Source organism: Azospirillum sp. B510 (assembly GCF_000010725.1).
GTDB classification, from domain to species: Bacteria; Pseudomonadota; Alphaproteobacteria; order Azospirillales; family Azospirillaceae; genus Azospirillum; species Azospirillum lipoferum_B.
In genome coordinates this window covers 57,672-288,357 of sequence record NC_013855.1, presented here as the reverse complement: position 1 = coordinate 288,357, position 230,686 = coordinate 57,672, and the positions used below count along the sequence as shown (strand labels likewise).

The 230,686-nt window shown below is 67.4% G+C and carries 187 protein-coding genes, 1 tRNA gene and 16 pseudogenes (2 of these 204 only partly in view); 100 read left to right on the top strand and 104 right to left on the bottom strand.

Features of this window, described 5'->3' with window-relative positions:
- From AZL_RS37525 to AZL_RS16570, 15 genes are all read right to left on the bottom strand, one after another.
- Positions 1-5,473, bottom strand: partial view of a calcium-binding protein gene (locus tag AZL_RS37525; protein WP_012975664.1) — the 5' end (the start) only. The gene continues 14,183 nt to the left of window position 1, outside the view; only the first 5,473 of its 19,656 coding nucleotides appear in the window; the start codon lies at positions 5,471-5,473; its stop codon lies off the left edge, out of view.
- Between the two features lie 90 nt (positions 5,474-5,563).
- Positions 5,564-7,051 carry an HlyD family type I secretion periplasmic adaptor subunit gene (locus AZL_RS16635; protein ID WP_042444098.1) on the bottom strand — a complete coding sequence of 496 codons (1,488 nt, stop codon included), beginning with the start codon at positions 7,049-7,051 and terminating at the stop codon, positions 5,564-5,566.
- A complete protein-coding gene (locus AZL_RS16630; protein WP_012975662.1) occupies positions 7,038-9,203 on the bottom strand; it encodes a type I secretion system permease/ATPase in 2,166 nt (721 codons plus the stop codon). Before AZL_RS16630 ends, AZL_RS16635 begins: the two co-directional genes overlap by 14 nt.
- Positions 9,204-9,708: 505 nt before the next feature.
- Positions 9,709-12,687 carry a methyl-accepting chemotaxis protein gene (locus tag AZL_RS16625; RefSeq protein WP_012975661.1) on the bottom strand — a complete coding sequence of 993 codons (2,979 nt, stop codon included), beginning with the start codon at positions 12,685-12,687 and terminating at the stop codon, positions 9,709-9,711.
- 274 nt (positions 12,688-12,961) lie between these two features.
- Positions 12,962-13,456 carry an Lrp/AsnC ligand binding domain-containing protein gene (locus AZL_RS16620; protein ID WP_012975660.1) on the bottom strand — a complete coding sequence of 165 codons (495 nt, stop codon included), beginning with the start codon at positions 13,454-13,456 and terminating at the stop codon, positions 12,962-12,964.
- Positions 13,457-13,623: 167 nt separating this feature from the next.
- Complete coding sequence (locus AZL_RS16615; protein WP_042444096.1) at positions 13,624-15,243, bottom strand: sensor histidine kinase; 1,620 nt, start codon at positions 15,241-15,243, stop codon at positions 13,624-13,626.
- Complete coding sequence (locus AZL_RS16610) at positions 15,224-16,036, bottom strand: response regulator transcription factor (RefSeq protein ID WP_012975658.1); 813 nt, start codon at positions 16,034-16,036, stop codon at positions 15,224-15,226. The genes AZL_RS16615 and AZL_RS16610 overlap by 20 nt, the downstream gene beginning before the upstream one ends.
- 28 nt (positions 16,037-16,064) lie before the next feature.
- Positions 16,065-16,796, bottom strand: coding sequence for a hypothetical protein (locus AZL_RS16605; RefSeq protein ID WP_148219449.1), 732 nt, complete (start codon positions 16,794-16,796; stop codon positions 16,065-16,067).
- Between the two features lie 716 nt (positions 16,797-17,512).
- Positions 17,513-18,412 (bottom strand): hydroxymethylglutaryl-CoA lyase, encoded by a 900-nt coding sequence (locus tag AZL_RS16600; RefSeq protein ID WP_012975656.1) that lies wholly within the window; start codon positions 18,410-18,412, stop codon positions 17,513-17,515.
- A 3-nt stretch (positions 18,413-18,415) separates the two neighbouring features.
- A complete protein-coding gene (locus AZL_RS16595; protein ID WP_012975655.1) occupies positions 18,416-20,419 on the bottom strand; it encodes an acetyl/propionyl/methylcrotonyl-CoA carboxylase subunit alpha in 2,004 nt (667 codons plus the stop codon).
- Between the two features lie 19 nt (positions 20,420-20,438).
- Positions 20,439-21,221 carry an enoyl-CoA hydratase/isomerase family protein gene (locus AZL_RS16590; protein ID WP_042444094.1) on the bottom strand — a complete coding sequence of 261 codons (783 nt, stop codon included), beginning with the start codon at positions 21,219-21,221 and terminating at the stop codon, positions 20,439-20,441.
- A gap of 11 nt (positions 21,222-21,232) precedes the next feature.
- Positions 21,233-22,840, bottom strand: a complete 1,608-nt coding sequence (locus AZL_RS16585; protein WP_012975653.1) for a carboxyl transferase domain-containing protein — start codon at positions 22,838-22,840, stop codon at positions 21,233-21,235.
- A 45-nt stretch (positions 22,841-22,885) separates the two neighbouring features.
- Entirely contained in the window at positions 22,886-24,019 is a 1,134-nt protein-coding gene (locus AZL_RS16580) for an acyl-CoA dehydrogenase (protein WP_012975652.1), read from the bottom strand.
- A 53-nt stretch (positions 24,020-24,072) separates the two neighbouring features.
- Positions 24,073-25,254 carry an acetyl-CoA C-acyltransferase gene (locus AZL_RS16575; protein ID WP_012975651.1) on the bottom strand — a complete coding sequence of 394 codons (1,182 nt, stop codon included), beginning with the start codon at positions 25,252-25,254 and terminating at the stop codon, positions 24,073-24,075.
- Between the two features lie 48 nt (positions 25,255-25,302).
- Complete coding sequence (locus tag AZL_RS16570) at positions 25,303-26,475, bottom strand: isovaleryl-CoA dehydrogenase (protein WP_012975650.1); 1,173 nt, start codon at positions 26,473-26,475, stop codon at positions 25,303-25,305.
- 323 nt (positions 26,476-26,798) lie between these two features.
- Here AZL_RS16570 and AZL_RS16565 point away from each other — a divergent pair, with 323 nt between their 5' ends.
- Positions 26,799-27,791, top strand: a complete 993-nt coding sequence (locus AZL_RS16565) for a bile acid:sodium symporter family protein (protein ID WP_371304240.1) — start codon at positions 26,799-26,801, stop codon at positions 27,789-27,791.
- Between the two features lie 20 nt (positions 27,792-27,811).
- On the opposite strand, the gene AZL_RS16560 is transcribed toward AZL_RS16565, so the two are convergent.
- Positions 27,812-29,266, bottom strand: coding sequence for a hypothetical protein (locus AZL_RS16560; protein WP_012975648.1), 1,455 nt, complete (start codon positions 29,264-29,266; stop codon positions 27,812-27,814).
- Positions 29,263-30,369, bottom strand: a complete 1,107-nt coding sequence (locus AZL_RS16555; protein WP_012975647.1) for a hypothetical protein — start codon at positions 30,367-30,369, stop codon at positions 29,263-29,265. The genes AZL_RS16560 and AZL_RS16555 overlap by 4 nt, the downstream gene beginning before the upstream one ends.
- A gap of 393 nt (positions 30,370-30,762) precedes the next feature.
- On the opposite strand from AZL_RS16555, the gene AZL_RS16550 reads away from it, so the two are divergent.
- Positions 30,763-31,167, top strand: a complete 405-nt coding sequence (locus AZL_RS16550) for a 6,7-dimethyl-8-ribityllumazine synthase (RefSeq protein WP_012975646.1) — start codon at positions 30,763-30,765, stop codon at positions 31,165-31,167.
- 3 nt (positions 31,168-31,170) lie between these two features.
- On the opposite strand, the gene AZL_RS34415 is transcribed toward AZL_RS16550, so the two are convergent.
- Complete coding sequence (locus tag AZL_RS34415; RefSeq protein ID WP_247894430.1) at positions 31,171-31,584, bottom strand: benzoate/H(+) symporter BenE family transporter; 414 nt, start codon at positions 31,582-31,584, stop codon at positions 31,171-31,173.
- Between AZL_RS34415 and AZL_RS16540 the strand changes: the two genes are divergently transcribed.
- Positions 31,499-31,885, top strand: a complete 387-nt coding sequence (locus tag AZL_RS16540; RefSeq protein WP_012975645.1) for an FCD domain-containing protein — start codon at positions 31,499-31,501, stop codon at positions 31,883-31,885. The two genes, AZL_RS34415 and AZL_RS16540, sit on opposite strands and share 86 nt — an antisense overlap.
- A gap of 34 nt (positions 31,886-31,919) precedes the next feature.
- On the opposite strand, the gene AZL_RS33490 is transcribed toward AZL_RS16540, so the two are convergent.
- Positions 31,920-33,890, bottom strand: a complete 1,971-nt coding sequence (locus tag AZL_RS33490; RefSeq protein ID WP_247894390.1) for a PAS domain-containing hybrid sensor histidine kinase/response regulator — start codon at positions 33,888-33,890, stop codon at positions 31,920-31,922.
- A gap of 119 nt (positions 33,891-34,009) precedes the next feature.
- Complete coding sequence (locus AZL_RS16530; protein WP_012975643.1) at positions 34,010-34,900, bottom strand: LysR family transcriptional regulator; 891 nt, start codon at positions 34,898-34,900, stop codon at positions 34,010-34,012.
- Positions 34,901-34,975: 75 nt separating this feature from the next.
- On the opposite strand from AZL_RS16530, the gene AZL_RS16525 reads away from it, so the two are divergent.
- Both AZL_RS16525 and AZL_RS16520 read left to right on the top strand, forming a co-directional pair.
- Positions 34,976-36,220 carry an MFS transporter gene (locus AZL_RS16525; RefSeq protein ID WP_012975642.1) on the top strand — a complete coding sequence of 415 codons (1,245 nt, stop codon included), beginning with the start codon at positions 34,976-34,978 and terminating at the stop codon, positions 36,218-36,220.
- 5 nt (positions 36,221-36,225) lie between these two features.
- The gene (locus AZL_RS16520; protein WP_012975641.1) at positions 36,226-36,759 is read left to right on the top strand and encodes a GNAT family N-acetyltransferase; all 534 of its coding nucleotides are present in this window, start codon (positions 36,226-36,228) and stop codon (positions 36,757-36,759) included.
- A gap of 12 nt (positions 36,760-36,771) precedes the next feature.
- Here the strand turns inward: AZL_RS16520 and AZL_RS36345 are convergent, their stop codons facing one another.
- The gene (locus tag AZL_RS36345) at positions 36,772-37,536 is read right to left on the bottom strand and encodes an AraC family transcriptional regulator (protein ID WP_247894389.1); all 765 of its coding nucleotides are present in this window, start codon (positions 37,534-37,536) and stop codon (positions 36,772-36,774) included.
- Positions 37,537-37,742: 206 nt separating this feature from the next.
- On the opposite strand from AZL_RS36345, the gene AZL_RS16510 reads away from it, so the two are divergent.
- The gene (locus AZL_RS16510; protein WP_012975639.1) at positions 37,743-38,195 is read left to right on the top strand and encodes a DMT family transporter; all 453 of its coding nucleotides are present in this window, start codon (positions 37,743-37,745) and stop codon (positions 38,193-38,195) included.
- A gap of 8 nt (positions 38,196-38,203) precedes the next feature.
- Here AZL_RS16510 and AZL_RS35610 read toward each other — a convergent pair whose 3' ends face one another.
- On the bottom strand, positions 38,204-38,452 hold the full coding sequence (locus AZL_RS35610; protein WP_042444088.1) for a hypothetical protein: 249 nt from the start codon (positions 38,450-38,452) through the stop codon (positions 38,204-38,206).
- 376 nt (positions 38,453-38,828) lie between these two features.
- On the opposite strand from AZL_RS35610, the gene AZL_RS16500 reads away from it, so the two are divergent.
- From AZL_RS16500 to AZL_RS16460, 9 genes are all read left to right on the top strand, one after another.
- Positions 38,829-39,488 (top strand): hypothetical protein, encoded by a 660-nt coding sequence (locus tag AZL_RS16500; RefSeq protein ID WP_012975637.1) that lies wholly within the window; start codon positions 38,829-38,831, stop codon positions 39,486-39,488.
- Between the two features lie 178 nt (positions 39,489-39,666).
- Positions 39,667-41,349: a hypothetical protein gene (locus tag AZL_RS16495; protein ID WP_012975636.1), complete on the top strand. Its 1,683-nt coding sequence runs from the start codon at positions 39,667-39,669 to the stop codon at positions 41,347-41,349.
- Positions 41,337-42,866 (top strand): GspE/PulE family protein, encoded by a 1,530-nt coding sequence (locus AZL_RS16490; protein WP_012975635.1) that lies wholly within the window; start codon positions 41,337-41,339, stop codon positions 42,864-42,866. The genes AZL_RS16495 and AZL_RS16490 overlap by 13 nt, the downstream gene beginning before the upstream one ends.
- Before the next feature lie 27 nt (positions 42,867-42,893).
- Positions 42,894-43,361: a hypothetical protein gene (locus tag AZL_RS16485; RefSeq protein ID WP_012975634.1), complete on the top strand. Its 468-nt coding sequence runs from the start codon at positions 42,894-42,896 to the stop codon at positions 43,359-43,361.
- A 172-nt stretch (positions 43,362-43,533) separates the two neighbouring features.
- Positions 43,534-44,226, top strand: a complete 693-nt coding sequence (locus AZL_RS16480; protein WP_012975633.1) for a hypothetical protein — start codon at positions 43,534-43,536, stop codon at positions 44,224-44,226.
- Positions 44,227-44,337: 111 nt separating this feature from the next.
- Positions 44,338-44,928, top strand: a complete 591-nt coding sequence (locus tag AZL_RS16475; RefSeq protein WP_042444084.1) for a hypothetical protein — start codon at positions 44,338-44,340, stop codon at positions 44,926-44,928.
- Complete coding sequence (locus AZL_RS16470) at positions 44,916-46,454, top strand: type II secretion system protein GspD (protein WP_012975631.1); 1,539 nt, start codon at positions 44,916-44,918, stop codon at positions 46,452-46,454. The genes AZL_RS16475 and AZL_RS16470 overlap by 13 nt, the downstream gene beginning before the upstream one ends.
- 13 nt (positions 46,455-46,467) lie before the next feature.
- Entirely contained in the window at positions 46,468-47,649 is a 1,182-nt protein-coding gene (locus tag AZL_RS16465; protein ID WP_012975630.1) for a type II secretion system F family protein, read from the top strand.
- A 20-nt stretch (positions 47,650-47,669) separates the two neighbouring features.
- The gene (locus tag AZL_RS16460; RefSeq protein ID WP_012975629.1) at positions 47,670-48,041 is read left to right on the top strand and encodes a hypothetical protein; all 372 of its coding nucleotides are present in this window, start codon (positions 47,670-47,672) and stop codon (positions 48,039-48,041) included.
- Here AZL_RS16460 and AZL_RS16455 read toward each other — a convergent pair.
- Entirely contained in the window at positions 48,038-48,571 is a 534-nt protein-coding gene (locus tag AZL_RS16455) for a lytic transglycosylase domain-containing protein (protein WP_012975628.1), read from the bottom strand. The genes AZL_RS16460 and AZL_RS16455 overlap by 4 nt on opposite strands.
- Positions 48,572-49,163: 592 nt before the next feature.
- Here AZL_RS16455 and AZL_RS16450 point away from each other — a divergent pair.
- Both AZL_RS16450 and AZL_RS16440 read left to right on the top strand, forming a co-directional pair.
- Positions 49,164-50,041 (top strand): annotated as a pseudogene (locus tag AZL_RS16450) (IS630 family transposase); the annotation flags it as partial.
- A 199-nt stretch (positions 50,042-50,240) separates the two neighbouring features.
- Positions 50,241-51,062, top strand: a complete 822-nt coding sequence (locus AZL_RS16440; RefSeq protein ID WP_012975625.1) for an IS5-like element ISAzs28 family transposase — start codon at positions 50,241-50,243, stop codon at positions 51,060-51,062.
- Between the two features lie 52 nt (positions 51,063-51,114).
- Here the strand turns inward: AZL_RS16440 and AZL_RS16435 are convergent, their stop codons facing one another.
- From AZL_RS16435 to AZL_RS34390, 19 genes are all read right to left on the bottom strand, one after another.
- The gene (locus AZL_RS16435; protein WP_012975624.1) at positions 51,115-51,411 is read right to left on the bottom strand and encodes a DUF1330 domain-containing protein; all 297 of its coding nucleotides are present in this window, start codon (positions 51,409-51,411) and stop codon (positions 51,115-51,117) included.
- A 48-nt stretch (positions 51,412-51,459) separates the two neighbouring features.
- Positions 51,460-53,013 carry a class I adenylate-forming enzyme family protein gene (locus AZL_RS16430; RefSeq protein WP_012975623.1) on the bottom strand — a complete coding sequence of 518 codons (1,554 nt, stop codon included), beginning with the start codon at positions 53,011-53,013 and terminating at the stop codon, positions 51,460-51,462.
- Between the two features lie 113 nt (positions 53,014-53,126).
- Positions 53,127-54,209 (bottom strand): hypothetical protein, encoded by a 1,083-nt coding sequence (locus tag AZL_RS16425; protein WP_042444081.1) that lies wholly within the window; start codon positions 54,207-54,209, stop codon positions 53,127-53,129.
- Between the two features lie 58 nt (positions 54,210-54,267).
- Positions 54,268-54,495: a phosphopantetheine-binding protein gene (locus AZL_RS16420; protein ID WP_042444079.1), complete on the bottom strand. Its 228-nt coding sequence runs from the start codon at positions 54,493-54,495 to the stop codon at positions 54,268-54,270.
- Positions 54,492-55,424, bottom strand: a complete 933-nt coding sequence (locus tag AZL_RS16415) for a ketoacyl-ACP synthase III (RefSeq protein ID WP_012975621.1) — start codon at positions 55,422-55,424, stop codon at positions 54,492-54,494. The genes AZL_RS16420 and AZL_RS16415 overlap by 4 nt, the downstream gene beginning before the upstream one ends.
- The gene (locus tag AZL_RS16410) at positions 55,421-62,626 is read right to left on the bottom strand and encodes a type I polyketide synthase (protein ID WP_012975620.1); all 7,206 of its coding nucleotides are present in this window, start codon (positions 62,624-62,626) and stop codon (positions 55,421-55,423) included. The genes AZL_RS16415 and AZL_RS16410 overlap by 4 nt, the downstream gene beginning before the upstream one ends.
- On the bottom strand, positions 62,623-70,791 hold the full coding sequence (locus tag AZL_RS16405) for a type I polyketide synthase (RefSeq protein ID WP_012975619.1): 8,169 nt from the start codon (positions 70,789-70,791) through the stop codon (positions 62,623-62,625). Before AZL_RS16405 ends, AZL_RS16410 begins: the two co-directional genes overlap by 4 nt.
- Entirely contained in the window at positions 70,788-72,218 is a 1,431-nt protein-coding gene (locus tag AZL_RS16400; protein WP_012975618.1) for a class I adenylate-forming enzyme family protein, read from the bottom strand. Before AZL_RS16400 ends, AZL_RS16405 begins: the two co-directional genes overlap by 4 nt.
- Complete coding sequence (locus tag AZL_RS16395; protein ID WP_052293700.1) at positions 72,215-72,745, bottom strand: hypothetical protein; 531 nt, start codon at positions 72,743-72,745, stop codon at positions 72,215-72,217. Before AZL_RS16395 ends, AZL_RS16400 begins: the two co-directional genes overlap by 4 nt.
- Positions 72,742-73,884, bottom strand: coding sequence for a beta-ketoacyl-[acyl-carrier-protein] synthase family protein (locus tag AZL_RS16390; protein WP_012975616.1), 1,143 nt, complete (start codon positions 73,882-73,884; stop codon positions 72,742-72,744). The genes AZL_RS16395 and AZL_RS16390 overlap by 4 nt, the downstream gene beginning before the upstream one ends.
- A gap of 34 nt (positions 73,885-73,918) precedes the next feature.
- Positions 73,919-74,413 carry a 3-hydroxyacyl-ACP dehydratase FabZ family protein gene (locus AZL_RS16385; protein WP_012975615.1) on the bottom strand — a complete coding sequence of 165 codons (495 nt, stop codon included), beginning with the start codon at positions 74,411-74,413 and terminating at the stop codon, positions 73,919-73,921.
- The gene (locus AZL_RS16380) at positions 74,410-74,682 is read right to left on the bottom strand and encodes an acyl carrier protein (RefSeq protein ID WP_012975614.1); all 273 of its coding nucleotides are present in this window, start codon (positions 74,680-74,682) and stop codon (positions 74,410-74,412) included. The genes AZL_RS16385 and AZL_RS16380 overlap by 4 nt, the downstream gene beginning before the upstream one ends.
- A 45-nt stretch (positions 74,683-74,727) precedes the next feature.
- On the bottom strand, positions 74,728-75,396 hold the full coding sequence (locus AZL_RS34400) for a nitroreductase (protein ID WP_012975613.1): 669 nt from the start codon (positions 75,394-75,396) through the stop codon (positions 74,728-74,730).
- Positions 75,393-76,157 carry a thioesterase II family protein gene (locus AZL_RS16370; RefSeq protein WP_012975612.1) on the bottom strand — a complete coding sequence of 255 codons (765 nt, stop codon included), beginning with the start codon at positions 76,155-76,157 and terminating at the stop codon, positions 75,393-75,395. The genes AZL_RS34400 and AZL_RS16370 overlap by 4 nt, the downstream gene beginning before the upstream one ends.
- A 7-nt stretch (positions 76,158-76,164) precedes the next feature.
- Positions 76,165-76,587: a VOC family protein gene (locus AZL_RS16365; protein WP_012975611.1), complete on the bottom strand. Its 423-nt coding sequence runs from the start codon at positions 76,585-76,587 to the stop codon at positions 76,165-76,167.
- 7 nt (positions 76,588-76,594) lie between these two features.
- The gene (locus tag AZL_RS16360; RefSeq protein ID WP_012975610.1) at positions 76,595-77,524 is read right to left on the bottom strand and encodes a chlorinating enzyme; all 930 of its coding nucleotides are present in this window, start codon (positions 77,522-77,524) and stop codon (positions 76,595-76,597) included.
- Between the two features lie 31 nt (positions 77,525-77,555).
- The gene (locus tag AZL_RS16355) at positions 77,556-79,337 is read right to left on the bottom strand and encodes a non-ribosomal peptide synthetase (protein WP_012975609.1); all 1,782 of its coding nucleotides are present in this window, start codon (positions 79,335-79,337) and stop codon (positions 77,556-77,558) included.
- 15 nt (positions 79,338-79,352) lie between these two features.
- Positions 79,353-80,162 (bottom strand): coronamic acid synthetase, encoded by an 810-nt coding sequence (locus tag AZL_RS34395; RefSeq protein ID WP_148219445.1) that lies wholly within the window; start codon positions 80,160-80,162, stop codon positions 79,353-79,355.
- 50 nt (positions 80,163-80,212) lie between these two features.
- Entirely contained in the window at positions 80,213-80,425 is a 213-nt protein-coding gene (locus AZL_RS34390) for an acyl carrier protein (RefSeq protein ID WP_086935416.1), read from the bottom strand.
- A 775-nt stretch (positions 80,426-81,200) separates the two neighbouring features.
- Here AZL_RS34390 and AZL_RS16350 point away from each other — a divergent pair.
- Positions 81,201-82,133, top strand: a complete 933-nt coding sequence (locus AZL_RS16350) for a hypothetical protein (RefSeq protein ID WP_042444075.1) — start codon at positions 81,201-81,203, stop codon at positions 82,131-82,133.
- Between the two features lie 123 nt (positions 82,134-82,256).
- On the top strand, positions 82,257-82,646 hold the full coding sequence (locus tag AZL_RS16345) for a DUF4280 domain-containing protein (protein WP_012975606.1): 390 nt from the start codon (positions 82,257-82,259) through the stop codon (positions 82,644-82,646).
- An 18-nt stretch (positions 82,647-82,664) separates the two neighbouring features.
- Here AZL_RS16345 and AZL_RS33485 read toward each other — a convergent pair whose 3' ends face one another.
- The 12 genes and pseudogenes from AZL_RS33485 to AZL_RS16290 form a co-directional block, all read right to left on the bottom strand.
- The gene (locus AZL_RS33485; protein ID WP_148219444.1) at positions 82,665-83,357 is read right to left on the bottom strand and encodes a toxin-antitoxin system YwqK family antitoxin; all 693 of its coding nucleotides are present in this window, start codon (positions 83,355-83,357) and stop codon (positions 82,665-82,667) included.
- Between the two features lie 10 nt (positions 83,358-83,367).
- Positions 83,368-85,461 (bottom strand): type VI secretion system Vgr family protein, encoded by a 2,094-nt coding sequence (locus AZL_RS16335; protein ID WP_012975604.1) that lies wholly within the window; start codon positions 85,459-85,461, stop codon positions 83,368-83,370.
- 325 nt (positions 85,462-85,786) lie between these two features.
- Positions 85,787-85,909 (bottom strand): annotated as a pseudogene (locus tag AZL_RS37010) (hypothetical protein); the annotation flags it as partial.
- A gap of 215 nt (positions 85,910-86,124) precedes the next feature.
- A complete protein-coding gene (gene tssG, locus AZL_RS16330; protein WP_012975602.1) occupies positions 86,125-87,162 on the bottom strand; it encodes a type VI secretion system baseplate subunit TssG in 1,038 nt (345 codons plus the stop codon).
- Positions 87,126-88,922: a type VI secretion system baseplate subunit TssF gene (gene tssF / locus AZL_RS16325; protein WP_012975601.1), complete on the bottom strand. Its 1,797-nt coding sequence runs from the start codon at positions 88,920-88,922 to the stop codon at positions 87,126-87,128. The genes tssG and tssF overlap by 37 nt, the downstream gene beginning before the upstream one ends.
- A 1-nt stretch (position 88,923) precedes the next feature.
- A complete protein-coding gene (tssE, locus tag AZL_RS16320; protein WP_042444073.1) occupies positions 88,924-89,409 on the bottom strand; it encodes a type VI secretion system baseplate subunit TssE in 486 nt (161 codons plus the stop codon).
- 144 nt (positions 89,410-89,553) lie between these two features.
- Positions 89,554-90,063: a type VI secretion system tube protein Hcp gene (locus AZL_RS16315; protein ID WP_012975599.1), complete on the bottom strand. Its 510-nt coding sequence runs from the start codon at positions 90,061-90,063 to the stop codon at positions 89,554-89,556.
- Positions 90,064-90,110: 47 nt separating this feature from the next.
- On the bottom strand, positions 90,111-91,568 hold the full coding sequence (tssC, locus tag AZL_RS16310; RefSeq protein WP_042444071.1) for a type VI secretion system contractile sheath large subunit: 1,458 nt from the start codon (positions 91,566-91,568) through the stop codon (positions 90,111-90,113).
- 58 nt (positions 91,569-91,626) lie between these two features.
- A complete protein-coding gene (gene tssB / locus AZL_RS16305) occupies positions 91,627-92,169 on the bottom strand; it encodes a type VI secretion system contractile sheath small subunit (protein WP_012975597.1) in 543 nt (180 codons plus the stop codon).
- Positions 92,170-92,373: 204 nt separating this feature from the next.
- Complete coding sequence (locus AZL_RS16300; RefSeq protein WP_204367252.1) at positions 92,374-92,958, bottom strand: hypothetical protein; 585 nt, start codon at positions 92,956-92,958, stop codon at positions 92,374-92,376.
- A 97-nt stretch (positions 92,959-93,055) separates the two neighbouring features.
- Positions 93,056-93,367, bottom strand: coding sequence for a hypothetical protein (locus tag AZL_RS16295; RefSeq protein ID WP_083916183.1), 312 nt, complete (start codon positions 93,365-93,367; stop codon positions 93,056-93,058).
- On the bottom strand, positions 93,364-93,588 hold the full coding sequence (locus tag AZL_RS16290) for a hypothetical protein (protein ID WP_042444065.1): 225 nt from the start codon (positions 93,586-93,588) through the stop codon (positions 93,364-93,366). The genes AZL_RS16295 and AZL_RS16290 overlap by 4 nt, the downstream gene beginning before the upstream one ends.
- Before the next feature lie 275 nt (positions 93,589-93,863).
- On the opposite strand from AZL_RS16290, the gene AZL_RS16285 reads away from it, so the two are divergent.
- From AZL_RS16285 to AZL_RS16225, 13 genes are all read left to right on the top strand, one after another.
- Positions 93,864-94,640: a hypothetical protein gene (locus AZL_RS16285; protein WP_042444063.1), complete on the top strand. Its 777-nt coding sequence runs from the start codon at positions 93,864-93,866 to the stop codon at positions 94,638-94,640.
- Between the two features lie 3 nt (positions 94,641-94,643).
- The gene (locus AZL_RS36695) at positions 94,644-96,563 is read left to right on the top strand and encodes a hypothetical protein (protein WP_012975594.1); all 1,920 of its coding nucleotides are present in this window, start codon (positions 94,644-94,646) and stop codon (positions 96,561-96,563) included.
- A gap of 11 nt (positions 96,564-96,574) precedes the next feature.
- Positions 96,575-98,587, top strand: coding sequence for a PP2C family protein-serine/threonine phosphatase (locus AZL_RS16275; protein WP_158305986.1), 2,013 nt, complete (start codon positions 96,575-96,577; stop codon positions 98,585-98,587).
- Positions 98,584-99,183, top strand: coding sequence for a lytic transglycosylase domain-containing protein (locus AZL_RS16270; RefSeq protein ID WP_012975592.1), 600 nt, complete (start codon positions 98,584-98,586; stop codon positions 99,181-99,183). The genes AZL_RS16275 and AZL_RS16270 overlap by 4 nt, the downstream gene beginning before the upstream one ends.
- Entirely contained in the window at positions 99,180-99,722 is a 543-nt protein-coding gene (locus AZL_RS16265; protein ID WP_042444059.1) for an SPOR domain-containing protein, read from the top strand. Before AZL_RS16270 ends, AZL_RS16265 begins: the two co-directional genes overlap by 4 nt.
- Before the next feature lie 286 nt (positions 99,723-100,008).
- Positions 100,009-100,782, top strand: coding sequence for an SPOR domain-containing protein (locus AZL_RS16260; protein ID WP_042444056.1), 774 nt, complete (start codon positions 100,009-100,011; stop codon positions 100,780-100,782).
- Positions 100,782-101,219: a hypothetical protein gene (locus AZL_RS16255; protein WP_012975589.1), complete on the top strand. Its 438-nt coding sequence runs from the start codon at positions 100,782-100,784 to the stop codon at positions 101,217-101,219. Before AZL_RS16260 ends, AZL_RS16255 begins: the two co-directional genes overlap by 1 nt.
- 27 nt (positions 101,220-101,246) lie before the next feature.
- The gene (gene tssK, locus AZL_RS16250; RefSeq protein ID WP_012975588.1) at positions 101,247-102,590 is read left to right on the top strand and encodes a type VI secretion system baseplate subunit TssK; all 1,344 of its coding nucleotides are present in this window, start codon (positions 101,247-101,249) and stop codon (positions 102,588-102,590) included.
- Between the two features lie 16 nt (positions 102,591-102,606).
- Positions 102,607-103,515 carry a DotU family type IV/VI secretion system protein gene (locus AZL_RS16245; RefSeq protein ID WP_063828241.1) on the top strand — a complete coding sequence of 303 codons (909 nt, stop codon included), beginning with the start codon at positions 102,607-102,609 and terminating at the stop codon, positions 103,513-103,515.
- A 22-nt stretch (positions 103,516-103,537) separates the two neighbouring features.
- On the top strand, positions 103,538-107,752 hold the full coding sequence (locus AZL_RS16240; RefSeq protein WP_012975586.1) for a type VI secretion protein IcmF/TssM N-terminal domain-containing protein: 4,215 nt from the start codon (positions 103,538-103,540) through the stop codon (positions 107,750-107,752).
- Positions 107,753-107,782: 30 nt separating this feature from the next.
- Entirely contained in the window at positions 107,783-108,913 is a 1,131-nt protein-coding gene (gene tssA / locus AZL_RS16235; protein ID WP_012975585.1) for a type VI secretion system protein TssA, read from the top strand.
- A 7-nt stretch (positions 108,914-108,920) separates the two neighbouring features.
- Positions 108,921-109,514, top strand: coding sequence for a type VI secretion system tube protein Hcp (locus AZL_RS16230; protein ID WP_012975584.1), 594 nt, complete (start codon positions 108,921-108,923; stop codon positions 109,512-109,514).
- Positions 109,511-110,095 carry a TIGR00645 family protein gene (locus AZL_RS16225; RefSeq protein WP_012975583.1) on the top strand — a complete coding sequence of 195 codons (585 nt, stop codon included), beginning with the start codon at positions 109,511-109,513 and terminating at the stop codon, positions 110,093-110,095. The genes AZL_RS16230 and AZL_RS16225 overlap by 4 nt, the downstream gene beginning before the upstream one ends.
- Positions 110,096-110,316: 221 nt before the next feature.
- Here AZL_RS16225 and AZL_RS16220 read toward each other — a convergent pair whose 3' ends face one another.
- Both AZL_RS16220 and AZL_RS16215 read right to left on the bottom strand, forming a co-directional pair.
- The gene (locus AZL_RS16220) at positions 110,317-111,384 is read right to left on the bottom strand and encodes a helix-turn-helix domain-containing protein (protein WP_012975582.1); all 1,068 of its coding nucleotides are present in this window, start codon (positions 111,382-111,384) and stop codon (positions 110,317-110,319) included.
- A gap of 132 nt (positions 111,385-111,516) precedes the next feature.
- Positions 111,517-112,530 (bottom strand): response regulator, encoded by a 1,014-nt coding sequence (locus AZL_RS16215; protein ID WP_012975581.1) that lies wholly within the window; start codon positions 112,528-112,530, stop codon positions 111,517-111,519.
- 536 nt (positions 112,531-113,066) lie between these two features.
- Between AZL_RS16215 and AZL_RS16210 the strand changes: the two genes are divergently transcribed.
- From AZL_RS16210 to AZL_RS16155, 12 genes and pseudogenes are all read left to right on the top strand, one after another.
- Complete coding sequence (locus AZL_RS16210; protein ID WP_012975580.1) at positions 113,067-113,843, top strand: hypothetical protein; 777 nt, start codon at positions 113,067-113,069, stop codon at positions 113,841-113,843.
- Entirely contained in the window at positions 113,843-115,846 is a 2,004-nt protein-coding gene (locus tag AZL_RS16205) for an MFS transporter (RefSeq protein ID WP_012975579.1), read from the top strand. Before AZL_RS16210 ends, AZL_RS16205 begins: the two co-directional genes overlap by 1 nt.
- Complete coding sequence (locus tag AZL_RS16200) at positions 115,843-116,910, top strand: ABC transporter substrate binding protein (protein ID WP_012975578.1); 1,068 nt, start codon at positions 115,843-115,845, stop codon at positions 116,908-116,910. Before AZL_RS16205 ends, AZL_RS16200 begins: the two co-directional genes overlap by 4 nt.
- Before the next feature lies 1 nt (position 116,911).
- Positions 116,912-117,688, top strand: a complete 777-nt coding sequence (locus tag AZL_RS33480; protein ID WP_052293698.1) for a hypothetical protein — start codon at positions 116,912-116,914, stop codon at positions 117,686-117,688.
- Positions 117,685-118,926 (top strand): ATP-grasp domain-containing protein, encoded by a 1,242-nt coding sequence (locus AZL_RS16190; protein WP_012975576.1) that lies wholly within the window; start codon positions 117,685-117,687, stop codon positions 118,924-118,926. The genes AZL_RS33480 and AZL_RS16190 overlap by 4 nt, the downstream gene beginning before the upstream one ends.
- Positions 118,927-119,025: 99 nt before the next feature.
- Positions 119,026-119,211: pseudogene (locus AZL_RS34385) on the top strand (IS5/IS1182 family transposase); the annotation flags it as partial.
- Positions 119,212-119,437: 226 nt separating this feature from the next.
- Positions 119,438-119,578: a hypothetical protein gene (locus tag AZL_RS36335; protein WP_158305985.1), complete on the top strand. Its 141-nt coding sequence runs from the start codon at positions 119,438-119,440 to the stop codon at positions 119,576-119,578.
- A 270-nt stretch (positions 119,579-119,848) separates the two neighbouring features.
- A complete protein-coding gene (locus AZL_RS35595) occupies positions 119,849-120,709 on the top strand; it encodes a hypothetical protein (RefSeq protein ID WP_148219441.1) in 861 nt (286 codons plus the stop codon).
- Positions 120,710-121,023: 314 nt separating this feature from the next.
- Positions 121,024-121,451, top strand: a pseudogene (locus AZL_RS16170) (transposase); the annotation flags it as partial.
- Between the two features lie 21 nt (positions 121,452-121,472).
- A pseudogene (locus tag AZL_RS16165) lies at positions 121,473-121,831 on the top strand (ISKra4 family transposase); the annotation flags it as partial.
- Positions 121,832-122,047: 216 nt separating this feature from the next.
- Complete coding sequence (locus tag AZL_RS16160; RefSeq protein WP_247894388.1) at positions 122,048-122,914, top strand: hypothetical protein; 867 nt, start codon at positions 122,048-122,050, stop codon at positions 122,912-122,914.
- A gap of 69 nt (positions 122,915-122,983) precedes the next feature.
- Positions 122,984-123,448: pseudogene (locus AZL_RS16155) on the top strand (IS5 family transposase); the annotation flags it as partial.
- Here the strand turns inward: AZL_RS16155 and AZL_RS37005 are convergent.
- Together AZL_RS37005 and AZL_RS34375 are read right to left on the bottom strand one after the other, a co-directional pair.
- Positions 123,380-123,589, bottom strand: a pseudogene (locus AZL_RS37005) (ATP-binding protein); the annotation flags it as partial. The pseudogenes AZL_RS16155 and AZL_RS37005 overlap by 69 nt on opposite strands.
- A gap of 92 nt (positions 123,590-123,681) precedes the next feature.
- Positions 123,682-124,294, bottom strand: a pseudogene (locus AZL_RS34375) (DDE-type integrase/transposase/recombinase); the annotation flags it as partial.
- 72 nt (positions 124,295-124,366) lie between these two features.
- On the opposite strand from AZL_RS34375, the pseudogene AZL_RS16150 reads away from it, so the two are divergent.
- A pseudogene (locus tag AZL_RS16150) lies at positions 124,367-124,702 on the top strand (helix-turn-helix domain-containing protein); the annotation flags it as partial.
- Positions 124,703-124,741: 39 nt separating this feature from the next.
- Here AZL_RS16150 and AZL_RS16145 read toward each other — a convergent pair.
- Both AZL_RS16145 and AZL_RS34370 read right to left on the bottom strand, forming a co-directional pair.
- Positions 124,742-125,815: pseudogene (locus tag AZL_RS16145) on the bottom strand (IS3 family transposase); the annotation flags it as partial.
- Between the two features lie 17 nt (positions 125,816-125,832).
- Positions 125,833-126,520, bottom strand: a pseudogene (locus tag AZL_RS34370) (IS5 family transposase).
- Positions 126,521-126,661: 141 nt separating this feature from the next.
- Between AZL_RS34370 and AZL_RS16135 the strand changes: the two are divergent.
- Positions 126,662-127,350, top strand: a pseudogene (locus AZL_RS16135) (IS630-like element ISAzs14 family transposase); the annotation flags it as partial.
- Between the two features lie 161 nt (positions 127,351-127,511).
- Here the strand turns inward: AZL_RS16135 and AZL_RS16130 are convergent.
- The 9 genes from AZL_RS16130 to AZL_RS16090 all read right to left on the bottom strand — a co-directional run bounded on the left by AZL_RS16130 (position 127,512) and on the right by AZL_RS16090 (position 138,211).
- Entirely contained in the window at positions 127,512-128,603 is a 1,092-nt protein-coding gene (locus AZL_RS16130) for a CMD domain-containing protein (protein ID WP_012975567.1), read from the bottom strand.
- Positions 128,600-130,057 (bottom strand): NAD(P)-binding domain-containing protein, encoded by a 1,458-nt coding sequence (locus AZL_RS16125; protein WP_012975566.1) that lies wholly within the window; start codon positions 130,055-130,057, stop codon positions 128,600-128,602. The genes AZL_RS16130 and AZL_RS16125 overlap by 4 nt, the downstream gene beginning before the upstream one ends.
- A gap of 30 nt (positions 130,058-130,087) precedes the next feature.
- Positions 130,088-130,816 (bottom strand): ABC transporter ATP-binding protein, encoded by a 729-nt coding sequence (locus tag AZL_RS16120; RefSeq protein WP_012975565.1) that lies wholly within the window; start codon positions 130,814-130,816, stop codon positions 130,088-130,090.
- 14 nt (positions 130,817-130,830) lie between these two features.
- Positions 130,831-131,748, bottom strand: coding sequence for an ABC transporter ATP-binding protein (locus AZL_RS16115; protein WP_012975564.1), 918 nt, complete (start codon positions 131,746-131,748; stop codon positions 130,831-130,833).
- A 7-nt stretch (positions 131,749-131,755) separates the two neighbouring features.
- A complete protein-coding gene (locus tag AZL_RS16110) occupies positions 131,756-133,579 on the bottom strand; it encodes an ABC transporter permease (protein ID WP_042444468.1) in 1,824 nt (607 codons plus the stop codon).
- 35 nt (positions 133,580-133,614) lie between these two features.
- On the bottom strand, positions 133,615-134,796 hold the full coding sequence (locus tag AZL_RS16105) for an ABC transporter substrate-binding protein (RefSeq protein ID WP_012975562.1): 1,182 nt from the start codon (positions 134,794-134,796) through the stop codon (positions 133,615-133,617).
- Between the two features lie 63 nt (positions 134,797-134,859).
- The gene (locus AZL_RS16100) at positions 134,860-136,047 is read right to left on the bottom strand and encodes an ABC transporter substrate-binding protein (RefSeq protein WP_042444050.1); all 1,188 of its coding nucleotides are present in this window, start codon (positions 136,045-136,047) and stop codon (positions 134,860-134,862) included.
- A gap of 175 nt (positions 136,048-136,222) precedes the next feature.
- Complete coding sequence (gene groL / locus AZL_RS16095) at positions 136,223-137,854, bottom strand: chaperonin GroEL (RefSeq protein ID WP_012975560.1); 1,632 nt, start codon at positions 137,852-137,854, stop codon at positions 136,223-136,225.
- 63 nt (positions 137,855-137,917) lie between these two features.
- Positions 137,918-138,211, bottom strand: a complete 294-nt coding sequence (locus AZL_RS16090) for a co-chaperone GroES (protein ID WP_012975559.1) — start codon at positions 138,209-138,211, stop codon at positions 137,918-137,920.
- A gap of 267 nt (positions 138,212-138,478) precedes the next feature.
- Between AZL_RS16090 and AZL_RS16085 the strand changes: the two genes are divergently transcribed.
- The 4 genes from AZL_RS16085 to AZL_RS16070 are packed head-to-tail and all read left to right on the top strand — an operon-like array spanning position 138,479 to position 142,915.
- The gene (locus tag AZL_RS16085) at positions 138,479-140,128 is read left to right on the top strand and encodes an FAD-dependent oxidoreductase (protein ID WP_012975558.1); all 1,650 of its coding nucleotides are present in this window, start codon (positions 138,479-138,481) and stop codon (positions 140,126-140,128) included.
- On the top strand, positions 140,125-140,472 hold the full coding sequence (locus AZL_RS16080) for a 4Fe-4S dicluster domain-containing protein (protein WP_012975557.1): 348 nt from the start codon (positions 140,125-140,127) through the stop codon (positions 140,470-140,472). The genes AZL_RS16085 and AZL_RS16080 overlap by 4 nt, the downstream gene beginning before the upstream one ends.
- Positions 140,473-140,501: 29 nt before the next feature.
- Positions 140,502-141,542, top strand: coding sequence for an ABC transporter substrate-binding protein (locus tag AZL_RS16075; protein WP_012975556.1), 1,041 nt, complete (start codon positions 140,502-140,504; stop codon positions 141,540-141,542).
- Positions 141,543-141,595: 53 nt separating this feature from the next.
- Positions 141,596-142,915, top strand: coding sequence for an LLM class flavin-dependent oxidoreductase (locus AZL_RS16070; RefSeq protein ID WP_012975555.1), 1,320 nt, complete (start codon positions 141,596-141,598; stop codon positions 142,913-142,915).
- A gap of 76 nt (positions 142,916-142,991) precedes the next feature.
- On the opposite strand, the gene AZL_RS36330 is transcribed toward AZL_RS16070, so the two are convergent.
- Positions 142,992-143,141 (bottom strand): hypothetical protein, encoded by a 150-nt coding sequence (locus AZL_RS36330; protein WP_158305984.1) that lies wholly within the window; start codon positions 143,139-143,141, stop codon positions 142,992-142,994.
- Between AZL_RS36330 and AZL_RS16065 the strand changes: the two genes are divergently transcribed.
- The 4 genes from AZL_RS16065 to AZL_RS16050 are packed head-to-tail and all read left to right on the top strand — an operon-like array spanning position 143,140 to position 148,136.
- Positions 143,140-144,015 carry an ABC transporter permease subunit gene (locus AZL_RS16065; protein WP_012975554.1) on the top strand — a complete coding sequence of 292 codons (876 nt, stop codon included), beginning with the start codon at positions 143,140-143,142 and terminating at the stop codon, positions 144,013-144,015. The two genes, AZL_RS36330 and AZL_RS16065, sit on opposite strands and share 2 nt — an antisense overlap.
- Positions 144,012-144,737, top strand: a complete 726-nt coding sequence (locus AZL_RS16060) for an ABC transporter ATP-binding protein (RefSeq protein ID WP_012975553.1) — start codon at positions 144,012-144,014, stop codon at positions 144,735-144,737. Before AZL_RS16065 ends, AZL_RS16060 begins: the two co-directional genes overlap by 4 nt.
- A 58-nt stretch (positions 144,738-144,795) precedes the next feature.
- A complete protein-coding gene (locus AZL_RS16055; protein WP_012975552.1) occupies positions 144,796-145,836 on the top strand; it encodes an NrtA/SsuA/CpmA family ABC transporter substrate-binding protein in 1,041 nt (346 codons plus the stop codon).
- Positions 145,836-148,136: a molybdopterin-dependent oxidoreductase gene (locus AZL_RS16050; protein ID WP_012975551.1), complete on the top strand. Its 2,301-nt coding sequence runs from the start codon at positions 145,836-145,838 to the stop codon at positions 148,134-148,136. The genes AZL_RS16055 and AZL_RS16050 overlap by 1 nt, the downstream gene beginning before the upstream one ends.
- A 9-nt stretch (positions 148,137-148,145) precedes the next feature.
- Here AZL_RS16050 and AZL_RS16045 read toward each other — a convergent pair whose 3' ends face one another.
- Positions 148,146-149,324 carry an aminotransferase gene (locus tag AZL_RS16045; RefSeq protein ID WP_012975550.1) on the bottom strand — a complete coding sequence of 393 codons (1,179 nt, stop codon included), beginning with the start codon at positions 149,322-149,324 and terminating at the stop codon, positions 148,146-148,148.
- A gap of 20 nt (positions 149,325-149,344) precedes the next feature.
- Between AZL_RS16045 and AZL_RS16040 the strand changes: the two genes are divergently transcribed.
- From AZL_RS16040 to AZL_RS16020, 5 genes are read left to right on the top strand one after another with little or no spacing between them, the layout of a single operon-like run.
- Entirely contained in the window at positions 149,345-150,013 is a 669-nt protein-coding gene (locus AZL_RS16040) for a PLP-dependent transferase (RefSeq protein ID WP_012975549.1), read from the top strand.
- Positions 150,010-150,558: an OsmC family protein gene (locus AZL_RS16035; RefSeq protein WP_012975548.1), complete on the top strand. Its 549-nt coding sequence runs from the start codon at positions 150,010-150,012 to the stop codon at positions 150,556-150,558. The genes AZL_RS16040 and AZL_RS16035 overlap by 4 nt, the downstream gene beginning before the upstream one ends.
- 45 nt (positions 150,559-150,603) lie before the next feature.
- A complete protein-coding gene (locus tag AZL_RS16030; protein ID WP_012975547.1) occupies positions 150,604-151,431 on the top strand; it encodes a MetQ/NlpA family lipoprotein in 828 nt (275 codons plus the stop codon).
- A gap of 51 nt (positions 151,432-151,482) precedes the next feature.
- Positions 151,483-152,601: a methionine ABC transporter ATP-binding protein gene (locus AZL_RS16025; RefSeq protein WP_012975546.1), complete on the top strand. Its 1,119-nt coding sequence runs from the start codon at positions 151,483-151,485 to the stop codon at positions 152,599-152,601.
- Positions 152,582-153,238 (top strand): methionine ABC transporter permease, encoded by a 657-nt coding sequence (locus tag AZL_RS16020; protein WP_012975545.1) that lies wholly within the window; start codon positions 152,582-152,584, stop codon positions 153,236-153,238. The genes AZL_RS16025 and AZL_RS16020 overlap by 20 nt, the downstream gene beginning before the upstream one ends.
- Positions 153,239-153,289: 51 nt before the next feature.
- On the opposite strand, the gene AZL_RS16015 is transcribed toward AZL_RS16020, so the two are convergent.
- Positions 153,290-154,009: a GntR family transcriptional regulator gene (locus tag AZL_RS16015; RefSeq protein WP_012975544.1), complete on the bottom strand. Its 720-nt coding sequence runs from the start codon at positions 154,007-154,009 to the stop codon at positions 153,290-153,292.
- Positions 154,010-154,213: 204 nt separating this feature from the next.
- On the opposite strand from AZL_RS16015, the gene AZL_RS16010 reads away from it, so the two are divergent.
- From AZL_RS16010 to AZL_RS16000, 3 genes are read left to right on the top strand one after another with little or no spacing between them, the layout of a single operon-like run.
- Positions 154,214-155,047, top strand: coding sequence for an ABC transporter ATP-binding protein (locus tag AZL_RS16010; protein ID WP_012975543.1), 834 nt, complete (start codon positions 154,214-154,216; stop codon positions 155,045-155,047).
- Between the two features lie 40 nt (positions 155,048-155,087).
- Complete coding sequence (locus AZL_RS16005) at positions 155,088-156,107, top strand: ABC transporter substrate-binding protein (RefSeq protein ID WP_012975542.1); 1,020 nt, start codon at positions 155,088-155,090, stop codon at positions 156,105-156,107.
- On the top strand, positions 156,107-156,850 hold the full coding sequence (locus AZL_RS16000; protein WP_012975541.1) for an ABC transporter permease: 744 nt from the start codon (positions 156,107-156,109) through the stop codon (positions 156,848-156,850). The genes AZL_RS16005 and AZL_RS16000 overlap by 1 nt, the downstream gene beginning before the upstream one ends.
- Here the strand turns inward: AZL_RS16000 and AZL_RS34365 are convergent.
- The 3 genes from AZL_RS34365 to AZL_RS15990 form a co-directional block, all read right to left on the bottom strand.
- Positions 156,789-157,181 carry a hypothetical protein gene (locus tag AZL_RS34365; RefSeq protein WP_148219438.1) on the bottom strand — a complete coding sequence of 131 codons (393 nt, stop codon included), beginning with the start codon at positions 157,179-157,181 and terminating at the stop codon, positions 156,789-156,791. The genes AZL_RS16000 and AZL_RS34365 overlap by 62 nt on opposite strands.
- A gap of 201 nt (positions 157,182-157,382) precedes the next feature.
- Positions 157,383-158,678: an O-acetylhomoserine aminocarboxypropyltransferase/cysteine synthase family protein gene (locus AZL_RS15995; protein WP_012975539.1), complete on the bottom strand. Its 1,296-nt coding sequence runs from the start codon at positions 158,676-158,678 to the stop codon at positions 157,383-157,385.
- A 57-nt stretch (positions 158,679-158,735) separates the two neighbouring features.
- On the bottom strand, positions 158,736-159,818 hold the full coding sequence (locus AZL_RS15990; protein ID WP_012975538.1) for an isopenicillin N synthase family dioxygenase: 1,083 nt from the start codon (positions 159,816-159,818) through the stop codon (positions 158,736-158,738).
- A gap of 611 nt (positions 159,819-160,429) precedes the next feature.
- On the opposite strand from AZL_RS15990, the gene AZL_RS15985 reads away from it, so the two are divergent.
- The 4 genes from AZL_RS15985 to AZL_RS15970 are packed head-to-tail and all read left to right on the top strand — an operon-like array spanning position 160,430 to position 164,725.
- Positions 160,430-161,500 carry an amino acid ABC transporter substrate-binding protein gene (locus tag AZL_RS15985; protein WP_012975537.1) on the top strand — a complete coding sequence of 357 codons (1,071 nt, stop codon included), beginning with the start codon at positions 160,430-160,432 and terminating at the stop codon, positions 161,498-161,500.
- Positions 161,501-161,508: 8 nt separating this feature from the next.
- A complete protein-coding gene (locus tag AZL_RS15980; RefSeq protein ID WP_247894386.1) occupies positions 161,509-162,678 on the top strand; it encodes an amino acid ABC transporter permease in 1,170 nt (389 codons plus the stop codon).
- The gene (locus AZL_RS15975) at positions 162,675-163,748 is read left to right on the top strand and encodes an amino acid ABC transporter permease (RefSeq protein ID WP_012975535.1); all 1,074 of its coding nucleotides are present in this window, start codon (positions 162,675-162,677) and stop codon (positions 163,746-163,748) included. The genes AZL_RS15980 and AZL_RS15975 overlap by 4 nt, the downstream gene beginning before the upstream one ends.
- Before the next feature lie 41 nt (positions 163,749-163,789).
- Entirely contained in the window at positions 163,790-164,725 is a 936-nt protein-coding gene (locus AZL_RS15970) for a fatty acid desaturase (protein WP_012975534.1), read from the top strand.
- 32 nt (positions 164,726-164,757) lie between these two features.
- Here AZL_RS15970 and AZL_RS15965 read toward each other — a convergent pair whose 3' ends face one another.
- The 7 genes from AZL_RS15965 to AZL_RS15935 form a co-directional block, all read right to left on the bottom strand.
- Positions 164,758-165,762, bottom strand: a complete 1,005-nt coding sequence (locus tag AZL_RS15965; protein ID WP_012975533.1) for an ornithine cyclodeaminase family protein — start codon at positions 165,760-165,762, stop codon at positions 164,758-164,760.
- Positions 165,763-165,776: 14 nt separating this feature from the next.
- Positions 165,777-166,730, bottom strand: a complete 954-nt coding sequence (locus AZL_RS15960; protein WP_012975532.1) for an ABC transporter ATP-binding protein — start codon at positions 166,728-166,730, stop codon at positions 165,777-165,779.
- Positions 166,731-166,740: 10 nt separating this feature from the next.
- A complete protein-coding gene (locus AZL_RS15955) occupies positions 166,741-167,727 on the bottom strand; it encodes an ABC transporter ATP-binding protein (RefSeq protein WP_012975531.1) in 987 nt (328 codons plus the stop codon).
- The gene (locus AZL_RS15950; protein ID WP_012975530.1) at positions 167,724-168,560 is read right to left on the bottom strand and encodes an ABC transporter permease; all 837 of its coding nucleotides are present in this window, start codon (positions 168,558-168,560) and stop codon (positions 167,724-167,726) included. Before AZL_RS15950 ends, AZL_RS15955 begins: the two co-directional genes overlap by 4 nt.
- Positions 168,560-169,519 carry an ABC transporter permease gene (locus AZL_RS15945; RefSeq protein ID WP_012975529.1) on the bottom strand — a complete coding sequence of 320 codons (960 nt, stop codon included), beginning with the start codon at positions 169,517-169,519 and terminating at the stop codon, positions 168,560-168,562. Before AZL_RS15945 ends, AZL_RS15950 begins: the two co-directional genes overlap by 1 nt.
- Positions 169,520-169,533: 14 nt before the next feature.
- Positions 169,534-171,099, bottom strand: a complete 1,566-nt coding sequence (locus AZL_RS15940; protein ID WP_012975528.1) for an ABC transporter substrate-binding protein — start codon at positions 171,097-171,099, stop codon at positions 169,534-169,536.
- 63 nt (positions 171,100-171,162) lie between these two features.
- Entirely contained in the window at positions 171,163-172,005 is an 843-nt protein-coding gene (locus AZL_RS15935; RefSeq protein WP_012975527.1) for a phosphate/phosphite/phosphonate ABC transporter substrate-binding protein, read from the bottom strand.
- Between the two features lie 102 nt (positions 172,006-172,107).
- Between AZL_RS15935 and hutH the strand changes: the two genes are divergently transcribed.
- Positions 172,108-173,649 carry an HAL/PAL/TAL family ammonia-lyase gene (hutH, locus tag AZL_RS15930; RefSeq protein WP_012975526.1) on the top strand — a complete coding sequence of 514 codons (1,542 nt, stop codon included), beginning with the start codon at positions 172,108-172,110 and terminating at the stop codon, positions 173,647-173,649.
- Positions 173,650-173,697: 48 nt separating this feature from the next.
- Here the strand turns inward: hutH and AZL_RS15925 are convergent, their stop codons facing one another.
- Positions 173,698-174,294 carry a helix-turn-helix domain-containing protein gene (locus tag AZL_RS15925; RefSeq protein WP_247894385.1) on the bottom strand — a complete coding sequence of 199 codons (597 nt, stop codon included), beginning with the start codon at positions 174,292-174,294 and terminating at the stop codon, positions 173,698-173,700.
- A 130-nt stretch (positions 174,295-174,424) separates the two neighbouring features.
- Positions 174,425-176,194 (bottom strand): sensor domain-containing protein, encoded by a 1,770-nt coding sequence (locus AZL_RS15920; protein ID WP_148219437.1) that lies wholly within the window; start codon positions 176,192-176,194, stop codon positions 174,425-174,427.
- Positions 176,195-176,805: 611 nt separating this feature from the next.
- Here AZL_RS15920 and AZL_RS15915 point away from each other — a divergent pair.
- The 19 genes from AZL_RS15915 to AZL_RS15830 all read left to right on the top strand — a co-directional run bounded on the left by AZL_RS15915 (position 176,806) and on the right by AZL_RS15830 (position 196,791).
- Positions 176,806-177,735 (top strand): family 2A encapsulin nanocompartment shell protein, encoded by a 930-nt coding sequence (locus tag AZL_RS15915; RefSeq protein WP_012975523.1) that lies wholly within the window; start codon positions 176,806-176,808, stop codon positions 177,733-177,735.
- Positions 177,707-179,623 carry a family 2A encapsulin nanocompartment cargo protein cysteine desulfurase gene (locus AZL_RS15910; RefSeq protein WP_247894384.1) on the top strand — a complete coding sequence of 639 codons (1,917 nt, stop codon included), beginning with the start codon at positions 177,707-177,709 and terminating at the stop codon, positions 179,621-179,623. The genes AZL_RS15915 and AZL_RS15910 overlap by 29 nt, the downstream gene beginning before the upstream one ends.
- Positions 179,624-179,634: 11 nt before the next feature.
- Positions 179,635-180,501, top strand: a complete 867-nt coding sequence (gene cysE, locus AZL_RS15905; RefSeq protein ID WP_086935415.1) for a serine O-acetyltransferase — start codon at positions 179,635-179,637, stop codon at positions 180,499-180,501.
- Positions 180,502-180,680: 179 nt separating this feature from the next.
- A complete protein-coding gene (locus AZL_RS15900; protein WP_042444043.1) occupies positions 180,681-181,511 on the top strand; it encodes a transporter substrate-binding domain-containing protein in 831 nt (276 codons plus the stop codon).
- A 31-nt stretch (positions 181,512-181,542) separates the two neighbouring features.
- Positions 181,543-182,331: an amino acid ABC transporter permease gene (locus AZL_RS15895; protein WP_012975519.1), complete on the top strand. Its 789-nt coding sequence runs from the start codon at positions 181,543-181,545 to the stop codon at positions 182,329-182,331.
- 2 nt (positions 182,332-182,333) lie between these two features.
- A complete protein-coding gene (locus AZL_RS15890) occupies positions 182,334-183,125 on the top strand; it encodes an amino acid ABC transporter permease (RefSeq protein WP_012975518.1) in 792 nt (263 codons plus the stop codon).
- 12 nt (positions 183,126-183,137) lie between these two features.
- Positions 183,138-183,953 carry an amino acid ABC transporter ATP-binding protein gene (locus AZL_RS15885; RefSeq protein ID WP_012975517.1) on the top strand — a complete coding sequence of 272 codons (816 nt, stop codon included), beginning with the start codon at positions 183,138-183,140 and terminating at the stop codon, positions 183,951-183,953.
- Between the two features lie 7 nt (positions 183,954-183,960).
- Positions 183,961-185,325, top strand: a complete 1,365-nt coding sequence (locus AZL_RS15880) for an MmgE/PrpD family protein (RefSeq protein WP_012975516.1) — start codon at positions 183,961-183,963, stop codon at positions 185,323-185,325.
- A 104-nt stretch (positions 185,326-185,429) separates the two neighbouring features.
- The gene (locus AZL_RS15875) at positions 185,430-186,749 is read left to right on the top strand and encodes an LLM class flavin-dependent oxidoreductase (protein WP_012975515.1); all 1,320 of its coding nucleotides are present in this window, start codon (positions 185,430-185,432) and stop codon (positions 186,747-186,749) included.
- A 489-nt stretch (positions 186,750-187,238) separates the two neighbouring features.
- Positions 187,239-188,573 (top strand): phenylacetate--CoA ligase family protein, encoded by a 1,335-nt coding sequence (locus tag AZL_RS15870; RefSeq protein ID WP_012975514.1) that lies wholly within the window; start codon positions 187,239-187,241, stop codon positions 188,571-188,573.
- Between the two features lie 27 nt (positions 188,574-188,600).
- Positions 188,601-188,735: a hypothetical protein gene (locus AZL_RS37420; RefSeq protein WP_256373232.1), complete on the top strand. Its 135-nt coding sequence runs from the start codon at positions 188,601-188,603 to the stop codon at positions 188,733-188,735.
- Positions 188,736-188,743: 8 nt separating this feature from the next.
- Positions 188,744-189,778, top strand: coding sequence for an ABC transporter substrate-binding protein (locus tag AZL_RS15865; protein WP_042444042.1), 1,035 nt, complete (start codon positions 188,744-188,746; stop codon positions 189,776-189,778).
- A 9-nt stretch (positions 189,779-189,787) separates the two neighbouring features.
- Positions 189,788-190,690 (top strand): TauD/TfdA dioxygenase family protein, encoded by a 903-nt coding sequence (locus AZL_RS15860; RefSeq protein ID WP_012975512.1) that lies wholly within the window; start codon positions 189,788-189,790, stop codon positions 190,688-190,690.
- The gene (locus AZL_RS15855; RefSeq protein ID WP_012975511.1) at positions 190,687-191,496 is read left to right on the top strand and encodes an HAD hydrolase family protein; all 810 of its coding nucleotides are present in this window, start codon (positions 190,687-190,689) and stop codon (positions 191,494-191,496) included. Before AZL_RS15860 ends, AZL_RS15855 begins: the two co-directional genes overlap by 4 nt.
- A 172-nt stretch (positions 191,497-191,668) precedes the next feature.
- Entirely contained in the window at positions 191,669-192,700 is a 1,032-nt protein-coding gene (locus AZL_RS15850; protein WP_012975510.1) for an ABC transporter substrate-binding protein, read from the top strand.
- Between the two features lie 4 nt (positions 192,701-192,704).
- Complete coding sequence (locus AZL_RS15845; RefSeq protein ID WP_042444447.1) at positions 192,705-193,541, top strand: ABC transporter ATP-binding protein; 837 nt, start codon at positions 192,705-192,707, stop codon at positions 193,539-193,541.
- Complete coding sequence (locus tag AZL_RS15840; protein ID WP_012975508.1) at positions 193,538-194,449, top strand: ABC transporter permease; 912 nt, start codon at positions 193,538-193,540, stop codon at positions 194,447-194,449. Before AZL_RS15845 ends, AZL_RS15840 begins: the two co-directional genes overlap by 4 nt.
- Positions 194,450-195,730: a threonine synthase gene (locus AZL_RS15835; RefSeq protein ID WP_371304237.1), complete on the top strand. Its 1,281-nt coding sequence runs from the start codon at positions 194,450-194,452 to the stop codon at positions 195,728-195,730.
- Positions 195,727-196,791 carry a malate/lactate/ureidoglycolate dehydrogenase gene (locus AZL_RS15830; protein WP_012975506.1) on the top strand — a complete coding sequence of 355 codons (1,065 nt, stop codon included), beginning with the start codon at positions 195,727-195,729 and terminating at the stop codon, positions 196,789-196,791. The genes AZL_RS15835 and AZL_RS15830 overlap by 4 nt, the downstream gene beginning before the upstream one ends.
- Before the next feature lie 197 nt (positions 196,792-196,988).
- Here the strand turns inward: AZL_RS15830 and AZL_RS15825 are convergent, their stop codons facing one another.
- Positions 196,989-197,795, bottom strand: a complete 807-nt coding sequence (locus tag AZL_RS15825) for a C-terminal binding protein (RefSeq protein WP_247894382.1) — start codon at positions 197,793-197,795, stop codon at positions 196,989-196,991.
- Positions 197,796-198,603: 808 nt separating this feature from the next.
- On the opposite strand from AZL_RS15825, the gene AZL_RS15820 reads away from it, so the two are divergent.
- From AZL_RS15820 to AZL_RS15805, 4 genes and pseudogenes are all read left to right on the top strand, one after another.
- Complete coding sequence (locus AZL_RS15820) at positions 198,604-199,620, top strand: aldo/keto reductase (RefSeq protein WP_012975504.1); 1,017 nt, start codon at positions 198,604-198,606, stop codon at positions 199,618-199,620.
- Positions 199,550-201,027, top strand: a pseudogene (locus AZL_RS15815) (LLM class flavin-dependent oxidoreductase). Before AZL_RS15820 ends, AZL_RS15815 begins: the two are co-directional and overlap by 71 nt.
- A gap of 26 nt (positions 201,028-201,053) precedes the next feature.
- Positions 201,054-202,223: an LLM class flavin-dependent oxidoreductase gene (locus tag AZL_RS15810; RefSeq protein ID WP_012975501.1), complete on the top strand. Its 1,170-nt coding sequence runs from the start codon at positions 201,054-201,056 to the stop codon at positions 202,221-202,223.
- A 15-nt stretch (positions 202,224-202,238) separates the two neighbouring features.
- A pseudogene (locus AZL_RS15805) lies at positions 202,239-203,567 on the top strand (LLM class flavin-dependent oxidoreductase).
- Here AZL_RS15805 and AZL_RS15800 read toward each other — a convergent pair.
- Genes AZL_RS15800 through AZL_RS15770 form a run of 7 tightly spaced genes read right to left on the bottom strand, consistent with a single transcriptional unit; the run spans position 203,564 to position 210,981 of the window.
- A complete protein-coding gene (locus AZL_RS15800; protein WP_012975498.1) occupies positions 203,564-204,964 on the bottom strand; it encodes an LLM class flavin-dependent oxidoreductase in 1,401 nt (466 codons plus the stop codon). The pseudogene AZL_RS15805 and the gene AZL_RS15800 sit on opposite strands and share 4 nt — an antisense overlap.
- 8 nt (positions 204,965-204,972) lie before the next feature.
- On the bottom strand, positions 204,973-205,941 hold the full coding sequence (locus tag AZL_RS15795; RefSeq protein WP_012975497.1) for an ABC transporter ATP-binding protein: 969 nt from the start codon (positions 205,939-205,941) through the stop codon (positions 204,973-204,975).
- Positions 205,922-206,983, bottom strand: a complete 1,062-nt coding sequence (locus AZL_RS15790) for an ABC transporter ATP-binding protein (RefSeq protein WP_012975496.1) — start codon at positions 206,981-206,983, stop codon at positions 205,922-205,924. The genes AZL_RS15795 and AZL_RS15790 overlap by 20 nt, the downstream gene beginning before the upstream one ends.
- 2 nt (positions 206,984-206,985) lie before the next feature.
- Entirely contained in the window at positions 206,986-207,993 is a 1,008-nt protein-coding gene (locus AZL_RS15785) for an ABC transporter permease (protein ID WP_086935414.1), read from the bottom strand.
- Positions 207,990-208,976, bottom strand: coding sequence for an ABC transporter permease (locus AZL_RS15780; RefSeq protein WP_012975494.1), 987 nt, complete (start codon positions 208,974-208,976; stop codon positions 207,990-207,992). The genes AZL_RS15785 and AZL_RS15780 overlap by 4 nt, the downstream gene beginning before the upstream one ends.
- 10 nt (positions 208,977-208,986) lie before the next feature.
- Positions 208,987-210,180: an acyl-CoA dehydrogenase family protein gene (locus tag AZL_RS15775; protein ID WP_012975493.1), complete on the bottom strand. Its 1,194-nt coding sequence runs from the start codon at positions 210,178-210,180 to the stop codon at positions 208,987-208,989.
- A 30-nt stretch (positions 210,181-210,210) separates the two neighbouring features.
- On the bottom strand, positions 210,211-210,981 hold the full coding sequence (locus AZL_RS15770; RefSeq protein WP_086935413.1) for an ABC transporter substrate-binding protein: 771 nt from the start codon (positions 210,979-210,981) through the stop codon (positions 210,211-210,213).
- Between the two features lie 83 nt (positions 210,982-211,064).
- Here AZL_RS15770 and AZL_RS15765 point away from each other — a divergent pair, with 83 nt between their 5' ends.
- On the top strand, positions 211,065-212,738 hold the full coding sequence (locus AZL_RS15765; RefSeq protein WP_086935412.1) for an ISL3 family transposase: 1,674 nt from the start codon (positions 211,065-211,067) through the stop codon (positions 212,736-212,738).
- A gap of 8 nt (positions 212,739-212,746) precedes the next feature.
- On the opposite strand, the gene AZL_RS15760 is transcribed toward AZL_RS15765, so the two are convergent.
- From AZL_RS15760 to AZL_RS15745, 4 genes are all read right to left on the bottom strand, one after another.
- Positions 212,747-213,082: a hypothetical protein gene (locus tag AZL_RS15760; protein WP_042444039.1), complete on the bottom strand. Its 336-nt coding sequence runs from the start codon at positions 213,080-213,082 to the stop codon at positions 212,747-212,749.
- Between the two features lie 62 nt (positions 213,083-213,144).
- Positions 213,145-213,732: a rhodanese-like domain-containing protein gene (locus AZL_RS15755; RefSeq protein ID WP_012975489.1), complete on the bottom strand. Its 588-nt coding sequence runs from the start codon at positions 213,730-213,732 to the stop codon at positions 213,145-213,147.
- 46 nt (positions 213,733-213,778) lie between these two features.
- Positions 213,779-215,062, bottom strand: coding sequence for a CAP domain-containing protein (locus tag AZL_RS15750; protein ID WP_012975488.1), 1,284 nt, complete (start codon positions 215,060-215,062; stop codon positions 213,779-213,781).
- A gap of 26 nt (positions 215,063-215,088) precedes the next feature.
- Positions 215,089-215,790 carry a thioredoxin family protein gene (locus tag AZL_RS15745; protein WP_012975487.1) on the bottom strand — a complete coding sequence of 234 codons (702 nt, stop codon included), beginning with the start codon at positions 215,788-215,790 and terminating at the stop codon, positions 215,089-215,091.
- A gap of 133 nt (positions 215,791-215,923) precedes the next feature.
- On the opposite strand from AZL_RS15745, the gene AZL_RS15740 reads away from it, so the two are divergent.
- Positions 215,924-216,280, top strand: coding sequence for a helix-turn-helix domain-containing protein (locus AZL_RS15740; protein WP_012975486.1), 357 nt, complete (start codon positions 215,924-215,926; stop codon positions 216,278-216,280).
- 39 nt (positions 216,281-216,319) lie between these two features.
- Here the strand turns inward: AZL_RS15740 and AZL_RS15735 are convergent, their stop codons facing one another.
- Positions 216,320-216,787 (bottom strand): hypothetical protein, encoded by a 468-nt coding sequence (locus tag AZL_RS15735; RefSeq protein WP_247894381.1) that lies wholly within the window; start codon positions 216,785-216,787, stop codon positions 216,320-216,322.
- Entirely contained in the window at positions 216,769-217,017 is a 249-nt protein-coding gene (locus tag AZL_RS37000) for a hypothetical protein (protein WP_247894380.1), read from the bottom strand. The genes AZL_RS15735 and AZL_RS37000 overlap by 19 nt, the downstream gene beginning before the upstream one ends.
- A gap of 479 nt (positions 217,018-217,496) precedes the next feature.
- On the opposite strand from AZL_RS37000, the gene AZL_RS36995 reads away from it, so the two are divergent.
- From AZL_RS36995 to AZL_RS34345, 8 genes are all read left to right on the top strand, one after another.
- Positions 217,497-217,775: a hypothetical protein gene (locus AZL_RS36995; protein WP_148219433.1), complete on the top strand. Its 279-nt coding sequence runs from the start codon at positions 217,497-217,499 to the stop codon at positions 217,773-217,775.
- 50 nt (positions 217,776-217,825) lie between these two features.
- Entirely contained in the window at positions 217,826-218,098 is a 273-nt protein-coding gene (locus AZL_RS15725) for a hypothetical protein (RefSeq protein WP_247894379.1), read from the top strand.
- Positions 218,099-218,168: 70 nt separating this feature from the next.
- Positions 218,169-218,645 (top strand): hypothetical protein, encoded by a 477-nt coding sequence (locus AZL_RS15720; protein ID WP_042444034.1) that lies wholly within the window; start codon positions 218,169-218,171, stop codon positions 218,643-218,645.
- A gap of 696 nt (positions 218,646-219,341) precedes the next feature.
- On the top strand, positions 219,342-219,641 hold the full coding sequence (locus AZL_RS34360; protein ID WP_086935410.1) for a hypothetical protein: 300 nt from the start codon (positions 219,342-219,344) through the stop codon (positions 219,639-219,641).
- Between the two features lie 606 nt (positions 219,642-220,247).
- Complete coding sequence (locus AZL_RS15710) at positions 220,248-221,588, top strand: IS1380-like element ISAzs3 family transposase (RefSeq protein WP_012973088.1); 1,341 nt, start codon at positions 220,248-220,250, stop codon at positions 221,586-221,588.
- Positions 221,589-221,769: 181 nt separating this feature from the next.
- The gene (locus AZL_RS15705) at positions 221,770-222,264 is read left to right on the top strand and encodes a hypothetical protein (RefSeq protein ID WP_012975482.1); all 495 of its coding nucleotides are present in this window, start codon (positions 221,770-221,772) and stop codon (positions 222,262-222,264) included.
- A gap of 15 nt (positions 222,265-222,279) precedes the next feature.
- The gene (locus AZL_RS34350; RefSeq protein ID WP_204367265.1) at positions 222,280-222,636 is read left to right on the top strand and encodes a hypothetical protein; all 357 of its coding nucleotides are present in this window, start codon (positions 222,280-222,282) and stop codon (positions 222,634-222,636) included.
- A 56-nt stretch (positions 222,637-222,692) separates the two neighbouring features.
- Positions 222,693-222,923 carry a hypothetical protein gene (locus AZL_RS34345; protein ID WP_128083366.1) on the top strand — a complete coding sequence of 77 codons (231 nt, stop codon included), beginning with the start codon at positions 222,693-222,695 and terminating at the stop codon, positions 222,921-222,923.
- 119 nt (positions 222,924-223,042) lie between these two features.
- On the opposite strand, the gene AZL_RS15695 is transcribed toward AZL_RS34345, so the two are convergent.
- The 6 genes and pseudogenes from AZL_RS15695 to malQ form a co-directional block, all read right to left on the bottom strand.
- Positions 223,043-225,181 (bottom strand): site-specific integrase, encoded by a 2,139-nt coding sequence (locus tag AZL_RS15695; protein ID WP_012975480.1) that lies wholly within the window; start codon positions 225,179-225,181, stop codon positions 223,043-223,045.
- 130 nt (positions 225,182-225,311) lie between these two features.
- Positions 225,312-225,385: transfer RNA gene (locus AZL_RS15690), tRNA-Gln, on the bottom strand.
- 125 nt (positions 225,386-225,510) lie between these two features.
- Positions 225,511-226,199: pseudogene (locus tag AZL_RS34340) on the bottom strand (IS5 family transposase).
- 162 nt (positions 226,200-226,361) lie between these two features.
- The gene (locus AZL_RS15675) at positions 226,362-227,654 is read right to left on the bottom strand and encodes an IS701-like element ISAzs6 family transposase (RefSeq protein ID WP_012975478.1); all 1,293 of its coding nucleotides are present in this window, start codon (positions 227,652-227,654) and stop codon (positions 226,362-226,364) included.
- Positions 227,655-227,748: 94 nt separating this feature from the next.
- Positions 227,749-228,437 (bottom strand): annotated as a pseudogene (locus tag AZL_RS34335) (IS5 family transposase).
- A gap of 202 nt (positions 228,438-228,639) precedes the next feature.
- Positions 228,640-230,686, bottom strand: partial view of a 4-alpha-glucanotransferase gene (malQ, locus tag AZL_RS15660; RefSeq protein ID WP_012975477.1) — the 3' portion only. 164 nt of this gene lie beyond the right edge of the window; the window shows 2,047 of its 2,211 coding nt (coding positions 165-2,211); the start codon falls outside the window, past its right edge; the stop codon is at positions 228,640-228,642.

Genomic DNA, 230,686 nt, shown 5'->3' with positions numbered 1-230,686 from the left:
TCAGGGTCTGGCGGCCGGGATGGCCGAGGTCGATCGCCTCGATGCCCCGGACCCCGCCGGACCCGGCGCCGGTGACGACCAGCCGTTCGCCCTCGAAGCGCAGGGTATCGAAGCCGCTGCCGCCGTCGAGGCTGGCGAACCCATCGTCCAGCACCCGCAGCGTATCGTCGCCCGCCCCGCCGGCGAGACTGTCGGCGCCGCCGCGCCCGTCCAGATAGTTGGCGGCGCCGTCGCCGGTCAGGCTGTCGGCGAGGCCGGTGCCGATCAGGTTCTCCACCCCGTCGAGCCGGTCGCCCTCGGCATCGCCGCCCCGGCCGATGCCGGTCGCCAGATTGACCGACACAGCCCCGGCGGAGGCCGAATAATCGGCGGTGTCGAGGCCGGCCCCGCCGCTGAGGCTGTCGGCCCCGGCGCCGCCGATCAGCGTGTCATTGCCGCCGCCGCCGCGCAGGCGGTTGGCCCCGCCGTCGCCGGTCAGCCGGTCGGCAGCCCCCGAACCGGTCAGATTTTCGATGCCGGACAGCACATCGCCGGTGGCGTCGCCGCCATCGGCGGTTCCATCGGCGAGGCTGACCGTCACCCCGGCCGCCGAACCGGTATAGTCGGCGGTGTCCGAGCCGTCGCCGCCGATCAGCGTGTCGGCTCCCGCGCCACCGCGCAGGCTGTTGTCCTGCCCGTCGCCGACCAGACGGTCGGCGCGGCTGGAGCCGATCAGGTTCTCGACCCCGATCAGCACGTCGCCGGCGGCCGTGCCGCCAAGCCCGGTGCCGGCCGCCAGATCGACCGTCACGGCGGAAGCGGAGGCCGAATAATCGGCGGTGTCGCTGCCGGCCCCGCCGATCAACGTGTCCGCCCCCGCCCCGCCGACCAGCGTGTCGTTGCCGCCGGCACCATCCAGGATGTTGGCGCCGGCATCGCCAATCAGCCGGTCGCCGAAGGCGGAGCCGGTCAGATTCTCGATGCCGCTCAGCCGGTCGCCCTGGGCGTCGCCGCCCGACCCCGTGCCGCTCGCCAGGTTGACGGTCACGGCGGCGGTGGAGGCCAGATACTCCGCCGTGTCGATGCCGTCGCCGCCGACCAGCGTGTCGGCGCCACCGAGCCCGACCAGCGTGTCGTTGCCGCCGCGCCCGTCAAGCCGGTTGGCGTAGGCGTCGCCGGTCAGCCGGTCGTCATGGTCGGACCCGCCCAGATTCTCGACACCGGACAGCACATCGCCCTCGGCGTCGCCGCCGGCACCGCGGCCGGTGGACAGATCGACATCGATGCCGGCGCTCGACCCCGCGTAATCGGCGCTGTCGATGCCATCACCGCCGATGAGGCTGTCCGCCCCGGTCCCGCCGGACAGCCAATCATCCCCGGCGCCGCCCTCCAGACGGTTGGCCCCGCCATCGCCGGTCAGCCCGTCGTCGTGGGCCGAGCCGGTGACGTTCTCGATGCCCGTCAGCAGGTCGCCCTCGGCATCGCCGCCAACCCCGGTGCCGGCCGCCAGATCGACTATGACGCCACCAGCGGAGGCGGCATAGTCGGCGCTGTCGGCTCCATCACCGCCGATCAGCGTATCGGCCCCCTGGCCGCCGGCCAGCGTGTCGTCGCCCGCCCCGCCTTCCAGGACATTGCTCCCGCTGTCGCCGGTCAGCCGGTCGGCGAAGGCCGAGCCGGTGAGATTCTCGACACCGGACAGCACGTCGCCCTCGGCGTCGCCGCCGGTTCCGGCCCCCGCGGCCAGATCGACCGTCACGCCGGCACCCGATGCCGAATAATCGGCGAGGTCGATGCCAGCGCCGCCGATCAGCGTGTCGGCGCCGCCGAGCCCGGCCAGCCTGTCGTCACCCGCCCCGCCATCGAGGCGGTTGGCGGTCTGCGCACCGGTCAGCCGGTCGGCGAAGGCCGAACCGGTCACATCCTCGACCCCCGACAGCGCATCGCCCTCGGCATCGCCGCCGGCACCGCTGCCCGCGGTCAGATCGACGCCGACGCCGTCAGCGGAGGCCGAGTAATCGGCAAGGTCGGTGCCATCGCCGCCGATCAGCGTGTCGGCGCCGCCGAGCCCGATCAGCGTGTCGTTGCCGCCCCGGCCATCCAGCAGATTGGCGCCGGCATCGCCGACCAGCCGGTCATCGCCGTCCGAGCCGGTCAGGTTCTCGATCCCCGACAGCACATCGCCCTCGGCGTCGCCGCCCGCCGCCGTTCCCGCCGACAGGTCGACCGACACGCCGCCGGCGGATGCCGAATAGTCGGCGGTGTCGATGCCGTCGCCGCCGATCAGCGTATCCGCCCCCTGGCCGCCGGCCAGCGTGTCGTCGCCCGCCCCACCATCGAGACGGTTCGCCCCGGCATCGCCGGTCAGCCGGTCGCCATGGGCCGAGCCGGTCAGGTTCTCGACACCGGACAGCACATCGCCCTCGGCGTCGCCGCCGGCTCCGCCACCGCTCGCCAGATCGACAGCCACGCCCGCGCCGGACGTTGAGTAGTCGGCCGTGTCGATCCCCTCGCCGCCGATCAGGGTGTCGGCCCCGCCAGCCCCGGCAAGCACATCGTCGCCGGCACCGCCATCGAGGTGGTTCGCCCCGGCGTCGCCGGTCAGCCGGTCGCCGTGCGCCGAGCCGATCAGGTTCTCGACGCCCGACAGCACATCGCCCTCGGCATCGCCGCCGGTCCCGGTCCCGACCGCCAGATCGACGGTGACGCCGGCCCCGGACCCGGCATAGGTGGCGGTGTCGATGCCGTCGCCGCCATCCAGCCGGTCGGCGCCGCTGCCGCCATCCAGCACATCGTCGCCGGCACCGCCCGACAGGCTGTCGTCCCCCACCCCACCCGACAGGCGGTTGTCGCCGCCGTCGCCGGCCAGCGCGTCGTTGCCGCCCCCCGCCAGGATGGTCTCGATGCCCGACAGCCGGTCGGCCATCCAGCCGCCGTGGCGCAGCTCGCCGGTCCGCAGATCGATGGAGATCGCCTCGGTCTCCGCCGAATAATCGGCGATGTCGATGCCGTCGCCGCCGATCAGGACATTGTTGCCGCCGCCGCCCTTCAGCACATCGTCGCCGGCCCCGCCGATCAGCGTGTCGGCCCCCATGCCGCCGATCAGCGTGTCGTCGCCGTCGCCACCGTCCAGATAATCGCCGTTATAATCGTTGCCCACCGACAGCCGGTCGTTGCCGGCACCGCCGATCAGCGTGTCGCTGCCGAGACCGCCGTCCAGCGTGTCGTTGCCGGCACCGCCGTCGAAGCGGTCGTCGCTCCAGACATCGTCGCCGTCGCTGACCAGATCGTCGCCGTCGCCGGCCATGACGACATCGCGGCCACCGCCGCCGAGGATGGTGTCGTTGCCGCTGCCACCATCGATGCTGTCGTCGTTCTCGCCGCCGTCGATGCGGTCGTCGCCGGAACCGCCGCGGATGCTGTCCGCGCCGATGCCGCCATTGATCACGTCATCGCCGCTGCCGCCGTCCAGCGTGTCGCCGACATCGCCGCCCAGCAGCGTGTCGTCGCCGCTGCCGCCATAGAGCCGGTTGGCGTCGGTGCCGCCATCCAGCAGATCGTCGCCCATCCCGCCATAAAGCAGGTCGGCGCCGCTGCCGCCATGGAGGCTGTCGTTGCCGGTGCCGCCATCCAGCGTGTCGTCCTCGCTGCCGCCCTCCAGCACATCGTCGCCGGAGCCGCCATAGAGCCGGTCGCTCTGCGCCCCGCCGCGCAGCGTATCGGCCCCCGACCCGCCGCGCAGGGTATCCTCGCCCCAATCGCCGGTCAGCCGGTCGTTGCCGGCCCCGCCCAGCAGCGTGCCGCCGCCGCCGCCGCTGTCGAGGCTGTCGTCACCACCGCCGCCCTCCAGCGTCTCGGCACGCCAATCGCCGGAGACGGACCGGCCGTCGCCGCCCGGCGCCTCGCCCGCCTCGGACGCCCGCTCCTCGGCCGGGGACAGCCCCTCGGCATCGGCGGCGCCATCGTCGCGGGCGGCGGTGACGCCGATGTGGAAGACCTTGTCGGTGCTCATCCCGACGGCGTCGGTGACACGGACGGTCACGGCATGGACGGGAGCGCGCAGGTAATCGAGATCGGCCCCGGTGGCGACGGACAGCACGCCGCTGGCGGCATCGATGACGAAGCGGCCGCCGGCATCGTCGGTCAGGCTGTAGGCCAGCGCGTCGCCATCCGGATCCCGGGCCTGGGCGGTGCCGACCACCGTCCCCGCCGCCGCATGCTCGGCGACGGCGGCACCGTCGAGCGTCGCCTCGCCCGGCGCGTCGTTGACCGCGGCCAGCGCCACCGTGACGGTCTGGGAGGAGATACCGCCACGCCCGTCCGCCACATCGATGCGGAAACTGTCACCGCCGGCATAATCGGCGTCGGGCATGTAGGTGAAGCGGCCATCGTCGCCCAGGACGAGACGGCCATGGGCCGGGCCGGCGCCGATGCCGTAGGAGAGCGCATCGCCGTCGGGATCGCTGGCCCCCACCGTCCCGGCAAGCGGCGTATCCTCGGTCCCGGTCAGCGACTGGTCGCCGACCACCGGCGCCCGGTTGGGGGCGGCGGCGACCAGTCCGGCAAGGTCGCCGACCGCCACCGTCCGGCCGTCCACCGTCACCTCCAGCGCGTTCCAGTTGGTGGCGGCAAGCCGGATCGCCTGCCCGCTGAAGCTCTGGCCGTCATCGCCATAGCGCTGGATGAAGTCGGCCAGCGCGACAAGGTCGGCGGCGACGGCCGCCGTCACCTGCCCGGCGGTCAGCGCCACCCGCAGCCGGTCATAGCCGGCGCCGCCGTCGAGCGTGTCGGCCCCGGCCTGATCGGACAGCACATGGTCGAGCTGATCGTCACCGCCGCCGGCCTGGACCAGATCGGCCCCGGCGCCGTCGGCGAGCCGGTCGGCCCCCATGCCGCCGATCAGCGTGTCGTCGCCGTCGCCGCCGTCCAGCACGTCGCCGTTATAGTCGTTGCCCACCGTCAGCCGGTCGTTGCCGGCACCGCCGATCAGCGTGTCGCTGCCGAGACCGCCGTCCAGCGTGTCGTTGCCGGCACCGCCGTCGAAGCGGTCGTCGCTCCAGACATTGTCGCCATCCCGCACCAGATCGTCGCCGTCGCCGGCCATGACGACATCGCGGCCACCGCCGCCGAGGATGGTGTCGTTGCCGGCGCCGCCATCGATGCTGTCGTCATTCTCGCCGCCGTCGATGCTGTCGGCGCCATCGCCGCCGGAAATCACGTCGTTGCCCGTCCCGCCGCTGATCACGTCGTCGCCGGCCCCGCCATCCAGACTGTCGTTGACGCTGCCGCCGATCAGCGTGTCGTTGCCGGCGCCGCCGAACAGGCTGTTGGCCCCGGTCCCGCCATCGAGCCGGTCATCGCCGTCACCGCCCTCCAGCACATCATCGCCGTCGTTGCCGAGCAGAGTGTCGTTGCCGGCCCCGCCGCGCAGCGTGTCGGCGCGCCAGTCGCCGGTCAGCAGGTCGTCGCCGTCGGTGGTCACGGTGCTGGTCATCGGCTTATCCTCTCGCAAGATCGGCCCGGTTGGGTCCCGGCCCTGTGGCAATGGGTTGGGAAGGGGGTTCGGAGGGGGGAGTCTCGCGACTCAGCGCTCGCGCATCGCCTCCTGGACGTGGGCGAGCACGGGGGAAAGCAGGTAGTCGAGGATGCGACGGCGGCCGGTCTTCACCTCCGCCGTCACCGCCATGCCGGGCGCGAGCGCGATGTCCTCGCCGTTCTCGCCCCGGATGACCATGCGGTCGAGCGCGATGCGCGCCGAGAATTTCGGCCCGTCGCGCTCGGCGGCCGGCGGCGGGGCGGCGTCGGGCGCGCCGATGCGTGCGGCGGCCCCGTCGGGCGGCAGGATGGCGTCGTGCGACACCGAGGCGACGCTGCCCGGCAGCAGCCCGTAGCGGGTGAAGGGGAAGGCGTCGATCTTGATCTCGACCGGCATGCCGGGATGGAGAAAGCCGATGTCCTTGTTGTCGACCTGGACATCGGCCACCAGGGTGCGGTTGGCCGGCACGATCACCATCAGCGGCTCCGCCGCCGTCACCACCCCGCCCACCGTGTGAACGGCCAGTTGCTGGATCACGCCGCCGACCGGTGCCGTCAGCAACTGGCGCTCGCGCCGCCGCGCCGCCTTGGTCAGCTCCTGGCGCAGGGCGGCGGCCCGCTTCTCGGCATCGGCGAGGTCGGCCATCGCCTTGCCGTCGAACTCCGCCGTCACCCGCCGCCGCTCGTCGGCCAACCCCTTCAGCGCGGCGGCGGCCTCCGCCTCGCGGTTGGCAGCGGCGACCTCGCCGAATTCGACCTCGGCCAGTTCCTTCTCCAGTTCCAGCAGGTCGAAGCGGGGACTGTAGCCGCGCTGGGACAGGTTCCGTTTCGCCTGCACCTGTTCGCGGATCAGCGGCAGGGTGGCATGCAGCCGGGCCTTCTCGGCGGCCAGCGCCGCCATCTCCGCCCGGCGCTGGCGTTCCTGGCTGCCGATGGCGTCGAGCGCCGCGTCGCGCGCCGCCAGCTGGTTGGCGAGGATCGAGCGCTGGAGCGTCACCAGGGCGGCGTCGGCGCCGGGCGCCGGATCGAAGCCGCGCCGCCCGTCCAGCGCCGCCCGCAGCCGCGCCGCCTCGGTCTCCGCCACCGCCAGCTCCCATTCGGCGCGGCCGGCGTCGGCGGCGCTGTCGGTCGGGTCCAGTTCCAGCAGGACGGCGCCCTGCTCCACCCGCTGGCCGTCGGCGACGCGGATGGCGCGGACGATGCCGGTCTCCAGCGTCTGAACCAGCTTGTTGCGGTCGCTGGAGATGATGCGCCCGCGGGTGACGGCGGTGATGTCGATATGGCCGATCCAGGCCCAGGCGACGGCGATCACCGCGAAGGCGGCGATCAGCAGCGACACCGCCCGCGCCAGCGGCGACGGCGGTGTCTCCACCGCCTCCAGCGCCGCCGGCAGGAACTCCAGCTCATGGCCGCGGCGCGGCCGGGGCTGGCGGGGCGGCGGCGGGGAAGGCGGCGAAGCCGACGCTCCCGGCGGCGGAGATGGCACCGGCGCCGCGGCTTGCCCGCCTGTCGGTTCGGCGATCTCAGGCGACACCATGCCCCGCCTCCCCCGGCGCGCCGCCGGCCTGCATCCGCCACAGCGCGGCATAGCGCCCGCCCAGCCGGATCAGCTCGTCATGGGTTCCCTGCTCGGCGATCCGCCCCTCCTCCACCGTGACGATGCGGTCGCAGCCGCGCACGGTGGACAGCCGGTGGGCGACGATCAGAACCGTGCGGTTGTCGCAGATGCGGCGCATGTTGGCCTGGATCGCCGCCTCGCTCTCGACGTCGAGCGCGCTGGTCGCCTCGTCGAAGATCAGGATGCGGGGATCGGTGGCGAGCGCGCGGGCGATGGCGACACGCTGGCGCTGGCCGCCCGACAGGCTGGCGCCGCGTTCGCCGATCACGGTGTCGTACCCCTCCGGCAGCCCAAGGATGAAACGGTCCGCCCCGGCCAGCCGCGCCGCCTCGACGATCCGCTCCATCGCCATGCCGGGATCGGCCAGCGCGATGTTGTCGCGGATGGAGCGGTTGAACAGGACATTCTCCTGTAGGACCACGCCGATCTGGCGGCGCAGCCACGCCACGTCGACCAGCGACAGATCGACGTCATCGATCAGCACCCGACCGGTTTCCGGCACATAGAGCCGCTGCACCAGCTTGGTCAGCGTGCTCTTGCCCGACCCCGACGAGCCGACGATGCCGACCGTCTCCCCCGGCTCCACCGTCAGTTCGATGCCCTGAAGGGTGGGCGAGGCGTCGGGGCGGTAGCGGAAACCGACGCGGTCGAAGCGGATGCGGCCGCGGATGGCCGGCAGCGGCAACCGGCCGGGCTTGGCCGCCGGTTCCGGCGTGGTGTTGAGGATGTCGGCCAGCCGCTCGACCGAGACCCGCGCCTGCTGGAAATCGTTCCACAGCTGGGCCAGCCGCAGCACCGGCGACGACACCCGGCCCGCCAGCATGTTGACCGCCACCAGCGCGCCGATGGTCAGGGCGCCGTCGATCACCTCCTGCGCGCCGACATAGAGCAGGGCGGCCATGGTCAGCTTGCTCACCAGCTGCACCCCCTGGCCGGCCATCACCCCGAGCGTCGAGGCGCGGAAGGCGGCGCCGACATAGGCGGCCAGCCGTTCCTCCCAATGACGGCGCATCTCCGGCTCCACCGCCATCGCCTTCAGCGTCTCGATGCCGGAGATGCTTTCGACCAGGAAGGCCTGGTTTTCCGCCCCCAGGGCGAATTTCGCCTCGAGCCGCCGGCGCAGGACCGGGGTGACGGCGAGGCTGATCACCGCGTAGACCGGCAGCGAGGCGAGCACGATCGCGGTCAGCGCCGGGCTGTACCACCACATCACCGCCAGGAACACGACGGTGAAGACCAGATCGATGACCAGGGTCAGGGCCGATCCGGTCAGGAAGTCGCGGATGCGGTCCAGCTCGCGCACGCGGGCGACATTGTCACCGACGCGGCGCGCCTGGAAATAGGGCAGCGGCAGCGCCAGCAGATGGTCGAACAGCCGCGCCCCCAGCGTCACGTCGACCCGGCTGGTGGTGTGCGAGAACAGATAGCTGCGCAACCCGCCCAGCACCGTCTCGAACAGCGACACCACGACGAGGCCGACGACCAGGACATCCAGCGTGGTCAGGCTGCGGTGGGCCAGCACCTTGTCGACCACGACCTGGAAGAACAGCGGGCTGATCAGCCCGAACACTTGCAGCATGAAGGAGGCGAGCAGGACCTCCGAGAACACCCGCCGGTATTTCAGCAGGGCCGGCACGAACCAGCCGATGCCGAACCGCACCTGCGCCAGATCCAGCCCGGCACGCCGGGCCATCAGCACCAGCTCGCCCGACCAGGCCGGCTCCACCACCGCGCGCGGCAGGGTCAGTGGACGCGGCTCCAACGGATCCTGGATCAGCACCCGGTCGCCGTCGATCCTGGCGATGATGAAGTAGCGCCCGTCACGCCGCTTGGCGATGGCCGGCAGCGGCGTGGCCGCCAGCCGGTCCCAGCGGGTGGTGACCGACCGCGCCTTCAGGCCGAAGCGCTTGGCGGCGCGCAGGATGTCCAGCGTTCCCATCGCCCGGCCGCGGACCGCCTGATCATGGCGCAACTGCTCCGGATCGGCCGGATGGCCGAGAAGGCGCAACATGACGGTGAGGCAGGATAAACCGGTGTCCGAAGTCGCACTGTCTTCTACCAGACGCGGCATTCATCATTTCCTGGATTGGACACCGACACGCTTGCTGGGTCTGAGGTTGGAACGCTTCCCAAAAAGCAACCTGGGGAGGAAAATCATGACTGGAGGTTAACGATTGGGCTCAGCCAAGCGACACAAACCTTCCACGGAAGATTAATTTTATTTCATGATCCTTTTTAGCGCATTCCACCGATTGTAATCAACTGAAAACCACCATTCTCATTAATAGCACAGCTATAATAATAATTACTTAGATCGATAAGTATTATTAAGGGAGTTTTTACCGCAATAACACCCGCGGAATGCATCGCCCTGTGGAAGGGCGAAGACATGATCGCTTCACACCAACCGCAAAAACCTTGACCGCGACACGCCGGGACCAATCGCAGCCCGTGGCACGCCTCCCCCCATGGCCTTCAAACACCAAGCCCCGCAGACGGCATCGCCTGCGGGGCTTGGTGTCTCGGGCGAAGGCCCAACGGGGACCGTCAGTGACTGTCTGAGCCGTCGTGAAGCATCAGGGCAGGTAGGCCAGCCGCAGGTTGCCCCAATGGCGACCCCGCACCAGGATCGGCGCATCGACCTCCTTCAACCGCACCGTCTGGCCGCCGCCCATGTCACGGCGGTAGGCCTGCAACAGGAAGGACCGGGTGTTGCGCGCCGCGGCAAGACCGGAGCGGTCGGCGAAGACCCGGCGATTGCGGCAATGGGCGGCGTTCCAGACCGCCTCACCCGGCCGTTGCGGTTCGGAATAGCGGGCATTGTGGGTCGGCAGATAGCCGACGGCGTTGACGGCGGCACAGAACTGGAAGCGCGGGTTGGAGGCCAGCACCGGCTCCTGGATCGCCGGGAACAGGCGGTCGGTCAGCTCGGTGAAGGGAGCGAGGCACTGTTCCGGCTCGCTGCCGGGGATGGTGGCGAGATCGGTCGAGAACAGCGCGTCCTCGCCGATGCTGCCATCGGAAAGCGCCCCGTCCAGCGCCTTCGCCAAGGCTCCAGCCGCGTCCTGCACCGTCTGGATGATGGCGGATTCCGCCGCGATCATCGCGTTGTAGAGATGCTCCAACCGGTCGGCCTGGACCGTCGACAGATCGTCGAAAGCCAGATGCAGGCCAAGGTCGCTGGTGCCGGCGACAATGGCCGGCAGGTCGCCGACCTCGCGCAGGGACACGGTCAACGGGGTCTGCTCGGGCAGCTCCGGCAGGCCCATCGGCTCCACCAGCAGCCCATCCAGCGACAGGTCGAGCAAGGTGACGGTGCGACGGTCGCCAGCCATGGTCAGGCCGATCGGCTCCTCGCAGGGGATGCGGTCGGAAACGCGGCGGTCGCCCGCCACCGACTGGCGCAAAGCGATGACGAGCCGGCGCTTCAGATCGGCGACGGCGCCCTGGGTGTCGGTCATGCGGCGCCGGACATCGGTGGCGATGCCGGTGATCTCGTCGGTCTGATCGCGGATGTGCAGGACGCTGCCCGACACCTGGGAGGCGCCACCGGCGGAGTTGCTGGCGCTGCGCCCGATCTGCGCGTTGGCGGCCGACTGTTGCTCCACCGCGGCGACGGCGGCGGCGGCGGCCTCGTCGATCTCCTCGATCACCGAGATGACGGTCTGGATCGCCGTCACGCTGCCGCCGACCGCCTGTTTCAACTGGTCGATCTGGCGGGCGATGTCCTCGGTCGCGCGCGCGGTTTGATTGGCGAGCGCCTTGACCTCGCTGGCGACGACGGCGAAGCCTTTGCCGGCTTCGCCGGCGCGGGCCGCCTCGATGGTGGCGTTGAGCGCCAGCAGGTTGGTCTGGCCGGCGATCTCGTTGATGAGGTGGGCGACCTTGGCGATCTCCTCCGTCGCGATCTCCATATGGCCGATGGCGGAGGCGGACCCGCGCGCGCTGTCCACGGCGCGCCGCGCCACCTGGCTGGAGCGCGCCGCCTGCCGGGCGATCTCCTGACCGGAGGAATTCAGTTGGTCCGTCGCGGCGGCGACCGACTGGGCGTTGGCGCTGGCCTGCTCGGAGGCGGCCGACACCACCACCGTGTTTTCGCGCACCACGCCCAACGCTTGCATCAGATGCTGGATCCCGTCGCCAGCCCGCCGGCTTGCCAGTTCCACCCCCATCCAGGTGGCGTCGAGGTCGCTTTCGATGGATTTGCAGGTTTCCAGCAGAGCCTGGCGGGTCAGCGCCTTCTGGCGCAGCTCCGTCTCGTGTTTCTCATGCATCCCGTAGGCCAGCTTCGCCTTCATGGCGTTCAGTTCCGACGCGACGCGCCGGAACTCGGGCACCCCGATGGCCGGCATCGGCTCGGTCAGGGCGCCCCCGGCGATGCGCTCGAACGTCTTCTCCAGAACCGCCAGCGGCCGGCGCACGGTGCGCAGGATCGCCCAGCCGAACAGGGCGGCCAGCAGGGCGCTCAGCAGCATCGCGGTGGCGACCTCGATCATCCGGCCCGCATACTCCTTCTCCGCCTTGTCGAATTCCTCGCGCGCGACGCGGACCTGGAGGTCGAGCAGGGCATCGGACACACGGCGCAGTTCGGCGAAGGCCGGGCGGACCGCGCCGCGCAGATGGGCGTCAAGCCCGGCCGCGTCCCTTTGCTTCGCCAACGCCAGCGCCGGTCCCATCCCCGCCTGGAGGTAGGTCCCGACCACCGGCTTGAATTTGTCGGCGAGAATGGTCTCCTCGGGCGTCAGGTAGGTCGCCAGATACTCCGTCAGCAGGCGCTGCATCTCCGTGGCGTTGCCATTGACCTCCGCCTCTACGGCGGCGAGATCGGCGGCGAGATCGGCGCCGCCGCTTCCCATCCGGAGATCGGCGGCGAGATCGGTCAGGCGTTGGCGGCTGTCGCGGGCGAGATTCTGGATCTCGCCGATCTGATAGGCGGGAACCGTGCGATCCTCATAGACGGTGCGCAAGGACTGATTGGAATGGGCCATGCCGTCGAGACCGAGCCAGCCGGCCACCAGCATCGCCAGCATCAGCAGCCCGAACACGGCGGCCAGGCGCCCCGACAGGCTGGCGCAAACAAAGGCGGCCGCACGGCCGGCACGGCTGCGGCGCACCAGCGCGCCCTGCGTCAACAGCTTCGCGGCGCGGCCGGCGCGCATGTCGGCATAGAGCGTGTCCGCCGCCGCGATCTCGTCGCGCGACGGCTTGGACCGGATGGAGATGTAGCCGGCGATGGCTCCATCCTCGACCACCGGGGTGACGTTGGCGCGCACCCAATAGAAATCGCCGCTCTTGGTCCGGTTCTTCACCAACCCTTCCCAGGGGCGACCGGCCTTGACCGTGCCCCACAGGTCGGCGAAGGCCTCCTTCGGCATGTCGGGGTGGCGGACGATGTTGTGCGGAGCACCGATCAATTCATGCTCGTCGAACCCGCTGATCTCAATGAAGGCCCGGTTCACGAAGGTGATGCGCCCGCCGGTGTCGGTGCGCGACACCAGGGGAACCCCCTCGGTCAGGTGGACTTCTCGGTCGGTGATCGGTGTGTTGACACGCATGACGCGGTTCCGTTCCAGCCAAAGGGTCGAAAAATCCGGTCGGGCATGCGGACGGAATGAAAACCGCCGGACGACCGCTGCGATCGCCCCCAGGACCGCGCCCTTCTAAGCAAGTGGCGTGCCGCATCGTTTTGTCGGTAAGCGAACAAAAGCTGGGCCTATCTGCAACAAGTGCGCGAAACCGGTCGGTGATGTTCTTTGCAAAATGCGTCTGGAAACGCGGACCGGCCCCAAACTGTTATGCGATTTGGGAAAAGATATAGTCCCTGATCATTCAGCCGCGCGACGAAACGCCGGACAGGCCATCCAGCGGAATCGCGGTGACGCTCTTGACCTCCTCCATGACGGCATAGGTGTGGGTTTCCCGGACGCCGCGGGCGGTGGACAGCAATTCGCCCAGGAACAGACGATATTCGTTCATGTCCCGCACACGGGCCTTGACCAGGTAATCGAACCCGCCGGCGACCATGTGGCATTCCATGATCTGCGGCATGCGCATGACGGTGGCCTTGAAGTCGTCGAAATTGTCGGGCGTGGTGCGATCCAGCACCACCTCGACGAAGACCAGCATCCCCGCTTCCAGCCGGTGGGGGTCGAGCAGCGCGACATAACGCTGGATGATGCCGTCGGCCTGCAGGCGCTTCACCCGCTCCAGGCAGGCGGCCGGGCTGAGGTTGATGCGGCGCGCCAGCTCGACATTGCTGAGACGCCCATCCTCCTGCAGCTCGCGCAGAATCTTGATGTCGGTGGGATCGAGACTGCGGTCCATCGGCGGCTCGGAATGCTGTTCGGTCGACGGCCGCGATCCTAGCGGAAAAAACGGAACAGCACCAAGATCGACCATGGGCGGAGCGGCGATGACCGGCCCGATCCGAAGCCCGTTCGCCTGAAGCCCCATGAAATCACCGGGCAAAACCACAGGCCGGTCCGCCGCCCTCACCCCGCCAGCGGCAGGACCACCGTCATGCGCAGGCCGCCACCCGGACGGTTTTCCGCGCGGACGCGGCCGCCGAAGGCATCGATGTTGCGCCGCACGATCCACAGGCCGATGCCGAAATGGGCCGCCCCGGCCTGATGGGCCGCCGCCTCGTCGTCCGGCATGCCGCGGCCGGGTTCGCGGTGCGAGAAATAACGCTCGAAGATGCGCTCCAGATTGGCGTGATCGACGCCCGGCCCCTCATCCTCCACCACCAGTTCGGTCCAGGACCCATTGCGGGTCAGGCGGACACTGACCGTGCCATCCGGCGGCGAGAAGCTGACGGCGTTCTCCACCAGATTCTCGACGATGGTCTCCAGCGTCTCCTCGCTGGCGCGCACGACCAGCCCGGCATCGATGCGCGAGCGCATGTGAAGGCGGCGCTCCGCCAGCAGCCCGGTATAGCCGCCGGCCATCCGCTCCACCAGCGCCGACAGGTCGACGCGGCGGCGTGACGGGGCCAGCAGGTCGGCCGCCGCCTCGTCCATGCGGCGGGCGAAGGAGACCAGGCCGTCCAGCTTGTCCAGCGATTTCTCGATCATGGCCAGGGCGCGCTGGCTGCGGGCGTTCTCCGCCGGCAGGGCGCGGCGCAGCGGCTCCACCGACTGGCGGATCACGGCGATCGGCGTCTTGAAGGCATGGGCGTTGTCTTCCGCCGCCCGGCGCAGCGACTGGGCGCTGTCACGCAGCGTCGACACCAGCCGGTCGAAATCCTCCGCCACGCCCGACAGCTCCGGCACCGTGTTGCGCGCGGCGAAGGAGGCGTCGCGGTCTTCCCGGTCGGCGCAATCCTCGCCACCGACGATGCGGCGAGCCAGATCGCCGAACCGGTTCAGGTTGCGCCAGACACCGGCCAGCACCGCCAGCACCAGGGCGGCCATCGCCAGATAGATCGCCGCCGCGGCCTGGACCGCCGGCGTGCTCCAATAGGGGCGGCCGATGGAGGAGGAGATATAGGCCTCGGTCGCGTGGCTTGTCACCAGCGCCCAGCAGCCGAAACTGGTCTTGATCGGGGTGATGGAGGACAGCACCTCCTCCCCGCCCTCGACATGGGGAACGCGCATCGCCAGCGTGGCGTTGCCGGCGCAACTCGACCCCAGGCGGTCGAGCACCCCCTGTTCCAGCAGCAGGCGCCGTTCGGCGTCGATGTCGGCGGTCGACAGGCTGGGTGCGGCGGCGACATAGAAGAAGGGTTCCGGTCCGGCCTTGGCGCCGGACGGCGTGGTCGCCGCATTGGAGGCGGCCACCCGCGGCCGCACCAGCAGCTTCAACCGCGTGCGGTCGTCGCCATAGCGGGCAAGGGCGCTACTGAGGTTGGGAAGGGCCGTGCGGTCGACGCCCAGCAATTCGGGCTCCAGCGCGCGGGCGATCAGTTCGCCCTGGCGCTGGGCGCTTTTCAGCAGAAGCTGCTGCGACGCCTCGTCGGCGCGCTGGAACTGGTCATAGAGCAGGACCGGCACCGCGATGAAGACAAGCGTCAGCAGCAGCAGGCGGCTCGCCATCGAGCGCCAGAGCCAGAGCAGGCGGGCGGACGCCCGTCGGGGCGCCCGCATGGCCAGGTCAATCGGCAGCAGCGCCATCGATCAGGATATCCTCACCCATGCCGTCGTCGTCACGGCCCTGGTTGGCCGCATTCTCCCCCTTGCCCCAGCGATAGCCGAATCCCGGATAATTCTCGATGCAGGCGAAGCCGGCATCAACCGAGCGGAACTTCTGGCGGATGCGCTTGATGAAGGCGCGGACGTTGGCGCGGTAGCCCGACGGGCCATAGCCGGCGACGAAGCCCTTGCCATGAACGAGGTCGTAAATCTCGCGATAGGAGACGTCCTCCTCCGGGCGCGTCGACATCAGCTTGACGATGTTGAACTCGGTCAGCGTCAGGTCGATGCGCTTGCCCTTCCAGAAGGCGCGGCTGTTGTCCAGGCGCAGTTCCAACTCGCCCAGGCGGTGGGTGGCGCCGCTGCCGCCGGCCTCGGCCTCCTCCGCCGTCCCCTTGATGCCGTCCAGGATCAGGCGCATGCGCTTCAGCAGGATCGACAGGCTGCGCGACTTCTCGACAAAGTCCAGCGCGCCACCGGCAAGCGCCGCCTCCTCATAGATCTGGTCGGACAGCACCGTCAGGAAGATGACCGGCGTGGCGATCCCGCGGGCGCGCATCTGGCGCAGAACGTCGATGCCGTCCAGCTTGGGCATGCGCCAGTCCAGGAGGACGATGTCGACCGATCCACCTTCGGCGAAGAAATCGAGCGCCGGTTCACCGCGGTCGAAGGTGATGACCTCGAACCCTTCGTCACCGAGGTTGAGGCTGAGCGACTCACGGAACAGGTCGTCGTCGTCCACCAGAGCGATGCGGGCAATGGTCGGTTCGGTCATTGCGGACATTCCCTTGTTCGTCTCAGCCTTACTGAAGCCCGGGGCGGACATGGCGCCCTGTGTCAGCTTGAGCGAGGAGTTGGGCGAAGCATCGGTGGTCGGCATCAGGGACATTTTGGCTGCTCTTCATGTCGTAGGAGAGGGCGCGGAAGTCCTGGGACGAGGTCATATCCATGAAGAAGAAGACCTTGAGGGTGCAATCACCCTTGGCATACCGCCAGATCTTGGCGGGATGCGCCTCCTCCCGTGCAACGGGGGACCCCAGGAGTTTGAGAGTCTGGACTTCGTCCAGCCCGACAAGGCTGTCGGGGTCGGCGTTGGGGGTTGCGGGTTGGGTGGAGGCTCCCCCCAAGGACAGGCCTCCCATGGACGGCCCTGTGGACGGCGCAACCGAGGCGTTCGCCGCCGGAAAGGCGCTGTCGGGTCCGATGGCCGCCAGCTGGGTGGAGGCCGGGGAAGAGGTGGCCGCCGGATCGCCGGTGGTGACCGGCGGACCAGGCTGTGGCATCGGCAGGGCCGGAGCCAGCGACACGGCGTCGGGACTCTTGCGGACCGGCTTTGGCTTCGGCACCGGCGGGGTCGTCTTTCGGGAGTTCGGGTTTGCCGCCGTCACGTCCGGCCCTCCCCAGCCGGGTCCAACGCTGTTGGCCGGACAACCGGCCAGCAGCAGGACCGCGACCAGCAGGCTCGCATGTCGGCCCAGGCCGGCGGCGTAGGCGCCGAACTGCGCCACATCGCGGAGGACTGCCGGCACGGTCATGGGGGCGGGCCTTTCAAATCCAAGGGAAACGGGCATAACGGCATCAACACGTGGCGACCCAATTCCATCTAGGCTCGAAGTCAACTTCGCGTTCCGGTTGGAGTTGGCCGCATCTGATGCTCCTAAACTCAATCCAGTCTGGTTAATGTTGCGTTAAAGCCACAACCCTTACCCCCATTTTGCGAAATCTCATAAATATTTTTGGCAGTTTCGTTTGATTATCGAGCGACTGCGCCGATAATCCCAAGGTTGTTTGCTCAAAAGTGGTATGAAATTCAGCCAAATCCATTGCGAGCCGACCGCTGGCGGGGTGATGGGCGCAGCGCGACAGAACGGGATGGAAATAAGGCGGAAAGATGGCCTGGTTGGGACAAGAGGATGGCGGGTGCCCGAACCATGGCGATCGCCGAAAAAACAATCGGCGGCCCCAAAAAACAATCGGCGGCGGAGCCACCCGGGTATGGCTCCGCCGCCGTTCAGCCGGACGGGCAACAGGTCATGTGACGGCACACTCTGCAAGCGGCCGTGGGTCGTTGCCGCTGGAACTCCAGCCGTGATTCCGGCCGGCTCGAAAGGCCGGTCGGCGTTGTGGGAACGCTGCGTTGTCGGCACCATTCGTCACGAGGGAAATAATGCGCCGATTGGCCTGAAACGTCAAGTTCGCGGGGCGCATAATCCGTTGATCGTTGTATTTGGCCAAGAGGTGGAAGCGTCCCTCACGCACAACCACGAGCGCGGCCCACCTTCGATGCGGTGGGGCGGTCGATGGCGTCGCTGATGAACGCGCCGGCCGCGATCAGCCTGTCCAGATCCACCCCTGTCTCGATACCCAGGCCGTCCAGCATGTAAAGCACATCCTCGCTCGCCACGTTGCCACTGGCGCCCTTGGCATAGGGGCAGCCGCCGAGCCCGGCGACCGAGCTGTCGATCACCGCCACCCCCATGTGCAGGGCGGCCAGGATGTTGGCCAGCGCCTGCCCGTAGGTGTCGTGGAAATGGACCGCGACCTTCTCCACCGGCACCCGCTCCGCCACCGCGGCGATCATCGCTTGCGCCTTGGTCGGCGTGCCGGTGCCGATGGTGTCGCCGAGCGAGATCTCGTAGCAGCCCATGGCGAACAGTCGCTCCGCCACCTCGGCCACCGCTTGCGGCGCGATCTCCCCCTCATAGGGGCAGCCGAGCACGCAGCTCACATATCCACGCACCGGCACGCCCGCCGCCTTGGCCCGCTCCATCACGGGAGCGAAACGGTCCAGGCTCTCGGCGATCGAGCAGTTGATGTTCTTTTGGCTGAAGCTTTCCGAAGCGGCACCGAACACCGCCACCTCGTCGGCCCTGGCCGCAAAGGCATCCTCCAGCCCCTTCAGGTTGGGGGTGAGGGCGGCATAACGGACGCCCGGCTTGCGGGCGATGCCGGCCAGCACCTCCGCGCTGTCGCCCATCCGCGGCACCCATTTGGGCGAGACAAAGCTGGCCGCCTCGATCACGCTCAACCCGGTGTCGGACAGGCGGTCGACCAGTTCCACCTTCACCGCCGTCGGCACCATCGATGTCTCGTTCTGGAGACCGTCGCGCGGGCCGACCTCCACCATGCGGACGAATTTCGGCAGCAGCATCGGTCAGCCCTCCGCGATGTCGAGAACCAGCAGATCGACACCTTCCGACACCTGATCACCCGCCGCGAAATTCACCGCGCTGACCGTGCCGGCGGCCGGGGCCTTGATGGTGTGCTCCATCTTCATGGCTTCCAGCAACATCAGCGGCGCGCCGGCCTCCACATTCTGGCCCGGCTCGACCAGAACGCGGACCACGGTGCCCGGCATCGGGGCGGTCAGGCGGCCGGAGCCGCCCTCCTGCTCCGCCGCGCGGGCACTGGGGTCGTCCAGCGTCAGCCGGGAGACCGCGCCGTCGATCAGCACGGTGATGTCGAGCCCCTGCCGCACCACCGTCGCGCGGGTGCGCATGCCGTCCAGCGTGGCGGTCAGCAGCCCGTCGGCGAGGCTGACCCCGGTGACCGGCATCGGCTTGCCGCCATCCACCACGACCTCGTAGCCATCCGCCCGGAAATGGAGCGTCACCTCGCGCGCGGCATCGCCGTCCATCAGGCGCAAATCGTAATGGTTCTCCTCGTTCAGCCGCCAGCCATTGGCGAGCAGCCAGGGCGAATACCGATCCGACCGGGCGCGCAGGGCGGCCTGGGCCTCCTCCCGGCGCGTCAGCAGCACCGACAGGGATGCCGCGGCCAGCGCCTTGTCGGCCACCGGGGCCGGCGGCGGCAGCAGGTCGGCGCGGTGACGCTCGATGAAACCGGTATCGATCTCCACCGCCTTGAAGGCGGGATGGCCGGCGATGGCGCCGAGGAAGCCGACATTGGTGGTGACACCGACCACCTCATAGTCGGCCAGCGCCACCCGCAGACGGCGCAGCGCGCTGTCGCGGTCCTCGTCCCAGACGATCAGCTTGGCGATCATCGGGTCGTAATGCATCGTCACCGAATCGCCCTGGCGCACGCCGGTATCGACGCGGACATGATCGTTCTCCACCGGCGGACTGAGGCGGACCAGCTTGCCGATGGCGGGCAGGAAATCGCGCTGCGGATCTTCCGCGTACAGCCGCGCCTCGAAGGCATGACCCTTGCGCGTCAGCTGGTCCTGACGCAGCGGCAGCTCCGCCCCGGCGGCCACCCGCAATTGCCATTCGACCAGATCGAGGCCGGTGATCTTCTCCGTCACCGGATGCTCGACCTGTAGGCGGGTGTTCATCTCGATGAAGTAGAAGCCGCCATCCTCATAGAGGAACTCGACGGTGCCGGCGCCGACATAGTTCACCGCCTTGGCGGCGGCCACCGCCGCCTCGCCCATGCGGCGGCGGAGGTCGTCGGGCAGGTTCGGGGCCGGCGCCTCCTCGATCACCTTCTGGTGGCGGCGCTGGACCGAGCAGTCGCGCTCGAACAGATAGACGCCGTTGCCGTGGCCGTCGCAGAAGACCTGGATTTCGACATGGCGCGGCCGGCCGAGATATTTCTCCAGCAGCAGGCTGTCGTCGCCGAAGGCGGCCTTGGCCTCGCGCTGGGCGCCGGCCACCGCGTCGGCCAGTTCGGACGCGGCGCGCACCACGCGCATGCCCTTGCCGCCGCCGCCGGCCGACGCCTTGACCAGCACCGGATAGCCGATGCGCCCGGCCGCCGCCGACAGGGTGGCGAAGTCCTGGTCGGTGCCGTGATAGCCCGGCACCAGCGGCACGTCGGCGTTCGCCATCAGCCGCTTGGATTCGGCCTTGGAGCCCATGACGCGGATCGCCTCGATCGGCGGGCCGATGAAAATGACATCAGCCTCCGCGCAGGCCGCCGCGAAGCCGGCATTCTCCGACAGGAAGCCGTAGCCGGGATGGATGGCCTGGGCACCGGTGCGCTTCGCCACGTCGAGGATGACGTCGCCGCGCAGATAGCTTTCGCCGACCGGGGCCGGGCCGATGCGGACGGCCTCGTCGGCCATCTGGACATGCATGGCGTGCGCGTCGGCGTCGGAATGGACGGCGACGGTCCTGATGCCCAGGCGGCGGGCGGTGCGGATGACCCGGCAGGCGATTTCGCCGCGGTTGGCGATCAGGATCTTGTCGAACATGGCCATTTGGGGCATCGGTTCAGCTCCGCCAGGACGGGGTGCGTTTGTCGAGGAAGGCGCCGACACCCTCCTTGCCTTCGGCGCTGGCGCGCTGGCGGGCGATGCGCTCCGCCGTGTCGCGCATCACCTCTTCGGTCAGCGGCCGGCGGGCGACGGCGCGGATCAGCTCCTTGGCGGCGGTGACCGCCGTGGGGGCGCTGTCCATCAGGGTCCTCACCGTCCTCGCCACCGCCTCCTCCAGCCCGCCGGCATTGGTCAGCTCATGCAGCAGGCCGATGCGGTGGGCCTCCGCCGCGCCGAAGCGCTCGCCGGTCAGGAAATAGCGGCGGCAGGCGCGCTCGCCGATGGCGGCGATGACATAGGGGCTGATGGCGGCGGGGATGATGCCCAGCCGCACCTCCGACAGGGCGAAGGTCGCGGTCTCGACGCCGATGGCGATGTCGCAGGCCGACACCAGCCCGACGCCGCCGCCGAAGGCCGGACCCTGCACCACGGCGACCGTCGGCTTCGGGCATTCGTCCAGCGTGCGCAGCATGGTGGCGAGGCCCAGGGCGTCGGCCAGATTCTCCGCGTGGGAATAGCCGGCCATCCTCTTCATCCAGGACAGATCCGCCCCGGCCGAAAAGCTCTTGCCCACCCCACGCAACAGAACGACGCGCACCGCCGGATCCTCGCCCAGCCGGCGGAAGGCGGATGTCAGGTCGGCGATGACCTGTTCGTTGAAGGCGTTGTGCACGTCGCCGCGGTTCATGGTGACGGTGGCGACGCCGGTGTCGGCGATGTCGATCAAGATGTCGCTCATGCTCGCCCCCCTCACATCCGGAAGACGCCGAAGGGCGTCTTCGGCACCGGCGCGTTCAGCGAGGCCGACAGGCCGAGGCCCAGCACCATGCGGGTGTCGGCCGGGTCGATGATTCCGTCGTCCCACAGCCGGGCGCTGGCGTAATAGGCGTGGCTCTCGCGCTCGAACTGGGCGCGGATGGGGGCCTTCAACGCCTCCTCCTCCTCGGCCGACCAGGGCTTGCCCTGGGCCTCCATGGCGTCGCGCTTGACCTGGGCCAGCACGCCGGCCGCCTGCTCGCCGCCCATGACCGAGATGCGGGCGTTCGGCCACATCCACAGGAAGCGCGGGCTGTAGGCACGTCCGCACATGCCGTAATTGCCGGCGCCATAGCTGCCGCCGATGATGACGGTGAATTTCGGCACCTTGGCGCAGGCGACCGCGGTGACCAGCTTGGCGCCGTCCTTGGCGATGCCGCCGGCCTCGTATTTCCGGCCGACCATGAAGCCGGTGACGTTCTGGAGGAACACCAGCGGGATGCGGCGCTGGCAGCACAGCTCGACGAAATGGGCGCCCTTCAGGGCCGATTCGCTGAACAGGATGCCGTTGTTGGCGATGATGCCGACGGGATAGCCGAAGATGTGGGCGAAGCCGGTCACCAGCGTCGTGCCGTAGAGCGGCTTGAACTCGTCGAAGCGCGAGCCGTCGACCACCCGCGCGATCACCTCGCGCACGTCGAAGGGCTTGCGGGCGTCGCTGGGGATGACGCCATACAGCTCGCGCGGATCGAAGGCCGGCTCCTCCGGCTCGCGCAGGTCGAGGTCGATGTGCTTGGCGCGGTTCAGGTTCGACACCACCCGGCGCGCCAGCGCCAGCGCATGGGCGTCGTTCATCGCGTAATGGTCGGTGACGCCCGAGGTGCGGGAATGAACGTCGGCACCGCCGAGATCCTCGGCCGACACCACCTCGCCGGTCGCCGCCTTCACCAGCGGCGGGCCGCCGAGGAAGATGGTGCCCTGGTTGCGGACGATGATCGCCTCGTCCGACATCGCCGGGACATAGGCGCCGCCGGCGGTGCAGCTTCCCATCACCACGGCGATCTGGGGAATGCCCTCGGCCGACATGGTGGCCTGGTTGTAGAAGATGCGGCCGAAATGATCGCGGTCGGGAAAGACCTCATCCTGGTTCGGCAGGTTGGCGCCGCCGCTGTCGACCAGATAGATGCAGGGCAGATTGTTCGCTTGCGCGATCTCCTGCGCCCGCAGATGCTTCTTGACCGTCAGCGGGTAATAGGTGCCGCCCTTCACCGTCGCGTCGTTGGCGACGATCATGCACTCCTGCCCGGCGACGCTTCCGATACCGGCGATGATGCCGGCCGACGGGATGTCCTCTGCATAGACGCCGTCGGCGGCCAGTTGCGACAGCTCCAGGAAGGGCGAGCCGACATCGAGCAGTTGGCGGATGCGCTCGCGCGGCAGCAGCTTGCCACGGGCGAGATGCTTGTCGCGCGCCTTCGCCCCGCCGCCCTGCTGGATGGCGGCGACCTTCCGGCGCAGATCGTCGACCAGGGCCCGCATGGCGTCGGCGTTGGCCTGGAACTCGGCGGAGCGCGCGTTGAGGGCGCTCTTCAGGACGGTCATGCCGTCTTCCTCCCGGTTTGGCGATTTTGGTTTTGGCGGTCTTGATTACCGGACAAGAGCGCGGCTGATGACGAGCCGCTGGATGTCGCTGGTGCCCTCGTAGATCTGGCAGACCCGGACGTCGCGATAGATGCGCTCGACCGGGAAGTCGTTGAGATAGCCGTAGCCGCCATGGATCTGGATGGCGTCGGAACAGACCTTCTCCGCCATCTCGGACGCGAACAGCTTGGCCATCGCCGCCTCCTTCATGCAGGGCACCCCGGCATCGCGCAGGCTCGCGGCATGGAGCACCAGTTGGCGGGCGGCTTCCACCTTTGTGGCCATGTCGGCGAGACGGAAGGCGACGGCCTGATGCTGGATGATCGGCACGCCCATGCTCTGGCGCTCCTGGGCGTAGCGGACGGCGTGGTCCAGCGCGGCGCGCGCCATGCCGACCGCCTGCGAGGCGATGCCGATGCGTCCGCCTTCCAGATTCGCCAGCGCCACCTTGTAGCCCGCCCCTTCGGCCCCGAGCATCAGGTCGCCGGGAACCCGGCAGTCCTCGAAGAGGATCTGGCAGGTGTCGGAACAGTGCTGGCCCAGCTTCTCCTCGGTCCGCGCCACCTGGTAGCCCGGCGTGTCGGTCGGCACGATGAAGGCGCTGAGCCCCTTCTTGCCGGCGGCCGGGTCGGTCACCGCGAAGACGATGGCGACGTCCGCCTGCGAGCCCGAGGTGATGAACTGCTTGGTGCCGTCCAGAACCCAGTGGTCGCCATCCCGGCGGGCGCGGGTCCTGATCGCCGAGGCGTCGGATCCGGCCTGCGGTTCGGTCAGGCAGAAGGCGCCCAGCATTTCGCCGCGCGCCATCGGCTTCAGGAAACGGTCCTTCTGGGCGTCCGTCCCGAACTTCAGGATCGGCATGCAGCCGACCGAGTTGTGGACGCTCATGATGGTGGAGACCGCACCGTCACCGGCGGCGATCTCCTCGATGGCGAGCGCGTAGGCGACATGGTCGGTGGCCGCACCGCCGAATTCCTCCGGCACCAGCATGCCCATCAGGCCGAGCTCGCCCATCTCGGCAAGCTCGGCCTTGGGGAAGGCGCCGCTGCGGTCGCGCCAGGCGGCAGAAGGGGCGAGCCGGTCCTGCGCGAAGGCGCGGGCCATGTCGCGGACCATGGTCTGTTCTTCGGTCAGGTGCATGCTGCTCCTCCCTGGTCGTTATTGCCCTCTCCCGGGGCGGGAGAGGGAGTGTCTCACACCCGCTCCACCGCGAGCGCCGTCGCCTCGCCGCCACCGATGCAGAGCGACGCGACACCCCGCTTCAGGTCGTACTTCTCCAGCCCCGCCAGCAGCGTGACGATGATGCGCGCGCCCGAGGCGCCGATGGGATGGCCGAGCGCGCAGGCGCCGCCATGGACATTCACCTTGTCGTGCGGCAGATCCAGATCGCGCATCGCCGCCATGGTCACCACGGCGAACGCCTCGTTGATCTCGAACAGATCGACGTCGCCGGCCGACCAGCCCACCTTGTCGAACAGCGTCCTCATCGCGCCAACCGGCGCTGTGGTGAACAAAGCCGGCTGCTGGGCGTGATTGGCGTGGCCCTTGATCTCGGCGATCACGCGCAAGCCGCGGCGGTCCGCCTCGCTCCGGGTGGTGACGATCAGCGCCGCACCGCCGTCCGAAATCGACGAGGCGTTGGCCGCCGTCACCGTGCCATCCTTGGCGAAGGCCGGCTTCAGCGTCGGAATCTTCTTGGGATCGCCCTTGCCCGGCTGCTCGTCGGTGTCGACCAGCACGTCCCCTTTACGCCCCTTGACCAACACCGGCGCGATCTCCGCCTTGAAGGAGCCGTCCTCCACCGCCTTGCGGGCGCGGTTCAGGCTTTCGATGGCGAAATCGTCCTGCGCCTCGCGGGTGAAGCCGTAGCTGGTCGCGCATTCCTCGGCGAAGCTGCCCATCAGACGGCCCTTGTCATAGGCATCCTCCAGCCCATCGAAGAACATGTGGTCCAGCACCTTGCCGTGACCCATGCGGTAGCCGGCGCGGGCACGGTCCAGCAGATAGGGGGCGTTCGACATGCTCTCCATGCCGCCGGCCACCACCACCCTGGCCGAGCCGGCCTTGATCGCGTCATGGGCGAACATCACCGCCCGCATGCCCGAGCCGCAGACCTTGGAGATGGTGGTGCAGCCCACCCCCTTCGGCAGCCCGGCGCCCAGCGCGGCCTGGCGTGCCGGCGCCTGGCCGAGACCGGCCGACAGCACGTTGCCCATGAAGACCTCGTCCACCGCGTCTCCGGCCAAGCCGGCGCGCTCCAGCGCCGCCTGGATCGCGACGGCGCCCAGTTGCGGGCCGGTCAGGCCCATGAGGTCACCCTGGAAGCCGCCCATCGGCGTGCGGACGGCGGCGGCGATGACGATGCTGTCGGTCATGGTGATCGGTTCCCTTTCCCTCGATGCCCTATTCTTCGCCCGAACGCCTCAGGCCGTCTCTTTGAACAGCTCGCGCCCGATCAGCATGCGGCGGATCTCGCTGGTGCCCGCGCCGATCTCGTACAGCTTGGCGTCGCGCAGCAGGCGGCCGGTGGGGTATTCGTTGATGTAGCCGTTGCCCCCCAGCGTTTGAATGGCCTCCAGCGCCATCCAGGTCGCCTTTTCCGCCGAATAGAGGATGGCGGCGGCGGCGTCCTTGCGGGTGGTCTCGCCACGGTCGCAGGCCTTGGCGACGGTGTACACATAGGCCTTGGCCGCGTTCATGACGGTGTACATGTCGGCGATCTTGCCCTGCATCAGCTGGAACTCGCCGATGGGCTGGCCGAACTGCTTGCGGTCATGGACATAGGGGATCACCACGTCCATGCAGGCCTGCATGATGCCGAGCGGACCGCCGGCCAGCACCGCGCGCTCGTAATCAAGCCCCGACATCAGCACATTCACGCCGCGGCCGACGCCGCCCAGGATGTTCTCCTCCGGCACCTCGCAATCCTCGAACACCAGCTCGCCGGTGTTGGAGCCGCGCATGCCCAGCTTGTCGAGCTTCTGCGCCACCGAGAAGCCCTTGAAGCCCTTCTCCACCAGGAAGGCGGTGATGCCGCGCGGGCCGGCGGCGAGATCGGTCTTGGCGTAGATCACCAGCGTGTCGGCGTCGGGGCCGTTGGTGATCCACATCTTGGTGCCGTTCAGGACGTAACGGTCACCCCTCTTCTCCGCCCGCAGCTTCATCGACACCACGTCGGACCCGGCGTTCGGCTCCGACATCGCCAGCGCACCGATATGCTCGCCGGAGATCAGCTTGGGCAGATAGCGGCGCTTCTGCTCCTCATTGCCATTCTTGCGGATCTGGTTGACGCAGAGGTTGGAGTGCGCGCCGTAGCTCAAGCCCACCGAGGCCGAGGCGCGCGACACCTCCTCCATCGCCACGACATGCTCCAGATAGCCCATGCCGGCGCCGCCATACTCCTCCTCGACCGTGACGCCGAGAATGCCGAGGTCGCCCATCCGGCGCCACAGCTCGTTGGGGAACTCGTTGGAGCGGTCGATCTCGGCGGCGCGGGGGGCGATCTCGGCATCGGCGAAGGCGCGGACCGAATCGCGCAGCATGTCGGCGGCCTCGCCAAGGTCGAAATTCAGGCCCGGATACTGGTTGGACGCCATGGCGTATCGCTCCCCTGGGAAATCATCAGCTCTTTGACCATACGTTACCGTATGGCTGAGTGCGTGGCAAGGGGCAAGGCGTCGGCGGCTGGAAATCCATGTCCATTCAGGGGATTGGCTTCCCGACCATTTCGGTGGATTCCATTCCGCATCGTGGAAGGATCGCGAAAAAGGCAGAGATCTCAACGCAGCCATGCAGCCGGACCGACGGGTGCGGCACTGTCGCGCTTTGACGATGCTGCACTGCGGTGCTAGATACTGGATACGGTATACACAATAATATTACGCTCCCCTGGGAGCGCCGAAGGAGCCTCCGAGAGATGATCCGCGTACCGCGCCCGAACATGGACGGGTTCACCATGGCCCTGGTGGCGACCGTCGGGTTGGCAAGCCTGCTGCCGGTCCAGGGACAATCCGCCGAAGCCGTGCGCTGGCTGGGAGAGGGCGCCATCGCGCTGCTGTTCTTCCTCCACGGCGCCCGCCTGCCGCGGGAGGAGGTGGTGGCCGGCCTGGCGCATTGGCGTCTGCATCTGCTGATCTTCTGCCTGACCTTCGTCGCCTTCCCGCTGATCGGCTGGGCGGTGGTCGAGACGCTGCCGCCCAGCCTGTTGCCGCCGGCCGTGGCGATCGGCGTGCAGTTCCTCTGCCTGCTGCCCTCCACCGTGCAATCCTCCATCGCCTTCACCTCGATGGCGCGCGGCAATGTCGCGGCGGCGGTGTGCTGCTCCACCCTGTCCAACATCTCCGGCATCCTGATGACGCCGTTGCTGGTGGCGCTGTTCCTGAAGGTGCAGGGCTCGGCGCTGTCGCTGGACACGTTGCAGACCATCGCGGCGCAGCTGCTGCTGCCCTTCGTCGCCGGGCAGCTGCTGCGGCGCTGGATCGGCGCCTGGGCGGCACGGCACAAGACGATGCTGAAATTCACCGACCGCGGGTCGATCCTGCTGGTGGTCTATCTCGCCTTCAGCGAGGCGGTGGTGAACGGCCTGTGGCACCAGATCCCGCCGGCCGCGCTCGGCATGGTGGTGCTGATCGACGCCGGCATCCTGGCGGTCTTCCTGATCGGCACGATGCTGCTGAGCCGGCGCCTGGGCTTCTCCCGCGCCGACGAGGCGGTGATCGTCTTCTGCGGGTCGAAGAAGTCGCTGGTCAGCGGCGTGCCGATGGCCGGCGTGTTGTTCGCCCCCGCCACCGCCGGGCTGGTGCTGCTGCCGGTGATGGTGTTCCACCAGATCCAGCTGATGGTCGGGGCCGTCCTCGCCCGCCGCTATGCCGACGAGGGGGAGGCGCGGGACGTCCTGCCGGCGACCTCGTAACCTTCCCCGGCCACCACCCCTTATTCCCCGTCCTCGGCGAATTCGCCGGTGGCGGCCATGATGGCGATGCGGAGCTGGTCGGCCTTGGCGGGGCCGGCGACCAGCTCCAGCAGGCGCAGGGCGTAGAACAGATTGACCTCCGCAGTCTCGGCGCCGTCCGGATCGCCGGCCGTCCGGGGATATCGGGCCAGCAATGCATGGGCGCGCGCGAACAGCTCCCGCTCCATCGAGGCCAGCATGTCCTTCAACGCTCCTTGCAGGCCGAGCGCGTCGGCCAGCCCCTCGCAGCGCCGCAGCGCACGGGCATGGTCCTCCGCCACGGTCTGGCTGTTCTCGTCGACGGGCACCGGGCGCCCGCCATCGGGCGGTTCGGCGACGGCGGTCAGGATGCCTCGCGGCGCGGTGTCGAGCACGGAGCCCGACAGCATGCTCCGCACCGCCAGCTTCACCGCATCCAACCGCGCGCGATAGACCGGATCGGCCAGAACATCCGTGGCCATGGCGGCGGTGTCGACGCCGGCGACCAGCCGTTCGGCGATGCCGACCGCCTCATCCGGCCGGAAGGCGATGCCGGCATCGTTGGTTCCGGTCGCAAGGCCGTGGCGGCGACCGTCCAGCCGGGCGCTCCGCTCCTCCAGATTGGCGACCACCAGCCCGCCGAGTTGGGCGAAGATCGCCGGCCGCTCCCGCCGGGCCTTGCCCAGGTCGATGCCGCCGACCACCGCCAGCAGGTCCGTCGGGTTGGCCAGCCGCGAGGCGGCGACCAGCAGCAGGTGATGGACCAGACCGGGGGATTGCCGTGCCACCGCCTGGGCCGCCTGCTCGATGGCGGCGACATGCCGGTCCTCCAGTACCGGCAGCGGCTTGGGAGCCAGCGCATCCTTCAGCGCTTCAATCGTCAGGCCGATTTCCAGGAGGCCGGCGACATCCAGAGCCTGCCGCCGCAGCCCTTCATCGCCATGCAACGGTTGCCGGGCCGGCTGGCCGGAGCCACCCTGCTCCGCAGCACCCCCGACGGCCGCCTGAATGGCTTGCTCGGCCATCGGCCACAACCGGCGCCCGATGTTGCGCAGCGCGTTGAGGTTCCCGGCCGCGGTTTCCTGAACCTGGCGGTCGAGCTGATCGATCAGGGCGCCGTCACCGCACTCCGTCACCAGACGCCAGACCGGATCGATCACCCGCCGTTCGATGCGTCCCGGCGGCACCTCGACCCCGTCGGCGCCGTCCAGCAGATCCTCGAACGGCATGCACAGCACGCGCTTCAAGGTCGGGCGGCGGTTGGGCCGCACCTGGACCAGCCGCGGGCGGATGGCGGCGAAGGTCTGGCGTACGTCGGGATGGTCGCGCACCCGCTCCAGCAGACGGACCACCTCGATGAATTTCTCCTCGGGAATGTCGAACAGCCGGCTTTCCAGCCCCGGCAGACGATCGGCGTCACCCCCGGCCCGGCCCGTGCCGTTCGGCCTCGCCGTCATGGCGCCCGCGCCTTGACCGCCTCGATCCGGCGGATGGCGTCGATGTCCATCTGGCCGGTGCGCCAGTCCTCCAGCAGGCGGACGGACCGGCGATGCGCCTGCTCGACCCGCTTGGATTCCCCGATCAGATCGCGGCTGGCCTCCCGCCTGGGCAACAGCGGCAGGATGCGGAACAGGTCGTTGACGGTGGCCGCCTGCCGCCGGCGATCCTCCGCCTGCGCCACCTCCCACGCTCCGGTGATGTGGCTCCAGCCATCCAGCAGCCAAGCCATGCGGGCGGCCTGACCGCGCACGCGGATGAAGGCGTCGTCCCAGTCGCGCATCAGCGGGCCGATCGCCTCGATCCGGCGATGGAAATCGCCAAGAACCGCCTCGCCGAGGGTAATGGTGTGCTGCGCCACCTCGGCGCAGAACGCCGCCACCGGGGCGGCATCGTCCGGCGCCTCGCCCGCCCAGGCGGTCATTCCGTCCCGGAAGCTCCTCAGGTCGTTCAACCCGCGCGTCAGCCGGCCGGGCCTCGGCGACCGCTCCAACCCGACGGGAGCGGTGACCGCGGCGATGTCGGCCAGCCGGGCGAAGAGCAGCGTGGCATCCATCCTCAGACTTTCCGCCGCGCGCGTCATCAACTGCCGGGTCAGCCGCCGTCCCTCTTCGGTATCGATACCCGTCCTCAGCATCTCCGGCGATTCCAGCCCGACCGCCTTCAGGATCGACAGGATCAGCAGGTAATGGGTGAGGGTGCCCTGCTCCTCATCCTCGCCCAGGGCGCGGCGGGCGGCCTGCGCCGCCTGCGGCCCGGCCAGCCCGCGCCGCGCCGCCTTCAGCGTCGCCCGGCGGATGTCATGCGGGGAACAATCCTCCTCCCGCAGGATCAGGTCGTGCAGGTAGCGGTCGTGCATGGTCATCGACACCATCTCGGGTACCGCCTTCCAGGCGACGACATAGATGCCCGTGCCCTGCGACAGGCTGGGAATCAGCACTTCCAGCTTCGACCGCTCGCCACGGCGCACGCGGGTCTGGGACAGCAGCGGCGTGGTGAAGGCCACCGCGGCTCCCCGCTCCTCGAAGGTGGACGGCACATATTCGATCGCACCCTTCAACATGATCGCCGTTCCGGAGTCGCCTGGTTCATTTCCCGTGGTTGCATCGATCCGATCAGCCGCAACCAACAACTCGGAATATTACATGACTGTAAGAGGCGCGATGGCGACCAATTTGTCTTCAATTGTAGCGCGGTGCGACGGGCTGTCGCATGCCGTGACAGATCTCACGGGCATCTTGTGGTGGTTCGCAGCGGGTTATCCTTGCCCCATCCGCCCGACAGCTTGGACTTCGCCATAAAGTAGCAGGATTCCCGCGTGCAATTTCTTAAGGATCACTCGAAATCTTCTTGCTGACGATGCCGCCCGCCGCCGCATGCGACGCCCCTTGCGCTTTATGCGGCGACACGACAGTTTGGACGGACGTCACACCGCCAGATACGGGAGAAGCAGAGGGTGAGCAACATCGGCATCGTGCTCGGACGGTTCCACCGCAAGGAGGTGGAAGAAATGCTGGACGAGGCGCGCAGCGTCGCCGCCCGCCGCGGCCTCGGCATCGTGGCCGAGGTCTGGGTTCCCGGCTCGATGGAAAAGCCTTTGGCGATCAAGCGCCTGCTGATGCGCGACGACGTCGCCGGCGCCGTGGCGCTGGGCATCATCGAACGGGGCGAGACCGAGCACGGCAACGTCATGGGCCATGCGGTGATCGGCAGCCTGATCGATTTGCAGCTTCAGTTCATGAAGCCGGTCGGCGTCGGCATCCTGGGACCGGGGATCAACCCGTCGCAGATTCCGCCGCGCATCCGCCCCTACGCCGCCGCCGCGGTCGAGGCCTGCGCCGACCTGATCGAGCAGGGATAACGCTCAAGTCCCGGCGGGGCGCCACCGATGCAGAAGATGCATCGCCCCGCCGAACAGCAGGCCCCAGAATGCGGCCCCGATGCCGAGGAAGGATAATCCCGACGCGGTCACCAGCAGTGTGACCAGGGCGGGCACACGCTCCTCCTCCACCTGCACAGCGGCCAGCAGCGAACCGCCGAAGGCACCGATCAGCGCCAGACCGGCCACCGCCTCGATCAGGATCGGCGGTGACCGGGTGACCAGCGTCGCGGTGATCACCGCCAGCGCGGTCAACAGCATATAGCCGACGCCGGCGGCGGCGACCTGCCAGCGACGCTCCGGCCGCGGGTCGGTGTCGGGACCGGCGGCGCTCCGCCTGTCCCTGCCGGGGCTGACGGCCGAGGCTCTGGTCCTGGCGGCCGATCTGCTGGCGGAGATGGATGGCGAGGGCGACCCCGGCCGGATGGGGGAACTGAACCGCCGCTTCCACATGACGCTCTACGCCCGTGCCGGCCGGCCGCGTCTGCTGGCGCTGGTGGAACAGCATCTGGCCGCCGCCGACCGCTATCTGCGCTTCCAGTTCGTGGCGCTCGGCTACCGGTCACGCTCGCAGGACGACCATTATGCCCTGCTCGCCGCCTGCCGGGCCGGCGATGCCGACGCGGCCTGCGCCATCGTCGTCGACCATGTGTCGGCGACGCAGAAGCAATTGACCGCCTTCCTGGGAAAGCCGGTCTGAATAACCGAGGGAACGGTCACACGCCGGTCCGCGATCACGGCGTCCCCAGCAGTTCGCCCAGCGCATGGCCGAGTTGGCGCGGCGTCACCGGCTTGTGGATGATGCCCAGCCCATGGGCGGCGGCGTCGCGTTCGCAATCGGGACCGGTCTCGCCGGTCAGGATCAGGCCCGGAATGGGAGGATGGCCGGGGTCGGCATAGAGCGCGCGGATGCGGGCGACCGCCTCCGTCCCATACCGCCCTTCGCGCAGACGGTAGTCGGCGACGATCAGATCGGGACGCCGGCCGGCGCGGCTCAACCCCTCCACCGCCTTCTGGGCGGAGCCGGCGACCAGCACCTCATACCCCCAGTCGCGGAAGATCGTTTCCAACCCCAGCAGCACGATGGCGTCGTCATCCACCACCACGGCGAAGCGCCCGCGACCGGTGGTCGCCGCCTCCACCGCGGTCACCGGCGTCTCGATGGTTCGGGCGAGCGGCAGGGCGATGATGAAACTGGTTCCCCGCCCAGGCTTCGATCGCACCTCGACCGGATGGTTCAGCAGTTGGGACAGCCGCCGCACGATGGCGAGCCCCAGGCCCAGGCCGCGGTTGCGGTCGCGCTCCGGGTTGCCGACCTGATGGAATTCGTCCCAGATGCGCTCCAGATGGTCGGGCGGAATGCCGATGCCGGTGTCTCGCACCTCGATCAGCAGGCGTCCGCCGGCCTGACGGCATTCGATGTCGATCCGCCCCTGTTCGGTATAGCGCAGGGCGTTCTCCACCAGATTGCGCACCATGCGGATCAGCAGGGTGCGGTCGGTGCGGGCGGCGGCGGCGCAGGGGTCGACATGAAGCTCCAGTCCCTTGGCCGCCGCCACCGGACGGTAGGACGCGGCGATATGCTCGAACAACGGCGCGATGGACACGGTCTCGATGGTCGGCTCGACCACGCCGGAATCGAGCCGCGACATGTCCAGCAGGCTGTCCAGCAACTCCTTCAGGGCGTCCAGCCCGCGTCCCAGATGCATCAGCGCGGTGGCGCCCTGGCTGCCCTGCACATGCGGTTTCAGCACGTCGACGAACAGCAGCAGCGCCTGCAACGGCTGGCGCAGGTCGTGGCTGGCCGCCGCCAGGAACTTGCCCTTGGCGAGATTGGCCGCCTCCGCCGTCTCCTTCGCCGTCAACAGCGCCTGTTGCGCCTGCCGACGGGCGGTGATGTCGCGGAAATAGACCGAAAGACCGTCGGCGCTGGGATAGAGGCTGGCCTCCACCCAGTTGCCCAGGGTGGGGGATATGACCTCGATGGTCATTTCCCGGCCCTCGCGGACCGCCCGCTTCTGCGCCTCGAAGGCCTCGCTGCCGAGCACCTTGGGGAAGGCCTCCCAGGTGCGGAGGCCCAGCAGGGTATCGCGCGACCGGCCCCAGATCTGTTCGGCCTTGCGGTTGATATAGGTGAAGCGCCAATCGTTATCGACGGCATAGAAGGCGTCACTGATGCTTTCCAGGATCTTCACCGCCCGCTCGTGCGAGGCGCGCGCCTCCTCCTCCGCCCGCTTGCGCGTGGTGATGTCGCGGAAGAAGCAGCCCACCCCCTCCGCCGTCGGAAGAAAGCGGATTTCCAGCCACAGGGTGGTTCCTTCGCCATCCAGCCGCTTCTCGACGCCCGTCGGCTGCCGCTCCGTCATCGTCCGGCGACAGAGCGCCTCCAGGTCGGACCCGGCGACCTGGGGCCACACCTCCCACAGGCGGCGGCCGCGGATCGCCGCCAGCGGCTGCTGGTCGATCTGTTCGGCGCGGCGGTTCTGGTAGATCACCCGATACTCGCCGTCGAGCGCCACCAGCGCCTCGTCGATGCTGTCCAGAATATCGGTCGCCTGCCGCCACGCCCGCAACCCTCCGTCCAACTCGGCATCCGGCGGGGCTTCCGCATCGACGTCCGACTTGATTTCCGATTGGACACAGCCGCCCCCACCTCCCTTCCGATCGTCGGCAGGCTCGTTCGGCAGGGACGTCCGCTTGGTCATAGGCATCCCGGAAAGCAAAATCACCGATAGATGAGAGTGCGCAACACCCAAAGCCACTGTAAACCGTCCAAAGGCGGTATCCCAAATGACCATGAATACATTGAATATTTTCGATGGAATTACCGCATATCGTTGAGCGCCCCGACCATGGCCCGCACAGCCGAATCCTGCACTTTGTCACGCCGCAAGGCCAACCCGAGATTGCGGCTCAATGGCGGCGTCAGAGCCTGGACCGAGAAGCGAGCACGATCCTGCGGGCTCTGCACGGTGACCGACGGCAGGATCGACCGGCCAAGTCCGGCGGCGACGAGGTTCTTGATCGCCTCGACATTTCCCAACTCCATCGCTGGACGTGGCTGGAGGCCGCCGGCCATGAACCAGCCATCGATCACCGCGCGCATGGTGCCGCCACGCTCATAGAGGATCAGCGTCCCGTCCGTCAGCGCCGCCGGGGTCACGCTGTCCCGCACCCCATCCTCCGGCGAGGACAGCGGCCCGACACAAACCAACTCCTCGCCGCAGACCGGTTCGATCGACAGGCCGGGGCGGCCGGCGGGCAAGGTGACCAGCGCCAGATCCAGCGACCCGGCCTCCACCGCGTCCAGGATGTCGGGCGTGTTGCCGGTGACGACGATGACCTCCAGCCCCGGATGGGCGCTGCGCAGCGCCGTCAGGACCGGCGGCAGGCGATAGATGCAGGCGGTGGCGCCGGTGCCGATGCGCACGCGCCCGACCTGTCCGGCGCGGTGGCGGCCCATGGTGGCCGATGCGGCATCCAGCTCGTCGCGCAGGCGGCGGATGAAGGGCAGCAGGTCGCGGCCGGCGGCGGTCGGCAGGGCACGCTTGCCCACCCGCTCCACCAGCCGGACGCCGAAACGCTCCTCCAGATTGCGGATCTGCATGCTGACCGCCGGCTGGGTCAGGCCGAGACGACCGGCGGCCTCGGTGAAGCCGCCATGTTCGACGACGGTGGCGAAGGTGATCAGCTGGTCGAGGTTCAGGCCGCGCATACCCGTAGTTTTCCTTATGGTTTTGATCAAATCAATAAATTTGCCTTTCGCCCCGTCCTCCGCGACGGTGTGGCCATGTCGACCACCGCCATCCCCGTTCCCGCCTCCCGCCCGATCTGGCTCCTGCTTCTGTGCGCCAGCCGCTTCGCCACCTCGCTGTCCTTCATGGTCTATGCCGGCGCGCTCGGGCCGGCGATGCAGGCCTGGGGCATGTCGGCGGGAGAGGCCGGGTCGATCCAGACCGCCTTCAACGTCGGCTATGCCTTGTCGCTGGTGGGATCCTCCTGGTTCGCCGACAGTTTGGGGGCCAAGCACGTCTTCCAATGGGCGAGCTGGGCGACGGCGCTGACCGGCCTCGCCTTCGCCCTCTTCGCCCGCTCGGCGGAAAGCGGGCTGCTGCTGTTCGCGCTGATGGGGCTGACCCAGGGCGGCACCTACGCCCCCTCGATCATGCTGGTGGCGCAGGGCGTGCCGGCGGCCCGGCGAGGGACGGCGGTGGGCTGGCTGCTGGCGGCGGGATCGCTCGGCTATTTCGCTTCCATCGCGCTCGCCGCCGGGCTGTCCGAGCGGTTCGGCTACGAGGCGGCCTTCATCGCCTGCGGGTTGGGGCCGTTGCTCGCCGCCCTGCTCGCCACGCCGGGCCTGCGGCGCCGGCCCAACCTGGTGGCGGGCGGGCCGTCGCGCCGGCTGCGCGGCGCCTTCCACTTCCTGGCCGACCGCCGCTCCGTTCTGCTGACCGCCGGCTACACCACCCATTGCTGGGAATTGCTCGGCATGTGGGCATGGCTGCCGGCCTTCCTGACCACCAGCCTTTCCGGCACCGGAGAGGCTGGTTCCGGCGGTGCCGGCCTGCGTGGTCTGTGGATCGCCGGGGCCATCCATCTGTCGGGCTTCCTGTCGTCGCTGTTGATGGGGCGCGCCTCGGACCGGCTCGGCCGGCGGGCGGTTCTGGTGGCGATGGGGCTGCTGGGCGCCGCCTGCTCCGTCTCGATCGGCTGGCTGGACGGGATGCCGCTGCCCATGGTGCTGGCGGTGGCGGCGCTTTACGGCTTCGCCGCGCTGGGCGACTCGCCGGTGCTGTCCACGGCGATGACCGAATCGGTCGAGCCGGGCAGCCTGGGGGCGGCGCTCGCCGTACGCTCCATCCTGGGCTTCGGCGCCGGTGGCGCGGCACCGCTGGCGGTCGGGCTGGTGCTCGATCATGCCGGCGGTGCCGCAGGCTCCGGATGGGGCTGGGGGTTCGCGCTTCTCGGCGTCGGCGGCGGGTTGGCGGCCGTCTGCGCCCTTCTTCTTCCCGCCGACCGTCCTCACCGGAGCTGAGTCCCATGCCCGTCATCACGGTGCGCGCGTCCACCGACGCCGATATTCCCGCCCTCACCGCCCTCTATGCCCAGCATGTGTCGCACGGCACCGCGTCGTTCGAGGAGGTGCCGCCGGACGCGGCGGAGATGGCCCGCCGCCGCCGCGACCTGCTGGCCCGCGGCCTGCCCTATCTGGTGGCGGAGTGCGAGGGGCGGCTGGCCGGCTACGCCTATGCCGGGCCGTACCGCACGCGCAGCGCCTACCGCTTCACGCTGGAGAATTCCGTTTATGTCGCCGACGGCATGGGACGGCGCGGCATCGGCCGGGCGCTGATGGCGCCGCTGATCGAGAGGTGCGAGGCGGCGGGATACCGCCGGATGATCGCGATGATCGGCGACAGCGCCAACCAGGGCTCCATCGGCCTGCACACCGCCTGCGGCTTCCGACTCGTCGGCGTCCTGCCGGCGGTGGGCTTCAAGTTCGGCCGCTGGCTGGACGGCGTGATGATGGAGCGCCCGCTGGGCGACGGGAGCGACAGCCTGCCGGCCGGGCGATAGACCCGGATGCCCTCATGGCAGTCCCTCATGCAGGAGGCCGCGGCGGTATTGCCCTGGCGTGACGCCGAAGGCCCGCCGGAAACAGCGGCCGAGATGGCTTTGGTCGGAAAAGCCCGCCTCCGCCGCCGCATCGGCGAGCGGCTGCCCGGCCCGCAGCAGGCGGCGCGCCTCGTTCAGCCTTCCGGACAGCCGGAACAGTTGCGGCGGCATGCCGTGCAGCCGGCGGAACCGGCGTGAGAAGGCCTCGCGGCTCATGCCGGCAAGCCGGGCCGCCTCCCCCACCCTGTCCCAACCGAAATCACCCCCGGAAGACGGCGGCATGGCCGGGCCGCACCGATGGTCCTCGACGGCCGCCGCGAGTTCCCGCCAGCCGATCCCTCCCTGCCGCCACAGCCGCCCCATCCGGGAAAACAGGTCCGACGCCGCACAGGTGCCCGGCGGGGTGTAGATGTTCAGGCAGACGACGTCCGCCGGTTCAGAGAAGGATCGATGAGGCGTGCCGGCCGGGATCCTCACCCCCACCCCAGGCCCGATGTCGAACAGCCTGTCATCCATCACGAAGCGGCGCCGTCCGGACAGGACGAAAGTCAGCTGGTCCTCGTCATGGAAATGCGGCGGCAACGCCACATCCTGTCCTTGGACGATACCCAGTTCGACGATGCCGAGCTCAACGATCCCCTTGCCGGACGGACGCCAATACCGCCAGGCGCCGGCGAATCCCATCCTCTCGGCCAAGCTCTCGGCCAGGCTCCCGGGAACCCGAAGCGACGACGCCATGACACACCCCCGTCCGCGATATCCGGTACAGCATCTCCGACGGCGCCCCGATCCGCCAGTGCCTGATGCGCCAGTATTGTCCATGGGTGCCTCCCAACGATCACATCCGTTCCAGACCGGGATCGTCCCGGCCTGCTATTCATCGGCTTGAAACCGCCGCGGGAATGTCCGCCTCGCGGCCCCGCAAGCCATCCGGGGAGTCCGGCATGACCGCCATCCTGTCCACCGCCTCCTATCTTCTGGTCATCGGCGCCGGGGCGAGCGTCGCCCTGCAACAGGTCCTGAACGCCAACCTGCGGGTGGAGCTGGGCTCGCCCTGGTGGGCCGGCTTCGTCAGCTATCTCGTCGGCATGCTGGCGATGCTGGTGGTAGCGCTGGCCGCCCCCGGTCCCCGGCTGGCCGAGGGCGTGGGCGGTGTCTCGTCCTGGCTGTCCTGGACCGGCGGACTGTTCGGCGCCCTGTTCATCGGAACCGCCATCCTGATGGTTCCCCGGCTGGGCGCGGCGACCGTCCTTGCCCTGATCGTCGTCGGCCAGATGCTCGGCTCGCTCGCCTTCGACCATTTCGGCCTGTTCGGGCTGTCGCAACACCCTGTCAGCCCGACCCGCCTGGCGGGTGCCGCCGCTCTGATCCTCGGCGTGATCCTGATCCGGTTCTGAGCCCCCGGTCAGTCCGCCCCTAACAGCTCGTCCGGGCGCGGGCCGGGAGCCTTCGGCACCGCCCGTGGCAGTTCGACGCTGGGCAACCGCCAGTCCACCGGCGGTGCCGAACCCGGCGTCGGCCGGTACTGGTCCAGCACGGCAAGCAGCGTCAGCAGCGCCAGGACCAGCGCCACCACCAACAGCCGGCGGTCCACGCCGGCCATCGGGCCGTCACCGGCGTTGGAACCGGCGTCTTCACGATCAAGCAGGGCCATGCTCCATCCCCCGTCCGTCGGTCTCGTCTTCCGGGAGCAAGCTTGGTCGATGAGGCGGATCGTCGCAATGTGGCTTTGCCACAGTCTGCCTTCGGCTGGGACGGAGTCAGGCAGGCGGACGGAGGGATGGCATACCCGCAGAGCCGCCTCCGCTCCCTCCACATCGCCCCAACGCCAATTCCTTGCGCCAAAGTCGTCTTGCAGGGCTTCCCAGCTCAACGGATGGGCCGAATTAACGCCTCATAAACACTTCTGCCACGAACCTGGGCAGGAAGAGAATCGGACGGATTGAAGTCTGCTGAGCCAGGATGGGCTGGTGGGCGGATTTTCTATCGCGCAACCATCGGCTGTGATTCGGCCCCGCCAGGAGAAATAAATGTTCAATATTTTGACCGTCATTATTTCGGTCGCTCTTACGGCGGTGATGGGAGCCGCCGGTGTGTTCTATGTGGGGTCCGCCTTCACCACCGCCGGTCCCAAGGCCGCGGCGGTCGGCATCATCCAGGCTCTGTCTCAGGTCGACGCGGCCTGGACGCTGTATGGCAGCAACGGCAACACCACGACCCTCGGCGCGGCGGGCGCGACCTTCCCCACCATGTCGGGCGCGGCGACGCAGACCGACCTGATCAACACCGGCTATCTCGCCGCCGTGCCGACCGCCCCGACGATCGCCAGCACCTGGAACGGTGTGGCCGGCGCCTACACGCTGGATCTGACCAACACCGCGACGGCGACCGGCGTCACCCAGTTCACCAGCTTCGCCAACGGCGGCATCTTCCTGGTTCTCGGCACCACCGCCCTGTCCCAGTGCACGGAAATCGCCCGCGCCGGCGGCCAGATCAGCTCCACCGGCACGCTGGCCGCCCCCGGCACCGGCCTGACCCTGACGGTCGCGACCCCGGCCGCCTTCAACACCGCCTTCACCGGCTACAAGTTCGGCTGCGTCCAGGTCACCACGGCCACGGCCCTGACGTTCAACAACGTGACCGGCATCGCCGGTGACAACAACAAGTACGTCGCCTACTACAAGTTCTAAGCGACGTCGGAACCGTATAATTTCTGATCGTGGCGCCCCGGCCCCCAATGGCCGGGGCGTTTTCGTGTCGATTTCCGGGCCCCGCGGCGACCGGAATGGTCCGCGGCCTCGCCGCGCGATAGAGTGGATGCGATCTTGGGCCTGGTCCGCGGGCCGCTTCCGGTGAGGGTGCCACGCGATGACATCGCTGATCCTGATGACCATCATGGCCATCTCGCTGGTGGCGACGACCGGCTACACCGCCTACACCATGGTCGAGGCCTCCAACCGGGTCAGTCAGGCGCAGCGGAGCATGGCCGACATGCACCGTCTGGCGGCGCTGGTCGAGGCCAACCTGCGCGTGCTCGACAATGACGGGGTGGCGAGCCCGCCGGCGCCCGAGGATCCGCCGACGCGCCCCGCGGCCGGGGCGTCGGCGGCCACCCAGGCAGCGGCCACCCAGGCGGCGAAACCCCAGGCGGCGACCGGCAAGGCTGCCGCCAAGGCCCAGGCGCAACCGGCCGGGACCCTGCCGCGCTGGCTGATGCCCGGCACCCGGACGCCCTGGGGAGCGGTCTATGGCTATTGCGTGTTCGCTCCGGCGGCGGATCGGGCGGCGGCGCAAATCCGGACGGCACCCTGGCCGGCGGGAACGACCAGCGGCGCGCGCGGCTATGTGGCGGCGGCTCCCGCGCCTTCGGCGGAGCTGGCGCGGGCCGGGGTGATCGCGGCGATCGTGGCGCCGCCCATCGGGTCGACGACCCTGCCGGACTGCGCCGCCCTGACCTTCAGCGACGGCCGGATCGAGGTTCCGGAGGGCAGCGCCGTCGCCGTTACCCGCGGGGCATCCGCCGATCTCGCCGCCCTGGCCGCCTCGGCGACCGTCACGCGCCATGTCGCCCCGGCCACCCAGGGCGACGGGACCGGGACCAGTGCCGCCGACGCCATGTCGCTGTCGGCCGCGCTGGGGCACTGGCAGGCGACCCGGCCGGCGACGATGATCCTGCGCCTCGCCCCCGGCCGCCATGTGCTTCCGGCGGCACAGGTGCAGGCGCTGGCCGCCGATCCGGAGGGAGGCGGCCGGGCGCTGCGTCTGGTGTTGAAGGGGGAAGGCGCCGGAGTCGTGCTGGCGACCGACCCGCCGGACGTGGCGCTGCGGCTGCCGACCGATGTCCGGATCGAGAATATCGCTTTCGAGATGCCGGTGGAGGCCTTGCCCGGCACCCGGCTGAGCTTTGTCGGCAACAACGCCATCTCCACCAACCGGGCGGCCGGGCTCCGCGTGGCCCATGCGCGGCTGGACGTCGCCGGCGGGCGGCTGGCGGTGTCGGCCCCTGGTGGCGACGGCGTGCTGGTGGATGGCGGCACCGCCCTGTTCCGCGATGCCGCCGTCGAGGTCACGGTCGGCGCCGGCCGCAGCGCGCTGGTCTCCTCGCTGGGGGCCGGCGTCACCTTCACGGCGGAGACGCGGCGCCCCCTGCTCCAGGTCCATGGCCGGGGCCTGCCGATGGCGGCGTTGCGTAGCGGCGGCGGGCAGGCCATCCTCGACCGGACGGATGTGACCCTGGACAATGGCACGCCCTTCGGCATCGTCATCGAGAACGGACAGCTGGAGATGAAGTCCTCCGTCATCGGCGGCCCGACGGCCCGGCCGGGCAGCGCCGGGATTCTCGACCTCGGCGGGTCGCATGCGGTGGCGGATCCGAACAGCCACATCTGGTCGGCGCCGGGCGGCCGCTGCGCCCAGGGCGCGCTGTTCGCCCAGCAGCCGGCGCAGGGCGACGGGGTGAGAACCGTTTCCGGGGGCGCCTCCGGAGCCGCGGCAGCGGGGGCCACCCTCCCGTCGGTCGCCAACCGGGCGAGCTGGACATGCCGGTCCTGAAGCCATCCGCGGCCTTCCGCGAGGAGCTGGGCGGCTATCTGCTGCGCAAGGGGCTGGTGACCCGCGGCATCCTCGACGCCGCCCTGGCCGAACAGCGGGTGACCGGCGAACCGCTGGGCGCCATCCTGGTGCGGAACGGCTTCCTCGCTCGCGCCGACCTGGACGAGGCGAAGATCAGCCACGAGACCGCGCTGGAAACGCCGGAGGCGATGGGCGGCACGCCGATCCCGCTGCCGTTGCTGGAGCGCCATGCGATCATCGTCACCGGGCTCAGCGACGAGGCGGTGCATGTGGCGACGCTGCATGACGAGGCGGTGGCCGGACGGGTGGCGGCCCGCTACTACCCCGGCCGGACGGTGCGGTTCAGCAGCTTCGTCCCCGACCAGTTCGACGAGTTCCTGGACCGCGTCCGCCGCGTCCAGTCCGGGCTGGAGGACAGCGACCCGGTGGAGCAGCTGGTGTCCCGCGCGGTGGAGGCCGGGGCGTCGGACATCCATATCCTGCCGCGCCGCAAGACTTGCAGCATCTTCCTGCGGGTGGACGGCATCCGCCGGCTGATGGACGAGACGGCGGCGGCCGGCGCCGCCACCATCATCGCCCGGATCAAGGACCGCTCCGGCATGGATCTGGCCGAACGGCGCCTGCCGCAGGAGGGGCGTTTCGAGATCGAGCATCGCGGCCGCCCGATCGACCTGCGCGTGACCACCGTTCCCTCGGTGGATGGCGAGATCATCGTCATGCGCATCCTCGATGCCGAACGGGTGCAGCCCAACCTGGACAAGCTCGGCCTCAGCCATGCCGGCGACTGGCGCCGCGCGGTGAACCGGCGCCATGGGCTCTGCCTGGTCTGCGGCCCGACCGGCTCGGGCAAATCGACCACCCTGACCGCGACCGTGCGCGAGATGGACCGGCTGGGCCGCGCCATCTACAGCATCGAGGATCCGGTGGAATACCGCATGGCCTATACCGGGCAGGTCAACGTCAACCCGGCGGTGAAGCTCGACTTCGCGCGGGTCGTCCGCACCTTCATGCGGGCAGACCCCGACGTGATCGTGCTGGGCGAGGTGCGCGACGAGGAAACCGCCCAGATCGCCATGCGGGCCGCCGACACCGGCCATATGGTGCTGACCACCCTGCACACCGGATCGGTGAACGGGGCGATCGACCGGATGCGCCATCTCGGCGTTCCCGCCCACGACATCAAGTCGCTGCTGCGCGGCGTCCTGGTGCAGTCGCTGGTCCGCACCATCTGCCGGTCCTGCCACGGCGCCGGCTGTGCGGCCTGCGGCAATGCCGGCTATGCCGGGCGGACGGCGATCAGCGAATGCGCGGTCTTCGACGATCCCGCCGCGGTGGTCGCCGCGGCGAAGGGGGCGCGGAGCTGGCCGTCGCTCTATGAGGATGCCGTCGCCAAGTTTCACGCCGGCATCACCACGGCGGCGGAGCTGCGCCGCGTCTTCGGCAGCGAGGCCAAGGGCGTGGAGCAGCGCATGCCCGCACCCAACCCCAGGAAATGAGGCCGAAACCATGACTGTCCCCCAGCCATGAACATCATCCAGGCGCTCGTGGCCCTGACCCTGATGGGCATGGCGGTGGCGGGCGGCATCCAATATGTCAATCCATCGGCGATGTCGAAAAGCCGCATCGCCTCCCAGGCGGATGCCGGCTTTTCCAGCTTGGAGGGCGCCTATCGCAGCCGGCAGGCCAGCGGCGCCGCCGCCCCGGCCGCCGACGGGTGGCAGGCGGCGCTGTTTCCCGCCTTCGGCGCCATGCCGGCGGCGGTGGCGGGGCTGTCCTGGTCCTACGGCGCGCAGGGCGGGGAACGGTGGTTCTGCCTGTCCGGGCCGCTCTCCGGCGGGGCGGCGGCCGATCCGGTGACGGGGGCGCTGACCTCCCTGGGCAACCGGCGGCCGGAGGGGCTTTACGAGGTGACGCGCAGCTGCGGCGGGGCCGGGGGAGAACCGGCGGGAACCGTCGCCGCCACGCTGTGGATGCAGCGGGCCGCGCGGTAGGAGCGGTCGGTCCGGAATTCCGCCCCGCCATTGACCGGGGCACCGGCGGGGCATAGACATGCTGTGGCGTTCCATCCGTGCGTGGTAGCTTCGCCGGGGTGTCGTCACCTCTTTCGAGTCGGCTGGGAAGGCAGGGGCGTTCTTGGGCAGCGGCGGTCTCGCGACCAATGTCATGTATGGGTTCCTTGAAGGCGTGGAGCGCCGCGACGCCCTCGCCTATGCGCGGTCGTTCGCGCGGCGGACGCTGGGAAGTTCCGAACGCTGCTGGTACGCGGTCGAACCGCTTTGGACCGGTTTCCTCTATGAAATTCACGAGGGCGGCCCCGGCCGCTCCTTCCTGCCCGATCTGGTGACGGAGCTCGACGCCAATCCCGGCGGCATCGCGCTGGTGCCGTCGGGCCGGCGGGTGTTCGAGCTGACGGTGCGCAACGGGCGCCCGGTCGGCGGGCTGTTGCCGGAGGCCAAGAGCCGGCAGGTCCAGCTTCAGATGGCGACGATCCGGCCGACGGTGCCGGTCGACGGCAACGCCTATGGCGTGATGATCCCGCCCTGGGTGACCGCCGATCAGGTGAGGCTGCGCACCATCCGGGCGACCCGGCGGATGCGGCGGGTCTCGGCCCCGGTTTCCGTGCCGCTGGCGCTGTCCTCGGTCGGGTTCGCCGCCGGGCTCGGCCTGCTGACCAGCGGCGGCGGGCTCTATTACTGGTCGCCCCACCGCATCCCGCAGCCCCAGGCGCTGACGCTGGACCAGATGCCTCATCGCCAGTGGGAGGCGGCATTGGCCGCCATCGGCCCCGACAATTACGTCAGCAAGCTGGAATACCGCGACGGCAAATGGACCATCGAGATAGCGGGCGCCCGCTGATGCCAAGGACGATCTCCGATTTACCCATTCTCAAGCATAAGGCGGCGAGTATCGCCGGGGATGGAATTGGCCGACGGACCGGATGGCGATGATCGTAACCAGCGGGCGGGAATGATGGCGGACCGGTTTGGCGCAAGGACGGATCGGCTGGCGGGGGCGGCCTGCGGCACCGCCCTGCTGGCGGCATGCCTGACGGCGTCCCTGCCGGCCGTCCTGTTGTCCCCCGCCGCCGCTCTGGCGGAGGAGAGCCCGTTCCTGCCGCCGAAGGACCGCCAGGACAATCTGGAGCGGCGCCTGCAACAGCGCATCGACACCGCCGTCTCCGGATTGGAGGAGCGGGTGGCCAAGGCGATGGTCGACGCGCTCGACGGACGGGCGCGCGACGGCGCCCTGCCACGGGCCGTCGAGGATGCGCTGGCCCGCCGCATGGCCGGTCCCGGAGCGGGGGGAGCCCTTCCCGGAGCCTTGCCGGGGGCCATGCCGCCGGGAGGGCGCCGGCCGGGGACCGCACTGGCCGGCGGCGCGCCGCCGCTGCCGCCGCTGCCCACCCTGTCGCCGGCGGAGCTGGTGCCGTCGGGCGCCACCTTCGTCGGCTGTCTCGATGGGCAGGCCTTCTTCCAGGACCGCGCCGGCACACCCTTCCTGATCGACCCGCGCGCCTTCCCGGCGACCGCCGGGGGACCCGCCACATGCGCGAGATGACCCGCTCCCGAAAGCCCGGCTGTCTCCTGTCGACAGCACTGGGGACGCTGGGGGTTCTGGCGGCCGGTTCTCTCGCCGGATGCTCCCTGCCCGAGGTCGGCGACCTGCCCAAGCGCGAAACCGTGGTCGCCGCCGCCGAGCAGCGCCTGGCCGAGGACAATTCCCCGGCGGTGACCGAGGTGCCGGTGGGGAGCGGGATGCTGGTCGCCCAATCCCTGCGCCAACCGCTGCCGGCCAGCCTCGCGGCGCGGCGGATTTCCGTCAGCTTCCCGTCCGGCGAGAACACGCTGGACCGGCTGACCAGCATGATGACCTATTCCGGCGTGCCGGTCGCCACCCGGTTCGAGGGCACCGACGGCGCGGCCATGCTGCGCCAGACCCTGCCGGTCCGCGCCTTCACCGGCAGCTTCGTCGATCTGGCCGGGGTGCTGGAAACCGGCATGGGGGTGGTCGCCTGGTGGCAGAACGGCACGCTGTTCCTCAGCAACCGCGACCGCTTCGCCTTCACCGTGCCGCAGAACCAGGCGGTCATCGATTCGGTGATGACCGACCTGAAGACGCTGGGCGCCACCGACATCACCCAGTCGCTGCGTGGCGGACAGGTGGTCTTCTCCGCCTCGCCCACCGTCTACCGCGAGGTGATCCAGCCCTACATCGACCGGCTGCACCGCAACATGGCGATGGTGCGCATCCAGCTGGCGGTGGTCAGCCTGGGCCTGACCGACCAGTCGGCCAGCGGCTTCGACTGGAACGCGCTCGCCTTGCAGTTCAACCGGCTGCAATCGGGAACCACCACGACCACCACCGGGACGACGACGGTCAACGGCACCGTCGGCGGCACGCTGTCGGCGGCCCAGCCGCCGCTGTCCGTCAACATCTCCAACCCCGGCACCCTGCTGGGGGTCAGCGGCGTGTTCAACGTGGCCGGCGCCATCTCCTTCCTGTCGAAGTTCGGCAACACCGACACCCGCCAGAATGTCGAGGTCCACACCCTGTCCGGGGCGGAGGTAACGCTGCGCAGCGGCCAGACCATCCCCTATGTCACCGGGGTGGGCGTCACCGCCGTCGGCGGGCTCGGCACCACGACCGCCGCGACCGGCAATGCGGCGCTGAATTCGCCGGGCGTCGTCGGCTCGGCGCAGACCGGCACCGTGCAGACCGGCCTGACCATCAAGCTGACCCCGCATTTCGACGCCGACAACCAGATCGTCACCATCGACCTGAACCTGCTGCTGAACAACCTGATCGAGTTCCGCGACCTGAACGCCGGCAATCAGGTCGGCATCCTGACCCAGCCGGTGACGCAGGAGCAGGCGCTCAACGACATCGTGCGGGTGGTCGCCGGCAACACGGTGGTGCTGGGCGGCCTTCAGACCGACAGCCGCGGCTTCAGCGGCAACCAGCCGACGGCGACCCGCGGTGTGATCGACAAGGGGATCGGCAAACAGGCGCAGGACATCAGCAAGGACGCGCTTTTCCTGATCCTGCGGCCGACCGTGACGGTCTTCCGCCCGGCGGCGCACTGACGGGACGGCGGCGATGGCGTGGTTCGAGGTCAGGCTGGTCGCCGGCGGACGCGCCCGCTCCATCGAGGTCGAGGCCGAGGACGAACGCCGCGCCCGCGACGCCATCAGCGGCCGGGGCCGCGTGCTGTCGGTGCGCCGCCGCCGCAAGGTCGGCGGCTGGGGCCGTCCGCTCGACCGCAACGAACGGCACATCCTGTTCATCCGGCTCGCCGCCATGCTGGACTCGCGGGTCGGTCTGGCGGAGGCGCTGCGCCGCATCGCCACCGCCTTCCGCGGACGAATCCGCCGCACGGCCGAACGCATGGCCGACGCGGTGGAGCTGGGCGACGATCTCGCCGACGCCATGCTGCGCCAGCCGCGCAGCTTCTCCCCGGTGCTGGTGGCGCTGGTGCGGGCCGGCGGCTTCGGCGAGGGCACGCCGGCGGCGCTGCGCACCGCCGCCGACTTCGAACGGCAGATCGCCGGGGCGCGCCAGGGCTTCCGGTCGGGGCTGGCGCTGGCGGTGCTCTATGTCATGACCTCGGGCGTGGTGATGGTCGGCACCTCCTTCGTCCTGACACCGCTCCTGCTCGACACCGAGGTGTTCCGGCGGGCGGGCGAGGAGGTGAATGTCGGCTGGGTCTATCTGCTGTCGGACCTGACGACCGGGCTGGTCGCCATGGTGCTCGCCGGCCTGACGCTGCTGGGCGGGCTGGCGACCGTCGGCCGGCGGCTGGCGCCGCGGCGGGTGGACCAGCTGGTCATGCGGATCCCGCTCTACCGCGACATCGCGCTGGGCATCCAGCACCATGTCATCTTCCGGGAGCTGTCGCTGCTGGTCGCCGGCGGCGTTCCCGTCGACCGGGCGCTGCGGCTGGCCCTGGACGGCGCTCCCGCTGGCGCCCTGGCCGCCGACCTGGAGGAGGCGACGCGGGCGGTCGCCGCCGGCCTGCCCTGGACCGACGCCATGCGGGCGCTGCCCGGCACCGACCGCGCCTCCCTCGCCGCCGCGGAGAACCGCGTCGAGCTGGCGCAGAGCCTGTCGGCGCTGGCCGAGCAGTACCGCGACCTCTACCTTCATGCCGTCTCGGTGGCGGAGCCGGTGCTGCGGGGGCTGTCGGTGGTGGTAGTCGGGGTGGCGGGCATCGTCATGTTCGGGCTGACCATCATCCCGATCCTGCAGCTCGCCGAACATATCGCGCGACAGCCCCTGTGATCCCATGACATCCTGACGCCATGTTCGCCCCTGGATCAGCCCGGACCACCTGCATCGCCCTGTCGATCTGCGGCGTCCTGTTCGCCGGCATCGGCGCCGCCCTGCATATCCGCAGCTATCTGCTGGGCGCCGCGGTGGCGGAGGGCGGCAGCCGGTCCGACGCCGCCTGCCTGGGAGCCGCCCGCCGGATGGGCGGGGAGTTGACGGTGACACCGGACGGCTTGCGCCTTGTTGTGCCGGAGGCGGTCGACCAACGGACCTCGCTGACCGATGCGTCCGGTCTGATGGCCTTCTGCCCGGACATGACGCTGTCCTATTTCTGCATGGGCCTGTCCTGCGCGCCCGGCGGCAAGGTCAGCATGCAGGTGGAGTTGGTGCGCAGGTCGCTTTAGCGCTGCTGGATCGACAGAGCCTTCGCCGCCTCGATGACGCGGCGCAGATAGCGGGCGTGGAACTCCGGGGTCCGGCTGTGATAATTGCCGACGGCGGTCCAGAAATTCTCCCATCCCACCTTGTCGATCTCCTGCCGCAGGATCCAGGCGGTGACCCGGATGTTGTAGCAGGGGTCGACGGTCAGGGCCTGCTGGATGACCTCGGGCGGCACGCGACCGGCGGCGATCACCGGAAACCAGATGCTGTTGATCTGTCCCGGCCCGCAATCCTTGGTGCCGTTCCGGTTGACGGAGCAGGCGCCGGGCACGCCCTGTTCCACCGCCAGGATCAGCCGCAGCGCGTCGGCCGGCACCTGCCATTCGACCGCCGCCATGTCCAGGCATTGCGATGGAACGGCGGCGATGCCCTTCGGCGCCGGTTCGGCCTGGGCCGGCATGGCCGCGGCGGTTTGCAGAGCGGTGGCCAGCGCCAAGATGGCGCGATGCCGGCGCGACGCCCGGCGCCACAGTCCAATCAGATCGATCCGCACCCGTCGCCTCCCGGCCGCTACGCAGCGTTGGAAGGAGGCGGCAGGGCAGGCTAAGATTGGGTTAATGTGGCATCATCGGCAATGCATCACGCCGATGCCGGCGAGCGCTCGAGCCCGGCCGCAAGGCACGGCGGAATTGTCCGACTCGTCACCGTGGTTCCTGCGCTTCTCCGACAAGCCCGTCGATGGAGCCGGCAACCAGCTTTCCGGCATCGGCCGGCGCGCGAACAGCGACGGGTGAACCGTTCCGAGTTTCCCGAAGGCCCCATCCTCTGAGCTGGACTTTGCCCAATTTGCGATTTTGCCTCAGGCATGTATCCAGAAGTGAGGCTCATTTGCGACGTGTTGGAGAGCACGGTCGAGCGGCATGGTTGCGATGCCGAATGGTCCTGATGCACCCCATCCTTCGCCGTTCTACCAGAGGACCTGGACCTTGTCGGCGTCGCCGGTGGGCCTGAACCTGGCGACAGGGGCACCGGTGCGCTGACTGATGCCAGAGCCGGAAATTTTTGACTCGTGGCAGCCGTGGGTTGCGGTTTGGCATCGGTGGTGAGTCCCTGTCGATGGATTCACCATTGAGCGAAGTACAGCCATGGCCGCCCTGAGGATCCGCAGCGATCTGGCCTCCGGGGATCTGCGCCGCTTGGCCCGCGGCGAGAGCGATGGTCGAGTTTGCCGGCGCCTTTTGGCGATTGCCATGGCGCTGGATGGCATCATCCGGGAGGAAGCGGCGCGGCAGGGCGGTATGGACCGGCAGACGCTGCGTGACTGGATCTTGCGCTACAACGCCGAAGGTGTGAAGGGCTTGCGGGATCGGGCGCGCAGCGGCAGGCCGCCGCTGCCGGCCGGCGCCCTGGAAGCGGAACTGGCCGACTTGATCGCGGCCGGTCCCGACGTCGAGCGGGACGGCGTCATCGAATACCGGGTCCGGCACATCCGTGACCTGGCCCTCCGGCATTTCGGGGCGGACTACAGCCGCACCGGCATGCAGGATCGCTTGCACCGGATGAAGCTGTCCTTTCTCACCCCGCGCCCGATCCATCCCAAGACCGACGCACCGGCCCAGGAGGCGTTTAAAAAAACTTCGCCGACCGCCTCGCCGCCATCCAACAGGACCACCCCGAGGCGAGCACCGTGGAGGTCTGGTTTCAGGACGAGGCTCGCATCGGCCAGAAAGGCACCCTGACCCGGCGGTGGGCGCCGCGCGGCAGCCGACCGCGCGCCGTGCGCGATCATCGCTTCAAGTCGGCTTATCTCTTCGGCGCGGTTTGCCCTGCGCGCGACACTGGGGCCGCCATCGTCATGACGCGTGCCAACACCGAGGCGATGACCCTCATGTTGGAGGAGATCAGCCGCACCGTCGCTCCCGGCGCCCATGCCGCCGTGGTGATCGACGGGGCGGGCTGGCATACCAGCGGCGACCTCGCCGTGCCGGGAAACCTTACCCTCGTACCGCTCCCGCCTTACAGCCTGATCCGAAATTAGATCGGATCGCGTAAAATCGGAATCGATTTGAAGCGTGAATCCGATCGTCAGACATAAAGCTATAGCGTTGTGCGTTTCATATTAAACGCACAACGCTATAAGTTGAGTGGTATCAGTCGGTTATCTTGACAGCGTGGCCTTTCGGTGATTCAGGGTTTTCGCCAAAAACAACCGTGCATCCCCGATGTGGACTGATACCACCCGCGCTCTTCATGCCCGTAGCGGTCTGGCTTTGCCAAGCGATTTGACTGATGCTGAATGGTCTTTGTTGGAACCGCTGCTCCCGCCCGCGTCCTCCGTAGGGCGTCCGCGTAAATGGCCGCTGCGCCGGATCGTCAAAGCGACCCTTTACCTGCTTCGCGGCGGCCTGCCGTGGCGGATGCTGCCGCCCTGCTTTCCGCCGGTCTCGACGGTGCGGCGCTGGTTCTACCTGTGGCGCGACAACGGCCTCTGGCTCACGCTCAATCATGTTCTGCTGATGGCAATGCGTGAGGCACAGGGGCGCGAAGCCAGCCCGAGTGCCGGCGTGATCGACAGCCAGAGCGTCAAAACCACGGAAGCCGGTGGTCCACGCGGCTATGATGCCGGCAAAAAGATCAAGGGGCGTAAGCGCCATATCCTCACCGACACCCAGGGCAATCTCGTCCATGCCGTGATCCACGCCGCCGATATCCAGGATCGTGACGGCGCGCCGCTGGTGCTCGCCGAAATCGTCAAACCCTTCCCATGGCTGCGGCACGTCTTCGCCGATGGCGGCTATGCCAGAGACAAGCTCAAAGAGGCGCTGCGCCGGATCGGAAAATGGACCATCGACATCATCAAGCGATCCGACACAGCCAAAGGCTTCGAGGTCTTGCCCCGGCGCTGGGTCGTGGAGCGTACCCTGGCATGGCTTAACCGTAACCGACGGCTCGCAAAGGACTTCGAACACACCATCGCTTCCGCTACCGCATGGTGCTTCATCGTATCCGTTCAACTCTTCGTTCACCATATCGCAAGGCGTTGATACAGTTCTGATTATTTTCGAATCAGACTCTAATGCCGTCGAAGAAACCACTTCACGGTTCAAATCCCGCAACGAGAAACAGCTGGATGTCGCTTGCCGCCCCCTCGCGCAATGATCGTGCTTGACGGTAAGCGTCCGAATCGTAGAAACGCCGCCCGTCCTCCGTCGAGGGGAACTCGACGATGACCACGCGGCGGGCCTCGACCTCGCCTTCCAGCGCCACTTTCTCACCGCCACGGGTCAGGAACCGGCCGTTGAACCGCTTGACGATCTCTGTCGACATCGCCTTGTAGACTTCGTATTGTTCACAGTTGGATACAAGCATCTGTCCAATCAGATAGGCAGTCATGGCAGAACTCCACAATTTCTGGAATTGAAGATCTCTGATGTTATCGCTTTACCGATTCGAACGGGCGGCGATATAGTCGTCCGACAGCCGCTTTCGTCCGAGTTTTCCATTTCCCATAACCGGAATTTGCTCGACATTCACGACAGCTCGCGGATGTTTGTATTGAGCAATGGTTCCGGTCAGAAATACGGAGAGCTCCTCGCAGGTCACCTGCTTTCCGTCGACGGGCTGGATCATCGCCACGATCGTCGCGCCAAGCTTCGGCTCGGGAACGCTGAAAACCACCACGTCGGCCACGTCGGGATGACGGCCGATATGCTGCTCAAGCTCGAGCGGAGATGTCGCATAACCTCCGATTTTGATCAGATCCTGGGTACGTCCGAGGAACAGCAGGCAACCGTCCGGGCGCTGGCGTACGACATCCTCGGTGGCAAGCCAGCGATCCGGATCGAACCGCTCGATCTCGCCGTCCTTCCAGAGGCCGACGGCGAGGCTCGGGCCGCGCAGCAACAACGGGCCCGGTTCGCCGTCCGGAGCATCGATCCGCACCTGCACCCCCGGCATCGGCCAGCCGATCGATGGGACTTCCGCAGCCATCAGGTCGGGCTGAAACAGCACCGGCCCGATCTCCGTCTGGCCATAACAGCTCTGCATCCGAGATCCGAACTTCGCCAGGAATTGTCGACTGAGTTCGAGCGAGCAGGCATCGCCACCCGCGACGCAATTCGTCGCGCTGAGATCCGGCGCGGGTTCAGCGGTCTCCTGGGCAGCATCCAGAAGCGCCTGAAAGGTCGACGGCGGACCGCTGATCCAGCTGATGCGACGGGCGCGCAGCAGTGAAAGCATGCTCTGGGGGTCATTGTGTCTCGCCACGACGACCGCACAACCATGGGCCATGGCCGCCAGCGTCAGCACGATATTCCACGGTACGATCAGGTCGAACATCGTACAGAGCGTGTAGCCCGATCCGGGTGGGGTGGTTTGGGTCGGCGTGAACATGCCGAACAACTGGTCGGCGGCGGCGGTCAGCGCTGCGTGCGAATAGACCACACCCTTGGCTCGGCCGGTCGTGCCCGACGTGTGAAAGATCGACGCGATATCGTCGGCCTGTGGCTGGGCTTCGATATCGGCCTGCCGCGCCAGCAAATCCGCCCACGGACGGACATGATCCGATCGGGCGTCCCCGGCCTGGAGATCGATGATCCAGGCATGGCCGATCGTCGCCTGGCCTTCGATCAGTTCGGCCATTTTTGCGTACTGTTCCCGATCCCCGATGTAAAAGCGCGCCCTGGCATCGGCCAGGATCCGGCCCGCCTCACCATCTGAGAGTCGTTGATTGATGGTGAACAGAATGATGCCGACTTGGAGACAGGCCAGATAGATCGGCACGAGCTCCACACGATTGCCCAGGCTGACGACAATCCGGTCGCCTTTACGCGCGCCGAACGCGGCGAGTCCCCTGGCGATCCGGGTCGCGAGATCCCCGACCGCCCGATAGCTCATCTCACTGTCCGTCAGAAGCAGCGCGGGCGTGTCCGGTTGATGTTCGACAACCCTTTTGAAACGGCTGAGGATCGATCGGTCCTGATCCCAATTGGTCATCGGTATCGTCCTTTGATCGTGGATGGCTTCGTGTCGGCTTGATTGGGAACTCGTCGGCATTCAGTGGCTAACGCGCCGCGATCGTGTACGGCGTCGATCCGCAAGAGCCGCCGTCATGCGTCGTTTACCGCGAAGACCGGGAAATAATCTTCGATCTCGCCCCGCGCATATGCGTCGGCAAGGTCTCCGATCTCCTCCCATGCCCATACGGGGCTGGTGATCGTCGGATACCAGGCGATCGACCTGGCCAGGGCGACTGCATCCTCGGCTTCGCGAGCGTGAGCGTAGTGGGTGAAGACGTGAACATGTCGGTTGATGCATTCCGAAGCGCGCACCAGCGGGAAGGTCATGCCGTCACGCCATCCACAGGTTGCGATCACGCCTTGCCGCGCCAGCGCGCGGACCGTAACGCGGAAATCCGCGCCGATGTTGTCGATGAATATCGCGGCGCCCCGTCCCTCGGTCCGATCCATGATCTGTCCCAGGGTGTCGGCTGCTCCCGGATCGGCCGCGCCTCCCCGCATGATGACGCCGATCCCGCGGGCAAGGGCATGGCGCCGGTATTTGTCCTTGGACGTTATAAGCGTGGCGCGGCAACCCTCCGCCGCCGCGAGTTCCAGTTCGGCCAACGCCACGCCGCCACCCCAGGCGAAGACGTCGCACCCCGCGGGATAGGCATGCCCCATCTGGATCCGCCAGGCGCGGGCCGCGAGCAGCCAGTTCGAATAGGCGCTGACATAGCGCAGGGAGAATGCCGCCCAACTCGCCAGCGATATGTCGCCGCCCGACGGAAGGAGGGCCAGTTGGCGACGCTTGAATTTCGCCTGACGCGCCAGGACGCCCATGGTCCCCGGACAGTCATAGCCCATGATCGTGATGGGATAGCCGGCCGGGTCGAGTTCGCCTGCGCAATAGACCCGGCACAGGTCTCCCTCGCGCAGATCCCCGACCGCCGTGCCCGACTTCAGCACCCGCACGACCCCCGAATTGCCGAGCACGATCACGTCCTCGCCACGGCGGGCGCACAGGTCCATCGGGCTCCCTGTCAACGCGTGTCCCATATTGCCTTCCCAGGACCCGAACAGGGGTTCGGCCAGCACCTCGTCGGGCGCGAGGGGAGTGAAGCTGTATGCCTGTCGCGCGAACTTCGGCTTTCGGCCGGCGTCGGGGCTGCTGAGAACCCAGGCGTCGACCATTATGCTCTTTTCCATAGCGTGAGCTCCTCACGATGAGCCGGCTGGAGGGCGGCTCGCCTCAGCTCTCGTCGATGAAGGCGGCGATGTCGTCGATGCTTCGCAAGCTGGATACGCGATCGGTCGGAATGCGCCTGCCGAAGGCCTCCTCGACGGCGAACAGCAACGTCGACAGGTCGAGACTGTCGAGGCCTTGCCCCTCCAGCGGTTCCGAGAACGACAGTCTGTCGGTCTTCACGATCGGGAAATTCTTTGAAATCAATGTGACGACGTGATCTTGGCTGGTCATGCTCGGGTTACCTCCGATTCGAGTTCGATCATGGCCGTCGCCCAGGAGAAGCCGGCCCCGAACGCACACATCGCGACGCGCTCATGCAGTCGTTGGTTGATCCGGGAGCTCAGGAGCAACGGGATGGATGACGAGGCGGAATTGCCGTTGTTCGCCGCTTCGAACGGAGCGACGGTCTCCGCCAATCCGAGTTTGGTGCGCACGAATTCGACGACATGCAGGGATGCCTGATGGATCGCCACGAATGGAATGTCGGCTGGCGTCAGGCCGTGGCGGCCCAACATGGTCCGCATCGCATCGGGGACTTCATGGGCCACATGGGACATGACCTCGCGTCCGTTCATCGCGAGGTGAGGGTCGGACCAGAGGCATCCGTTGCTGCCCGGCACCGTCCCGAAGCTGACGTCGCGCAAGGCATAGCCTGGACCCTGCCGCAGCAAGGTCGCGGTCGCGGCGTCGCCAAAAATCATCGAGGTGCCGCGGTCGTTCGGATCGATGACCCTCTCATAGGGATCGGCGGTGACGATGATGCCGCAGGACATCGAATACGCCTTCATCATGGCGCTCGCCGCTGCCAGCGCATGCGGGTATCCGGAGCAAGCCAGCGATATGTCGAAGGTTGCGCAATGCCCCGACAGCCCGAGCTTCTCATGGATGATCGCCGCCGTGTGCGGGATCACACGATCGGGATTCTGAGTCACGACCACGAGCAGTTGGATGGCCGACCGGTCGAGGGCGGTCCTGCCTTCGAGATCCTCGAAGGCCTTTACCCCCATGTCGCTGGCCGACATGCCGTCCGGCTTCCTCGCACGTCTCAGGAAACCGAGCTTCGTCTCAAGGAATTCCATGTCCATGCCGAACATGGCGAGTTTCTGCGCATTCTCCACCCTCTCCTCGGGCACCCATGTCCCGATGGCCGCGATATTCATTGCGTCGTTCCTTCCACCTTGGGGGCATGGCTGACACCCGCCCCGGCGAGCAGGGTCCGGATGGCGCGCCCGCTGTCGGCGACATGTTCGGTCAGGAGTGTGAAATGCCTCCCCGGCGTCCAGCACCAGGCGCGCAGGCCGGGCCACCGCCCTGCCCAATCATCCTGCTCGACGGATGTGGCCGGCTGGTCGGCACGCACGAGATAGGTTGGCGCGGAGAGGGTTGCGGGGCGCCAGTCGCCGGTGAAGAGCGTGAGGTACCACGCCATGGCGCTCAGCCCGTCATCCTCGTTCGACCAGAACGTGCCGGGCGCGGCGGCCCAGTCGCCGAGCACCGCGGACAGGGACTCGTCGGTCATCACGCCGGGGGGGAACGTATCGATCAGCACAACGCCCAGCGGCGTCATCCCGCAAGCTTCAAGCGCTTGGGCCGCGACATGGGCGGCCAGGCCGCCGGTCGAAAAGCCGACCAGCGTGAAGCGCCGGGCGCCGGCGCACGCGCGGATCGATTCGGCGAGCGCCGCACCGACGGCGGCTCCCGTCCCGGGCAATGCCTGCCCAGGTCGATAGCCGGGCAGGGAGATCGCCACGACGTCATGGTCCGCTCCCAGGACACCGCTCAGCTTCTGATAGGTCAGGTCACCGGCCGCCGGGATGAAGGAGTTGACGCAAACCAACAGCGGCCTGTCCTTCCCCGTGCTGCGAAGCCACACGGCGGCTTCCGCATGCTCCTTCGCCGCATCTTCGGCGAACCGCGGGCGGAGCGCGGCGACCGCCTCCATCACCTTCAGGCCGGCAACGGCCTGACCGCTCAGGATCGCATCGCGCAGGAGCCGGCCCAGGCCGCCGTTCGGGCCTTCGCCGCCCGGTGCCGCCGCGCCCGTCGGGCCGACCAACTCCGCGACCGGACCCTTGTCATCGAAGCGGGCAAGGAGATGATCGGCCAGCGCGCCGGGCGTACCGTAATCGAAGACCGCCGTCGGTGGCAGGGGAACACCGGTCGCCCGTGACAGGCGGTTGCTCATCTCCACCGCGGTCAGCGAGTCGAAGCCGATCGACCGGAAAGGCGTGGTGGGAGAGAGTGGCCCCGCGTCGCTGTGCAGGACGGATTGGGCGTGTTCATTGATCAGCCCGAGCAGATGCGCTCGCCGGGCATCCCCGCTCAGACGCGCCAGTTCCCGAGTCGGTTTGGACGGGCGCGGTGTCCCCATGGTCTTGAACGTCAGCTTGTCCAGCAACGGGCCGGTGGCGCCGCTCGACGCTCCGCGATTGACATGCATCGGAAGGAGAAAGGGCTCCGCGCTCGCGGCGCCGAATCCGATTGCCGTATCGAGATATGACAATCCTTGCGCCGCCGTCAGCGGCACGAACCCGGCCTCCATGATATGCCTGATATGGTCGCTGCCGATCGCCTCGCCCATCGCCGAGCGTTCGCCCCAAATCCCCCAGGACAGCGCGACGGCAGGCAAACCGGCGTGCCTGCGATGAAAGGCCAGCGTATCCAGGAAGGTGTTGGCGGCGGCATAGCCGCCCTGGGCGCGCAGGCCGATGACACCCGCCGCCGACGAATAGAGCACGAACGCCGCCAGATCCTGGTCCCGCGTCAACCTGTGCAAGCTCCATGCGGCATCGGCCTTGCCTCTCATCATTCGCTCGATGTGCGCCGGCTCCATCGCCGTCAGATCGACCGGTTCGGCCGTGCCCGCGGCATGGATGATCGCGGTGAGCGGACGTACCGTCACGGCCTGTGCCAGCAGCTCGCTCAACGCCTCCGCGTCCGACAGGTCGCAAGCGGCGAAGCGCGCCTCGACTCCCAGCGCCGCGAGTTCCTCCGCCAGGGTCGAGGCTTCCGGTGCCGCCGCGCCGCGCCGACTGACCAGCAGAAGGTGCCTTGCCCCATGCGCCACCGCCAGATGCCGTGCCGCCAGCCGCCCCAATCCGCCGGTTCCGCCCGTGATCAGCACCGTCCCGGCGGGATCGATCGCGTGCGGGATGGTAAGGACGAGACGGCCGATGTGCCGCCCGTCCCTCATCATGCGCAACGCTTCCCGCGCATGGCGGACGTCCATCGCCGTTACCGGAAGCGGCGAGAGGGCCGAGGCCTCGAACAGAGGCCCGATCGCTGAGAAGCTGCCCGCGATCGCATCCGGTTCCGTCGACAAGGTGAATGGAACGCGGCCGTTCTCGACATCGTCCGGCAAGGAGCCCCGCCGGGCGAGGTCGATCATCCGCCCCCCCGGTGCGAGCAGCCCGAGCGAAGCGGTGCCGATCTCGTCCGCCCCCCCGTGGAGAATCACATCCATGCCCCGTCCACCGCAGGCGGTCCGCAGCTCGCGTTCAAAAGCGGTATCGCGCGACGACGCGCAATGCTCCGCGTCGATCCCCATTCGCCGCAGAATGGCGAACTTGGACGGGTGCGCGGTTGCGAAGACCTCGGCTCCGAGATGCCGGGCGATGGCGATGGCCGCCATACCCGTGCCGCCCGTCCCGGCATGGACCAGCACCCGCTCGCCGCGGCGCAGACCGGCGGTCTCGACAAGCGCCTGCCACGCGGTGAGAAAAGCGCTTGGCACGGTCGCCGCCTGGGCGAATGTCCAACCGGTCGGGATGCGCATCAGGTTGCGTTCGTCGGTGGTGGCGTGGCGGCCGATCGTGCCGGCCCAACCCATGCCCAGCACCCGGTCGCCGGCCTGCCAGCGTGTCACCCCCCGTCCGACGGCGACCACCACGCCGGCCATTTCACAGCCCAGCGGCGCGGCTTCGGCATAGGTGCCGAGCGTGATCAGAAGGTCCCGGAAGTTCACGCCCGACGCGCGCACCGCGACCCGCACCTCGCGTTCGGCGAGCGCGGGTTGATCGGAGGTCGTCAGGATCAGATCGTTAAGGCTGCCTGCTCCCCGGTCGCGCAGTTTCAGGGCCCAATCGCCGTCGCCCGATGGCAGAGCCAAAGCCGCCGGGTCGGTGCCCATCCGCAACCGGGGCACGCGCAGCTCGCCGCCCCGCAACACCAGCGACGGCTCGCCTCCCAACAGAAGCGCGACCGCCGCCGGCAGATGCGTCCGCCAGTTGGGGTCATCGTCGCGATCCAGCAGAAGGAACCTGCCGGGATGCTCCTGCTGCGCGGTCCGCACCAATCCCCAGATGCCCGACTGGTCGAGTGCCGCAGCTCCATCCGAAGGCGCGGCCGACACCACACCGCTGGTGACCAGGACCAGCGGGCAGGATGCCGCGTTCGGGCTGGCAATCCAGGACTGGAGATCGCGCAGCACGGCGGCGGCGACCTCGCAGGCCCTGCGGTCGGGGGCATCTTCCATCGTCCGAGGGATTGCCGGAGGGACAGCTCGCGGACAAATCCGAACCGCCGCGTCGAATGCGTGAGCCGCCGCCGCCGCTTCGGCCAGATCGGGAAAACGCGGGTATGCATGCTCATTCCCGCCCGGGGACGGATCATCCCCGATCACGCAGAACGATATCGGGGCGCCGCGCCTCTCCTGCGGCGGTTCCCAAGCCATCCGAAGGGGCAGGGCGGCCGCATCACCGTCCCCGCCGGCCGCGCGCAGGACGACCGATCGAACCGTCGCGACCGGCCGACCCTGTCCGTCGCTGATGCGCAACGCTTCCGCCCCGGCCGCGGAGGACGGCGCCAGATGCGCCCGAACCATCGTCGCCGGGCCGCGGTAAAGGGTCAGTCCGCCGATGGAGAACAGCATGCGCGCACGCGGCGGTCCGCCGGTCAGCGAGTCGATCAGCGCGGCCTGCATACCGCCGTCAAGCAACAGCGGATGCACCGCGAATCCGCCCGCCTCTTGCGCCATCGCGGTCGGTATCGCCGTTTCGAGATAAACGCCGTCCGGCGTACGCCATGCCGCCTCCGCGCGAAAGAACACCGGCCCGAGACCGACACCGATCTCGTTCAGCCGCTCATACATGTCCTGGGTGTCGATCGGGATGCCGTGCACGGGCGGCCAAGTCGCCAAGTCCGGCCAGACCGCCGGTGCCTCGGCGTCGGCGGGCGCGATCACACCCGAAGCATATCGCCGCCAAACACCGCCGCTCCCCGGCGTTTCGGCGGCCGGCACACGGAAATGGCATTCGACGACGCGCCGCCCGCTTTCGTCGGCGGCGCGGACATGGAGCTGGATATCGACCGCCTCATCGTCATGGAACGCCAGGGGAGCCTGCAACGCCAGGCTCTCGACCTGCCGGCAGCCGAATTCCCGACCCGCCGACAGCAAGAGGTCCGCGGTCAGGGCGCCGGGCGCGGTCGCAACCCCGGCGACGACGTGTTCGCGCAGCCAGGGCAGCGTGGCCGTCGAGACCCGTCCCGACAGGCACCACTCGTCCTCGCCCGCGATCTCGACGCGATGCGTCAGGATCGGGTGACGGACGGCATCGATGGCGGCGGCCGATCCGGTGTCGGCTGGCGGCGTCGCCAGCCAGAAGGTTCGGTGCTCGAAAGGATATCCGGGCAGAGTCGCCCATTCATCCGATTGCCGCATCTGGTCCCAGGCGACGGCGGTCCCCCGGACGTACAGGTGCGCCAGCGCCGTGACCACGCCGCGCACGCCATCGGCGTTGCGGCGCAAGGTGGGTGCCCAGATGGTGTCCGGCTGGGGCCGGGCGGCATCGCCGATCGTCATGCGGCCAAGCGCCGTCAGGACCGCGTCGGGCCCCAGCTCCACCCATGTCGTCGTGCCGGCCCCGGCCAGCCGCGTGACGGCGTCGGCGAAACGCACCGGCGCACGCGCTTGGGACGCCCAATATGTCGGCGATGCGGCGTCCTCGTCCGACAGAACATCTCCCGTGACGGTCGAAACGATCTCAATCTCCGGCGGGTTGAACCGCAGCTGTTCCAGCAGCTCGCGCAACGGATCGACCATCGGATCGATACGCATCGAATGAAACGCGCGGTTGACGTGAAGGCGGTTTGTCCGCCGCCCCAGCTCCGCCCATCGCGCCGCGATCGCGCCGACCGCCGCCTCCTCTCCCGAAATCACGACCGCGCCCGGGGCGTTGATCGCTGCGATGGCGACGCGATCGGCATCGCCGGCCAGCGAGGCCGACACCTCCGCCTCGCTGGCGGCGATCGCGACCATCGCGCCGCCTTCGGGCAACTCCTGCATCAACCGGCCGCGGGCCGCCACGAACCGCACCGCATCCGCCAGCGACAGGACCCCCGCGACATGGGCAGCCGCGATCTCGCCGATGGAATGGCCAGCGACCGCGTCAGGCACCGGCCCGAACCGGGCGAAGAGGCGATAGAGCGCGACCTCGACCGCGAAGGTCGCGGCCTGGGTGAAGTCGGTGCCGATCAGCAATGCCGCCGTGTCGCTGCCGGGTACGGCCCACATCACATCGAGCAGCGGCCGGGGCAGCTCCCCATCGAATGCGCGGCAGACGGCGTCCAGGGCTTCCGCGAAGACCGGTGACGCGCTCGCCAGATCGCGGGCCATTCCCACCCATTGCGCCCCCTGCCCCGTGAACAGAAAGGCGGTGCGGCCACCGTCCGCCGTCCCCTGGGTCACACCCGCCGTCCTGGCGTCGTTCGTCGCCAGACCATCAAGTGCCGCCAGCAACTCGGCGGGGTCGCGGCCTTGCAGCACGGCCCGTCGGGCCAGTCCCGAATCCGACCGCGCCAGCGCCGCGCCGACCGCTCCGGGCGACGGCCCGTCTGGAGCGCGCAGGACGGCCGCGATCTGGGCGGCACGATGCCGCAGAGCAGCCTCCGACGCCGCGGAAAGGACATACACGAAGCCCGACGAGACGAGGTCGGGATCGATCCGCTCTGTTGGGTGGGCCTCCTGCGGGGCCTCCTCCAGCACGACATGCGCATTCGTTCCGGAAATCCCGAATGACGACACGCCCGCCCGCCGCGGGCCGTCGGGCGCGGGCCAGTCGCGGGCCTCGCTGAGGAGGCGCACCGCGTCACGCGGCCAGGCGACGCGCGAGGTCGGCCGTGCCGCGTGCAGCGTGGCTGGCATGCGGCGATGACGCAGCGACATCACCGTCTTGATCACGCCAGCGACCCCCGCGGCGATCTGGGCGTGACCGATGTTCGATTTGAGCGAGCCGAGCCACAGCGGCCGTTCGGGCGCGCGATCCCGCGCATAGGTTTCGATCAGCGCCTGCGCCTCGATCGGATCTCCCAGTGTCGTTCCGGTGCCGTGCGCTTCGATCAGGTCCACGTCCGACGGCTCAAGCCCCGCGTTCGCCAGCGCCCGCCGGATGACCCTGGCCTGCGCCGGACCGCTGGGCGCGGTCAAACCATTGCTGGCCCCATCCTGATTGATCGCGCTGCCGCGCAAGACGGCCAGAACCGGATGTCCGGATCTGGTCGCATCCGAGAGGCGTTCGAGCAGCACCAGCCCGCAGCCCTCGGCAAAGCCGGTGCCATCGGCTTCCTCCGCGAAGGCTCTGCACCGGCCGTCCGAGGCCAGTCCGCCCTGGCGGATGAATTCGACGAAGACATCCGGCGTCGCCATCACCATCACGCCGCCCGCGAGCGCCATCGAACATTCACCGGCCCGCAACGCCTGCATCGCCAAGTGGATCGCGACGAGCGAGGAAGAGCAGGCCGTATCGATGGTGATCGCCGGGCCATTGAACCCGAAGCTGTAGGCCAGGCGGCCGGATGCGACGCTGCACAGGCCGCCTTGCAGCCGGTAGCCGTCGATCTCGGGAACCCGGCGATCGACGGGCGGGACATAGCCCTGCATCGTCGCCCCGACGAAAACCCCGACCGGCTCTCCGTGCAATGTCCTGGGCGGGATGCCCGCGCGTTCGATCGTCTCCCAGGCGACCTCCAGCAACAGCCGTTGCTGCGGATCCATGGCCAGGGCTTCGCGCGGCGAGATGCCGAAGAACGCCGCGTCGAACTCTCCGGCATCGTGCAGAAAGCCGCCTTTCCAAGATCCCCGTGTTTCCTTCAACCCGGCATCTTCGGCCAGTAGCCGGTCGAGATCCCATCCCCGATTGCCCGGAAAGGGACCAATCGCATCGACCTCCTGGCAGACCAGCCGCCACAACTCCTCCGGTGTCGTCACGCCGCCCGGCAGACGACAGCCCATGCCCACGATGGCGATCGGCTCGTTCGCGGCCTGAAGCAGCGCCTCGTTGCGTCGGCGCAACTGGACATTCGCCAGCAGGCTGCGGCGCAATGCTTCGCTTATCTTCTCAAGTGAGTCCATGGTCGGATCGGTCATTCGATCTCCTCCTGCATCCGGGCCAGATCGAGCAGTTCATCGACGCTGGCCGCACGGATCTTCGTCTCGGACGGAGTTTCGGCCGGCGGCGGCGTGCCGTCCTCCATGCCGGCCAGCCGCAGCAGCGGTTCGAGCAGGCCGGCCGCGCGCAGACGGCCCGTCGTCAAGCTTCCCAGAATCTCACGCAGACGGGCGTCCTCATCGATGCCCGAGGGCCGTTCGGCGGCCTTGCCGGTGTCTCCGGCCGGGAACAGCGCGGTCCTCAGATGCTCCGCCAGCAGCAAGGGGGTCGGCAGATCGTAGACCAGTGTCGCCGGAAGCCTCAGCCCGGTCGACCAGCTCAGGCGATTGCGCAGTTCGAGGGCCATGAGAGAATCCAGCCCGGCATCGCGGAACGGCGTGTCGCCCAGGCTCGAAGCCGGATCCGTCAGCCCGAGGATCGACGCCGCATGCTCGCGGACCAGATCGCGCAACTGGTCCAGCTGCCTCTTCCGCGATTTCCCGGCCAGCCGCGCCCGCAGCGCCCCGGCTCCTGCGGCCAAAGCCGCGTCCCCGGTTCCGGTCGCGCCGGCCAGCGCCGCGAACAGCGGGTGGATCGAGCCCAGCCGGGCATTGGCCCGCAATCTTTCCAAATCGACCGGTGAAGCAAGGACGGCGGCATGCGGCAAGGCCAGCATTGCATCCAGCAGGGCCGTCCCATGGTCTGCGGAAATCGGCGCCAGTCCAGACCGGGCGATCCGCGCGTCGTCGGCCGTCCCTTCCGAGCGGAGCATGCCGGACTTCGGTTGCCACCAGCCCCAGCCGGCGGCGAGGCCGGCGAGACCGGCCCGCCGCCGCGTTCTGGCGAGCGCGTCGAGGAAGGCGTTGGCCGCGGCGTAATTGCCCTGACCCGGATTCCCGAGCGTCCCCGCCGTCGATGAGTACATCACGAAGGCGGCAAGATCCGCTCCGCGCGTCATCTCGTGCAGAAGCCATGCCGCATCGGCTTTGGGACGGAAGACATCCTCGAAATTCTGCGGTGTCAAGCGGCCGATGGTTGCGTCCGCCAAGGCGCCGGCGGCGTGGAAGACCGCGGTGAGCGGGTGGGTGGGCGGCACCTGTTCGAGCAGGCGCCCCAGCGACGCGGGATCGGCCACATCGCAGGCTTCGATCCTCACATTGGCGCCCATCGCCTCCAGATCGCGCCGCAGCAGATCGGCACCATCCGCCGCCGGGCCGGTGCGGCTCGCCAACACCAGCGAGCGGACATTGTGCCGTTCGACCAGATGCCGCGCCAGCAGGGCGCCCAGCGTGCCTGTCGCACCGGTGATCAGCACCGAACCGGCCGGATCGAGACCCCGCGGGATCGTCAGCACGATCTTGCCGGTGTGCCGGCCGAACTGCATCAGGCGGAAGGCGGCCTTCGCCTCGCGCACGTCATAGGCGACGACCGGCAGGGGACCGATCGCGCCCGCCTCGAACATCGACCACAAGGCGTCGAGCACCTCGGCTGTCCGATCCGGCTCGAAAACCCCGCGGCCATCGAGGTGGCGATACGAGAGATGGGGGTGGCTGCGGGCGAGATCGTCCGCCGACCGGATGTCCGACTTGCCGAGCTCGACGATCCGCCCCCCCTCTGCCGTCAGGTCAAGCGTGGCGTCGGTGAAATCGCCGGCGAGTGAATTGAGCACCACGTCCATGCCCGCTCCACCCGTCGCCGCGCGGAAGGCCGCTGCGAAATCCAGGTTGCGGGAACTCGCGATATGATCGTCCCGCAGACCGAGCGACTTGAGGACCGACCATTTCGAGGGGTGGGCGGTTGCGAAGATCTCGAGCCCGAGGTGGCGTGCGATCTGGATCGCGGCCTGACCGACACCGCCGGCGCCGGCATGGATCAGGATCCTTTCGCCGGCCCGCGCCTGCGCCACCTCGGTGATCGCGCGATACGCGGTGACGAACGCGGCCGGGATCGCCGCGGCCTCGGCGAAGGTCCAGCGGTCGTCGATCCGGATCGCCAAACGCTGGTCGGCGACGAGAACGGGACCATAGGCGCCCTCCGCCATGACCATCACGCGGTCGCCCACGGCCATCCGGGTCACTCCGGGGCCGATCTCCACCACCAGACCGGCCGCCTCGGCGCCAAAAGCCTGTTGCAGCGGAATCAGGCCGAGTGCGTAGACGGTGTCGTAGAAATTCAAGCCGGCGGCCCGAACATCGATGCGGATCTCCCCGGCGGCGAGTGGGCGTGCCGCCTCGGGCGCCTCGCGGATCATGAGGCCGTCAAGGCCCAGCGATGGGTCGACATCGAGCCGCCAGTGCGAGGTTCGCGGCAATGCCAGCTGGGTGGCGATCCGGCGCAACGACGGACGGGACAGGGTGCCGCCACGCAGCGCCGCTTGGCCGCAGCCCGACTTCCAGAGTCTTGCGACCGGCTCCCCGCTGGCGAGCGGTGCGTCGACGTCGAGCAGGATCAGACGCTCGGGATTTTCAGTCTGCGCGCTGTGCAGCAATTGCCATGTCGCCGCGGCGACCATGTCGACCGCCTCGTCGCGCTCCACCGCCACGGCCCGCCGGGTCACGGCCAGCAGGCGGGTTTGCGACAGGCGGTCGTCCGCCAGCCAGCCTTGCAGAGCCGCCACCACCGCCACGCACGCCAGCCGGGCCTGCGTCGCCGGTGTCCGCCCGTCCTCAGGCCGTTCGGTCGCGTCGACCTCCCAAACGACCAGATCCGGGCAAGCGGCACCGTCGGCGACCGCCATGCCCAGTGCCTGAAAGTCGGCATGGTGTGGAAACACGCTCAGCGCCGATCCGATTCCGGCGGTCCCGACCACCGCAGTCGCTGGAAGGGACGGCGCGCCATCGGGCTGGAGCGGTGTCCAGACCATCTCCAGTAGATCATCCTGTCCGGGAGTCGGCGCCGCAAGCCGTCGCAAGCCGTCGGCGTTCACCTCGCGTAGGATCAGCCCGCCGATTTCGACCACCGCGACGCCATCGGCGTCGAATGCGACGACCTCGATCGCACCGGCGTCGGTCTCGCGGAGGCGCGCCCTCAGTTGGTTGCCGCAGCGTCCCCGGCACCGCGCGCCGGAGATCGAGAACGGCAAGCGAAGCGACTCCGGTTCCGCCGATGACCGCACCGCGATCGGATGCAGCGCGGTGTCCAGCAACGCCGGGTGGACGAGATGATCCGCCGCCGACAGCCCCTCCGGCAGATTGGCCTCGACGAACGTCTCGGTGCCGCGCCGCCAGGCGCGCTCGAGTCCGCGGAAGGCCGGCCCATATCCATAGCCGGCCGCGTCGAGGCGGGTGCGCAGAGCCGCTATGTCCAACGCCTCCGCGCCTTGCGGTGGCCAGACGTCCAAGGTCGCGGCGGTCGTGGGATCACCGGGTGCGGCCAGATGGCCGCTGGCATGAAGCGTCCAGGCGGTCTGCTCCTTGTCCTGTCCGCCGGACGGACGGGCATGGAGCAGAAACGGGCGACCGCCGTCGGCTTCCGTCCGCCCGATCCTCAATCGCAATTCCTGCGTTGCCTCCGGAGCCAGCCGCATCGGCGCGGGTATGGTCAATTCCGCGATCGGCCCGCCCCCCGCGAGTATCGCGCCTTGGAACACGATGTCGAGGTAGGCCATGGCCGGCAGGATCACCACGCCCGCCGCGGCGTGATCGGCCAGCCATGGGTTGGCCGCCAGGCCGATCGTCCCGGTTGCCAGCATGCCCTGGTCGTCGGGCAGGTCGATGACCGCCGAAAGGAACCGGTGATTTGCGACACGCTGCCCGGCCGCCGCCACGTCGGCGCCATTCTCCGCATCGATCCAGAACCGCCGCCGTTCGAATGGATAGGTCGGCAGATCGACGACCCCGGCATCGGGATACAGAGCCGCCCAGTCGGGCCGATGTCCCGCGACATAGAGCCGTGCCGCCGCTTCGGCCAGGCAGTCATGGCTGGGGCGCCCACGCTGAAGGGTGGAGATCGCCGCCGCGCCGTCTCCCGCGCATTGCTCGATCAATGGCGACAGCACGGGGTGGGGGCTGCATTCGAGGAAGGACGGGTGGGAGAGCGTCGGATCCTGTGAGGCGAGGGCGGCGACCGCGTCCGAGAATCTGACCGGGCGGCAGAGATTGTCGCACCAATAGTCCGCGTCGAGCAGGGCGCCATCCGTCGGCTTGCCCGGAGAGTGCCCGTCGACGGTGCTGTAAAAGGAGATCTCGCCCGCGCTCGGCGTAATCGGACCGATCAGCCCGCGCAGCTCCGACCGCAGGTCCTCCAAGGCCGGACAATGAGGGGCGACATTGCCGGGGATGCGCTTGGCCGTGACGCCGGTGTCGGCGCAGTGGCGGACGAGGGCGTCGATCGCTTCCGCGGTCCCGGAAACCCCGAAAGCGCGGGGACCGTTGAACGTCGCCAACACCAGCTCGTTGCCGAATGGCGCGATCAGCGCCCGGGCATCCGGCTCCGAAACGAACAGGTTCGCCATGGCGCCGCGTGCCTTGTCCGCGGAGTGAAGGACACGCGAGCGGACGGCCACGATCCTCGCCGCCTGGGACAGATCGAGGATCCCGGCGACATGGGCGGCGGCTATCTCGCCTTGCGAATGTCCGATGACGGCGGAGGGCAGGATGCCAAGCGACCGCCAAAGCCGGGCGAGCGCGACCATGACCGCGAACAGGGCCGGCTGAACGACATCGACCCGCTCCATCGATGGCGCGTCCGGCGCTCCGTCGAGGACGTCGATGACCGACCAGCCGGTGAATGGGCGCAACGCCGCATCGATGTGATCCAGCGCCGCGCGAAACGCCGGCATCGTCGCCAGCGCCATTCCCATGCGCGGCCATTGCGACCCCTGACCGGAAAAGACGAACACCAATTTGCCCCGGCGCTCCGCCACGGCTTGGGCCGATCGGGCGATCCGCGGACGTAGTTGGCCGTCGACGAGGTTTTCCAGCGCTTCCACCAGCGCGTCACGCGATCCACCCCAGATCGCCGCGCGATGCGGATGCCCCGCCCGCGACATGCCCAGGGTGCGCGCCACGGCGGCTGCGTCGAGGCTCGGCCGGCTGCGGACATGATCCAGCAGCCGTGCCGCCGCCGCCAGCAGGGCGGTCGGCGTCCGGCCGGCGACCGGCCAGATGAACGGAGCGAAGGAAGGGGCTGCGGGCTGTGGCGTGGCCGGCGAGACGGGCGTGCTCGCTTCGAGAATGAGATGGGCATTCGTTCCCGAGACGCCGAAGGACGACACGGCGGCGCGGCGCGGCCCATCAGCGCGTTCCGGCCAGGCCCGCATGGCGGTGAGCGGTTCGAGCCCGCCCCTGGACCAGGCGATCCTGTCGGATGGCGCATCGATGTTCAGGCTGAGCGGCATCCGGCCGTGGCGCATGGCCATGACCATCTTGATGACGCCGGCCACGCCGGCCGCCGCCTGGGTATGGGCGATGTTGGACTTGATCGAACCGAGATAGGCCGGCTCGCCTTCGTTGCGATCCGCGCCATAGGTGGCCAGCAGGGCATGAGCCTCGATGGGGTCTCCCAGTGTCGTGCCGGTTCCATGCGCCTCGATCACGTCGACGTCACGTCCGCGCAGCCCCGCCTTCGCGAGGGCCCGCCGGATCACCTGCACCTGGGCGCTTCCGTTCGGCGCCGTAAGGCCGTTCGACGCCCCGTCCTGATTGACGGCGCTGCTTCGGATCACCGCCAGGATGGGCAGCTTCCGCGCCTCGGCGACCGAAAGCCGCGCCAGCATCAGCATCCCCACGCCTTCGCTCAGGCCGATGCCATCCGCCGCCGCCGCGAAGGCCTTGCAGCGGCCGTCCGGCGACAGCACCCGCTGGCGCGAAAAGTCGATCAGCACGCCGGGTGTCGACATGATCGTCGCCCCGCCGGCCAATGCGAGATCACAGTCACCGTCACGCAGGGCGCCGCATGCGGTGTGGATGGCGACGAGCGACGACGAACAGGCCGTGTCGATCGCCAGGGCGGGTCCTTCCAGGCCGAGCGTGTAGGAAATCCGCCCGGAGGCGACGCAAGGCGTCTTGCCAAGGAACGAATATCCCGCAGCGCTTCGCGGCGCGCGCTGCAACAGCGGGCCATACTCCATCCCGATCACGCCGACGAAGACGCCGACATTGCGGCCCTTCAGGTTGTCAGGATCGAGGCCGGCGCGTTCGATCGCCTCCCAGGATGTCTCCAGCAGCAGGCGCTGCTGCGGCTCCATGGCCGCGGCCTCGCGCGGGGAAATCCCGAAGAACGCGGCATCGAAGCCCGCCGGATCCCGGAGGAAGCCGCCTTTCTTCGATGATATCCTGCCGAGCGCGTCGGGGTCGGGGTCATAGAGCTCCGCCAGATTCCAGCCGCGGTTGGCCGGCAGGTCGCCCACCGCGCTCCGTCCGGATCCTACGAGCTCCCATAACCCCTCGGGATCGACGATCCCGCCGGGATACCGGCAGGCCATGCCGACGATCGCGATCGGCTCATAGGAGACTGCTCGCGGCGGCACGGTGACCGGGGATGCGTCCGCCCGTGTGGAGGACAAGCCGAGTTCGGCCCGCAGGAGCGCGATCAGCGCATCGGGGGACGCATGGTCGTAGAGGATGGTGGCGGGCAGATCGAGTCCCGTCGCGACGGCGAGCGCCCCGACGAATTCGACGACAGCCAGCGAGTTGAAACCGGCGTCGACGAAAGCGCGCGCGTCGGCCGGGAATGGCGCTCGCAGAACGCGCTCCGCCTCGCGAACGATCAGGCTTCGCAGCGCCTCCTTTTGCGCCTCCTCCGGTTGGCGCGCGAGCCACGGGACATCGAGCGGTTCGACATCCGGGTCCGACGCGTCGCCGACGGCCTTATGACCGATCCGTGCCGTCGCGCCGTCCCCCGAGCCTTGCCGGATGCGCCCGCGTTCCGGTGTTCCCAGCAGATCGTCGAACACCTCCGCCCAGCCGATCGCCACCCCACCGACAAACGCGCGCGCCAAGGCGTTCAGAAACGCGTGAGCGTCGTCACGGCGGTTGTCGAGCGAAGCGACGGCCATTCCGGGCGAACCGGTGGCGCGCAGCGTCTCCTCGATCAGGGTGGTGAGCACCGGATGCGCGCTCGCCTCGATGAAAACCCAGGCATCCTCCCCGGCAAGACGGGCAATCGTCTGTTCGAACCGGACCGGCCTGCGCAAGGCCTGGTACCAATAGGCGGCATCGAGAGCCGCGGCTTCGACGGGCGCGGCTTCGATGGTTGACCAGAACTCGGCGCGCCTCCGGCCGGACACCCGTTCCGGGGCGTCCCGCATCACCTGTTCCCGCAACGCCTCCACCTGATGCGAATGACCGGCCACCTCGATGCCCGGCACTCTCTGCGCCCACAGGCCGGATCGCGCGAGCGAGAGGAGCAGCGCGTCCAGCGCGTCGGCGTCCCCGCTGACGGTGATGTTGCGCGGGCTATTGTACGCGGCGATTCCGATGCGGTCGGCCCATGGGGCGATCAGGGCGCGGACCTGTTCGGCATCCGCCGACACGGACGCCATGGCGCCCCTGCCCTCGATCCGGGTCAGGGCATCGGCCCACATCGCCAGAAGCTTCACCGCGTCCCGATCGTCGAGATGGCCCGCCAGCCGCATCGCGCCGACCTCGCCGACGGAATGGCCGAGCGTGGCGGCGGGCGTCACGCCGAAGGCCTCCCAGAGATCGGCCAGCGCGGCCGCCAAGGCGAACTGCACCCCCTGGATTCGGGCAAGCCCCGTCACATCCTGTCCCGTTGCAAGGATATGGGCGGGGTTCATCCCCAACCGGTCCTCCAAAAGGCGCCCGCGCGCGACCAGCGCGTCGCGGAACCTGGTGGAGACCCGGAACAGTCCGGAGGCCATTCCGCTCCATGCCGACGCCTGACCGGGAAAAACGAAGACGGCCCGACCTGTTCCGACCGCTTGCCCGAGCAGGACGTCCCGACCGGGCCGACCCTGGGCGATCCGCGACAATCCGCGATCGAAATCCGAGTGATTGTCAGCCAGCACGATCCCGCGATGCGTGGCGTGCGCGCCAAGCAGGCGATCGAGGCAGAAGATTCGCAGCCCGTCCGGTCCGACTTTGGCGATCTCGCCGCGCAGGGCCTGTGCCGCGGCCTGCCGCTCCTCCGGGGTCGCGCCGGAAACGACCAACGGAATGCCGAGGTTGCGCCGCTCCTCGACGCTGAGGTCCCGCACGCTCATTGCTTCCCCTCCGGCACGGCTTCGGTTTTGCGCCAGCCGGGATCGATCCCATGATGAAGGACCAGGCTGGTCGGCTGCTCCCCGCGCAGCAGCACCCGGGCAAGCTGACGGCGGATATCTCCGGCAGTCAGCGAGCCGTCTCGGCAATAGACGTCGAGCGTGAAGCTGTCGTCGCCGTCCGCGCCCTTCTGGACCCACGCTTCGGCTCGGATGACGCCCGCGATCTGCTCGGTCTGACGGCAGACGGAGGGGATGTCGACCTTCTCGCCGCGAATGAGCGCCACGGTCGACCGGCGTCGTCTGAAGTAGAGATAACCGTCCTGGTCGATCGTGAAGATGTCGCGGGTCGCGATCAGCCGCCGGCCATCGGCGAGCGGGACCGGGGCGGCGCCCTGCCGGCCGACGGTGCCGATCATCGCCGTCTCGGTCTGGACGATCAGTTCCCCTTCGTCGTCCAACGGATCTGCCCGATCCAGGGCGACGGTGACGCCGGGCAGCGGCAAGCCCACCGACGCATGTCGTGTCGCCGGTTCGTTGTGAGCCGCCAGCGTCGCCACCCGCGGACCGCATTCGGTGAGGCCGTAAGTCAGGTAGAGTTCCAGGGCGGGATTGTGTCGAAGGATGTCGCCGACCGACGCCGGGTTCAATGCCGCGCCTCCGACCGTCAGGCAGCGCAGGGATGGTGGGAGTTTCACGGCTCCGTCCCGGCGCCAGGACTCGACCATGACCGGCGTGACCGACGACAGGCTGATCGCGTGGTCGGCCAAAATGGATCGGTAATTCGACGGCGTGAATGGCGGTCCGTCGATCACCGCCCGCCCACCAATCGCACAGGTTGCGAGAAGCTGCGCCACGAATGCGTAGGAGTAATAGGTCGGCAGGTTGATCAGTATCGTATCGCCGGGCCGCTGACCGATCGCCGCCGCATGGCGCCGGGCGTTCGTCAGCAACGCATCGGCATTGAAGAGGCATCCGCTGAAAATGCCGCTCGTGCCGGAGGTTAGAAGAATGATCTGGCCGGCTTCGTACATCCGTCCGCCCGACCGGGCGATCCGCGCGATCCGGATCCCGTCGCCGATGCGATGGACTTCCGTCACCTCCGAGGCCAGGCCTGTCGACAGGGACGCCGCCGCGATGACATCGGCCCCGATCACATTGGCGATCCGCGTGACGCGCGAGGCGGGCGCGGCGGACGGCAACAGCACCGGAACGGCGCCTATGGTCAAAAGGCCGAACACGATCTCCGCGAAGGCGATGCCGTTCGGCAGAACGACCAGAACCGGCACCCCGGGGCCGATGCCGCAATCGGACAGCTGCGACGCGACCTCGTCCAACCGCGCAGCCTTGCGTTCGGGATGGTCGACAGCGTGCAGACTGTCCAGGAACGGCTGGACGCGCAACTGGCCGAAGCCGGTATGTTCCATCATGTTCCCGCGCTCCCGTCGGTGGTGCCGAAGATCGTGCTGGTCACCCGATGTTCGTCGGAATCCCATTCATGCAGGCTCAGGATCACGGCTGCGGCGGTTCGCTCCCGCAGCCAGTTGCGCAGGACGATCATCGCCGGATGCCGACCCTGCGACGGCGTCATGGACAGCACGAGGCTGGGGCCGCGCAGCTGGAGCAGCTGCATCGCGAATCCGCATATCTGGCCGGGATTTGCGCCGGAGAAGCGCAAAGGCGACATGCGGCCGTTGGGGATGGCTCCCGCCAGGCCCCGCATGGTGTGGAGGGTACAGACGTCGCTCACGACGATATGTCCCAAATCGCGATCGAGGCATGGACCAGCCGCCGTCACCGCATCCGTCACCGCCTCCAGCACAAGCCAGGACAGCGGGTCGGCGTACAGCGACGGAATCCGCCGCGACGGCTTCACGACCTGTAGCGACGAGGCTCGCGCGGTGCCTTCGCCGAGGATCGTCATGCCATCCGGCACCGGAGCGGCGGGGGTCATCATGCGGCACGCGATCCGGCGACCTGGAAAACCAGGCAGGTGTTGAAGCCACCGAAGCCCAGCGTCACGCTGAGCGCCGCACCGTCCGGACAGGCCGAGCGTGATCGCGCCACGGGCAGGCCGAGGGCGGGCAACGGCGAGGCGAGCCCGTGGATCGGCGGCACTTCCCCCCGATCCAACGCCAGCAAGGTCGCGACCGCCTCGATCGCGCCGGTCGCTCCCAGTGTGTGGCCGAATGCGCCCTTGGTCGCGAAAACGAGAGGCCGGACAGGGACCCGCGCGAAGAATTCCGTGTAGGCGCATGCCTCGACATCATCGTTCACCGGGGTTCCGGAGCCGTGCGCATTGATGAGGCCCACCGCGTCCGCCGTCAGCCCAGCGCTGTCCAGCGCCCGCTCCACGGCCAGGATCACATTGCGTCCGCTCGGGTCGGGCGCCGTGGCGCTCATGGCGTCGCTCGACGATCCCGCGCCGGCCAGGACGCCTCGCGGCCGTGCGCCCCTCGCCCTTGCCGACCGGACGGTCTCCAGAACGACCATCGCCGCGCCCTCACCCAATACGGTTCCGCTCCGCCGTTGATCGAATGCGAAGAGCCCGTCGCCCGACATCGTTCCAATCGTCGAATGGCCCAATCGCTTGCCCGGCGTCAGGACGTCCGCGCCGCCGCACAGGCAGATCTCGGCGGCGCCGCTGCGAAGCAGAGCCAGGCCGACCAGCAGCGCGTCGGACCCCGCCGAGCATGCCGTTGCGGTCGTCAGGGGAGGGTGGGCGAGCGTCAGCCCGGCCGCGGCGGCGGCCGACCAATCCGACAGCGATGTCGCGTCGGGATCATCCAGATTAGCCCCGTAGCTCGTGCCGAACACGGCTCTCAGACGGTTGTCCGACGCATCAAGTCCCGCATCATCAAGTGCGCGGCGTGCCGTGTCCGCCGTCAAGGCGACCTGGCGCATCGCCGGCGAACCGCCCTGGTCCGGCTCGGTGATCCGTGCCGCGAGCATGCTGCGAAGCGGTAGATCCGAAAGATGCTCGACGATGCCGCTGGCACCATCCGTCAGCGCGGCCCACACCGCCGCGACATCGTCACCCAAACAGGTGCTCCATGCCATCCCGGTCACCCAGGCGGCCGTGTCGGCGCCAGTCATTTGCGTAATCTCCACGCTGTGCAGGGGCGTCGCGTTACCAGAGCTGCTCGCCCAGATCGGCGACCTTCTGACGCACCAGGGAGCCTTTGAGCGAGCCGACCGGCTTGCCGTCCACCGTTGCGCGGCACGAAAAGCGCAGGAAGTCGTCACGCAGGGAATCGACCCTGCTGTCAAAGACGACGACGTCGCCCGGCACGACGATCTTTGTGAAACGCGCCTTGACCGACCCGACCAGCGTGATCTCGTCATCCGCCAGACGCGCGGTGGACAGCTGAAAGAGAATAATGGCCGATTGGGCGATCGCTTGAATAAGGTGGCTTGCGGGGAAGACCGCCCGCTCCGGGAAATGCCCGGAAATCGCCTCGGTCTGACCTGATACCGCCATCAGCGTCGTCAGGAATTCACCCGGTTCGTAATCAAGCACCCGGTCCAGATAGACCATCGGATGGGTGTGCCTCAACCAGGTCTTGAGTTCGGTGAAGCCCATGGTCCGGTCGCCGGGGTTGCGGGTCTCGCTTGCCCCGGTCATTTCGCCGCCCTTCCGTCCGCCGGGACATCACGCAACCGCGCGATGAGCGCCATCAGGGTGCGGAGCGATGTGAAATTTTCCGGTACGAAATCCTGATTGGATATCTTTATGTCGAACTCGAATTCGCACTGTGCGCGCAACTCGCTGAACCCCAGGGAATCGAGCGCCAGTTTGTCGCGCAGACCGTCGTCAAGTCCGATTTCGGAACGTGGAAGGTCCACGAAGAGTTCGTCGATAAGAATTGTCTTTAGTGTGTTTTCCACGTCCATGCATGCCTCCTCGGCGAGAAGAAAGATCTTATCGATCAATCATGGTTATGTTGCCATGGTTATGTTGCCATCGAGCCCGTTTCTTGCCGTTTTTAAAGTATTGATCGGATTTGATGGATCCTCGTAGCCGAATGCTATTGCGCATAGCGGCGTAAGCTCGGCTGGGATGTTCAATACGTCTCGAAGGATGTGCGGGTATGATCTTATCGAAGCTTGCGTGCAGCTCTGTATTCCCCGAGACGTAAGGGCCAGGAGAAAGGTCTGAACCCAGATGCCGATATCAAGCGCGGCACCCACGCCGAAGGATTTGTCCATGCAGACAATCGCGGCATGCGGCGCATCGAAGAATGCGAAGTTCCGGGCATGGGCCCGACGTCGAGCCACGCGATCGGCGCGCTTGATTCCCATTTTATCGTACATTCCGATCGCGCAGGCGACCTGCAGATCATGATATTCGCCGGTGAACACCTCCATCGGATGTTCGATCGTCTCGTTCTCCTGGGCGTCGAACGCTCTTCCGAGCGCCATCGCAAGCCGATCCCGCGCCTCACCCGAAGCGAGATGGACACGCCATGGCTGTGCATTGCAGTTGCTCGGAGCGGTCTGCGCGAGGTCAAGGCATTCGCGCACAAGCTGGTCCGGGACCGGACGGTTGAGGAAGGCGCGCACCGAACGCCGTGTGCGCAAAAGTGTGTCGAGATCGTGATCGCTCATGCCGCCGCCTTCAGGATGTTGTGAAACAGCGCGTGATACGGGTCGGGCGCCGAGCGGAAGAAGAAATGTCCACCTGGCAGGACGTTGTTGGAAAAGGCCGATGACGAGTAGCCTTTCCATTCGTCCAAGGCCGCGACTTCGATGAGCGGGTCGTCGCGACCATTGATGATGTCGATCGGCACCGGGAGGGCCTTCATCGACGCGTAGGTCAGCTGGGCATTGAGATCAAGATCGGCCCGGACACGCTCGATCGCCATCGTCGCGAATGGCGACGTGTAGTCCGGCGGCAGGTCGATCACGCTCTGTTCGCGAATGTAGTCCCAGAGTTCGCCATCGGACAAGTTGATGAGCAGCGACGAGTATTTGCGGTGCGGGGGCATCCGCCCGGACAGGATCAGGCGTTCGGGCAACGCATGGCCACGGCTTTCCAATACATGGGCGATGTCCAGCGCAAGACCCGCGCCGAAGCTGTGGCCGTAGAAAACGCAGGGTCGATCCAGACGCAGAAGATCGGCGATCGTGGCCTCGACGATCTCCCCCACGGTGGTCGGCGCCGGTTCCGCGCAGCGTTCCTCGCGGCCCGGCATCTTCAGCGCCCAGACATCGATGATGCCCGCGAGGTTTTCGGCAAGCTCATGGAAGGCATAGGCGGACCCTCCACCATAAGGGAAGCAGACGAGCATCCGGCCGGTCGCCGCCTCCCCGCCGCGTGTCAGCGGCCTGATCCACTTGCCGGGCGGGTGTTGGTCGAGCACTGTCATCGCCTGCTCACCCGGTGATCTCGAACAGGCCGATGGACGGATGATACATGTGCGACGCCTTCATCGTCCGATGGGCCGGCGTCGCCGGATATGGAATGTCCATGGGTTCGGTGATCGTCAACGCCCCCTGCGCGCGCAGGGCCTGCCCAGCCAGCGTCATGTCATCGACCCTGAACGCCACATGGTACAGGCATGCCTCCACATCGAGCAGCAGCCGGCTGACGACGCTGTTGTCCCGGAAGGGTTCGACCAGTTCCACGATCTCGCCGACCGGTGAACGCAGCTTGGTGATATGGACGCCGAACGCCTCGATCGGTTGCGCATCCACGATCTTCTCGAACCCGAGCGCCTCGTAGAATGCCGCGGCCCGCGCCGCGTCGCGCGTGGCGTACGCGACGTGATCGATCGACCGAAAGACCTGTTCTGTCATGCGATCCTCACAGGCTGACCAGTGGCGCCATGTCCATTCCGCTCAGACTGCGGCTCGTGACCCGGTTCGTTTCGTGGGTATAGGTTCCGGCGACCTGAACGACGCCGAACTTGTCGAGGCTGTACTCCCCACCGAACTCCTTGACGAAGTCGGTATCGGGATAGACGCGCACGCGCCCAGGCACGTAACGGGCGACCAGGCCCAGCCGCATCTTGTCCTGTGTGGTGTTGGGGAGCGATGCATGCATGAGCATCGAGCGGAAAATGACGAACTGCCCAGCCTTCATTGTGATTGGAACCGCCGCCTTTTCGTCGGGGCTCCAATTCTTGTCCTTCTGGAGGTCCGTGTAGTCGTAACCCAGGAAGCCGCGCAGGTGGCCGCCCTTGATCCGCCCCTTATACGCCGCCGGATCATAGTCCATACCGAGGGACTCGTCGTAATTCATCGTCCGGTGCGACCCTGGGATGAACTGCATGCAGCCGTTGGCCTCGGTCGCGTCGGTGATGCCGGTCCAGACGTTGATCGCGCCGCCGAACTCCTCGTTCTCGGGCCAGAGCAACTGCGGTTTTCCCGACCCGTGACCGAACGTATCCGCCTGATGCCAGTCGGTCCCCGCGTCACCTGGATATTTCGGGATGAATTCGGTTCGCCAGCATATGACGTCCGGCCCAAGAATGCTGCGCACCCGATGGACGATTTCCTTGCGGAACACATGCCGCGTCAGCGCGTCGATATCGAGATGACGATCGTAATTCGTGATCGCGACTTCCGGAGGGGCGTCATATGGCGCATGGGTGCGATCGAAAAGCTGCGGCCTGACCTTACCATACATCTCCGCCACTTCATCCGGCTGATAAAGCGTGAAGGGTCCTATGTACCCATCCTCGTCGAATTTCTTCTTTTCTTCATCTGTCAGAGAAAAATTTTCCTGCGACATGGTGTTTCTCCGGAAGTTTCGGTATGGATGTTCATGACATCCCTGATTTTGTCGGTTTCTGGGCGTCTCTGATCGCAAGTCGATAGAAATCAATCCATTGCCCAACGGTGTGCAAAAGCATCAACCGCTTCAGGTCGGAACGAATTTCAAATGCGGCGTCGAGCATTGCTTGAGCGACGACGACGCTCAAGGATGAACCGCCAAGCGCGTAGATGCTGTCATCGGGGCTCAGCCGGCCACGCCCAAGAATATCGCCAAAGGTCGTCATGACCCGAGCGGCAAGAGGATCAGGCGATTGCGATGTCAAGATCGACGGTGATCCGGCGGTCAGCCCGGCGAGAAGACTTCGTCTGTCGAGCTTTCCGTTCACTGTAAACGGCAACGTCGGCACGATCTCCACCTGTGAGGGGATCATGTAATGCGGCAAGCTGCGGCTTAAGAAGCTCTGGATCGTCGTGATGTCAGGGGCCGCATGGCCTTGGTCAACAACAATGAAGCAAATGAGCCGGGTTTCGATGTCGTTCATCGAACTGGCCAGCACTGCACATTGCGCAACGGCCGCCATGGTCGTCAGCAGCCGTTCGATCTCGTCGATCTCGACGCGATAGCCCTTGACCTTGACCTGCGCATCGGCGCGGCCCTGGTAATGGAGCAGGCCACGTTCATCCTGCAGCACGATGTCGCCGGTCCGGTAGAACCGGCTGCCGTTGTGCTGCACGAACGCTTCACGGCTCTTTTCGGGGTCAAGATAGCCTGGGGACAGATTCCGTCCTCCCAGCCACAATTCGCCAGCATGGCCGGAGGGAAGTTCCGTCAGATCATCTCCCATCACCCTTGCGATCACATGGCCAAGCGGGCGGCCGATCGGCAGTGGCGCGCCCGACGCGAGGTCGTCCGGCCGTACGACATGCAGGGTCGAGAACACGGTATTTTCCGTCGGCCCATAACCATTTATGAGCGTCAATGCGGGATGGAGTTCCAGGGCGCGCGCGGCATGCGCCGGCTTCATGGTTTCGCCTCCCACGAACAACGTGCCGACGGCGTGCAACATCTCGGGTCGATGGGCGACGACGAGATGGAAAAGCGACGTGGTGAGGAGCAGCGTGTCGCAACCCGATCGCGATACGACCTCCGTCAACGTATCGGCGTCGAACGGCGAGGCGTTGAGAACGACGCTACCGCCCGTCAAGAGTGGTACCCACAATTCGAACAGCGCCGCATCAAAGCCGATCGACGAGTGATGCACGAACCTGCCGCCACCTTCGGGAAGCCATGTGCCGACGGATGCGACGAGGTTGTTCACCCCTTCGTGCGTGATCCGTACGCCTTTGGGCGTGCCTGTCGTGCCTGAGGTGAACATGATCGCAAGATCCAAGCCCCCCCCGGCGGACTGGGTGACGCTGCGGCGCTCCGTGGCATTGACGGCCAGCAGGCTACCGTTATCATCGAGGATGAGGACCGCGATCGCCGGCAGCTGCGGAATCCGCGCCTCGCCAAGCGACAAGATGTGAGAACAGCCAAGCATGTCCACCATCGCGCTGATCCGGTCGTCCGGGTTGACGGGGTCGATGGGGACATAAGCGATCTCCATGGCGCTACAGGCCAAGACGACCGCCACATAATCCACACAGCGTGTCGCCAAGATTGGTAAAATTTCGCCTCGGGAAAAGCCATACCGAGAAAGTTCGGCGCGCATTGCACGGACGCGGACGTCCAGATCTGTATAGCTGAGACGTTGATCTTTGTAGATTATGGCATCCCGTCCCCCAAATCTATTCGCATTGGAGGAGAACAATCTTCCCAATAGAGACATGAATTTTACTCCGCCTCAGTTACGAAGTATTCTTTCAATCTCTGATCTCATTATTCCATCGCCTAGCCAGTCGTAATGATTTCCGATCGGGTCGATAAACTTTTGGGAATTTATAAAATTCTCTGACAGTCTCATCGCTGCCGATGGGTTGACGATCTGATCATTTCCGCCAATCAATATGTGTGTATAAGCCTCGATGTTTGCAGCAATTTCTTCAGTATTGCACATTGAAAGGAATTTTATCGAGTTCAGGTAACGATCAAAGCTTTCAAAACTTGAAAAAGCCTTGGTCACTGGCGTTGATTCCTTATCAATACCTACTTTCATACTGTATAGAGAGTGAACCAAATCGAAAAATGCGCGAAATCCATCTGTATTCAGATGGGAAATCATTTTCCCGACGTCGCGCTCATATTGTGTTCTATCCAGATTATTATCTTCTGGAAAATATGCGCCATTAATTAGTATCAGGCGATTGCAATTTTTATTCAAATGTCTTGCGATTATCATCGCAGGTATAGCGGAAGAGCAAAACCCTATGACAGCAGCGATGGTTTTGTCGACAAATGTCGCATCAGTTTGACTGGCGGTGGCAAATCCAGAGTTTATTATAGACGATGCTCTGTCACAGATATTGGCATAAGATATTGGGTAATCCATGATAAGGTCACAGTTTACTATAATTATGAAATATTCATTTCCTATCCATTCGTATATGGATTTGTAAAAATCCTCACCACACCCGAGTGGCGTCAGTATAACTATAAGTTCATTCTTATTTTCTCGAGAATATTTCTCTCTGCGACTCTCTTCTGCTCCCAACATTTCTAATTGTCTCCTAATAATGGAAAATATTTTAGGAGAGAGAGCGGTAGTTATTGCGAATTCAGAAGGGTATTTTTTGTTGGTTTTTCAAAAAAATCTTTAATTGTTATATTCCTCCCTAGTTTCTGATTAATTTCAGAGACAATTTGAATTGCCGTGAGAGAATTTGCCCCATATTCGAATATATTTTCATTGAGTCCAATATCTTTTTTAAGAATAGATTTTACAATTTCATCTATGAAGAGTTCATCTGGAGATGGCATGTCTAAATCCTCCTAAAATCTGAGGTTTTGAACAGTTACCATGAATCCGCTCTAAGCAGATTTCGTCATCCACATCACCTTTACCTATTTTTGTTATTGCACTTATAATGTCAAGAGATAATTTTATTGCCAACAAATATATCATAGAGCCGCAAATTCATCCATATGTAACTGGGATTCTCGTCAGCATCGGTTCGTGATAATAATTCCATATTCAATTAATTGTGGGACCCTGATGAAAATCCTTCTCTTCGGGAACGTGGAAAAATCCTGTCCGGTCGCATGGAGTGGACAAGTCCATCGACCCGCCCTTAGTCGGCACTGTCTTGCGGCCGGAGCCGCTGCAATGGGGTGTCCGCTCTCGTCACCGGTCAATACTGTAGCCGATTCCTATCGGATGAGATAATCGGTGAGTCGATCTGTTGGAAAACTGGGTTGTGTCCCGCGAGGTGGTGTAGGTGTCAACCAGCAGCTGTGAATCGGCTTGGAAGCGGGACCCCTATCAGAACCAATGTAGCCCTTTATAAATGAATGAATTTTTCCCACCAAGGTGGGGTCCCAATCGACGCCGATTGGGACCCCACCTCAGCAGAGTTTTTCTCAACCACTTCAGATGATTGTGGTGCGTCGGTTTGGGGGTCCGGTTGGCTGCTGGTTCACAGTCTGGGTCGTGCGAGTCCAGAAAACGGTTCAATTCGGACCGGATTCCGGTGCTGCCAAGCACGGCTTCAGTCTAGCATCGCGCACGCTCTCACCGCAACTTCGGAGTAACAGGATGGCCAAGGCGCTCGAAAAATACAAAAAGGAATTCGCCATCCTCGACAGCAAGGCTCGCGACCTTTTGGAATCGCGAGTCAATGCCCTGACCAACATCGAAAAACTCTCTGACCTGATCTTGGAGGCGGCCAAGGAGATCGGTCGCCGGGTTCAGGTCCTGAGGGACGGGGGCGCGCCAGGAACGACGCTGAAGGACTTCAAGTCAGACAAGGACGTTGCCAGTATCCTGAAATACATCGCTAGCATCCAAAAGAACGCCGAGGTTGCGGTCAAGACCTACAACGACGTCCCGGCACCGGTCATTGCCATCATCAAGTCGCTCGATACGATCGAGACGGAGCTTTCCCAGGAAATCACCAACAGGAAGAAGAAGAAGGATCGGGTGATTTTCGCAATCGATTCGAAGTCGCTTCCGGATCTGGAAAAGCTGCATGATCAGGTCTCCAAGTCGTTGCGCGATCTGGTCGACGAAGAACCCGAGCTCAAGGACGTCATCAGTTTTCAGAGGCGCATCTTGGCGCTGACCGACCGCCGGATCGACGAGGAAATCGCACTCACGAAGGCCAGCCGAAAGGTGCGCGATCAGGAGGAGACCGACGACCGGGCGAAGGACATCCGAATTCTTCAAAGAAAGCTGGCCGAGTGCAAGAAGCTCTACGAGGCCATAAAGACGGACTGTGCCGACGCCAAGGCGAGCGATGGCGGGGACACCGCAAGGGCAGTCGCGCGCGCCCTCGACAACCACAAGGCATTGAAGGCGATCGTCGATAGCTATAACCGCCAGATGGCGTCCTATAACGACCTTCAACTGGAAAGGATCAAGCTGAGCAAGGATGGACTGAAGTTCCTCGCCGCCGTGGAGCAGTTGCGCAAGGGGTTGGAGGCGGCAGACGCGCTGGTGAAGACGGTAAGCTCCAAGGTGCGGGTCTGACCGGCGGACAGCCGTGGTCTATCGGGACGACGGCATGGAATTGACGAAAATGCGGGTATAGGAAATCGATCCAAAACAGATAAATCGACTGTGCGTGCGGAACGAAAGCTTCCGGGAAGGGTAATGGGAATGCAGGCCGTAATGTCAGCGATGACGACGTGCAGCTTCGGTGCCGCGCCGTCGACCCTCGTGGTGCTTCCCACCAACCGCGCGATGAATTCCAAGATGCCGGCGGCGAACATCATGGACCACGTCCCCTTTCTCAATGTCATGCCGTTCGGCATGTGCATGAGCATGGCCAACCCCGCGGTGGCGGCGGCCACCGCGGCGGCCCTCGGCGTGCTGACCCCCATGCCCTGCACGCCGATGACGGCAGCACCCTGGGTGCCGGGCTGTCCGGCCGTCCGGATCGGCAAGGTGCCGGCGCTCAACGGCGATTCGAAGTGCATGTGCTCCTTCGGCGGCGTTATTCAGATCACGATGCCCGGTCAGTTCACCGAAATGATCCCATGAGAACCGGTCTTCCGGGCGCTACCGGTCCTGCGGCTTCGGGGGCGGTATGGCAGCGGTCTCTTTCCCGCCCTCGGCGAAGGTGCGCAGCGGTTCCACTAGCACGCCCTGGTGATAGACGCCGCGCTGCATCACCATGCCGGATGGAAAGAAGCGTAGGAACTCCCCTTCCAGCAGCCCGTCCTTGAAGAATGCCTTCTCGCTGACCGCTCCCCCCTCGAAGAAGCCCGTCGCGGGGCCGTGCAGACGGTCCGCCGCATAGGTCTCCCGGCGCAGAACCGCGCCATGGGGGCTGTAGAAGACCGCCTCGCCGTCGCGTTTGCCGGCACGGTACTGCACCATTGCCGACACCGCGCCGTTGGCGGCGAAATAGACGGACAACCCTTCCAGGTCGCCACAGCGGTAGCTCATGCGGCAGATCAACCGCGCCTGCGTGTAGAAAGTCGATGTGCCGTGCAGAACGCCGTCCACATAGTCGGCCACCTGCACGATGTTGCCGTCGTCGTCATAGTGGCGTGTCTCGCCATGCATGGCGCCGCCACGCATGCGGGTACGCATCGCCGGCCGCCCGGTCTCTCCATAACGGATGAAATCGCCGTCAAACACCCCGTCCATCAGCCGCCCGGACTGAATGACACGCCCGTAAGCGTCGCGCTCCTCGACCTTGATCTCCGTCGGTCCACCGGCCTCGGTGGCGTCGGTTGAAGCCCCCATGTCCGTCATCTCAGTTCACCATCACCACGCCGCCTTTAAGCGTCAGCATGCCGCCACCGCTCACTTCCGCCGACGCCGCCCCCTTGACCGTGCTGGACAGGCCTTCGGCTGTCAGAGCCAGCCCCGCTTTCAGGTCCAGCGTCGTGCCGCCCTTGAGCGTGGCGCCCATGCCGGCGTCGATCTTCATGTTCGTGCCGGACGTCACGGTCGTCGCGGCGCCGGCCTTCACGTCGAGGGACGTGCCGGCCTTGATCCCGATGCCGGTCGCCGCTTGGATGCCGATGTCCGCCGAGGTCGCCGTCAGCTTGATCGACTTGCCGTTGATCACGATGTCGCCGGTCACGTCGATGGTCAGGTTGCCCTTGACCGTCAGCGCGTAGTTCTTGTCGACACTGTGCTCGAAGTCGGCGTCGTTGACGTGCGTCTCCTTGCCCTTGACCGACAGGTCGCGGGTGCCCCTCGAAACCGCATGGGTCTCGTTGCCTTCGGACACGGTGATCGAATGGTTGTTCCTGACCGTCAGTGTCCGGTCGTTCTTGACATCGATGGCGCTGTCGTTTTCGATCGTCTCGACCTCGTCATGCTTGACCAAGCGAGTCAGGTCGTGGAGGACCTTGATATTCATGTCCTTCTGGGCCTGGACGAAGATTTCCTCGTTGTCGGCCTTGTCCTCGAAGCGGATCTCGTTGAACTTACCCATGCCGTTCTTCGAGGTCTGCGTCTTGATGGTGCACTTCGTGGAATCGTCGGGCAGAGTATAGGGAACGGTCTGCTCGGCGTTGTAGACGGCACCGGTCACCAGCGGCCGGTCGGGGTCGCCGTCCAGGAAGGTGACCACGACTTCCTGCCCGACGCGCGGCAAGAACATGATGCCGTAGTTCTTGCCGGCCCAGCCCTGCGCGACCCGGACCCAGCAGGAGCTTTTCTCGTCGTTGGTGCCGAGCCGGTCCCAATGGAACTGCACCTTGATCCGCCCATACTTGTCGAGCCAGATCTCCTCGCCCGACTTGCCGACCACCTTGGCGGTCTGGGTCGAGTGGATCCGCGGCTTCCGCGCGGTGTTGAACGGGCGGAAAGGATGGGCGGAGGGGAACCCGGTGAAGGTCGTGACGAAACGGTTGGTCGCCCCCTCGATGCGCACGGAGTTCAGCACCATCTCCGCGTTGAGCGAATCCTTGCGGTGGCCGGAGATGGTGATCTTGGTGCCGGCTTCCAGCCCGCGGCAGCTCCCCCCACCGCGGATGCGTTGACCGGAGAAGGCCAGCGCCTGCTGACGCACCAGGGCGATCTGCTCGCCGTCGGCGGACACGGTGTGGCGCACCGCGTAGTCGTTCATCGTGCCGGTTCCCGATGTTCCCTCCGCCATGGCGTACAGGTCGGTCGACGGCGTCTCGAAGTGATAGCTGTCCACCCCGACGCTTTTGGTCGTCACCCGCCGCTCGACGCCGAGCTGGGTGAAAACGTTGTCCTCGTTGTCGTAGGCCTCGTGCCCGCGATACTCGTAGGCGGAGACCAGCGAACTCGTGGTGAACGCGCTATCGCCGTCGCCCAGAACCAGCCTGTGTTTGCCGTCGGCATGCTCGAAGAAATAGAAGATGCCTTCCTCTTCCAGCAGCCTGGCGATGAAGTTGTAGTCGGTCTCGCGGTACTGAACGCAATATTCGCGGGTGGGATAGGTACCGTTCAGCACCTTCTTGATGGTGCCGGCGGAGCCTATCACCGCCTCGACGATTTCCGGCACGGTCTTTTCCTGGAAGATGCGGCAATCGCCGGAATGGGTCAGCATCCACAGCCAGGGATGCAGTTCCGCCTCGTAATGCGCGGTGAAATCGCGGTCGTCGATGTGCGTCAGCTCGATGCGGCCGACGATGGCGTTGATGTAGCGTTTGGTGGTGCCGTCGCCCAGCGTCAGGGTCACCGTCACCGGCTTGCCGACGATCTGGTCGAAATCGATGTCGTCGTCCGACGAGATCATGGTCACCCGATAGGAGAAGAGCGACGAGAGCCGTTCCTCGCCCGCGATGTTGCGCAAGATCACCTTGTCGGGTCCTAACGGAGTCGAGATCGACAGGTGCTGTTGGGCCTGTGAGAAACGCTCGCTCATTCTTCCCTCGTGCAGCCTCTTCTCGTTCCGCGGCCGCTCGGGCGAGCGCCGGTTCCGCCGCTCCGGTGGCCGGGGCGACGGTCACGGTGAAACGCCCGTCGCTGTCGCAATCGACCCGGATCGCGCCCACCGGCCGGCCGGCGGCCACCTGGTCGAGGATCCGCATAGCCACTTCGGGCATCACGAACTCCGACAGCAGCGTGTCGATCATACGGGCGCCCGCATCGGAATGCGTGGCCCGCCGCACCACTGCATCGAGCGCCGCCCCGGCCTCGCGCTCCAGCCGCTCGGCGTCGCGGGCAGGCATCTGGTCCTCTCGCTCCAGCGCCTCGATGGCTTCGGGTTTGGAGGTGCGGGCTACCGCCACCCGCGCGCGGGCGGTGTCCAGCACGCTGATCGCCTTGTCGGGAAGCTGGCGCGCCGGGATGTGGCGGACCGACCGCTTCACCGCCGCGTTCAACTCGGTTTCGATCCGTGCCGCGTCAATTTCATATTGGCGCAGGATCCCGACCACGACGCCGCTGTTGGCGTGCAGGACATAGAGCAGAAGATGTTCGACCTCGACGTCGTAATCGGTGTCCGACACGCACGGCCCGGCTGCGCGTTCCAGCACCTTACGGCCGTCGCGGTCGAGCTTTCCGATCAGGGTCTTGATGTCGGCGGTCACGGAGTGCCCCCGATCGCGGGTGGAAGGGTGAGCCGGCCGGTTGTCCGGCTTGGCGTGTTGGGGAAGCGCAGCCAGGACGTCCAGCCGAGCAGGCTGCCGTTGCAAGCCGAGAGGCGGGTGTGCGGCACCATCGGCGGGCTCAGCACCAGGGAGATCTGGAAATCCATGCCCTCGCCGCTGTGGAAGCGGGCGAGCGCGCACAGTGTGGCGTGGTGGCGGCCGCTGGGCAGGAAGTCGCGGTACCGTTCCAGCGAGTCCACCTTCAGCTCGATCTCGTAGCAGGTCTGCTGGTCCCAGACGCGCCCTCCGATCACCACGTCCCGACCCAGCCGGTTGTTGCGTCCGCGCCGCCCGGCGCTGACGACGGTCGTCGCCTCTTCGCCCAGCGGAAGCCAGCGGCCGACGAACCCCTTGACCCGCGTCTCCACCTGGAAGATGGCGCCGATCATCGTTTCCAGCCCGGCGGCCGAGCGCACCCGGCAGGACAGAATGCCGGAAAAGGCCAGCAGCATGCGGTCCGGCGCACCCGGCAGCCGCTCTTCCAGGGAGGCGGTGCCGATGCCCACCAGGGAACGCAGCGCCCGCGCCAACAGCGATCGCTCTGGATCGCGCTCCAGCAACGGCAGGCTGCCCTGCCGCGTCCGGTAGAGGATCGATATCATACGGTGGTTGAAGATGTCGTAGAAGGCGGCGCCCGCCGTGTCGCGGCGTGCCACGCGCTCCAGCATCATCTCGGTGGCGACATAGGGCAGAGGGCCTCCCGCCCCGCCCAGCCCCAGCACCGGCGAGCGCACGACCCCGCGCCCGTCCTCATCCCGCCGCGCCGACACCACGTCGCTGGCTGGAAAGGCGAGGGTGGCGTCGTGTTCGATGCGCACGGCCTCGCGATCGGGGTCGATGCCCGCCCCCAGAGGCTCGCGGTCCGGTGCGGCGCGTTCCAGCAACGCGATGGCCTGGAACAGGTCGAACCCCCAGGGCCCGGCCTCCAGCGCCTCGATCAAAGGACGGGCTGATTGCCTGCCAGGCGTGGCCATGTCTTCCAGATCCCTCCTCGTTGCACCGAGCGGAGCCGGAGCTGGGCGAAGGCGTTGACGTTGACGTAGAGGCCGAGGAAGCGGCTCAGCACGCCGCCGAACACCAGCGGGCTCGCCCCCACGAAATTGCGCTCGTCGATGTCCAGGGTCAGCTCCAGCCCACGCACGAAGCCGCGCCAGGCATCCTGGCCGATGCGGTGCAGAACGGGCCGCGACGACAGCGCGTTCAGGCCGCGCAGCTGATTCTGCGCCGTTGCCTCTTCCTGCGCATAGAGCCCGAGGATGGCCTGGAGCGCCCGCAACCCTTCCGGATCGCCCGTCAGGCTGAGGTGGTTGATCGACAGGTGCGAGACCAGCTTCCACGCCGACATGCCGCTGATCGGGGCGGGACGGCCGGCGGCCGGCTTGTTGAGGCAGCGGATGGCGGCGATGGGCGCCGCCTCCTCGATCATCAGCACCGCACCGGCCGGCATCTGCTCCGCCAGACCGCGGTTGGTGCACGCAACCCGCACCAGCAGCGTTTCGTCCGCCGGCTCCGCCGGATTGAGGTCGAGGTGGTGCAGGCCGAGATAGACGTCGGTGCCCGGCATGTCCTCGCGCTGGGTCGGCTCGCGCGTTGCCAGCCAGAAGCCGCGCGGGTCGGCATCGGCGCTGGCATGCTGAAAGGAGAACAGGGGCACATAGGTCCGGCGCGCGCCGTCGGCGTCGCGCATGCCGGTGACCTCCAGCACCGAGTGGATCTCGGTGGTCCGCTCGCGCATGGCGTCGGCCACCACGCGGTAGGAGGTGTGCTTGTGGTTGAGCCGCACCGGCTCGGCCGAGCGCGTGAACAGGTTGACGATCGGTGTGCAGCCCAGCCGGAAACAGTCGCGGCGCACCGTCAGCCGGTTGGGCAATGGGCGCGATACCAGGATCAGCACCTCCACCACGGTTCCTGACAGCCGGCCTTGCGGCAGCGCCAGGTCATAGAAGTCGAACTTCTGCGGGAACTCGAAATATTCCCGCAGCAGGCCGTAGGCCGGCTGGGCATGCCGCGGATGCGGCAGTACGCTCTGGTCGGGTTCGAAGCCGACGGGGCGGATCAGATCGTCGCCGCGCATCCGCACCGGCGGCTTGCCGGGCGTCAGGTAGACGATTTCCACCGTGCCGCACAGCAGCAACTCGTGCAGCGCCGCATTCAGCACCGGCTCGCCGTTGAGGAACAGCCTCAGGCTTTCGACCGGCAGGTTCTCGAAAACCTGATTGCGGGTTTCCAGCCGCAGGCGCAGGACCGAGGCCGCCTCGCCGCCGTCGATGAAGTCGTAACGCTCGGTTGGCTCCACCGCGGCCTCGGTCAGCGCCAGCGGCCACAGGGTCACATCGTAGGCCGTGCGGAAGCGGCAGCGCGCCGATCCTTCCGCCAGCGCGTGCAGCGCCGTGCCGCGGGGCACGGTGAAGCCGTCGGTGAGCTGGCCGTTGCCCGGCGCCGGTTCCATCTGGGCGATGCCCATGGGCGGCACGGGCGCCACCAGCTGCGGGTGGAGGATGCCCAGCAACGCCTCGGTGAAGCGCGGAAACTCGCGGTCGAGGTTGAGTTGCAGACGTCCGGTCAGGAAAGCGAAGGACTCGATCAGCCGTTCGACGTTGGGATCGGCCGCCTGGTCGGGGCCGAGCGCCAGACGCCGGGCGATCTTCGGGTAGCTGCGTGCGAACGCCTCGCCCGCCCGGCGGACGTACAGCAATTCGCGCTCATAATGTTCGAGGAGATCCTCGCGCCGCATGTCAACCGGTCCCGGCGGCGAAGCAGGCGGTTGGCGCCAGGGGTGCGGCCCCCAGATTCACGGAAAAGATCAGCGGTTCGACGACGGTTCCGGCGGCCACTTCACCCGTGATTTCCAGCGTCAGCGTCCCGTTGCCTTCGCCCGGCGTCACCACGATGCGCGGCCGGAGGAGGCGCGGCTCGAAATCGAGGATGGCATGGCGGACAGCGGTCTCCACCCGACGGCGATCGGTGAAGGAGCGCGGGTGGATGTCGCCGAAGTCCGGCAACCCATATTCCATCACGGTGCCGCCGATGTCCGACCGGCGTCCGCCCGCGGCGCGGCTGTCCAGCAAGCGCCGGATTTCGCGCTGGATGGAGGCCGTCAGGTCGGTCATGGACATGACGATCATGGACGGATCGTCGGCCGACGGGTTTTCCGGCTCGAAATCGATCAGGCGCTCGAAGAGCAGCGTGCGCCCGCCGTTCATCGCCTTGGACTGTGTCATCGCCGGGGTTCCGATTCTTTGACGTCCGATCGCTCGGAGCGTTGCAACGCCCGCCCCTGCCCTGCCCTGCATGGCGAGGGTGGGGGCAACCGTTTCCGCAGCAGCACGGCCCCGGCGGATGCCGGGGATCCATGCCAACGGCCATCAGCTGGCGCCGCCGACCGCGCCGGTGAGCAGATCGAACGAGACGCCGCCGCCGCCCTGGTTGGTCTGCTTCTCGTCGTACTGCTTGTAGACCCAGGTGATCTTCGTGGCGTTGATCTCCAGGTTCTCCGTAGTGTCGCCCTCGCTGACGTTCAGCGAGTGCTTCGCCAGAAGCGGGTTGGTCAGCTCCAGGGTGAGGAACTCGACCCACTGGAACTCGTCGTCGCCCAGCGGCTTGACACAATGGATCTTCCATGTCTCGCCCTTCACGCCGGCCCGCAGCAACAGGCTGATGAGCTTGGGAGACGCAATGTCCCATTTGCGGTCCAGCGTGATGTTGTTGACCTTCGGCGTGTGGACGGTGCGCCGCGCATTCGTCGTCACTTCCATTTCGACTTCCATATCCTGCGAGAGCGATTCGCAGAGGATCATGTTGGTGAAGTCGACCTGCTTCGTCTTGACCCGGCACTCGCCCCTGACCTCGGGGATTTCCAGGATGACCATGGACATAGGTGTAAACTCCTAAAGTGGATGACTTTGGACGGTCGGGACCTGGTTCAGGCTTCCGGCGCGGGCAGCTCGGCAACCAGCCGGATCGAGGCCGACAGTTCCTCAAGCTGGAAGTGCGGGCGCAGGAACACGTTGGCGCGGTAAACGCCGGGACGGCCCGGCACCTCGTAGACGTCCACCCGTGCCTCGCGCAGCGGGAAGCGCGCCTTCATATCCTGGGAGGCGTCGTCGTCCAGCAGGATGTAGTTGCCGATCCAGGTGTTGAGGTAGTTCTGCACGTTGCCGCGGGTGACGAACGAGCCGATCTTGTCGCGCAGCATGACCTTCAGGTAATGCGCGAAACGCGACGACACGAGCATGTACGGCAGCATCGCCGAGAGCCGCGCGTTCGCATTGGCCTCGTCGGTATTGTACACCTTCGGCTTGTTCGCCGTCTGGCCCCCGAAGAACGCCGCGTAATCGGTGTTCTTGCAGTGCACCAGCGAAATGAAGCCGAGGTCGTTCAGCTCCTTCTCGCGACGGTCCGTGATGGCGATCTCGGTCGGGCATTTCAGGGCGACGTCGCCCTCATCCGTCTTGAAGGTGTGGGTGGGCAGGCCGCTGACCCGGCCGCCGCCCTCGACGCCACGGATGGCCGCCGTCCAGCCATACTTGGCGAAGGCTTCGGTGATGCGCACGCCGAGCGCCCACGAAGCGTTGCCCCACAGGTACTTGGAATGGTCGCGTCCGTCCACGTCCTCGACGAAGTTCACGCCTTCGACCGGCGCCGTCTTCGGGCCGTAGGGGAGGCGGAGCAGCGTGTGCGGCATGACGAGGGCGACGTAGCGCGAGTCTTCCGATGCGCGGAAGGAGCGCCACTTCACCATCTCGGCGGTCTCGAAGATCTTCGACAGGTCGCGCGGACCGGCCAGCTCGGAGAAGCTGTCCATGTCGAACATCTTGGGCGAGGCGGCGGCGATGAACGGCGCGTGGGCTGCGGCGGCGACGTTCGAGATCTTCTCGAGCAGCGACATGTCCTGCGGATGGCGGCTGAACTCGTAGTCGCCGATGAGCACGCTGTAGGGCGTGCCGCCGAGTGTGCCGTATTCGGCCTCGTAGACCATCTTGAACAGGGCGCTCTGGTCGAACTCGACCGCGCTGTCCAGATCCTTCTGCAGGTCCTTGCGCGAGGTGTTCAGCACGCGGATCTTCAGCTGCGTGCCGGCCTCGGTGTTCGTAACGAGGTAGTTCAGACCGCGCCAGGTGGCTTCCAGCTTCTGGAATTCCTCATGGTGCAGGATCTCGTTCAGCTGAAGGCTGATCAGCTCGTCGATTTGGGCGATGCGGTGGTTGATCGCCTCGACGACGTCGATGGCGACGGCGTCGCCGGTCTCGGCGACGACCTGGTCCACGAACTCGGCAAGCAGATCGCGGGCGTAGGGCCGCTGACCCACTTCACGGGCCATCTTGCCCTCGACCATCATGCGGTCGAGCAGGTTGACGCTGGCGGTGCTCTCAACGGACATTTCCGTGGTCACTTGGGCACTCCTGTGAATGCGTTCCGTATCGGCGGCCGGGTGGCCGTCAGGCGGCCGGGGGCTCTTCCATGGGAGCCGGCGCCATCGCCGTTTCCGCGGGGCCGAGGAGCTTCTTCAGCTCGTCCTGCTGCTCGGTGTTGGCAATGACGTCGTTGAGCAGGCCGCTCAGCTCGTCGTTGCCGTCCAGCTTCGCCAGTAGATCGGACAGCTTCTGCCGGGCTTCGAACAGGCGGGCCAGCGCCGGCATCTGGTTCAGAACCTGGACCGGCTCGAAATCGCCCATGTCCTCGAAGTTCAGCAGCACATTGAGCTTGCCGCCGTCGGCCTGAAGCTTGTTGTCGACCTGGAACGCCAGCCGTGGAGCGGTGGAGGCCAGAACGTCGTTGAAATTGTCGCGATCGACCTCGACGAACTTCCGCTCCTTCAGCTTCGGGAGCGGCTTTTCCGGCTTGCCGCTCAGGTCGGCGAGGACGCCGACGAGGAACGGAAGCTCCTTCATCTCGGTGGCGCCGCCGGTGTGAACCTCGTACATCAGCTTGACGCGCGGCGGACGGACACTCTCCAATTTCTTCTGGATGCTCTCGGACATGACCTCACCACCTCGCAATGGATCCATGCGCGCCCTGCGCCGCGCTAGCACCGCCATCATTCGGAGTGCGATCAATCTTAGCCAGCCGAGATCGGCCCCAATTGGCTGGCATCCCCTGGGAACACCTCCGTTTCGGAGGTATTGCCCCGCAACCGGCCTTTCGGCCCGCTCCATTCCAGCGGGAGGCCCTGAGCCGGTAGGAGCCTACCGGCGCAGGTGACGCAATAGGAAATTGCGCGCCTCCACCAGCTGGCTCATCCTTTCCGCGCTCGACAGAAGTCCGGTATCGGGATGGTAGATCGGCGCCAAAGTGCGGAAGCGGCTGTTGACCGTCTGCGGATCGAGGCCCCACTCGTGGGTGAAACCCATCACGTAGGTCGCCTGCCAGGGCTTGTGAATCGGCTGCTGGAGCGGACGGAAGGCCAACGTCTCCAGCGCGGATGACAACTGTTCCAGACGCAGGCGGCAGCGGCACATCTCCGTTTCCACCGCAGCCAGTTCGCCCGACGTGATCAGACGGGCTCCATCGGCCGAGCCGATGGTCGCCGCCGCCCACGCCGCCTTGCGGACCGTTGCGTGTTCCAGGCGGACCGGATAGCGCACCCTCAGCTGCGGCACCACGCGCACCCGCCGCGTTCGTCCGTTCTTCAGCGTCACCTGCCGGTACGACACGTCCACCGGGTTGGGTTCTCCCGGATCCGGCAGGGCTTCCAGCACGTTGGGGCTGATGACCGTCAGGAATGCCCGGAGGAGCTGTGATGATGTCATGCCGCGGACGGCGGATGCCACCTCGACGGCCGATCTCAGGGAATGCTGGCAGGGCACGACGAAGGAGGACAATGGACAGCCCCGGAGTATGGGTGAAACCATGAATGACCTGTAAGGCTCAGTCCTGCGGCTGCCGAAGCTGGACGAGGGCATCGCGGATCGCCGTCTCCAGCGCAGCGATCCGGTCGCGCTGCCGCTTGTCGCGGCGGGCGGCGGCCTGCGCCGCGTTGCGGAGGCGGCCCAGTTCCTCGATCGGCGATACGTCCACCGCCCGGCGGTCGAGGTAGAACAGCCCGACCTCGATCACCTCCTGCAACGTCTGACCGGCGGGCAGCAACCGGTCCAGTGCCGCCAGGGCGGCGACCCGCTCGCCCGCCGCCTCGCTGCCCAAGTGTGAAAGCACCGCCCGCAGGCGTTTGTCCAAGCTCAAAGGGTTGACCGGTCAATGCAAGGTTTGAGGTAGCCGTGCACCGGAACCGAAGCCTCGGTGCGCAGGATCACATTGTCGATCGTCCTGGCCCGGAACAGGCCGCGCGCCCCGCCGCGCAGGGGGGCGAGGACATGGACGTAACGGCGGCTCAGCGTCGGCCGGTATCCCGGTTCCACCTGCCGCTCCACCGTGAAGACCGGCAATCCGCCCGAGGTCAGCACTCGAACCGAACGAGTTCGGCCTGGGGCAGCAGGTTATACACGGTGCGGTCGCGCGCCTTGTCCAGCGTAGTGCGCCGACGACACCCGGCCGCGCCACCGCGGCCGACGCTTCGTCAATGGCGGTGCCCTCGGAGAAAGCCTGAGTGCGGCCTGCGCCGCGACGGAGGGTATACCGCACCGCCGCCGCCGCCGCAAAAACAGATCGAACCAACATGGGTCAATCTTCAGGGGGTCCGGCGCCGGAATCCGGCTATAGCCGAGCCAGGAGGCCAGCCATGCTCTTCGGTTTCGGGCGCCTTGCATTCGTTTTGTGGCTCTGCGCGGTCGGTGGTCAGGTGTTCACCCTGTTCGCCTTCCACAACGCGGTTGCCGAGGCACACACCAGCGAGATCTCCGCCCGCCTCTCAGCGTTGGCGAACCGCGTCGCAGCGGCCGCGGCGGAACGCGCCACCATCGGAATTCCGCTCGCCCACCAGAGCGACCTCCAGCGCCGTATCGAACTGGCGACCGGCGTCGGCAGCGGCGTGGCGCTGTACGTCGTCGACGCGCGCGGCACGATCCTCTTCAGCACGGCGCGGGAAATGGTCGGCGCTACGGTTCCGGCCTCGTGGATCGGCGCCGTCGGAACCGCCCCGGCGGAGCCGTGGAGCCACGAGGGTCGCGACGGCATGGTCATCGGCGTGCCGGTGCTCGACGCCCTGGGCGCGGTGGGCGGTGCCATCCTTGGCCATTCGGCGCAGGAGGACGCGCGGGTCGAGGTGCTGACGGCGCTGCGCGAGACCGCGACGGTCACCCTTGTGTTCCTGATCCTGGTCGCGGTCCTGGCGGCGCTGGGCACCCGTTTGCTGGTCGGAGAAACCCATCGTTCCGTTTTGAAGCTAAAGGCGTTCTACGCGGCGCAGTGCCATCGGCTGATGGGGATTGAGCCGGGCAATGCCGACACGCGCCCCGCGGGGCAGGCTCTTGGCGCGGTCCTGCATGGGCTGCTGCAGGCCGAGGAAGAGGCGGCGCGCATCGACGATGCGCCACCCCGCGGCACGTCGGGAGCATAAGCGATGCTGTTCGGATCCGAGCACCCCGTCCGCCGCTTCGTTCCTCTGCTGGTTGCCGTCGTTGTCATTCCGTGGATCGCCACCCTGGTGGCGGCGCTGGCCGGCGCGGCCAACCTTGCCGACCGAGGCACGGCGACGCGCACCGACATCGTCGGCCAGGCCCTCGTGCAGGACCTCGAAAAGGCGCTCGGCCTTGGGCTGCCGCTCGACCGTCTGGCCGGCATGGACGACTATCTGGAGGAACTGTCCGACATCGTTCCCGAGATCGAGCTGGTGCTGATCGCCGACGCCGATGGGAAGACGCTGTTCCAGAAGGCGACCACCGGGCGGCCGGACCTGTCGGCGCGCCTGTCCCCGGCCGAGACCGACTGGTCGGCCTTCCACCTGTCGGTGCAACGCTATCCCCTGCGAACCGGGGCGACGCCATCCGGTGAGGTGATCCTCGGCCGGAAGGCCCTGGCGCAACCGGCGAACACCCGGCGCATCCTCATCGATTTCGCGGTGGCGCTGACCATCGCGCTGACCGGTGGGGCGCTGCTTCTCCGCATGCTCGTGCACACGCAGCTGGTCGTTCCGCTCGGCTATGCCGACGGGCTCGACGGGGTGATGGCCCGGCGCGTCTACGACCGGATCGCCCCGCCCGTGGACCAAACGCTGATCGGCGGCCTGCTGACGGAAATGAACCGGCTGGTGATCGGCGTCAATGATCGTTTCGCCCGTGCGCACGCCTACCTGACCGAGGTGCGAGACCTCAGCTACAATCCGGATGCGGCGTCGGAGGTTAAGCCCCTCATCGCCCGCATCGAGCGGCTGGGCCGCTTCACGCCCGACCGGCTCGCCGCTTTGCCGCCTGTCGCCGGCAGCCCGCTGCCGCATGTGGTTGTCTTCTTCGCCGCGGTGGCGCTGTCCATCCTCGCCGGTGTCGCCGCCCAGCGCCTGCCTCTCGACACGGCGCTGGCAGCTACTGCGCTGGGCGTCGCCCTGGCGGTCCTCTTGGCCCGTGTCGTCGGCCGGTACGGGCTGGCGGTAACCCTCGCCGCCCTGGTGGCCTGGGGGGTGACCATCCTGGTGGACCCCGGCCGCGACCTGGTGCTCGCCGCGGCGGTTCTGGGCGGCATCGGCGCCGGCCTGCCGGTCCAAACCGTCCGTCCGATCCTCGATACGCTCGGCACCGATCTTGCGGCATCGGCCACCGGGGGCCTGGTCGCCGGAGCGGGAATCTCCATCCTCTGCACCGCGAGCATCGGCACGGGACCGGTGATGGGAATCGGTGCTCTGTCGGCGGCCCTCGGCCTGCTGGTCGCCCTGCGCGTGGAGCGGGTCGCGTCCGCGCGCCGCGCGCTCCTGCTGCCGCAAATCTTCACCATCGATCGCTGGTGGAGCGACTGGCGGCCTGCGCCGAAGGGCTGGGCGCTGTGGCTGGTCACCGGCCTTGCGCTGGCCTATGCCGCCGTGCCGCAGGTGGCCGGCGCGCCCGGCGTCCGCCAAGGCGCGGAGTTCATCTGGTTCCACGGCGGTGCTGCGTGGCTGGCGGCGATCGCGGTGGTGGCGCTCTTGCCCCGGCCGGCGACCGCCGTGCTGCTGTCCTTGTCCGCCACCGCCCTGGCGGCCGGCGCGCTGGCGTTGGGCTCCGCCGCGGCCGGGCCGGGCACGGCGCTTGCCGTTGCCGCGGCGCTCGGTGCCGGGCATGCCGCGCTGGCGGCGAGCGGCGAGGATGGTGGTTTGGTCGCCCCGCGCGGAGCCATGGCGCTTCTGGTCGGAATGGGGCTGCCGTTGCTGCTTGGCGGCAGTGCGGGGGTCGCCGCGGCCGGTTTGGTGGTGACGGTCGCTGTGCTGCCGCCGGTGGTCCTGGCGCTGCGGCGCGTCCTGCTGGACCGCCGGACCGTACCGGCCGCCACGGTGGAGGGGAGCGCGGCGGGATGAGAAGGGGACTGATGAGAGCCGGTTTGGGCGGGCGGATGTTCCTGTTCGCTGCCGGCGTGGTGGTTGTGGTGCTCGCTACGGCGGTCCTGTTCGCCGTGCTGTGGGGTGACCGCACCGCGGAACGTCGTGCGGCGGAGGAGACCCGCGTCGCCCAGCGGCTTTGGGAAAGCCTGATGGAGGAAGAGGCCGTCGCCATGCAGCGGGCGGCGGCCGACCCGCTGCTGGTCGCGGCGATGGACCGCAACAACGGTCAGGCCGCGGCGGCGCGCTTGCCGCTGCTCGGCTTCTCGTCGGCGGCGTTGGTCAACAGCGTCGTGCAGCCGCTGATATCGGTGCCGACGCCGGCCGATATGCGTTTCATCGACGAGCGGCGGGTCGCCCAGGTCCTGGCGCAGAACGATGCCTATACGGGCCTTGTCGTGGTCGGTGGCGCCGTGCAGCACATGCTGGCTGCGCCCTTCGGCGAGACGCGGCCGGCCGACCGTGTCATCCTGGCGATGCGGACGGTGCAACCGAGCCTCACGGTCCTCGCCCGCGTCCTCGGCGGTTCGGCCTATCTGGTCGACGGCAATGGCGCGCCTTACGATCGTGCCGGCGCCTTGCCCTGGGAGGACATCCAGCCCTCCCTGGTCAGCGGCGGCGGGGACCACGCCAAGGTCCACCGCGCCGGCCGCAGCTTCGAGGTCCGCACCCTGCGCCTCGCCGATCCTGCCGGCGGCACCACGCTGGCGCTGGTGGTTGCGCGCGAGTCCACGTTGGAGGACATGGCGACCAGCCTGTTCGACACCAGTGCCATTCTGGTGCTGATGACGGCGCTTGCAGCCAGCCTGTTCGGGCTGGAATGGTATTTCCGACGCTCCCTGGCCCCGATCCACGCATCGTTGTCGGCGCTGTCGGCGCTGGCCGACGGCGACACCAATGTGGCGGTGCTCGGGGCCGAGCGCAGCGACGAGGCGGGCCGGCTCGCCCGCACGGTGGAGGTGTTCCGCAACCGCAGCCGCGCCCTCCAGGATGCCGAGGCGAGGCGAGGCCGCCATTGGCTGCGTCAGCAGTCCTTCATCCGCAAGCAGATGCTGCGGATGGCCGAAACGCTGCCCGAACAGGGCCGGATGGAGTTGTTGGGAGATCTGGACCGTATCGAGTCCGTCACCGGCCGCGGCGACCAGGCCGGTGGTCTCGCGGTCGCTTTCGAGGTGATGGCGGAGCGTGTGCGCAGCCAGCACGCCGCCCTTGACGGCATGGTCGTGCAACTCCGCGCCTCCCTCGACACGAAAACCGAACTGGTGGAACTCCAAAAGCAGTTCGAGATCGCCCGCCGCATGCAGCAGGCGATTCTGCCTGCCTGCCTGCCGGCCCGCCCGGACCTGACGGCGGCCGGCCTGCTGCTGCCGGCGGCGGAATTCGACGGAAGCTTCTACGACTTCTTCCTGGCCGACGACGACACGCTGGTGGTCCTGCTGGGCCAGGTATCGGGCGGCGGTCTGGCGGCCGGATTCATGACGGTGACCGCTCGCACCGCCGTGCGTGCGCTTGCCTCCGCCGGGCTCGGCCCGTGCGCCTGTCTGACCGGTGCCAACCGCCTGCTCGCCGCCGACAACGCGGCGGGATTGCAGGCCGGGCTGGCGATGGGCGTGGTGACCCTGAGCAAACGTCGCTTCGTTTTTGCCGGCGCCGGCGTGCCGGCTCCGTTCCTCGCCCGCCGCCTCGGCGATGTCGTCGATCTGCCGGTGGCGGCGAGCCCTCCGCTGGGGCTGGGCGCCGGCCAGACGGTCGCCGAGACAGCTTTCGACCTGCCGGTGCCGAGCACGCTCGTCCTGTGCGGGTCGGGCCTGCTCGACGGCGTCAACCGCTTCGACGTACCATTCGGCCGCGCCCATATGAGCGATGTGCTGGGCGGCCTCGACGACCTTTCGGCCGACAGCGCGATCGCCGCCGTGCAGGCGGCACTGTTCGAACACGCCGGCGGCCGCACCGTTCCGATGGCGCGTGACCGCACCTGCCTCGCCGTCCGGGTGCGGGCATGATGGCCCGCAGGCTTTCCCGCGCCGTGGCGGCATTCGCCCTTCTCGTGCTGTTCGTTTTTTCGGGGACCGCGCGGGCGCAGCCCCTGTGCGAGAGCTACTTCGCGGCGAACGAGGTGACCTATGGCATCCCGGCCGGCATCCTGCACGCCATTGGCATGACCGAGTCAGGCCGTGGAGGCGCGACGTGGCCGTGGGCTCTCAATTTGGACGGGTTCCCGGTCTTCCCGTCAAGCCGCGACGAGGCGCTGGCGCTGATGGGCGACGGTGCGGGGGCCTTGCGTCTCGACATGGCGGTCGGATGCATGCAGGTGCACACGCGCTGGCACGCGCGCGCTTTCAGCTTCGGTGAGGACATCCTGGATCCGGCGACCAACGTCGCCTACGCCGCGGCCTTCCTGCGTTTGCTCCACGACCGCCATGGCTCCTGGACCGAGGCGGTGCGCCGTTACCATGCCGGTGCCGGCAATCCCCAGGCTCAAGACATCTATCTCTGCCGGGTGCTGGGCTGGCGGGTGCGCCTTGGCTACCAGCGCGAAACCGCGGCGATGGATGGTGTGTGCGCCGGTGCCAGGACCGTCTCGGCGGAGGGGCGATGAAGAAGCTCCTCCTCGCCGTGCCGGTCCTGCTGCTGCTCGTGGTGGCGTTCAGCGGCGGTTACTATCTGGCCGGCGGCGGGCGTCCGGGCGTCACCGCCCAAGCCGGCAAGGATGGTCCGGCGCCCGCAGAGGCCGCCAATGGCAATGGTTCGGCCGGCGCTCCGGCCGGCGGCCAAGCCGACGTCCGGGGCGGTGCCAAGGCGGCGGAAGCCAAGGATGCGTCCGGAGAAGCCCCGCCGGCCGATATCCCGGTCAGGCCCGCTGCGGCGGCGGTCAGGGGAGGCATGGTCTACTCCATCGAACTGGGCGCCTTCCGCTCGCCCGATAATGCGAGGTCCTTTGCCGGCGTGATGCGGCAGCGCGGTCTTCCCGTGGTCATCGTCGAGGCGGTCGATGCCACCGGCCGGCCCTGGCTGCGCGTACGCGCCGGCAGTTTCGCCGACCTGTGGCAAGCCGAGGCGCGCCGGCCGGAGTATGAGAGAATCGCGGGGATCGGCGGCGTGGTGGTCGGCGAAACCTCCCCTGCCACGCCTCCTTGAGCGGTGGTCTTTCGCGGCATGCGGCGGACGTTGAATGCTCCACATTGGATGTAAGCCCCGCCAGCGTGGAAACGCGCCGGAGGAGGAGTTCCGCCCCTGCCGGAAATAGGCACTCGGAACGCCTTCCCGTCCACCTCCGCGGACTACGCCAGAACGAACCAGACAGGGAGCGTGATTCCGGCGTCTTGATGCTTCAATTGCCACGGTCCGGGCGGGCGGGCTCTCGGAACAGGATTTCGCTCGGGATGCGATGGCGATGAGGACGATTACGCTGAGGCGGGGACAGATGGCCGGACTGGCCATCGGCGTTGCCGTGCTCATGGTTGTCGCCATGCTGTTGGGCGTCGGACTCTCCGTGGCGATGATGGGACCTGAGCTGGTTACGCAGGTCGCCGCCGGCGTGGTCCCCGGTGCCGCTCCTGCCGCAGGCAGTCCGGCCGCCGCTTCCCCGCCCATCGCCGCTCTGGCCGGCGAGGGCCGGTTTGCCGGTGTCGCCGACACTCTGGGCATGAACTCAATCTCGCGCCGTTTCAAGACCGAACAGGCGATCAAGGCCACCGCTGACCGTGCCGCGGACACCGTTTCGGGCGTGACGGAGACGGTGCTGGATCCGGTTGCCCAGGGCACGCTCGCCGCCGCTGGTCGCTTTCTTCCCTCCTGGATGGCCGCGCCGGTGACCAAGTCCGTGAACCGCGCCTCTTTCCAGGCGCGCAGCAAGCTGTCCTATGGCGTCGAGAACGGCGTCGAGGACCGTCTCTTCAACGGGCTCGACCACGTGACAAAGGCGGGCGATGCGGCCCCCGTGCGCAGCTTCGCGGTCGAGCTGGGCCGCTTCGCCAACCAAGCCAACGCAGAGAGCTTCGCCACCGCCGCCGGCCAGCGGGGTGTTTCCGCCGCCGTGTCCTACGCGCCCGACGGTGGGGCCACGATGCCGTACGCCGTACGCAGCGGCCGTTTCGCCACCCCCGACGAGGCGACCGCGGCTGTGGATGCCATCAAGCGGTCCAGCGGTGTGGCCGGCACCATCGTTACCCTAGCCGAGCCGGGAGGACGGTCCTGATGCCCCTTCGACGTTCATATGCCGCCCTTGCCCTCGCCCTGCTTCTCGGTGCGTGTGCCGACAAGCCGGCGGCTTGGTTGAACACGGTGTCTTTCGACGTCGCGCTTGCCGCCAACGACAGCACGCCGGTTGCCATCGACGTGGTGTCGATCAGGGACAAGGCGCTGGTCGGTCAACTCCTAACCCTCAGCGCGGCCGACTGGTTCGCCAAGCGCGAGCAGTATCGGCGCGACCACCCCTCCACCCTGGATATCGCAAGCTGGGAACTGGTGCCCGGCCAGAAGCTTAAAGCCCAGCTCCCTTCGGATCGCGAGGCGGCCTGGGCGATCCTCGTCTACGCCAACTACGCCGCTTCCGGGCCGCATCGCCTGCGCGTGCCCGACACGCGCACGCTCTCTCTCACCGTCGGCGACAAGGATGTCGAACTTGCCCCCTGACGACTTCGCCACTTACCGGAGGCCGGCATGACCGAGGCGCGCGATATTCCCGAGGCCATCGCCTGGCACGACGGTATGCTGCTGGCCCCGCAGCACTTCCAGCAGCAGGCCCTGCGCAACGAGCGGCTGCTGACCTACCATGCCGGCCATGCCCGCCCCTTCCATTGGGGCGTCGTGCACCTTCAGGTGGACCGCGTTCATCTGGTGTCCGGGCTGGTGCGTATCCGCGAGCTGGAAGCGATCATGCCCGACGGGCTGGTTGTCCATTACGCCGGCGACCGCACCGAACCGTTGGAGGTGGACATCTCCGCCTATGCCGACCCGGTCGGCCAGACGCAGATCACCATCCATCTGATCGTTCCGCAGGCGCTTGCCGACCGCGCGCCGGGGCCCGGCGAAGTCTCGCGCTTCCTCTCGGTCGAGGGGCGCCCGGTTCCCGACCTCAACGGCGGCGAGGAGGTGGCCATCGCCCGCCTGCGCCCGCGTCTTGGTCTGTTCGCCACCACCGGTCCGAACCAGAAGCCGCCGCAGAAGTTCGTATCGATGCCCGTCGGCCGGGCGACCTTTCGCAACGATGCCTTCGTGCTGACCGACTTCGTGCCGCCGACGCTGTCGGTGGCCGCCAACTCGGCGCTCGGCCGTCTGGGGGGGGAGATCGTGCGCCGCGTGCGCGAAAAGGCGCTGTTCCTGGCCGAACGCTCCGGCGTCGGCACGGGCAACGCCGCGACCGAACTGGCCGACGCCGCCCGCGCCGAAATCCGCAGCCTCGTCACCGGACTGCCGACGCTGGAGGCGCAGCTCGCCGTCGGCGTCTGCCATCCCTTCGATGTCTATCTCTCGCTGTGCACTCTGGCCGGCCACCTCTCGGCCTTCGCCAACGGCGCCGTGCCGGCCAAACTGTCGCGCTACGATCATGACGACCCGATGTCGGCCTATGGCGAGGTGCGCGACTTCATCCTGCGCATGATCGACCGCGTCAAGGAAGGCGTCGCCCGCATCCCCTTCACCTTCGAGGCCGGGATGTTCGGTCTGGTGATGGAGGAGGCTTGGCTGAAGGGCCGGCTGGTCATCGGCGTGCGCGGCCCGGCCGCCTCGACCGTGGGCGAGGTCGCGGCCTGGATGGAGAACTGCATCGTCGCCTCCCATTCCAAGCTGGAGACGCTCTCCGGCCTGCGGGTGAAGGGTGCCGACCGCATCGCGCTCGACGACAGCGGCGAGTCCGGTGTCGCCGCGCCGCGTGGCGTCGTGCCGTTCGAGGTCGTGGTGGATCCCCGCTACGTCGTCCCCGGCGAGCGGCTGGAAATCTGGAACCCGGACAGCATCGGCAGCCGCTTCCGGCCCGTCGAGATCACGCTGTTCGTCACGGCCTGACCTGAGGATTGGCACGATGCTTCACCGCCGGGATCTGGTCGATCATGTCCTCGCCTTCGCCCGCGAGATTCAGCGGCACCGTGCGGCCATCCGTGCCGGCCGGCCGGCCGCCGCCGGACCCGGCGCGGAAGCACCCGAAAGCCTGCCGGCCTTTCTGAACGAGGACGTGCTCGTCCTGTCGGCCATCCATGCGCCCGCCGGCCATGCGCCCGCCGGTTTTGCGGCCCGGCCGGGAATGGGCGAGGCGTCGGCCCCGCCGGTGCTGCCGCTCGAACCCGATGCGGAGATCATCATCCGCCGCCTGGAGGACTTTCTGGAAGCCCAGGCGGCGCAGGTCGCGCGCACCGGCACCGAACTGATGATCAGCCAGTACCGCGAGGCGCAATACGCCATGGCGGCGCTGGCCGACGACCTGTTCATCCACGACGTGGAATGGAACGGGCGGGAGGTCTGGCGCTCCGCGCTGCTGGAGCACGCGCTGTTCCGCACCCGGCTTGCCGGTGAGCGCGTCTTCGACCGCATGGAGGCGCTGCTGGCCAGCGACGACCACCGGCTGTCGCAGCTCGCCGCGGTGTATCTCCTATTGCTCGGCCTGGGCTTCAAGGGCCGTTACCGCGAATCCGGCGGCGCGGTTCAACTCCGCAGCATCTCCGCCCGCCTATTCGAGTTCATCGCCGGACGGGAGTCCGAACTCGCTCCGGGCCTGCTGCCGGCCGGGCGAACGCTGATCCCGTCCGCATACGCCCACACCATGACCGACAGGCAGATGCGCACGCTGGCGCGCGGCGTGCGCTGGCCGGTGGTGCTGGCCGCCCTGGCCGGGGCGTGGCTGGTGGTTGGTCAGGCGATGTGGTGGGTGACCACGGCGAACCTGTCGAGCGCGGCGGACGCGGTGATGCAGGCGTCCGTCCGCGTGACGCGCTGAGGCGGAGGCGGGGAGAGCGGCCATGGATATTCTCGGCACCGTCCTGGCGGGCATCGCGCAGAACCAGCTGTGGTTCTTCGCGGCGCTGCTGCTGGTGGTCCTCGCCATCATCGCTGTCATGGCGGTGATCCTGCTGCGCGCCGGCCGCCAGCCGGCCGAGCCGCCGGGCGAGGTCAAAGCGCTGCCGGCACCCGAGGGCGCCGATCCCGCCGCGGGGCCGGGAGCGTCCGGGCTGCCCGCGACGCTGCCCATCGTCGGCACGCGCGACCTCCGCCGCCTGTTCCGCGAGGGACTGGCGGCCTATCGCGAAACGCTGTCGCGCAACGTCTATCTGGTCCCCTGGTATCTGCGTACCGGCGTCGTCCCCGGGGACGACGGCGGCCTGCTGACCTGCGCCGAGGAGGTGCGGCCGCCGGTGGAGTCCAAGGACCGGCCCTTCGGCTTCCACTGGCGCTTTTACGACCGCGCGGTGGTAATCGACATCGACGACGCCCGTGTGGCATGGAAGGGCGTGCTCGACCAGCTTGCCCGCTATCGCGTCATGATGCCGGTCGACGGCGTGATCCTGACCGTACCGCTGGAGGAACTCGACGATGTCCGCCGCGCCACCGCGCGCGGCACCGAGCTTTACGCCCGCCTGTGGGAGATCCAGCGCACTCTCGGGCTGGCGCTGCCGGTCTATGTGGTGGTCACCGGCTGCGATGCCATTCCCGGCTTCCCGTTGTTCGTCGATGCGCTGCCCGAGCCCATGCGCGACGGCATGCTCGGCTGGTCGTCCTCCTACGCGCTGGAGACGGTGTTCAGGCCTGACTTCGTCGGTGAGGCGCTTCAGTCCATGGCTGCCGGCATGCTGGCCCTCCAGCTCGAAGTGTTCGGCGCGGCATCTCGGGAGGACGGGGCGCAGCTCGTGGCGCTGATCGACCGGCTGGCCGGGACGGAGGCGGCGCTGCGCGCCATGCTCGGCATCGCCTTCAAGCGCACCGCCTACCAGGAAACGCTGTATGTCCGCGGCCTGTATTTCGTTGGCCGGACGGCGCCGGAAACGCCTGCCGTCTTCGGCCGCGACCTGCTCAACCGCAAGATCTTCCCCGAGGCGGGGCTGCCCAAGCCGACCCGCGCGCTCGCCGCGACCCGTGCCCTGCGCCACCATGCCTGGCCGGTCGGCACCGCCGTCGCCTCTGCCGCCGCGATCCTGCTCCTGTGGATCGGCGTGCACCGGGTGAACACGCTGTCGGACCAGCTGGTGCCGATCCTTTCGGACATCCCGGCGAACCTCCAGCAGCTCTCCGACCAGCGCGCTGCCATTCAGGCCGGCGCGCCGCCGCCGCCGATCTATGCCGATGCCGCCGCGCGTTTCGTTCAGGGCATGGCGACCCTGCCGCAGGACCCGCCGTTCAATCCGCTGCCGGCCGCCTGGATCAGCGGCGTGCCCGACGATGTGGCCCGTGCACTGGCCGTCGGTTATCGCCGGCTGACGCTGGCGACCATGCGCGATATCGCCGAGGACCGGTTGCGCCGCCTGACCCGCGACCCGCTTCGCGTGCAGATCGGTGCGGGCGGATTCGACCGGCTGCGCGCCTTCACCACCGAGGTGGGCATCGCCGAAGGCTTGGCCAGGGCCTACAACACCGTCGATTCCCGTGATCCCAATATGCCGCTCGACGAGGCGCTGGAGTTCTCGCTGGGCTCCACCGGGGCGCGCGGCTTCTCCGCACGGCTGCATGGCTGGGGCGTCGACGTGCCGCCAATGGGCGGTGCCGTCCCGGCCCCCGGTCCCGGCGCGCAGCGGCCGATCGACCTGGCCGCCTATCGCGGTGAAGTCACGAGCCGCTTCCGCCAGTTCGCCGACGCCTATCTGCGTGAGCTTGCCATGAGCGGTCTCGCCGTGGCCCGTCTTTCGGTTGCCGCCAGCGAGCTTGAGCTGCTGGCGGGAGGCGCGCGCACCGGCGCCGACGCCGCAACCTCCTACACCGAGGTGCTGGCGGGCCTGGATGAGGCCGCGCGCGGCCTGAATTTGGAACACGGCGCTTGGATCGGCACCGATGGCCCGGTGCTGCCGCCCGAGTTCGACACCCTTCTCAACCGCCTGGAGAAGTCCGAGCTGTTCGGCCCGACGCTGCGTGCCGACATCAAGGAGCTGGCGCAACGCCGGTATGATGAGGCCGGGACGGGCGGTAAATCGCTGGACTCGGTGATCGGCCGACTGCTGGTCCAGGGGCCGAGCGGCGCACCGCGTCTCTCGCCGGCGGCTGAAAGCCTGCGCCAGACGCTCAGTGTCTGGACGGCGCGCCGATTCATGCGCTCGGGGGAGACATCGGGCATGACGGCGACGCCGGCGGCCGGCGCCTCCTGGGACCGCGCGGCTCTGGAGACGATTCCGCCGCTGCTGGAGGATTACCTGCTGTTCGATGCCAAGGACCTGCCGCAGGCTCCGCAGATCCTGCGTCCATCCATGCGCGCCGCAGCGCAGCATCAGCTCCGCCGCGGTGTCGAGCAAATCCTTGCCCGTGCGTTGGCGGGAACCCCTGCCGGCGGCACCATCGACCGCGCCGGCGGGCTGACCCAGCTCCGGGAATCGGCGCGGTCGCTGCGCCTCGCCTTCCCGGTGCTGGCCGAAACGATCCAGAACTTCCGGCAGATCGGTCTGGCCACGTCGGCCGACGCCATCCGCGATATCGTCGCACGGCAGGCCAACGCCGTGCTCGCCCAGGCCGACCGCATGCTGGAGGAAGACCAGCTCTACCGCCCCGATACCCGCTCGCTGAATGCCTGGATCGACGGGCCGCTGGTTCCCGCCCAGCTGTTCGGCCAGCAGAGCCCGACGGCGCTGGCCCTGTATCTCGGCAACGCGCGGCAGGAGGTAACGGCGCTGACCCGCGACGTCGCGGCGCCGGTCGTCGAAATCCTGGAGAAGCCCGTTATGGGCGGTGGCGAGGGCTCCGGTCTTTCGGCCAAGTGGGCCCGCATCGTCGCCGAGCTCGACCGCTATGAGGGTGGCCGCCCGAACAGCACGCTGGCCGTCCTGGAGAAGTTTGTCACCACCGACGTGGCCGCAATCGATGCCGCCAGCTGCCGGGACACGGCGCAGTTCGACGCACTGGCCAGCGATTTCTTCGCCAGCCGCCTGAACGAGTTGAAGCAATCCATCGCCGACCGCTGCCGCCTGATGGGCGACCAGCGCGTCTACATGGGCTATGCCGAGATCGCGGCGGCATTCAACGCATCGCTGGCCGGCCGGTTCCCCTTCGGCCCGATCAGCGACAACCAGGCCGACGTCGCCATGGTGCGGGCCTTCTACGATGCCTTCGACGCCCGCCAGGGCTCCGTGATCGAGGGGTTGCGCCGTTCCACCCGCCTGGGTACCGCCGGCCATGACGCCCTGCGATTTATGGAGACGATGGCGATGGCCAAGCCGGCGCTGACGGCGGCCACCGTCACCGACCAGACCGGTGGCCTGCTGCTCGACCCGACCTTCCGCGTCAACCGCGGCCGGGAGGCCGGCGGCACCAACATCATCGAATGGAAGCTCTCCACCTCTGCCGGCTCCATCGCCAACATCGGCGCGCGGGCACCGTTGCGCTGGTACCCCGGCGACCGCGTTGCGGTGTCACTGCGCTGGGCGAAGGACGGCAAGGTCGTGCCGGTGACCGGCATTGGTGCACCGTCCGCCGTGGACGACGCCACGCTGACCTTCGCCTACGAGGGGCCCTGGGCGCTGTTCGCGCTGGTCCGCCAGCACAACGCCGCGCAGCGCGACCGTTCCTCCGGGGCGGATACGGTCCTTCTGTTCGAAGCGCTGACCAAGGCGGTGCCGGTCGTCGAGGACGCGGATGGCAAGGAGGCCGAGGACAAAGCCAAGCGGGAGGGGCCGCTGCCTCTGAGTGCCGCCCCGCTCCCCGGCAAGCCGGGGGCGCTTTCCGCGCCCGACGCGCGGAGGGCGGATACGCGGGTCTTCATGGCGCTGGGCGCCAAGCGGACCATCGTGACCGAGGGCAAGCCGCCGCGCGACGAGAAGGTGGCGTTGCTCGAACTTCCGTCGTCGGCGCCGCTACTGCTGTCGGCCGGCGCCATGCCGCGGCCGGGCTTTCCAGGGGCGCCTCCGGCGGGGCTGACGGGCTTCCCCTCGGCCACCTTCGGCGGTCAGGCGGTCAACCCGACGGACCGCGCCTTCTTCGATCTCCAGGCTCCGCCGGGCGTGCCGCCGCTGCTGCGGCCGGCCAACCAGCGCGTCTACTGACATGTCAACGAACGGATGCCGGCCAACGCCATGACCGACGCGCGGACTGCTGAACGCCCACTCATCGACACCGAACGGATTCTCGCGCCGATTCCGGGAGATCTTCCGGCCGGCGAGGACATCCGCTACGAGCCGGAATTCGACGCGCTGGCGGAGGCGCGGCGCATGGATGACGACACGGACAAGGGGATCTGGCAGACCGACGACGTCAAGCGGGCCGACTGGAAGGGTGTCGTGGTCGGCGCAACCGAACTGCTGGCTAGCCGTTCGAAGGATCTCCAGGTTGCCGTTTGGCTGGTCCAGGCGCTGGTGCAGCAGCACGGACCCGCCGCCATCGCGCCGGGCCTGTCCATGCTCACCGGCCTTGTCGATGCCTTTTGGGACGGCCTCTACCCACGCATCGACGAGGACGGGGACACCGAGGCGCGCTTGGCGCCCCTGCTTTGGCTGGACGAGCGCTTGTCCCGCGACCTCCTGGCGCTGCCCATCGCTCTGCCGGAACCGGGCGCCAAGTCGGGGCTCCGGCTCCAGGACTGGCAGAACGCCCAGCGCCTGCGCAAGCTGGCGGGCCGTGATGCACGCGCCTACAAGGCCGCCATCGCCGAAGGCGAAGTGCCGGTGGAGCGGATCGTGAAGGACGTCGAGAAGACGCCCTCGGACTTCTACGTCGCCCAGCGTGACAGCCTGAAGGCGGCCGAGGCGGCGGCGCACGCGCTGGGCGCGGCGCTGGACCGGCTCGCCGGCCGCAACGCTCCCGCCCTCTCCCGTATCAAGCGCACGGTCGAGGAGCTGTGCCGGTTCCAGGAGGATGTCTTGCGCAAACGTGGTGTCACCCTCGAACCGACCGCGTCTGTCGCCGCGCCCGAAGCCGCATCCGAAGCCGCCGGAACCGGCGATGCCGCCACGACGCCGGGTGCTGCGGCGCATCCGGCTGGGGCCGCCTGGACCGGCGGTCCGCGCAACCGGGAAGAGGCGTATGGAATGCTCCGGCAGATCGCCGACTATCTGGAGCAGGAGGAACCGCACAGCCCGACCTCCTATCTGGTGCGCCGTGCGGCCTCCTGGGGTCAATTGTCGTTGCCGGAACTCTATGCCGACCTGCTGGGCGACCGTGGCGAGGTTGGGAGGATGTTCTCCGTGCTGCGCTTGAAGGACGAGTGAACCCGCCATGCGCATTCTTCTCAAATATCCGGGCATTGCCGGCGATTCGCTGCTCCAGGGCTACAGCAACCTGATCTTCTGCACCAAGTTCGACATGAGAACCGGAACGAACGACGCCGGCTCTCTGGAATACGGCGCGGCGGTCGAGGACAACGACTACGACGTCTATGGCATTGCAGCGATGCAGGAAAATTATCGCAAGGTGAAGCCGCGGTCGAAGCCGCGCACGGTCGGGATCGACAGCGTCGACCTCGGCAAGCCCATCGACATGGCCTCGCCGCTGTTGCTGAAGACGGCGTTCGCCGATCCCGTGCCGGGCGCCGAGGCCACGATCTACTTCCTGCGGCCGATAGACACGCAAGCATCGGCCGAGCAGTCGGGCCTCGCCGGCGGCACGATCGGCTTCGACAAGTTCCTGACCATCGTTCTGACAGACGTCCATGTCACGTCCTACACGGTCAGCGCCGGCACCAGCGCCGATAACAGTGGCGACGAGACGATCTCGCTGTCCTTCACCAAACTCAACATGACTTACGTCCATTACAAGAACGGCCAACCGCAGAACGTTCCGGTTGAAATCAAGGTGGCAAAGAAAAAATGACACACGCTCATGTTACGCCGGCGGACCCGCCGACAGGCGCTCCCGTCCAGGCTCCACGCGGACTGGCAAAGCGGATCGAAGATTTGCTCGAAAAGGCGATGTTCCAAAGCCGCTGGCTTCTGGCACCGCTTTACCTTGGTCTGGTCGGTGCACTCGGCATGATCGGCTGGTGCTTCGCGGTCGAGTTCGTCCACGGCTTTCCAAAGCTGGCCGGAGGCAGCGAGTCCGAGGTCATCCTGGTGGTCCTGGCGCTGGTCGACCTGACCATGGTCGGGAATCTGGTGCTGATGGTGATCTTCAGCGGCTACGAGAACTTCGTGTCCAAAATCGACGTCGCCGGCCATACGGACCGTCCGGAATGGATGGGGAAGCTCGATTTCAGCGGCCTGAAGGTGAAGCTGATCGCCTCGATCGTGGCGATCTCGTCGATCCAGGTGCTGAAGTCCTTCATGCATGTCGGGATGGTGTCAGACCGCGACCTGATCTGGCTCTTGGCCATCCACGGCACCTTCGTGGCGTCGGGTGTTCTGCTCGCATTCATGGACTTCCTGGTCAAGAAGAGCCACGCGCTCGATCACTGACAGGGGCGAAGGCGAGGGATGGCGATGCTTGGGGTCCTGCGCGCTCGTGATGGCGTTGTTCGACGCTTCCTTGGCCTTGGGGGCGGGCGAGGCGCATGCCGAGCCGCAGAAGGTGATTCCGATCGCCTGTGTGCTGCTCTGCGTCTGGATCAGCGTAACGTAAACCCGCCGCTTCCCTCCGCCGTTCGGCGGAGGGAAGGTCGCACATGGCGGACCTCCCGCTATCCGCGCCGCCAGAACATCAGGCCCTTGCGCTTCTTTGGCGGGTCCGGCTCCGGCTCTGGTTCCTTGACGGCGGGTTCCTCGTCGTCGAAGGAAAAAGCGTCTGCACTGACTGCGGACGTCTCGTCGTCGGCCGGTTCGTCGTCGAAGCCCTTGAACGGGTCCTCGTCCTCCGCGGTTCCATCCTCGGGATCGCCCGCCCCCCCGGTCACGGCTTGCTCCGTTTCAGACGAATCCTTTTCGGTGTTGAAGGCATCGACCGGATTGTCGAACCCAAAGGGATTCTCCGCGCTCGCCTCCTGCGCCTCCTCATCGTCGAAACTGAAGGGGTCCATTCCGCTTTCCCCGTCGTCGGAATCGAACGGATCCTTGCCGCCCTTCTCCTCGGCATCATCGCTGAAGCCGAAGGGATCGTCGTCCGCGGTGTCCTCGCCGCTGTTCTTGCCAGGCAACCCGCCGGATGCCCGCATTTCCTCTTTGAATTGCTCCAATTCGGTGCGGAAGCGCTCCTCGGCCTCGGACCAGCGCGCTCGTTCGGTCTCCAGCGCACCCAGAAGCTCCTCCTCGCGGGCACGCGCGTTGCCGCGCTCCTCGTCCAGGGCGCGGATCAACTCGTCCTGGCGGCTCATCATCGCCTCGTGACGCTCGTCGAGCGTGGCGATGACATCGCGAACATACTGCTCGAACGCCTGGAACTGGAGGGCAAGGACATCCCTGTCGTCGTCCGCGGCGGCGGTCCGGGTGGCGGCAGCCTTGGCGGCTTTCCCTTTAGGGGCCGGCACAGGTGTTTCCGCCGGGATTGATGTTGTTTTTGAGGGAGAGGCGACGCGGGCCGCCTGCGGCACCGGGCCGTCGCCGAGCCAGCGCGCCACCAGGACGTAGGAGACCTGCAACTCCTCGGAAATACGCCGGTAGCTCCAGCCCTGCTCCCGCAGGCGTTCGGCAAGCTTCTGGCGGTCCATCTCATCGCGCGGGGCCGGGGGCTGGTTGGGGAGCCTGCGGCCAACGTCGCCAGCCTGATCGGCCGAGGACAGCACGATCAATTCCTTGAACTTCCGATCACTCATTCAGCCCCCGCGGCCACGCGCTTCAGGATTGTCCGGCCTTCCCGAGTGTCGCGGGTTTGCATCGCGGTTGTCGATGCCCAAACAGTCCTCATTGGTGCGGTCTGCGGACCGGCCGGCAGGTCCTTCAGGCGGTCAGCTGAATGGAGGCGGATTGGTCGACTGGATGTGCTCGATGTAGCGGGACATGGCGGCGATGCCCTCGTCAGTCAATTCGACGAAGACCCGCCGGCCATCCTGGTCGTCCGCCACCCGGCGGATCAGTCCGCAGTCCTTCAGATTGGAAATGCGGCGCAAGGCGGTCGTTTGCGCCACGCCGGATGCCATGCACAGCGATGACACCGAGATCCGTTTTCCGAGCAGGTGGTTGGTCATCAGATCCAGCAACATGGCCCAGCAAGGATCTTCAAAGAGATCCTTCGGGAAGAACTTGTCGCGGGACGCCTGCCACTGCTGGAGCGCGCGAAGTGCGCGCAACCGCTCATGGTCCGATTCCGGGCGGATCGGAACAGGCTTCTTCGCCTTGGTCATGGGAACAATGCTGATCGCCGGTGCGGACGGGGTTGCCGTTCCGGTAACGGAGTGACGAGCGGTGGAGGCGTGCCGCTCGCGCAGCGCCTTCACGGCGGCGATCATGGCCATTCCGTGCCGGTAGGCCTCGTCGAGCGCAGCGTCGTGGGCCGGGGCGTCGCGCGTGGTCTGGCTCACGGACAGCGCCCGCACCAGAGCGCCGTGCAACCGGCCGAAATCTTCCGGATCATCAACAAAATCCACGACTTTAAGGTGTATCGCGCGCACCACGTCCCTAACCTGGGCGCCAGACGCCAGGATGATGAACTGGACGGAACGGTTGCCGAGGGAGGATTGCATACGTTCGACCAGTGCCAGCCCGTCGAAATGCGGCATCACCATCTGGACGACGACGACGCCGATCGAGGCGTCGGTCTCAAGCGTGTCGAGCGCCTGGACGATGTCGCAGGTCACCTGAATGTGATGACCGTTGCGCGCGAAACTCTCGCGCACGCGGTTGGCCGCTGGGAGGTTGTGGCCAACGATCAATATGGAAGGGCCCGGCGCAAGAAGCTCCGCACTGGTTTCTACCGGTCGGATCGGCCACGTCAACGGTCGCTCGATTTCGATCCGCATCATCCTCCCCTCCAGGCTCCGATGTAAGCCAGGCCAATAGTCGGGCGCCGCAACGGACAGCCGCTCCCCGAGTCTCCAGTGGGATCAACATCTTGCAGGTAGCGGGGGTGATGGCGATGCGCGCCCTGCGGCGCTCGGCGTCACCTCGACCGTGGCTCCGCCCCCGCGCCGGATAAGACAGGAGAAACGGCCCCGATCGTCCATGTGACCTTCCCGATCCATTGGCGAAAACCAAGCGGGATAGTACGAATTGGTTGCCACCCTCGCCAGCGCCTACGGTCTGCACAACCGGGAACTTTCCATAGGAAACTTTGACGGGAAACGAGGGGAGCGGTCGGGAGACCCCGATGACCGGTCTCGGGGACGGCTGAGCACCAAAATTCATGAAGTATCGTTGCTGCGGCTGTTGCACGCCCGAAGCGTCCAGTCTGGACCCGTCTCGTCCGCGAGGTTTGTGGAATTGCGTTAAGTTCGCCTGAACCCGGGTTCCAGGCCGGGCAGACAAATCCGCGATCAGCCAAGCGACCGACCGACCGACAATGCGATTGACCCTGTCGACCAAGATCATGCTCCTGCTTCAGGTGGCACTGTGCTTCGCGCTCGCCTCCACCGCGGTGCTCTCGTACCTGAAAATGGAGCGCATGGTGGAGGAGACGGTGGCGTCGCGCTTCCGGGTCGTCGCCCATGGATTGTCCGGCGAGGTTGAGGGCGCGGTGAACCTCGGCGTTGCGCTGAATGCCTTGCGAAACCTCGACGAGATGATTCAGCGCGCCCTGGTGCGCGACCTTCAGATCACCGGTTTGATGCTGTTCAACGACCGGGGCGAGGTGCTGGGTGCGGCGGGAAGCAATGCGGTCCGGGGCACGCTGCCCGACTCCTGGCTTGCGGCCTTCCGCCGCGACGGCCAAACCGACCGCGGGGCGAAGATCGTCGACGGCGGCTCTCAGGTGCTGCTGATCGGCATCGGCAACGCCTATGGCGGCGTGGCTGGAGGCGTCGCGCTAACCTATTCCCTGGACACCGTGCGCGCGGGCATCCGCGGCACGATTCCGGAGCTGGCGACCTTCGGTGCGATCAATCTCGCCACCTGCTACGTCATCAGCATGATTGTCGTCTGGCTGGTGATGCGGCGTCTTCAGCGCTGCCTGCGGGACGCGGCGATCATCGTCGAGGCGGCGGCCGAGGGCGAATGTCCGGTCGTTCCGCCGGAGATCGCGGCGTTCGCTCCAGGGCTCGCCGGATTCTTGGACCGGGTGTCCACGCGAAGCGGGCAAGGCACGGGCGAACGCAAGTCGGCGCCGGTGGAGGTTGCGTGATGGAACTCACGTTCATCAAGCGGCTGAACTGGCTGCTCACCGGCCTCGTGTCGGTTCTCATGCTCGTCAGCCTGGTTGTCCAGACATCTCACTTCAACACACTCTTTCGCCCCCAGGCGGAGCCGGAACTGGCCCGTAAGGCGGAGGTCGTCGGCAGCTACATTGTCGCGCAGATCGACCGGGCGGTGTCGCTGGGCTTCGAGGTGGAGAAGCTCACCGGGGTGGACGAGATCCTGGCCGATGCCCTGGCGGTCAATCCCGACGTAAACTACATCGCGCTGATGGTCGGCGACCGCATCGCCGCATTCGCCGGCGCGCCGGACGCGCGCAGCGGCGATACGCTGGCGGCTCGCGACGCCGATGGCGCTGTCGCCAGGCGCTATATCGATGCCGCATTGGCCGTTGGCGGCGGCGGTGTGCCGGCGCTCCTGCATGTGGGCGTCCCGGCGGGATCGGTCGAAGCCGCACTGAACGACATGGTCTTCGATCTCGGGTCGGTGCTGATCGTCGCCATTCTTCTTAACATTGAGATTCTTCTGCTGGTGGTCGGCAGTTCGGTGACCGCACCGCTACAGTGGATGGGCGACGTCCTTCAGGAGGCTGCGGAAGGCAGGCTGAACCTGCGGACCGGGCTGCGCGGACGCGACGAGGTGGGCCACCTCGGCCGCGCCATGGACCGTGCGCTCGACGCCGCATGCAGTACGGCCGAGACCGCCCCGTATCTGCGCGATGACGGCGCGGAGGCGTCGGCCGCCGGGGGCCGCATCACGACCATGCAGCGCATCGGCGAACTGCGCTTCGCCGTCTTCGTCTTCTCCCTGGCAGAGGAACTGACCCGCACCTTTCTGTCGGTCTACATCAAGGACCTGTTCGAGCCGGTGCCCGGCCTCGGCAAGGAGCTGGTCATCGGCGCGCCGATTGCGCTGTTCATGCTGATCTGGGCGCTCGCCCAGCCTGTCGCCGGCAATGTGTCGGAGCGCCGGGGCCGCCGCACCGTGTTCCTGATCGGCGCGTCCCTGTCGGCGCTGGGGCTTCTGGGATCGGGTTTGGCGACGGACCTCATCCAGCTCATCCTTGCCCGTTGCGTGACCGCAGTGGGGTATGCCAGCGTTTTCATCTCGGCCCAGGGTTTCGTGATCGACGCCACCGATCCGCGCCGGCGAGCCGGTGCCATCGCGCTCTATGCCGGCGGCATCCTGACGGCCGGCGTCTGCGGTCCGGCCATCGGGGGTGTCATCGCCGACCAGGTCGGCTTCCGCATGACCTTCATCGTCTCCGCGATGCTTGCCGTGGCGGCGGCGTTGATGGCGTGGCGCGTTCTGCCCAAGCATGCCGGGGCGGGCGGCAAGGCCCGCACACGGGGGCTGACGCCGCGCGATTTCGGCATGTGCCTGGCCAATCCGCGCTTCGTGGCGGTGACCCTGTTCAGCGCCGTCCCCGCGAAATTCGGTCTGACCGCCTTGCTGTTCTTCCTGCTGCCGCTGGCGCTGGACGACAATGGGGTCAGCCAGTCCTGGATTGGCCGCGTGCTTCTTCTCTACTGGCTGATGATGATCGTGGTGTCGCCGCTGGTGGCGCACCTGTCCGACCGTTCCGGCCGGCGGACGCCGTTCCTGGCGATCGGGGGCGTGACCGCCGCCGGATCGGCGTACGTGCTGTCGATCTCCGGTACGCTGCCTTTGACAATCACCGGTGTCGCTCTGCTTGGCCTCGCCCACGCGCTGGTCAATACCCCGCAGATGGCGCTTTTGGCGGAATCCTGCGTGCGTGAGCGATCGACGCTTGGCGAGACCACGGTAATCGGCATGTTCCGGCTGATCGAGCGCCTGGGCTCGGTGGTCGCACCTTTCCTGGCCGGGCTGTTCCTCGCCCATTACGGCTACCACGGCGCCATGAAGGGCATCGGCATCGTGCTGGCTGCCTGTGTCGTCGTCCAGCTTCTCCTGACGACCACCTTCGGCGGTCGGCCCTCCGCAGCCCTCTCCCGGAAGGATCCGGCATGACCTTCGTGACCCGACGCTCGCTGCTCCTCGGCACTGCCGGCGCGCTCCTGGCATCCGGCCCGGCTGCGGTCGCGGCGACGGGTGTCCCGGCGGGATCGCCGGCATCCGGCCAGGGCATGCCCGGCCGCGGCGGCCGGCCCGCCAACATCGTCGTGCTGACGCCGCGCAAGGACGTTGGCGACGTGCTCGGATTCCGCGAGCTGCTGGAATCGATGGGCATGCAGGCGAAAATCGATGTGCGCGAGGTGCCGCAGGCGACCGCCGTCGCCGCGATGCTGCCGGAGATTCGTGCCGCCAAGCCGGATCTTGTGCTCACCGTGTTCACGCCGTTGACGTTGGCCGCCGTCGGCCGATACGACGATCCCGATCCTTCGAAGTTCCTGACCGGCGTTCCGGTGGTCTTCACCTCCGTCACCGACCCCGTGGCCTCGCGCATCATCCGATCGCTGGAGCAGCCGGGCCGGGCTGTGACGGGCACCCGCCACATCGCACCTGTGGCTGTCCAGCTCAAGACGATACTGGCCTACCGGCGCTGGAGGAAGATCGCGGCCGTTTACAATCCGGCCGAGGAGAACATGATCGTCGCGGTACGCGACCTGAGGGAGGAGGCGGGCCGACAAGGTGTGGAGGTCATCGACGGCGCGATTCCCCGCGATGGGTCCGGCAAGCCGAACGCCAACGCCATTCCCGACGTCATCAGGGAGGTGGCGAAGGCCGGGGCGGAACTGGTCTACATCGGTCCGGACACGCTGGTGGCGTCGAACAACAGTCAGGCGGTGGCCGACGCCGCGCTGGCCAACAATGTCGCCACCTTCTGCTCGACCGAACTTCCGATCCGCCATTCCGGTCTGCTGATGGGCTTGGTGAGTCCGGCGATCAATGTCGGCCGCTTTGCCGGGGTGAAGGCATACGACATCCTGACCGGCTCCCGCCCGGCCGCCGCCGTGCCGGTGGAGACGCTGAACCGCTTCTCCCTGCTGCTGCGCATCGACACCGCCAAACGCCTCGATCTCTACCCGCCGATGCGCCTGCTCAACATCGCCGAAATCATCAAGGATGCTTGACATGCCGGTCGCATTCTCCCGGTTCCAGGTCCTCCAGCAGGGCATACTGCACCTCTGCAACGGACAACCTTCCGGCATTCCCTTCAATGTCCGTTTCCTTGACGCCGATGACCTTCCGGCGTTGGAGGCGTTCCGTGCCGTGATCTTCGGCAGCCTGCCTGACATCGACGCCTATTTCCCGGAGACGCCGGATTTCGCCGGCCTGCATATGGCCGAGCGTGGCGTCACACTGGGGCTGGAAACACATGCCGCGCCGGGCGGCGGCCGCCTCATCGGCTGCGCCGTTCTCGGACTGCCGCAACCCGGGATGCCCGCCTTCGCCGATGATCTGCCGGGCGGCGGCCCCGCTGTGACGGCCACCGCCCACATGTCGAGCTGCATGGTGCACACGGATTTCCGGGGCAACGGGCTCCAGCGCCTTCTGGTGACCATGCGCACGCTGTACGCGCTGGGAGCCGGCCGGCCGCACCTGCTGAGCCGGGTGGCGCTGTCCAATCCGGTCAGCCTGTCCAACATGCTGGCTTCCGGCTTCACCGCCCGCCGCATCCTGGTGATGCACGGCGGTCGTCTGCGCTACCTGCTGCACCGCGACATGCGAGCGCCGCCGCCGTCCTTCGAGCCGGCAACCGAGCGCGCCCTGCGCATCGCGGATCATCCGGCGCAGAACGTCGCTTTCGAGGCGGGGCTGGTGGGTCACGCCGTCACCTTCCACGGCGACGAACCCTTCATGATTTACGCCCGCCCGGCCGTTCCCGCTGATTTGGAGGCCTTCCCATGAAAACAGCGATCGTCGTCGATCCCTATTCGACCGGACATCTCCTCGCTCCGCGGTTGCGTGCCCGCGGGTACCGCGTGATCGCGGTGCAGAGCAGCCCCGACCTCGCGCCGTCGCTGCTTCTCAGCTACGTTCCCGGCGACTTCGAGGAGCTGATCCTCTTCGACGGCGACCTCCCGGCCTTGGCCGAGCGGATGCGCCCGCACAGACCCTCCTTCGTGTTGCCCGGCAACGAGTCGGCTGTGGAACTGGCCGACGCGCTCAGCGCGGCGTTGGGTACGCCGGGCAACACGCCAAAGTTGACGGCGGCGCGTCGCAACAAGTACATGATGATCGAGCGCCTGGGCGCCGCCGGCCTGTTGACGGCCCGGCAGGCCATGGTGGAGTCGGGGGCGGAGGCGCTGGAATGGGCGGCGGGCGCCGGCTGGCCGGTGGTCGCCAAGCCGCTCGACAGCGCCTCGACAGACCATGTCTATTTCTGTGACAGCGCGCCGGCGTTGCGGCTGGCCGTGGAATCGATTCTCTCCAGCCGCAATTTCTGTGGCACGCCGAACCGGCGCGCCCTGGTGCAGACCTATCTGGACGGCGCCGAATATGTGGTCAACACGGTAAGCCGCAATGGCCGGCACTATGTCTGCGACGTGTTGCAGTCGGCCAAGCGCACGCTGAACGGCTCGCCCTTCGTGTATGATTGCTATCGCCTCCTGCCGCCGGATGACGAACGTTCCATCCAGCTCATGACCTATGTCCGGCGCACCCTCGACGCGCTGGAGATCACCGATGGCGCCGCCCATGCCGAAGTGCGCCTGACCTCCCGCGGACCGGCGCTGGTGGAGATCGCCGCCCGGGCGATGGGACCGGCGGGATCCACCACGGCTGTGGGGCATGGCACCGGCCACGATCAGGTGGATCTGCTGGTGGAGGCATTCGACAGCGGAGTCTGCCCCGGTGGCTTCGATGCTCACTACCGGTTCCTGGCCGAGGCCATGGTGCTTTACCTGCCGGTGCTGGTCTCGGGCCGTGTGGAGGCGCTCCCCGATCTCGGTGTGCTGGACCGGTTCGAAAGCGTCCGCGGCTATGGAATCGTGCCGCGCGTCGGTGCCCGGATCGTTCCTACGCTCGATCTGACCCAGGTCTTGGCGAAGGTCTACCTTTCCCATGCCGACCGCTCCGTGTTCGAGCGCGACTGGATGGAGATCCGCGAAATGGAAAAGAAACTTCAACCTATAGTCACACCCTGAAACAACCGATCAGCAAGGAGGAACAGATGGGTCACATTCCGTATGACCTGCACTGGGACGAGGTAATTCGAAAAGATCACCGGCAAGCATAAGCCGAAGGAGCGGGCGTTCGGCTACGGACGCCGATCGCTCGGGAAGGTGGCGATGTTGCGGTACAAGACCTTGATCGGGCGTAGCCTCCGCGCCCGGACTCTGCCTGCCCGGAAAGTCGAGGCGGCGGTCGGCTGCAAGGTCATGAACATGGTGACCAGCCTCGGCATGCCGGCCTCCCGCAAGGTCGCCTGAACGACAACTTTCCACCGCGGTGTCCGTCAACGCGCCAAGTTCTGCACCAACGTCACCGCGACAAGCATGGCGTGCGCGGGCGCCGGACCTGGCGGAAACTCCATCTGGCCGTCGATGCGGCGACCGACACCATCGTCGCCGCCACATCCAGAGCGTTTCCGAGCGCGGCCGCCTGGGATGGCAACGACAGACCGCCTATGGGATGCGGAGCAAGGCGGAAACCGCGATGGCCCGTTACAAGCGCAGTCTCGACGACCAGCATCGTGCCCGCACACTGCTTGGCCAGAAAGCCGAGGCCGCCATCGGCGTCGCCGTCCTCAACCGCATGATCGATCAAGCACGCCCGAACTGCCTCCGCGTTGGCTGAGCCGAGGTCTCGGAGAGATCCAGTGCGCCCTCGCTGCCATCCGTGCACCAACGCCGTTCAGTTCCGGAAAAGCCGCAGCAGCCCTTTGGTTTGATCCAGGTTGGAGGCAAATGGTCTTTCGCCCCAATCCACCATTCATCACAATATTGTCGAGCCAGTCGTCCTGGCAAAGCGATGTCTTGTGCGCAACACCATGAATTTGTGTCAGGCCTGAAATCGCAACGGCGGGCCTGGGTGTGACGGCACTTCTTAGTGGAGGAGATGAAAGCTATGACTATTCAATATCCGGACAGGTTGCTTCCGAAGGACTGGGCCAAGCGTAAGCCAGTTATTGCCAAGACAAAGTCGACCGGCATCGGCGCCAGACTTATAGATCTGAAGAAGAAGCATGATGAAGTTGATTGGAATGCCTTCGAAATGAAAAATCGAGGCACGCTTACTTCACTTGAAAAAGTCTACGAAATCGCGGATAAGGCTTGTAAAACCAAACTAAGGACGCTGGCAAACGATGCCAGGGACATCGCCGACCTGGCCAGCTCCTGGGTTGAAAAATTTACGAAAGACAAGCTCATGCCAAAGGCTGCGGCGCAAGCAGCCAAAGCGGTAGAGGACGCGGCTGATTCCTACAGAAAAAGCATAGTCCCTCTCGAAAGCATCCTACAGAAAGAATATAATGAGGAAAAGAAACATTATATTGATAAATTGAAGAAAGATATTAATCCTGTTATTATATCTGGCCTTGGAAAGATAGATTTATTTCTGTCGGATATCGCCCGCTTGAAATCCAAACCAACCAAGGAAAATTTCATGAAGCTGGTGTTGGGCGACGGCGGGGCGCGTGGCTACTGCACGTTGTGCAAAAACTGGGACCAGAGGATGAAAAACTTCCCCGACGTGCGTGACGGAATTTTTACGGGAAGCGCGATGAGTGTGTTTTTCCCGCCTGTACAGGAATTCGGAGCTGGGCTTGACCAAGATAAATGGGAAAAAACAATTAAGGAAGTCATGGAAAAGAATGCTAAGTCGGAAGGCCAGGTCATCAAAGCGTATGCGGATTTTCTGGACAGGCAGGTTCCGAATATCAGAAGGTTCAAAGGGTATTTGGAGGCTGCCCTCGACGCTTTTGGGTGACAGTGGCGGTGAAGTTTGGCGATCACGGAGCGGATGCTTCGTGGTCGCCGGCCGGTGATTCGATCGGCTGTCGGTGACGCGGAACGAATGCCCGCCGCTGGCGTTGATGCACGGACGGCAGCGAGGGGACGTTGGTGCGGAACTTGGCGCGTTGACGGACACCGCGGTGGAAAGTTGTCGTTCAGGCGGACTTTGGTGCACAAATCGGCGTGACGGCGGAGTTCACGGAAGAGGGGACTATCCGGACTTCCGAGCTCGGCGGGTTATCCTGAAACAGAAGGAGACCCATTATGGCCCGACGCAGATAGCCCGTTATCCCGGACGCGATCCTCGACCAGCTTCTGGCTGGCGCCGACGCCAAGACGGCGTTCGATCAGAACGGCTTGCTTGATCAGCTGAAGAAGGCGCTGACGGAACGGGCGCTGAAGGCGGAACTGGATCATCACCTTGCCGGTGATGAGAGCGGCAACCGTCGCAACGGCCACGGCCGCAAGACGGTGCTGACCGAGAGCGGGTCGATGGAGCTGTCCATCCCCCGCGACCGGACGGGCACATTCGATCCGGCGTTGATCGCCAAGTACCAGCGACGGTTCCCCGGCTTCGACGAAAAGATCGTGTCGATGTACGCCCGGGGCATGTCGACGCGGGAGATCACCGGGCACCTGCGGGAGCTCTCCTGCGGGAGCTCTACGGCATCGAGGTCTCAGCCGACCTGATCTCCACGGTGACGGACGCGGTGATCGCCGTGTCCCACATCCGCTGACGACTCTGGCATGGGCAGACGGAGCGGGCGCTGGTCCTGATTGGCGACACCCTGACCGACCTCGACGCCCTCGTGGAAGCCGCCGCGACAACCGGCAGGCCCGGAAGGTGGTGACGCTGTTGCGCGCCCTGGAGACCTACGTCGTCGGCCGGGGCGAGCCCATCTCCACGGCGACGATCGAAAGCACAGTGCGGCGCCTGCCGCACCGGCGCATGGGCGCCAATCAGCAGATGCGCTGGTCGCCGCGTGGTGCTCACCAAATGCTGAAGGTCCGCTCCGCGGTGATGAACGACACACTTGCCGCCGATCATGCCGTCGCCGAGCCATACGCCCGCCGACCATTTCGCCGCGCGGCTTGACGGCCCCCAGGTTTGCGATGGTCTCAGCGACCGGTCACCGGCTTTCCGCCGACGGGTGACAGACCGGGCAACGACAGGGTATGATCAACCATGGTGGGCGGGTGCTCCAGAAACGGCGGGAGGTGGCGTCAGCACCCAAATCCGACAGCCGCTCAACCGAGGATGCTACACCCGCCAACCCTCATGAGTTTTCCGGCTAGGAGGAGATGTCGAGCCGTGACAAATGCCTTCGAGTTGGTGATCGCGCCTGAGTATATTCTTAATCATGGAAATTTCAGTGAATCTCGTCGCGTCTACATTGGGGAGATGCTGCGTCTGCATGAGAACAAGGCCGCCCTGAATCGGCTTATCTTCGATCAGGGCCGGGCCTTCATGTTCTTCACCATCATAACGATGCACGCCGGCTATCGGCCGGAAGAGCGGCAGACCTGGCCGACGGTTGAGGCGCTGAAGCAGCATCTGGAACAGTTGGGCCTGGCCAGCGGTTGGCGCATGCATGACTTCATCCGGCGCCTTTCGGATATCGGCTATGTCGAGAATCTGCCGGTCGACGGCGACCGCCGCGTCAAGGTGTTAAGACCGACCGAAGCCATGCTGGCCCATGACCGGCAGACATTGAACGTCTATTACCGGCCGCTGCAGGCCATGTTTCCGGTGCCCGGCTATTGCGGGATCCTCCAGGGCGATCCCACCTTCCAGCGCGCCGCGCGCGAGATCGGGTTCTCCTTTTTTGCGCATGCGCAGCAATTCATCACAGCCAACCCGACGATCGCGTATTTCCTCCCGCGTCAGGGAGGCATGATGATCCTGACAAAGCTTATGCAGCTTTGGTTGCAGCATGGCGATGAAACCTGGCCGAAGGTCTCGTTCGTCGGCATGGGGGACAGTTTCGGTATATCGCGCACGCATGTGCGCAAACTCCTCATGGAGGCCGAAACCGTAGGTCTCGTTCAGCGGCGGGGCGACGCGGTGATGGTCACGCCCGAGGGGCGGGCCGGCTTTGACCGGTATCTGGCGGATACGATGGCCGGCAACGATCTCGTCTACCGCCTCGCCTTGGAACGGGTGGCGGTCGCCGCCTAGGTCGTGTGGACTCTTGTGCTTTTCACAGGGCCGCAGATGTAATTCAAGACTGCTTTCGGAGAGGCAGACTTGGGTGTACTGGATCGGTTGGTTCTTCGGGACGATCAATGGGCTCGAATAGCCTCGCACATCATTGGAGATGAACGAACGCGGAGCACATCGGGTCGGAATAACCGGATGTTCGTCGAAGCATTTCTTTGGATTGTGCGCACCCGTTCGCCTTGGCTTGATCTTCCGGAGGTATTCGGCGAATGGAACAGTGTCTTCCGCCGCTTCAGCCGATGGAGCCGGAAAGGCGTGTGGGAACGCCTCTTTGAAGCAATGTCCGACGATCCGGACTGCGAGTACCTGCTCATCGACTCGACCATCGCTCGCGCCCATCAGTACGCTGCGGGGGCTAAAGCCGTCGGCGATGAAGCGTCCCGACGCGATCTCCCGGATCTGCGCCTTGTCGAGCGACGGCTGGGCGGCGAAGTCGAAGCCGGCCAATTCGCGCACGAAGGGGAAGCGGGCCAGCCCGAAGCCCATGTCGATGCAGCGCTGGTCGCGGCGGGCGATCTCCCGTTCGCAGAACAGCGCCAGGGACTCCCGGATCGTCAGTTCCCGCCGGCCGGCCTCGTCGATCAGGCTGTCGAGCTGGTCGCGCAAGGCCGTCAGCTTAAGCCGGTTCAGCATGGCGATCAGATGATCATGCTCGCTCATCAGAAGCCTCCCCCAGCCACGGCCTCGTATTCGGCCAGCGGGCGCAGCAGCGCCGGCACCGCCGCCACCGCGCAGTCCGTGCCGACCCGGCGAACCAGGTCGCGCGCCGTGGTGAAGGGCGGGATGCCGGCCAGCGGTTTCAGCGCCTCGGCCTCCTCCCGCCGGAACCGCTCGATCGGCGCTTCGCCGGTCGTGCCGTGACAGCGCTGATCGGCGATGTCCCGCGTCCAGGCCTCCAGGTGCGCGCCCGGTACGGGGCGCAGGCCCGTACCCGGAAGCCCCAGTGCCGGGCGAAGGCGTGTAGGACCAGCGCCCGCGCGTTGTCGAGCAGAACCTCCTCGGCACCCCGCCGAAGGCCCGGAAGGCGCTTTCCAGACCGTCGAACCAGCTGTCCTGCTTCTCGTGCCCGTAGGCCCTCACATGCAGCCGGCGCGAATAGCCCAGCGTCGCCACGAACAGGAACACCACCGTCGCCACCCCGCCGATCTCGATGCGACGGACGCCGAAATCGATCTCCATCTGCTCACCCGGCCGCGTCTCGAAGCGCACCGTCGCCCGCGCCTGGGCGACCAGTTCCCGGCGCAACGGCGCCACCGCCCGCTCCACCGTCCGCAGGCTGACCGCGATCCCCTTCTCCCGCGCCAACTCCTGCCGGATCACGTCGGCGTTGCCGACATGCCCTCTGTGTCAATGACGGTGAGACATCAGCCCCCCTGAAGTTTAAGCTTGAGGGCGTAGGAAATTCATCGCATGACCATGCCCAACAAGACGCCTCTGCCAGCCACGATATCCGACGCGGTTCCTGAGGCTGGCGAGAAGCCGCGGGTTGTTGCCGCGCCCGCCGCAGTCCGCCCGGAGTTGTCGGTGCGTCCGAAGCGCCGGACCTTCACGGCGGCGGAGAAGCTGCGCATTCTCGCCGAGACGGACCGGGCGGCGGACACCGGCGGGATCGCCGCCATCCTGCGCCGGGAAGGTCTGTACTCGTCGGCGCTGACCGACTGGCGCCGGCAACGCGACGCCGGCGCCTTCGAGGCGCTTAAGCCGCTCAAGCGCGGGCCGAAGGCGGCCCCCGCCAACCCGCTGGACGGAACGTGTCAACGACTGTGAGACAGCCCGAGTTATGAATTAGGCTTGGATGGTCTCCGGCTTTTGCGGCGGATTGATCCAGACTTCGATTGGCTTTGCGGGTGGTTGAGGCGCTTTGCGAACGAAACGCTCCGGTGTGCGGCGAAAGGCACGGTCGAGGGTTTGCTGGCGGGCGGCATGGACGGCGTCGGCTTGGCCGTAATGGACTTGGTCTGGGGTCATCAGGCCGATGCCGGCATGGTGGTGATCCCGGTTGTACCAGGTGAAGAAGTCCCGGCAGAAGGCCCTGGCATCCTCGATGGAGCCGAAGCGCTTGGGGAATTGCGGCTGATATTTCAGGGTCTTGAAGTGGGCCTCCGAGAACGGGTTGTCATTGGAGGTGTGGGGCCGGCTGTGCGATTTGGTGACGCCGAGGTCGGCGAGCAGGAGAGCGGTCGCCTTGGCCTTCATCGGGCCGCCACGATCGGCGTGCAGGGTCAACTGGCCGGGTGGGACGGCGTGTTTGGCCAGCGTCTCCTCGAACAGCGCCTTGAACAGGGTGGCGCTCTCGGCATCGGCGACGCACCAGCCGACAACGCGGCGGCTGAAGATGTCGAGGATCACGTAGAGATAGTAATAGGACCACTTCATCGGCCCCATCAGCTTGGTGATGTCCCAGGACCAGACCTCGTTCGGGGCCTTGGCCAGCAATTCGGGTTTCCGGTAGGCCGGATGACGGAGCTGGTCGCGGCGGTCCCGGACCTCGTCATGCTCCGCCAGCAGGCGGTACATGGTGCGGATGGAGCAATGATAGACGCCTTCATCGAGCAGGGTGGCGTAGACTTCCGCCGGGGCAAGATCGACGAAGCGCGGCTCGCGCAGAAGGGCGAGCACCGTCTGGCGCTCCTGGACCGCGAGCGCCCGCGGCGGGCGTGGCCGGGGGCGAGGCGCCGGTTCCCGGCCGGCCAGCCGGACCCGATGCCGATGGACGCTGGCGCGGGCGACGCCGACAGCGGCGCAGGCCGCACTCACAAGACCGCGGTCGGGGGCCAAGGTGGCGATCGCGCTCATCGCGGCGTCTCGTCGCTGTCGGCGGGAGGCAAGGCAATCCCCAGCAGGTCCGAGAATTTTTTTCTAGGGCCTGTTGACATTCATCGTGTTACCAAGACGGTAGCGACGAGGTTAATGGCAGCGGCGAAGCTTGTATCAGTTTTGTCGTATCGTGTGGCGATGCGTCGGAATTCTTTGATTTTGCAGAAGAAGTTCTCGACCAGATGGCGCCATTTGTACATCTCGGCGTCGTGGGGAATCGGGGGAGATCGGTTGGCCTTGGACGGAATGACGGCGACCGCGCCTCGCTCGGCGATCAAGATACGGATGGCGTTGCTGTCGAAGGCTTTGTCAGCCAGCAAGGCGGAGAATTCGATACCGTCCAGCACCGGTTCGACGCCGACGCTGTCATGTCGCTGGCCCGGCAGCAGGATGAAGCGCCCAAGGTTCCCCAACGCATCGACGACGGCCAGGATCTTGGTCGTCAGCCCGCCACGAGAGCGACCGATGGCCTGAGCCTGAGTCCCCCCTTGCGCCGGTACCGTGCTGATGCACCCGGACAATCGTGCCATCAATGATCGCGTACTCGAAGTCCGCGTCGCTCGATAAAGCGGCGAAGACCTCGTCGAAGACACCGGCCTTGGCCCATCGGCGATAGCGCTGGAACACCGAGTTCCAATTGCCGAACGCTGCAGGCAAGTCCCGCCAGGGCGCTCCAACGCGGACGATCCACAGGACCGCCTCCAAAAACAGGCGATTGTCCGCTGCCGAGCGGCCAGGGTCGCCCACTTTGCCGGGAAGAAGCGGCGCTATCCGCTCCCACTGATCATCTCGCAATACAATCCGATCCAAGGCCACCTCCCTTTTGGTAGCCTTGAATCAAATTTCTGTGACCATCGGAAGCCTCTTCTCAACGCGAATGTCAACAGGCCCTACAGCCGCACCGGCATGCAGGACCGCTTGCACCGCATGAAGCTGTCCTTCCTGACGCCGCGCCCGATCCATCCCAAGGCCGACGCACCGGCCCAGGAGGCGTTTAAAAAAACTTCGCCGAACGCCTCGCCGCCATCGGAGAGGACCACCCCGAGGCGAGCGCCGTGGAGGTCTGGTTCCAGGACGAGGCCCGCATCGGCCAGAAAGGCACCCTGACCCGGCGCTGGGCGCCGCGCGGCAGCCGGCCGCGCGCCGTGCGCGATCATCGTTTCAAGTCGGCCTATCTCTTCGGCGCGGTCTGTCCTGAGCGCGACACCGGAGCCGCCATCGTCATGACGCGCGCCAACACCGAGGCGATGAACCTCATGCTGGAGGAGATCAGCCGCACCGTCACCCCCGGCGCCCATGCCGCCGTGGTGATCGACGGGGCGGGATGGCACACCAGCGGCGATCTCGCCGTGCCGGCCAACATCACCCTCGTGCCGCTCCCGCCCTACAGCCCGGAACTCAACGCCATCGAAAGGCTCTGGCAGGTCATGCGCGACACCCTGCTGTCCCACCGGCTCTTCACCGACCTCAACGCCATCCTCGACGTCTGCTGTCGCGTCTGGAACCGCATCCTCGCCGAACCCGGCCGCATCCGCTCCACATGCGGTTACCCGTGGGCCTTACAGGTCAAAATTTAACGGCTTTGGTATTATAGGTGATCGATGGGCACCAGGGAAGGGGCACCAACTTGCGTACCAAACCACGACTTGCCGTTTATGAAGCCGAATGCAGTTGATTATCGGGCATGCACTCGCCGAGAGTTGATGGCGTCACCGACTCCACGGCCACAGGAAACCTATCAACGCACAGGTTCTCCCAGGCTCAGCATGAGTCGGTTGGCCCAGGAGAAGATCGCCACCGCCAGGATCAGGTCGAGGATTTCGCCATCTTCCAACCCGGCTCGGCGAAGCTCCGCGACATCCTCCACCGCCAGGGAAGCGGGCGTGGCCGTCAGGCGGGTTGCGGCGACGGAAAGTGCCTGATGGCGCGGGTCGTCAAGGCCGGCGATCCCTTGCACGAACAAGGCGTCGACCACCTCCCTGCCGCCGGTCAGCTCCACGAAGCGACGGGCGTGGACGGAGGTGCAATAGACACAGCCGTTCAGCACCGACTCAACGGCGGTCGCCAATTCGCGCTCCGCCCGCGGCAGGCCGCGCGGAGCGTACATGATGCCGTTGAACAGCGGCGTGCGGTGGAGCAGCGTCTCGGGCTCATGCGCCAGCACCAGCGAATAGGCGCCGATGGCCGTGTTCGACGGCGTCACCGCCAGCGCCAAGCGCTGCTCCTCGCTCGCCTCCTCCAGCACCACGGGCGGGAGCCATGGCTTCCAGTCCAGGACGTCGGTGGTGAAACCGATCGCCGGATCGGCCGGGACCGGCGGCCCAAACAACAGGTCGGCCTGCCGTTGGACCGCACCGCCCGCCGTCAACGCGCGCAGTCCGGCCAGCAACCGGACCTGATAATTCACCAGCGCGATCAACTGCGACAGTGCGACGATGCCGTGGGCGTCCAGGCCCGCCGCCTCCAGCAGGCGCAGATGCTCCGGCCGGGAATCGCGCGGCGACCGGGTCACCCGCTCCGCGTGGGCGAGCAGGGCGGAACGCGCCTCCACACCGCCGGCAAGCCGACGGTAATGATCGGCCAGCCCCTCGTCGCCGGCCAGCGTGGCGATGCCCGCCGCCACCGCCGCGCGCTCAGCGGCAGGAAAGCGGCCGGGATGGCGGGGTGCCAGCAGCGCGTCATGGGCCGCCTGGGTTCGGCTGCGGACCTCCACCCGGCGGGCCCGCAGGGCCAGCAGGGGAGAGGAATCGGCCAGCCCTGCCAGACGGTCGATCAGGTCGGGCGCCGCCTGGGTGATATCGCTTGCGGCATCGACGGTGGTGGCGCTCATCGGAAGTCCTCCGCTTCGGTCCATTCGTCGCCCAGCAGTTCCGGCGTCTCGAACCCGACCAGCCGCTGCCAGTGATGATCGTAATCCTCGGTGAACAGGGCCGCCGTGAGGCTGTCGGCCAGACGCTCCGCCCCGGCACTGATGCCGGGGATATCGCCGGTCACCTTGCCGTGGCTGAGCACTGCGGCGTAGTTGAAGGCATGGATGCGGTTCAGCCAAGGGGCCTCGCCCGGATTGCGTTCGAGGAACTCGAAATCGGGGCCGAGATACGGGTGCAGGGCGAATTCGCTGCCTTCATGGCCCGGCAGAACATAACGGTCGCGCCACAGCAGGGTATGGCGGGCAATCTCCGCCAGTTCGGGCCGCTGCGCCCAATCCACGGCGAAGCCCGTGGCGAGGATGACGTGGTCGACCGTCACCGTGCCGCGTCCGGTGCGCAGCACCAGCCGGTCCCCTTCAACCTCCGCCGCCTCGACGGGGCAGCGGGTGAGAAGCCGGAAATTGGCGTGGCGCGAGCAGCGCAGCATCGAGTTGTGCGGCGCCGGCACGCCGGTGTCGGCGATATACTGGTTGTAGGCCCACCGCCGCTCGTCCGACAGGGTGTGGAATCCCAGCACGATGCCGGGGTGGCCGGCGCCCAGCCCCTTGTTGATGCGCGGCAGTTCGGGGCGGCGGATCAGCATGTAGACCTTGGCGGCACCACGCTCCAGCGCCTCCGCCGCGTTGTCCACGGCGCCGGCACCGGCACCGAGCACCGCGACGGTCTTGCCCTTCAACGCTCCGAAGTCGATCGGCTCATGGGCATGACTCCAGAATCGCTTGTCCACCGCTTTCCAGAAGGCCGGGACGAAGGGACCGCCCAGCCCGTCGCGTCCGTTGGCAAGGATCACCCGGCGCGCCCGCACCCGCTGCCCCCCCTCCGGACCGGCAAGGTCGAGGGACACGCCGTCCGCATCGCCGGTGATCGCCGTCAAGGCGGTGTCGTTCTGGACCGGCGCGCCGGTGACGCGGCAGTACCAGGTCAGGTAATCGAGCCATTGCAGGCGCGGGATGCGGTACAGGGCTTCCCAGGCGGCGCGGCCGAACTGCGCCTCGAACCAGGCGCGGAAGGTCAGGTTGGCGAAGCCCAGCGCTGGCCCGGTCAGCGTCTTGGGCGACCGCAGCGTCTCCATGCGGGCATAGGTCGCCCACGGCCCCTCGCGGCCGGCCGGCGCCCGGTCGAACAGCCGGATGTTGGAGATGCCGACCTTGCGCAGGGCGAAGGCGGCGGTCAGCCCCGCCATGCCGGCGCCGACGATGGCGACGTCCAGCATGCCGTCACGCGGCGGCACCCAGTCGGCCGGCGGCAGGGTGAGGAGATCGAGGTCGCGGGCGAGCCGCGCCTCCAGCTCCTCCAGGGACCGGGGGCCGGGGTCTGCAACGGTGGAAGGCACGGCGGAGCTGTCCTTGGTCATCGTCAATCGGGTCCTGTCGGAAAGGCGGCGTCAGGCGGCCTGGGCACCGCCCAGATAGGCGTCGCGGATCTGCGGGTCGCGGGCGAGGTCGGCGGCGGCACCGGACAGCACGATGCGTCCGGTCTGCAGCACATAGCCGCGATGGGCGATCTGCAGGGCGAGGTTGGCGTTCTGTTCCACCATGAAGATGCTGACGCCCTGCCGGTTGATGGTCTGGATCATTTCCAGCACGCGGTCGACATGCAAGGGTGACAGGCCCATGGTCGGCTCGTCCATCACGATCAGACGGGGTCGGCCCATCAGGGCGCGGGCCATCGCCACCATCTGCTGTTCGCCGCCCGACAGGGTGCCGGCCTGCTGGGCATGGCGCTCGCGCAGCTTTGGAAACAGGTCGAGGATGCCTTCGTAATCCTCCGCCACCGCGTGCGCGTCGCTGCGGGTGTAAGCGCCCATCAGTACATTCTCGCGCACCGTCATCGTGCCGAACAGGCGGCGGGATTCCGGCACCGAGCCGATGCCGCGCCGGACGATCTGTGGCGTGGTCAGGCCGGATAGCGATTGCCCATCGAACACCACCTCGCCAGAACGCGGCTTCAGCAGCCCCAGGATGACCTTCATCGAGGTGGATTTGCCGCTGGCGTTGCCGCCCAGCAGGCAGACGATCTGCCCGCGCGGCACCTCCAGCGACAGGTCGAAATGGACCTGCACCGGCCCATAAAAGCTGTTGATGCGGTCGAGCCGCAGCAAGACGTCTGTCATTGTCCCGACTCCCCTCAATGCGCAACCCGGATGCGGGCGGCATCGCGCTCCACATCCTGGCCCGCATCCTGGCCCGCATCCTGATTGGCGGTGCCGACCGCCTTGTGGCCGAGATAGGCCTCGATCACCGCCGGATCGCTGGCGACGGCGGCCGGCAGCCCCTCGGCAATGCAGGCACCATGGTCCATTACCACCACCCGGTCGGACAGCTTCATGACGAGGTCCAGCTTGTGCTCGATCAGCAGGATGGTCAGGCCGCGCGCCTTCAGGCCGCGGATGATCTCCAGCATCTCCGCCGTCTCGGTCGGATTCATGCCGGCGGTCGGCTCGTCCAGCAGCAGCAGGCGGGGATGCAGGGCCAGCGCACGGGCGATCTCCACCCGGCGGCGGTTGGCATAGGACAGGCTGTGCACCGGCTTGTCCAGGCGCAGGGTCAGCCGCTCGCCGAACAGGGCAACGATCTCCTTCGCCTCGGCGCGCAGCCGTTCATCCTCCGCCCGGACGGAGGCGGGACGGATCAGCGCCAGCGCCAGCTCCACCAGCGGCCCCACCACGGGAATCCGCGGCCGCACCGCGCGCAGCCGGGTATGGGCGCCGACCAGCACATTGTCGAGCACGCTGAGATTGCCGAACACCCGGCCATGCTGGAAGCTGCGGGCCAGCCCCAGCTCCGCCAGCCGTTCGGCGGAGAGGCCGGTGACGTCGCGCCCCTCGAAGGTGACGGTCCCGGCGTCCGGCGCGTCGAGGCCGGAGATCAGGTTGAACAGGGTGGTCTTGCCGGCTCCGTTCGGACCGATGACGCTGACCAGTTCCCCCTCCCCCACCGTCAGGGACAAGCCGTTGACCGCAGTCAGCCCGCCGAAGCGGCGGGTCAGGCCGGTGATCTCAAGAAGGGGTTTCTTCGGCAGCGGGTTCTTTGATGGGTTCGCCATGGCGTCCTCACACCGTTCCCAGAAGGCCCTGCGGGCGGAAGCGGATCAGCAGCAGCAGGACGACGCCGTAGATCAGCATGCGGTACTCGGCCGCCGCACGGAACAGCTCCGGCAACCCGACCAGCACCGCCGCCCCCAGCACGGCCCCGGCAACGTTGCCCAACCCGCCGAGGATCACCATGGTCAGTGCCAGCATCGACACCGGGGCCGGGAAGGTCTCGTGGTTGATGTAGGAGTAGAAATGCGCCATCAGCGCGCCGCCCACCCCGGCGACGAAGCCCGCCACCGCGAAAGCCAGCCCCTTGTAGCGGTTGAGGTCGACGCCGTAGGAACGCGCCGCCACGTCGTCCTCGCGGATCGCCCGCAGGGTGCGGCCGAGATGGGAGTTCAGCAGGCGGGATTGCAGCGCGGCGAAGACCAGCAGAAGGACCAGCGGCACCCAATAGACCCATTGGCCGCTGACCAACGGTTTGCCGGCCACCGACAGCGGCGGGATGCCGGTGACGCCGATCGGGCCGCGAGTCAGGCTTTCCCAATTGAGGATGACCAGCGTCACGATCTCCCCCACCGCCAGCGTGGCGATGGAGACGTAATGGCCACGCAACCGGAAGGCGGGATAGACCAGCGCCGTGCCCAGCGCCGCCGCCACCAGCCCGGCCAGCGGCACCGCCAGCAGCACCGGCACCCCGGCATCGAGCGCCAGCAGCGCGGAGGCATAGGCGCCGATGGCAAGCAGCCCGGCATGGCCGAGCGACACCTGCCCGACCGTGCCGGCGACCAGCGTCAGGCTGAGCGCCAGCAGGGCGTAGAGCCAGGCGTTGCCCAGCGTTTGCAACAGATAGGGCTGCCGCACCACCAGCGGCAGGGCGAGCGCCAGCGCTGCCAGCCCCCACACCGCCCAGCGCGGCAGGAGCAGCGGGCGGCTCGGAGCGATGAAGGTGCCGGTCATCGGCTCCGGCGGCAGGCGGCGCGTGCCCGCGAACAGGCCGTTGGGCCGCAGCACCAGGATCAGGATCAGCGCCACGAAGGCGAACAGGTTGCGGTAGCTGGTGCCGAACAGGGCAATGCCGTAGCTCTCGATCAGGCCGAGCAGCAGGCTGCCGGCGATGGCGCCCGGCACATTGCCGACGCCACCGATCAGTTGGGCGACGATGCCCTTCAGCCCGGCCTGGAAGCCCATGTTGGGGTCGATGGTGTTGTAATACATGCCGACCAGCAGGCCGCTGACCCCGCCCAGCGCCGAGGCGATGGCGAACACCGTGCGGTTCACCTTGTCGACATCGACGCCGCACTGCTGCGCCGCGTCGCGGTCGAGCGCCGTCGCCCGCACCGCCCAGCCCAGCTTGGTGAAGCGCAGGAAGCCATAGAGAAGGGCGGCGCTGCCGATGCCCACCCCGGCGATCAGCAGGTCGAGCGCGCCGATGCTGCCGCCGCCGATGGCGATGCGCCAAGTCGGCAACTGCGTCGGCAGGGCGCGCGGATCGGGGCTGAACAGCAGCTGCGCCGACTGGTCGAGCACCACCGACAGGCCGATGGTGGCGAGCAGCGGGGCGATGCGCGGGGCGTTGCGCAGCGGGCGCAGTCCCACCCGCTCGATGACCGCGCCCAGCAGCCCGCAGCCGGCGGCCACCACGACGAACGTCACCGGGAGCGGCAGATTCAGCTTCGTCACGCACAACCAGCCGATATAGGCGCCGACCATGTAGACCGAGCCGTGGGCGAAGTTGATCAGGTGCGAGACGCCGAAGATCAGCGCCAGACCGACCGCCAGCAGAGCATAGATATTGCCGATGACCAGCCCATTGATGGTGTAGTCGAGCCAGGGGGCGATAGTGGTGGGAAGCACGATGGCCGGTCCTTCCAGCGTCAGTTCGAAGCCTTGACGGCAGCCGGCTCCCACAGGGCGAAGGCGCCGTTCTTCACCACCAGACGGGTGCTCAGTGGCTTATCGACGCGGCGGGTCTGCGGATCGAAGCGGACGGTGCCGTAGACGACGCTCGGCGCATCCTTGACGGTGGCGAGCCCGTCGCGGACGGCGGTGCGGTCGGTGCCGCTCTGCCGGATCACGGTGGCCAGCAGCAGAAGCGCGTCGTAGGCGCGGCTGGAATAGGCGTCCGGCTCGACACCGTATTTGCCGGTGTAGGCCTTGACGAAAGTCTGGACCTCCGGCCGCGGATCGCCGGGGAAGAAGGGGGTGGTGGTGTGGACGCCCTCAACCGCCGTCCCGCCCAGTTCCAGGAACTTCGGCGAATAGACCGACCCGGCGGCGACCACCGGCTGGGTCTGCCCGGCCTCGCGCAGCTGGCGGGTGATCTGGGCGCCATCGGCATAGTAGGAGACCAGGACGATGCCGTCCGGTTTCGTGTCGCGCACCCGCACCAGGGCGGAGCGGAAATCCTTCTCGTCGGCCAGATAGCCTTCGGCGCCGACGACCTCCGCCCCGCGCTCCTTGGCGGCCCTGGCGAACAGATCCTTGCTGGTACGGCCCCAGTCGTTGTTGATGAACAGCAGGGCGACGCGCTTCAGCCCCAGCGCCGTCACCGCATAATCGGCCAGGACCGGCATCTCCTCGGCCTGATTGATCGCGTTGCTCCAGACGAAGTCGCCGCCCCTGGTGAAGTCGGGATGCGAGTTGGTGAAGCCGAACTGCACCAGCCCGCCATTCTGGTAGATCGGCGAGGCCGCCATCGACGCCGCACTGGTGAAATCGCCCAGCTCGGCGACGATGCGGCTGTCGGCGACGAATTTACGGGCGATGGCGACGGTCTGCTTGGGATCGCTCTGGCTGTCCTCGACCTGGACGCGCAGGGGACGGCCCTGGATGCCGCCGCTGCCATTCACCTGTTCCAGCGCCAGATCGAAGCCGCGCTGCCACTGCGCGCCATACTGTGCATATTGGCCGGTCAGCGGCCCACTGACGCCGAGCACCACCGGCTCCTTCGCCGGATCGGCTGGCTGCGAGAAGGCCGGCTGGGCGAGGCCGAGTGCGGCCAGCAGCGACAGGGTGCCGGCGACCAGCGCGGTGGAACGGAGGATCAGATCGAGCATCGGGCTGGCTTTCAAGAGACTGGCTTTCAAACTTTGACGTTCGGACAAGTGCTGAAATCCGGATCAGTTGGTGGCGGCGGGGATGCTGCCGTCCCACAGGGCGAAAGCGCCGTCCTTGACCACCAGCTTGACGTTGCGCACGCCCGACGCCCGGCGGGTCTCCGGATCGAAGGTCGCCTTGCCGAAGATGACGCTGGGGATGTCCGTCACGCGGGGGAAGGCGTCGCGGATCGCGGTGCGGTCGGCACCGCCGGCCTCGATCACCCGCTGCGCCACCAGCACCGCGTCATAGGCGTAAGCGGAAAAAGCGTCCGGCTCCTCCTGGTACTTCGCCCGGTAGGCGGCGACGAAGCCCTGCACCTCCGGACGTGGTTCCGCTGGAAAGAAGTTGGCGCGGGTGTAAACGCCGTTGACCGCCTCGCCACCCAGTTCGAGAAATTTCGGGGAGTAGACCGATCCCACCGCGACCACCGGCTGGTTGAGGCCGACCGGCTTCAGTTGCCGGGCGATGGCCGCCCCGTCGGCATAGTAGGAGATCAGGATGATGCCGTCGGGATTGGCCTCGCGCACCCGCACCAGGGTGGAGCGGAAGTCCTTCTCGTCGGGCAGATATCCTTCGGTGGCGACGACCTCCGCCCCGCGCTCCTTCGCCGCCTTGACGAAGATGTCCTTGCTGGTGCGGCCCCAGTCGGTGTTGAGATGCAGCACCGCCAGCCGCTTCAGCTTCAGCGAGGTGACCGCGAAATCGGCGACGTTCGGCTGCTCCTCCGCCTGGCTGATCGAGTTGCTCCAAATGAAATCGCCGCCCTTGGTGAAATCTGGATGCGAGTTGGTGAAGCCGAACTGCACCAGCCCGGCCCGCTGGTAGATCGGCGAGGCCGCCATCGACGCCGGACTTGAGAAGTCACCCAGCTCGATCAGGATCCTGGGATCGGCGACGAATTTCTGGGCGATGGCGATGGACTGGCGCGGATCGTTCTGGCTGTCCTCGAACACATAGCGCAGGGGATGGCCCTTTACCCCGCCGGCGGCATTGATCTGGTCGAGCGCGAGGTCGAAGCCCTTCTTCCACTGCGCGCCATACTGCGCGCTGGGACCGGTCAGCGGCCCGCTGACCCCGAACCACAGCGGCTCGCCGACAGCCTCCGCCGCAGTCGCCGGCCCGGCGGACACCGCGATGCAGGCGAGCGCCATGGTCCCGGCCAGGGTGTGGATCAGCACGGAACGTCGCGAAAGCTGAGGCTGGGACATGGCGTCGTCTCCAATTGGGCTCGGAGCCCGAATTCGAAAAAAGGCCGCCACCCGCCATCGGGGCGTGGACCCGCTGACGGGCGGCGGCTTCAGGCACGGGAGGACGGGATACCGACGGGGTGCTGCGCCGGAAGGACATTGGTCGCAGCGCCCGCCGGCACCCGGACGGTCGCGATCAGAAATCGTAACCGCCGCCGGCCCCGGCCGGTGCAGCCGGGGACTTCGGTTCCGGGCGCTCGACGATCAGCGCCTCGGTGGTGATCAGCAGGCCGGCGACCGACGCCGCGTCCTGCAAGGCGATGCGCACGACCTTGGCCGGATCGATGATGCCGGCCTTCAGCAGGTCGGTGAATTCACCGGTCTGCGCGTCATAGCCAAAGGCGGTGTCGTTGCCCTCCAGCAGCTTGCCGACGATGACCGAGCCGTCGGCTCCGGCATTCTCAGCGATCTGGCGCACCGGCGCCTGAAGCGCGCGGCGCACGATATCGATGCCGACCCGCTCGTCGTCGTTGACCGGCACCACAGCGTCGATGGCGCGGGTGGCGTAGAGCAGGGTGACGCCGCCACCGGGCACGATGCCCTCGGCGATGGCGGCGCGGGTGGCGTGGACGGCGTCGTCGACGCGGTCCTTGCGCTCCTTCACCTCGACCTCGGTCGAGCCGCCGACGCGGATCACCGCGACGCCGCCCGACAACTTGGCCAGCCGCTCCTGCAACTTCTCGCGGTCATAGTCCGAGGTGGTCTCCTCGATCTGGGCGCGGATCTGATTGATGCGGGCGTCGATGGCCTCGCGGCCGCCGGCGCCGTCGATGACCGTCGTCTCCTCCTTGGCGATCACCACCCGCTTGGCGGTGCCGAGATCGGCCAGCGAGACGGTCTCCAGCTTGATGCCGATGTCCTCGCTGATCACCTGCCCATTGGTGAGGATGGCGATGTCCTCCAGGATCGCCTTGCGGCGGTCGCCGAAGCCGGGCGCCTTCACCGCGGCGACCTTCAGCCCGCCGCGCAGCTTGTTGACCACCAGCGTCGCCAGCGCCTCGCCCTCGACGTCCTCGGCGATGATCAGCAGCGGACGGGACGACTGGACGACCGCCTCCAGCACCGGCAGCAGCGGTTGCAGGCTGGACAGCTTCTTGTCGTGGATCAGGATGTAGGGGGTGTCGAAATCGACCACCAGTTTTTCGGCGTTGGTGACGAAATAGGGCGAGAGATAGCCGCGGTCGAACTGGAGGCCTTCCACGACGTTCAACTCGGTCTCCAGGCTCTTGGCCTCCTCCACCGTGATGACGCCATCGTTGCCGACCTTGGCCACCGCCTCGGCGATGATGGCACCGATGGCGCGCTCGCCGTTGGCGGAGATGGTGCCGACCTGCGCCACCTCGTCGTTGGTGGAGATGGTCTTGGCCCGCGCCTTCACGTCGGCGATCACCGCGGCGACGGCGCGGTCGATGCCGCGCTTGAGGTCAAGGGGGTTCAGCCCGGCCGCGACGGCCTTGGCACCCTCGCGGACGATGGCCTGGGCCAGCACCGTGGCGGTGGTGGTGCCGTCACCGGCCAGATCGGCCGTCTTCGAAGCCACCTCGCGCACCAGCTGGGCACCGAGATTCTCGAACTTGTCGGCAAGTTCGATTTCCTTGGCGACCGACACTCCATCCTTGGTGATGCGGGGGGCGCCGAAGGATTTCTCGATCACCACGTTGCGCCCCTTCGGACCCAGCGTGACCTTCACGGCATTGGCGAGGGTATCGACGCCCCGCAGGATGCGGTCGCGGGCATCGGCGGAGAATTTGACGTCCTTGGCGGCCATGGCGATGTCCCTTTTATCGAAGTCTTTTTTGGGTGGGTTCCAGCGGAAACGGGCAGTTCTGCCTCAGGCGGGTTCGATCACGCCGACGATGTCGGTTTCCTTGATGACCAGCAGATCCTCGCCCTGCACCTTGATCTCGGTGCCGGACCATTTGCCGAAGACGACACGGTCGCCGACCTTCACGTCGAGCGGGTGGATGCGGCCCTGGTCGTCGCGCACGCCGGGACCGACGGCGATCACCTCGGCCTCCTGCGGCTTCTCCTTGGCGGTGTCCGGGATGATGATCCCGCCCTTCGACTTTTCCTCCTGCGCCACACGGCGGACGACGACGCGGTCGTGCAAGGGACGGAACGGCATTCCTGATCTCTCCTCGTTGGGGGGCGTGTGCGGTGCTGCGCATTCACCATAGGGGAAGAGCTTAATCACCCTTTATACCTACTGTAAAGATAGTGTTTGTTTTTAAATGAACATATTCAAATTGTTATTTTTGATTCACTGGAAGATGCTCTGGCGAACTCATTGGAAAAACTCAACAGAATCATGAGCATTCCAAAATTGACGTGGCAGCGTTGCGATATTGTAAAACTACATATAGATGAATCGAACTGACGGAGTTTCACAGAAATGCCGAACAGTCAGGGATCGACCACACCACCGACCGTAGAGTTGCCACCCATCGCCGCCGATGTGCTGGTGATTGGCGGCGGCCTGTCGGGAACCTGGGCGGCGCTGGCGGCGGCACAGGCCGGGGCCAGGGTGGTGCTGGCCGACAAGGGCTATTGCGGCGCGAGCGGTGTCGCCGCCACTTCGGGTCCCGGCCACTGGTGGGTGCCCCCCGATGCGGACGCGCGGGCCGAGGCGATCCGCCAGCGCATGGCGATTGCCGGCGGCATCGCCGACCCGGCCTGGATGGAGCGGATCCTCGACATCACCTGGACCACCCTGCCGACCATCGCCGATGTCTACGACTTCTCCACCGACGAGACCGGAACGGTGCAGTACCGCGGCCTGCGCGGGCCGGAATATCTGCGGGCGATGCGCCGCAAGATCCACAGACTCGGCGTCCGCATCCTCGACCAGAGTCCGGCGCTGGAACTGCTGGCCGACGCTGGCGGCAGCATCGTCGGCGCGCGGGGCTTGCGCCGTCAGCGGGGCGAGGCCTGGACCGTGCGTGCCGGGGCGGTGATCCTGGCGACCGGAGGTTGCGCCTTCAAGTCGCGGCTTCTCGGTAGCCACACCAACACCGGCGACGGCCATCTGATGGCGGCGGAGGCCGGTTTGGACTTCTCCGGCATGGAGTTTTCCACTTACCACACGGTGGCGCCGGCCAATTCGACCATGACCCGGTCGATGTCCTTCGCCTTCGCCACCTATTACGACGGGGAGGGACGCGAGATCTGCGTGCCGCCCGGCGACACCACCCGGACACTGGCCCGCGCCATGCTGGAGGGGCCGGTGCTGTGCAGCCTGCACCGCATGCCGGACGATATCCGCGAACGGCTGCGACGGGTGCAGCCCAACATGATGCTGCCCTTTGACCGCGGCGGTGCGGATCCTTTCACCCAACGCTTTCCCGTGCTGCTGCGGCCGGAGGGCACCATCCGCGGGTCCGGCGGCATCCGGTTGGCGGACGAGGAGTGCGGCACCGCCACGGAAGGGCTGTTCGTCGTCGGCGATGCCGCAACGCGCGAGCCGGTGGCGGGGGCGGTGTCGGGCGGCGGCGCCATCCTGGCCGCCTGGGCGCTGTCGTCGGGCGTGATCGCCGGACGTGCCGCCGCGGCGCGCGCGATCCGCCATGGCCGGCGCACCGACACCCCCGCCAGTCCGCTGGGACAGGCAGGACTGCGCCCAGCGCGCCACGCCGCGGCGGTCGATCCGCGCGCCGTCACCGCCGCTGTCCAGGCCGAGATGCTGCCCTATGACAAGACCATCTTCCGCCGCGGCCCGGCGCTGTCCCGCTCGCTGTCGCGGCTGGACGGGGTGTGGAGCGACCTGCGCGACCATCTGGACGGCGAAGGGACAGCCACGGCCGGAGAGACGGTGCAGGCGCGCGAGAGCGCCGCGTTGACCGCCGTCGCCCGCTGGTGTACCCGCGCCGCGCTCATCCGGCCGGAAAGCCGCGGCATGCATCTGCGCGTCGATGCCCCGGCCAGCCACCCGGCTCTGGCCCGGCGCCTGACCGTCGGCGGGCTGGACCGGCTGTGGTCCCGCTTCGAGGGCCCGGCCCCCCAGCCTCTCGACAATCCCGCCATACCCCAGGCAGGTGCCGCATGATCAGCCTCGTCATCGCCGACCGCTGCACCGGATGCCAGGTCTGCGTCCGCGTCTGCCCGACCAACGTCTTCGACGCCGTTCGCGGCGGACCGCCGGTGATCGCCCGGCAGCAGGACTGCCAGACCTGCTTCCTGTGCGAACTCTACTGCCAGCCCGACGCGCTCTATGTCGATCCCGACTGCGAGACGCCGGCCACGGTCAGCGCCGAAGAGGTCGAACGCTCCGGCCAGCGCGGCAGCTACCGCCGCGACTCAGGCTGGGACGAATGGGCCGGCGACCCGCGCTATGCCAACGAACATTGGCGGATGGACCAGATTTTCGCCCGTGCACGGGCCCTGTCCTGACTCCACTTCCCCGAACTGGATTTCCAAAGATGACCGAGCACCGTCAGCCCACCCTCTCGCGCCGCCGCCTGCTGAGCGGAGCCGGCAAAGCCGCCGCCGCGGGACTGCTGGCTCCCGCCCTGGCAGCCCCGCTGCTGTCCCGCCCGGCCTTCGCCACCACTGCCACCAACGCCGCCGGCACCAGCCTCAAGGTCGGCGACCAGCGGTCCACCATCCGCTCGCTGCTGGAGGCGTCCGGCCAGTTGAAGGACATCCCCTACACGCTGGAGTTCGCCGATTTCCCGGCCGCGGCGCCGGTGTTGGAGGCGCTGAATGCCGGCGCCATCGATGCCGGATTTGCCGGCGACGCCGCCCATGCCTTCGCCCTGTCCAACGGGCTGCCGGCCAAGATCATCTCCGCCGCCCGCTCCGATCCCGGCTGCATCGGCCTTCTGGTGCGCAAGGATTCGCCCATCCGAACGGTGGCCGACTTGAAGGGGCGGACGATCACCGCGGTGCGCGGCTCAATCGGCCATTATCTGGTGGTCGCCGCGCTGAAGGCGAACGGCCTGTCGGTGAGTGACGTCACGCTCGCCTTCCTGCAACCGACCGAAGCGAAATCGGCCTTTTCCAGCGGCACGGTGGACGCCTGGGCGATCTGGACGCTCTATGTCGCGCAGGAGGTGGTGGCCGGCACCGGCAGGGTTCTGGTCGATGGCCGCGGCCTGCTGAACAACAACGCCTTCATCAGCGCCACCGATGTCGCCATCGCGCAGAAGCGCGCGCTGTTGCAGGACTATGTCGCCCGCGTCGCCGCCGCCCGGATCTGGGCGCTCGGCAATGTCGAGCAGTATGCCCGCATCTGGGGCGATCTGGTGAAGGTGACGCCGGAGATCGCCGTCGCCGCCTACACCCTGGAGCGGTTTCGCCCGGTCGCGGTGGATGACGGCATCGTCGCCGACCTGCAGACCACCGCCGATTTCTACACCGGCATCGGCGTGATCCAGAAGCCCTTCTCCGCGGCGGCCCATGCCGACCGCAGCTTCGCCCTCGACGCCGGCCTGCTGGCGCAATCGGCCCGTGCCGGCTGACCCCCGCGGCCGCCCTTCCCTTTCAGACCCTTTTCAAACCGATTGAGACCACGATGCATCTGGCTCTGTTCTGCACCGAGGCCGGGATGCACGCCGGCGGCTGGCGTCACCCCGACGCCGGCGCCGCGCGCCCGTTCGACTTCGGCTTCTACCGCGAGCTGGCGCTGAAGGCCGAAGCCGCCAAGCTCGACATGCTGTTCGTCGCCGACAAGCTCGGTCTCGACGATCTCTATGGCGGCGGGGTGGCGGCCACCGTCGCCCGCCGGCCCAACGCGCGGCCCGAACCGCTGACGCTGATCGCAGCGCTGGCCGGCGCCACCGCCCGGATCGGGCTGGGCGCCACGGTGTCGACCAGCTATTCGGAGCCCTATCATGTCGCCCGCATGGTCGCGACCATCGACCATCTCAGCGGCGGACGGGCGGCCTGGAACGCCGTGACGTCGGTCAGCGACAGCGAAGCCCGCAATTTCGGACGCGCCGCCCACCTCGACCACGCCAGCCGCTATGAGCGCGCCGACGAGTTCATCGACGTGGTGCGCAAGCTGTGGGACAGCTGGGAAGAGGACGCGATCCAGCCGGACAAGGATTCCGGCCGCTTCGCCGACGACCGCCGCGTCCATTACATCGACCATGAGGGCCGCCATTTCCGCGTCCGCGGCCCGCTGAACGTCGAACGGCCGCCGCAGGGCCATCCTGTCGTCATCCAGGCCGGCGTGTCCGGCACCTTCCAGGACATCGCCACCCGTCAGGCCGATCTTGTCTTCACGGTGCAGCCCGATCTCAACAGCGCCAAGCGGGCCTATGCCGCCTTCAAGGCCCAGGTCGCCGCCAACGGGCGCCCGCCCGGCAGCGTCAAGGTTCTGCCAGGCCTCATGCCCATCGTCGGACGCGGCGATGCCGAGGCCGAGGACATCCGCGCCGAGCTGCGCGACCTGATCGATCCGGTCGCCGGCCTGACCTTCATGTCCGGCAGCATGAACTACGACCTGTCGCGCCATCCGCTGGACGGCCCCTTCCCCGATCTGCGCGACGTCATCACCGGCAGCCGCGGGCGTTTCCAGCGGGTGATCGCCGACGCGCTGGAGCGCGGCGCCACCGTTGCCGAGGTCGGTGCCGCCTATGTCGAGAGCCTGTCCTTCGCCGTCGCCGCCGGATCGCCGAAAACGGTCGCCGACATTTTGGAACAGTGGGTCACGGAACAGGCGGCCGACGGCTTCGTCCTGATGCCGCCCTATCTGCCGGGCGGCGTCGATGGCTTCCTGACTCTGGTGGTGCCCGAATTGCAGCGGCGCGGCCTGTTCCGGCGCGAGTACAGCGGGGCCACGCTGCGCGACCATCTCGGGCTGGACCGGCCGGCGTCGCGCTATGCGTGACGCTAACGCCCTTGGCGACGGCCATATACAAATATAAATGGTGTTATTTATTTTATTTATTGACTGTATTAGTAGATTAAATCAGGCTGGGGTCGGTTCCTTGCCTTGCCTGTCCGGCGCGCCGTCTTCCCAGCCGCCCGGCCATGCCATCGCCGACCATGCCATCCGCCGCATCGACCTCCCATTCCTCGACAAGCCGTCCTGCCCAGCCGTGGAGATCCCGCATGAGCAGCCTCGACAGCAGTTTCGGCGCCCGCCGTGCCGCCACGCCGGAAGCCCCGGCCGCCGCGAAACGGGTGCGCCGCCCGATTTCCGACGGACAGCACCGCATCGGAACGAGAGCCCATGTCGCCCTGTCCTGGATCGCACCGCTTCTGCTGCTGGCGGTGTGGGAGGGGCTGGCCCGCAACGGCTGGATCGAGCCGCAGGTGCTGCCGGCGCCCAGCAAGGTGGTGGCGACCGCGTCGAAGCTGGCGCTGCACGGCACGTTGCTGCGCGACCTCGGTACCAGCCTGCTGCGGGCGGCGGCCGGCTTCGCCATCGGCGGCGGCATCGGCTTCGCGCTCGGCACGCTGGTCGGATTCTCCCGGCTGGCCGAGGCGCTGGTCGACCGCAGCGTGCAGATGATCCGCGCCATCCCCTTCCTGGCGCTGCTGCCGCTGGTGATCGTCTGGTTCGGCGTCGGCGAGGGGCAGAAAATCTTCCTGGTCTCGCTGGGCGTCGCCTTCCCGGTCTACATCAACACCACGCTCGGCATCCGGCAGGTCGATCCCAAGCTGCTGGAGTTGGGCCGGGTGCGCGGCCTGTCCACCGCCCTGCTGATCCGCCGGATCGTCCTGCCGGGCGCCCTGCCGTCCATCCTCACCGGCGTCCGCTATGCGCTGGCGACGGCATGGCTGGCGTTGGTGGTGGCGGAGACCATCGGCGCGCAGGCCGGGCTGGGCTTCCTCGCCATGGACGCGCGCGAGTTCCTGCGCACCGATGTGATCGTGCTGACCATCGTCATCTACGCCCTGATCGGCGTGCTGGCCGACAGCCTGGCCCGGCTGCTGGAGCGCCGCCTGCTGGCCTGGCATCCCAATTACGGAGCCGCCCGATGAGCGACCGTCAGGGGAGCGCCCAACACGTCCCGGACGCCGAGCCTGCCGTCACCGTCACCGGCCTGCGCCGGGCCTATGGCCGCCGCGTGGTGATCGACGCGCTGGATTTGCGCATCGAGCGTGGCGAGTTCGTCGCCCTGCTGGGCGAGAGCGGCTGCGGCAAGACCACGCTGCTGCGGGCGCTGGCCGGGCTGGACCCGATCCAGGGCGGCCGCATCGAAGCCCCCGGCAAGCCGGCGGTGGTGTTCCAGGAGCCGCGCCTGCTGCCCTGGGACAGCCTGTGGCGCAACGTCTCGCTCGGCCTGCCGGAGCACGGCGCGCGCGAGGCCGCGGCGGCGGCGCTGGCCGAGGTCGGGCTCGGCAACCGGCTGGACGACTGGCCGCGCACCCTGTCCGGCGGTCAGGCCCAGCGCGTGGCGCTGGCGAGGGCGCTGGTGCAGGAGCCGGAACTGCTGCTGCTCGACGAGCCCTTCGCGGCACTGGATGCCCTAACCCGCATCCGCATGCACGGGCTGGTCAAGGAGCTGGTGACCCACCATCGGCCGGGCGTCCTGCTGGTGACCCATGACGTGGATGAGGCGATCCGGCTGGCCGATCGCATCCTGGTGATGCGGGACGGTGCCATCGCTGCCGAACATCTGCCGGAGACCGCCGCCGATCCCCTACGCTTCCGCGCGCTGCTGCTGGCCGAACTGGGCGTGCAGGGAACCGCCGCCGCCTGACCGGCCTCTGGCTTTCAAACCCGTCCGACCCATTTCCCGACCGAACGAGCCTTCTCCCATGACCGACCCGTTCCGCCCAGTCACCACCACCCGCCGCGCCTTCCTCGCCCGCTCGCTGATCGGCGCCGGGGCCGCCGGCCTCGCCGCGGGCTTCGATCCGTTGGCCGGCACTTTGCCGGCTGCCCGAGCTGCCACCCCGAGCACGGCCGGCCGCAACACCGACACCATCCGCCTGACCTGGGGCTTCTCCGGTCTGGCCTTCATCGCCAAGGAGCGGGGAGAGCTGGAGAAGACCCTGGCGAAGGACGGCATCAAGGTGGACTGGATCGGCCCCTTTCCCAACCATGCGCCGACCTTGCAGGCGGTGACCGGCGGCACCGCCGATTTCAGCTTCGGCGGCAGCACCACCCCGGCGCTGGCCGCCATCATCGCCGGCTCGCCGCTGGTCTTCAGCCTGTTCCTGAACTACGCCCCGCGCACCACGGCGATCATCGCAAGGGACGGCTCCGGCATCGACAAGGTCACCGATCTGGTCGGCAAATCGGTCGCGGTCAACCGCTCCGGCCTCGGCGAGTTCCTGCTGGTGGCGGCGCTGGAGAAGCACGGCGTCGACCGCTCGAAGGTCAATTTCGTCTATCTCAACCCTCCCGACGCCGCCCCGGCGCTGGCATCGGGCAAGGTGGACGCCTGGTCGATGTGGAGCCCCGGCGTCGACATCGCCCGGCTGGAATACAAGGCGCACGACATCTTCCAGGAGGAGCGCGACCTCGATTTCCAGATCGATTTCACCAGCTACCTGACCCGCCGCCGCTTCGCGCAGGAGAACCCGGACCTGATCCGCGCCCTGAACGCGGCCTTCACCGCCGAAGCGGCCTGGGCGTCGGCCAACACGGTGGAGGCGGAGACCATCATCCAGGCCAAAGCCGGCTATCGCGACGAGATCCGCGATGGCTACATCGCACTGAAGCGGCAGTACCGCCTTTATCCGGTCAGCGACACCGCCTTCGTCGGCGACCTCCAGAAGGCGGCCGACTGGCTGGTCGCCCGCCGCATCCTGCCGGAGCCGGTCAGGGTCGCCGACCATCTGGCGGCGCTGTGATGGGCGGCGGAGACATATTAACCGCCACTCATTGGGGCGTCTACCGGCCGCGGGTGGCGGACGGCAGGCTGACCGCGCTGGACCCGCCCCCGTGGGATAAGGCGCCGTCGGCCATCGGCCGGTCGATGGTGGACGGGATCGACGCCCCCGCCCGCATCCGCCGCCCGGCGGTGCGCGAAGGCTTCCTGCGCCATGGTCCCGCATCGCGCGACGGGCGCGGACGCGAGGCGTTCGTCGAGGTGTGGTGGGACGAGGCGCTCGACCTCGCGGCCGGCGAGCTTGACAGGGTGCGGCGTGACCATGGCAACGCCGCCATCTTCGGCGGCTCCTATGGCTGGGCCAGCGCCGGCCGCTTCCACCATGCCCAGAGCCAGCTCCACCGCTTCCTCAATTGCATCGGCGGCTACACGGCGCACAGCGACACCTACAGCTTAGGCGCCGGACGGGTGCTGATGCCGCGCATCCTGGCGTCGATGGACGACCTGATGCTGTCGCACACCGCCTGGACCAGCCTGGAAAAGCATTGCGAGCTGTTCGTCGCCTTCGGCGGCCTGCCCGCCCGCAACGCGCAGGTCGGATCGGGCGGAGCCAGCGATCATCTGGTCAAGCCGGCGCTGGGCCGGCTGGCGGCGGCCGGCGTGCGCTTCGTCAATGTCAACCCGGTGCGCCACGACCTCGACGACGTGCCCGGGGCGGAATGGATCGCCATCCGGCCCGGCACCGACACCGCCTTCATGCTTGGCCTCGCCCACACGCTGGTGGCGGACGGGCTGGCGGACGGCGATTTCCTTGCCCGCTGTACCGTCGGCTATGACGATTTCCACCGTTACTTGACCGGCGAGACGGACGGTCTCGCCAAGGACGCTCGCTGGGCCGCCGCCATCGCCGGCGTGGCCGAGGAGACCATCGTGACGCTGGCCCACCGGATGGCCGGCAGCCGGACCATGATGAACCTCGCCTGGTCGCTGCAACGGGCGGTGCATGGCGAACAGCCCTTCTGGATGGGAGTGACGCTGGCGGCGATGCTGGGCCAGATCGGCACGCCCGGCGGCGGGTTGGGGGTGGGCTATTCGGTGATGAACACCATGGGATCGGGCCGGCGCCGGGTAACCGGGCCGCGGCTGCCGCAGGGGCGCAACCCGGTAGACACCGCCATCCCGGTCGCCCGCATCGCCGACATGCTGCTGAATCCCGGCGCCTCCTACCGCTACAACGGGCAGACGCGGCGCTATCCCGACATCAGGCTGGTCCATTGGGCCGGCGGCAACGCCTTCCACCACCATCAGGATATCAACCGGCTGGTCCGGGCATGGCGGCGGCCGGAGACAATCATCGTCCAGGACCCATTTTGGACCGCCCAGGCGAAATTCGCCGACATCGTTCTGCCGGCGACCACCGCGCTGGAACGCGACGACATCGGCGGCGCCACCGGCGACCGCTTCCTGGTGTGGATGGCCCGCGCCCTCGATCCGGTCGGCGAGGCACGCGACGACCACGCCATCCTCGCCGGGCTCGCAGGCCGGCTGGGGGTGGAGCGCGACTTTACCGGCGGGCTGACCACCGAGGAATGGCTGGAACGGCTCTATGAGGAATGCCGGTTCAACGCCCCGGTGCCGCTGCCGGATTTCCGCAGCTTCCTGGCGGCCGGGCTGGCCGAGATCCCCCTGGTCGAGCCGGAGAAGGTCCTTCTGCAAGCCTTCCGCGCCGATCCGGACGGATCGCCGCTGCCCACCCCGTCGGGCCGGATCGAGATCGGCTCCGCCGCCATCGCCGGTTTCGGCCTGCCCGATTGCCCCGGCCATCCGGTGTGGCGCGCCCCGGCGGAGCATCCGGGGCTGGCCGGCGACGACGGCCCGCTGCATCTGCTGTCCTGCCAGCCGGCGACCCGCCTGCACAGCCAGTACGACCATGGCGCGGTCAGCCGGGAGAACAAGATTTCCGGTCGGGAACCGATCCGCATCCATCCCGACGACGCGGCGGCGCGCGGCATCGGCGATGGCGACGTGGTGCGGGTGTTCAACCGGCGCGGCGCCTTCCTGGCCGGTGCGGTGCTAACCGATGGCATCCGGCCCGGCGTGCTCCAGATCGCCACTGGCGCCTGGTACGACCCGGTGGACCCGGCTACAGACGGCAGCCTCGACGCCCACGGCAATCCCAACATGGTGACACCCGACACCGGCACCTCGGATCTCGCCCAGGGCTGTTCGGCCCAGAGCGCCCTGGTGGAGGTCGAGCGCTTCACCGGCCCGTTGCCGGCGATCCGCGCCTTCCAGCCGCCACGCTTCGTCAGCCGGCCATGAAACGCGCCATCAGACGGCCCCGGCGCGCTTGCGCCAATCGGCAAGCCGCTCCAACGCCTGATGCAGCAGCGGCAACCGTTTGGCGAAGCACAGGCGGATCAACGAGGTCATGTCGCGTTCTGCATAGAAGCTGCTGACCGGCACGGCGGCGACGCCCGATTCGGCGACCAGACGGCGGCAGAAGGCGAAATCGTCGCCGCCCCCATCCCCGTGGCGGCCGAGATCTCCGATATCGACGCACAGGAAATAGGTCGCGCCGCAGTCAAGCACATTGAAACCCAACGCGCGCAGCCCGCCGGCGAGCTGGTCGCGGTTGTGCTGCAAAGTCGCCTGCAAGCCCTGGAAATAGGACTCGTCCAGCCCAAGCCCGAAGGCGACGGCATTCTGGAGATGGGGCGGTGTCGCGAAGGTCAGATACTGGTGGGCGCGGGCGACCGGCTCCAGCAGCGCCGCCGGCGCGGTGACATAACCGACCTTCCAGCCGGTGACGGAGAAGGTCTTGCCGGCGGATCCGATGCGCAGGCAGCGGCCCTGCGCTTCCGGCAGCGTGTAGAGCGGCACATGGGCACGGCCGTCGAAGGTCAGATGTTCGTAGACCTCGTCGCAGATGGCGATCAGGTCGTGGCGCTCCAGCAGCCCGGCCAGGAAGCCCAATTCCGCCAGGCTGAAGATCTTGCCATTCGGATTCATCGGCGTGTTCAGCAGGATCGCCCGCGTCCGTGGCGTGATGGCGTCGAGAATGCGCTGGCGCGGCAGTTCCCAATGCGGCGGCTCCAGCCGGATCGGCACCGGAAACGCCCCGGCACGGCGCAGCAGCACGCCGTAACAGTCGTAGGCCGGCTGGAAGACCAGCACCTCGTCGCCCGGTTCCAGCAACCCGAAGAAGCAGTCGGCCAGCGCCTCGGTCGCACCGGAGGTCACCAGCACTTCGGTCGCCCAATCGGCCTCGATGTTCCAGAAGCGGCGGTTCGCCACCGCCACCGCCTGGCGCAGGGCCGGCAGACCCAGGGTCGGCGGATATTGGTGGGGACCGTCACGCAGGGCCCGTCCCGCCGCCTCGATCACCTCCGTCGCCTCAATGCCTTCGGGGAAGCCCTGCCCGAGATTGATCGCGCCATGCTCGGCAGCCAGCCGCGACATCGTCTCGAACACCGACGTGCGCGTGCCGTGGAACACTGAATTCACCATTTAATCCCGCCCTTTTCAGTATGGATGCGTGGATTTCACAGTTGCCCTTATTTCTCTATCGTGTAAGTGTGTTTATAACAGAGTTTCACGAACGAAACTGCACTGCCTTCGGATTTCCATCCATGACCGATCATCCGTCGAACCGTGGCCGTTGGAGTGGCCTGTCCACCCGCGCCATCCATCTCGGCTATGACCCGGCGAGCGAACAGGGCGCACTGACCCCGCCGGTCTTCATGACCTCCACCTACGCCTTCGAAACGGCGGAGGACGGGGCGGCGCTGTTCCGCGGCGAAAAGGACGGCTACATCTACGGCCGGACGAAGAACCCGACACAGTCGGTGCTGGAGGCCCGCATCGCCGACCTTGAGGGGGCGGAGGCCGGGCTGGTCTCCTGCGAACTCGACGGCGGGCTGGAGGCCGGCATCCGCTTCATGAACCGGCTGGTGCTGGCAACCCGCGCGGTCAGCCTGGGCGACGCGGAAACCCTGGTGCAGCACCCGGCCAGCATGACCCACGCCACATACGGCGCGGAGGAACGCGCCCGCCACGGCATCGCCGACGGGCTGATCCGCCTGTCCATCGGCCTGGAGAACCTGCCGGACATCCGCGAGGACATCCTCCAGGCGCTCGACGCCGTCACCCAGACGCGCGGCGCCGTCAAATCCCCCTTGCAAGAGGTGCGTCCATGAGCACGCTCAACGAGTATCTGGTCCAGAAGCGCATCGCCCATCAGGCGATCAAGGAACGGATCGCGCAGCCCGGCTTCGAGCCGCCGCCCCTGTCGGCCCGCGTCAGCGCCGAGGGGCGCAGCGGCATCCGCCGCATCCGCATCCGTGACCATCAGGTGATCAGCGACGCCCCGCCCAACTTCGCCGGCTACAATCTGGGACCGACCTCGCCGGAATTGCAACTCGGTGTGCTGGGCAGCTGCGTCACCCACATCACCCTGATCCAGGCCGCCGAACTGGGCGTGCCGCTGGACAGCCTGGAGGTCGAGGTGGAAGGCGTGTTCGATCCGCGCGGCGGCAAGCCGGGTTTCGAACATATCCCAGTCTATCCGCAGAACCTGCGCTACACCATCCACATCGTCTCCCCCGCCAGCGCCGAGGCCATTGCGGAGCTTCACGAGACGGTGGAACGGACCTGCCCGATCCTGAACCTGCTGCGCCACCCGCAGGAGGTCGTCTCCACCATCTCCCACCGGCAGCCGGAAACGGCGGAAGCCGCCGCCTGACACACCCCCGCCTGACACACAGAAGACTCCGGAGCAATTTCCGCCATGACGGGTCGTCTTTTCGGGCGCATCGCGCGCGCCCTGTCCATCGGTGCCGCTCTCGGCGCCATTTTCGCCGCCACCACGAGTTGGGCCGCCGATCCCATCCATCTGAAGGTCGGCATCCGCGGCGGCATCAGCGAACCGATCTGGGAGATCGTCGCCAAGGTGGCGAAGCCGCGCGGGCTTGAGATCGAGCCGGTGGTGATGGCCGGCTCCCTCAGCCCCAACGAGGCGCTGAACACCGGCGACCTGCAGGCCAACGCCTTCCAGCACATCCCCTTCCTGCGCGACCAGATCGCCCAGCGCGGCTACAAGCTGGCCGTGGTCGGCAACACCTACCTGTCGCCCATCGCCTTCTATTCCAAGACATACAAGTCGCTGAAGGATCTGCCGAACGGCGCCAGGGTCGGCGTCCCCGACGATCCCAGCAACGAGAGCCGCGCGCTGATCGTGCTGCACGACGAAGGGCTGCTAAGCCTGCGCGACGGTTTCGACGCCTACAACCAGACAGCGACGCTCGCCGACATCAAGGCGAACCCGCGCAAGCTGGAAATCGTCGAGGTGAAGTCGGTGGTTCTGGCGCGCTCCTATCAGGATCTCGACGCGGCGGCGATCATCTCCAGCTTCGGATCGCAGGTCGGGCTGAACGCCGCGCGCGACGGCATCGCCCAGGAGAAGCGCGACAACAATCCCAACGTCAACGTCATCGTCGTGCGCGAGCAGGACAAGGACGCGCCGTGGGTCAAGCCGCTGGTCGAGTCCTTCCAGTCGCCGGAGGTCCGCGCCCACATCGAGAAGGAACTGGCGGGCATCCTGATCCCCGCCTTCTGAACGGCCGCATCGCCATGACCCGCCCAATCCGGCAGAAAAGGTAAACCAGCGATGCTGTGGAAACGCGCGACCGCGCGCTTGGTCGCCCAGCGGACCGCGGCCGATCCCATCCCCGCCGCCGCACCCGACCCGTCCTCGCCCCACATCCTGTTCGACGGCGTGCGCAAGACCTATCCCGGCGGGGTGGAGGCACTGCAAGCGGTGTCCTTCGCCATCCCGCGCGGCAGCGTCTTCGGCATCATCGGCCGGTCCGGCGCCGGCAAATCGACCCTGCTGCGGGCGATCAACATGCTGGAACGGCCAAGCGGCGGCCGGGTGCTGGTCGACGGCATCGATGTCGGCGGGCTGGGGGAGGAGGATCTCGTCCGCCTGCGCCGCCGCATCGGCATGATCTTCCAGCATTTCAACCTGCTGTCGGCCAAGACGGTGCGGGAGAATGTCGGGCTGCCGCTGAAGGTGGCCGGCGTCGGCGCCGCCGAGGTCCGGCGGCGGGTGGACGAGCTGCTGGATCTCGTCGGGCTGGCCGACAAGGCCGACGCCTATCCGTCCAAGCTGTCCGGCGGACAGAAGCAGCGCGTCGGCATCGCCCGCGCGCTGGTCCACCGGCCGGAAATCCTGCTGTGCGACGAGGCGACCTCGGCGCTCGATCCCGAAACCACCCACGCCATCCTCGGCCTGCTGCGCGACATCAACGCCAAGCTGGGGCTGACCATCGTGCTGATCACCCACGACATGGCGGTGATCCGGGCGATCTGCGACGAGGTGATGGTGTTGGACCGCGGCCACCGCGTCGAACATGGGCCGGTCTGGTCGGTGTTCGGCACGCCTCAGGGAGACGCCACCCGCGCCCTGCTGCGCCCGCTCCAGCACGGGCTTCCCGACGATATCGCCGGCCGGCTGCAACCCGATCCGCCGAAACAGGGCGGCGGGCAGGCGGTGCTGTCGCTGCGCTTCACCGGCGAAAGCCACCCCGAAGGCATTTCGCTCTCCAGCCTGCTGGCGCTGGCACCGGATGCCAAGCTGCTGCATGGCGGCATCGACCGCATCCAGGGCCATGCCCAGGGCGACCTTGTGATCGCCGTTCCTGTCGCGGCGATGCGCTCGGCCTCCGGCTCCCGCTTCTCCCCCGACAGCTGGAAGGTTCTCGGCTATGTCGCCGACGATGTTTGACCGCTATCTGCGCGCCTTCGGCGAAACGCTGACGATGGTCGGAGTCTCCGTAACCATCGCCATCGCCAGCGGCCTGACCCTGGCCCTGTTGCTGGTTGCCACCGCCCCCGGCGGCCTTTATCCGCGGCAGCGTTTCAACAAGGGGCTGTCGGTGGTGGTGAACGTCTTCCGGGCGGTCCCCTTCATCATCCTGCTGGTGGCGCTGCTGCCCTTCACCCGGCTGATCGTCGGCACGACGCTGGGCATCTGGGCAGCCGTCGTTCCGCTCAGCATCCACCTGATCGCCTTCTACACCCGTGTCGCCCAGGTCAGCCTGAACGAGGTCGACCATGGGTTGATCGAGGCCGCCCGCGCCATGGGCTTCCGCCGCTGGCACATCGTCCGCCACGTCATCCTGCCCGAGGCGCTGCCCGGCCTGATCGGCGGCATGACGGTCTGCGTGATCGCCATGATCAACGCCTCGGCGATGGCGGGGGCGGTCGGTGCCGGCGGCTTGGGCGACCTCGCCATCCGCTACGGCTACGAACGCTACGAAACCCAAGTGCTGTTCGAGATCATCGTGATCCTGATCGTGCTGGTGACTTCGGTGCAGTTCGGCGGCGAATGGCTGTCGCGGCGAGTCGATCACCGCCGCTGAGGCCATACCCAGTGAAGTGATTGCCGGAGCGGCGCCGGCCACCGCCGAACCCTATCCTTCCCAGCGGTGGGACAGGATGAAGCTGTAGCGCTCGGACCGGATGTGGAACACCGAACGGTCGGCGCAGCCGCCGCCGACGAAGACGGAACGGCGGTCCATCACCAGCACCGGCGCGCCCACCGGAAGGCCGAGCATCGCGGCCACCTCCGCCTCGGCCGCCGCCGCCTTCACCTCGATGTCGGCGCCGCCGACCGGCTTGCCGACGATGTCCTGCAGGATGCCGTAGATCGGCCGGTGTCCGGCCGCCTGCCAGTCGACCGGCTCCAGGGCCGGCGGCAGCAGGCTGCGGCCCAGGGCCACCGGCTCGCCGTCCACCAGATGCAGACGGCACACCTCCAGGCAGTGGGAATCGAAATCCTCCCGCAGTTCCGGCGGCGTCGCGACGATCCGCGCCGACAAGGGCCGCATCGTCGCGTCCAGCCCCTGAAGCCGCAGGGATTCGTGGAAACTGCGCAGGCGGTCGAGCGGATGCTGGACGCGCTTGCCCGCCGTGAAGGTGCCCTTGCCTTTGCGGCGCTCGATCAGCCCTTCCGTCTCCAGCCGGTCGAGCGCCAGCCGGACGGTGACCCGGCTGACGCCGAAGCGGGCCCCGATCTCGCTTTCCGTCGGCAGCCGTCCGGACGGCTCGAACAGGCGGGCGGCGATCTCGTCGCGCAGCCGGTCGGCGATCTGCCGGTACAGCGCCGTCGCGTTGTCTCGCACCACGGGCACCCTGGCGTCCCTCCCCGATTGATCGACCCGGCCAACGGATCGAGACCGCCTTGATGCCACCGGCGACGGGACGGCTCAAGCCTCGATACCGTCACGCTGCCGGCTGCGTGAATCCGATTCAATTCCCTAGTTGCCACGTATTTTATAATATGTATTATATTGTATTATCGAATTGAGGCGGTTGATCGGAGGGATAAACCGGACATGGACTGTGGAATCCCGACAACTCCGTCCGGCAGCCGCTTCGGTGCGTTGTCCAGCGATCGCACCGGCGGCGCCGCTTTCCAGGTCGATGGCGTGGATTTCGCCTATGACGGCGCGCACCCAGTGTTCCGGTCGCTGGCACTGACCGCCCGGCCCGGAGAGTTCGTGGCGCTGCTCGGCCCGTCCGGCTGCGGCAAGACCACGCTGCTGAACCTGCTGTCCGGATTCCTGCCGCCCGATGCCGGCCGCATCACCATCGACGGGGAGACAGTGACGCCGGAAATGCCGGCGCTCGGCTATGTCTTCCAGTCGCCGCAGCTGTTTCCCTGGCTCGACGTGCTCGACAATGTCCGCTTCGGTCTGCGGATGGCGGGCCGGCTGCGGGATGCTGAGCAGCGGGACAAGGCGATGGCTGCGCTGGCGCTGGTCGGGCTGGAGGCCGCGGCCGGTAAATTCCCCCATCAGCTGTCGGGCGGCATGCAGCAGCGGGTGGCGCTGGCCCGCGCCCTGGTGCTGGAGCCACGCCTGCTGCTGATGGACGAACCCTTCGCAGCACTGGACGCCATCACCCGCGCCACCCTGAACGAGGAATTGCTGCGGCTGTGCGGCCGGCTCGGCCAGACGGTCCTGTTCATCACCCACGACGTCGAGGAGGCGGTGTTCCTGGCCGACCGCGTCGTGCTGCTCGGCATCGCGCCGGCCGGCATCCACAGCGAACTGACCATCGACCTGCCCCGCCCACGCCGCCTGCGCGAGACGCGGCGGCTGGAGCGCTTCACCACCCTGACCGACACGCTGCTGGAGCGGATTTCCGCCATTGTCGCCGCGGCCTGAGCCGCCCTGCGACCCAGCCCCAACCAAGAGGATTTCGCGCATGAACCGGATGTTCGCCGCGGCCCTGTCCGTCGCCCTTTACGGCTCCATCACTCTGCTCGCCGGCATCGCCCCTGCCGGGGCCGCCACCACGGGCGACAACCGGCCACTCCGGGTCGGTTGGGTCTTCGCCATGGCCAACGCCCCGGCGCTGGTCGCCGACCGCAAGGGCTTCTATGCCGAAGAGGGGCTGACGGTGGAGGCCAAGCCTTTCGGCGACGGGCCGGTGATCCAGCAGGCGCTGGCTGCCGGCGAACTGGATGTCGCCTATATCGGCGCGCCGCCGGTCTATCAATGGGCGGCCCGCGGGCTGGAAAGCCGCATCCTGGCCAAGGTCAATTACGGGCAGGCGGCGGTGATCGCCAACAACCCGGCCATCGCCAAGCTGTCCGACCTGCGCGGCCGCAAGGTCGCCGGGGTGGCGCGCGGCAGCGGGATGGACGTGCTGCTGCGCGGCACCGTGCTGAAGGAGGCCGCCGGCCTCGACCCCGACCGCGACCTGTCGGTGGTGTCGATGCCGGTCGGCAACATGAACGCCGCTTTGGACAGCGGAACGGTGGATGCCGCCTTCACCTGGGAACCTTTCATCAGCCAGCAGGTGCTGCGGGGGAGCGCGCATGTGCTGTTCGACGTCAACCAGGCGCTGCCCGGCTATCCCTGGTACGTGGTGATGGCGCCGAAAAAGACGCTGGCCGACCGGCCGGACGATGTGGTGAAGCTGCTGCGCGCCCATGCCAAGGCCATCGCCTGGCTGTCCGACCACCCGGCCGAGGGCGACGCGCTGATCGCCGAGGCGTTCAAGCTGGAGCCGGTGAAGCGCGCCGACGGCACCGAGATCGCCCCGGCCGCGGTCGCCGCCGAGGCGCGCAAGCGGCTGGGCTGGTCGGACCGGCTGGAGGACAGCGACCTCGCCTTCATCCAGCGGCTGATGGACAGCTCGCTGGCTCTCGGCTTCATCCCGGCGCCGATGAGGGCGGCGGACATCGTCGATGGCTCCTATCTCCGCCGGGCGGGCCGCTGATGCGGACCCGGCTCTATGGCTGGGCGGCCTTTCCGGCGCTGCTGCTGGTGTGGAGTGCGGCCGCCTGGAACCTGCCGCCCTATGTCCTGCCACAGCCCTGGGCGGTGGTGGCGGAGGCGGTGCGCTGGCTCGACAATGGCCAGCTCGCCGCCCATGTCGGCGCCAGCCTGCTGCGCGAGGTCGGCGGCTTCGCCGTCGCCGTGCTGGGCGCGCTGGCGCTGGGTCTGGCCGGCGCGCTGTCGCCGGGGTTCCGCGCCTTTTCCGCCCCGCTGACCGGGCTGTTCATGGCGATCCCGCCCATCGCCTGGGCGCCCCTGTCGATGATCTTCTTCGGGCTGGGCTATGTCGCCATCACCATGGTGATCGTGGTCGCCGCCCTGTTTCCGATGGCGGTGACGGTGCAGGAAGGCTTCCTCGCCATCCGCAACAGCAACCTGCGCGCCGCCCGCGTGCTGGGCGCCCGCCGCTGGCAGCTGATCCGCCATGTCTACCTGCCCGCCTCGCTGCCCTTCCTGACCGCGGCGCTGCGCATCGGCTTCAGCCAGGCGTGGCGGGCGCTGGTGGCGGCCGAAATGCTGGGCGCTTCGCAGGGGATCGGCTGGATGGTCGCCATGGGCGGCCAGATCGGCAACGCCACCCAGGTGCTGCTGGGCGTCGCCATCATCGGCATGACCGCCTGGATCACCGAAAGCCTCGTCTTCCGCCGCATCGAGCGGCGCTACCGCCACTGGCACCTCGCCTGAACCGAAAATGCACAAGGCCGGAGGAGACGCCGCCATGTCCGAAGCCCGGCCGTCTGTCCGCCACATCGCCCCCGCCGGGCTGTACGTCGGCATCCTTCTGGATCTCCACGCCGGCGCAGGTCGGCACGCCGGCCGCGGTGATGCCGTTCAGCGCCAACGCCCGGCTGTTCAGCGCGCCGTGCCCCGGCGGCTGTCCCCGGTTGGCGAACAGGCCGGGGATGTAGACCGGATGGTCCGGCGCGGCACGGTCCAGCGCGTGCCGCTCCGGCGGCCTCCTCTCGGCGAGCGTCGCTGCACCGTCGAAGAAGAAGGGCGGCGTCTTCGCCGCCACCGCCCGCACCCGCTCCGGAATGTCGCCGACGCTGCGCGCACCGGCCAGCGAGGGCGCAGGCGCTTCAACTCCTCGCGCTCCATATGGGCGTCGGCGTCGTTCACAGCTTCATCCCGGACGCGGCGGTGGCGCCGGACGTGCCGCAGAAGCCCTTGTCGGCCAGAATGATGCGGGCACCACCGGTTGCGGCGGCGATGGGCGTCACACCTCGGCCAGCGCCTGTTCCAGGTCGGCGATGATGTCGTCGGGATGCTCGATGCCGACCGACAGGCGGACATAGCCGGGGGTGACGCCAGTGGCCAACTGGTCCTCCGGCGATAGCTGGGAATGAGTCGTGGTGGCCGGGTGGATCGCCAGCGACCGGGCGTCGCCGATGTTGGCGACATGGTAGAACAGCTTCAGCGCCTCGATGAAGCGGCGCCCAGCCTCCGCCCCGCCGGCCAGTTCGAAGCCGACCAGCCCGCCATAGCCGCCCTTCAGATAGGTGTCGGCCCGCCGCCGTGCTTCGCCCTCCTGCAAACCGGGGAAGATGACCGACGTCACCTTCGCATGCGACTTCAGATAGGTCGCCACGAGACTGGCGTTGGCGTTGTGCTGGCGGATGCGCAGCGGCAGCGTCTCCAGCCCCTGGATCAGCTGGAAGGCCGATTGCGGGCTGAGGGCGGCGCCGATGTCGCGCAGCAGGGTGACGCGGGCGCGCAACGCATAGGCGATGGGGCCGAGCGGCTTGGCCGCCTCCGTCCAGACCGCACCGTGATAGCTGGGGTCGGGCTGGGTCAGCAGCGGGAAGCGGGCGGCATGCGCCTCCCACGGGAAGGTGCCGCCGTCGATCAGCACGCCGCCGATGGTGGTGCCGTGACCGCCGATGTATTTGGTCGCCGAATAGACCGTCACCGCCGCGCCATGCTCGAAGGGCCGCACGGTCAGCGGTGCCGCGGTGTTATCGACGATCAACGGCACGCCCAGCTCCAAGCCGATGTCGGCGACCTCGCGGATCGGGAAGACGTTCAGCTTGGGATTCGGCAGCGTCTCCGCATAATAAGCGCGGGTGCGCTCGTCGGTGGCGCGGCGGAAATTCTCCGGATCGGCCGGATCGACGAAGCGCGCCTCGATGCCGATCTGCTTCAGCGTGTTGGCGAACAGGTTCCAGGTGCCGCCATAGAGGTCGGTGGAGGTGACGATGTTGTCGCCGGCCTGCGCCAGATTCAGCACCGAATAGAAGGACGCCGCCTGTCCGGACGCGACGGCCACCGCCGCCGCACCGCCCTCCAGCACGGCGAGCCGCTGTTCCAGAACCTCGATCGTCGGGTTGGTGACGCGGGTGTAGATGTGGCCCAGTTCCTGAAGCGCGAAGAGGCGTTCGGCATGGGCGGTGTCCTGGAACTGGTAGGAGGTCGTCTGATGGATCGGCACCGCGACCGATCCGGTGACGGGATCGGCGCGGAAGGCGCCGCCATGGACGGCCAGGGTTTCGAAGCGCGGCTTGCGGTCGGTCATCGGGCGTGTTCCCTCTCTCGATTTTGATAAGGGCCAGTCTTGAGATCTCGGCGGCAATCAGGCGGCGGCGCCGACCAGATCGGCGTAATGGCGGCGCGCCACGTCGGGGTGGGAACGCAGGCGGCTTTTCAACGTGTTCTCCCCGACCGAGCTGTAAAGGGGGTTCAGCGGGTCGCGCTCCGGCCCGCGCGCTTCGGCGGCGAGATCGTCCGGCAACGGCAGCACCGGCACCCGGACATCCAGGCCGGCCCCCAGGAAGAAGGCGGTCGACAGCCGGTCCACCCCCGCCGGCGGCGTCACCACCCGATGCACCGCGGCGCGGAAATAGCCGTCGGTCGCCAGTTCCAGCAATTCGCCGGCATTGACGACGAAGGTGCCGGGGATCGGCGGCACATCGGCCCAGCCCCCGTCGGTTTCGATCTGCAAACCGCTCTGCCGGTGTTGGAGAACCAGCGTCAGCAGGCCGCTGTCCTTGTGCGGCCCGACCCCCTGCCCCCCGGCATCATCGGCGGGGGCATCGTCGGCGGGAACCGCGTCATGGCCCGGATAGCGGATCAGCTTGACGAGTTGCGTCGGCTGGTCGGTCAGGATCGGATCGAAGGCATCCTCCGGCAGGCGCAGGGCCACCGCCACCGTCGACAGGATGCGCCGCGACACCGCGGTCAGCTGGTCCTGCAGGCGCAGCACCGCCGGGCGTAACTCCGGCAGGACCTCCGGCCACTGGTTGGGGCCCTGCAAGCGGACCCAGGGCGGCGAGTCCGGGCCTTGGGACAAGGCTGGCCGCTCCGCGCCGACATCCAGCTGCTCGCGCCAGTCGGCCAGACCACGCGTGCGCTCCCAGCCGGCGCGGGTATAGCCGCGGAAATGGGGCGAGTTGACCATCTCGATGGAAAGCTTGTCCTGCTCCGGAAGGGCGAAGAAGCCGCGCGACAGGTCGAAGACGGAGTCGATGAAGGCCGGGTCGACCCCGTGCCCGGTCACATAGAAGGCGCCGAAGCGGCGGATCGCCGCCCGCAGCTCCGACAGGAACAGGGCGCGATCCGCCGCGGCACCGTCCAGGCGGGCGAGATCGAGAAACGGCAGCGGCGGCCGCTCGGCCGAAGAAGGAAGCGTGGTCACAGGACTCTCCTTTGCGGACATGCGTTCGGGAACGCCCGCTTGGGTGCAGCGACGTGGGAAATCGGATTTTGGGGAACCGGGGCTTGCCGCTCAATCGGTGCGGACGCGTGCCTTCAACCAGGTCCCGCGCATCTGAGCCCAGAGCCGGCCCACTGGTGCTTGCGACGTGGCCCCGTCAGTCACGGCACATATCCCCATGGCTTCCGGAAGCGGGACCCAGACCATCGTCGGTTCGGACGCTGCGGAGGCGGTGGCTCGGCGGGCCGTCGGAGGATTGGCCATGATAGCTTTCCAGTACAATGGCTTGGCGAAGCTGCCGGGGTCACGGCCCCTCGGACGGCATCGCTGTTTCACAGTCAATCATTACGCGGAAAAAGCCTATTGTCTATCTTTATTGTGGATTTACAGGCGTAAAAAATCCATAAATCACATTGAAAATATGTTAATATGGAAATTTTCACGAAGTCGTTGACAGAACGATTTCCCTATCTGCTAATTAGGGAATAAGCGCCGCCTCTTCGTGGCCGCCCCCGTGATCGGCACTCCGTGATCGGATCCGGAACGGCGGGCGCCATTCCGACGCGGCGCTCCGCTTCTTTCTCAAAACAACAAACTCGTTGCGGGAAACCACCATGCGCACTCCTTCGCAGGCCCCTTCACGTCCGGTATCCCGAAGCGGCCGGTCGCCGCGCATCCTGACCGCCGGCGCCCTCAGCCTCGCCATCGGCCTCGCCCTGACCGGCGCCGCCAAGGCCGGACCGACGCTGGACGCGATCAAGGCGCGCGGCAGCATCAAGGTCGGCGTCGGCACCCAGCCGGGCTTCTTTTCCCCCGACAGCAACGGCCGATGGCAGGGCTTCTTCGTCGATTTCGGCCGGGCTCTGTCCATCGCCGTGTTCAACGATCCGGACAAGGTGCAGTTCGTCTCCTCCTCGCCGCAGCAGCGCCTGCCGGCCCTGCAATCGGGCGAGTTCGACATCCTGCTCTCCGGCGTGACCCAGACCTTCACCCGCGCCACCAAGCTGGGCTTCCATTTCGGCCCGGTGGTCTTCTATGACGGCCAGGGCCTGCTGGTGCCGAAGAAGCTGGGGGTCGCCAAGGGCAAGGATTTGAACGGCGCCACCGTCTGCGTCCAGACCGGCACCACCGGCGAGTTGAACATCACCGACTTCTTCCGGCAGAACAAGATCGCCTTCAAGCCGGTGGTGATCGAGGAAACCGCCGAGAACCAGAAGGCCTTTTCCAGCGGCCGCTGCGACGTACTGACCCAGGACGCCTCCGATCTGGCGATCACCCGCACCCAGTTGCCCAAGCCCGACGATTACGTCCTGCTGCCCGAACGCATCTCGAAGGAGCCGCTGGCGCCGGCCATCCGCTATGGCGACGACCAGTGGCTGGAGATCGTCAACTGGGCGGTCTACGCCACCATCCAGGCCGAGGAGCTGGGCATCACCCAGGCCAACATCGACAGCTTCCTGACCAGCGCCGACCCGACCATCCGCCGATTCCTGGGCGTCGATCCCAGCCTGGGCGAGGCGGCCAAGCTCGACCCGAAATTCGCCTACACCATCGTCAAGACCGTGGGCAATTACGGTGAGATCTTCGACCGCAACGTCGGACCGGCGACCAAGGTCGGGCTGGATCGCGGCTTCAACAAGCTGTGGACCCAGGGCGGCCTGCTCTACGCCCCGCCCTTCCGGTGAGCAGCCCCGTGCCGTCCGGTGGCGCGCGCTCCGGCGCCATCGCCGCGGTCACCCTGTGGTGGGGTGGCCGCAGCGGCCTTCAGGCGGTGATCCTGGCGCTCGTGCTGCTGGGCGGCTTCCTTCTCGGCTCCAACACGCTGGCGAACATGGAGCGCTTCGGCATCACGCCGGGCTTCGCCTTCCTCGGCCGCCCGGCGGGATTCGAGATCGGGGAGGCGCTGCTCGACTACCGGCCGCAGGACAGCTACGCGCTGGCATTGCTGGTCGGGCTGCTGAACACCGTCAAGGTCGCGGTGGCCGGCTGCCTGATCGCCACCGTGCTCGGCGTGCTGCTGGGGGTGGCGCGGCTGTCCGGCAACGCTTTGCTGTCCGGGCTGGTGCAGGGCTATGTCGAGCTGGTCCGCAGCACGCCGCTGCTGCTGCAACTCTTCTTCTGGAGCGCCACCTTCCAGGCGCTGCCCTCCCCGCGCCAGGCGTTGAACCCGCTGCCGGGCGTTTTCCTGTGCAACCGCGGCATCCAGTTGCCGGCCTTCGCCGACGGCCGGGCGGGCGGCGCGCTGCTCGCGGCCATCGGCCTTGCGCTGGTGCTCGCCCTTGCCGGGACCGCGCTGCGCCGCCGCATGGGATTGCGGGATGTGCCGTCGGCGGCCATGGTCGCGGCGGCGGCATTCGGCCTGCCCATCACGCCGCTGCTGTCATCGGGCGTGCCGTTGCAGGTCGAGTTTCCCGAACTCTCCGGTTTCAACTTCAACGGCGGGACGACGGTATCCCCGGAATTCTCCGCCCTGCTGGTCGGGCTGGTCGTCAACGCCGCGGCGATGATCGCGGAGATCGTGCGCAGCGGAATCCAGGCGGTACCGGCCGGACAGTGGGAGGCGGCCCGTGCGCTGGGCCTGCCGCGCCGCCGGATCATGCAGCTGGTGGTGCTGCCGCAGGCCATGCGGGTGATCGTGCCGCTGCTGACCTCCAGCTATCTGAACCTGACCAAGAATTCGAGCCTCGCCGTCGCGATCGGCTTCCCGGATCTGGTCAGCGTCATCAACACCAGCGCCAACCAGACCGGGCAGGTGCTGGAAACCATGGCGATCATGATGGGCGCCTATCTGACGATGAATCTCGCGGTCTCCGTCGCGATGAACCTCTACAACCGCCGCCTCGCGGCGAGGGGGGCGCGATGACCGACGGCGTTCTGCAAAGCGCCCCGCCGGCGTCGCTGCCCGAGCCACGCTGGCGGCGGCTGTGGAGCGGCCTGTTCGGCACGCCGCTGAATGCCGCGGTGACGCTCGGCTGCCTCGCCCTTCTGGGCTGGACGGTGCCGCCGCTGCTGCGCTGGACGCTGCTGGACGCCGTGTGGGTGGGGCCGGCCGACCGCTGCGCCGACGCGGCCGGTGCCTGCTGGGCCTTCATCGGCGAGAAGCTGCGCTACATCCTGTTCGGCTTCTATGACCTGGACCGGCAATGGCGCCCGGCGGCGGCCGGCGCCATCCTGCTGGCGCTGGCCGGGGTCAGCGGCATGCCGCTGTTCTGGCGGCGGGCGACGCTGGGGCTTTGGCTCTTCGGGCTGGCCGCCGCCCTGCTGCTGCTGACCGGCGGCCCCGGCGGGCCGGCGGTGCCGACCGAGCGCTGGAGCGGCCTGCCGGTCAGCCTGCTGCTCGCCGTCGTCGGGCTGGTCGGCGCCTTTCCGCTGGCGGTGCTGCTGGCGCTCGCCCGGCGCAGCGCCATGGGCGGGGTGCGGACGCTGGCCGTCCTGTTCATCGAGGTGACGCGCGGCGTGCCGTTGATCGCTGTCCTTTATGTCGCGACCCTGCTTCTGCCGCTGATGCTGCCCGCCGGCGCCGCCATCGACAAGCTGCTGCGGGCGCAGATCGCCATCATCCTGTTCGTCTCGGCCTATCTGGCCGAGATCATCCGCGCCGGCCTTCAGTCCATCCCGGCGGGTCAATACGAAGCCGCCCAGGCGCTGGGGCTCGGCTACTGGCAATCGATGCGATTGGTGATCCTGCCGCAGGCGCTCAGGACGGTGATCCCCTCCATCGTGACGCTGGCGATAGGTCTCTTCCAGGACACCACGCTGATCATCGTCATCGGCCTGTTCGACCTGCTGAACACCGCGCGCACCGCCGCCAAGGACCCGGCATGGCTCGGCTTTTATGACGAGGCGTTCGGTTTCGTGGCGCTGATCTACCTGACGGTCTGCGTCGCCGCCTCCCGCTACAGCCTGTGGCTGGAGCGCCGGCTGCAACGATGACTCCCTACCCCGCCCTTGGAAGATAAAACGGAAATTGGAGGATGAGATTCATGACCGACGTGGTTGCACCGTCCAGCCGAGGGGCAAGCTGGCGCGGCCTGCCGGAAGCGCCGACCTGGGGGCTGGCGTTGGTCGTTTACGGAGGCTGGGGACTGCTGACATGGTTCGACCGTGAATTGCCCTGGTGGGTGGTGCTGCCGCTGGGATCCTGGCTGATCGCTTGGCACATGTCGTTGCAGCACGAGGTGATCCACGGCCACCCGACCCGTTCGGCGAGGATCAATGCGGCGCTGGGCTTCGCCCCGCTCAGCCTCTGGCTTCCCTATGAGCGTTACCGCCAGTCGCACACGACCCATCACCGCGAAGAGTGGCTGACCGATCCGGTCGAGGATCCCGAATCGCGCTACGTCACCATGGCGCATTGGGCGGGGAGCGGACCGTTGGCACGCGCCCTTCTGCGGGTCGACAACACGCTGGCCGGCCGTTTGACGATTGGCCCGGCCATTGCCATCGCCGGCTTCCTGCGCGGCGAGGCGGGTCCGCTGGCGCGCGGCGACCGCGAAGCCTGGACCATCTGGCTGACGCATGGCGCTGCGGCGCTGGCGGTCGCGGCGTGGGTGTCGCTGGTCTGCGGGATTCCGCTGTGGGCCTATGCGCTGCTCTATGTCTATCCGGGTTTCGCCCTGGCCCTGGTCCGCTCCTTCGCCGAGCACCGCGCGGCCGAGGACAGCGACCACCGCACCGCCATCGTCGAGCGCTCGCCGCTGTTCGGACTGCTGTTCCTCCACAACAACCTGCATGTCGTCCATCATCTGCGGCCCGACCTGCCCTGGTACGCCATTCCCGCCTATTACCGTGCGAACCGGGATGCGTTGATCGCCCGCAACGGCGGTCTGGTCTATCAGGGGTACGGCGAGGTGGCCCGGCGCTATCTGTTCACCCCGCACCACCAGCCGCCCCACCCCTTCACCCATTGATCGGGCGAAGGGGCGATCAGGCGAAGCGCCCATCACGCGAAGCGGAGAGTCTGACCGACGCCGAGCCGGGCGGCCTTCTCCAGCAGCGCATGGCCGAGCGCGATGTCGCTGAGGCTGAGGCCGCGATGCCAGAACAGGATGGTTTCCTCGTCGTTCTCGCGGCCCGGCCGCAGGCCCGCGACGATCTGGCCGAGTTCGGCATGCAGGTTTTCCTCGCTCAGCCGGCCGCTGTCGACATGGCCCCGGAGTGCGCCGAAGGGCAGCCCCTTGCGGCACTGGCCCCAGTCGTCCACCACCATCTTGTCCATGATGTCGGTGAGCGACAGCTCGACCGCGCTCATGGTGCCGTAGGGCACGACCAGCGCCCCCTTGGCGATCCACTCAGTCTTCAGCAGCGGTGCCGGTTCCGGCAGGCGCGAGGCCTCGACCACGATGTCGGCGCCGCGCACGCAGGTCTCCCAATCCTCCGTCGCCACCACCGGCTTGCCGAGATCGCGCGACAGCCGCTCAGCGAAGCCGTTGCGGCTTTCGGGACGGCGCGAATGGATGCGGATTTCATCGAAGTCGAACAGCCGGTCGAGCAGTCGGACATTCCAATAGGCGGTGCCGCGCGCGCCGATATGGCCGAGGATACGGCTGTCCTTGCGCGCCAGATGCTTGGCGCCCAGTGCGGTGACGGCGCCCGTGCGCATCTCGGTGATGCCGGTGGCGTCGATGAAGGCCTTCGGCATCCCGGTCTCGGGATCGAACAGGTTCAGCACCGCCATCTCCGACGGCAGGCCGCGCTTGTAGTTGTCGACGAAGTCGCCGACCACCTTGACCCCGGCGACGCCAAGCGGCTTCACCACGCCGCGCAGCACGTTGAAATGCCCCTTGACCGAGCTTTCGGGGATCAGGTGGACACGCGGCTCGATCACTGTCCGGCCGCTGCCCTGGGCGTGGAGCACCTGCTCCACCGCCACCAGGATCTCGTCGTCGGTCAGCGCCAGCCGTTCGACATCCGGGCCGTTCAGGTAGGAAATGCTGATGTCCGCCATCGCGGGACCTCCGTTCACGCTGCCGCCGGGGAGGCGAGCAGGGGTTTGTGGCAGGCGACGCGGCGCCCATCGGCCAGGGTGCGTTCCGCCGGCTCCTCGGCGCGGCAGCGCGCATCGGCCAGCGGGCAACGCGGATGGAAGGCGCAGCCGGAAGGCGGATTGCGCGGACTGGGCACCTCGCCGGGCAGGGGTGGCGCGCGGTGCCGGTTGCCGGGATCGAAGCGGGGGACCGCGGCCAGCAGCGCCCGCGTGTAGGGATGCGCAGGGGCGTTCAGCACATGCTCCGCCGGCCCGACCTCCACCGCACGCCCGAGATAGAGCACCAGCACCCGGTCGGACATGGCGCGCACCACATCGAGATTGTGCGACACCATCAGGATGGTCAGGCCGAAATCGCGCTGGAGATCGACCAGCAGATTGACGATGTCTCCCTGCACCGACAGGTCGAGCCCGGCGGTCGGCTCGTCGGCGACCAGCAGGCGCGGCCGCAGCACCAGCGCGCGGGCGATGCCGACCCGGCGCGCCTGCCCGCCGCTGATCTGGTGCGGGTGCTTGTCCAGCACCGCTTCCGGCAGCCCGACCCGCCGCAGCAGGTCGAGCACGCTCGGCCATGCCGCCCGCTCCGCCACGCCATGGATGCGCAGCGGCTCGGCCAGCAAGTTGCGGACGGTCATGCGCGGCGACAGGGCGGCGGCCGGATCCTGGAAGATCATCTGGGCGTCGCGGCGGAACGCCTTGGTCTCGCGCCCGCGCAGGCCTTTGACCTCGCGCCCGTCGAAGCGCACCGTTCCCGCCGTCGGCGGCACCAGCCCCAGCATAGTGCGGATCAGCGAGGATTTGCCGGCCCCGCTCTCCCCCACCACGCTCAGGGTCTCGCCGGGATGGAGGTCGAACGACACCGCGCGCACCGCCGGGACGGTGCCGTAAGTCAGCGACAGCCGGTCGAGCGACAACAGGGGATGGCTCACGGCACCTTCCTCAGACCAGGGCGCAGGCGACGGAGCGGCCGTCGCCGAGCGCGCGCAGCGGCGGCACCGCCGCACGGCAGGGCTCCGCCGCCTGCGGGCAGCGCGGGGCGAAGACGCAGCCCGGCGGGATGCGCGTCACGTCCGGCACCTCGCCGGGGATCGAGGCCAGCGTGGCGCGGCGGGCAACGTCGACGCCGAGCTCGCAGGCCAGCAGCGCGCGGGTGTAGGGGTGGCGGGGATCGCCCAGGACGGCGGCGGCCGGGCCGCTCTCCACCAGCGTTCCGGCATAGAGCACCGCCACGTCGTCGCACAGCTGCGACACCAGCCCCAGGCTGTGCGCGATCAGCAGGATCGTGCCTTGATACTCCTGGCGAAGCTCCTCGATCAGGGCGACGATCTGGCCCTCGATGGTGGGGTCGAGCGCGGTGGTCGGTTCGTCGGCGATCAGCAGGTCGGGCTCGGCAAGCAGGGCGGCGGCAATCATGATCCGCTGGCGCATGCCGCCGCTGAACTGGTGCGGGTAGTCGGACAGCCGCCGCTCCGCGTCCGGAATGCCGACGCGCGCCAGCATCGCCGCCGCCCGCGCCAGCAGGGCGCGCCGCGACTCACGTGGGCGCTTGGCGCGTTGCAGATCGACCAGCTGGGTGCCGATGCGGAAGACCGGGTTCAGCGCCGCCATCGGGTCCTGGAAGATCATCGCGAAGCGGGTGCCGCGCAGCGTCGCCAGTTCGCGGTCCGGCAGCGCCAGCAGGTCGCGCCCGTCATAGCGAATCGTGCCCTCCAGCCGCGACAGGTTGCGCGGCAGCAGGCGCGGAATGGCCGAGGCCAGGGTCGATTTGCCCGAGCCGGATTCCCCGACCAGCCCGACCACCCGCCCACGCCCGAGATCGAGCGACACGTTGCACAGCACGTCGGCCGGGCCGGCGCCGGTCGCGAAGGAAACCGACAGGTTGCGGATGGCGATCAGCGGCTCCGCTTCTTGCGGGGAAGCGGTCACGGTTCGGTCCTCAGCTTCGGGTCTATGGCGTCGCGCAACGCTTCACCGAACAGGGTGAAGCCCAGCGTCGCCAGCGTCAGCACAGCACCTGCGGCGATCACCGGCCAGGGCGATTGCGACAGGGTGGTGTAGCCGTCATGCAGCAGCGTTCCCCAGCTCGCCCGCGGCGGCGGCACCCCGACGCCGAGGAAGCTCAGGCCCGCCTCGATGGTGATGACGACGGGCACGTCCATGCTGGCCAGCACCACCAGCGGCCCCAGGATGTTGGGCACCAGATGATGCAGCGTGATTCGCAGCGGCGAGGCGCCGAGCACGCGCTCGGCCTCCAGGAAGGGACTGTTGCGCAGGCTCAGAGTCTGTGCCCGCGCCACCCGCCCGAAATGCGGGACCAGCGTCACGGCGACGATCAGGATCACCTTGTCCAGCCCCGGCCCCATCAGCGCCACCACCGCCAGCGCGAAGACGACGATGGGAAAGGCGCTGACGATGTCGAAGGCGGCGAGGATCGCCCGCTCAGCCCCCGGCGGCGCGTAGGCGGCGGCGATGCCGAGCAGGGTGCCGGCGGCCAGCGCCACGGCGATGGTCGAGAGCGCCACCAGCAGCGCCACCCGCCCGCCGTCGGCGATCCGGCTCAGCAGGTCGCGGCCGAGATGGTCGGTGCCCAGCCAATGCGCCGCCGACGGCCCGCCGAAGCGGGCCAGGATGTTGAGCTTGTTGGGGTCTTGCGGCACCAGCAGCGGCCCGGCGAGGCCAAGCAGCAGCACCGCCGCGACCAGCAGCAGCCCGACGCGCCCGCCCGGGTCGCGCCAGACGCGGTCCAGAACGGCGCGCATCAGCGGTCCCCCGCCTTGCGGATGCGCGGGTCGAGCCAGGCGTAGCTGAGATCGACCGCCAAGTTGGTCAGGGTGAACAGCGCGACGACCACCAGCACGCAGGCCTGCACCACCGGGTAGTTGCGCGACGAGATGGCGTCGTAGACCAGCGTGCCGATGCCCGGCCGGGCGAAGACGATCTCGGCGAAGATGGCGCCGCCGAGCAGCCGGCCGATGCCCAGCCCGAGAATCGCCACCGTCGGGATGGCCGCCGGCTTCAGCGCGTATTTGTAGACAATCGTCCGGTCCGGCACGCCATAGGCGCGCAAGGTGCGGATGTGCGCCTCGCCCAGCACCTCCAGCAGCGAGGCGCGCAGCAGCCGGGCGATGTAGCCGATCCAGGTGAGCGCCAGCGACAGCGCCGGCAGGACCAGCCGGGCGAGCTGGTCGCTCAGATCGCCCGACCGGCTGACGCCCAACACCGGGAACCAGTCGAGCCAGATGGAGAAGACCAGCAGCAGCAGGATCGCCACCACGAAGTTCGGGATGGCGATGAAGCCGATGCTGACCGCCGCCGTCGCGCGGTCCAGGGCACTGCCCGGATGCGTCGCCGCGTAGCAGCCGAGCGGCACGCCGAACAGCACGGCGATGGCGATGGCCGACAGCGTCAGGGTGACGGTGTAGGGCAGCACCTCGGCGACCAGCGTCGCCACCGGGCGGCCCGACACCACGTCGGTGCCGAGGTCGCCGCGCAGCACGTTCCACAGGAACAGGGCGAAGCGCTCATGCACCGGCCGGTCGAGCCCCATCGCCTCGGCGAAGGCCCGCACCGCCTCCGGTGTGGCGCGGGGGCCGAGCAGCACCTGCGCCGGGTTGCCGGAAATGAACAGGGTCAGCACGAACAGCAGGGCGACCGCCCCGATCAGGACCAGCAGGGTCGTGGCAAGGCGTTGCCCGGCATGCCGCAGGATCGCCGGCATGGCTCCGGCCACGATCAGGCCGCGCCGAATCGGTTGAACAGCTGGTCGTCGCCGTTGGGCAGGATGCCCGGCACCAGCCAGTCCTTCAGCGCATAGACGTTGACCTCGTGGGTCAGCCAGATGAAGGCGGCGGACTCGTCGATCAGTTTCTGCGCCTCAATGTAGAGCCGGCCGCGTTCGGCCGCGTCGGTGATGGCGCCCGCCTTGGCGAACAGCGCGTCATAGTCCGGGTTGTTCCAGCGCTGCCAGTTCCAGCTGCCGATCTGGGCGGCGGTGAACCATTGCAGCTGGAAGGACGGGTCGGCCTTGCCGCCGAAGCGCTGGAGCGACAGCTCCAGGGTCTTGCCGGTCTCGCCGTTGCCGGCCGACCAATAGCTGCCGCCCTCCTGCACGTCGAGGTCCAGCGTGATCCCGACCTCGGCAAGCTGCGCCTGGATGATGATGCCGGCATTCTGGTAGGCCGGTTTGTTGAGCAGGGTCAGCCGGGTGCGCAGGCCGGAGACGCCGGCCTCGGCCAGCAGCTTCTTCGCCGCGGCGACATCGCGGGCACGGCGCGGCGCGTCCTTCCAATAGCCGAGCAGCCCCGGCGCCACCGGGGCATAGGCCCGGCCGACCGCGCCGTTGTAGGCGCCTTCGATCACCTGATCGACGTCGATGGCAAGACGGATCGCCTGACGGACGCGAAGGTCTGTGAAGGGCGCCTTCTCGACATTGATGCCGACCCACACGAAGTTGATCGAATCCTGCTTGAGGATCTTCGTACCCGGTATCTTGCCGACATCGGCGGCGTTCGCCGGCTCGATGGCGGTGAATTGCAGCTCGTCGGCGCGGAAGGCCAGCTCGGCTGTCTTGGAGTCGCGCACCGGGCGGAGGACGATCTCCTCGAAGCCGGGCTTCGGCCCCTGGAAGTCCGGGTTGGCGCGCAGGACGACACGCTCGTTGGGCCGCCATTCCGCCAGCCGGTAGGGCCCGGTGCCGATGACCTTCGTCGGCTGGTCGGCGCGGTAGGCCCCGGCCTCGAACGCCTTGCGCGAGATGATCAGGCCGGAATTGTCGGGCAGCACAACCTGCCACAGCGCCGGGGCCGGGGTCTTCAGCTTGATGCGGCCGGTGTGGGTGCCGGTGACCTCGACCTCCTCCAGCGCCGACAGATCCTTGCCATGCAGCGGAAGCTTGCCGTCGGGTCCGGGCTTGATCGCCCGTTCGAAGGAGAACTTCACGTCGTCGGCGGTCAGCTCGCCGAAACCGTCGTGGAATTGCAGACCGGGTTTCAACTCGAACTCGATGACGGTGTCCGACACCTGTTCGATGCGCTTGGCCGCTGACAGTTCCCATTCGAAGCTGCCGGGCTTGAAGGCGATCAGCCCCTGCAGGACGGCGCGCAGGATGTTGCCCTCCGGATAGCTCAGCCGATTCAGCGGATCGAAGGGCGGCTGCACGTCGCGCGGCAGCGCCAGCGTGATGCTTTTGCGGCCCGCTCCCGTCTCGGACTGGGCGAGAACCGGCAGCGAGAAGCCGGTGCCGGCGACACCGAGTGCCGCTCCGGCGGCCAGAAGCTGGCGCCTCGTCACATCGACCATGGTGGTGATCCTTCCTGTCTTGCCTGCGTCTTTGATTGTGCGTGCGTTTCGAATGGGAAAGGGTCAGGCCGGCGCGGGATAGCCGGCGGCCAGCGCCTCGGCGGCCCAGCGTTCGGTGACGGCGTAATCCGCCGGGTCGGTGACGGCGAATCCGGCCAGCGCCAGCGCCTCGCGCACCGCCGTCAGGGCGGGCGCCTCGCCGCTGGCCAGGAAGGCGGCGCGCAGGGCCTCCACCGTCTCGTCCGGAACCGACGGGCTGGCGACCAGCGGCGGCATCGGCGCCGGATCGGTGCTGGCGACGATGCGGATGCGCTTTCCAAGCTCGGGATCGTGGCGCAGCATCAGGTCGAGTGTGTAGCCGTCGAGCGGCGCCACATCCGCGCTACCGTCCAGCACGGCGTCGAGCACCCGCCTCGGCGTGATGCAGGGGCCGACCGTAGCGGCATAAAGCGTTTGGCGATCCGCCCTGCGGAAGCGCAGCAGATGGTGGCGCGGGGCATTGTAGCCGGAATGGGAATGGTCCACCGTGAAGGCCAGCCGCCCGTCGAAACTGTCCTCCAGCCGGTGGATGGCGGACTCCGCCCGGACCACGAAGTCGGTCCGGTACTCCACCCGCCCGCCATAGCGGGCCGCCGCCGGCACCGGGGCGGCGACGATGCGGTGCCGGGACCCGGCGCGCACGAAGGGCCAGCCGCACATGAAGGCGGCGCCGAGATCGTCACGGCTCCAAAGCTCCTCCATCGGAGCCGGAAATGGATGGTCGAGCACCAGGAGCGGCACGCCGGAGAACGCGGACACCCAATCGAACAAGGCCCGCCAGGCGGCGGCGGCCTCGGCGTTGGGCGCGTACATCCGTGCGTTGGCGGTCAGCGTCCGCCCTTCCCCGCTTTCACCCACGACCACCATATTTCACCAGAGATATGTGTTTTTCATATTTTACCCGATTAAATTGATAGACAAATAGCTCGTTAATCAATAGGAAAATTCCGATGAAACCACATGCATGAGATGGAAATGCGGCAGGATCCTCTGGCGCTCGGCGCCGGCCCATTGACGATCGAGGCGGTGGTGACGGTGGCGCGGCAGCGGCGGACTGTCGCCCTCAGCCCCCTGGTGGTGCCGCGCATCGCCGCGGCCCGTACGGTGGTCGAACGGCTGGCCGGGGCGGAGGTCCCGATCTATGGTCTGACCACCGGGCTGGGAGCAGGCGTCGACACCAGACTGATGGCTGGCGACCTCATCGCCTTCCAGCACCGGGCGGTTCCAGCCCGTGCCGTCGGGGTGGGGCCGCACCTGCCGACCGACATCCTGCGCGCGCTGATGCTGGTCCGCGCCGCCGGATATGCCGCAGGTGGAAGCGGGGCGTCGCCGGCGATGCTGCATGCGCTCGTCGCCGCGCTGAACGCCGGCTTTCATCCGCTGGTGCCGTCCAAGGGTTCCATCGGCGCCGACGACCTCGCCCCGCTCGCCCATCTCGGCCGCGCCCTGCTCGGCGACCCGGACGCTGAAGTTGAAGTTGGCGGTGAGATCCTGCCCGCCGACGCGGCCCTGGCCCGTGCCGGACTGACGCCAACAGTCCTCGGTCTCAAGGATGGCCACGCCGTCGTCGTCGCCAACGCGCTGTCGGTCGGCCGGGGCTGCCTCGTGCTGGAGGATGCCCGCGTGGCGCTGGACACCCTGGATGCGGCGGCGGCGCTGAGCTGCGAGGGGTTCCGGGCGCAGTTGGAGCCGCTCGACCCACGCGTCCAGCAGGCGCGGCCCGCCCCCGGACAGGCGGAGGCCGCGGCACGCCTGCGCCGCTTGCTCGCCGGCAGCGCCCTGGAAAAGCCGGGGGCCGCAAGGCGCCTTCAGGATCCGCTGAGCTTCCGCTGCCTTGCCCCGGTTCATGGCGCCGTCCGCGTGACGCTGGAAGCCGCACGCGAACCGGTCGCCATCGAACTGAACGCCGCCGCCGACAACCCGCTGGTGATCATCACCGAAGAGAGCGGGCAGGACCGGATGCTGCACAACGGCAATTTCGATATGACAGCCTTGGTTCTGCGTTTCGAGGCGCTGGGGCAGGCCCTGGCCCAGGCGGCGACCATGGCGGCCCACCGCACGATGAAACTGATGTCGCCCACGGTTTCCGACCTGCCGCGCTTCCTTTCCCCGCAAGGCCAGAGCCGCACAGGCTTCGCCACCGTCCAGAAGACGATCGCGGCTCTGGAGGCGGAAATCCGCCATCTCGCCTTGCCGGTCTCGCTCGGCGTCCTGCCGGTGGCCGACGGCATCGAGGACCATGCCTCGATGGCGCCCGCCGTCGTCGCCAAGACCGGCGAAATCGTCGAGCGCCTGCGCTGGCTGACCGCAATCGAGCTGGCGGCGGCGGCCCAGGCGGTGGATTTGCGCGGCCCCCTCACCCTCGGCACCGGCACTGGCGCGGTGCAGGCCTTCGTCCGCGGCCTTGTGGCGCCGCTGGACGAGGATCGCTCGCAGGGACCGGACTTCGAACGGCTGGCGCAGTCGATCGCCACCGGCGCATTGCAGCGGGCCGTTGCGGCGGCGGGCTGAGCGCCCGGCCGGGACGGGCTCAGAGAAGCAGACTCACGGGAAGGAGCCTCAGGGCAGGATCTCGGTGTGCGACAGCACGAGGAACAGCAGGGCGTCGCCGTCGCCGACATTCGTACAGGTATAGGGCACGTCGGCTTCGAAGAGGATGGTGTCGCCGGCGGCCAGCCGATGCAGACCCCCGGCGGCCCGAAGCTCCACCGCGCCCTCCGCGACGACCAGATGGGCGCCGATCCCCGGCGGATGCCCGGCGCCGGCCTCGCTGCCACCGGGATGCAGGCGGATCTCGAAGACCTCGGCGCCCCGTCCCTCCCCCGGCGGGGCCAGCAGCCGCGACTGAGCCAGCCCATCGGAGGAAACCAGCGTCCTGGTCTCGGACTGGCGCACCACCACCACCCCGCCCTGCTCGGTGAACCGGGTCAGCGAGGCCAGCGTGACATCCAGCGCACGGGCGATCTTCCACAGCACGGTGATGGTCGGCGCGCTGCGCCCAAGCTCAATCTGGCCCAGCATCGCCCGGCTGACCCCGGACAAGCGCGCCAGCCGTTCCAGCGACAGACCCTGGCGGGTACGCAAACGCCGCAGATGACGCCCCAGGATCGCAGGGATCGCATCCTCGGCGGATGGAGCATAGTCGTCGTTCGCCACGCTCACAGATCGTCCTCTCCGCTTGAACAGGCCCATGTGCAGAGGCCATAATTCCCACTTGCAGAAAAGAGAATATCTCCTTTTGCCTATTCATCAAGTAGATTTAACGCCGCATCCCGTTCGTCCGCGATCAAATCACAAAGTCAAACCGTTCATTCTGCCTGCGCTCATGTTCGGCGGCCAGCCGGTCGATCAGTTCGGCGGCGGCCGGTGCCGGTTCCGGCCGTCCGATGAGATAGCCCTGGATCAGGCTGCAACCGTTCGCCGCCAGCCAGGCATGCTGGGCCGGCGTCTCCACCCCCTCGGCGACCAGCGTCATCGACAGGCTGCGCGCCAGCCCGATGATCGCGCGGGCGACCGCCTGTCCACCGGCGTTGTCCAGTTCCGCCGCCGCCAGATTGCGGGTGAAGGACCCGTCCATCTTCAGCACGTCGAACGGCAGGCTGTTCAGATAGCTGAGGCTGGAATATCCGGTGCCGAAATCGTCCAGCGCCAGCCGCACCCCCAACCGCTTCAGCCCGGTCAGCACATGGCGGCTGTATTCCATATCCTCGATCAGCAACCCCTCGGTCACTTCCAGAACCAGCAGGGCGGGATCGATGCCGGTCGCCGCCAGCACCCTCCGCACATCCTCCAGCAGGGTGGGGTCGCGAAGCTGGCGAGGCGACACGTTGACCGCGATCTCCAAGGACGGCCCCCCGCCATCCGCCCATGTCCGGATCTGGCGGCAGGCGGTTTCCAGCACCCATCGCCCAATGTCCAGAATCAGACCGCTCGCCTCGCACAGGGGAATGAACGCCGATGGCGGAACGGGCGCAGCGGCGCCCGACGGCCGCCAGCGCAACAAAGCCTCGACCCCGACGGGACGGCCACCGGCCGCTTCGACCAGCGGCTGGTAGACGAGATGGAACTCGCCGCGCTCCAGCGCGCCGGCCAGCAATCCGCGCAGCCGGGTCCGCTCGGCCGCCGCCGCCATCATCGCCGGGTCGTACCGGCAGACCGCGCTGCCGCCACGCTCCTTGGCCCGGTACATGGCCATGTCGGCCATGCGCAGCAGATCGTCGATGGTATCGGCCTCCGCCGGATAGCGGACCGCGCCGATGCTGGCGGTCAGCCGATGCCGGCCGCTGGTGAGCGGAAACGGTTCGGCCAGTGCCCGGATCAGGGTATGCGAGGCATCGGTGAGGGTTCCGTCGCCATCCTCCTCGACGAGGATGGTGAACTCGTCGCCACCCAGCCGGGCGATCACCGCTCCGGACCCCAGCGCATCCCGCAACCGGCCGGCCACCGCGACGAGAAGCTCGTCGCCGACGGCATGGCCGAACTGGTCGTTGATCTCCTTGAAGCCATCGAAATCGAGCAGCATCACCGCCAGCCGGGATCCGTCCTGCCGCGCCGACGCGATGGCCATTTCCAGGCGTCGGCGGAACTCGACACGGTTGGAAAGGCCGGTCAAGGGATCGAAATGGGCCAGCCAGGCGATCCGGTCCTCCACCGCCTTGACCTGGGTGATGTCGCGGAACACCAGCACACCGCCGACCGACCGACCATCCTGCACCAGTGGGCGGGCATTCACCCGCAGCCAGACGCCGGCACCGATACCAGCACCGACGCCGTCCGTCTGCGGTCCGCCGGACATCGCCGGCGCCAGATACAGACTCTCCCGGTCCATCGTCTCGCCGCGGATCGCCCGGCCCATCGGCCAAAGGGCTTCCGGGCATGGGCTGACCCCGTCCGCCAGCCTCAGGCGGCTTCCGAAACGCGCATCGAAGGCGACGCCGCCCAACGGGCCGAAAACCGCCTCCGCCGCCGGATTGGCGGTTACGATGCGGCCGTCACAGCCGGCGACACACACACCCTCCGCCATATTGTCGAGGACGAGACGAAGGACCGGAGCCATTCCCTCATCTTCAGGTTGCGCCGTCGACGGAAGCGTCCGACGAAGGGACGAGTGCGGCATGGCAGTCACCATTTCCATGTCACATAAAAGAGAATTATTATCCACGGTGTGTATTGCTATAATAGTACATATTTTTAGTGTTTTTTATGGCCGTCCCATCGGCTGGATATGGGGCGCATCTCAAGTTTTGCCGAATTTTCACAAGTCTATGCAGGGCGGACAAACAGTCTCAAGAAAGCTGCTCACGCATTTTCCTAATAACTTATAGGAATAAGCTCGGGAAAAATCCCGTGATTGGATAGAGAAAACTTCGTCATCAGGGTTTGGCCTAATTGAGCGGAGGTCTGTCCGTTATAGCGGATCAATCGACTTGCCCTGTTTTACCGGTGCTTGAGAGCTAGGCGGAAGCTGTGCATGGTCGGCCTTGCCCCGATGCCGGGGATGCGGTGGCCACAGGCGGACCGCAGCCCGAGGCGAGGGCCCCGCCTTTCCGCCGGTCGGTCCGACCCATCCCCGCAACGGCGCCTCCACCCAGCCGCCACGGCCATCGCCGTCCCGTGCCGATGGAGCGCCCCCTCTTTGCCATCGCCCTTTCCAAGGAGCCGATTCCCATGTCCGAAGACACCGAGCTGCGCCGAACATTGAACGAGCAGGCGGCCCGCCAGCTCGCCAACGCCACGAAGACGCGGGCGCAATGGTCGGGCATCACGCCGCGCTGGCTGGTGTCCTTCCTGCCCTGGACCCCGGTCGAGGCCGGCATCTACCGCCTGAACCGCGTCATCGACCCGCAGGGCCAGGTGCGGACCGAGGTCGAATGCAGCCCGCGCAACGACGCCGATCTGCCGGAAACCTTCGTCCCCTATGACGAAAGCCCGCGCGAATATTCGCTGAACGCGGTGACGACGGTGCTGGATGTCCAGACCCGCGTGTCCGACCTCTACAGCCACCCGATCGACCAGATCCAGGAACAGCTCCGGCTGCTGATCGAGAAGGTGAAGGAGCGGCAGGAAAGCGAGCTGATCAACAACGCCGAATACGGCCTGCTCGCCAACGCCGCCCCTGGTCAGCGCATCAAGACCCGCAAGGGCCAGCCCACCCCCGACGACCTGGACGAGCTGATCGCCAAGGTTTGGAAGGAGCCGGCCTTCTTCCTCGCCCACCCGCGCGCCATCGCCGCCTTCGGCCGCGAATGCACCCGCCGCGGCGTGCCGCCGCCCACCGTCACCCTGCACGGCTCGCCCTTCCTGACCTGGCGCGGCCTGCCGCTGATCCCCAGCGACAAGCTGCATGTCACGCCGGATGGCCGCACCAACATCCTGCTGCTGCGCACCGGCGAGGCGAAGCAGGGCGTCATCGGCCTGTTCCAGCCCGGCGTTCCGGGCGAGGTGGCGCCGAGCCTGTCGGTCCGCTTCATGGGCATCAACCGCAAGGCCATCGCGTCTTACCTGATCTCGCTCTACTGCTCGGCCGCGATCCTGACCGAGGATGCCATCGGCGTGCTGGAGGATGTCAATGTCGGCCATTATTACGACTATGCCTGATCCCGCCGGCCTCCCCGCCGACACGCTCACCCTGCCGCCTTCACCGGCGGCAGGGGATGGCGATTTCGCGGGCTCGCCCGATGTCGGCCTGATCGCCCGGCTCGCCAACCAGTTCTTCCAGGCGCTGCCCAACGGCCTTCCAGCCGCAGCCCTGCCGGCGGCCATCGGCGCGCTTCCGCCGGCGGCCGCGGTTTCCGCCGTCCAGGCGCCGGGACCGGTTCCGGCCATTCCCTCCGCTCCGCCCGCCGCCCCCCCGTCCGGTCCATCGGCGAATCCGGCCTTCACCGCGGCCGCGGCTCCCGGACATCCGGTCTCCCCGGCTGGCGACGGTGGGCTTGGGTCGATCCTGCATTCGTTGGGCGGCGCGTTGTCCTTGGTGCCGCCGCTGGCCCCGTCCCTTGCCTCACCTCTACCGGCCGCCGCCCCCTCGACCCCGGTGGCCGGCGCACCCGCGCCGCCGTCGGGAAGCCCCTATTTCCTTGCGGGAAGCCGCACTGGCGCCACGGTGCCGGTCAGCCCCGCCGCCACTGGCGCGCCCGGCGTCTCCCCGCCCACGGTTCCCGCCGCCCCCGGCCATCTGGTCGATGTCGCAGGGCTGTCGGTCCAGCTGCGCGCCGATCAGGTCCCCGACCTGCCGTCGCCGGCGAGCCCCGCCTTCGACCCGCATGCCGCCCGGCGCGACTTCCCCATCCTGAACCAGACGGTCAACGGCAAGCCACTGATCTGGCTGGACAACGCCGCCACCACGCAGAAGCCGCAGGCGGTGATCGACCGTCTCGCCCGGTTCTACGCGGAGGAGAATTCCAACATCCACCGCGCCGCCCATGCGCTGGCGGCCCGCGCCACCGACGCCTATGAGGATGCACGCGAGAAGGTCCGCCGCTTCGTCGGCGCCGCCGACACTCGCGAGATCGTCTTCGTCCGCGGCGCCACCGAGGCGATCAATCTGGTCGCCAAGGCCTGGGGCCGCCAGTTCATCCGCGAGGGCGACGAGATCGTCGTCACCTGGCTGGAGCATCACGCCAACATCGTTCCCTGGCAGCAGCTCTGCGCCGAAACCGGCGCCCGGCTGCGCGTGGTGCCGGTGGACGACGACGGCCAGATCCGGATGGACGAGTATGCCCGCCTGCTCGGCCCGCGCACGAAGCTGGTGTCGCTGACGCTGGTGTCGAACGCGCTCGGCACCGTCACCCCGGCGGCGGAGATGGTGGCGATGGCGCGCGCCGCCGGCATTCGCACCCTGGTCGACGGGGCGCAGGCGGTGTCGCACATGCCGGTGAACGTCCAGGCGCTGGGCTGCGACTTCTTCGTGCTGTCGGGCCACAAGATGTTCGCCCCGACCGGCATCGGCGTGCTCTATGGCCGGCTCGACGTGCTGGAGGGCATGCAGCCCTGGCAGGGCGGCGGCAACATGATCGCCGACGTCACCTTCGAGAAGACCGTCTACCAACCGGCGCCGATGCGGTTCGAAGCGGGCACCGGCAACATCGCCGACGCGGTGGGATTGGGAGCGGCCATCGCCTATCTCGACCGGATCGGCATGCCGGCCATCGCCGCCTACGAGCATCATCTGCTCGACTACGCCACCGCCGGCCTGCTGACCGTGCCCGGTCTGCGGCTGATCGGCACCGCGCGGGAGAAGGCGGGCGTGCTGTCCTTCGTGCTGGACGGCTGCAAGACGGAGGACATCGGCCGCGCGCTCGACCGCGAGGGGATCGCCGTGCGTTCCGGCCATCACTGCGCCCAGCCTATCCTGCGCCGCTTCGGGGTGGAAAGCACGGTGCGCCCCTCGCTCGCCTTCTACAACACCTGCGAGGACATCGACGCGCTGACCGCCGCCCTCCACCGCATCCGGGCCGAACTGGTCCGGCGCGGACAACGGTCGTGAGGAAGACGCCCATGGGCCGCATCGTCACCCCGGCCTGCTTCGCCGCCGCGTCGCGGACCCCGGAACGGGCGGCGGACGACCGGGCCGAAGCCGTGCTGTGGACGAGGCTGCGGGAGGATGCCGAGACGGCGGCCGGCCGCGATCCGCTGCTGCGCAGCTTCATCCACATCGCCGTGCTGTCGCATGAAAGCTTCGGATCGGCCCTGGGCGGCCATCTCGCCCGCAAACTGGGCGACTGGTACATCTCGGCGGAGCGGCTGGCCGACCTCGCCGAGACCGCCTATGCGGAGGAACCGGCGATCGTCGCGGCGGCGGTCGCCGATCTCGGCGCCATCGTCACCCGCGACCCGGCAGCCGACGGCTGCCTGACGCCCTTTCTCTATTTCAAGGGCTTCCACGCTCTGCAATGGCACCGCGTCGCCCATTGGCTGTGGCGGCATGGGCGCACCGAACTCGCGCATTTCCTGCAAAGCCGGGTGTCGGAGGCCTTCGCAGTCGATATCCATCCCGCGGTGCCGTTCGGCTGCGGCGTGCTGATCGACCATGGCACCGGTGTCGTGATCGGTGAGACGGCGGAGGTCGGCCATGACGTATCGATCCTCCAGGGCGTCACCCTGGGGGGCACCGGCAAGGAACATGGCGACCGCCATCCCAAGGTGCGCGACGGCGTGCTGCTGGCCGCGGGCGCCAAGGTGCTGGGCAATATCGAGATCGGCCGGCATGCCAAGGTCGGCGCCGGCAGCGTGGTGCTGAAGCCGGTTCCGCCCGGCGCCACCGTGGCCGGGGTGCCGGCCAGGATCGTCGGCTGGACCAACTCGCCACAGGCCCCGGCGGAAGAGATGGACATGAGCCTGCCGGAGCCGGATTACACGATCTGAACCCCGCCAGGGGGAGTTGCGGAAGGTTCTGCTTCCATGCTGGACCTTCCCATCTTTCTTGTGGCCATATACAACATTATGAATTTGTTAATTATAATCGATAATGCCTATTTGACCTGTATGTTATTGCTGTCTATAACCCGCTTCATAAGTAGACATGACGGGGGCAGCAGAGGGTGATGAACTTGTTCCGACTGGCGGCCGCGGCCTCCCTTGCAGCCCTGATGAGCGGTGCGATCGCCGGTGCAGCCCAGGCCGACGCCACGCTCGACCGGATCAAGCAGCGCGGCAGCCTGGTCGCCGGCGTCATCCTGTCCGGCGCGCCCTTCGGCTATATCGACGCCAAGTCGCAGGAACAGAAGGGCTTCAACATCGATCTGGCCACCGAACTGGCCCGCGGGCTGGGGGTGAAGCTGGAAACCGTGACCGTCACCCCGCCCAACCGCGTCCAATTCCTGCAACAGGGCAAGGTCGACCTGCTGATCGCCAACATGTCCTGGACCGAGGAGCGGGCCGAAATGCTCGACTTCGTGCCGACCGCCTTCGAGCGCAGCGGCGGCATCGCGCTTGGCCGCAAGGGCACGCCGGTCAAGGACTGGCCGGACCTGAAGGGCAAAACCGTCTGCCTGTCGCAGGGCGCCAACTTCACCAAGCCGCTGGCCGAGGAGATCGGCGCCAAGATCAAGGGCTTCCCCAGCCAGCCGGATTCGCTGCTGGCATTGAAGGGCGGCCAGTGCGATGCCGCGGTCCATACCGGCGCCACCCTGCGCGTCATGCTGCTCGACCATCCTGAAGACTGGAAGGATTACGAAATCCTCACCCCGACCGACCTGCTGCCGTCGCTGAACGTCATCTGGGTGCGCAAGGGCGAGACGGACGCCCGCGAGGCGCTGGACGGCATCATGCGCCGTTTGCACGGATCCGGGTGGATCATCGACGCCGCCGAACGCAACCGGCTGGCGGTCACCCCCTATTTCCTCGAAACCCGCGACGCCAACAAGGGGCGCTGAGGCCGAAAGCACGGACCGGGAGAAACCCGCCATGGCCGACACGTTGCTGGCCCATATCACGCTGGCCCCTTTGACGTTGGATGGGGTCATCGCCTTCGCCAAGGGCTATGGCCTCAATTTCAGCTTCCTGAAAAGCGCCTATGAGCGCGACATGTGGCTGGAGGGCTTCCGCACCACGCTGGTGCTGATCGCCGTCACCATCCCGGTCAGCCTGGCGGGTGGAATCCTGCTCGCCGGCTGCCTGACCGCGAAGAGCAGGCTGCTGTCGCTGCCCGCCCGCCTGTTCGTCGAGCTGACGCGCAACACGCCGACGCTGGTCCAGCTGGTCTGCGCCTTCCTCGGGCTGAACATGCTGATCAGCGACGCTCTGGGCGGGGCCGGGCGCAATCCGTTCGGCGCCTTCTTCTGGGTGGTGACGGTGGTCGGCCTGCATGGCGCCGCCTATCACGCCGAAGCCCTGCGCGCCGGGATCGAGGCGGTGCCCGACACCATGCGCGAGGCCGCCCGCTCCCTCGGATTCGGCCGGCTGGAGATTTTGCGTTGGGTCGAGCTGCCAATGGCCCTGCGCATCGCCCTGCCGGCCATCTTCAACAATCTGGTCAACATCGTGAAGCTGACCACCGTCGCCTCGGCTGTCGCGGTCGGCGAGATCACCTATGCCTCGATCATGATCTGGACCCAGCGCGACATCGTGGTCGAACTGATGATCGTGCTGCTGCTGTTCTTCAGCGCCATCAACCTCGCCCTGTCGCAGGTCGGGTTCTGGCTGGAACGGCGGCTGCGCACCCCCGGCCTCGGCCCGGCCGGACTGGGGCTGTGACGATGACCGCCGTCAGAATCGCCGCCGCCACCCTCCCCGCGATCCCGTTTCCCCATCCGGTCGGGCGGCCGGTGGCGCTCTGCGTCGCCGTCGTCGCCGCCGCCTGGATCGCGCTGCGCCCGCAATCGGCGCTGGCCCTGCTGGACTGGAGCCCGCATCTGCTCCAGGGCTTCGCGATGAACGTCCTGATCAGCGCCAGCGCCATCGCGCTGGGCACGCTGATCGGACTGATCCTCGGCGTGCTGGAACTATCCAGCCTGCGGTTGCTGCGCCTGCCGGCCATCACCTATGTGCAGATCTTCCGCAACGCGCCGCATCTGGTGCTGATCTTCGCCACCACCTACGCCCTGCCCTTCGAGATCGCCATCGGCGGCTGGCATGTCCCCTTCCCCGACTGGCTGAAGGCGGTGGTCGGGCTTGCGGTGCCGGCCAGCGCCCACATCGCGGAGATCGCGCGCGGCGCCATCCAGTCGATCCCGGCCGCGCAATGGGAGGCCGCCGGCTCGCTCGGCTTCGGCCGGTTGCAGACCCTGCGCTGGATCATTCTGCCGCAAGGACTGCGCCGCAGCCTGCCGGCCTGGATGAATCTCTACGCTTCCATCGCGATGGGATCGGCGCTCGCCTCGCTGGTCGGGGTGGGGGAATTGCTGCATGCGGCGACCGACGCCAGCACCGCGGTGCGCAGGACCGACTTCACCATCGCCGTCTATCTGACGGTGCTGGTCGCCTTCTTCGCCTATTGCTACCCGATTTCCCGGCTGACCCAGCGGCTGGAACGCCGCTTCGCCGTCTAGCGAGTTTACCCGATGACCCTCCCCACCCCTTCCGATGCGCCACCGGACCGGCCGGTTCTGGTGTCGCTGCGCGACGTGCATCTGTCCTACGGATCGACCAGAGTGCTGAACGGCATCGACCTGGAGGTCCACAAGGGCGACGCCCTGTCGATCATCGGCCCGTCCGGGTCGGGAAAATCGACCATCCTGCGCTGCATCAACGGGCTGATCACCCCGCAGCGGGGCGAGATCACGGTGGCCGGCGCCGCCGTCCATCGGTTGCACCGCGAAGCCGAGCGGCTGGACCTGCGCAAGCGCATCGGCTTCGTCTTCCAGCAGTTCAACCTGTTCCCGCATCTGAACGTGCTGGAGAACATCGCCATCGCCCCGGTCCGCATCCTCGGCCGGCCGCGCCAGGAGGTGGAACGCGAGGCCCGCGCCCTGCTGGAGCGGGTGCGGCTGTCCGGCAAGGAGCGCGCCTTTCCCGGCGAATTGTCGGGCGGCCAGCAGCAGCGCGTCGCCATCGCCCGCGCGCTGGCCATGCGGCCGGAGCTGGTGCTGTTCGACGAGGTGACCTCCGCCCTCGACCCCGAGACGGTGGGAGAGGTGCTGGCGGTGATCCGCGATCTGATCCGCGACGGCATGACCTCCATCCTGGTCACCCACGAGATGCGCTTCGCCGAGGAGATCAGCGACGTCGTCGCCTTCACCGAAGGCGGCCGCATCGTTGAGCGCGGCCCGCCCGCCGCCATCTTCCGCGACAGCGCCAATCCCCGCATCCGCGCCTTCATCACCGGCCTGGGACAGGCCGCGCCGCAGGACGCCGCCGCCCCTTCGAGCCGGAACTGAGCCGACCATGAGCCAACCCATCACCACCGCCTCAGCCTCGCTGACCGTGCGTCTGGCCGACCGGATCGCCACATCGGATCCTCTGTCCTCCGCCGAGGCTGTCGCGGCCTCCCGGACCGGCCTGCTCGACTTCCTCGCTTGCGCCGTCGCCGGAGCCGATGATCCGGCGCTGGCGATCCTGCTCGACACGCTGCCGCCCGTCCCCGGCGACGCGGTGCTGATCGGGCGGGGCCGCCGCGCCGACGGCTTCACCGCCGCGCTGGCCAACGGCCATGCCGGCCACGCGTTGGATTTCGACGACGTCCATGCCAGCGTGCGCGGCCACCCCTCCACCGTCCTGCTGCCGGCGCTGCTCGCCGCGGCGCCCGGCAGCGAGGCCGACGCCAAGGAATTCCTCGCCGCCTACATCGTCGGGGTCGAAACGATGGCCCGGCTCGGGCTGGCGCTGGGCAGCCGCCATTACGAGATCGGCTTCCACGCCACGGCGACGCTCGGCACCATCGGCGCGGCGGCGGCTGTCGCCCGGCTGCGGCGGCTGGATGTTGGCCGCATCGCCGTGGCGCTCGGGCTCGCCGCGACGCAATCGGCGGGCCTGCGGCTCCAGTTCGGCAGCGACGCCAAGCCGCTGCACGCCGGTCTCGCCGCGCGGGCCGGGCTGACCGCCGCGTTGCTGGCCGAACGCGGCTTCGGCGGGGCCGCCGATTTCCTCGACGGGCCGGTCGGCTTCTTCTCCTGCTTCGCCGCCGGGGCCGAGCGGCCCGAGCGGGTGCTCGACGGTTGGGGAGCGCCCTGGCAGATCGTCAGCCCCGGCCTGATCCTGAAGGAATTCGCCTTCTGCACCGCCGCCCACTGCGCCGCCGAGGCCATCCTCGGCCTGATCGCCGATCATGACATCGACCCGCAGCGGATCTTGCGGGTGACCGCCACCTTCCCGCCCGGCGGCGACGCCGCCCTGGTGGTGCGGACGGCGGAGGACGGCATCACCGGACGCTTCAGCGTCGAATATGTGATCGCCACCGCGCTGCTGCGACGCGATCTCGGGCTGGCCCATTTCGGCGCCGTGCCGGTGCCCGACGATGTGCGGACCCTGGCGGCGCGGGTCGAGCGCCGCCATGACGAGACGGCGCCGCGCATGTCGAACGATCCCGCCACCCGCTTCACCGAAGTGACGATCCACCTCCACGATGGACACACCCTGTCACGACGGATCGACCACATCCGCGGCGTCCAGGATCCCGCCGCCAAATTCGCCGACGCCGCCAACGGCGCCGCGCATCTGGCCGGGGTGCCGGCGCTGACCGCGGCGATGGAAAGCCGGAGCGACCTGCTCGGCCTGCTGGAGTCGCTGGGCCGGGAAAGCCGGTCGCAGTGACCGACCTCCCGGCGACGCCGGGCAACAAGAGCAAGACAAGCAACAAAGAAAGCCGGGGAGCACGGGGACATCCCGCAACGCTCATCATCCAGAAAGACCGCGTCATGACCTTGCCGAAGCGCCAAATTCATCTGGGCCTGTTCCTTCAGGGGGCCGGTCATCATGTCGCCGGATGGCGCTATCCGGGGGCGGAGTCCGGGTCGGAGAATCTGCCGCACCTGCTGCGCATCGCCGCCATCGCCGAACGGGCGAAGTTCGACATGCTGTTCCTCGCCGACGGGCTGACCAGCGGCGCCGACGCCCACCCCTCGATGATCGCGCGGTTCGAGCCGCTCACCCTGCTCGCGGCGCTGGCGATGGCGACCAGCCGGATCGGGCTGGTGGCGACCGCCTCCACCACCTATGGCGAGCCGTTCCACCTCGCCCGCGCCTTCGCCTCGATCGACCATCTCAGCGGCGGGCGGGCCGGCTGGAACGTGGTGACGACCTCCTACGCGCGGACCGCGGCCAATTTCGGCGCGGTCCATCCCAACCATGACGAACGCTACGCCGTGGCTGAGGAGTTCGTCGATGTGGTCAAGGGGCTGTGGGACAGTTGGGACGACGGCGCCTTCCCCAAGGACAAGGAGCGCGGCCTCTATGCCGACCCCGCCAGGATGAATGTGCTGAACCATGCCGGGAAATATTTCTCGGTGAAGGGACCGCTGAACATTCCGCGCCCGCCGCAGGGCCATCCGGTGATCGTGCAGGCGGGCTCCTCCGACCCCGGCCAGGATCTCGCGGCCCGCACCGCCGACGTGGTGTTCACCGCCCAGGAGAATATCGAGGACGCCCGCCGCTTCTACGCCAGCCTGAAGGCGCGCGTGACCGCCCAGGGCCGCGATCCGGCCAGTCTGGCGATCATGCCCGGTTTCCTGCCGGTGCTCGGGCGCACCACGCAGGAGGCGCGCGACAAGCTGGCGACGCTGGAGGGCTGGACCGACCCGGCGCATGCCCTGCCCCTGCTCAACGAACGGCTGGGCACCGACGTGTCGGGTTACGACCTCGACGGGCCGTTGCCCGACCTGCCGCCCTCGGAGCAATTGCAAAGCCGCTCGCGCCTGCTGATCGGCCTGGCCCGGCGCGAGAACCTGACCATCCGCCAGCTCGCCCAGCATGTCGCCGCCGGGCGCGGCCATCGTCTGGTCTGCGGCACCCCGGTCGAGATCGCCGACGAGATGCAGCTGTGGTTCGAGACCGGGGCCGCCGACGGCTTCAACGTCATGCCGCCCTATTTCCCCGGCGGCCTGGAGGATTTCGCCGATCAGGTCGTGCCGATCCTGCGCGAGCGCGGGCTGTTCCGCGAGGAGTATGAGGGCACGACGTTGCGCGGCCATTTCGGCCTGGCCCGGCCGAAGAGCCGCTTCGCCACGGAACGCGTTTGAGGGTGATCCTTGCATCCCGCTGACACGGAGTCCGTCCCAGCGGTCCAACCAGGATTATCCGACGATCAGGGAAACGGGGACCAAGACATGGACCACCAGGCGGCGGAGAGGAAGCCGGGCGGAATGAGCTTCATCCCCGTTCCCCTCCGTCGCGGTGTGGATGCCGATGTGCGAACGCCGGACGCGGCAACCAATTCCGCCGAAAACATCGACCCACACGACGCGGACACTTGACCTCATCAGGTTTTCCTATTTTCCTATAGATAATACAATATTTATACATCGATATTCCGTTAAATTCCGGCACCCAATGGGAAACGTCACGGTCCCACCACCTGACAAGGAGTTCCTCCATGCGGGGTTTGAATGATCTCGACCGCTGCGGTGATGACGGAGCTCCGCCCCTCCGGCAAGCCGCGACCATTTCGCCGGCGGCGCAGGCCTGATCGGGCCGGCAGCCGCCCCCAAACTCTCGAAGGATAAGAAAAAGTGGCGGTTCAGGACCATGACGCATACTGGCAGCCCGGCCTGGAAACCCAGAGCCGCGCCGACTGGCGGAAACTGCAGCTCGACCTGCTGAAGGACCATCTGCGGCACGCCTACGAAGGCTCGCCCTACTACCGCGCCGCCTTTGACGCGCGGGGGGTGTCGCCAGCGGATCTGCGCACGCTGGACGATCTGCGGCGCTTCCCCTTCCTGAGCAAGGCGACCATCCGCGACCGCCAGGTGGCGGTGCCGCCCTTCGGCGATCTGGTCGCCGTGCCGGAGCGGGAGATCGTCTACATCTCCGCCTCCAGCGGGTCGACCGGGGTGCCGACCGCCTCGCCCTTCACCGCCAAGGATTTCGAGGACTGGATCGACTATGAGGCGCGGCAGTTCTGGTCGAGCGGCCTGCGTCCGACCGACCGCTACGCCCATGCGCTGAACTTCTCGCTGTTCGTCGGCGGCCCCTGCGTGCTGGGGGCGCAGAAGCTGGGCGCGCTCAGCATCCATGCCGGAACCTTGCCGTCGGAACGGTTGCTGGCGGTGCTGAACCAGTTCAGGGCGACGGCGCTGTGGACGACGCCCTCCTATGCCTGGCATCTCGGCGAGACCGCCCAGCGCGAAGGCATCGACCCGGCCCGCGACCTTGCCGTCCGCCGCCTGTTCGTGGCGGGCGAGCCCGGCGGCTCCATCCCGGAAACGCGCGAGCGGATCGAGGCGCTGTGGGGTGCCGAAGTCTATGACTATTACGGCCTGTCCGACATCTTCGGTTCCTGCGCCGGCATGTGCGTGGAGAAGGACGGGCTGCACTGGGCAGAGGACCATATCCTGGTCGAAGTGCTGGATCCGGAAACCCTGGAACCGGTGCCGGAGGGCGGGCGAGGCGAGCTGGTGCTGACCACGCTGCGCAAGCGCGCCCGCCCGATCATCCGTTTCCGCACCGGCGACGTGGTGTCGGTAACGACGGAGCCCTGCCGCTGCGGTCGCACCTCGCTGCGGCTGAAGGGGGTGCATGGACGGCTCGACGACATGTTGATCGTCAAGGGCGTCAACCTGTTCCCCGGCGACGTGGAGGCGGTGGTGCGACAGGACCCGGCGCTGACCGGCGAATACCGGCTGGTGCTGGACCGGGTCGAGCAGCTGGACCGCCTGACGGTCGAGGCGGAACACACCCAGGGCTTCAACGGCGATCTGGAAGAGCTGCGGGGCCGGCTGCGCCGCCAGTTGAAGGCTGCGACCGGCGTCGGGGCGGAGGTCGCCCTGCTCGCCCCCGGCGCCCTGCCCCGTGCCGTCCACAAGGCCAAACGAATCGATGACCGCCGCCAGCATGTCTGGTCGTGACCCAATCCCCTGACGGAGCGCGTTCCCATGCCGAAACGCCCCTACCAGGGCACCGATACCAGCGCCGCCATGCAGGGCCACATCGACCGGAACCTTGAACCAGTCGATCAGCTGAAATGCGACGGCACCCACGATTTCCACATCATCCGATGCCCCCGGTGAGACCCGCCATGACCAGTTCCCGTACCTTCCTGCGCCGGTCCCTGCTGGGCACGGCGCTGCTCCTAGCAGCCGGGATCGCCGGCTTCGCACCCGTCACGGCGAAGGCGGAAGCGACGGAAGTCCGCTTCGCCCGCAATCTCGGTCTCGGCTATTTGCCGCTCTATGTCATGCAGGACAAGGGGTTGGTGGAAAAGCAGGCGCGCGCCGCCGGCCTGGGAGAGGTCAAGGCCAGCTACACCCCACTCGGCAACCCGACGACGATCACCGAGGCCACCCTGTCCGGCAACGCCGATTTCGGTGCGGCCGGGGTGCCGGCCTTCATCATCGCCTGGGACAAGACGAAGGGGAACGCCAACCTGCGGGGCCTCGCGGCGCTGAACGCCCAGCCGGCCTACCTCAACACCAACCGGCCGGACGTGAAGAGCCTGAGGGACTTCACCGAGAAGGACCGCATCGTCGTCCCGTCGGTCCGCGCCTCCTATCAGGCCATCGTACTTCAGATCGCGGCGGAGCGGACCTTCGGTCCCGGCCAGCATGCGAAGCTCGATCCCCAGACCGTCTCACTCGCCCACCCCGACGGCACCGCCGCCCTGCTGTCCGGCAAGACCGAGATCACCGCCCATTTCACCAGCCCACCCTTCCAGGACCAGCAACTGCGCGATCCCAGGATCCACAAGGTGCTAAGCAGCTACGACGTGCTGGGCGGCCCGGCCTCCTTCAGCGCGCTGTGGACCTCCACCGCCTTCCACGACACCAACCCCAAGCTGACCAAGGCGGTGCTGACGGCATTGGAAGAGGCGGTGGCGCAGATCAAGGCCGACCCGCAGGAGGCCGCCCGCGCCTACATCCGCATCGAGAATTCCAAGCTGGGCGTGGAGGAGGTGGCGGCGATGATTGCCCATCCGGAGATCTCCTACGATCTCACCCCGCACGGCATCGGCACCTTCACCGACTTCATGGCGCGGATCGGCTCCATCCGCAACAGGCCGGCCGACTGGCGTGACCTGTTCTTCGCCGACATCCACGACCGCGCCGGCAGTTGAGGTTGCGTCATGACCGATACAGGCTTCACCATCGATCCGGTCTCCCCCACGCTGGGCGCGGAGGTGCGCGGCCTCGACCTATCACAGCCGCTCAGCCCCGCCACGACATCGGTGCTGGCCGACGCGCTCGACCGCCATCTGGTGCTGGTCTTCCGCGACCAGACCTTGTCCGACGCCGACCTTGTCCGCGTTTCCGGCCATTTCGGCCCGCTCGACAAGGCGCCGATCACCGAAAACGGGCGGCTGCACGCGCCGGGCTACGAAGAGGTCTACGTCATCTCCAACATCACGGCGAATGGCCGTCCCATCGGCGCGCTTGGGGCGGGAGAGTCGGTGTGGCACGCCGACATGACCTATCTGGAGACGCCGCCCTACGCCAGCAGCCTCTATGCGCTGGAGGTGCCGGTCGAGGGTGGCGATACCGGCTTCCTCAGCATGTTCGCCGCCTATGACGCCCTGCCCGAACCGCTGAAGCGACGGGTGGAGGGGCTGTCGATCAAGCATGACAGCACCACCAACAGCGGCGGCTACCTGCGCCAGGGCTTCGCCCCGCCGGCCAACGTCGCCACCTCGCCCGGCACCGTGCATCCGCTGGTCATCACCCACCCGGTGACCGGGGCCAGGGCGCTGCTGCTGGGCCGCCGTCCCCATGCCCACATCCCCGGCCTGTCCGTGCCGGAGAGCGAGGCCCTGCTGGACGAGATCTGGGCGACGGCGGTGCGGCCGGAGCTTGCCTGGCACCACCGCTGGCGGGTCGGCGATCTGGTGATGTGGGACAACCGCTGGACCATGCACCGCCGCGACCCCTTCCCCGACAGCCAGCGCCGCCGCATGCACCGCACCCAGATCGCCGTGCCGGCCAACCGGCACCAGGGGCGGCAGCAGGACCGGCAACAGACGGAAGCGGCATGACCGTCATCGCCGCCCTGCGTCCGCTGGCGAAGGCACCGGCAGCGGCTCTGGCCCGCGTGCGCTTCGTCCTGACCGACATGGACGACACGCTGACCCACGAGGGCCGCCTGTCCGCCCGCACCTATGACGCCATCGAGCGGCTGCGCGACGGCGGAATCCCGGTGCTGCCCGTCACCGCCGCCCCAGCGGGCTGGGCCGACCAGATGGCGCGCATGTGGCCGGTGGACGGAGTGATTGCCGAAAACGGCGGTCTATTCCTGCGCCGCACCGCCGATGGCGACGTCGAGCGCCGCTTCTGGCACGCGAAGGAGGAGCGGACGGTGGCGGCAGGGCGGCTGGAGCGCCTGCGCCAAACAATCCACGCCGACCTTCCGCAGGTGGAACTGGCGAGCGATCAGCCATTCCGCCTGTGCAGCCTCGCCTTCCGCGTCCCGTCCGATCCCGGATTGCGGATGGCGCTGGTCCGGCACTTCCAAGCCGCCGGGGCGGAGGTGACGGTCAATTCCTTGTGGGTGCTCGGCTGGTTCGGCGGCTACGATAAGCTCGGCATGGCGCGCCGGGTGATGCGCGATGTTCACGACCTCGACATCGACGCGACACCGGATGCCGTCGCCTATGCCGGCGATTCGGTCAACGACGCCCCGATGTTCGCCCATTTCCCGACCTCCGTCGGCGTCAGCACGGTCATCGATTTCCTGTCCGACATCCCCCGGCCGCCGGCCTGGATCACGCGCGGCCCCGGCGGCGACGGCTTCGTCGAGCTGGTCGACGCGCTGCTCGCGGCACAAGACGATCAGCAACCCTGATCGCCCCTTTCCTTAGCCGCACCAACCTTGCCGGATGGGGTCTGACCAGAAATAATCCCGTTTATATGTAAAATTTGCTTGGTTCGCCCAAAGATTTTACACCGTTGAAGGTCGCACTGAATCATTTTCCCATTAAATCTAGTAGATTTATCGAAATAAGGGGAGCACCATCATGCGTCAGCCAGGACGCCCCAGCCGCCGTGCCTTCGCGGCGATTGCCGCGTCGGTGATCGGGGTGCTGATGATGTCGGCCACCGCAGCCCCCGCTGCTGCCGAAGGGCGCATCCGCATCGCTGAGCAATATGGCCTGGGCTATCTGCCGCTGCATGTGCTGCGCCACAACCAGCTGATCGAGAAGCACGGCAAGGCGCTGGGCCTCGACATCGCGGTGGACTGGGTCCAGCTGTCCGGGGGGGCGGCGATGAACGATGCCCTGCTGTCCGGCAGCATCGATCTCGGCTCCGCCGGGGTCGGGCCGCTGCTGACCATCTGGGACCGCACCAGGGGCAGCGCGAACGTCAAGGCGATCGCCTCGCTGAACGACATGCCGCTGTTCCTGACCACCAGCAATCCCAAGGTCAAGACGCTGAGGGACTTCACCGACGCCGACAAGATCGCCCTGCCGGCGGCGAAGGTCGGGGTCCAGGCCCGCGTGCTGCAAATGGCCGCGGAAAAGGAATTCGGGCCCGGCAAATACGACGCCATCGACAAGCTGACGGTGTCGATGCCGCATCCCGACGCCACGGCGGCCCTGCTGTCGGGCGGCGGCGGCATCACCGGCCACATCTCCAGCGCGCCCTTCCAATACCAGCAGCTGGACGACCCGAAGATCCACAAGGTGATCAGCTCCTACGACGTGCTGGGCGGGCCGCACAGCTTCAACCTGATCTGGAGCAAGCAGTCCTTCCGCGACGACAATCCGAAGACCTACCGCGCCTTCCTCGACGCGCTGAAGGAGGCGATGGACCTGATCAACCGCGATCACGAGGCGGCGGCGGACATCTATCTGGCGCAGAACAAGGGCAGCCTGGACAAGGCCTATGTCCTGCGCCTGCTGAACGACCCCGACATCCGCTTCACCGTCACGCCCAACCGGACGGAGGCCTTCGCCGACTTCATGCACAAGGTCGGCGCGATCAAGAACAAGCCGGCCTCCTGGAGGGATTACTTCTTCGAGGATCTGCATGCCGGCGCCGGGAGCTGAGGCGATGAACGCGCTGACCTACCCGCGGAGCGTCGACGGCGACGGGCTGTCGGAACGGCCGCTGCTCGACGTGTCCGGCGTCACCCTGCAATACAAGACGCGCCGGCATCTCGTCACCGCCACCTACCGCGTCGATTTCCAGGTGTTCCAGTCCGAACGCTATGTCCTGCTCGGACCGTCGGGCTGCGGCAAATCCTCGCTGCTGAAGGCGGTCGGCGGCTTCCTGTCGCCGGTCGAGGGCGCCATCCGCCTGAACGGGCGGACGGTAACCAAGCCCGGCCCCGACCGCATGATGGTGTTCCAGGAGTTCGACCAGTTGCCGCCCTGGAAGACGGTCAAGGAGAACGTCATGTTCCCCCTGCTCGCCAGCCGCAAGGCCAGGCGGCGCGAGGCGGAGGAGAAGGCGCTCGACTGCATCGCGCGGGTGAACCTGACGAAATTCGCCGACGTCCACCCGCACATGCTGTCGGGCGGCATGAAGCAGCGCGTCGCCATCGCCCGCGCCATGGCTATGGAGCCCGACATCCTGCTGATGGACGAGCCCTTCGCGGCACTCGACGCGCTGACCCGGCGCAAGATGCAGGAGGAGCTGTTGCAGCTCTGGGACGACCTGCGCTTCACCATGCTGTTCGTCACCCATTCGATCGAGGAGGCGCTGGTCGTCGGCTCGCGCATCCTGGTGCTGTCGCCCCATCCCGGACAGGTGAAGGCGGAGGTCAATTGCGACGGCTACGACCATGGCGCCGTCGGCGGGGCGGAATTCCAGGATCTTGCCAACCGCATCCACCACATGCTGTTCGCCGAGGATGTCGAAGGAAGCGGGACGGGAGCCCGCGCATGACCGACCTTTCCTTCTCTCCCCGCCCCGTGCGCCCCGGCGGCCGACGCGAGCCGCCGCTCCGTCCCGAATATGAGCGCGCCGTCACCGCCACCGGCCCGATCGGCGATGTCGCCCGTCCGCTGTCCCCGTGGGAGCGGCTTGGCAACGTGACGGCCCTGCGCCGGCTGCTGGTGCTGGCGGCGGTGGCGGCGCTGTGGCAGGCGGCGGCGGTCTGGCAGAACAACCCGCTGATGTTCCCGACCTTCACCGACACGGTGGCGGCGCTGTGGGACGGCATCCGCCGCGATGATCTGCTGTCGATGGCCTGGACCTCGCTGTCGGTGCTGCTGAAGGGCTACGCGGTGGCGCTGGTCCTGGCCGTGCTGCTGACCACCGTCGCCGTCTCCACCCGCATCGGCAATGATCTGCTGTCCACCCTGACCTCCATGTTCAACCCGCTGCCGGCCATAGCATTGTTGCCGATCGCCATGCTGTGGTTCGGGCTGGGCGAGGTCAGCCTCGTCTTCGTGCTGGTCCATGCCGTGCTGTGGCCGCTGGCGCTGAACACCCATGCCGGCTTCACCTCGGTGTCGGAGACGCTGCGGATGGCCGGGCGCAATTACGGGCTGGGCGGCCTGCGCTATGTCGTCACCCTGCTGATCCCCGCCGCCTTCCCGGCGATCCTGACCGGGCTGAAGGTCGGCTGGGCCTTCGCCTGGCGCACGCTGATCGCGGCGGAGCTGGTGTTCGGCGTGTCGTCCGGCAAGGGCGGCCTCGGCTGGTTCATCTTCCAGAACCGCAACGAACTGTACATCGACAAGGTCTTCGCCGGCCTCGTCACCGTCATCCTGATCGGCCTGCTGGTCGAAAACGTCGTCTTCCGCTGGATCGAAATCCACACGGTCCGCAAATGGGGCATGGTCCGCTAAATGGCTTTCCAAGACATCAATCCCGTGCGCTTCGATTCCAACCTGACGGTCGAACGCCCGACCTTCGTCACCCATCTGGAATGCGCCTACACCGGCGAACGCTACGAGGCCGACACGATCCACAACCTGTCGCGCGCCGGCAAGCCGCTGCTGGTCCGCTATGACCTGAACGGCGTGAAACAGGCGCTGACCAAAAGCTCCCTGTCCGGACGCCCGCAGGATCTGTGGCGCTACCGCGAGCTTCTGCCGGTCCGCCGGGTCGAGGACATCGTCAGCCTGGGAGAGGCGGTGACGCCGCTGGTGCCGCTGAACCGGCTGGCGAAGCGGCTGGGTGCAGCCGAACTGCTGGTGAAGGACGAGGGGCGGCTGCCCACCGGCTCCTTCAAGGCACGCGGGCTGGTGATGGCGGTGTCGATGGCGAAGTCCTTCGGCATCACCCACATGGCGATGCCGACCAACGGCAATGCCGGGGCGGCGCTGGCCGCCTACGCCACCCGCGCCGGCATCCGCACCACCATCTTCTGTCCGGCCGACACGCCCGAGGTGAATGTGTCGGAGATCGAGTTGCAGGGCGCCACCGTCTATCGGGTCAACGGACTGATCGACGATTGCGGCAGGATCGTCGGCGAGGGCAAGGCCAAGGTCGGCTGGTTCGACGTCTCCACCCTGAAGGAGCCCTATCGGATCGAGGGCAAGAAGACGATGGGGCTGGAGCTGGCCGAACAGCTGGGCTGGGAGGTGCCGGACGTCATCTTCTATCCGACCGGCGGCGGCACCGGCCTGATCGGCATGTGGAAGGCCTTCGCCGAGCTGGAGGCGATCGGCTTCATCGGCTCGAAGCGCCCGCGCATGGTGGCGGTGCAGGCCGCCGGCTGCGCCCCGATGGTCCGCGCCTGGGAACTGGGGGAGGAGCACGCCCCGCGCTGGGAGGACGCCCACACCATCGCGTCCGGCATCCGCGTGCCGCAGGCGGTCGGCGACTTCCTAATCCTGCGCGCCGTGCGCGAGAGCGGCGGCTTCGCCATCGCCGTGCCCGACGACGCCATCCAGGCCGCCCTGAACGAGGTGGCGCGGGAGGAGGGCTTCCTGCTCTGTCCGGAGGGGGCCGCCACCTATGCCGCCTACAAACAGGCACTGGCCGACGGCCGGGTCGGCAAGGAGGAGCGCGCCGTGCTGTTCAACTGCGCCACCGGCCTGAAATACCCGCTGCCACCGGTGCGCCGCACGCTCGACCGCACCAAGCCCATCGACTACTCACTCTTTCAGAACGGCGGGCAATGAGCGAGGTCCGCTACCACCCGGACCGGCTGGTCGCGACGCTCGACGCCATCCTCCGCCGCAGCGGCAGCTCGGCGGAGGAGGCGGCCATCGTCGCCGCCAATCTGGTGGAGGCCGATGCCCGCGGCCATGCCAGCCACGGCGTCTGCCAGATCGCCGTCTATGTCCGCAGCCTGGAACTGGGCCATCTCCAGCCCAACCGCCATGCCCGCATCGTCCGCGACGAGGCGCCCTTTCTGGTGGTGGACGGCGATGTCGGCTATGGGCAGGTGATCGCCAAAGAGGCAACCGACCTCGCCATCGAACGCGCCAGGGCCGGCGGCGCCTGCATCCTGGCACTGCGCAACGCCCACCATATCGGCCGGGTCGGTTCCTATGGCGAGCAATGCATCGCCGCCGGGCTGATCGGGCTGTTCTTTGTCAATGTGGTCAGCCGGCCGCTGGCGGCTCCCCATGGCGGCGGACGGCCGCGGCTGGGGACAAACCCGGTCTGCATTGCCGTTCCCGGCACGCCGGGCTATGCGCCCTTCCTGCTCGATTTCGCCACCAGCGCCGTCGCCGCCAACAAATGCCGGGTCGCAGCCTCGCTGGGCAAGGAGGTGGAGGACGGTCTGCTGCTGGACCCGGAGGGCCGGCCGACGCGGGATCCCGGCGTGATGTTCACCGACCCCACCGGGGCCATCCTGCCCTTCGGCGGCCATAAGGGCTACGGGCTGGCGCTGGCCTGCGAAATCCTGGCGGGGGCCCTGGCCGGCGGCCTGCCCGCCCTGCCGGAAAATCTGCGGCCGGGACGGGTGGTGAACAACGCGCTCGCCTTCATCATCGACCCCAACCGGGTCGCCGGCCCGGAATGGCAAACCCTGACAGACGCCGTCCTCGACCATGTCGCCGACACGCCCGCCGCCCCCGGCAGCAACGGCGTCAGCATCCCCGGCGAGCCGGAGGCACTGCACCGCATGGCCGCCATGGATCGCGGCATCGCGCTCGATCCCGACACGGTGGCGGCCCTGCACCGCATCGGCGGCGGGCTTGGGTTGGAGGTGCAGGCCTTGCTGGAGGGATAGGAAGCGGGCGGTTTTCCCCGCCCCCGCCCCGCCGCCTGCCGTCAGACGGTGATCCTGTTCCGCAGCTCTCCGTCCTCCAGGAACAGCCGCACCGTTTCCGCCGCGTTGCGCCGCATCTCGACCGCCGCCTGATCGGAATGGAAGGCGTTGTGCGGCGTCACCACCAGCCGCCCGGCCAGCCACTCCTCCCGCGCCCGCTAGGCATCGAGCAGCGGGTGGGCGGTGGGCGGCTCGACCGGCAGAACGTCGGTTCCGACCGCGGCCAGCCGGCCGCTGCGCAGGGCTGCCGCCAGCGGGTCCAGCCCGGCGAACAGTTCGCCGCGCGCCGTGTTGACCAGAATGGCGCCCGGCTTCATCGCCGCCAGGGTGCCGTCGTTCAGCAGGCCGCGCGTCTCGCCGTTCAGTGGACAATGGAAGGTGACGATGTCGGACTCCGCCAGCAGCTCCTCCAGCCGGCGTACGCGGCGATAGCCGACCGCCTTCTCGTGCCCGGCCGGCTGTAACGGATCGTAGCCCAGGATCCGGTAACCGAAGGCCTTCAGCCGGTTCACCACGGCGGTGCCGATCCGCCCGACCCCGACCACGCCGACCGTCGCGGCGCTGGAGCGGTGCAGCGGCGTCAACGTGTTGGCCTGCCATGTCGTGGTATAGGCGCGGGCGCGGGCATCATGCTCCCACAGGCGGCGCTGCAGCGACAGGATCATGGCGACCGCATGGTCGGCGACCTCCTCGGTGCCGTAATCGGGGTTGTTGCAGAAGGGGATTCCCGCGGCCTCCAACGCCGCGACATCGACGCGGTCATAGCCGACACCGAAGCGCACGACGATCTGGCAGCGTTTCAACCGCTCGACCGTCGCCGGACCGATGCGCGTGCTCCACACCAGCAGGGCGTCCAGACGGGCGAGGCGTTCCGGATCGAGATCCTCCTCCCGGCGGCAATCGAGAAAATCGACCTCCGCCAGCCCGCCCAGCACGGCGGCCTCCAGATCGGGGGGAGGAATCATGTGATCGGTGATTCCCACGATGAACCGTCCTGCTTTCGGCTCCATCCCTGGTGCTCCTCCCACTGCTTCTATCGATGAGAGCACCATTTGTGCAAAGGACTATATAGTTTTCAAGAAAATATCTATTATAATTATAGGGAAGTGCTCATGCATACGGATCGCCGGACCGCCGCAGTGTGATCGGTGAAAGTGAGAACCTATACCTCCAATCATGTGGGAGGCCAATGCGCCGAAGGCTGGCTCTTTGCGCGACGGGGTTCGGCCGCACATCAAGATCGGCGAACCTCACGGTTCGGAGTTCGGCAAAGGTCCGATACATCGTTGAGCAAGGATGCGCTTGGCTGTTGGCCAACAAACGCCTGGATCGATGACAGGATCGCTTGGGGCGCACCATCCTCGCGCTCCCCGCCGCCACCGCTATCGTCATCATCGCTAAACGCATCAGTATATGCTGAAAACCATTCAAGTTGAGGAGCGGGCAAAATAAACAAATATTTCATGTGAAAAATTTACCTTCCACAATTCTCTTGACGTCGTGCATTTCCTATTAAACTATTAGACAATTTATTCCGGCGCGTAACCGCTGCGAAGGCGTACCAGCAGCCGTTCGGACTGGTCTCCTAAGGACCTCATTCGAATGCGGAACCAGACGATGCAGCCCGCCAAAGACGCAGCCGAGCCTCCCGCGATTTCGCGGCCCGTGCTCCGACCGTCGGCATGGCTGCGACCCGCTGGTGAACCATCGAAAAAACTCGAAATCACCTTGTGCTGCCGGCTGACATGCCACGCGGATGAAGAGGGGAAGGACATGGTAAATTACCGCTATCTTGGTCGCAGCGGCCTGAAGGTTCCGCCGCTGGCGCTCGGTGCCATGATGTTCGGCGGGCCGACCGACGAATCGACCTCGCACCGCATTATCGCCAAGGCCAAGGCGCAGGGATTCAACTTCATCGACACGGCCGATGTCTACCACAAGGGGCGCTCTGAGGAGGTGGTCGGCCGCGCGGTCAAGAGCGATCGTGATTCCTGGGTGCTGGCGACCAAGTTCGCAAACCCGCTGGGCGAAGGACCCAACCGGGGCGGCATCTCGCGCAAATGGATCGTGGAAGCGGTCGAGAACAGCCTGCGTCGCCTTGGCACCGACTACATCGACATCCTCTATTTCCACCGCGCCCCGTTCGACGCCCCGCTGGACGAGGCGGTACGCGCCATTGCCGATCTGGTCCGTGCCGGCAAGCTGCGCTACTTCGGCGTCTCCAACTTCCGGGCCTGGCGGATCGCCGAGGTGGCGCATCTGGCCGACCGCTACGGCATCGACAGGCCGGTGGCGAGCCAGCCGCTCTACAACATCGTCAACCGCACGGCGGAGGCTGAACAGCTGCCGGCCGCCGCCCATTACGGCCTGGGCATCGTCTCCTATTCGCCGCTCGCCCGCGGGGTGCTGACCGGCAAATACGTGCCGGACGCCGCCCCGTCTCCCGACACCCGCGCCGGGCGGGCCGACCGGCGCATCCTGGAAACCGAATGGCGTCCGGAATCGCTGGCCATCGCGCAGGAGATCGCCCGGTACGCCGCGGAGCGCGGCATTGCCGCCGCCGACTTCGCGCTGGCCTGGGTGCTGAACAACCGGCTGATCACCGCCGCCATTGCCGGGCCGCGCACCGAGGAGCAGTGGGACGGCTATGTCCGCGCCCTCGACTACGATTTCACCGCAGAGGACGAGGCGCTGGTCGACCGGCTGGTGGTCGCGGGACATGCCTCCACCCACGGCTTCAATGACCCGAGCCACCCGATCGAAGGCCGGGTGCCCCGCGCCGGGGCATGAAGCCCGGCTGGTCCAAATCGACAGCGCAACGGAGGCTTCCATGAGCGCCACAGGAACGACCAAGGCGACGAATGGCCGTCGGCTCTCGCTCAACCTTTTCATCTATCCCGGCGGGCACCATGAGGCGGGGTGGCGCTTTCCGGGGTCCGCCCCCGACCGACTGAACGACGTCTCCTATTATCAGGAACTGGCGCGCAAGGCGGAGGCAGCGAAATTCGATGCCGTCTTCTTTGCCGACGGCCCTGCCCTGCCCGACCATGTGCGCTACGCCGTCCGCTTCCGCTTCGAGCCGCTGACCCTGCTGACTGCCCTGGCGGCGGCGACGTCGCGGATCGGGCTGATCGGCACCGCCTCCACCACCTATTTCGAGCCGTACAATCTGGCCCGGCTCTACGCCTCGCTCGACCATATCTCCGGCGGACGAGCCGGCTGGAACATCGTCACCACCTCAGTACCGACCGCCGGGGCCAATTTCGGGCTGAGCGAGAACCCCTCGCATGCCGACCGCTATGCCCGCGCAGGTGAGTTCCTCGAAGTGGTCACCAAGCTGTGGGACAGTTGGGAGGATGACGCGCTGGTCGTCGACCCGGTCTCAGGCCTGCTGGCCGACGACAGCAAGATCCACCCGATCGAGCACATCGGCCGACATTTCCGGGTGAAGGGCGCGCTCAACACCCCGCGCAGCCCGCAGGGGCGCCCGGTCTACGTTCAGGCCGGCGCGTCGGACGACGGCCGGTCCTTCGCCGCCCGTTATGCCGAGGCGATCTTCACCGCGCACCGACGCTGGACAGCGCGCAGGCCTTCTATGCCGACATCAAGACGCGCGCCGCCTCGCTCGGCCGCAGCCCCGAGCATGTCCGCATCCTGCCGGGGATCAGCCCCTATATCGGTTCCACCGAAGCCGAGGCGAAGGCGCTGTACGAGGAGTTCAACGCACTGATCCAGCCCGAGTTCTCGCTGAGCCAGCTCAGGCAGATGATCGGCCTCGACCTGTCCGGCTACGACCTCGACGGTCCGTTCCCACGCCACCTGATCGACATGTCCAGCTCGATCGGCGTCGCCAGCCGTTTCAAGCTGGTGATCGACATCGTGGACCGCGAGAAGCCGACCATCCGTCAGCTCATCCAGCGTCTGGCCGGCGCCCGCGGCCATTACGTCGCGGTCGGCACGCCGGAACGGATCGCCGACGAGATCCAGACCTGGTTCGAAACGGGGGCCGCCGACGGGTTCAACGTCATGCCGCCCTGGCTGCATGGCGGCTTCGACGTGTTCGCGGCGGAGGTGGTGCCGATCCTGCGCAGGCGCGGCCTGTTCCGCGAGGAGTATTCCGGCTCCACGCTGCGCGACCATTTCGGCCTGCCGCGGCCGGAAAGCCAGTATGCGGCGGCCGTCCGCGCCACCGCCTGACCATTTCCCTTTGCGGAGTGAATGCGATGTCGCTCACCCTTCAACAGGAGGCCGGACCGGTGCCCAGCGGTCCGCTCGACTTTCCGGACAGCCCGCTGTCCCGTTCGGCGCGCCAGCCGCTGATGCTCGGCCTGTTCCTGAACCTTCAGGACATTCGCCTTTCCAATCTGCCGACCAGCTCGACCTGGACATACGACTACAACAAGGCGCTGGTGCAGAGGGCCGACGCGCTCGGCTTCGACATCGCCTTCAGCCGCACCCAATGGCTGCCCAAGGGCGGCTATGACGGCGAGGCGTCGCTCGACAGCTTCGTGGCGCTCGGCGCCATGGCCGCTACCACCCGCAACATCCTGCTGATCTCGACCCTGCATGTGCTGTACGGCCCCTGGCACCCGCTGCACATCGCCAAGATCGGCGCCACCTTCGACCACATCGCCAAGGGGCGCTGGGGCATCAACATCGTCACCGGCCACCGCGCCGTCGAGCACGAGATGTTCGGCTGGAACCGGATCGAGCACGACCGCCGCTACGACATGGCGGCGGAACTGTTCGAGACGCTACACCGGCTGTGGACCGACACCGAAAATTATTCCGCCGAGGCGGCGCTCGGATCCTGGAAGATCGTCAACGGCTACATCACACCGAAGCCGGCCTACGGGCGGCCGATCCTGGTGACCGCCACCGGCTCGCCGGCCGGCATCGACTTCGCCGCCCGCCATTCCGATCTGGTCTTCATCACCTCGCCCGGCGGGTCGCACATCGACAGCGCGCTGGAGACGCTGCCCGCCCACATCGCCGAGATCAAGGCTCGCGCCCGTGCCCGCGGCCGCACCGTCAAGACGATCATCAACCCGATGATCATCAGCCGCGACAGCGAGGCGGAGACCCAGTCCTACCTGTCCGCCATCCTCGACAACAAGCCGCCGCCGACCGCGACCAGCTTCGGCCACTGCGGCTACGACAGCGACGCCCACGCCTGGCGGGGGCGCAATGACCCCAACCACAAGCAGGGCCTGAACCTGGGTGGCAACATCGAGATCGTCGGCACGCCGGCGCAGGTGGTGGACCAGCTCGCCGGCCTGAAGAAGGCCGGGATCGACGGGGTGCAGATCAATTTCTACGACTTCGCCCACGACCTCGACCATTTCGCCGAACGGATCCTGCCGCTCCTGCAAAGCGCCGGCCTTCGGCTGTAGACGGAGACCACGGACATGGCGCGGCAACTGCACCTCGGCGCCTTCATGCGGCCGGTGTCGATCCATACCGGGGCTTGGCGCTATCCCGGCGCTTTCCCCGATGCGAACTTCAACTTCGCCCACCTCAAGCGCTTCATCCGCACGCTGGAGGAAGCGAAGTTCGACGCCTTCTTCATGGCGGACCACCTGGCGCTGCTCAACATGCCGGTCGAGGCGCTGAAACGCAGCCACACCGCGACCTCGTTCGAGCCGTTCACCCTGCTGTCGGCGCTGGCGGCCACGACCGAGCGGATCGGGCTGGTCGCCACCGCCTCCACCACCTTCGACGAGCCGTTCCACATCGCGCGGCGCTTCGCTTCGCTCGACCACATCTCCAACGGGCGGGCGGGCTGGAACATCGTCACCACCTCCAACCCTGATGCGGCCCTGAATTTCGGCCGCACCGAGCATATGGAGCATGCCGAGCGCTACCGCCGGGCCCGGGAATTCTACGATGTGGTCACCGGCCTGTGGGACAGCTGGGCCGACGACGCCTTTGTCCGCGACCAGGAAAGCGGGCTGTTCTTCGACCCGACCAAGCTGCATGTCCTCGACCACAAAGGCGAGTACTTCTCCGTGCGCGGGCCTTTGCACATCGCACGGCCGGTCCAGGGCTGGCCGGTGATCGTCCAGGCCGGGGCTTCCGACACCGGGCGCCAACTGGCGGCCGAGACGGCGGAGGTGGTGTTCACCGTCTCCTAGACGCTCGCCGACGGCCAGCGGATCTATGCCGACATCAAGGGCCGGGCGGAGAGAGCCGGACGCTCGCGCGACAGCCTGAAGATCCTGCCGGGCGCCCTGGTGGTGGTCGGCGACACGGTGGAGGAGGCACGGGCCAAGCATGCCCGGCTCGACAGCCTGGTCCATGAGGCGAGCGCCTTCGCCTCGCTGTCGATCGCGCTCGGCACCGACGTTTCCGCCTTCGACCCGGACGGCCCGCTGCCGGAAATTCCGGAAACCAATGCCAGCCGCAGCGGACGGCAGCGTGCCATCGACCTCGCGCAGCGCGAAGGACTAACGGTCCGTCAACTGGCACAACGCCTGGGCGGTTATGCCGGCTTCACCTTTGTCGGTACGCCCGGCTCGATCGCCGACGAGATGCAGCAATGGCTGGAGGAAGAGGGCGCGGACGGCTTCAACGTCATGTTCCCCTTCCTGCCGGCAGGGCTCGACGATTTTGTCCGGCAGGTGGTCCCCGAACTCCAGCGCCGCGGCATCTTCCGGCGGGAGTACGAGGGGACCACGCTGCGCGACCATCTCAGTCTGAAACGTCCGGAGAACCGTTTCTTCACCAAGCGGGATTAGGCGGGGAAGCGGAATGCCGCAGCGGGGTGGCTGTCCGGCAGACGCGGACGGCCGGTCAGCTTCTGCCGCAGCGGGCCATCGGCGTATTCCGTCTTGAACAGCCCACGTTTCTGCAACTCCGGCACCAGCAGATCGACGATCGCTTCCAAATTCTCCGGCTCGACCAACCGGACGAGGTTGAAGCCGTCGATGTCGGTTTCCTCGACCCAGGCACGGATGTCGTCCGCCACCGTCGCCGGAGAACCGACCAGAAAGGCGCCGCGTCCGCCGACCTGATCGAAACGGGCGAGATCGCGTACCGTCCAGGCGCGGTCGGGACTGCGCGTGGTGATCGCCTCGATCAGCGAACGCATCGCATTGCCCTGCACCGCGCGGATCGGCTCGTCCAACCCGTAGGCGGACAGATCGATCCCCGACCAGCCGGACATCAGCGCCAGCGTTCCCTCGGCATCGACGTAGCGTTCGTAGTCGCGTCGTCGATCCTCGGCCGCCGCGTCGGTCGCGCCGACGATTACGCTGGCCCCCAGGAAGATCTTGATGTCTTGCGGATCGCGGCCAAAGCCGACAGCCCGCTGGCGGATGTCCCGTACCGTCTCGGCCACCAGGGCCTTGGTGTGGCCGTTGACGAACACCGCTTCGGCATGGGCGGCGGCGAAGGCCCGCCCGATGGCGGAAGCGCCGGCCTGGAACAGGAACGGCGTGCGCTGCGGCGAGGGATGGACCAGATGGATGGCGTCCACCGGATGGGCGCCGGTCCGGGTGACCCGCCGCACCCGCTCCGGCCGGGTATAGACGCGGGCCTCGCGGTCTCGCACCACCGCGTCGTCGGCCCAGCTTCCCTCCCACAGGGCATAGGTGGCGGCCAGGAACTCCTCGGCAACGGCATAGCGGGCGTCATGCTCGGTTAGGTCGCTCTGGCCCATGCCGCGGGCACCGCTGCCAAGAATGCCGGTGACGACGTTCCAGGCGATCCGCCCTTCGGTCAGATGGTCGAGCGTCGAGAAGCGGCGGGCCAACGCATAGGGCTTCTCGTAGCTGACCGTCGCGGTGACGCCGAAGCCGATATGCTCGGTCACCGCCGCCATCAGCGGCACCACCGGAAAGGGATCGAGGGTCGGCGCCTGTGCCGCACTGCGCAGCGCCGTATCGGGCGAGCCGCCATAGACGTCGTAGACCCCGATCACGTCGGCGAGGAAGACGGCATCCAGCCGTCCACGCTCGGCCGTCCGGGCCAGATGGGTCCAGTAGTCCGGCCTATCATGGCTGGAGGTGCGGTCGCGCGGATGTGCCCACAGCCCCGCCCAGGAATGGCCGGGAGCGTTCATGTGGAAGGCGTTCAGCCGGATTTGCCGGGGCCGGCCGGTCCGTGATTGATCGATCCGCGATTGGTCGGTCATGGTTCGTCTCACTCCGCCGCGACGGGAAGGGGGTTCGGTGCCAAGTCGGCGTGGTGACAGGCGACCGCCTGCCCGTCGCCGGTATCGCGCATCATCGGCTCTTCCCGGCGGCACAGGTCGGTCGCCAGCGGGCAGCGCGGATGGAAGCGGCAACCGGCCGGGATCTGGCGAGGGGACGGCAGATCGCCCGACAGCGGTGCCGCATGCCGGCGGCGCTGCGGGTTGGGCACCGCCTCGATCAGCGCGCGGGTGTAGGGGTGCAGCGGCCGGGTCCACAGGCTGCGCCAGGAGCCGCTCTCCACGATGCGGCCAAGATACATGACCAGCACGCGGTCGGCGAAATAGCGCACCACCGACAGGTCGTGGGAGATGAACAGATAGGACAGCCCGAGATCGGCCTTCATCCGCGACAGCAGGTTCAGGATCTGGGCCTGGATCGACAGGTCGAGCGCCGACACGGGCTCGTCGCAGATGACGAGCCGTGGCTGCAGGATCAGCGCCCGCGCGATGCCCAGCCGCTGGCGCTGGCCGCCGGAGAATTCATGCGGGTAGCGCTTCAGCGCGTCGCGCGGCAGGCCGACCCGGTCGAGCGAGTCCAGCACCCGCCCTGCCCGGTCACGGCGGTTCCCCAGCTTGTGGACGGCCAGCGGGCCGCCGAGGATCTCCGCCACCGTGTGACGCGGGTTGAGCGAGCCGAACGGATCCTGGAACACCATCTGGACATTCCGCCGATACTGGCGCAATGCCCGCTCCGACAGGCTGCCGACATCCTGGCCATCGAAGACGATGCGTCCGGCGGTCGGCCGGACCAGCCGCAGCAGGGTCTTGCCCAGGGTGGACTTGCCGCAGCCGGACTCGCCGACCAGCCCGACCGTCTCGCCGGCCGCCACATCGAACGAGACGCCGTCCACCGCACGCAACATCCCGCCGCCGGCCTGGTAATGGGTGTGAAGGTTCTCAATCGACAGCAGGGCCATGGACGACACCTTGGTTGGCATGGTGGGGGTTGGCATGGCGGGGATTGGTGCGGTGGGCGATGGTCACCGGGCAGGCGACCAGATGGTCGGGGGCCGCCGCCAGCAGGTCGGGAACCCGCAAGCGGCAGGCAGCCTCGGCCAGCGGACAGCGCGGGGCAAAGGCACAGCCGGCTTCCTCCGCCGCGGACGCAATGCTGCCGGGGATCTCGGCCAGTGGCCCCAGCGAGTGGTGGTGCTCCGCCTCCAGCCGCGGCGAGGCGTTGAGCAGGCCGCGGGTGTAGGGATGCAAGGGGGCATCGAGCAGCGACCGGTAGGGTGCATCCTCCACCTTGCGGCCGGCATACATCACGACGACGCGGTCGGCCCATTCCGCCACCACGCCGAGATCGTGGGTGATCAGCAGCAGCGCCATGTCGAGGTCGCGCCGCAGCCCGTCGAGCAGATCGAGCACCTGGGCCTGGATGGTGACATCCAGCGCCGTCGTCGGCTCGTCGGCGATCAGCAGCTTCGGCCGGCAGGCGACCGCGATGGCGATCATGCCCCGCTGACGCATGCCGCCGGAAAGCTGGTGGGGATACTCGTCGATCCGCCGCTGCGGCTCCGGAATGCGCACGAGGCCGAGCAGTTCGACGGCCCGCCGACGGGCGGCGGCGCGGCTCAGCCCCTCATGCAGGCGCAACACCTCGACGATCTGCTGGCCCAAGGTCAGCACCGGGTTCAGCGAGGTCATCGGCTCCTGGAAGATCATTGCGATGTCGCGGCCGCGCAGGGTGCGCAGCTCGCGATCGGGCAAAGCGGTCAGTTCGCGTCCGGCAAAGCTCACCCGGCCGGCGGCGATCCGCGCGGTCGGCGGCAACAGGCCAAGCAGGGCGAGCGCGCTCAGCGATTTGCCCGATCCGGATTCTCCAACCAGCGCCACCGTCTCCCTGGCCTCGACCGAGAAGCTCAAGCCACGGACCGGGGTGGCGCGGGGAAAGGCGACGGTCAGCCCCTCCACCGACAGCAGACGCTCAGGCTGGGAGGCGGCAAGCAGCGAGGCCATGGTCAACGGTCCCCCGAAAGTCGCGGATTGAGCGCGTCGTTCAACCCATCGCCGATCAGATTCAGCGCCAGCACGATAAAGACGATGGCGAGCCCCGGAATGGCGCTGAGGTACCAGGCGGTGCGCAGCATGTCGCGCCCGGCACCGATCATGGAGCCCCAGCTGATCGTGTTGGGATCGCCCAGGCCCATGAAGGACAGGGCGCTTTCCATCAGGATGGCGGTCGCCACCGTGACCGAGGACATCACGATCACCGGCGGCAGGGCGTTGGGCAAAATCTCCCGCAGGATGATGCGGGCGTGCCCGTAGCCCAGGCCGCGTGCCGCCATCACCATCTCCTTCTCCCGCAGCAGGCGGAACTCCGCCCGGACCAGCCGAGCCACCGCCGGCCAGGACACCAGCGCGATCGCCAGCGTGATCGCCGGGATCGTCGGCTGGGCGATCGCGACGGTGACGATCAGCAGGATGAAGCCGGGGATCGTCTGGAAGATCTCCACCAGCTTGACCAGCACATCGTCGGTGCGCCCGCCGAAATAACCGGCGACGGCACCGATCAGGACGCCGGCGAGCACGCTGACCAGGGTCGCGGTGGCGCCGATCAGCAGGCTGACCCGCGCCCCGTGGACCAGCCCCGCCAGCACGTCGCGGCCGAGCGCGTCGGTGCCGAGCGGAAACGCCGCGTCCTCACCCGGCCAGACCAGTGGACGGCCGACCATGTCGAGCGGATCGTCGGGGAACAGCAGCGGTGCCAACGCCGCCGCGACCAATACGGTTGCCAGGATGAGCAGGCCGAACACCGCGGTCGGGTTTGCGAAATAGGCGCGCGTCGCCCGCCAGCGGCCGACCGGAACCAACCGCTCGGTATCGGCGGTCGCCGCACGCATCGCGTCGGGCGCCCGAATATTGGCCCAGACTGGCGCCTCGGCTGTGGTCTCGGGCTTCTGATCGGCCTCGCTGCGGCCGGCACGGGCGGCGGTACGCGGCAGGGAGTTTTCCGAACTGGACATCATCGTACCTCGATGCGTGGATCGAGCCACGCCTGGAGCAGGTCGATCACGGCATTGACCGCGACCACGATGAGGGAGGACAGCAGCAGGATGCCGAGCAGCACGTTGAAATCGCGCCCCATCACCGCCTCGTAAGCAAGACGGCCGAGGCCGGGCCAGCTATAGACGGTCTCCACCACCACGGCGCCACCCATCAGCCCGCCAAGATGCACCCCGGCCATGGTGGTGACCGGCAGCAGCGCATTGCGCAGCACATGGCGCACCGTGACCGCCGCGGACGGCAGCCCCTTGGCACGGGCGGTGCGGACATAATCCTGCGCCCGCACTTCCAGCATCGCGCCACGGGTCAGACGGGCGTAAATGGCGACATAGAACAGGGCGAGCGACACCGCCGGCAGCACCAGATGGCGTGCCTGATCGAGAACGGCCGCCCAGCCGGCATGGGAGGCGCCGATGGTCTCCGCCCCGCCGCTGGGCAGCCAGCCCAGCTTGACCGAGAACAGCACGATCAGCATCAAGCCGATCCAAAAGCCCGGAATCGAGTAGAACAGCAGCGCCGCCACAGACAGCACCCGATCCGCCAGCCGCCCGGCGAAGGCGGCCATCACGGCCCCCGCGGCGATCCCGAAGACGAGCGCCCCGCCCAGCGCCAGCAGCATCAGCAGCAGCGTGTTGGGCAGCCGCTGCGCGATCAGGTCGGCGACCGCCATATTGTAGCGCGGCGAATGGCCGAGGCTGAACTGGGCGAGATTGCCGAGATAGCCGGCCAGTTGCTGCAACAGTGGCAGGTCGAAACCGAAGCGGGCCTTCAGGGCCGCCATCGTCTCCACGGTCGCCGCCCCTGCCTCGCCGGCCAGCACGTCGGCGGCGTCGCCAGGGGCCAGCCGCAGCAGGAAGAAGTTCAGGATGACGATGCCCAGCACGGTCGGCACCGCCTGCAGGGCCGAACGGCGCAGGGCCTTCAGGATGCGCAGCGAACCGGTCATGGCGGGAACCTCACTGGAAGGTGCCGGGTTCGGGGAATTCGCCGGTCAGGAACCAATGCCCGACATTGCGGGTCTTGTATTCCGCCGGATTGTGCAGCGTGTGGGTGCGCACATTGCGCCACCAGCGATCGAAACCGTTGGTCCGCGTGGCCGAGCGGGCGCCCATCACCTCGAAAATCCGCTGGGTGACCTCCAGCGCCACGTCACCGGCCTGAACGTTTGCGGCGGCCACCGTGATGGCGGCCTCGCCGCGTTCCGCCGCGGTCAGCGCGCCCCCCTTCGCCCAGGCGGCGGACAGCGCATCGAGAGCGGCGTCGGCCAGCAGCTCCGCCGCGCGCAGCCGGATATGGAGTTCGCCGTAGACCCGCTTGATCCAGGGATCGTCGACATGCCGCTCGCAACCGGAATGGATCCAGGGACGGCTTTTGCTGAGGGTGTAGCCGCGCGCCTCCTCCAGCGCGCCGATCGCCTGGCCGATGAAGACGTTGAGCAGGACGCTCTGCTGTTGCAGGGGTCCCAGGGTGGTGATCGGCCGGCCGGCCAGCGCCGGATTGGACAGCACCTCGCTGACATGGATCGGGACATCGGTGTAGGTGACGGTGCCGGATCCGGTCTGGCGTTGCCCGATCCCATCCCAGTCGTGCTCGATGGTCAGCCCCTGCCGCCCTGCGGTGATGGCGGCGAAATGGCGGGCATCGGTAACCTCGTCTTCCCAGGCGATGACCAGCGCGTCGGCGACATGGCTGCCCGAGGAGAAGGGCCGGCGTCCGTTCAGAACCCACCAGTTGCCGTCCCGCCGGCCGAACAGGCTGTGGGAGAAGGTGTTGACCGAATTGCCCCAGATCCAGTTTCCGGCCAGCGTGCTGGTCATCCAGTCGCGCTGCTGGTCGGGCGCCGCCATGGTCAGCAGACCGTGCAGGAAGTTGTTGTGATAGCCGTAGAGGTGCGCGATCGACCCGTCCGCCTTGGCAAGCTCCCGCACGATGCGCAGCAGCACCGCCCAGGAGGCTCCCGGTCCGCCATGGCTGACGGGAACCCCGATGGTCAGCAGTCCGCTGTTCTTCAAGGCATGGATTTGGGCAAGCGGCTGGCCGCCGTCCTGATCGTTGACGACCGACTCCGCGGCGAACAGGGCGCGCAACCGCGCGGCCTCCGCCAGCCAGGAGTCCGGATTTCCGCGCGCATCGACGATGGTTGCTGTCATGGTGCCCCCCTCCGGCTGCCGGCCGTCCCGTCACTTCTCGATGTAGACGTCGGCAAAGCTCGCGTTGATGCCGGCAACGCCCAGCGTGTGGTTTTTGACCTTCTTGCTGAACAGGGTGACCCCGGCCGGCGCGATCAGGTGCACGGCCGCCACGTCCTCGTAGAGGAAGCGCTGCAGGTCAATCCACAGCTGGCGGCGCCTCTCGACGTCCGGCTCCACCGCCGCCGCTTCCAGCAGCCGGTCGACCTCCGGGTTCTCGTAGTGGGAGGCGTTGGAGAAGGGCAGCCCGATCTTGAAGTTCTTCGACCAGAACACCCGCTGCACGCCTGGCGTAGGGTCGAAGGTGTTGGACAGCGATTCCAGCGTCAGGTCGAACTCGCGGCCGGTGTATGCCTTCTGGATGTAGGTGGAGAAGTCGAAGAACTGAAAATCCACCGCGATGCCGATCCGGCCCAGCGCCTGCTTGACGAAGTCGCCGGCCGCCTGACCATTGAACGGGTTGCAGTAGAGCCGCAGCGACAGCCGTGTGCCGTCCGCCTTCTTCGGAAAGCCCGCCTCGTCCAGCAGCTTGTTGGCCTTGGCGAGGTCGATGGGATACGGCTTGATCGACGGATCGGTGAAGCGCGTCAGCTCCGGACTGACCGCCGCCGGGGCGACAAGGCCGTAGCCGAAATAGACCACGTTCAGCAGCCGGTTGAGGTCGATCGCGTGGGCGATCGCCAGCCGCACCCGCTTGTCCTTCAGGGCCGGGGTGTCGTAGTTGAAGTAGAGCTGGGCTCTTGGAAATTTTGTGTGATCAATCAGGGGTTGAGGTTGCAGCCCGAAGCAGTCGAAAGTAGGCGGAGCCCTTCGAAGTTTGCGGATCGCTATATGAGAGGAAGCGTATCCTTGACACGGTCCTCTCCTTGAACCTTTCCCTGCATTCGATTGGCTTTCTTCCTGGTCTCCATATCATTGACCAGATCGACCATGGCTCCCCACGCATCACGTTGCGCGCACAGCAGACGACGGTGTCGGCTCCCTGTACCGCGTGTGGGACGCCATCTCGGCGGATTCACGGTTCCTACTGGCGCAGCCTCGGCGACCTCGCGTGTTTCGGCCGCCCCACCGTCCTGCTGGTCCGGGTCCGTCGTTTCCGTTGCACGGCGCCGACCTGTTCCCGGCGGACCTTTGCCGAGTCATTGCCGGGCATCGCGCAACGGCGAGGCCGGCAGACCGACCGGCTGCGCTCGGTGCACCGGTCCATCGGCTTGGCCCTAGGCGGCAACCCTGGCGCCCGTCATGCCACGGCGATGGGAATGCCGATCAGCCGAACGACGCTGTTGCATCGCGTTCGCGCCGGCGGAACCAAGCCGATCCCTCCGGTCACTGTGCTGGGCGTGGACGATTGGGCTTGGCGTAAGGGGCATCGCTACGGCACGATCCTGTGCGATCTGGAGCGTCGGCGGGTCATCGACCTGTTGCCCGACCGCAGTGCCGACACCTTGGCGGCATGGCTCATGATGCACCCCGGCATCTCCGTCGTCGCCCGTGACCGCGCCGGCGCCTACGCCGAGGGGGCCGCCCGTGGTGCTCCCGAAGCGATCCAGGTCGCGGACCGGTGGCATTTGCTGCGAAACGCGAGCGACGCCCTGCGCGGGGTTCTCGAGCATCATCACCGCGATCTGCGCGAGGCCGCTCAAACGGCCGCCCTGAAACCGGAACCGCTGACGCTGGAGGAGAACAACTCGGGACCAGCCACTGCATCCGAAACCGAACGGCCGTTGCGAGCCGCAGAGCGGCGGTCGCGGGCTGCGCAGGAGCGCCGCGACGCCCGCTTCGCCGAAGTTGCGCGCTTGCGTGAACAGGGCATGGCGCTGAAAGCCATTGCCCGCACCACCGGGATCGAACGCAAGACGGTGCGCCGCTGGTTGCGGGCCGGCCATGCACCGACATGGCGCCATGCCGCTCGCGCGACCAGCATCCTCGACCCGTATCGCGCCCATCTGGAGGAGCGTTGGCAAGCCGGGTGTCACAATGGGGCAGCGCTCTGGCGCGACCTCAAGGGCCAGGGCTTTGCCGGACAATATTCCGTTGTGCGGAACTGGGCGATGCAGCGGCGGCGAGAGGACCCGAGCCTCAGAAAATCCACAGGACCGAGGCGTCACTCGGCGGCGACCAGAGTTACGGAGCCACCGACGCCTCGGCGGGCAGTGCGCCTGCTAACCGTCGACCTCGACGTGCTTTCCGAGGAGGACCGCCAGTTCGTCGTCTCCTTGCGGGACCACTCGCCCGCCATCGCCACCGCCGCCGACCTGATCAGCCGCTTCACGACGATGGTGAAGGACAAGACGCCGACCATGTTCGACGGCTGGCTGCGTGAGGCGGAGGCCAGTGCCCTGGGGCCGTTCGCCGCCGGCATCCGGCGCGACGAGGACGCCGTGCGCGCCGCGCTCACCGAGCCGTGGAGTAGCGGGCAAGTCGAGGGCCACGTCAATCGGCTCAAGGTCATCAAGCGGGATATGTACGGCCGTGCCGGCTTCGATCTCCTACGCAGTCGGGTCTTGGCTCACGCCTAACGCGAACATCACATCCCCAAACACCTTCTACTCATCCACACAAAATTTCCAAGAGCCCGATAATGATTGCCGGAGAAGGTGCCGGAATAGATCAGCTCATCCTCCGACACCATGTCCAGCGTGTCGCCGTTGATGGTGCCGGTGTAGACGCGCTCGGCCCCGTTACGGGCACTGGTGGTGCGCATCGTCGCCACGCCATCCTTCACAACCATGCTGCGTTTGGTTGTATTGGTGTTGCACTTCGCTCCAAGCGCCTGCACCGGATGATAGGTGCCGGTCCAGGTGCCGTCATGCCGCGTGTCGGCGGCAACCGCTTGCCCTGTCAGCGTGCCGAGCAGCAACATCGCGCCTCCAATCCGTCGCATTATCCCCGTCTCCTTGATGGTTGGTTTCTCTCGCTGGTCGCCTACCAGCCGCCAATAGCCGGCGCCATCGGCAGTCCGGCCGCCCTCCACGCCTCGATGCCACCGCGGTACCAGAGGACGGAGCGGTAGCCGAGCGCCACGGCCCGCAGCGAGGCGTTGTAGGACAGCCAGCATTCCGCCGACAGGCAGTAGAAGACGACCGGCCGCTGCCGGTCGCCGCCGGTGAGCTGGGCCAGCCGCTCACCGAGCTTGGCCTGCAGCGGATCGTCGAAGCCCTTGCCCAGCCCGGCGTCCACCAGCCAGACCGACTGCGGCAGACCGGGATGGGCGGACCCGCCCAACACGTCGACCAGCACCACCGACGGGTCGGTGGTGAGCAGCCGCAAGAGGTCCGCGGTCGCGATGGTCCGCGCGCCCGGAACCGCCGTCGGCGTGCGGGCGTGATAGCCGCCGACCAGCAGCGTGCCGCGCGGCGAAATGCCCCAGTCGGCCGCCTCATCGGCATACGCCCTGTCGGCCAGGGCGATGCCCGCAAGCTGGGAGCGGTCGACGGGACGGGAGGTCTGGCATGCCGCCAGCGACAAGGTGGCGGCACACAGCGTAACGGCAGCCCACTTCAATCTGGTCATACGGCCCTCGTGACTATGAGAGAATGGTTTGGAATGCTCATGCCGATCAGACCGGCCCGGCGAAGGCGAGCGTCAGGCCCTGTGCATCGGAGCGGGGGAACGCTCCCATCCCGATCCCCGACAACGGGGCCGCCAAGGGAGCGGCGAGCATCCCAGCTGTCCAGGTGAGGTCGACGGGCGCCTCGCCCAGCCGTCCGATCATCGGGTCGCTCTCCTCCACCGGAGCCGAGGACTGCAAGCTGTCGGCACCCGGTCCGGCCAACGGAGCCCCCTGGGCAGCGACCGGCTGGACGGCGGTCCTGCGGTGCTCGCGGTAGCCGTACTCGACATAATGGCGCGTCGCCGCCGTCAGGTCGGCGCCGAAGGCGGCGGCAATGTCGGGATTGGCCCGCTCGTATGCCGTGGCGTCGAAGCCATCGAGACGGCGCTGCTCTGCCCGGCCGGAATCAATGTAATGCCGGGAGGCGGCATTGCGGTCGGAGCCGAAGGCGGCCAAAAGGTCGGGGTTCGAGGCGAGATAGGCGTCCGCATTGAACGCCGTCGCGCTGCGTCCCTCCCGCAGGCCGGACTGGATGTAATGGATCCCGGCCGCCTGGGCGTCGCTGCCGAAGGCGGCCATCAGGTCGCCATAGCCGGCAAGATACTGGTAGGGGTTGAAAGCGGTCGTCGACCGGCCTTCGCGGGCACCGGATTGGATGTAATGCGACCGCGCGGCGGCGCTGTCGGTGCCGATCACCCGGGCGAGGTCGGCATTGCCGGCGAGGTAGCGCAGCGGGTCGAAGCCGTCGATGGCGGGACCCCCGGTGGGATCGGCCTCGCGGCCGAACCAGATCGCCGCCGAGTTCTTATAGACGGCGACGCCGACCGCGTTCCAGCTGTAGGGCTTCCAATCGCCCTGGTTCGTCATGACGGCGTTGTGGCTGGGGCTCATCTTCCAGGCAGTGAGGAGCACGGAGGCCGTCTGCTCCGGCGTGCCACGCACGACGCTGCCGGTCCCGGTGATGAGATTCTCGAAGCCATAGCCGGCATAGCCGGTGCCCAGACGCGCCGGCGCCCCCCACATCGCGCCATAGCTGGTCGCGTCCTTGGCGTTGTACGCGGCATCGCTCCAGCTGTGGGCACGGCTCTCGCCCGGCGATTGGTCGGGCACGGCGGTGCCGAGATTGTCGGCGATGTCGACGACGTGGCGGGCCGCGGTGGTGGTCAGGGCCTTCGACAGCGGGATGGCCGGCAACCCCAACTGGGCCCGGTAGTCCATCAACTGGTCGTAGAGGACGATCTCGGCGCTGCTCAGGCCGTCCTGGGCGGTGGGAGTGTAAATGTTCACCATGGCGGTGGCTTTCCGGAAACGCAGGATCAGGAACAAGAGGCGTCGAGGCTGCGGGCGAGCGTCCGGGACTCCTCGCCGACGGTGGACAGGGCGGCTCCCTTGCAGAGCAGCACCGCCTCGACATAGTCGCCGAAGCGAGGCTCCCGCCGGCCGGCGATGCCCTTGCGCTCGTGGAAGCGCTCGTAGCGGTGGGTCGTGGTCCACAGCGCGGCGATGACGCCATTGGGATCGATGACGGCGGTCAACGGCACCGGTTCGATCTCCTTGGGCGCCGGCAGCTCGTCCTGGCTTGGTTGGCGGCCGTCCTGGACCGCGACGATGCGTGGGTCGAAGCCGTGGCTACGCTGGTGGGCGACGTCGCGCTGCATCTGCCGCTGCGGGTCGGCACCGGCGGGGCTGGCCCGGCTGACCGCCACTATCATCACCACGGGGACCTCGGGATGGACCCGCATGAAGGCGTCCAGCCCCGGGCGCTCCGCCAGACAGGGCACGCACCAGTCGGCACCGCGCTTGAACAGGAACCAGCGGCCCCGGAACTCGTCGGTGCGATGGGCGACGCCGTCCTCGCCGTGATAGCGGAAGACGGGCAGCCGATCGCCGACGGCGAAGCCATAGGATTGGGCCTGGAGCGGCGAAACCCCTAGCATCGTCACGGAAGCTGCGAACGCCGGCGCCGCGGTGAACAGGATGGCGCCGATCCGAACAGCGGCAGAGAAGACGGACGGCATGATGGGTCCCCGGCAGTGGCAGGTCCGGGCCGGACGCAGTTCAGCTCCGACTTCGATCCGATTTCAAGTGATCGTTGCATAATAGGAATCCGTTTCGTGGTCAAGCCGCTTACCCGGAACGAAACTCCGGCTCATGAGCGATGACCTGAAACGCAGGATAGGAAAACGGTTGCGGGCCTTGCGCGAGAGCCGAGCCCTCAGCCAAGAGGATGTGGCTGCGGCGATCGACCGCAGCGTCGAGACGGTGAGCAACATCGAGCGGGGCCGGGTGCTTGCGGCGCTGGAGACGCTCGACCGCCTGTCGCGCCGCCTGGACGTGCCGCTGGTCGACTTCTTCGACGACGGCGAGGCGGTGGTGTCACCGGCCCGGGCCGCCACCGACATGCGGCTGCGCGAGGTGCTGCGCGGCCTGAGCGACCGGGAGGCCGAGGTGGCGCTTCGGCAGGTCGAGGCCCTGACCCTGCTGCATCCGGACGGCAAGCGGCCATAGCCGGCACCGGCGGGCCGATGACGTCGCGCGGATGATCGCCTATGCCGGTCGCAGCCGTCCCAACAGGGTGAAATGCCGGGCGAAGGGATGGAAATAGCGTCGTCGCACCAGGGCGACGACCGCCGCGATGATGGCCACCACCATCGCCCAGGGCGGCGCGGGACCATTGACCACCATCATCAGCGTGTCCTCGATGCCGAAGGACTGGACAAAGGCCTGCCGCTCCAGGATCAGCGAGGCACCGCGCCGGATCAGGACTGCGGCGAAGAGGTAGCCACCGACAGCGGTCAGACCATAGAGCAGGATGTGAAGAATCATGCCGATGGCCGGGCTGGCGGCGAAGCAGCCATGGAGCAGGCGGGCCTCGACCAGTTCCAGACTGAGCATCGCCGAACGCGACTGGAAGGCGAGCCCGATGAACAGACCGAGAAGCGCGATCTTGACCATCATAAGGAGGAGCAGGCCGATCAGGCCAGTCTCGACCCCGCCTAGGATGAGGTCGGCCACGGCGTTGACCAGCCAATCGCCCCGGCCAACACCAGATAGGCGGCGCCGGCGATGGGGCGCAGCGCGGCGTTGGCCAGCAGCCAGCCTGTGCTGAGGATGGCGCCGACCAGCAGGCCGAAGATGCCGCCGCCGATCTGTCCGACGGTTTCGGCATCGCGCTCGGGTTGGAGTTTCGATTCCGCATCGGCCAATGCTTCGGCGTAGGTCTGGCCGTAACCGGTCACGGTCATGGAAGGGTCCTTCTGAAGGAATGGAGCCGGCACAGGCGCATCCAGCACTCCCGGCACATCAGCGTCCGGAGATGCCGGCAGCAGGACGGAGCCCGCGCGGGAGCATCCGGTGGACGGACGGCTGCATTCCGGGTTGACGCCGGATACACGGAGTTTATTTATACAATATTCGCTGAAGCCGGAATCACTTTCGGGTGCGAAGCTACGGCATGTTGCCTCCGCCAGAACTTCCCGAACAGCTCAGGCCAATGGAATACCGACCGCCGACGGACGGAGATGAGCCTGCTGTGGGCCTTTGCGTTACGATCATCGTCCAGGTGCCGCTCCCGGATGGCTTGGCGCCGGGCACATGCCAAGCCAAGTCGCTGACGCTGGAATCCGGAGATGGCCGCTACAGGCTCAGCCCTGATGGCCGGCTGTACCGCCGCCAATGCCGGTGGGAGACGGAGGATGTCGTGGACCCGGACACGAGCCCAAGGATGCGGCCCATCGACCTCGGCGAAGAGCCACACCCATACCTCGCCATCCTGACAGTCGTCACCGATCGCGCCGGTCTCTATTCGGCTGCCATGTTCTTTGGGCAGCTGGTCGGTATCCGCCCGAGTGGGGAGGACGTCTGTCTGCGCGACCTCGATGGCCTGGCTGACCGTCTATGGAACCGTCTCTTCAGCATGCCAAGCCTCGACCTGCCCGCGCAGCACCCGACCAACATCTCCAACAGCGCACGGGCTGAACGCTCTGTCGGTTGTGATGGATGACCCAAGCCATGAACCCGCCCATGGAACCAGCTCACTCCGAGGAGAGGCCCATGCTCGACCCGACCCGCACCCAGGCATTGCGCGCCGTGATCGATAGCCTGCCTCTGACGGAGCGCCCGCGGAACCTTGTGGAAGAGACCATCACCTCGCTGTCGCCCGAGGAGGCGGACACCGTGATCATGGCGCACCAGAGGCTGATCGAGACGCTCCCCGCCGCTCTGGCGGCTATCGACCGCGTCAAGAGGGCGCGGCGGTCGGCCCATCGGAATGGGTCCACCGATCCGGCAGCCCCTACGCCGAACCTTAAAGACGGAGGGGCATGAGTCCGTGGTCGGTCATTGCGCCCAGGCACGAAAGACGCCGGCTGATCCCCAGGAAAGCGCGTCCACCACGATGACTGTCGTCATCATTGTCGGGGATCGGTCCGCTGTGCTGGGCATGATCAGCCCAGCTGGGATGCTCATTGCCATAAGGGGCGATATTGTCTGCCTCGACAAGACGCCGGAAGTCGGAATTCGGTTAGAAAAACTGGTCCAGGCGGAGAGGCTGGAGCGCCTCGGGCCCGGTCTCTATCGGTTGCTTTTGCGACAGGCGCCCCGCCTCACCTTCGACCGGGCCTGGAGCAATCCGGGTGCGGCACACGCTCCGGATCATCTGATCGCCCTCACCCTGGCGCGCCCGACGTTCCGCGATGTCGTGCGCCTTTGCCGCGCCTACGGGGTTCCACGCGTGCGGCGCGTCCTGTTTGAGCTTGCGGAAAATAATGACGTCCCGCCGTGGCTGGCGGCGGACTGGAACCGACGGTTGGACAATATCGGGCGGGGCTTCAGACGCGCCGTTCTTCGGATGATCCTGTCAAAAGAGATTTGATCGGGGCGGATCCCGACAGTGAGGTTGGCTTGCTTTTGCACGCCGAGGGCGCTGGGCACCGCCCACACTGGCGGTCCGTTCACGTCACTCTGCAAGATAACATCGCCAATGTTATCTTGCAGAGTTGTGTTACTCCGGTTCGAACCGATGGATCTGCTGCTTGTCGGCGGGGATGTCGGGACTCCACCTTAGCAAGCGCTCGTTGATCGGGGTTCGTAAGGGGTCACGCGCATGTGGCTGATTCGACCAGACCTCATGCCAGTTGTCGCTGCTCTGCCTCGCGGCGCGGAGACGCTCCCGCCCCGTGCCGAAAGCGGCAGGATGAACGGGAGGCTTGCAACCAGCAACCTGGAGACGAAGGCAAACTGCATCAGAGGCTCCCAATCCATATGGAAATCCAAATGCCGATAAACGACGGCATGCCCCCGACCCTGGAAGCCCCTGATCATGATGGTTGCGCTCGCAGCCGCTGTCCCATGCCCCACGACCGGCGGGAGCCGGCCACCACAGCTGTCCCACCCACCCGGAGGCGGGCAGGTCGGCAAGCATAAGAGCCAAAATCCATCCGACCACCCGAACCTGGGATGAACGACCCGTAGCGTGGAGCGGAGGTGGCGTCCGGCTGGGCCGCGGCCGCGCTCTGCGGCGCCGCGGTCCAGCCGGACGCCACCCATCGATCACTCCGGACCCATTGCTATGAAATCCATGCAACCGTCCGTCGAATCCGCTGCAGCCCGCATTTCCCGGCTGCGTCGGATTGCTGAACGTGCTGAACGGGACTGTGCCGCCAACGGCGGGCGTCCCGACTTGCTCCTGCGCGCGGCGCTGCACCACCATGCGGCCGGTGACCTCGACATCGCGAGAGAGCAGGCCGAAGCGCTCATCGATCGTGCCGATGATGATCCTGCATATGCACCGCTCTGGCTGATTCGCCAAGCCCGGGATCTGATCGCCCGCATCGACGGCGCGGATGATGCTTCGCGTGTCGTCGGCTGACCCGCCTCGGTTTCCCCGACACCCGTCACCAAAACACTCCCACAGCCGAACAGGGTGGAAATCGCTGATGACCATGCGGCGAACGATGCCATCTCTAATGAAGCACACGCCATCGACGGCCGAAACCTGCCGCTGTGCACGCTACGGCATCTGGCACGACCAGGACCGCGCCGGTCCCGACACTTGGCTTCTTGTTGGGCCGCCCGACGATCCAGATACCTTTGCGCTGTGCAACCGTTGCTGCATCGCAATGATGCGGCGGCGGCCGGAATACCTCGACAGCGACACCTATCTGACGTTGCTTCCGTCCCGCTGGCCGTGCCGGGGAAGGAGGAAGCAGTAGACCAAATGGCGATTGCCACCAGCGTCGTGACCGGTTCGGGTCACGGTGACCGGACGCAAAACCACCCTGGAGAATTGGCGGTACGCGTCGGCATGCAGAGGTCTGCAATGGCTGGTCCCCGCATCCAACAGCCCCCCACTCCCCTTCCCCATTACTAGCCGGGAAAATTCATGAGGGTTGGCGGGTGTAGCGGCATCCGTTGAGCGGCCGTAGGATTTGGGTGCTGACGCCAACTCCTGCCGTTTCCGGAGCGCCCACCCGCCATGGTTGATCATACCCTGCCGCTGCCCGGCCTGTCACCCGTTGCTGGAAAGCCGGTGATCGGGCGCTTTGATGGCGGCCGCCTGTCCTCCGATGGCGGGCTGCTGGTGCTGCGGGAGGTGGCGAAGCGGCTGCGGATTGCCGATCGGCTGGCCGCCTGTATTGAGGACCCGCGCGATCCAACGCGCACCGTGCATTCGCTGGCCGACATCATCGGCTTTCGCCTGCTGGCCATCGCGGCGGGCTACGAGGACGGCAACGACGCCGGCAGCCTACGCTCCGACCCGCTGTTCAAGATGGCCCTGGAACGCCTGCCGTCCGAGCGTGACCTTTGCTCGCAAGCCACCATCTCGCGCCTGGAGAACCTGCCGGATACCCGCGCACTGCTGCGCATGGGCCGAGCCATGGTCGATCTCTACTGCGCGTCCTTTCGCCAGGTGCCCAAGCGCATCGTGCTGGATGTAGACGACACCTTCGACACGGTGCATGGCGGTCAGCAGTTGCGCCTGTTCAACGCCCATTATGACGAGTACGGCTTCCAGCCCATCGTTGTCTTCGACGGCAACGGCCGCTTTGTCACCGCTGTGCTGCGCCCAGCCAAGCGGCCCAAGGGGACGGAGATCCGGACCTTCCTGCGTCGCCTGCTCCGCGCCATTCGGGCAAACTGGCCCAAGACCGAGATCCTGCTGCGCGCCGACGGCCATTACGCCTGCCCGGAGGTGCTGGACTGGTGCGAGGCGGAGGGGCTCGACTACGTGCTCGGTCTGCCGACCAGCAGCACACTGCGCCGTCACGTCACCACGCTGGAGGCCAGCACCGCGGCGCGCTTCCAGGCCATGCCCGGAGCCGACAAGGTGCGCCGCTTCAAGGAATTCTATGACGGGGCCAGCACCTGGAGCCGGGTCCGCCGCATCGTCGCGCGCGTCGAGGCAGGAGACCAGGGCACCGACAGCCGCTTCATCGTCACCAACCTACGCCACGGCACGGGTCGCTGGCTGTATGCCGGCCTGTATTGCGCGAGGGGACAGGCGGAAAATCATATAAAAGCCTGGAAATCCCACCTTGCCGCAGACCGGACCTCCTGCACCAAGGCGACGGCCAACCAGTTCCGCCTGTTCCTGCACGCCGGGGCGTACTGGCTGCTGTGGAGCCTGCGCTCGCTGATGCCGAAACGCTCCCGCTGGCGCACGGTGCAATTCGACACCTTGCGGCTGCGCTTGGTGAAGACCGCCGCGCGTATCGTGGAGATGAAGACGCAGATCAAGGTGCACCTGCCGACCAGCGCGCCTGATCAGGCGATCATCCACCTCGCCCTCGGCCGCATGCCCCGGCTCATCTGCTGAGCACCGGGGCAGCGTGCCCCAGCCGTCACCCAATCCCCTCCACCACCAACTCCGACACCGTCACGCCGCCGTCAGCGCGGCGGCCGACGACGCGCGCCCATACAGCCCAACGTTGATCATCTCAACGCGGCGACCAGACCGCTCGCCACCCTGGTGAATAAAGGCGGCTAGAGGCATCCCTATGACCTCGACCGATCCCACGGTTTTGCCAGATAAAACCGTACTGCCCGACCATTCTCTATCTGCCACCTTCGATGCTCTGGAAGACCAACTCTTCAAAACAAATCCCACGGACGGGCCAAAGGCGGTGGTCGAAACCGCCGACCTTGTCCGCGTGGTGACCACCGACCTTGTCTGCTGGCGGCATCAGGTCGATGACGACCATACCCGTTGCGCCGTGGGAGCGATAGCCGAAGCACTCGACGATGCCCATCTCCTGGTCGTCGCGGCCCGGCGGACCGCACCGCAGCCATGGCAGCCGCTGGCGAGCCAACATGACCATTACAAGCGGATGCGCCGCCATCTGAGCGATGCTGCGGGAATTCTTGACTGGGCGACGACCATGGCCCGGAGCGTCAATCTGAAGATGACGATCGATGTCCAGAAATCGATCCGTCGTGACGAGAAGGGATGGGCTATCGCGGTATCGACTGCCACGCTCAGCCTGCGTGAATGACGGGGAGGAGGCGAAATGATGGACCATCCCGCCGCGCCGCGTCCCAATCCCGCAGATCGGCCGGAATCGCCGATCGGACGCCTCGCCCGACAATGGCTGACCGACAGCGGTCCAGGTAGCCATCAAGAGAGTGAACGGGAAACCGCCGACCGCTGCGACCACCTTGCCGATGCTTTGGAAAGCCTTACAAAACTGCCGGCTCACACCTGGGCCGATGCCGACGCGAAGCTACTGGTATTGTCCACGCGATTGCGTCAGGTGGCCACCACGGCCGAGCCCGAGACTCTGCTGCTCGCGCTCCTCGCCACCGGAATCCAACATGACCTGCTTCGCTTGCGCCTCCGAACGACTATATCGGAGACACATCAGTGATTGATTGGCAACCTCTTGAAACGGCTCCGCGGGACGGGTCGAGGATCCTCGTCGCGATGTCCGGTGACTTCCTGAAATATCAGCCATGGGACGCGCCAGGTGACGAGTACCGTATTTTTGTTCGCTGGGTCGAGCAGATTGGATATTGGGTCGATGATTTTAAAACATTCGTGACCAATGATGATATCACGCATTGGGCTCCGGCACCGACACCACCGCCAGCGACAGCCCATCAGCGCATGCGCGACGCCGCCGCAATTTCCAGGCATCATAAGGACAATGGCTGACTTCAATTAAGTTGAAGTAGTCGGCATGCAGAAGCTTGCAGTTGATAATAATCTGCCGAAACCCTCCGTCAGCCCTGCTCAACTGACGGAGGAACGGAAGCACTTTGAGCCTGGACCAATCAGCCAATCAAGTGGTTAACATCAAAGTGCCAAAGCTCCAACGCTCGACGGAGATCATCTATTTTCAGACCTGCGTTATAATCTTGAGCAGTAATATCACCATTGGTGCTGTGACCGAGCAAAGACTTGATTGACGTTTCATTGACGCCCCGGCGCAACAGCTGAGTATTCACCGTCGTTCGAAAAGCATGGAAGTCCTTGCCCGGCTCGTAGATCCCGATAGCCCGTCTATAATCCGTCCACCACATGCTGAAGCTATGGCCAAAAGTTGCGAATTTACCCCCACGCTTCAATTCAGGGTACAGAAATGATGCGCCTTCAGCTCGATGATCTGCCGCATATTGCAGAAAACCGAGCTGAATGAGTGTCGAGTGAACCGGGACAACACGGGCACTTGATGCAGTCTTGAGCTTTTGCCCCTTGCCTTCACGGATACGGATGACTGGGATTCCCTCTTGTTCGCCGATGTCTTCCGGCTTCAATTGCAGGCATTCTTCCAGTCGCATCCCTTGATGCGCTGCAACCAGAGGGGCCCAAAATCGGGCATCGCGCGATGGCGGAACACTGGATGACGTTGCCCGCAGACGATCGTCAACGCAACCAGTCCACGCTGGCGTGCGGAATAATTTCTCAAGCTCCGACACTTCGTAGGCAGGACGCTTCCGCCGCTGCTCCCGAACCAGAGCCTTGTCATAAAATTGATCGGCGAAGACCGAGTGATCTTCTTTACGACCAAGATATTGCATGCCGACTTTGAATATGACGTTCAGAAAGTTAATGTGCTTGTTGATTGTTGTTATTGAATAACGATCAACATGCCAGCTTTCGTCATCTTCATCCATGCTGACGCCGGCAATAGTGCCTGGTTCCACTTGGCCATCATTCAGTGATTGCTCAAGCGCATCGGCTTCCGCCACCAACTCCTGGATCCCCATGCCAGCAAATCTTCCCTTGCCGGCGAGCTTGGGCACTCCGATCAAAAGTTGCTTGAAATTAAAGGCGTCGGCGGTCGTCACTTGGTCAATGGGTGCATCGCCACGAAACTCGACAAACATCCTGATTGTGGTTGACGCATCAGCGATTGATTTGTCGTTCCATCCCTTGCTCTTCTTCAACGCGATGCACTTTTTGAGCATCTCCGTAACGGTGGGCACCGGCGTGGTGGATGTCGTAACTTGTGCAACCGGGGCTGTGAACGCACAGGGAAAAGGTATGGCCGGCGTCATATTAGCCGGCTGGGGCAACGACATCGGACCGGGTGATCCCAGATCGATCGGCTGAGGCTTGCGCTCTCGCGATGCAACTTGCTCATGCACGGCGGCGAGCACCGGCAGGGCGTGCCGCTCCAGGACGGCCCTGTCGCCAAGCTGAAAGGCGTGCCCTTCAGCCACCATATTGTCGACGATGCGCTGCACGTGCCCCTGCGCCATAGCGCCGTCGTTGCGTCGGGCGGCATCGTGGAATGCTCCCTGCACCCCTTGGGCGATCGTCGCGCGGATGTCCGATGCGGCCCGTGCCGTCGTCATTCGGGCAGGAGGGGCCGGGTGAGCGGCGATGAACGCCCGGATATCATGGTCCAGGTCCGGCGGCAGCAAGGGACCGCGGTGCACCGGTCCGCCATCCGTCGATTGCCGCATCTCCCCGGCGCCGTGGACCATGGCGGAACCGTCGGCGTTGTCGCCGCCGCCCGTCGCGAATCCATCTCCACGCCCCTTCAGGGGGTCCCGGAGGTCGGTGTCGTCGATCCCGGTCATCAGCCCCTGTTCAGCCAGCCAGCGCAGGAGGCGTTGGCCGAGGTCAGTCGGCGCGACGATGCGGCGAGAGGCGGTCGGGTGCGGGAGGAATCCAAGATCCGGCGGCAGTTGCGCGCGCTCGGCCTGATCGGCGGCCAGGGCGTCGTCGCGGATCTTGGTCAGGATTGAGGTGAGCGTGGTGGGGTCCAGCGGTGCCTGATGCATACGCAACTCCTCCAGCGCGAGGTCGAGCAACAGGGCGATGCGCCGGGCTGCTCGGAGGACGCCCGTTCCGAGCGACAGGCTCAGTCTCCCGCGTGGAGACGTCAGCTGCAAGTCGGATGGAACGCGGCGGCGCCAGTGCCAGGTCTGGTGACGGAGGACGAGGTGCGCAGTTTGGCCCATGCTCGGTACTCTGACGGGACCGGGCGATGCGTTGGGCAGCAGCTTTGGGCTACAGCCATGGGCACCACCTGCGGGTCATTGCAGGAGCGGCGGAACCAAGTGGCTGTTTCCAAAGGGAAGTCGTGAGAGTTGGTTGGGGGACTAGGATTCGAACCTAGGCTGGCGGAGTCAGAGTCCGCTGTCCTACCGCTAGACGATCCCCCAGACCGTCACCGGGGCTGTGCATTCCGCCGTGCCCCGTGGTGTGGGCGGGTTTATAACGATCACCCGCCGGGCTGTGAAGAGCTTTTTTCGCTCCGATCGCATTTTTTTCTAGGGCCTGTTGACATTCATCGTGTTACCAAGACGGTAGCGACGAGGTTAATGGCAGCGGCGAAGCTTGTATCAGTTTTGTCGTATCGTGTGGCGATGCGTCGGAATTCTTTGATTTTGCAGAAGAAGTTCTCGACCAGATGGCGCCATTTGTACATCTCGGCGTCGTGGGGAATCGGGGGAGATCGGTTGGCCTTGGACGGAATGACGGCGACCGCGCCTTGCTCGGCGATCAAGATACGGATGGCGTTGCTGTCGAAGGCTTTGTCAGCCAGCAAGGCGGAGAATTCGATACCGTCCAGCACCGGTTCGACGCCGACGCTGTCATGTCGCTGGCCCGGCAGCAGGATGAAGCGCCCAAGGTTCCCCAGCGCATCGACGACGGCCAGGATCTTGGTCGTCAGCCCGCCACGAGAGCGACCGATGGCCTGAGCCTGAGTCCCCCCCTTGCGCCGGTACCGTGCTGATGCACCCGGACAATCGTGCCATCAATGATCGCGTACTCGAAGTCCGCGTCGCTCGATAAAGCGGCGAAGACCTCGTCGAAGACACCGGCCTTGGCCCATCGGCGATAGCGCTGGAACACCGAGTTCCAATTGCCGAACGCTGCAGGCAAGTCCCGCCAGGGCGCTCCAACGCGGACGATCCACAGGACCGCCTCCAAAAACAGGCGATTGTCCGCTGCCGAGCGGCCAGGGTCGCCCACTTTGCCGGGAAGAAGCGGCGCTATCCGCTCCCACTGATCATCTCGCAATACAATCCGATCCAAGGCCACCTCCCTTTTGGTAGCCTTGAATCAAATTTCTACGACCACCGGAAGCCTCTTCTCAACGCGAATGTCAACAGGCCCTAGTACTACAGCCGGTCCTTATCGGTTTGGGTGCGTCGTTTCCAATGGGAGCGCCGTGCTCGCTGTTGGTGGCGTCTTCGCCAGATGGACCAATCGATAATGGCGGTGGGTGGCGCGGGGGGCCGGCCGATCAAGGCGACCAGGAGGGTGCGGATCTCGGGCACGGTCAAGGGCAGAAGATCGGCGGACAGGTCGAGTTGATCCTCTCCCCCCGATGGCCGCCGTGCGCACGACGGTGAGAAAGGCCAGGGCCAGCATGGCCAAGGTGACGTGGCGGTGCCAGCCGGTCCACGAGCGCACCTCGTACTGGTCGAGCCCGACCTCGCCCTTCGCCGCCTCGAAGCAGGACTCGATGGTCCAGCGCGACCCGGCGACCCGGACCAATGTGGCGACCGGCGTGCCTTCCGGGGCGAAGGTCAGATAGTAGGTGAGTTTGTCCGGCTCGGCGATGGAGCGGCGCACCAGCAGACCGCGGCACCAGCCCTCGCGCAGGGAAGCGTAGGTTTTGTGCGCCCAGTCGTAGAGGCGTGGCCCCTTGGCTCCGTCGCCAGCACTCAACCGCTGCCAGTCGGTGGCGGTGAAGCCGGTCGTCCGCTCCTTGACCGTATCGAAGCCCATGGGCGCGCGCTGTTTGCTGGTGATCGCCAGCACGTAGCCCAGCGGTTGGCGCTCCAGCCATAGCCGCAGCGCGTAGTCCCCGCCGTAGACGGAGTCGGCGGTCACCCAGCGGCAGGGCAGGCCGGCTGCCACGGCGCGCTCCAGCATCGCCCGCCCCAGTTTCGGCTTGGTGGCGAAGCCGACGGCGTTGGGGACGCCGGCCATCCGTCGGCGTTCGTCGTTGCCAGCCCAGTCCTCGGGCAGATAGAGAGCGCGGTCGACCAGCACCCGGCCGCGTCGGCTGGCGTAGCCGAGGAAGACGCCGATCTGGCAGTTTTCGATACGTCCGGCGGTGCCGGAATACTGCCGCTTCACCCCGACCGAGCGGGTGCCCTTCTTGACGAAGCCGGTTTCATCGAGGACCAGCACGGCCTCATCGTCGCTCAACCGTTCGATGACATAGGCCTGGAGGTCGTCGCGGACGGCGTCGGCATCCCAACGGGTCCGGGCCAGGAAATCCTGCATCGCCGCCGGCGAGCAATCCCCGGCGGCTTCGGCCAACTGCCAGCCATTCTTGCGATCCAGCGGCGCCAAAAGACCTCTCACGTAACGCAGAGCCCGTTGGCGACCGGCCGCGCTGTAGAAGGACCTCAATCCGCCGACCAGCCCTTCCAGGGCATCGGACCATTCCGCCGCTTCCGTCATCTCGGTCATGCTCGGACCCTCCAGTCGGTTCCAAGCTCAACAGGCCGCCCGGCCGCATATTCCGTCTTTCGCGACCGGCTGTAGTACTAGGGCCTGTTGACATTCATCGTGTTACCAAGACGGTAGCGACGAGGTTAATGGCAGCGGCGAAGCTTGTATCAGTTTTGTCGTATCGTGTGGCGATGCGTCGGAATTCTTTGATTTTGCAGAAGAAGTTCTCGACCAGATGGCGCCATTTGTACATCTCGGCGTCGTGGGGAATCGGGGGAGATCGGTTGGCCTTGGACGGAATGACGGCGACCGCGCCTCGCTCGGCGATCAAGATACGGATGGCGTTGCTGTCGAAGGCTTTGTCAGCCAGCAAGGCGGAGAATTCGATACCGTCCAGCACCGGTTCGACGCCGACGCTGTCATGTCGCTGGCCCGGCAGCAGGATGAAGCGCCCAAGGTTCCCCAACGCATCGACGACGGCCAGGATCTTGGTCGTCAGCCCGCCACGAGAGCGACCGATGGCCTGAGCCTGAGTCCCCCCCTTGCGCCGGTACCGTGCTGATGCACCCGGACAATCGTGCCATCAATGATCGCGTACTCGAAGTCCGCGTCGCTCGATAAAGCGGCGAAGACCTCGTCGAAGACACCGGCCTTGGCCCATCGGCGATAGCGCTGGAACACCGAGTTCCAATTGCCGAACGCTGCAGGCAAGTCCCGCCAGGGCGCTCCAACGCGGACGATCCACAGGACCGCCTCCAAAAACAGGCGATTGTCCGCTGCCGAGCGGCCAGGGTCGCCCACTTTGCCGGGAAGAAGCGGCGCTATCCGCTCCCACTGATCATCTCGCAATACAATCCGATCCAAGGCCACCTCCCTTTTGGTAGCCTTGAATCAAATTTCTACGACCACCGGAAGCCTCTTCTCAACGCGAATGTCAACAGGCCCTAGTTTTTTCGAACGCGGGCCGCCAGCTTGCTTTCCACAAGTCGGCGACCCTCATCGGTCAGCGCGCGACGGCATCCGCCATCGGGGCGATGATAAGGCGGAAATCGTTGTTGCTCTCCAATTCCTCCAGTTTGCAGGGAAGGCGTCTGCGCCAATTGGGATGCTGGTCCACCGTGCCGGGAAGGTTGGGCTGCTCATCATCCGCCACCGCGTCCTCGATCTGCACCATCACGATGCGGGACGGCGTATGCGCCAGAAAGGCATGGACGGCGACGGACAGCTCGACCCGGAAGGGCTGGGCTCCATCCTCGGTCGGATAGCTGTCCGGACGCAGCCCCTCCCGCGACAGGGCCTGCAACAGGCGCCAGCGGTCGACGCCACGGTCCCAGCGGTCCTTGTCTCGGCTGGCGTCGTCGGGATAGAGGCCGAGACGCTGACGCCAGTCGAGATCGCGGCCGGTCCAGAACCCCTTGAACGGCGCCAGATCATGGGTGCTGACCGTCGCCATCGAGCCGGCCGGATAGTCGCCGGGAGGCTTGAAGCCGCCATCGGCCGTGCGCTCGAAATAGAGCACGCGGTAACTCAGGATGCCGGCCCGCTCCAAAGCCGGACGGAAGCCCTCCGGCACCGTGCCCAGATCCTCGCCGATCACGACACAGCGGCTGCGGCGGCTCTCCAGCGCCACGATGCGCAACAGGTCATGGAAGGGATAGGCGACATAGGCGCCATCACTGCCATCCTCCGGAATCCAGAACAGATGCTGCAACGCCATCACATGGTCGATGCGCAGCGCCGCGGCATGGCGCATGTTGGCGCGCAGAAGCTCGACGAAAGGCCGGTAGGCCGCCTCGCGCAGGCCGAGCGGCGACAGCGGCGCCAAGCCCCAATTCTGGCCCTTCAGGTTGAACTGATCAGGCGGCGCCCCGACATTGGCACCCTGCACCAGCATCGACGGATCGGCCCAGGCGGACCCGCCGCCGGGATGGGCGGCGACGGCAAGGTCGCGGTAAAAGCCCATGGCAAGCCCGGCGGCCCTTCCCCGCCCTGCCGCCTCGCCCAGCTGGCGGTCCGCCTCGAACTGCGCCCAGGCGAAGAAATCGACCCGGTCGGCATGCTCGGCGGCAAAGGCGGCAACCTCGGCGCTTTGCGGGTTCTGGAAGGCGGCCGGCCAGTTCCGCCACATCCATTGCGCGGAATCCTGGCGGAAGAAATGCTCGTGCAGGGCATCGAACAGGGCATGGCGGTCCAGCGCCGTGCCCATCTCCCGCCGGAAGGCGGCATAGGCGGCCTTGCGCGGGGCATCGTCCGGCAGCGCGCGGAAACGGGTATGCAGCGCCTCCAGAAGCGGCAGCTTCAGGGCGGCGACCGCGGGATAATCGACCAGCTCCGCCCGCCGCGCGGCACTCAGCGCCGCCTGGAATGCCGGAGCTTCGATCCGCTCATGCAGATCATCGGCACCGGCGCCTTCGGGGGCGGAGAATTCGGGGACGGAGGCCGGGTCGATGTAGAGGATGTTGAGGAATTGGCGGCTGGACGGCGAATAGGGACCGATATGGTTCGGATCGGCCGGGAACAGGGCGTGCAGCGGGTTCAGGCCGACCAGCCCGGCCCCCAGCCGTCCGGCGACCTCGGCGAAGCCGGCGAGGTCGCGGAAATCGCCCATGCCCCAATCCTGCTCCGACCGCAGGGAATAGATCTGCAAGCCGATGCCCCAGCTACGGCCGCCCGGCGCCATCTCCTCCATCGTCACGCAGTGCTCGGGCGTGACGATCAGGGTGGTGGAGCCGGACAGGCCGGCGCCGATGCCGTTCGTGGTCTCCACATGCACATCCAGCCGGTGATACCCGATGGGCAGCGACACCGGCAGCAGGGCGCCCAGCGCCCGGCGCTCATGGCTGGTGCCATCGATGGTCGCGCGGTCGGTCACCGGCAGGTCACGGACCGCGACGCGGCCGCCCCTGGTGCTCCCGCCCTCCGGCGTCAGGTCCCAGACCAGCGTGGCATCGTCGAGCCCGGCCGGCAGGGCGACGCCGAGCCCGATCTCCTGACCCTCGCCACTGACCAGCACCGGCGGCAGCGGGCGGGTCCAGGACCGGCGTTCAACC

What these genes read in the sequence shown, in the direction of transcription:
- AZL_RS16635 (WP_042444098.1), bottom strand. Translation starts at nt 7,051, where the DNA reads ATGGTGTCGCCTGAGATCGCCGAACCGACAGGCGGGCAAGCCGCGGCG.
- AZL_RS16630 (WP_012975662.1), bottom strand. Translation starts at nt 9,203, where the DNA reads ATGCCGCGTCTGGTAGAAGACAGTGCGACTTCGGACACCGGTTTATCC.
- AZL_RS16625 (WP_012975661.1), bottom strand. Translation starts at nt 12,687, where the DNA reads ATGCGTGTCAACACACCGATCACCGACCGAGAAGTCCACCTGACCGAG.
- AZL_RS16620 (WP_012975660.1), bottom strand. Translation starts at nt 13,456, where the DNA reads ATGGACCGCAGTCTCGATCCCACCGACATCAAGATTCTGCGCGAGCTG.
- AZL_RS16615 (WP_042444096.1), bottom strand. Translation starts at nt 15,243, where the DNA reads ATGGCGCTGCTGCCGATTGACCTGGCCATGCGGGCGCCCCGACGGGCG.
- AZL_RS16610 (WP_012975658.1), bottom strand. Translation starts at nt 16,036, where the DNA reads ATGACCGAACCGACCATTGCCCGCATCGCTCTGGTGGACGACGACGAC.
- AZL_RS16605 (WP_148219449.1), bottom strand. Translation starts at nt 16,796, where the DNA reads ATGACCGTGCCGGCAGTCCTCCGCGATGTGGCGCAGTTCGGCGCCTAC.
- AZL_RS16600 (WP_012975656.1), bottom strand. Translation starts at nt 18,412, where the DNA reads ATGCTGCTGCCGAAATTCGTCCGCATGGTGGAGGTCGGCCCGCGCGAC.
- AZL_RS16595 (WP_012975655.1), bottom strand. Translation starts at nt 20,419, where the DNA reads ATGTTCGACAAGATCCTGATCGCCAACCGCGGCGAAATCGCCTGCCGG.
- AZL_RS16590 (WP_042444094.1), bottom strand. Translation starts at nt 21,221, where the DNA reads ATGAGCGACATCTTGATCGACATCGCCGACACCGGCGTCGCCACCGTC.
- AZL_RS16585 (WP_012975653.1), bottom strand. Translation starts at nt 22,840, where the DNA reads ATGACCGTCCTGAAGAGCGCCCTCAACGCGCGCTCCGCCGAGTTCCAG.
- AZL_RS16580 (WP_012975652.1), bottom strand. Translation starts at nt 24,019, where the DNA reads ATGCACCTGACCGAAGAACAGACCATGGTCCGCGACATGGCCCGCGCC.
- AZL_RS16575 (WP_012975651.1), bottom strand. Translation starts at nt 25,254, where the DNA reads ATGACCGACAGCATCGTCATCGCCGCCGCCGTCCGCACGCCGATGGGC.
- AZL_RS16570 (WP_012975650.1), bottom strand. Translation starts at nt 26,475, where the DNA reads ATGGCGTCCAACCAGTATCCGGGCCTGAATTTCGACCTTGGCGAGGCC.
- AZL_RS16560 (WP_012975648.1), bottom strand. Translation starts at nt 29,266, where the DNA reads ATGACGGCGAGGCCGAACGGCACGGGCCGGGCCGGGGGTGACGCCGAT.
- AZL_RS16555 (WP_012975647.1), bottom strand. Translation starts at nt 30,369, where the DNA reads ATGTTGAAGGGTGCGATCGAATATGTGCCGTCCACCTTCGAGGAGCGG.
- AZL_RS33490 (WP_247894390.1), bottom strand. Translation starts at nt 33,890, where the DNA reads ATGACCAAGCGGACGTCCCTGCCGAACGAGCCTGCCGACGATCGGAAG.
- AZL_RS16530 (WP_012975643.1), bottom strand. Translation starts at nt 34,900, where the DNA reads ATGCGCGGCCTGAACCTCGACCAGCTGATCACCTTCGCCACCGTCGTC.
- AZL_RS16525 (WP_012975642.1), top strand. Translation starts at nt 34,976, where the DNA reads ATGTCGACCACCGCCATCCCCGTTCCCGCCTCCCGCCCGATCTGGCTC.
- AZL_RS16520 (WP_012975641.1), top strand. Translation starts at nt 36,226, where the DNA reads ATGCCCGTCATCACGGTGCGCGCGTCCACCGACGCCGATATTCCCGCC.
- AZL_RS36345 (WP_247894389.1), bottom strand. Translation starts at nt 37,536, where the DNA reads ATGGCGTCGTCGCTTCGGGTTCCCGGGAGCCTGGCCGAGAGCTTGGCC.
- AZL_RS16510 (WP_012975639.1), top strand. Translation starts at nt 37,743, where the DNA reads ATGACCGCCATCCTGTCCACCGCCTCCTATCTTCTGGTCATCGGCGCC.
- AZL_RS35610 (WP_042444088.1), bottom strand. Translation starts at nt 38,452, where the DNA reads ATGGCCCTGCTTGATCGTGAAGACGCCGGTTCCAACGCCGGTGACGGC.
- AZL_RS16500 (WP_012975637.1), top strand. Translation starts at nt 38,829, where the DNA reads ATGTTCAATATTTTGACCGTCATTATTTCGGTCGCTCTTACGGCGGTG.
- AZL_RS16495 (WP_012975636.1), top strand. Translation starts at nt 39,667, where the DNA reads ATGACATCGCTGATCCTGATGACCATCATGGCCATCTCGCTGGTGGCG.
- AZL_RS16490 (WP_012975635.1), top strand. Translation starts at nt 41,337, where the DNA reads ATGCCGGTCCTGAAGCCATCCGCGGCCTTCCGCGAGGAGCTGGGCGGC.
- AZL_RS16485 (WP_012975634.1), top strand. Translation starts at nt 42,894, where the DNA reads ATGAACATCATCCAGGCGCTCGTGGCCCTGACCCTGATGGGCATGGCG.
- AZL_RS16480 (WP_012975633.1), top strand. Translation starts at nt 43,534, where the DNA reads ATGTATGGGTTCCTTGAAGGCGTGGAGCGCCGCGACGCCCTCGCCTAT.
- AZL_RS16475 (WP_042444084.1), top strand. Translation starts at nt 44,338, where the DNA reads ATGATGGCGGACCGGTTTGGCGCAAGGACGGATCGGCTGGCGGGGGCG.
- AZL_RS16470 (WP_012975631.1), top strand. Translation starts at nt 44,916, where the DNA reads ATGCGCGAGATGACCCGCTCCCGAAAGCCCGGCTGTCTCCTGTCGACA.
- AZL_RS16465 (WP_012975630.1), top strand. Translation starts at nt 46,468, where the DNA reads ATGGCGTGGTTCGAGGTCAGGCTGGTCGCCGGCGGACGCGCCCGCTCC.
- AZL_RS16460 (WP_012975629.1), top strand. Translation starts at nt 47,670, where the DNA reads ATGTTCGCCCCTGGATCAGCCCGGACCACCTGCATCGCCCTGTCGATC.
- AZL_RS16440 (WP_012975625.1), top strand. Translation starts at nt 50,241, where the DNA reads ATGTGGACTGATACCACCCGCGCTCTTCATGCCCGTAGCGGTCTGGCT.
- AZL_RS16435 (WP_012975624.1), bottom strand. Translation starts at nt 51,411, where the DNA reads ATGACTGCCTATCTGATTGGACAGATGCTTGTATCCAACTGTGAACAA.
- AZL_RS16430 (WP_012975623.1), bottom strand. Translation starts at nt 53,013, where the DNA reads ATGACCAATTGGGATCAGGACCGATCGATCCTCAGCCGTTTCAAAAGG.
- AZL_RS16425 (WP_042444081.1), bottom strand. Translation starts at nt 54,209, where the DNA reads ATGGTCGACGCCTGGGTTCTCAGCAGCCCCGACGCCGGCCGAAAGCCG.
- AZL_RS16420 (WP_042444079.1), bottom strand. Translation starts at nt 54,495, where the DNA reads ATGACCAGCCAAGATCACGTCGTCACATTGATTTCAAAGAATTTCCCG.
- AZL_RS16415 (WP_012975621.1), bottom strand. Translation starts at nt 55,424, where the DNA reads ATGAATATCGCGGCCATCGGGACATGGGTGCCCGAGGAGAGGGTGGAG.
- AZL_RS16410 (WP_012975620.1), bottom strand. Translation starts at nt 62,626, where the DNA reads ATGACCGATCCGACCATGGACTCACTTGAGAAGATAAGCGAAGCATTG.
- AZL_RS16405 (WP_012975619.1), bottom strand. Translation starts at nt 70,791, where the DNA reads ATGAGCGTGCGGGACCTCAGCGTCGAGGAGCGGCGCAACCTCGGCATT.
- AZL_RS16400 (WP_012975618.1), bottom strand. Translation starts at nt 72,218, where the DNA reads ATGATGGAACATACCGGCTTCGGCCAGTTGCGCGTCCAGCCGTTCCTG.
- AZL_RS16395 (WP_052293700.1), bottom strand. Translation starts at nt 72,745, where the DNA reads ATGATGACCCCCGCCGCTCCGGTGCCGGATGGCATGACGATCCTCGGC.
- AZL_RS16390 (WP_012975616.1), bottom strand. Translation starts at nt 73,884, where the DNA reads ATGACTGGCGCCGACACGGCCGCCTGGGTGACCGGGATGGCATGGAGC.
- AZL_RS16385 (WP_012975615.1), bottom strand. Translation starts at nt 74,413, where the DNA reads ATGACCGGGGCAAGCGAGACCCGCAACCCCGGCGACCGGACCATGGGC.
- AZL_RS16380 (WP_012975614.1), bottom strand. Translation starts at nt 74,682, where the DNA reads ATGGACGTGGAAAACACACTAAAGACAATTCTTATCGACGAACTCTTC.
- AZL_RS34400 (WP_012975613.1), bottom strand. Translation starts at nt 75,396, where the DNA reads ATGAGCGATCACGATCTCGACACACTTTTGCGCACACGGCGTTCGGTG.
- AZL_RS16370 (WP_012975612.1), bottom strand. Translation starts at nt 76,157, where the DNA reads ATGACAGTGCTCGACCAACACCCGCCCGGCAAGTGGATCAGGCCGCTG.
- AZL_RS16365 (WP_012975611.1), bottom strand. Translation starts at nt 76,587, where the DNA reads ATGACAGAACAGGTCTTTCGGTCGATCGATCACGTCGCGTACGCCACG.
- AZL_RS16360 (WP_012975610.1), bottom strand. Translation starts at nt 77,524, where the DNA reads ATGTCGCAGGAAAATTTTTCTCTGACAGATGAAGAAAAGAAGAAATTC.
- AZL_RS16355 (WP_012975609.1), bottom strand. Translation starts at nt 79,337, where the DNA reads ATGTCTCTATTGGGAAGATTGTTCTCCTCCAATGCGAATAGATTTGGG.
- AZL_RS34395 (WP_148219445.1), bottom strand. Translation starts at nt 80,162, where the DNA reads ATGTTGGGAGCAGAAGAGAGTCGCAGAGAGAAATATTCTCGAGAAAAT.
- AZL_RS34390 (WP_086935416.1), bottom strand. Translation starts at nt 80,425, where the DNA reads ATGCCATCTCCAGATGAACTCTTCATAGATGAAATTGTAAAATCTATT.
- AZL_RS16350 (WP_042444075.1), top strand. Translation starts at nt 81,201, where the DNA reads ATGGCCAAGGCGCTCGAAAAATACAAAAAGGAATTCGCCATCCTCGAC.
- AZL_RS16345 (WP_012975606.1), top strand. Translation starts at nt 82,257, where the DNA reads ATGGGAATGCAGGCCGTAATGTCAGCGATGACGACGTGCAGCTTCGGT.
- AZL_RS33485 (WP_148219444.1), bottom strand. Translation starts at nt 83,357, where the DNA reads ATGGGGGCTTCAACCGACGCCACCGAGGCCGGTGGACCGACGGAGATC.
- AZL_RS16335 (WP_012975604.1), bottom strand. Translation starts at nt 85,461, where the DNA reads ATGAGCGAGCGTTTCTCACAGGCCCAACAGCACCTGTCGATCTCGACT.
- tssG (WP_012975602.1), bottom strand. Translation starts at nt 87,162, where the DNA reads ATGGCCACGCCTGGCAGGCAATCAGCCCGTCCTTTGATCGAGGCGCTG.
- tssF (WP_012975601.1), bottom strand. Translation starts at nt 88,922, where the DNA reads ATGCGGCGCGAGGATCTCCTCGAACATTATGAGCGCGAATTGCTGTAC.
- tssE (WP_042444073.1), bottom strand. Translation starts at nt 89,409, where the DNA reads ATGACACAGTCCAAGGCGATGAACGGCGGGCGCACGCTGCTCTTCGAG.
- AZL_RS16315 (WP_012975599.1), bottom strand. Translation starts at nt 90,063, where the DNA reads ATGTCCATGGTCATCCTGGAAATCCCCGAGGTCAGGGGCGAGTGCCGG.
- tssC (WP_042444071.1), bottom strand. Translation starts at nt 91,568, where the DNA reads ATGTCCGTTGAGAGCACCGCCAGCGTCAACCTGCTCGACCGCATGATG.
- tssB (WP_012975597.1), bottom strand. Translation starts at nt 92,169, where the DNA reads ATGTCCGAGAGCATCCAGAAGAAATTGGAGAGTGTCCGTCCGCCGCGC.
- AZL_RS16285 (WP_042444063.1), top strand. Translation starts at nt 93,864, where the DNA reads ATGCTCTTCGGTTTCGGGCGCCTTGCATTCGTTTTGTGGCTCTGCGCG.
- AZL_RS36695 (WP_012975594.1), top strand. Translation starts at nt 94,644, where the DNA reads ATGCTGTTCGGATCCGAGCACCCCGTCCGCCGCTTCGTTCCTCTGCTG.
- AZL_RS16275 (WP_158305986.1), top strand. Translation starts at nt 96,575, where the DNA reads ATGAGAGCCGGTTTGGGCGGGCGGATGTTCCTGTTCGCTGCCGGCGTG.
- AZL_RS16270 (WP_012975592.1), top strand. Translation starts at nt 98,584, where the DNA reads ATGATGGCCCGCAGGCTTTCCCGCGCCGTGGCGGCATTCGCCCTTCTC.
- AZL_RS16265 (WP_042444059.1), top strand. Translation starts at nt 99,180, where the DNA reads ATGAAGAAGCTCCTCCTCGCCGTGCCGGTCCTGCTGCTGCTCGTGGTG.
- AZL_RS16260 (WP_042444056.1), top strand. Translation starts at nt 100,009, where the DNA reads ATGGCCGGACTGGCCATCGGCGTTGCCGTGCTCATGGTTGTCGCCATG.
- AZL_RS16255 (WP_012975589.1), top strand. Translation starts at nt 100,782, where the DNA reads ATGCCCCTTCGACGTTCATATGCCGCCCTTGCCCTCGCCCTGCTTCTC.
- tssK (WP_012975588.1), top strand. Translation starts at nt 101,247, where the DNA reads ATGACCGAGGCGCGCGATATTCCCGAGGCCATCGCCTGGCACGACGGT.
- AZL_RS16245 (WP_063828241.1), top strand. Translation starts at nt 102,607, where the DNA reads ATGCTTCACCGCCGGGATCTGGTCGATCATGTCCTCGCCTTCGCCCGC.
- AZL_RS16240 (WP_012975586.1), top strand. Translation starts at nt 103,538, where the DNA reads ATGGATATTCTCGGCACCGTCCTGGCGGGCATCGCGCAGAACCAGCTG.
- tssA (WP_012975585.1), top strand. Translation starts at nt 107,783, where the DNA reads ATGACCGACGCGCGGACTGCTGAACGCCCACTCATCGACACCGAACGG.
- AZL_RS16230 (WP_012975584.1), top strand. Translation starts at nt 108,921, where the DNA reads ATGCGCATTCTTCTCAAATATCCGGGCATTGCCGGCGATTCGCTGCTC.
- AZL_RS16225 (WP_012975583.1), top strand. Translation starts at nt 109,511, where the DNA reads ATGACACACGCTCATGTTACGCCGGCGGACCCGCCGACAGGCGCTCCC.
- AZL_RS16220 (WP_012975582.1), bottom strand. Translation starts at nt 111,384, where the DNA reads ATGAGTGATCGGAAGTTCAAGGAATTGATCGTGCTGTCCTCGGCCGAT.
- AZL_RS16215 (WP_012975581.1), bottom strand. Translation starts at nt 112,530, where the DNA reads ATGATGCGGATCGAAATCGAGCGACCGTTGACGTGGCCGATCCGACCG.
- AZL_RS16210 (WP_012975580.1), top strand. Translation starts at nt 113,067, where the DNA reads ATGCGATTGACCCTGTCGACCAAGATCATGCTCCTGCTTCAGGTGGCA.
- AZL_RS16205 (WP_012975579.1), top strand. Translation starts at nt 113,843, where the DNA reads ATGGAACTCACGTTCATCAAGCGGCTGAACTGGCTGCTCACCGGCCTC.
- AZL_RS16200 (WP_012975578.1), top strand. Translation starts at nt 115,843, where the DNA reads ATGACCTTCGTGACCCGACGCTCGCTGCTCCTCGGCACTGCCGGCGCG.
- AZL_RS33480 (WP_052293698.1), top strand. Translation starts at nt 116,912, where the DNA reads ATGCCGGTCGCATTCTCCCGGTTCCAGGTCCTCCAGCAGGGCATACTG.
- AZL_RS16190 (WP_012975576.1), top strand. Translation starts at nt 117,685, where the DNA reads ATGAAAACAGCGATCGTCGTCGATCCCTATTCGACCGGACATCTCCTC.
- AZL_RS36335 (WP_158305985.1), top strand. Translation starts at nt 119,438, where the DNA reads ATGGCCCGTTACAAGCGCAGTCTCGACGACCAGCATCGTGCCCGCACA.
- AZL_RS35595 (WP_148219441.1), top strand. Translation starts at nt 119,849, where the DNA reads ATGACTATTCAATATCCGGACAGGTTGCTTCCGAAGGACTGGGCCAAG.
- AZL_RS16130 (WP_012975567.1), bottom strand. Translation starts at nt 128,603, where the DNA reads ATGAGCGCCACCACCGTCGATGCCGCAAGCGATATCACCCAGGCGGCG.
- AZL_RS16125 (WP_012975566.1), bottom strand. Translation starts at nt 130,057, where the DNA reads ATGACCAAGGACAGCTCCGCCGTGCCTTCCACCGTTGCAGACCCCGGC.
- AZL_RS16120 (WP_012975565.1), bottom strand. Translation starts at nt 130,816, where the DNA reads ATGACAGACGTCTTGCTGCGGCTCGACCGCATCAACAGCTTTTATGGG.
- AZL_RS16115 (WP_012975564.1), bottom strand. Translation starts at nt 131,748, where the DNA reads ATGGCGAACCCATCAAAGAACCCGCTGCCGAAGAAACCCCTTCTTGAG.
- AZL_RS16105 (WP_012975562.1), bottom strand. Translation starts at nt 134,796, where the DNA reads ATGCTCGATCTGATCCTCCGTTCCACCGCGCTGGTCGCCGGCACCCTG.
- AZL_RS16100 (WP_042444050.1), bottom strand. Translation starts at nt 136,047, where the DNA reads ATGTCCCAGCCTCAGCTTTCGCGACGTTCCGTGCTGATCCACACCCTG.
- groL (WP_012975560.1), bottom strand. Translation starts at nt 137,854, where the DNA reads ATGGCCGCCAAGGACGTCAAATTCTCCGCCGATGCCCGCGACCGCATC.
- AZL_RS16090 (WP_012975559.1), bottom strand. Translation starts at nt 138,211, where the DNA reads ATGCCGTTCCGTCCCTTGCACGACCGCGTCGTCGTCCGCCGTGTGGCG.
- AZL_RS16085 (WP_012975558.1), top strand. Translation starts at nt 138,479, where the DNA reads ATGCCGAACAGTCAGGGATCGACCACACCACCGACCGTAGAGTTGCCA.
- AZL_RS16080 (WP_012975557.1), top strand. Translation starts at nt 140,125, where the DNA reads ATGATCAGCCTCGTCATCGCCGACCGCTGCACCGGATGCCAGGTCTGC.
- AZL_RS16075 (WP_012975556.1), top strand. Translation starts at nt 140,502, where the DNA reads ATGACCGAGCACCGTCAGCCCACCCTCTCGCGCCGCCGCCTGCTGAGC.
- AZL_RS16070 (WP_012975555.1), top strand. Translation starts at nt 141,596, where the DNA reads ATGCATCTGGCTCTGTTCTGCACCGAGGCCGGGATGCACGCCGGCGGC.
- AZL_RS16065 (WP_012975554.1), top strand. Translation starts at nt 143,140, where the DNA reads ATGAGCAGCCTCGACAGCAGTTTCGGCGCCCGCCGTGCCGCCACGCCG.
- AZL_RS36330 (WP_158305984.1), bottom strand. Translation starts at nt 143,141, where the DNA reads ATGCGGGATCTCCACGGCTGGGCAGGACGGCTTGTCGAGGAATGGGAG.
- AZL_RS16060 (WP_012975553.1), top strand. Translation starts at nt 144,012, where the DNA reads ATGAGCGACCGTCAGGGGAGCGCCCAACACGTCCCGGACGCCGAGCCT.
- AZL_RS16055 (WP_012975552.1), top strand. Translation starts at nt 144,796, where the DNA reads ATGACCGACCCGTTCCGCCCAGTCACCACCACCCGCCGCGCCTTCCTC.
- AZL_RS16050 (WP_012975551.1), top strand. Translation starts at nt 145,836, where the DNA reads ATGGGCGGCGGAGACATATTAACCGCCACTCATTGGGGCGTCTACCGG.
- AZL_RS16045 (WP_012975550.1), bottom strand. Translation starts at nt 149,324, where the DNA reads ATGGTGAATTCAGTGTTCCACGGCACGCGCACGTCGGTGTTCGAGACG.
- AZL_RS16040 (WP_012975549.1), top strand. Translation starts at nt 149,345, where the DNA reads ATGGATGCGTGGATTTCACAGTTGCCCTTATTTCTCTATCGTGTAAGT.
- AZL_RS16035 (WP_012975548.1), top strand. Translation starts at nt 150,010, where the DNA reads ATGAGCACGCTCAACGAGTATCTGGTCCAGAAGCGCATCGCCCATCAG.
- AZL_RS16030 (WP_012975547.1), top strand. Translation starts at nt 150,604, where the DNA reads ATGACGGGTCGTCTTTTCGGGCGCATCGCGCGCGCCCTGTCCATCGGT.
- AZL_RS16025 (WP_012975546.1), top strand. Translation starts at nt 151,483, where the DNA reads ATGCTGTGGAAACGCGCGACCGCGCGCTTGGTCGCCCAGCGGACCGCG.
- AZL_RS16020 (WP_012975545.1), top strand. Translation starts at nt 152,582, where the DNA reads ATGTCGCCGACGATGTTTGACCGCTATCTGCGCGCCTTCGGCGAAACG.
- AZL_RS16010 (WP_012975543.1), top strand. Translation starts at nt 154,214, where the DNA reads ATGGACTGTGGAATCCCGACAACTCCGTCCGGCAGCCGCTTCGGTGCG.
- AZL_RS16005 (WP_012975542.1), top strand. Translation starts at nt 155,088, where the DNA reads ATGAACCGGATGTTCGCCGCGGCCCTGTCCGTCGCCCTTTACGGCTCC.
- AZL_RS16000 (WP_012975541.1), top strand. Translation starts at nt 156,107, where the DNA reads ATGCGGACCCGGCTCTATGGCTGGGCGGCCTTTCCGGCGCTGCTGCTG.
- AZL_RS15995 (WP_012975539.1), bottom strand. Translation starts at nt 158,678, where the DNA reads ATGACCGACCGCAAGCCGCGCTTCGAAACCCTGGCCGTCCATGGCGGC.
- AZL_RS15990 (WP_012975538.1), bottom strand. Translation starts at nt 159,818, where the DNA reads ATGTCCGCAAAGGAGAGTCCTGTGACCACGCTTCCTTCTTCGGCCGAG.
- AZL_RS15985 (WP_012975537.1), top strand. Translation starts at nt 160,430, where the DNA reads ATGCGCACTCCTTCGCAGGCCCCTTCACGTCCGGTATCCCGAAGCGGC.
- AZL_RS15975 (WP_012975535.1), top strand. Translation starts at nt 162,675, where the DNA reads ATGACCGACGGCGTTCTGCAAAGCGCCCCGCCGGCGTCGCTGCCCGAG.
- AZL_RS15970 (WP_012975534.1), top strand. Translation starts at nt 163,790, where the DNA reads ATGAGATTCATGACCGACGTGGTTGCACCGTCCAGCCGAGGGGCAAGC.
- AZL_RS15965 (WP_012975533.1), bottom strand. Translation starts at nt 165,762, where the DNA reads ATGGCGGACATCAGCATTTCCTACCTGAACGGCCCGGATGTCGAACGG.
- AZL_RS15950 (WP_012975530.1), bottom strand. Translation starts at nt 168,560, where the DNA reads ATGCGCGCCGTTCTGGACCGCGTCTGGCGCGACCCGGGCGGGCGCGTC.
- AZL_RS15945 (WP_012975529.1), bottom strand. Translation starts at nt 169,519, where the DNA reads ATGCCGGCGATCCTGCGGCATGCCGGGCAACGCCTTGCCACGACCCTG.
- AZL_RS15940 (WP_012975528.1), bottom strand. Translation starts at nt 171,099, where the DNA reads ATGGTCGATGTGACGAGGCGCCAGCTTCTGGCCGCCGGAGCGGCACTC.
- AZL_RS15935 (WP_012975527.1), bottom strand. Translation starts at nt 172,005, where the DNA reads ATGGTGGTCGTGGGTGAAAGCGGGGAAGGGCGGACGCTGACCGCCAAC.
- hutH (WP_012975526.1), top strand. Translation starts at nt 172,108, where the DNA reads ATGGAAATGCGGCAGGATCCTCTGGCGCTCGGCGCCGGCCCATTGACG.
- AZL_RS15920 (WP_148219437.1), bottom strand. Translation starts at nt 176,194, where the DNA reads ATGGCTCCGGTCCTTCGTCTCGTCCTCGACAATATGGCGGAGGGTGTG.
- AZL_RS15915 (WP_012975523.1), top strand. Translation starts at nt 176,806, where the DNA reads ATGTCCGAAGACACCGAGCTGCGCCGAACATTGAACGAGCAGGCGGCC.
- AZL_RS15910 (WP_247894384.1), top strand. Translation starts at nt 177,707, where the DNA reads ATGTCGGCCATTATTACGACTATGCCTGATCCCGCCGGCCTCCCCGCC.
- cysE (WP_086935415.1), top strand. Translation starts at nt 179,635, where the DNA reads ATGGGCCGCATCGTCACCCCGGCCTGCTTCGCCGCCGCGTCGCGGACC.
- AZL_RS15900 (WP_042444043.1), top strand. Translation starts at nt 180,681, where the DNA reads ATGAACTTGTTCCGACTGGCGGCCGCGGCCTCCCTTGCAGCCCTGATG.
- AZL_RS15895 (WP_012975519.1), top strand. Translation starts at nt 181,543, where the DNA reads ATGGCCGACACGTTGCTGGCCCATATCACGCTGGCCCCTTTGACGTTG.
- AZL_RS15890 (WP_012975518.1), top strand. Translation starts at nt 182,334, where the DNA reads ATGACCGCCGTCAGAATCGCCGCCGCCACCCTCCCCGCGATCCCGTTT.
- AZL_RS15885 (WP_012975517.1), top strand. Translation starts at nt 183,138, where the DNA reads ATGACCCTCCCCACCCCTTCCGATGCGCCACCGGACCGGCCGGTTCTG.
- AZL_RS15880 (WP_012975516.1), top strand. Translation starts at nt 183,961, where the DNA reads ATGAGCCAACCCATCACCACCGCCTCAGCCTCGCTGACCGTGCGTCTG.
- AZL_RS15875 (WP_012975515.1), top strand. Translation starts at nt 185,430, where the DNA reads ATGACCTTGCCGAAGCGCCAAATTCATCTGGGCCTGTTCCTTCAGGGG.
- AZL_RS37420 (WP_256373232.1), top strand. Translation starts at nt 188,601, where the DNA reads ATGCCGAAACGCCCCTACCAGGGCACCGATACCAGCGCCGCCATGCAG.
- AZL_RS15865 (WP_042444042.1), top strand. Translation starts at nt 188,744, where the DNA reads ATGACCAGTTCCCGTACCTTCCTGCGCCGGTCCCTGCTGGGCACGGCG.
- AZL_RS15860 (WP_012975512.1), top strand. Translation starts at nt 189,788, where the DNA reads ATGACCGATACAGGCTTCACCATCGATCCGGTCTCCCCCACGCTGGGC.
- AZL_RS15855 (WP_012975511.1), top strand. Translation starts at nt 190,687, where the DNA reads ATGACCGTCATCGCCGCCCTGCGTCCGCTGGCGAAGGCACCGGCAGCG.
- AZL_RS15850 (WP_012975510.1), top strand. Translation starts at nt 191,669, where the DNA reads ATGCGTCAGCCAGGACGCCCCAGCCGCCGTGCCTTCGCGGCGATTGCC.
- AZL_RS15845 (WP_042444447.1), top strand. Translation starts at nt 192,705, where the DNA reads ATGAACGCGCTGACCTACCCGCGGAGCGTCGACGGCGACGGGCTGTCG.
- AZL_RS15840 (WP_012975508.1), top strand. Translation starts at nt 193,538, where the DNA reads ATGACCGACCTTTCCTTCTCTCCCCGCCCCGTGCGCCCCGGCGGCCGA.
- AZL_RS15835 (WP_371304237.1), top strand. Translation starts at nt 194,450, where the DNA reads ATGGCTTTCCAAGACATCAATCCCGTGCGCTTCGATTCCAACCTGACG.
- AZL_RS15830 (WP_012975506.1), top strand. Translation starts at nt 195,727, where the DNA reads ATGAGCGAGGTCCGCTACCACCCGGACCGGCTGGTCGCGACGCTCGAC.
- AZL_RS15825 (WP_247894382.1), bottom strand. Translation starts at nt 197,795, where the DNA reads ATGATTCCTCCCCCCGATCTGGAGGCCGCCGTGCTGGGCGGGCTGGCG.
- AZL_RS15820 (WP_012975504.1), top strand. Translation starts at nt 198,604, where the DNA reads ATGGTAAATTACCGCTATCTTGGTCGCAGCGGCCTGAAGGTTCCGCCG.
- AZL_RS15810 (WP_012975501.1), top strand. Translation starts at nt 201,054, where the DNA reads ATGTCGCTCACCCTTCAACAGGAGGCCGGACCGGTGCCCAGCGGTCCG.
- AZL_RS15800 (WP_012975498.1), bottom strand. Translation starts at nt 204,964, where the DNA reads ATGACCGACCAATCGCGGATCGATCAATCACGGACCGGCCGGCCCCGG.
- AZL_RS15795 (WP_012975497.1), bottom strand. Translation starts at nt 205,941, where the DNA reads ATGGCCCTGCTGTCGATTGAGAACCTTCACACCCATTACCAGGCCGGC.
- AZL_RS15790 (WP_012975496.1), bottom strand. Translation starts at nt 206,983, where the DNA reads ATGGCCTCGCTGCTTGCCGCCTCCCAGCCTGAGCGTCTGCTGTCGGTG.
- AZL_RS15785 (WP_086935414.1), bottom strand. Translation starts at nt 207,993, where the DNA reads ATGATGTCCAGTTCGGAAAACTCCCTGCCGCGTACCGCCGCCCGTGCC.
- AZL_RS15780 (WP_012975494.1), bottom strand. Translation starts at nt 208,976, where the DNA reads ATGACCGGTTCGCTGCGCATCCTGAAGGCCCTGCGCCGTTCGGCCCTG.
- AZL_RS15775 (WP_012975493.1), bottom strand. Translation starts at nt 210,180, where the DNA reads ATGACAGCAACCATCGTCGATGCGCGCGGAAATCCGGACTCCTGGCTG.
- AZL_RS15760 (WP_042444039.1), bottom strand. Translation starts at nt 213,082, where the DNA reads ATGTTGCTGCTCGGCACGCTGACAGGGCAAGCGGTTGCCGCCGACACG.
- AZL_RS15755 (WP_012975489.1), bottom strand. Translation starts at nt 213,732, where the DNA reads ATGACCAGATTGAAGTGGGCTGCCGTTACGCTGTGTGCCGCCACCTTG.
- AZL_RS15750 (WP_012975488.1), bottom strand. Translation starts at nt 215,062, where the DNA reads ATGGTGAACATTTACACTCCCACCGCCCAGGACGGCCTGAGCAGCGCC.
- AZL_RS15745 (WP_012975487.1), bottom strand. Translation starts at nt 215,790, where the DNA reads ATGCCGTCCGTCTTCTCTGCCGCTGTTCGGATCGGCGCCATCCTGTTC.
- AZL_RS15740 (WP_012975486.1), top strand. Translation starts at nt 215,924, where the DNA reads ATGAGCGATGACCTGAAACGCAGGATAGGAAAACGGTTGCGGGCCTTG.
- AZL_RS37000 (WP_247894380.1), bottom strand. Translation starts at nt 217,017, where the DNA reads ATGACCGTGACCGGTTACGGCCAGACCTACGCCGAAGCATTGGCCGAT.
- AZL_RS36995 (WP_148219433.1), top strand. Translation starts at nt 217,497, where the DNA reads ATGCGGCCCATCGACCTCGGCGAAGAGCCACACCCATACCTCGCCATC.
- AZL_RS15725 (WP_247894379.1), top strand. Translation starts at nt 217,826, where the DNA reads ATGCTCGACCCGACCCGCACCCAGGCATTGCGCGCCGTGATCGATAGC.
- AZL_RS15720 (WP_042444034.1), top strand. Translation starts at nt 218,169, where the DNA reads ATGACTGTCGTCATCATTGTCGGGGATCGGTCCGCTGTGCTGGGCATG.
- AZL_RS34360 (WP_086935410.1), top strand. Translation starts at nt 219,342, where the DNA reads ATGAAATCCATGCAACCGTCCGTCGAATCCGCTGCAGCCCGCATTTCC.
- AZL_RS15710 (WP_012973088.1), top strand. Translation starts at nt 220,248, where the DNA reads ATGGTTGATCATACCCTGCCGCTGCCCGGCCTGTCACCCGTTGCTGGA.
- AZL_RS15705 (WP_012975482.1), top strand. Translation starts at nt 221,770, where the DNA reads ATGACCTCGACCGATCCCACGGTTTTGCCAGATAAAACCGTACTGCCC.
- AZL_RS34350 (WP_204367265.1), top strand. Translation starts at nt 222,280, where the DNA reads ATGATGGACCATCCCGCCGCGCCGCGTCCCAATCCCGCAGATCGGCCG.
- AZL_RS34345 (WP_128083366.1), top strand. Translation starts at nt 222,693, where the DNA reads ATGTCCGGTGACTTCCTGAAATATCAGCCATGGGACGCGCCAGGTGAC.
- AZL_RS15695 (WP_012975480.1), bottom strand. Translation starts at nt 225,181, where the DNA reads ATGGGCCAAACTGCGCACCTCGTCCTCCGTCACCAGACCTGGCACTGG.
- AZL_RS15675 (WP_012975478.1), bottom strand. Translation starts at nt 227,654, where the DNA reads ATGACCGAGATGACGGAAGCGGCGGAATGGTCCGATGCCCTGGAAGGG.